Here is a 225794-nt window from a genome sequence, read left to right on the forward strand (position 1 = left end):
GAACCCGGAAGCTAAGCCTTTCAGCGCCGATGGTACTGCAGGGGGGACCCTGTGGGAGAGTAGGACGCCGCCGAACTCCTTTTGATAAAGCTCCGGTTCTTGAACCTTCTGGTTCAGGAACCGGAGCTTTTTTGCGTTGTGCGTCGGGAGGGCGGTTACGCTCGGGAGATGCGCTATGACCTGATCATTTTCGACAATGACGGTGTCTTGGTGGACAGCGAACCGATCTCCAACCAGATCCTTGCCGGCTGCCTCACCGAATGGGGGTATCCGACCACGTACGAGGAATCGCTGTGTGACTTCATGGGCGGGTCCGTGCAGCGCGTTCGCGACATCGTGCGGGAAAGGTCCGGGCGGGAACTGCCGGAGGACTTCGAGTCCAGTTTCCACACGCGCGTTTTTGACGAGTTCCGCAGGCGGTTGCAGCCGGTGCCGGGGGTGGAGACGGCGCTGGAGAAGCTGGAGGCCGACGGAGTGCCGTACTGCGTCGGGTCGTCGGGGAGCCATGAGCGGATTCGGGTGGCGTTGACGAAGACCGGGTTGTTCGAGCGGTTCAGTGCGGGCCGGGTCTTTTCGGCGCAGGACGTGGGGCGAGGCAAGCCGGCGCCCGATCTGTTCCTGCACGCGGCGAAAGAAATGGGCGTCGCGCCGGGGCGGTGTGCGGTGGTCGAGGACAGCCCGTTGGGAGTGCGGGCGGCGGTGGCCGCGGGGATGGATGTGTACGGGTTCACGGCGATGACTCCGGCGGCCGAGCTGGTGGAGGCCGGGGCCACAGTGCTGTTCGGCGATATGGCGGAGCTGCCGCAGTTGATGCAGTAGGGGTCCTGGTCGCTGCCCGTTGCGAGCTCCCGTGGTTGCGAGCTCTGGTGTTCGTCTTCGAGGGGACGGTCGTAGTCGCCGGAGGGCTGTAACCACCGGGTGCGCAAGGGGAATTGGGCGTGTGATCCATCTACCCAGTGGTAGTTGCGGGTTCTAGGCTGGCGCGCCATGACGCCCCCTCCAGTACCGGGTGCGCGGCTGCGGCACGGCCGGGTCGCGCTCGCCCTCAGCTTCTTCGTCCAGGGGGCGGTCTTCGCCCTGCTCGTGACCCGGATACCGGCGATCCAGGTGCGTTACGGGATCTCGGACGGGCTGCTGCCGGTCTTCCTCGCGGCCGTCCCGGTGCTCGCCGGCGTCGGCAGTGTGGGCACCGAGCACCTGGTGAAGCGGGTGCGGCCCACCGTGGTGCTGCGCAGTGTGCAGCCCGTGGTGTGCCTGGCGCTGCTGGCCGTCGGCGCGGTCGGTTCGCTGGCCCAAGTGGCGCTGGCACTGGGGGCGTTCGGGCTGGCGGTGGGTGCTCTGGACGCGTCGATGAACATGCTCGGGGTGAGCCTCCAACGGGCGTACGGCCGCAGCATCATGCTCGGCTTCCACGCCGCGTACAGCCTCGGCGGGATCGTCGGGGCCTCGCTGGCGTGGGCGGGGGCGCACTGGGAGCTGCCGCTGGCGCTGCTGTACGGGCCGGTGGTCGTGGTGTTCGTGCCGTTGGCGCTGGTGATCGGGCGGTGGTTCGTCGACGGGAGTGACGGGCGCGTGCCGGGCGGGGCCGGCGGGCCGTCGGCGGCGAGGCCGGTCGCCATGCGGCTGCTGCTGCCGCTGTGTCTGGTGATGGCGTTCGCGTACATCGGGGACTCGACGGTCTCCAACTGGAGCGCGAAGTACCTCCAGGACGTCCTGGGGAGTTCGGAGCAGCTGGCGACCGTTCCGTACAACGTCTACATGGTGATGACGCTGCTGGGGCGGGCCGTCGGCGATCTGGGGGTGCGGCGCTTCGGGCCGGTCGCGGTGGTGCGGACCGGGACGGTGGTGGCGGCGGCCGGCTTCGTCGTGGTGGCGGCGGCGCCGGGGGCCTGGGTCGGGATGGCCGGATTCACGCTGCTGGGGCTCGGGCTGTGTGTGATCGTGCCGCAGACCTTCGCGGCGGCAGGGCGGTACGCGGTCGAGCGGCACGGCCCGGAGGCTTCGGATCCGACCATCGCACGACTGAACATCTTCAACTACGTGGGATTCCTGATCGGTTCGCCTTTGGTGGGGGCTCTGGGGGACGCCTGGAGCTACCGGGGCGCGATGCTGGTGCCGATGACCCTGGTGCTGGTGACGCTGGTGTACGCCCGCTCGTTCGGAACGTCCCCGGCCGGATACGGTGACGGCCATGAGCGGCCGCGCACAGCTGATGTGGGACGAGGCAGTAACGGGCTATGACTTCGGGCCGGGGCATCCGATGGACCCCGTCCGGCTCGCGTTGACGATGCGCCTGGTGGAGGCGTTCGGGCTCCATCAGGGGCCGTTGGAGGTGGTGGCCGCCAAACCGGCCGGCGACTCCACGTTGCGCCTGGTGCACCGTGCGGACTACATCGAGGCGGTCCGCCGGGCCTCCGCCGACCCGGAATCCGCGGATGTCGCCTACGGGTTGGGGACTGCGGACGATCCGGCGTTCCGGGGGATGCACGAGGCGTCGGCGTTGATCGCCGGGCAGTCGGTGGGCGCAGCGGAGGCCGTCTGGCGCGGGGAGGCGCGGCACGCGGTGAACTTCGCGGGCGGGCTGCACCACGCGATGCCCGGCGGCGCGTCGGGCTTCTGCATCTACAACGACGCGGCGCTGGCGATCGCCCGGCTGTTGGAGCTGGGGGCCGAGCGGGTGGCGTACGTGGACGTGGACGTGCACCACGGGGACGGCGTCCAGGCGGCGTTCTGGGAGGACCCGCGGGTGCTGACGATCTCGCTGCACGAGCATCCGCGGACGCTGTTCCCGCAGACCGGCTGGGCTGAGGAGACCGGCGGCCCGGGCGCGGAGGGCAGTGCGGTGAACGTGGCGCTGCCGGCCGGGACCGGCGACGCGGGCTGGCTGCGGGCCTTCCACGCGGTGGTGCCGGAGATGCTGGCCGCGTTCCGTCCGCAGGTCCTGGTCACCCAGCACGGCGCGGACACCCACTTCGAGGACCCGTTGGCGCACCTGGCGGTGAGCCTGGACGCGCAGCGGGCGGTGGCCGAGGCCTGCCACTCCCTGGCGCACGAGCATGCGGCGGGGCGCTGGATCGCCCTCGGGGGCGGCGGCTACGAGGTGGTTCAGGTGGTGCCGCGCAGCTGGACGCACCTGGCGGCGATCGCCGGCCACCGGCCGATCGACCCGTCGGCGGCGGTGCCGGAGGAGTGGCGGCACGAAGTGTTCCGCAGGACCCGGCAGTTGGCGCCGCAGCGGATGACGGACGGGCGGACCCCGCACTGGCGGGATTTCGCCGACGGCGGCTACGACCCGGCCGACCGGCTCGACCAGGCGGTGCTGGCCACCCGCCGGGCGGTCTTCCCGGCGCACGGGCTGCTGCCGTGAGGGGGCGGGGGTGCCGTAGGGGAGAGGGGAACAGATCCCGTAGGGGATGCGAGCGCCCTCTGCGGGGCCACAACGCGGCCGGGGCGAGGGGCATTCCCCGGGCGGGCGGCGGGGTGGTGGAGGGGGCTCCTTGGGCACGCGGCGGGAGCGGGGTTCCTTGGGCACGCGCCGCGGCCGAGGGGCATTCCCCAAGCACGCGGTGCGGCGGGGGTGTTCCGTGGGCAGGCGGCGCGGCCGGAGGCGTGGCGCTCGTGGCTGCCCCAGATGTGTGACTACCCGTCGGTTGGGGCATCCGGTGTCCGGTCAACAGGTCAGGATGGGGCCCGTGTTGAGCAGCGGGGCGTTGCGGGCGCATCTGATCGAGGCGCGGCTTGCGGGGACGATCGCGACCACACGGGAGCAGAGCCTGCGGCGCTACCGGCTCTTCGCGGCCCGTGATCCGCGGGTGCTGCTGGGACTGGAGCCGGAACGGGACTGGTCCTTCGGCGATGTACTGCGGCTGATGGGGCGGGAGTGCGGGATTTCGGTCGATCCCACGCACACTTCCGGCCCGGATGCGATCGAACCGGACCGAACGATCGCCGCGTTGGACGTCTTCGCGGACCGGATCGCCGCGGCCGCCGCGCGGCGGACCCCGGTGCTGCTGGGCACCGGCCATCCGCACCCGCTGCTGGGCTTCTACGCCGCCCTCGCAGACGCTCTCTCGTCGGCGGGCTGCCCCGTCCTCACCCCCGCGTATGGCCGTCGTGTCGACATGGCGACCCGATTCGGGGTACGCACACGGGTTCTCGACTACGTACAGGGAGTCGCGCTGATGCGCGAACCCGGCGTGGGGGGCGCACCGGTCGAGGGGGGCGTGCACACCCATTCCCCGTTGCCGGTACGGACCGCTCTGGGGGTGGCCGCGGCGGCCGCAGGGCCCCTTCCGGGGCTGGTCATCGGGGACCACGGGTGGGTCTGCGGAGCAGGTCAGCTGGGCATCGAGGCGATCGGACTGGCGGACGCCGACGACCCGGCGCCGTTCGTCGGACGGGCCGAGGGACACCTCTCCGTGGTGGTGCCGCTCGACGACGGGGCCCCCTCCGCTTGCTACCACCCGCTGATCCACTATGTCCTCAATAGGGCACGTCTGTCCCGATAGGCGGTCGTTCGCTGCTCCTCTTCCCCACTCGCATCACCCGCCCCTAATCTGGGGAGTGAACGCATGGCGACGAAGAGTCACCGGAGGGGAAGCCGGTGCCCGTCTTATGCGGAAGGTGCAGGTGTGTGATGGCTGCGGATCAGAGGCCGTTGAACGAGGTTGTGTTTCTGACAGTGGCGGAGGTCGCCACGGTGATGCGAGTGTCGAAGATGACCGTGTACCGCTTGGTGCACAGCGGTCATCTGCCCGCGATCAGGGTGGGGCGTTCCTTCCGGGTGCCGGAGCAGGCGGTGCACGACTATCTCCGTGAGTCGTACGTGGGGGTGGAGTCGGCCTGACGACAGGTTCGACGACCCTCGGATTACGCGGTACGGCCGGCGCCGGGTACCCTGGCCCGATGTAGGTAGTGTGGGCTCGGACGCCCCGCACCGAGTGATACGAAGTGAGCGAGGGTAGTCGTGGGCTCTGTTATCAAGAAGCGGCGCAAGCGGATGGCCAAGAAGAAGCACCGCAAGCTGCTCAAGCGCACCCGCGTGCAGCGTCGTAACAAGAAGTAAGCGACGCTGATCGCGATGTCGCGGCCCCTCACCACCTCCGGGTGGTGGGGGGCCGCGGTGCTTGGTGTGGGCCGTATGGACGGTGGCGGGACGCAAATGTCCCTCCGGGCATCGTGCGGTCATCACCGTGCAACACCGACCCGATAGCGTGACCCGCACAGCTCAGCGCAGGCGGAAGCCGCTGCGGGAAGGAGAGCCGATCTTGGGCAACGTCGTGCTCGTCACGGGCGTCGCACGGCAGCTGGGGGGCCGGTTCGTGCGCCGGATCCAGCGCGATCCCGACGTCGACCGGGTGATCGGCGTCGACGCCGTGACACCGGAGCACCACCTCGGCGGGGCCGACTTCCTCAAGGCCGACATCCGGCACCCGGCGATCGCCCGGGTCCTGGCCGAGACCGGTGTGGACACCGTCGTCCACATGGACGTCAACGGCACGCCCCTGGGCAGCCGCGGCAGCCGGAGCTCCGTCAAGGAGACCAACGTCATCGGCACCATGCAGCTGCTCGGCGCCTGCCAGAAGGCCCCGAACGTCCAGCGCGTGGTCGTCAAGTCCAGCACCAGCGTCTACGGCTCCGCGCCCCGGGACCCGGCGGTCTTCACCGAGAACACCCCGCCCAAGTCCCTGCCCAGCGGCGGCTTCGCGAAGGACACCGTCGAGGTCGAGGGGTACGTCCGCGGCTTCGCCCGCCGCCGCCCCGACGTGGCGGTCTGCGTCCTGCGGTTCGCCAACGTCCTCGGACCCTGCACGGACTCCCCGCTCGCCGAGTACTTCTCGCTGCCGGTCCTGCCCACCGTCCTCGGCTACGACCCGCGGTTGCAGTTCGTCCACGAGGACGACGCGGTCGAGGTGCTGCGGATCGCGGCCGCCGCGCCGCGCCGCGGCACCCTCAACAGCGGCACGTTCAACATCGCCGGCGACGGCGTGCTGCTGCTCTCCCAGGTCTCCCGCCGCCTGGGCCGCCCCACCCTCCCGCTCTTCCTGCCGACCGTCACCTGGGCCGGAACGATCCTGCGGTCGGTCGGCATCTCCGACTTCTCGCCCGAGCAGATCCGGATGCTCACCCACGGCCGGGTCGTCGAGACCGTGCAGATGCGCGAGACGCTGGGCTTCCACCCCCGGTACACCACGGCGGAGACCTTCGAGGAATTCGCCCGCAGCCGCGGACCCGGGCTGCTGCCGCCCGAGTCCCTCGCCCGCACCGTCGACCGGCTCGCCGGCGTGCTGTCCGCACGCCGCGACCCGAGCCAGTGAGGAGTTCACCCACGATGGCGGACGCCAAGGTCATTCCCTTCGGCGAGGAGCCCCGGGCACGCCGCAAGGCCCGGCGGACCGCGCGCACCGGACGGGGCACCGCGCTGGCGCCCGTCCCGGAGGCCCGTACCGACCCGGAGCGGCCGCCCGCCGCCCGGCCGGCCGGCGGGCGGACCCTGGACGAGCGGATCGCCGGCGGGCTGGCGTTCCTGCGCCGGCGGATCACCGGCGACTACGAGGTCGACGACTTCGGCTACGACAAGGAGCTGACCGACCAGGTCCTGATGTCGCTGCTGCGGCCGCTCTACGACAAGTACTTCCGGGTCGAGGTCAAGGGGATGGAGAACATCCCCGCCGACGGTGGCGCGCTGATCGTCGCCAACCACTCCGGAACGCTCCCGCTGGACGGCCTGATGCTCCAGGTCGCGGTGCACGACAACCACCCGGCACAGCGCCATCTGCGGCTGCTGGCGGCCGACTTGGTGTTCGTGCTGCCGGTGATGAACGAACTGGTCCGCAAGGCCGGGCACACCCTCGCCTGCGCGGAGGACGCGCAGCGGCTGCTGGAGCGCGGGGAGATCGTCGGGGTGATGCCGGAGGGCTTCAAGGGCATCGGGAAGCCGTTCGCGGACCGCTACAAGCTCCAGCGCTTCGGCCGCGGCGGCTTCGTCTCCACGGCGCTGAAGGCCGGGGTGCCGATCATCCCGTGCTCGATCGTGGGCGCGGAGGAGATCTACCCGATGATCGGGAACGCCAGGACGCTGGCGCGGGTGCTGGGGCTGCCGTACTTCCCGATCACGCCGACCTTCCCGTGGCTGGGGCCGCTCGGCGCGGTGCCGCTGCCGACGAAGTGGACGATCCAGTTCGGCGAGCCGATCCCGACGGACGGCTATCCGGCCGAGGCGGCCGACGACCCGATGCTGATGTTCAACCTGACCGACCAGGTCCGGGAGACCATCCAGCACACCCTCTACAAGCTGCTCGTACAGCGGCGCTCGGTGTTCTTCTGAGGGAGGTACCGGAAGAACACCGAGCGCCGGGCAGCGGCCGCGGGGCGGCTACTTGGACGAGCTGTCGCCGTCGATGCCGAGGTCGGGCAGGAGCCCGGGCAGCAGCGGCGGGAGGGTGACGTCGGGCCGGCCGGTGCCCTGCTTGCCGTGGCGGCCGTCGTGCGGCGGGGCGCTGCCCTTGCCGGAGGGGTTGAGCAGATCGCCCGCGCCGCCGAGGAGGCCGTCCGGCTCCTGGGACGGCGAGGCCGAGGGGCGCGGGGCCTGCTGGGCGGTGCCGTGGGAGTCGGACGCCGGCTCGCTGCCGGACGGAGACGGGCGCTGCCGGCCGCTGCCGGTGTCCCCGTCGCCCGGTGCGCCGCGGTGGCGGCCGTGGCCGTCCGGGCCCTGGGGGAGCAGTGAGCGCAGCGGGCCGACCTCGTCGTCCATGGCGTCGAAGACCGAACTGACCTCGTCGCGCACGTCGGTGAGCTGCACCGGGAGCCGGTCGCGCAGCTGCGACCAGGAGGTGCGGTGCGACTTGGTGAAGGAGTTCAGCGCCTGGATGGGGCCGAGGGAGCCGTCCCGCTCGTACGCCGCGTGCAGCAGGCGGTGCCCCTCGCCGGCGTCGTGGCGGACACCGGCGAGCGCCTTGCGGATCTCGGCGAGCGCCTCGTGGTCGAGGTGCGCGGACCGGCCGCGCTCCATCAGGCGGCGGGCCTCCAGCATGCGGGTGGACGCCTGGTCGAGGTAGAGCCGACCGCGGTCGGACTCGTCGTCGGTCAGGGTGAGCTGGAGGTCCTCCATACCGCGCTTGAGGCCGTAGAGGGAGTCACCGGGCAGGGCGTCGGTGCTGGCCACGGCGACCCCGCTGAACGCGCCGGCGGCGACGCCGACCGTCAGGCTGCCGGCCGCCAGCCCTTTGGAGAGCCGGGAGCGCGGGCGCAGCCGGCCCAGCGGTGTCGTGGCGCGGTGCGCGCCCTTGGGGTCGCGCTGCTCGGGTACCCGGGCCTCGTCGGACGAGGCGCCTTCGGCGAAGGCGGCCTCCATCGCGGCGATGAGCTGGGCACGCTGGACTGTTTTGACCTCGGCGGCCATCTCCGGCTTCGGGAGCTCCCCGAGGCCGTCGGCGACCGCCAACAGCCGTGCTTCTGCCGGCGCTTGGGCCGGACTGTCGACCTGGTCCTCGGTCGCCGCGCCCTTGAGCTCCTGCTCCTCCAGGGCCTGGGCGAAGGCGTTGGCCCGCCGGTGCATCGAGACATTCGCGATCACGGGCGGCACCTCCTCTCGTCATCCCGCTCGACTCCCCGGACTGGCTTTGACTATCCAGACGGGCCGGATGGTTGCACGCCATTGTCCGTGACCACTCGATCGAGGGGGCCAGCGGACAGGGCGTGACCGCGTGGAGCCTGCATCCCGGACAACGAGCGGCGCGGCACACGGGTTACGCACTCACGATGATCTGACCGTCAGGGCATGGCCGGTCACCAACGGTGAGCGGGATGCGGGGTGTTGGGGCACGGGCGGGGCTTCAGCGGGCGTCTTCGGGGAGGAGCCGTGCCAGGGTGCGGACGGCGCGGTACTGGAGGGTCTTGATGGCGCCCTCGTTCTTGCCCATGACGCGGGCGGTCTCGGCGACCGAGAGCCCCTGGAGGAAGCGGAGGGTGACGCATTCCTGCTGCTGGGGGTTGAGCTTGCGGACCGCCTCCAGCAGGGCGGCGTTGGAGAGGGATTCGAGGACCGAGTCCTCGGGGCTGCGCTCGACCTCGTTGGCGTCGAGCATCTCGCCGGTGGTGACTTCCAGGCGGAAGCGGGAGGACTTGAAGTGGTCGGCGACGAGGTTGCGGGCGATGGTCACCAGCCAGGCGCCGAAGTCCCGCCCCTGCCAGGTGAAGGTGCCGATGCGGCGCAGGGCGCGGAGGAAGGTCTCGCTGGTGAGGTCCTCGGCCGTGGCGCGGCCGCCCACGCGGTAGTAGATGTAGCGGTACACCGTGTCGGCGTACTGGTCGTAGAGCCGGCCGAAGGCGTCGGCCTCGCCGGCCTGGGCGCGTTCGACGAGGTCCATCATGCGGCGGCTGTCGCTGTCCGCGGGGCGTCGCGCGGTGGTGGTGCCGGTGCCGGCGCGGCGGGTCCGGCCGGCGGTGGCCTTGCCGACCGCGGCGCTCCCGTCTGCCAGCGCGTAGCAGGGGCCGGTGGGAACGGCTGTGGCGAATGCGGGGACGGTGTACGCGGTGGGGACAAAACTGCGCAGGTGGTCGACGAGCGTCGTACGCAGCGTAGCCAGGCCCGAGGCGTCAACCCCGACGTGTGGGTACACGGGACTCCCAGAGGCAGAGCTTCCATCACGTGCAGTGCGGGACCGTTCACTCGTCGTAGGGACGTGTGGGTTCCGGAATGCGTCTGAGGAGAATAACGCTTCGTACAGGCAGCGCTACACCCAGTTGCTCAAATCATCGATTACTTGCGATCCGTGTCCGATTGATGGCGCATCAAGTATCGAATACTGAGCAATTATTGATCGGAAGGGAGCGCAATCTGCCTGCTTGGAGGGCGTGTTGTGGTTAACCGGCAGGAAAGGGACTGACGGGGCGCCGGCGGGGGTAGGGAGTGCGGTTGGCTCACCGCCGGGCCCGGTGATCAAGTGCGGTCAGCGGCGGCGGCGCTGGAGGGCCGCGGCGGCGGCCGCGCCGCCCGCGAGCGCGCCCACCCCGGCGGCCGCTGGGATGCCGATCCGCACCGCCTTGCGGCCGGTCCGGTAGTCGCGCACCCGCCAGCCCTGTTCCCGGGCGTGCTTGCGCAGCCGGGTGTCGGGGTTGATCGCGTAGGGGTGGCCGACGAGCGAGAGCATCGGGATGTCGTTGGCCGAGTCGCTGTAGGCGGCGCAGTGCGAGAGGTCCAGGCCCTCGGCTGTGGCCAGCGCGCGGACCGCCTCGGCCTTGGCCGGGCCGTGCAGCGGCTCGCCCACCAGCTTGCCGGTGTAGACCCCGCCGACGGACTCGGCGACCGTGCCGAGGGCGCCGGTCAGGCCCAGTCGGCGGGCGATGATCGTCGCGGTCTCCACGGGGGCGGCCGTCACCAGCCACACCTTCTGGCCGGCGTCGAGGTGGGCCTGGGCGAGCGCGCGGGTGCCGGGCCAGACCCGCTCGGCCATGTACTCGTCGTAGATCTCCTCGCCGATGCTCATCAGCTCGGAGACGCGGTGGCCCTGGACGATGGAGAGCGCGCTGTTGCGGACGTCCGCCATGTGCTCGGGGTTCTCCGAGCCGGCGAGCCGGAAGTAGACCTGCTGCCAGGCGAAGCGGGCCAGGTCGCGCTTGTGGAAGAAGTGCCGCTTGTACAGGCCGCGGCCGAAGTGGAAGAGGGCCGCGCCCTGCATCACGGTGTTGTCGAGGTCGAAGAAGGCGGCCGCGCTGGCGTCGCCGGCGACCGGGAACTCCGGCTCGGCCGGCTCCTCGGCGGGCGGCGCCTCCTGTGAGGACTTCCGGGCGGCCTCGGCCGCCGCCTCGCCGGCCAGCACGCTGCGGGCGGTGGCGGGGCGTCGGCGGCGGGTGAACCACCCCGCGGGGAAGAGTGCCCCGGCGGGGCTCCGGTCGGGGCGGGGTGCGGGCGACGGGCGGGGCATGCGGCTAGCGTAGCCAGTCTGTTCGGTGCAGCCGGTTACGGGCGCGTGTCCGGAAGCACCGGGGCCTTCGACGATTGCGTTTACGGCCATCCGTGGGCGGGCGGTCCGTACGGGCGGAGCGGTGCTCAGGCGCCCAGGGCGGTGCGCAGGCGCTGGGGGTCGACCCGCCAGAAGTCGTGCTGGGCGCCGTCCACGAGGACGACCGGAATCTGCTCCCAGTACTTGCGGTGCAGCTCGGCGTCCTCGGTGATGTCCTTCTTCTCCCAGGAGGCGCCGGTCTCCGCGCAGACCTTCTCGATCACCGCCTGGGCGTCGTCGCAGAGGTGGCAGCCCGGCTTGCCGACGAGGGTGACCATCCGGTCGGCGGGGCTCTTGCGGGGGGCGCGGCTGAACAAGGGGGCCATGGGGCCATTGTGCCGGTTGGCGGCAGGCGCTCCCGAGCGGTCGTTTCGCTTACCATCAATGGGCGGTTTGTAGGTTTCCGGGGGTATAGCGGTGAGGAGTGAGGGCGCGTGCTCCCGTCAGTGCTGCCGCTGATCACCGGTGGCGCGCCTGAACGGTGCGATCGCGGAGTTGGTTCCGCGGATGCCCCTAAAAGCTGCGTGAGCCCCATCACTTTGGCCGGACAAAGCGGACACAATCTTTGTGCACGCGTTCACAAAGACATAGCCTGCAAAGGACAGGGCGGTCGGGTTCCTCGCGGTCGCCCGCAGCCCCGCTCTACCCGCAGGAGCACCGTGGCAACTGGCCGAACTCACCGACCGGCGACCCGAAGCCGAGGCATCCCCGAGGCCACCGTCGCCCGGCTACCGCTGTATCTGCGTGCACTGACCGCGCTCTCCGAGCGCTCGGTCCCCACGGTGTCCTCCGAGGAACTCGCGGCCGCGGCGGGAGTCAACTCCGCGAAGCTGCGCAAGGACTTCTCCTACCTCGGCTCCTACGGGACCCGCGGCGTCGGCTACGACGTGGAGTACCTCGTGTACCAGATCTCGCGGGAGCTCGGCCTCACCCAGGACTGGCCCGTCGTCATCGTCGGTATCGGCAACCTCGGCGCCGCCCTCGCCAACTACGGCGGCTTCGCCTCCCGCGGCTTCCGGGTCGCCGCGCTGATCGACGCCGATCCGGCCATGGCCGGCCGGCCGGTCGCGGGCATCCCGGTGCAGCACACCGACGAGCTGGAGCAGATCATCCGGGACAACGGCGTCTCGATCGGCGTGATCGCCACGCCGGCCGGCGCCGCCCAGCAGGTCTGCGACCGCCTGGTCGCCGCCGGTGTCACCTCGATCCTCAACTTCGCGCCGACCGTGCTGACCGTCCCGGACGGGGTGGACGTCCGCAAGGTCGACCTGTCCATAGAGCTCCAGATCCTCGCCTTCCACGAGCAGCGCAAGGCGGGCGAGGAGACCGGCCAGGGCGGTCCGCAGGGCGCCCCGCCGGAGGCGCCGGCCCGTTCCGCGGCCGTCGCGACCGAGCGCAAGGGACCTGACGGGGACGTCCCCGCGGTGATGCCGGCATGAGTCTTCTCGTTGTTGGACTGAGCCACCGCAGCGCGCCGGTGAGCGTGCTGGAGCGGGCCGCGCTCGCCCCGGACAGCCGCGGCAAGCTGCTCCAGGACGTGGTGTCGGCCGAGCCGGCCTCCGAGTCCGCGGTGCTCTCCACCTGCAACCGCATCGAGCTCTACGCCGACGTGGACAAGTTCCACGCCGGGGTCGCCGAGCTGTCCACCCTCCTGGCCCGCCACAGCGGCGTCGGCCTGGAGGAGCTGACCCCCTATCTCTACGTCCACTATGAGGACCGCGCCGTCCACCACCTCTTCTCGGTGGCCTGCGGCCTGGACTCCATGGTGGTCGGCGAGGGCCAGATCCTCGGCCAGATCAAGGACGGGCTGGCCGTCGCCCAGGAGCAGCACACCGCCGGGCGGCTGCTCAACGACCTCTTCCAGCAGGCGCTGCGGGTCGGCAAGCGCGCGCACAGCGAGACCGGGATCGACAAGGCGGGCCAGTCGCTGGTCACCTTCGGTCTGGAGCAGCTGGCCGGCGGCGCGGACGTCGCCGGATGGGCGCGCGGCAAGCGGACGCTGGTGATCGGCGCCGGCTCGATGTCGTCGCTGGCCGCCACCACCCTCGCCCGCAACGGCGTCGGCGAACTGGCCGTCGCCAACCGGACGGTGGCCCGCGCGCAGCGGCTCGTCCAGATCCTCACCGAGCCGGGCGGGCCCGGCGCCGGCGCCGGGCTGACCGCCCGCGCCGTGGCGATGGACGCCGTCGACGCGGAGCTGGCCTCGGCCGAGATCGTCATCTCCTGTACCGGCGCGTCCGGACTGGTGCTGACCGGCGAGCGGGTCGCCGCCGCGGTGGCCGGGCGCACGGACCGCACGGCGCTGCTCGACCTCGCCATGCCGCGCGACATCGACGCGGCGGTGCACCGGATCGACGGGGCCCACCTGGTCGACATCGAGTCGCTGGCCGAGGCGTCCGCCGACGCCCCGATGGCCGCCGACGTGGACACGGTCCGCGGCATCGTCGCCGAGGAGGTCGCCGCGTTCGGCGCCGCCCAGCGGGCCGCGCACATCACCCCCACCGTGGTCGCCCTGCGCACCATGGCGGCGGACGTCGTCAGCAGCGAGATCGCCCGACTCGACGGCCGCCTTCCCGACCTTGACGACAAGCAGCGCGCGGAGATCACCCAGACCGTCCGGCGGGTCGTCGACAAGCTGCTGCACGCACCGACCGTGCGGGTCAAGCAGCTGGCCAGCGAGCCCGGCGGCGCCGGGTACGCGGACGCGCTGCGGGAACTGTTCGACCTCGACCCGCAGACGGTCGCCGCCGTCAGCAGGGCCGACACCCGGGCCGACCGGCCCGACGCAGCACGGGAGCGGGCATGACCGACAGCACGATGAGCACCCTGCGGCTGGGGACCCGGCGCAGCAAGCTCGCCATGGCCCAGTCCGGGCAGGTGGCGGAGGCGGTGCGGCAGCTGACCGGCCGCCCCGTCGAACTGGTGGAGATCACCACCTACGGCGACACCTCCCGCGAGCACCTGGCACAGATCGGCGGCACCGGCGTCTTCGTCTCGGCGCTGCGCGACGCGCTGGTGGCCGGCGAGATCGACTTCGCCGTCCACTCGCTCAAGGACCTGCCGACCGCGCAGCCCGCGGAGCTGGCCCTGGCCGCCATACCGGTGCGCGAGGACCCCCGGGACGCGCTGATCGCCCGGGACGGGCTCACCTTCGAGGAGCTGCCCGACGGCGCCCGTGTGGGCACCGGTTCGCCCCGGCGGATGGCCCAGCTCAACGCCTGGGCCAGGACGCTGGGCAAGCGCATCGAGACCGTTCCGGTCCGCGGCAACGTCGACACCCGGATCGGCTTCGTCGAGAACGGCGAGCTGGACGCGGTCGTACTGGCCGCCGCCGGTCTCACCCGGATCGGCCGCATCGACGAGGCGACGCAACTGCTGTCGCCCGACGTGGTTTTGCCCGCCCCCGGCCAGGGGGCACTGGCGGTCGAGTGTGTCGCGGCCAACGCGCACCTCGTCGCCACGCTCGCCGAGCTCGACGACCCGGTCACCCGGGCCGCCGTGACCGCCGAGCGTTCCCTGCTCGCCGCCCTGGAGGCCGGCTGCTCCGCCCCCGTGGGGGCGCTGGCCGACCTTTCCCCGAGCTCTCGACCGCGTTCGAGCAGCGAGGGCCCCGAGGCCGACGAGCAGGCTGTCACCGAAATGCACCTGCGCGGTGTCGTCGGCACGACCGACGGCAGCACGCTGGTGCAGCTGTCCACCACCGGGCACGTACCTGCCTCTCTTGACGACGAGTCGATCCCGCTCACCATGGGCCGGGAGCTCGCCGTCGAGATGCTCGCAAAGGGTGCGGCCGGTCTGATGGGGGAGCGAGCACTTTGAACCCCACCGCCCCAAACCACTCCGCCTCCGGTCAGGTCACCTTCCTGGGTGCCGGGCCGGGAGACCCGGGCCTGCTGACGCTGCGTGCCGTCGAGGCGCTGGCCTCCGCGGACGTCCTCATCGCCGACCCGCAGGTCCTGGACGTCGTGCGTGTGCACGCACGCGCACAGGTGGACACGCCGCTGCGGTCGTCGGCTGACGAGGCGTCAATCCCCGGTAGCCCCAACGGCGTTTCCGCCCTCAGGGACACCGCCAATCTTGTCATGGCGGCGGCTCGCGCGGGCAAGCGGGTCGTCCGTGCGGTGACCGGCGACCCCGGGCTCGACGGCGACGTCGCCGAGGAGATGCTGGCCTGCGCCGCCGAGGGCATCGTCTTCGAGGTCGTCCCCGGCATCGCCGCCGCGGTCGGCGTGCCCGCGTACGCCGGCGTGCCGCTGCGCGACGCCGAGGGCACCGACGTGCGCTTCGTCGACGCCCGCAGCGCGGGCGACCGCTGCTGGAGCGAGCTGGGCGCCAGCGACGCCACCGCGGTGGTCTCCACCACCCTGGACTCGGTGGCCGCGGCCGCCGGTGAGCTGGTGGCCGCCGGCCGCAAGCCGGACACCCCGATGACCGTCACGGTCGCCGGCACCACCACCCGGCAGCGCACCTGGAGCGCCACCCTGGGCACCGTCGCCCAGGTCCTCAAGGCTGCCAAGGTGCTGCCCTCGCCGGACGGCGGGCAGTCGGTCATAGCCGTGGTCGGTGAGCGCAGCGCCACCGCGCAGCGCGACCAGCTCTCGTGGTTCGAGAACAAGCCGCTGTTCGGCTGGCGGGTACTGGTCCCGCGGACCAAGGAGCAGGCCGCGTCGCTCTCCGACCAACTCGTCTCGTACGGCGCGGTGCCGCACGAGGTCCCGACCATCGCCGTCGAACCGCCGCGCACCCCGCAGCAGATGGAGCGCGCGGTCAAGGGCCTGGTCACCGGCCGCTACGAGTGGATCGCCTTCACCTCGGTCAACGCCGTCAAGGCGGTCCGGGAGAAGTTCGAGGAGTACGGGCTGGACGCCCGGGCGTTCGCCGGCATCAAGGTCGCCGCGGTCGGCGAGCAGACCGCCAGGGCGCTGATCGCCTTCGGCGTGAAGCCGGACCTGGTGCCCAGCGGTGAACAGTCCGCGGCCGGCCTGCTGGAGGACTGGCCGCCCTACGACCCGGTCTTCGACCCGATCGACCGCGTCTTCCTGCCGCGCGCCGACATCGCCACCGAGACCCTGGTGGCCGGGCTGATCGAGCTGGGCTGGGAGGTCGACGACGTCACCGCCTACCGGACGGTGCGCGCCTCGCCGCCGCCGGCCGAGACCCGTGAGGCGATCAAGGGCGGCGGTTTCGACGCGGTCCTGTTCACCTCGTCCTCGACCGTGCGGAACCTCGTCGGCATCGCCGGCAAGCCGCACAACGTGACGGTGATCGCCTGCATCGGTCCGGCCACCGCCAAGACCGCCGAGGAGCACGGGCTGCGGGTGGACGTGATGTCGCCCGAGCCCTCGGTGCACAAGCTGGCCGAGGCGCTCGCGGACTTCGGGGCGGCGCGGCGCGATGCCGCGATCGAGGCCGGGGACCCGGTCACCCGCCCCAGCGAGCGGCGGCCGGGCTCGCGCCGGCGGGCCCGTAGCTGAAGCGGGACAACTGCGGTGAAGGGCGCCTCCGTCGGGGGCGCCCTTTCGCCTGTGCGCGCTGCTCGCGGGGGACCGGCCCGCGCCGGGGGCGCCGGTTCCGCGGCCCGGAGGGCCGACGTTGCGTCGGCAAAGGCGGGTACGAAGCGGGCGTAGCGTGGAGGGCATGACGAAGTACGGAAGCTTTCCGGGGGCGCGGCCGCGGCGGCTGCGCACCACCCCCGCCATGCGGCGGATGGTCGCGGAGTACCGCCTGCATCCGGCCGACCTCATCCTCCCGGCGTTCGTACGGGAGGGCATCGCGGAGCCGGTGCCCCTCGCCGCGATGCCGGGCGTCGTCCAGCACACCCGGGACACGCTGCGCAAGGCCGCCGTCGAGGCGGTCGAGGCCGGGGTCGCCGGCATCATGCTGTTCGGCGTGCCCGAGGACGCCAAGAAGGACGCGGTGGGCACCGCCGGCACCGACCCGGACGGCATCCTCCAGGTCGCGATCCAGGACGTGCGGGCCGAGGTCGGCGACGACCTGGTGATCATGTCGGACCTGTGCCTGGACGAGTACACCGACCACGGCCACTGCGGGGTGCTGGACGCCGAGGGCCGGGTCGACAACGACGCGAGCCTGGAGCGGTACGCCGAGATGGCGCAGGTCCAGGCCGACGCCGGCGTCCACATCGTGGGCCCCAGCGGCATGATGGACGGCCAGGTCGGCGTCATCCGGGACGCGCTGGACCAGACCGGCCACGAGGACGTGTCGATCCTCGCCTACACCGCCAAGTACTCCTCGGCGTTCTACGGGCCGTTCCGCGAGGCGGTCGGCTCGTCGCTGAAGGGCGACCGGAAGACCTACCAGCAGGACCCGGCCAACCTCCGGGAGTCGCTGCGTGAGCTGGCGCTCGACCTCGACGAGGGCGCCGACATGGTCATGGTCAAGCCGGCGCTGCCCTACCTCGACGTGCTGGCGAAGATCGCGGACGAGGTGGACGTGCCGGTCGCCGCGTACCAGATCTCCGGTGAGTACGCGATGGTCGAGGCGGCCGCCGAGAAGGGCTGGATCGACCGCGACAAGGCGATCTGGGAGACCCTGACCGGCATCAAGCGCGCCGGCGCCCAGATGATCCTCACCTACTGGGCGACGGAGGTCGCGCAGAAGCTGCGCTAGTGCCGCAACAGGCGACGTTCGCCCCGTCGCGGCACCAGGCGGGAGCCGGTACGACCAAGCCCCGGACACCGCAACCCAGTTGCGGTGTCCGGGGCTCGGTCGTACCGGCCCGCCGGTTCACCACTCCAGGGCGTCGGCCGGGTTCGACTGCCAGTAGGTGACGAACGCCGAACTGTCCACGTACACCCCGCCGGCGGGCAGCTTCGGACGGGCAAAGCCGCCCACGCTGCCGTCCATCGCGCGGTTGGCGAACAGCACGCCCAGCTCGTGCGCCTGGTACCCGTGGGTGCCCTCCGGCGACGAGGTGCCGATGGCCGCGTACGCGCTCTCGCCCGGCTCCAGGGTGACGACGGCCTGCGGGACGCTGTCGCGGAGCACGCTGGTGGCGGCCTGGGCGTCGTCGAAGCGGAGGTAGGGGGCGTTGTACGCGTAACAGGGCTTGGTGCCGGTGTTGGTGGCGGTCAGGAGCAGGTGGTTGAGCGGGCGGTTCACCTTCGCCACGGTCACCTTGGTGGTGGCGGCGGTGCAGGTGACCGGCTTGGCGGCGGCGGTGGCCGGGGCGGTGCCGAGCGCGGTGAGGGCGAGGGCCGCGGTCAGGGTCGCGACGGCGGCCGCGGCGCGGGAGCGGAGCTGCATGGGTGGGTTTCCTTCCCAGAGGTGCGGTTGGCGAGTGGTGGCGCGGGCGTACGGGCGGCGGTGGCGCGGGGTCAGCTGAGCGCGTCGGACGCATCCGACAGCCAGTACGTCACGCGCAGGGAGTTGTCGATGTGCACCCCGCCGGCCGGGAGTGCGGCGCGGGCCATCCTGTCGCTGCCGTCGAAGCCGATCTCCAGGCTCCGCGCGGTGTAGCCCTCGCCGCCGCTGCCGTCGCCGGCGGAGAGGATGATGCCCGCGTACCCCCGCTCGCCCGGCTTGAGCGAGGTGACCGCCTGGGGCTTGGAGTCCTCCATGACCGGCGGCACGGACTGGGCCCCTTCGAACTTCACGATCGGATAGTTGTTCAGGTCGCACAGCTTGGAGCCGGTGTTGGTGACCGTGAGCAGCATGTAGTTGAGCGGGCGCTCCACGGGGGCGGCGGTGATCTTGGTGTTGGCGGCGCTGCAGGGGACGCGGTTGGCCGGGTCCCCGGGGTCGCCGGCCGGGTGCTTCTTGGTGGTGGCCGCCCCGTTGCCGCCGTGGCCGGTGCTGTGGCCGGAGTTGGCGGTGCCCGAGGAGCCGGACGCGCCGGCGGAGCCGCCGGCCGGCTTCTCCGCCGCTCCCGGGGACGACGCGGCGGCGGACGGTTCGGAGGCCGCCGGGGCGGCGCCCTCGCTCCGTACGCCCGAGCTGTCGTTGGTGCCGCAGGCCGTGAGCGAGAGCGCGGCGAGCGCCAGCGTCGCGGCGGCGAACAGGCGGGTACGGGGGCGGCGGAGGGCCGGGGTGCGCATGCTGGATCTCGCTATCTGTGGGGCTGAACTGGCGGTGGGCGGTGGGTGGATGAGCCGCGTGGCCCAAGAGCCCGTGTGACCGGGGCGACGCGCGGCGCTCGACCCGTTCGAGGGGAGCGGCGTGCTTGGATGGCTCCAGCTTGCGGTCCGTTCCGTCCCAGCCGCCAGCGTTGCCCGGCAATCCGGGACGCTGGAACGCTCGTATCGGCTCTGACCAGGGAGAATGGGCACTGCTTGGAATGCCGGGGTGGAACGGCGGGGGGAATGGAGGCGCACGTGGAGGCGGGGGATCTCGCCGCATCGCTGCGGGAGTTGAAGGAGCGGTCGGGGCTGAGCTACGGGGTGCTCGCCAAGCGGCTGCACATGAGTACGTCGACGCTGCACCGGTATGTGAACGGGACGGCGGTGCCGACGGAGTTCGCTCCGGTCGAGCGGCTCGCGCGCTCGTGCCGGGCGAGCCCGGAGGAGCTGGTGGAGGTCCACCGGCGCTGGATCGTGGCGGACGCGGCGCGGGCGCGCCGGGGCGCGGAAGCGGGGGCGCAGAAGCCGGAGCCACGGCGGGAGCAGGATGCCGGGGCCGGGGCCGGTGCCGGAACCGGGCAGGAACCGGAGCCCCGGCCGGAGTCGGAGCCGGAGCGGGAGCCGCGGTCGCAGCCGGAAACGGCTCCGGAAGCGGTGCCGGGCCCGGGCCCGGAGCCGTCCCGCGGGCGGCGCCGGCTCACCGCGCTGGTCGGCGTCGGGGCCGCGCTCGCGCTCGGGGCCACCGCCCTCGCCGTACAGGCCGGTTCCTCGGGGGCGGCGGACGACGGCCGACGGCCGGTCGCGGAGGCGTCACCGGACGGGGCCGGCCGGCCCACGGCCGGGAAGCCGGAAGCGGGCGGGCCGGGCCGGTCCTCCGGCGGCACGGGCGGGCCCGCCACCGAGCGCGCGTCCGACGACGAGCACGGGAGTGGCAAGGGCAAGAACGGCAAGGGCGCGGACGGCGGCAAGGACGGCGGCCGCGCCACGTCCCCCGGGGGCGCGGACCGGCACGGCGGCGCGGCCACCGGTACACCGCTGACGGTGTCCACCCAGCCGCAGTTCTGGGACAGCCCCTGCGGCCACCCCTACCTCGTCGACCGGGCCCCGGCCCGGCTCTCGCCACCGCCCAACGAGCAGGACGCCCCCGGCTGGGTGTCCGCGAACGGGGCGGTCTCCGCGGGCGAGCAGGCGGTCCGGCTGACCGTCCAGGGCACCGGCAAGGGCACCGTCGTGCTGGAGTCCCTGCACGTCCGCGTCGTCGGCACCGACGCGCCGCTCGCCTGGAACGACTACACGATGGGGTACATCGGCGTCGGCTGCGGCGGCAGCGTGCCCAAGCACTCCTTCGACGTGAACCTCGACGCCGCGGTGCCCCGCCTGACCCCCGAGGAGGGGACGGGGGACGACTTCCCCTACACGGTGAGCGCGCAGGACGCCGAGACCTTCTACGTCAACGCCGCCGTCAAGAACCACCATGTGCGCTGGTACCTGGAGTTGGAGTGGTCCAGCGGCGGGCGGCACGGGACGGTGCGGGTCGACGACACCGGCAAGCCGTTCCGCACCAGCGGCGACGGGGGCCGGCCGCAGTACGGGTACTCCCTCGACAAGAAGGGGTGGGTGGCGATCCGGCGCGGGGCGGACGGGTCGGTGACCGAGGTCGGGGACGGAGCCGGAGTCTGAGGACGCCCGGGCCCCCGTACCGCGCGCGCAAGTGCGGTACGGGGGCCCGGGCGTCGCCGGTCGGCGGGCGCCTTACAGCCGCTCGGGGGTGCGGATCCCCAGCAGCGCCATGCCCTTGTGCAGGGTGCGGGCGGTCAGGTCGCACAGGAAGAGGCGGTTCTCCACCTGCGCGGGGGTGTCCGCCTTCAGCACCGGGCACTGGTCGTAGAAGGTCGTGTAGAGCGACGCGAGCTGGTAGAGGTACGCGGCCAGCTTGTGCGGGGCGTACTCCGCGGCGGCCTCCGCGACGGTGTCGCCGAACGCGTCCAGGTGCAGGCCCAACGCCCGCTCCGCCGGGGCCAGTTCGAGCTCCGGGTGGGCGAGGGGGCCGGTCTCGCCGGCCTTGCGCAGGATCGACTGGATCCGGGCGTAGGCGTACTGGAGGTAGACGCTGGTGTCGCCGTTGAGCGAGACCATCTGGTCCAGGTCGAACTTGTAGTCGCGGTTCGGCGACGTCGACAGGTCCGCGTACTTCACCGCGCCGATGCCGACCTGCGCGGCCCGCTCCTGGATCTCGTCCTCGGTGAGGTCGCGGGCCTTCTCGCGCACCACCTCGGCGGCGCGCTGCACGGCCTCGTCGAGCAGGTCCTCCAGGCGCACCGTCTCGCCGGCCCGGGTCTTGAACGGCTTGCCGTCCGCGCCGAGCACCGTGCCGTAGCCCATGTTGTGGGCCTTGACCTGGTCGTTCAGCCAGCCCGCCCGGCGGGCCGTCTCGAAGACCATCCGGAAGTGCAGCGACTGGCGGACGTCCACCACGTACAGCAGCGTCGTCGCGTCCAGGTCGAAGACGCGGTTGCGGATCGCCGACAGGTCGCTGGCGGCGTACCCGAAACCGCCGTCCGCCTTCTGCACGATCAGCGGGACCGGCTTGTCGTCCTTGCCCTTGATGTCGTCGAAGAAGACGACCAGCGCGCCCTCGGAGCGCTCGGCGACGCCGGACTCCTCCAGCAGCCGCGCCGTCTCGGCCATCATGGCGTTGTACGCGGACTCGCCGACGATCTCCTCGTCGCGGATCTCCATGTCCAACTTCTCGAAGACCGAGTAGAAGTAGACCTTCGACTCGTCCACGAACCGCTGCCAGAGGTCAAGCGTCTGCTCGTCGCCGGACTGCAGGGCGACGACCCGCTTGCGGGCCCGCTCCTTGAACTCCTCGTCGGCGTCGAAGACCGCGCGGGAGGCCTTGTAGACGCGGTTGAGGTTGCTCATCGCCTGCTCGCCGTCGGTGTCGGCGGCCGGGGCCAGCTGCTCCGGGTTCTCGATCAGGTACTGGATGAGCATGCCGAACTGCGTGCCCCAGTCGCCGATGTGGTGGCGGCCGATGGTCTTCTCGCCGGTGAAGTCCAGCATGTTGCGCAGCGCGTCGCCGATCACGGCCGACCGCAGGTGGCCGACGTGCATCTCCTTGGCGACGTTGGGCTGCGCGTAGTCGACGACCGTGGTGCCGGCGGTGGCCGTCCGCGGCACGCCGAGGCGGTCGTCGGCGGCGCGGGCGGCGAGCGTGGTGGTGATCGCCCGGTCGGCGACGGTGATGTTGAGGAAGCCGGGGCCGGAGACCTCGACCTCGGCCAGGACGTCGTCGCCGCCCAGCCCCTCGGCGACCTTGCCGGCCAGCTCCCGCGGGTTGCCCTTCAGCTTCTTGGCCAGCGCCAGCAGGCCGTTGGCCTGGAAGTCGGCCCGGTCGCTACGTCGCAGCAGCGGGTCCGCGGCGCCGGCCTCCGGCAGGGCTGCCGAGAGGGCGTCCGCGATGCGCTGTTCGACCGTGGCTGAGAGGGGAGTGACCGGGGCCATGAGCTGCCGTTCCGTTGGAGTGGAAAGGGTTTGCCACGAGTATCCCACGGCACCACCATCGAATTTCCGCGCGGCGGACGTCTGGGACAATGGCCGGGTCAGGCTTTTGTCCGTCCGGACCGCTCCGCGCACGCGCCGCGGCAGACGGGGCGCGGCGCCGTGGGGCGCGATGAGGGCGCATCGGACAAGCACACAGGACACCAGGAAGAGGAAGGGCCGATCGTGGCTCAGCAGAGCACCGAGACCGACTGGGTCTCCAGGTTCGCGGACGAGGTCATTGCCGAGGCGGAGCGCCGCGCCCCCGGCAAACCGGTCGTCGTCGCCTCGGGCCTGAGCCCGTCCGGCCCGATCCACCTCGGCAACCTCCGCGAGGTGATGACCCCGCATCTGGTCGCCGACGAGATCCGCCGCCGCGGCATCCCGTGCGAGCACGTCGTGAGCTGGGACGACTACGACCGGTACCGCAAGGTCCCGGCCGGTGTCGACCCGTCCTGGGAGGAGCACATCGGCAAGCCGCTGACCGCGGTGCCGGCCCCGCCCGGCAGCGCGTACGCCAACTGGGCCGAGCACTTCAAGGCGGCCATGGAGGAGGCCCTGGCGGAGCTGGGCGTGACCTACCGCGGCATCAGCCAGACCGCCCAGTACACCTCCGGCGCCTACCGCGAGCAGGTCCTGCACGCGATGAAGCACCGCACCGAGATCGACGCCGTCCTGGACCGCTACCGCACCAAGGACAAGGCCACCGGCAAGCCGAAGAAGCAGCAGAAGCCGGTGGACGAGGCGGAGCTGGAGGCGGCCGAGGGCTCCGGCGCGGCCACCGAGGACGACGGCAGCGCCGGCGGCGCGGGCTACTTCCCGTACAAGCCGTACTGCACGGTCTGCAACAAGGACTTCACCAAGGTCATCGGCTACGACGACGAGACCACGCAGATGTCCTACGAGTGCGTCGCCTGCGGCCACTGCGAGACCGTGGCGCTGCGCGAGTTCGACCACGGCAAGCTGGTCTGGAAGGTCGACTGGCCGATGCGCTGGGCCTACGAGGGCGTGGTCTTCGAGCCGTCCGGTGTGGACCACTCCTCGCCCGGCTCGTCGTTCGTCGTCGGTGGCCAGATCGTCCGCGAGGTGTTCGGCGCCGACCAGCCGATCGGCCCGATGTACGCCTTCGTCGGCATCAGCGGCATGGCGAAGATGTCCTCGTCCAAGGGCGGGGTGCCCACCCCGGGCGACGCGCTGAAGATCATGGAGGCGCCGCTGCTGCGCTGGCTGTACGCCCGCCGCAAGCCCAACCAGTCCTTCAAGATCGCCTTCGACCAGGAGATCCAGCGGCTCTACGACGAGTGGGACAAGCTCGCCGCCAAGGTCGCGGACGGCACCGCGCAGCCCGCGGACGCCGCGGCATACGCCCGCGCGATCGGCACCGCCGCGGGTGAACTCCCGCGCACCCCGCGCCCGTTGCCGTACCGCACGCTGGCCTCCGTCGCGGACATCACCGCCGGCCACGACGAGCAGACCCTGCGCATCCTGAGCGAGCTGGACCCGGAGCACCCGGTCACGTCCCTGGACGAGACCCGGCCGCGGCTGGACAAGGCGGAGCACTGGATCAGCACCCAGGTCCCCGCCGACCAGCGCACCGTCGTCCGCGACGAGCCCGACACCGCGCTGCTGGCGACCCTGGACGACCAGTCCCGCGGCGCGCTGCGGCTGCTGCTGGAGGGCCTGGACGACCACTGGTCGCTGGACGGCCTGACCACCCTGGTCTACGGCGTCCCGAAGGTGCAGGCGGGCCTGGACCCGGAGGCCAAGCCGACCCCGGAGCTGAAGGTCGCCCAGCGCGCCTTCTTCGCGCTGCTCTACAACCTCCTGGTCGGCCGGGACACCGGCCCCCGGCTGCCCACGCTGCTGCTCGCGGTGGGTGCGGACCGGGTCCGCAAGCTGCTCGCCGGCTGAGCGGCGGGGCCGGGCGCCGGCCCCTCCTTGAGCGCGAGAACGGGTTCGGCCCCGGGAACGACGGTTCCCGGGGCCGAACCCGTCACGCCAGGCCTGGCCGAGCGCGTGGAAGGCCCCGTCCCCTGGTTGCACCGAGGACTGTCGATCTTGCTGTCCCCGCTGCTCGGTAGGGTGTTCACCGTCCGGCGTAGGGGCAACACGGTTGCCGCGTCGGGGGGTTGGGACGCGAACCGTGGCGATGGGGGGATTCGGTGGTCACAGGGCGCGGATTGCGCCGCTGTAAGCCCGCGGCCGGGTCAGCCCTTGTTCGCCTTGGTCACGGCGGTGACGGCCTCCTTGGCGGCGGCCTGGGCGGCCTTCAGCACGTCGTTGCCGTTGGGGGTGTCGGCGCCGGCCATGCCCGCGCCGTTGTAGTTGAGGGTCACGACGATGTTGGCGGTGCGCGCCACGATCGTCGTGTTCTTGAAGTCGTTGTCGTCCTTGCTGATGTCGTAGGTGATGGCGGTGGCCGCCTCACCGGTGTCGGCGGTCGCCACGGTGGCGACCTTCTTGGCGCCCTTGGTGCCCTTGGCGTCGTCGATCTGCTGGGTGTAGAAGTCCGTGGCGCGCTTCTCGCCGGAGCCGATGGCCGGGTCGGAGTCGTAGCGCTGGAAGGCGACGTCCAGCCAGCGGAACTGGGTGCCGTCGACGCCCTGCTCGTCCGAGCTGCTCCAGGAGCAGGCGCCGCGCGCGCCGGGGTCGGTGGACTTGCCCGGCTCGCCGGCCGCGTCCTTCACCTTGGGCAGCAGCGTGTTGAGGGTGTCCTTGGAGAACGCCTCGCAGGCGTTCGGCAGCTTCTTGTACTTGGCGGCCGCGACGGTCGGCGAAGGGGAGCCGGCGGTGGCGCTGGACGAGCCGGAGGGAGTGCTGCCACCGGAGCTCTTGCTGTCCGAGCCGGAGCACCCGGCGACGAGCAGCATCGGCACTGCTGCGCAGGTGAGGAGGCTGGCGAGGCGCTTGGCTGATCGGTGCATGGTTCCTTCGCTGTTCGTCGTCGTCGAGTCGTTGCGGACCCCTGTGGTGCGGGGTGACCCGCCCCCGGGCGGGGTCGGGCACTAGGGCACGGTACGCGGCGGAGCGAGGCGCGGGGCCGAGGTGCGGCGATCGATGAATGGGGTGAATCGGGCGAAGTCGGCGCCAACTTCGCCTTCCGCGTCAACTGCCTTTATGGGTCTATTCGCTGAGGCCGTCGGCCAGTTCGCCGGCCAGGGAACGGGCCTTGTCCTGCAGTTCCTGGCTTTCCGGCAGATGCGACTTGTCCGTGGACCACTGGTCGTAGGTGAGCGTCACGATGACGTTCGACGTGCGAAACACCACAGTGACATCGCGGTGCACACCGGAGTCGGTGGTGATCAGTTGGTCGTTGAGGAAGCCCGCGTCGCCGAGGCCGTCAAGGGCGCGCGGGGCGAGCGGACCGCCGGGGTTCGTCGCGGGGTCGGCGGAGGAGTCGGACGGGGAGGCCGACGGGGTGCCCTTGGCCGCGGCGCCGTCCGCCTTCTTCCCGCCGGAGTCCTTGTCCGGGGCCGGGCTGGTGGCGCCGTCCGTGGGGCCCGGCTTGGTCGAGGGGGAGGCGGCGTCGGTGGACGGGATCTTGGCCGCCTGCTCCTTCTCGCGGTAGATCTGCTGCGCCCGGTCGTCGTCGCTGGTCGCGGAGTCGTACGAGACCACGCGCTGGATGTCGAGCGTGAGGTGGCGGGTGCCCGCGGTGGTCTCCCGCGTCCACTGGCAGCCCACCCGGCGGTCGGTGTCGTAGGTGACGTCGGCCCGGCCGGCGTAGATCTTCTGCGCGTCCGCGGCCGACAGGCGCTGGCCGTCGCCGGGCAGCATGTCGCGCAGGGTGCTGCGGGACGGGAGGCCGCAGGCCTCCGGCAGGGTCTGGTAGCGGCCGGGTTGGGCGGACCGGCTGGCGGTGGCGGTGTCCCCGCTCTTGCCGTCGCCGCCGTCGGGGCCGGTGGTGGAACCGCTGCTGCAACCGGTGAGACCGGCGGCCAGGGCCGCGGCGACCAGCAGCGCGGCACCCGGTACGAACGATTTGCGCGGCACCGTTCGCGGCTCCTCTCCTGCGGAAATACGGTTGCCGCCGAGAGGCGGCCGATGGAGACAATGTCTACCGCACGTCGAGCCGTGAACGCCGGTTCGCTGTCCGGGATCAGGCGTATTGTCCGCCTTTTGCGTTTTTCGGTTTTCCGGGGGAAAGAGTCAGCTATGTCGTACACCGAAGTGCCCGGTGCCCAGGTGCCGATCCGGATGTGGGCCGACCCGGCCACGGTCGAGGGCGTCGCGATGCAGCAGCTGCGCAACGTCGCCACGCTTCCGTGGATCAAGGGCCTGGCCGTCATGCCGGACGTGCACTTCGGCAAGGGGGCCACCGTCGGGTCGGTCATCGCGATGCAGGGGGCGGTCTGCCCGGCCGCCGTCGGCGTGGACATCGGCTGCGGCATGAGCGCGGTCAAGACCTCACTCACCGCCGACGACCTGCCCGCCGACCTCTCCCGCCTCCGCTCCCGGATCGAGCAGGCGATCCCGGTCGGCCGGGGGATGCACGACGACCCGGTCGACCCGCGCCGGATGCACGGGTTCCGCGCCGCCGGCTGGGACGACTTCTGGGGGCGCTTCGACAAGGTGGCCGAGGCGGTCAGGTTCCGGCAGGAGCGGGCCGCCAAGCAGATGGGTTCGCTGGGGTCGGGGAACCACTTCATCGAGTTCTGCCTGGACGAGACCGGTTCGGTCTGGCTGATGCTGCACTCCGGCTCCCGCAACATCGGCAAGGAGCTGGCCGAGCACCACATCGTGCAGGCCCGCAGACTGCCGCACAACCAGGGGCTGGTCGACCGCGACCTCGCCGTCTTCGTCGCGGACACCCCGCAGATGGCGGCGTACCGCAACGACCTGTTCTGGGCGCAGGAGTACGCCCGGCACAACCGCGACGTGATGATGGCCCTGTTCCAGGACGTCGTCCGCGCGGAGTTCCGCAAGGCCCGGCCGGTCTTCGAGCCGGTGATCTCCTGCCACCACAACTACGTGGCGGAGGAGACCTACGACGGCGTGGAACTGCTGGTGACGCGCAAGGGCGCGATCCGGGCCGGCAGCGGTGACTACGGGATCATCCCCGGCTCGATGGGCACCGGCTCGTACATCGTCCGGGGCCTGGGGAACGCGGCGTCCTTCAACTCCGCCTCGCACGGCGCCGGCCGCAAGATGAGCCGGAACGCCGCCAAGAAGCGCTTCTCCACCCGCGATCTGGAGGAGCAGACCCGGGGCGTGGAGTGCCGGAAGGACTCCGGGGTCGTCGACGAGATCCCCGGCGCCTACAAGCCGATCGAGAAGGTCATGGAGCAGCAGCGGGACCTCGTGGAGGTCGTCGCCGAGCTCAAGCAGGTGGTGTGTGTGAAGGGCTGACACTTGCGGCGGGCCCTCCCGGTGCACCTGAGGGGTGCGCCGGGAGGGCCCGTGCCGTGGGGGCCGCGCGGGCTCCCCTTCCTCAACTGCTGCGGTGCACCTTGGTGTTGGACGCCTGCGCCCGGGGGCGGACGACGAGCAGGTCGATGTTGACGTGCGGGGGGCGGGTGACCGCCCAGGAGACGGTGTCGGCGATGTCCTCGGCGGTGAGCGGCGCGTCCACGCCCGCGTAGACCCGGGCGGCCTTGTCGGCGTCGCCGCGGAAGCGGGTGGTCGCGAACTCCTCGGTCTTGACCATGCCGGGGGCCACCTCGATGACCCGTACCGGCTCACCGCACAGCTCCAGGCGGAGCGTCTCGGCGATGACGTGCGCGCCGTGCTTCGCGGCGACGTACCCGCCGCCGCCCTCGTACGTCGCGTGCCCGGCGGTGGAGGAGAGGACGACGACGGTGCCGTCGCCGGAGGCGGTCAGCGCGGGCAGCAGCGCCTGGGTCACGTGGAGCACGCCGAGCACGTTGACCTCGTACATCGCGCGCCAGTCGGCCGGGTCGCCGGTGGCCACCGGCTCCGCGCCGAGCGCGCCGCCGGCGTTGTTCACCAGGACGTCGAGGGACGGGAAGCGGTCGAGGGAGCGCGCGAAGGCTTCGACGGCGGCGCGGTCGGTGACGTCGAGCGCGTACGCCTCGGCGTGCGGCAGCTCCTCGGCGAGGGCCTCGATGCGGTCCTTGCGGCGGGCGGTGAGCACGACGCGGTAGCCGGCGGCGGCCAGGGCCCGGGCGGTCGCGGCACCGATGCCGCTGCTTGCTCCGGTGACGACGGCGGTACGGAGGCCGGCGGTGTCGGCGGTCATGGTGCTCTCCCTCTACACGGTGTGGACGGGCGGCGAACCGTGGCGCGGAGCGCGGACCGTGGTGGGGTGCGCGGGCTGCGGCGCGGCTCGTGACCTGCGGTGCGGGTGATGCTGCGGAGCCAGGATATGCAGTGCTGGAGGGCGGGTCGGGGGCCGGTGGTCCGGTCGCGCTCTCGCCGCTGCGGCTCTGGGGTCTGCCGTCACCTTTCGGTCGTCCGCCCGTGGGGCGGGCCGGGCGGCGTCCGGTGCGGCGCGAGTGCGGGCCGGGCACCGGAGGCAGCCGGGAGCGCGATGGCAGGGCCTGCGGGCGGCGCGCGCCCCGCCCGCTCAGCGGCCGCGCGGCGCGTACATGATCACGGCCATGCCGGCCAGGCAGACCAGGGCGCCGATGACGTCCCAGCGATCCGGGCGGTAGCCGTCCGCGACCATGCCCCAGGCCAGCGACCCGGCGACGAACACCCCGCCGTACGCGGCGAGGATCCGGCCGAAGTGGGCGTCCGCCTGGAGCGTGGCCACGAAGCCGTACGCGCCCAGGGCGAGCACCCCGGCGCCGATCCACGCCCAGCCCCGGTGCTCCCGCACCCCCTGCCAGACCAGCCAGGCACCGCCGATCTCGAAGAGTGCGGCGACGACGAACAGGGCTGCGGAACGGGCGATGAGCATGCCGCTCAGCCTAGAGAAGAGCGGTGGGGGAGCGGCGGGGCGGTGCCCCGGCGGCCGGACCCGGCGCGAGGTGCCCGGTGCGCCTGCCCGGTGCGCCCCCGGTGCCGGGCCGGCGCCCGGTGCGCCGAGGGGGCACCGCCGGCGGGTCCTATCCGCTGATACCCGCTCATATTCGCGCCGAGGGCGCCGAGGGTGCGGCGGGTGCCGAGGTGTGCGAGGGCCCGCCGCCGGCGGGGCCCGTCGCGGCGCCGGTCCAGTGGGCGAGGGCGGTGCGGAGCGCCGCGGCGCGCTCGGCGGTGGCGGTGGCGTCCGACGCCCAGGCGATATGGCCGTCGGGGCGCACCAGGAGCGCCGTCCGGCGCCCGCTCGCCCATGAGGCGGTGACGACCCGGTCAGGCGCGGGGAGCGGGGCACCCGCCGGCAGCTCGCCCTCGGGGGTTATCAGCACGAACCGGCCCTGGCGGAGGAGCTCGTAGAGCCGCCCGCCGCCCGCGAGGCAGACATCAGGGGCGCGCCGGCCCGCCAGCCGATGGGCACCGCGCTCGGCCCGATAGGCGACGTCGATGCCGGACACCCGGCCGATCGCCCGGCGGGGCACCGGCCGCAGCCCCATCAAGAGCCGCATGCCGACGTCGCGCAGCGCCCGGCCGGGACCGGAGCGCACCAGCGCGAGCCGGATCAGGGCGCCGCTGCTGCGCAGCACCTCCTTGCCGACCGGATGGCGCTCCGCGTGATAGCTGTCCAGCAGGCCGTCGGGGGCGTGGCCGCGGAGCACCGCCGCCAGCTTCCAGCCGAGGTTGGCCGCGTCCTGGAGGCCCACGTTCATCCCCTGGCCGCCGGCCGGGGAGTGGACGTGCGCGGCGTCACCGGCGAGGAAGACCCGGCCGACGCGGTAGGCCGGGGCCTGCCGCTCGTCGCTGTGGAAGCGCGAGAGCCAACGGGCGTCGTGCAGGCCGTAGTCGGTGCCGAAGGCGAGGCGGGCGACCTCGCGGATGTCCTCCAGGGTGACGGGGGCGTCGTCGGCGGCCTGGGCGTGGCGGCTCCAGCCGATGACGCGGTGCCAGCCGTCCCCGAACGAGGCGATCAGACCGAAGGCGTCATCGGTGGCCCTGACGGCGAAGGGGGTCTCGGGCGTCCGGGCCAGCCGGACGTCGGCGAGGACGACGGAACGGACGACGGCCTTGCCGGGGAAGGGCAGGCCGATCGCCTCGCGGACGGCACTGCGGGCGCCGTCGGTGCCCACCGCATAGGCGGCGCGCAGACTCCCGACGCCGCCGGGCGCACCGCCGCGGGGACCACCGTCCGCGCCGCCGTCCGCGCCGCCGTCCTCCCCGAGGGCGGCACGGAAGCGCACCGTCACACCGTCCGCGTCCTGGTCGAGCCCGCGCACCTCGGTCCCGAACCGGAAGGTGACGCCGGCCTGTCGGGCGCGGCGCAGCAGCAGCCGGTCGACCTCGTACTGCGGTGTGATCAGGACGAAGGGGAAGCGGGAGCGGAGCCGGGCGGCCGGCAGCGTCGCCTTCCCGAACACTTCGAGCCGGTCGAGCCGATGGCCGCCCGCGACCAGTTCGTCGGCGAGCCCGCGGGCGTCCAGCTGCTCCAGCGACCGGGCGTGCACGGCCAGGGCCCGGCTGAGCTTGCCGGCGGCGTGCTCCCGGCGCTCCAGGAGCGCGACGGACAGGCCCGCCTCGGCGAGGTCCCCGGCCAGCAGCAGCCCGGTCGGGCCGGCGCCGACCACGATCACGTCCGCGTCCCGCCCGGTGGACCGGGTGCCGTCGTTCGCTTCCGTGCCGGTGCCCCTGCTCGGGCCGCTGCCGGCGCCGCTGCGGGTGAGATGGGGCGTGCGGTCGAGGTCATCCATGATTGCCGCCTCCTGCCAACGCTTGTTGGTCAACGCTTGTTGGCAATCGTAGGACCGCCGCGACTCGCGTGTCAACGCTCGTTGGCCTACATTTGTTGGCATGGTCGAACGCAATCCCTCCGCCACCCCCGCCGGTGCCCGTTCCGGCGCGCGCGGCGGCACCCCAGCCGTCACACCGGAGGTCGACGACGGCCCCACCCCCGTCGTCGTCGAGGCCCCCGACGCCGGTGCGCACCCCCGCCCCCGCCGCTCCGACGCCACCCGCGCCGCGATCCTCACCGCCGCCCGGGACCGCTTCGCCGCCGAGGGCTACGAGCGCGCCACCATCCGCGCCATCGCCCGGGACGCGGGCATCGACCCGTCGATGGTGATGCGCTACTACGGCAACAAGGAGGGCCTCTTCACGGCCGCCTCCGAGATCGACCTGCACGTCCCGGACCTCACCGAGGTGCCGCACGAGGAGCGGGGCGCCCGGCTCGTCCGCCACTTCATCGAGCTCTGGGAGAGCGACGAGACGCTCACCGGGATGATGCGCGTCGGCGTCACCAACGAGGCCGGCGCCGAGCGGATGCGGAACGTCTTCGTCGAGCAGGTGCGGCCGCTGATCGACTCGGTCTGCGCGGTGCCGGAGGAGGCGCCCGCCCGCGCCGCCCTCATCGGGTCGCAGATCCTGGGCATGGCGCTGTGCCGCTATGTCCTGCACATCGGGCCCGCCGTCGACTTCAGCCGCGACGAGCTCGTCGCCTGGCTGGCCCCCACCGTCCAGCGCTATCTGACGGCGGAACGGCCGTAACGGGGGCGGCGGTTGACACGGCGGGGCGACCGCCCGGCACCGGGGAACGGCGACCGAAGGCCCGCGCCGGCCGACGCCTCAGGGCGAAGCCGGCGCCGCTCCCGGCACCCGCCCCGCGACCCGTCGCAGATGCCCCTCGAAGACCCGCTGCGCATCGGGCGTCAGCGTGCGCAGCGCCACCATCGCCGTCACGATCACATCGCACAGCTCCGCCTGGACGTCGTCCCAGGTGTGGCTGTGGCCCTTGCGCGGATTCTGGCCGGTGGCCCCGATGACGGCCTGGGCCACCTCACCGGCCTCCTCCGAGAGCTTCAGGAACCGCAGCAGCCGCTCCTGCTCCGCCGGCAGCACGCTCTCCCGGTCGAGCCAGCGCATCAGCCCGTCGATGGTGTCCCACGGAGCCGTGCCGGACGAGGGGGCCGGGGAACGGCCGCTGTCCGGCGGGCAGTTGACGGCGGGCGCGGGCTCGGCGGAGGAGGGCGCAAGGGGATCGGACATGGCCCGATTCTGCCGCGCGTTCCGCGTCCGGCGCCCCCTCCGCGTCTAGGGTGAGGCCGAAGCCGGCCGGAGAGGCGATGAGCACAAGGCCGGCGACCACCGGAGCCGTACCCCGGTACGGCGGACGAGCGGGAGGCGGCCGGCCGATGGACGAGCACCCCGCGCTGCCCCGGGACCCGTTCCCGCGGGAGCTGATCGCGTTCTACGGGCTGACCCGGCTGCCCCGGGAGGGCGGCTGGTACCGGCGCACCTGGGCCGGGCCCGAGCGGCCGGACGGCCGACCCGAGGGGTCGGCGATCGTGATGCTGCTGACCGCCGAGCCGGGCGTCTTCTCCGCACTGCACCGGCTGCCGGGCGACGAGATCTGGCACTTCTACCGGGGCGACCCGCTCACCCTGCTCCTGCTGTCCGAGCGCGAGGGCGCCGGTGGCGCCGACTCCGTCCGCACGGTGGTCCTCGGCCCGGACGTACTGGGCGGCCAGCACGTGCAGTTCACGGTCCCGGCCGGCACCTGGATGGCCGCCGAGGTCGCCGCCGGGGGCTCCTGGACGCTCTTCGGCTGCACCATGGCGCCGGGTTTCACCTTCGCGGACTACGAGCACGGGGACGCGGGGCGGCTGGCCGAGCGGTTCCCCCGGGAAGCGGCGCGGATCGCGGCGCTGGGGCGGGCATGACGGCGCCGCGGGCACGAGGCGCCCCTCCCGCGTGACGAGGTGTGCAGGACGAGGCGTGCAGAAGGCAGCCGGCAAGGAGGACCCCACCCCCATGGACAGCACCCCCCACCACCACCGCACCGGCCCGCTCGACCCCGGCCTCCCCGACCTCACCGGACAGGTGGTGCTCGTCACCGGGGCGTCGGGCGGCGTCGGGCGGGGGATCGCGCTGCGGTTCGCCGCCGCCGGGGCGGACGTGGTGGCGCACTACCGGGCGGGCGGTGCGGCGGCGCGGGCGCTGGTCGAGGAGATCCAGGAGGGCGGCGGGCGGGCGCTCGCGCTGCGCGCCGACCTGACCGCGGAGGAGGAGTGCCACCGGCTGGTGGCGGACGCGGCCGGCTGGCGGGGGCGGCTGACCGCGCTGGTGAACAACGCCGGGGTGCAGCCCGTCCAGGAGCTGGCCGGGATGGCGCTCGCCGACTGGCGGGCCGTCGCCGACCCCAATGTGCACAGCGTCTTCGCCTGCACCCAGGCGGCGGTGCCGGCGCTGCGCGCGGCCGGCGGCGGCACGGTGACCCATATCGCCTCCATCGAGGCGGACCGCCCGGCGCCGCTGCACGCCCACTACTGCGCGTCCAAGGCGGCGGTGGTGATGCACGCCCGGTCCGCGGCCCTGGAGTACGGGCCGTACGGCATCCGCGTCAACAGCGTCTCGCCGGGGCTGATCGACCGGCCCGGACTGGCCGAGGACTGGCCGGAGGGGGTGGCCCGCTGGCAACGGGCCGATCCCCGTGGGCGGTTGGGGCGCCCCGAGGACATCGGCGACGCCTGCGTCTTCCTCGCCTCGCCGATGGCCTCCTGGATCAACGGCCACGACCTCGTCGTGGACGGCGGGGTCTCGGCCCGTCCCACGTGGTGAGCCCGCCGCGGTGCCGCGCCGCCGCCCCCTGCCCTACGGCCACACCAGGCAGTACGCCTGGTGCCCCGCCTCATGGAGGCGGTGGGAGAAGTCCTGCCACTCGTGGAGGAGTTGGTAGACGCTGAAGGCGTCGCGCGGGCCGCCGCGGTCGGGGACGGTGGACCAGATGAAGGCGGCCGCGCCGACGGACTCCTCGCCGACGCCGCGCAGCGGGTCGACCACGGTCATCGGGAGCTTCACGACGGCGTAGTCGGGGTGCAGGACGACCAGCTCCAGCGGGGGAACCTTGTGCAGCGGTATCCCCTCTATACCGGTGAGGACCATGGCCGCCATGGTCTCCGGCTTGATCTTGGTGAACATGCCGCCCATGCCGAGCTCGTCACCGCCGAGTTCCTCGGGGCGCATCGAGATCGGGACCCGGGCCGCCGTCGCGCCGTTGGGCGCCCCGAAGTACTTGTACGTCACCCCCATGCGGCCGCCCCTGTTTTCCCCGCCCGTGATGCTCTCGGTGCTCTCGTGCCGGTCGTCGCTGCGGTGCTCGGAGCCCCCACGCCGGTGACGGCCGCGCTGGGCGCGCTCGGGACCCCGGTCATTGGTTCCCTCGCCCAGTTCGCCACCGCGATGCATATCTCCACCCGACTACTCGCAGCCTCAGCCGCGCAACCCGATCATCGTCCCAGAGACCTCCCCCGTCACCGGCGCGTGAAACGCCCGGCCGCACGCCCCCGTGCACCTCTGAGACCATTGCTTGCGTGACTTACTCGTACGTCGCCCCAGTTTCGCAGACGCGCGGGGGCTGACGCCCGGTCGCGAGCGAGAGGAACGAAAAAGAAACCAAGAGGGAATGAAGGGGAATCGCACGGGCGGGCCGGGTGTCCGCGGAGGGTTCCCCGACCCCTCAGCCAGCCGGGCCGTGACCGCGCGCCGCCGCCCTCCCCTTCCCCGTATATGCAGGTCAGGATCACAGTGTCTTTTCCGTATGAAGCCCCTGTTTCGCAGTCGCTGTTCGACCGTGCGTCCGTGGTGACGCCGGGCGGCGTGAATTCTCCGGTGCGGGCGTTCCGTGCCGTGGGCGGTACGCCCCGGTTCATGGTGTCCGGTACCGGTCCGTACCTCACCGATGCCGACGGTCGGGAATACGTCGACCTGGTGTGCTCGTGGGGACCGATGATCCTCGGCCACGCACACCCCGAGGTGATCGCGGCGGTCCAGGAGACGGTGGCCCGCGGGACGTCCTTCGGGACGCCCGGCGCGGGCGAGGTCGAGCTGGCCGAGGAGATCGTGGCCCGCATCGAGCCCGTCGAGCAGGTGCGCCTGGTGTCGTCCGGCACCGAGGCGACGATGTCGGCGATCCGGCTGGCGCGCGGTTTCACCGGCCGGGCCAAGGTGATCAAGTTCGCCGGCTGCTACCACGGGCATGTGGACGCGCTGCTGGCCGCGGCCGGCTCGGGCGTCGCGACGTTCGGGCTGCCGGACACCCCCGGCGTGACCGGTGCGCAGGCCGGCGACACGATCGTGCTGCCGTACAACGACCTGGCGGCGGTCCGGGCCGCGTTCGCCGCGCACGAGGGCGAGATCGCCTGCGTGATCACGGAGGCGTCGCCGGGCAACATGGGCGTCGTCCCGCCGCTGCCGGGCTTCAACCAGGGCCTGGCGGACCTGTGTTCGGCCAATGGCGCGCTGTACATCTCCGACGAGGTCATGACCGGCTTCCGGGTCAGCAAGGCCGGCTGGTACGGCATCGACGGGGTCCGCCCGGACCTGATGACCTTCGGGAAGGTCATGGGCGGCGGCTTCCCGGCCGCGGCCTTCGGCGGGCGCGCGGACGTCATGGCGCACCTGGCCCCGGCCGGTCCGGTCTACCAGGCGGGCACCCTGTCGGGGAACCCGATCGCCACCGCCGCCGGCGTCGCGCAACTGCGGCTGCTGGACGACGCCGCGTACGCGAAGGTCGACGCGGTCTCCGCCGAGGTCCGCGGGCTGGTCACCGCGGCGCTGGCCAAGGAGGGCGTGGCGCACCGCCTCCAGGTCGCCGGGAACATGTTCTCGGTGTTCTTCACCGAGGCCGACGTGACGGACTACGAGACCGCCAAGGCGCAGGAGTCGTTCCGCTTCACCGCCTTCTTCCACTCGATGCTGGCGCAGGGCGTCTACCTCCCGCCGTCCGCGTTCGAGTCCTGGTTCGTCTCGACCATGCACGACGACGCGGCGATCGAGCGGATCGCCGCCGCGCTGCCGGCCGCCGCGCGGGCCGCGGCCGAGGCGACCGCGTGAGCGGCACGGACGGAGCGGACCGGAGGATGACCGACATGAGCAACGGCGACCTGCGCGGCGACGAGATCACCGTCGTCCACCTGATGCGGCACGGCGAGGTCCACAACCCCGAGGGCGTGCTCTACGGGCGCCGGCCCGGCTACCACCTCTCCGACCTGGGACGGAAGATGGCCGACCGGGTCGCCGAGCATCTCGCGGAGCGGGACATCACGCATGTGGTGGCCTCGCCGCTGGAGCGCGCGCAGGAGACCGCGGCGCCGATCGCCGGGGCGCACGGCCTGCCGATCGCCACCGACGAGCGGCTGATCGAGGCAGCCAACGTCTTCGAGGGCAAGACCTTCGGGGTCGGGGACGGCGCGCTGAAGAAGCCGGGCAACTGGAAGTACCTGACCAACCCGTTCCGGCCGTCGTGGGGCGAGCCGTACATCGAGCAGGTCGTCCGGATGATGGCGGCCCTCGGCGCGGCGCGGGACGCGGCCCGCGGGCACGAGGCGGTGGCGGTCAGCCACCAGCTGCCGATCTGGATCGTGCGCAGCTTCGCCGAGCGGCGGCGGCTGTGGCACGATCCGCGCAAGCGGCAGTGCACCCTGGCCTCGCTGACGTCGTTCACCTTCCACGGTGACAAGATCGTCTCGGTGGGGTACAGCGAGCCGGCGCGCGATCTGGTTCCGTCCCATCTGCTGGCCGGCGCCAAGCCCGTGAAGGGCAGGACCAAGGCTTTCGGCGCCTGAAAAGACGTCACATGGCGAAAAGTCAAATTCGCCGGAAATGTAAAACATGAGCCAATAGCGCGGAACCTCACTGTCCGACATGCCCTCTATAAAGATGTCCGTTTACATGGATGTCCAGTTCGTCGAGCACAGATGGGGAACGACGCTATGAGCGCGATCAGTCGGCGAAACCTGCTGGGGTTGGGAGTGGGGGCGGCCGCGGCGCTGGGCATCGCCGGGTGCTCCGCCTCGGGGCAGGACGGCGCGCAGGGGCAGCGGGTGAAGAACGCGGCGCCGGCCCGCCCCAAGCTCATAGGCGACGGCTCGACGGCGGACTACGGAAAGCAGCCCCACCAGCCCGGCGCCCCCGAGCGGCTGGAGCCGGGGCAGACCCCGCCGCAGTTCGTGATCTTCTCGTGGGACGGGGCGGGAGAGGTCGGCAACGGCCTCTTCCCCCGGTTCCGCAAGCTCGCCAAGGACCACGGCGCGGCCATGACCTTCTTCCTCTCCGGGCTGTACCTGCTGCCCGAGCAGAAGAGGCACCTCTACCTCCCGCCGAACAACCGGCCCGGCGCCTCCGACATCGGCTACCTCAGCGACGCCCACCTCAAGGAGACGCTCGACAACGTCCGGCAGGCGTGGTTCGACGGCCACGAGATAGGCACCCACTTCAACGGCCACTTCTGCTCCGGCCGGGGCAGCGTCCAGCACTGGACGCCCCAGCAGTGGCGGTCCGAGATAGACCAGGCCATAGGCTTCGTGACCAAGTGGCGGACGCACACCGGCTTCGCCGACGCGGACCCGCTGCCCTTCGACTACCGCAAGGAACTGGTCGGCGGCCGCACCCCCTGCCTGCTCGGCCAGGAGAACCTGCTGCCCACCGCGCGGGAGCTGGGCTGGCGCTACGACGCCAGTTCGCCCGGCGGCCTCCAGATGTGGCCCCGCAAGAAGCAGGGGATCTGGGACTTCCCGCTCCAGCAGATACCTTTCCCCGGCCACTCGTTCGAGGTCCTCTCGATGGACTACAACATCCTGGCCAACCAGTCGCGGAACTCCACCAAGGCGCCGCCGGCCAACTACCCCGGCTGGCGCCGGCAGGCCACCGACGCCTACGTCTCCGGATTCCGCCGGGCCTACGAGACCAACCGCGCGCCGTTCTTCATAGGCAACCACTTCGAGCAGTGGAACGGCGGGATCTACATGGACGCCGTCGAGGAAGCGTTCAAGCACATAGCCGACGAGCGGAACAAGGACGTCCGGCTGGTCTCCTTCCGGCAGTTCACCGACTGGGTCGACGCGCAGGACCCGCGCGTGGTCGGCAAGCTCCAGCAACTGGGCGTCGGCCAGCGGCCGGCCGGCGGCTGGAAGACCTTCCTCGCGTAGCGCCCGCTCGCCGTGAGGCATCGCGCGGCGCGCCGGAATCGACGGTTCCGTAGGGCCTGACATGGCCCTTCGTGCGGGGCGCGGCGGGGCGAGGGGGGCGCGGAAGATCCGGAATCGGCCCATGCGAAACTTTTCACATGAGTGACAGCCGCGCCCCCCGCCGCCTCACCAGTCGCCGCCGTCTCGCGCTGTACGCCGCGGGAGCGGCGGCCGCCTCGCTGACGCTCGGCGCCTGCGGCGACGGTGCCTCCGGCGGCTCGGCGCAGACCCGGTTCGTCCAGGGCAAGAACGGCGTCGACACCGTCGCGCCCGGCGAGCGGCAGCCGGCGCCCGACCTGTCCGGGGAGACCACCACCGGCAAGAAGCTGGCCGTGGCCGACTACAAGGGCAAGGTCGTCATCATCAACGTCTGGGGCTCGTGGTGCGGCCCCTGCATCGCCGAGGCCCCCAACTTCGCCAAGGTCGCGAACGAGACCAAGGCCAAGGGCGTCCAGTTCATCGGGATCAACACCCGCGACGCCGAGAAGTCGCAGGCCACCCAGTTCGAGGACGAGCACAAGATCCCCTATCCGAGCCTCTTCGATCCCACGGGCAAGCTGATGCTGCGCTTCCCCAAGGGCAGCCTCAACCCGCAGTCGATCCCGTCGACCATCGCGCTCGACCGGCAGGGCCGGATCGCCGCGCGCTCGATCGGCCCGCTCGCCGAGGACGACCTGCGCAAGATGGTCGACCCGCTGATCGCAGAGAAGTGACCGGCGTGATCGCGCTCGCCGCCGCCACCGCGGGGAACCAGACCATCCTCACCGGGACCCTGCTCGCCGCGGTCCCGCTCGCCCTCTTCGCCGGCCTGGTCTCGTTCTTCTCGCCCTGCGTCCTCCCCCTGGTCCCGGGCTACATGTCGTACGTGACCGGCGTGACCGGTACCGACCTCGGTGAGGCCCGGCGCGGCCGGATGCTGGCCGGCGCCGGCCTCTTCGTCCTCGGCTTCACCGCCGTCTTCGTCTCCGGCGGCGCCCTCTTCGGGTTCTTCGGCCAGACCCTCCAGGAGTACAAGACCGTCATCTCGCGCGTCCTGGGCGTGCTGATGATCCTGCTCGGGCTGGCCTTCGCCGGGGTGCTGAAGCGGTTCGGCCAGCGGGAGTTGCGGTTCCACAAGAAGCCCACGATGGGGCTGACCGGCGCGCCGCTGCTCGGTGTGCTCTTCGGCGTCGGCTGGACGCCTTGCCTGGGCCCCACCCTCACCGCCGTCAACGCCCTCTCCTTCCAGGAGGCCAGCGCCGGCCGCGGCGCGCTGCTCACCGTGGCGTACTGCCTGGGCCTGGGGCTGCCGTTCATCGCGGTGGCGCTCGCCTTCCGCCGGGTGCTCGGCGCCTTCGGCTGGGTCAAGCGGCACTACGTCTGGGTGATGAGGGCCGGCGGCGGCATGATGATCGCTCTCGGCGTCCTCCTCGTCACCGGCGCCTGGGACAGTCTGATGTCTCAGCTCCAGAGCTGGACGCAAAGCATCACCGTTGGGATCTGATTGATGTCCACCAAGACCGACGCCACGGACGAGCCGGGCACCACCGCCGACCAGGGCGGTGATCTCGGCGCCGCCGGATCCCAGCTCTCCACCGCCCCCCAGGAGGACATCAGCCTCCCCTCGCTCGGCCCGATCGGCTGGGTGCGCTGGTTCTGGCGCCAGCTGACCTCCATGCGGGTGGCGCTGCTGCTGCTCTTCCTGCTGTCCATCGGCGCGATCCCGGGCTCGCTGATCCCGCAGACCAGCATCGACCCGGTCAAGGTCGACCAGTTCAAGGCCCAGCACACCACCCTCGCCGGGATCTACGACAAGCTGGGGATGTTCCACGTCTACAGCTCGGTCTGGTTCTCGGCGATCTACCTGCTGCTGTTCATCTCGCTGATCGGCTGCATCGTGCCGCGCGCCTGGCAGTTCGTCGGGCAGCTCCGCGGCCGGCCGCCGGCCGCGCCCCGCCGGCTGACCCGGCTGCCCGCGTACACCACCTGGCGCACCGAGGCGGCGCCCGAGGACGTCCTCGAAGCCGCCGGCCGGATGCTCAAGAAGCGCCGCTTCCGGGTCCGCCGGGAGGGCACCGCGGTCGGCTCCGAGAAGGGCTACCTCCGCGAGGCCGGCAACCTCCTCTTCCACGTCGCGCTGATCGTGATGCTGGTGGCGTTCGCCGTCGGCAGCCTGTGGAAGTCCGAGGGCGGCAAGCTGATCACCGAGGGCGACGGCTTCGCCAACAGCCTCACCCAGTACGACGACTTCACCTCCGGCCCGTTCTTCGACCGGTCCGCCATGGAGCCGTTCGGCTTCACCCTGGACTCCTTCGACGCGTCCTACGAGCGGACCGGCCCGCAGCGGGGCACCCCCCGCACCTTCCGCGCCAACATCACCTACTTCACCGGCGCGGACGGCACCGAGCACAAGTCGTCGATCGAGGTGAACACCCCGCTCGACCTCGCGGGCGACAAGGTCTACCTGCTCTCCCACGGCTACTCGCCGGTGGTCACCGTCAAGGACGGCCGCGGCAAGGTCGTCTACCACGGCGCGGTGCCGTTCCTCCCGCAGGATCCGAAGAACTTCACCTCCTCCGGCGTGGTGAAGGTCCCCGGCGCCCGGGACAAGGACGGCAAGCGCGACCAGCTCGGCTTCCAGGGGCTGTTCGTGCCCACCTTCGGCGGCAAGAACTCCGGGTCGATGTTCTCCCAGTTCCCCGCCCCGGACTTCCCCGTGCTGTCGGTCAACGCCTGGCACGGCGACCTCGGCATGGACTCCGGCCTGCCGCAGAACGTCTACCAGCTCGACACCAAGCGGCTGAAGCAGTACAAGGACGCGAGCGGCGACATCTTCAAGAAGATGCTGCTGCCCAAGGACCGGGCCGCGCAGATGCTCGGCCACTCCGGGGCCAAGCTGACGCCCCAGGAGATCGCCGCCGCGTCCACGATGAACCTCCCGGGCGGCGCGGGCTCGATCACCTTCGACGGCATCAAGACCTGGGCCAGCTTCAAGGTCGCCCACCAGGCCGGCAACGGCCTCGCGCTGATCGGCGCGGTGGGCGCGCTGCTCGGCCTCGCCGCCTCGCTGTTCATCCAGCGGCGCCGGGTCTGGGTCCGTGCGGAGCGGGTCGAGGAGAACGGCGTCGCCGTCACCGTCGTCGAGATGGCCGGCCTCGGCCGCAGCGAGTCGGCCCGGGTGCCGGAGGAACTCGCCGCCCTCGCGGCCGAGCTGACCGCGAGCGTCCCGCCCGCACCGCCTGCCGAAGACCCGACGGAGCCCACCGACTCTGCCGATCCTGCTGACCCCTCCGAAGGAGCGCGCGCGTGAATCTCGCTGCCGCAGCCAACGAGACACTGGCTCACTACAGCAATGTGCTCGTCTATTCGGCGATGGCCGTCTACACCCTCGCCTTCCTCGCCCACATGGCCGAGTGGGTGTTCGGCAGCCGCAGCAAGGTCGGCCGGACCGCCGCCGCGCTGACCGCGCCGGCCGCCGCGCCCGCCGCCCCGGTCGTGCGGGCCGCGCAGCGGGGAGGCACCGCCGTCCTGGAGCGGCCCGCGGTCGTCACCCGGTCCGCGGCCGGCAGCCGTGACGTCCCCGACGGCCCCGGCGCGCACGGCGGCACCGAGAAGGGCGACCTCTACGGCCGGATCGCGATCTCGCTGAGCGTGCTGGCCTGGGCGCTGCACGTCGGCGGCGTGGTCACCCGCGCGCTGTCCGTGCAGCGCGCCCCGTGGGGCAACATGTACGAGTTCTCCACGACCTTCGCCGGCGCCGCGGTCACCGTCTACCTGGTCCTGCTGCTCCTGAAGAAGAACGTCCGCTGGATCGGCCTGCCGCTGGTCACCACCGTGCTGCTCACCCTGGGCCTGGCGGTCAGCGTCCTGTACACCGCCAGCGACCAGCTGGTGCCGGCGCTGCACTCGTACTGGCTGTGGATCCACGTCTCCTGCGCGATCCTCTCCGGCGCGGTGCTCTACCTCGGCGCGGTCGCCACCGCGCTCTTCCTCTTCCGCGACCGCTACGAGGCCAAGCTCGCCGACCCGGACGGCCCGCAGCCCGGCGCCTTCGCCACCTCGGTCCTGGAGCGGCTGCCCTCGGCCGCCTCGCTCGACAAGTTCGCCTACCGCGTCAACGCCACCGTCTTCCCGCTGTGGACGTTCACCATCATCGCGGGCGCCATCTGGGCCGAGGCCGCCTGGGGCCGCTACTGGGGCTGGGACCCCAAGGAGGTCTGGACCTTCATCACCTGGGTCGGCTACGCCTGCTACCTGCACGCCCGCGCCACCGTCGGCTGGAAGGGCCGCAAGGCCGCCTGGCTGGGCCTGATCGCCTTCGCCTGCTACCTCTTCAACTACTACGGCGTGAACATCTTCGTCACCGGCCTGCACTCCTACGCCGGCGTCTGACGCCCCGCCCGCCCCGCACGACGCACCGGTGCCGTACGGACGGCCTCACCCCGAGGCCGTCCGTGCGGCACCGTCGTCATCTGCGCATGCGGCGCGGCCCGGCCGGCGCCGGCGGCCGCCGGGTCAGCGGCGCTTGCGGCCGCCGTGCTCCTGCCGCGGCGGCTTCTGGTCCGCCCCCGGCAGTGTCGGCTTCGGCAGGTGCGCCACCTCCCACTGGGCCTCGGCCAGTTGCCGGGCGGTGTCCCGCGGCAGCCGCGGTGCGCGGTGCGCGGCGGAGCGGAAGCCGAACGCCGAGGTGAGGTCGCCGAACGTGGCCCGCCGCCAGTCGCTGATGTTGGGCTCCGTCACGCCCGTGAACCGCTCCAGGAACTGGAGCACCGAGGTGTGGTCGAAGGCGTCGCCGGCCGCCCAACCACCCACCGTCCAGGGCGAGATGATCATGCAGGGCACCCGGAAGCCGGCCCCGATCGGCAGCCCCTGGACGAACTCGTCCTTGGTCCCGGCCGGTGCCACCGGCGGTGCCACGTGGTCGAAGAGGCCGTCGTTCTCGTCGTAGTTCAGGATGAAGGCGGTCTTCGCCCACACCTTGGGGTTCGAGGCGACCGCCTCGATCTTCTTGGCCACGTAGTCGGCGCCGGCGGCCGGCAGGTAGTCCGGGTGCTCCGACTGGTGGCTGGTGGGGATCAGCCAGGAGACCGCCGGCAGCCGGTCGGCCCGTGCGTCGTCCTCGAAGGAGCCGGCCGGCCGCCGCCGCATCCCCCGCTCGTACAGCGCGCTGCCCGGTTTGGCGTCCCGGAAGGTCTGGAACTGCTCCAGCAGGTTGCAGCCGTAGTTGTCCTCCTCCTGGTACACCTGCCAGCTGATGCCGGCCGCCTGGAGCCGCTCCGCGTACGTCGTCCAGCGGTAGGGCTTGGGTGCGGTGTTGTTGAGGATCGGGCCGCCGTGGGTGCCGCTCGGGTCGAGGGTGCCCGTCATCCAGTACAGCCGGTTGGGCCAGGTGGGCCCGAAGACCGAGCAGAAGTAGTTGTCGCAGAGGGTGAACGCCTCGGCGAGGGCGAACTGGAAGGGGATGTCCTCGCGGGTGTGGTAGCCCATCACGTACGGGCCGTTGACGCCGTCGGCCTTGCGGTGCGCGGGCAGCCAGCGGTCCATCCTGCCGCCGTTCCACGCCTCGTGCTGGACCGACCAGGCGTGGCTGGTGGACGGGATGGCCTGGGCGCTGGTGGTGCGGGTGTCGAGGCGGAACGGCAGCAGATAGCCGTCGGGGTTCTCGGCGTCCGGCTGGTGGAAGACGGAGCGGCCGGTAGAGAGCAGACGCGCGCGCGGGTCGTTGAAGCCGCGGACGCCGCGCAGGGTGCCGAAGTAGTGGTCGAACGAGCGGTTCTCCTGCATCAGCAGGACGACGTGTTCGATGTCGCGCAGTGAGCCGTGTCGCGGGGGGCCGGCTGCGACGGCCTTCTGGACGCTGGGCGGCAGCAGTGACAGCGCGGCGGTGCCGCCGATCGCCCCGGCCGCCGAGCCGAGGAGTCTGCGTCGGGTCATATTCGGCATATGTGCCACTCTCCCTGAGTCGCGTAGGCCCTCGGTGGACCTCCCCGACTGTGGCGGTGGCGCAGTTTCGCGGGCAGGGGTTGGTTGCTGAACGGTGTGTCAATTGGCCGTGAACAGCCCAGAGTTGACCGATCTACCCTACGCCTCATACGTCACGTGACTCAGTGTGCGGCAACTCGCGCACCACCCCGGCTACGCCTTTGCGGCGATTGACAAGGACACGCGGCTTACGCCCGGAGTTCCCCCGGCTGCCGGGTAGGGGCTCCTCGCGGCGCTGCCCCCGCGGCCGTCGAGGAGGCGGTCACCGCAGATGGGCCAGGGCCGTCTCCGGTGCGGGGTACGGCCGTTCGTCGGGGAGCAGCGCGTGGGCGGCCCGGCTCTCGCCCGCGCGCACCAACGCGTGGATCTTCCGGGCCAGCGGCGTCACGTCGCGGATGGCCACCGTCCACTCGTCCGCGTACGCCCTGACCAGGGTGCCGGACAGCCCGAGTTGGAGGGAGCGGTGGGGGAGCGGCTTCAGGTGCAGATCGCGCTCGGGGTCCCACTGGACCCGGGCCGGGGCGCCGCGCAGCGCGCGCTGCCAGGCGGCGTGGTCGGGGTGCAGCCCGGGGACGTAGTGCGACAGGCAGGCCTGGCGCAGCGCCCGGTCGAAGCCCTCACGGGTGATCTCGACGGCCAGGACCGTCTCCTGGTCGGCCTTGGTGGCCCAGCCGCAGCGGTACATCATCCACAGGAACGACGGCTTGATCCACGTCATCCGGTCGCGCTTCCAGGCGGCGGGGAAGCGGCCGTCCCGCGCGGCGGGCAGGCCCAGGGCCGGCGCGTACGCCTGGTAGACGGTGACGGTGTCGGCGGTGTGCAGCGCCCGGATACGGCAGGTCGGTTCTGGGGAGGCGGTGGTGCGGGTGCTCATGACGGCATCCTGCCGAGGCCGGGCGCCGCGGGCCACCGGATTACGCGTCAGCCCGCCCCGCCCCCGGCGGGCGTTCGGACGGCGCCGGCCGGAGCCCGGGGCCTGTCCGGGGACTTCCGTCTGCCGGCCCGCCCTCGGGGCGGACGAGGCGGGTGCGACGCCCTAGAAGCCGCCGGTGTCCTCCTGCCACAACTCCGGCCGCGCGCCGATGAAGTCGCGCATCATCGCCGCGCACCCGGGGTCGTCCAGCAGCACGATGTGCACCCCGTGCCGGGCCAGCCAGTCGTGGCCGCCGTGGAAGGTCCGGGCCTCGCCGATGACGACCCGGGAGATCCCGAACTGGCGGACCAGCCCGCTGCACAGCCAGCACGGCGAGAGCGTGGTGACCAGCGTCGTGCCCCGGTAGCCGCGCCGCCGCCCGGCCGCCCGGAACGCCGCGACCTCGGCGTGCAGCGACGGATCGCCGTCCTGCACACGGCGGTTGCGGCCGCGCCCCAGCAGCGCGCCGTCCGGGCCGTAGAGCGCCGCCCCGACGGGGATGCCGCCCTCGGCCAGGCTCGCACGGGCCTCGGCGACCGCCGTCGCCAGCATGGCGCGGGCCTGCTCCTGGACGTGGTTCGGGCGCCCGGACGGCTCCTCGCGGTCGCCGGTGCGGCCGTCGCGGCGGGCGGCGTCGCGGTCCTGCCCCCGCTCCCGCGTCCGGTCCTGATCCGGTGCCTGGTCCATGCCGGCCACTCTTCCCGTCCCCTTCGGCCGCGGCAACGTCCACGGGGCCGGACGGGAGGTGCAAGGCGGTCAGGACGCGGCGGGCGGGGTCTCCTCGGGGCCCTTGCGGCCGCTCTTCCCCTCGCCGTCGGAGCCGGCCGTGCCGGTCCCGCCCTCGGCGGCCCCGGTCTGCTTGCGCCGCAGCTCCTCCTCGCGGCGCCGCAGATCGGCCTCCCAGTCCATCAGCAGCGACTCGTCCTTCTTGTTCTCCTCGCGCAGCGACCGCAGGAACTCCGGGTTGTCGTCCGGCGCCACCCACTTGGTGCTGCGGTTGCGGTGCCGTTCGGAGGGCGTGCCGCCCCCGCCGCCGGCGGCCGGCTGCCGCTGCTTGCCCGCCGCCAGCCAGGCGATCGGCCCGATCAGCACCTCGCCGAACAGCAGGATGATCAGCACCCACACCACCTTCGGCAGCCCGCGGACCTGCGACTCCGGGGTGTTGAGGCAGTCGATGAAGGCATAGACCCACAGCGCCAGCACCAGTAGGAACGGCAGATACCTGAGCATTGCGGACGGTCCCCCTGCGCGCGTGGGCGGGCCCGCGCCGGGGCCCCGTGACCCGTACAGGGTAGTGCGTACCGGATACTGGAGCGCATGGCTTACGACGATCTTCGCTCCCTGCTGCGGGCCCTGGAGCGCGAGGGTGACCTGACGCGCATCAAGGCCGAGGTCGACCCGTACCTGGAGGTCGGCGAGATCGTGGACCGGGTGCAGAAGGCCGGCGGGCCGGCGCTGCTCTTCGAGAACGTCAAGGGCTCCTCGATGCCGCTGGCCATGAACGTCTACGGCACCGACCGCCGCCTCCTGAAGGCGCTCGGCCTCTCCTCGTACGAGGAGATCAGCGCGAAGATCGGCGGGCTGCTCAAGCCCGAACTGCCGCACGGCTTCGTCGGCGTGCGCGAGGCGTTCGGCAAGCTCGCCAACATGACGCACGTCCCCCCGAGGAAGATCAAGGGCGAGGCGCCCGTCCAGGAGGTCGTGCTCACCGGCGACGACGTCGACCTGGAGCAGCTGCCCGCGCTGTTCACCTGGCCCAAGGACGGCGGTTCCTTCTTCAACCTCGGGCTGACGCACACCAAGCACCCCGAGACCGGCGTCCGCAACCTCGGCCTCTACCGCCTCCAGCGCCACGACAAGCGCACCATCGGGATGCACTGGCAGATCCACAAGGACAGCCGCAACCACTACCAGGTCGCCGCCAAGCGCGGCGAGCGGCTCCCGGTCGCGATCGCCTTCGGCTGCCCGCCGGCGGTGACCTACGCCTCCACCGCGCCGCTCCCCGGCGACATCGACGAGTACCTCTTCGCCGGCTTCCTCCAGGGCAAGCGGATCGAGATGGTGGACTGCAAGACCGTCCCGCTCCAGGTCCCGGCCAACGCCGAGGTCGTCATCGAGGGCTGGCTGGAGCCCGGCGAGATGCTGCCGGAGGGCCCGTTCGGCGACCACACCGGCTTCTACACGCCGCAGGAGCCGTTCCCCGCGCTGAAGATCGACTGCGTCACGATGCGGCGCCGCCCGCTGCTCCAGTCGATCGTCGTGGGCCGGCCGCCGACCGAGGACGGGCCGCTGGGCCGGGCCACCGAGCGGTTCTTCCTCCCGCTCCTGAAGATCATCGTCCCGGACATCGTGGACTACCACCTCCCCGAGTCCGGCGGCTTCCACAACTGCGCGATCGTCTCGATCGACAAGAAGTACCCCAAGCACGCCCAGAAGGTCATGCACGCCATCTGGGGCGCCCACATGATGTCGCTGACGAAGCTGATCGTGGTGGTGGACGCGGACTGCGATGTGCACGACCTCCACGAGGTCTCCTGGCGGGCGCTGGGCAACACCGACTACGCCCGCGACCTGACCGTCGTCGAAGGGCCCGTCGACCATCTCGACCATGCCTCCTACCAGCAGTTCTGGGGCGGGAAGGCGGGCATCGACGCCACCGAGAAGTGGCCCGAGGAGGGCTACACCCGCGACGGGGGCTGGCCCGACATGGTCGAGTCGGACCCGCGGATCGCCGAGCGGGTGACCAAGCGTTGGAAGGAGTACGGGCTGTGAGCGAGCCTGGCGAGCAGAACATCGAGAGGTGCGCGCCGTGCGCATGCGGGGCCGAGGGCAGCGAGGCTGCGGCATGAGTGAGCTTGGCGAGCGAATCATCGAGAGGTGCGCGTCGCGCGCATGCGGGGCCGAGCGTAGCGAGGCCGCGGCATGAGCGCCTCCGCCGCCGCGGTACCGCAGCCGGGCAGGACGCGGGCCTTCCTCCGGCTCGTGGTCATCGAGCACTCGGTCTTCGCGCTGCCCTTCGCCTACATCGCCGCGTTCACCGCCATGCGCCGGCTGGACGGGCACGTCCACTGGCTCCGGCTGCTGCTCGTCACCGTCGCCATGGTCGGTCTGCGCACCTTCGCGATGGCCGTCAACCGCATCATCGACCGGGAGATCGACGCCCGTAACCCGCGCACCGCCGGGCGGGAACTGGTCACCGGCGCGGTGTCGGTGAAGTCCGCCTGGACCGGCGCGCTGATCGCCGTGGTGGTCTTCCTGGGCGCTGCCGCGCTGCTCAATCCGCTGTGCCTGGCGCTGGCGCCGGTCGCGGTGGTGCCGATGGTGGTCTATCCCTACGGCAAGCGCTTCACCAACTTCCCGCACGCGATCCTCGGCCTCGCCCAGGCGATGGCCCCGGTCGGCGCCTGGATCGCGATCACCGGTGCCTGGTCCTGGGAGCCGGTGATCCTCGGCCTGGCCGTCGGCATCTGGATCGGCGGCTTCGACCTGATCTACGCCTGCCAGGACGTGGAGGCGGACCGCCACAACGGCGTGATGTCCGTACCGGCCCGCTTCGGCGTGCCGGGCGCGCTCTGGGGCGCCCGCTGGTGCCATGTCGCCACGACCGCGCTGCTGGCGTGGTACGGCGTCGCCATCGGCGCCGGCGTCTTCTTCTGGATCGGGCTGGCGATCGTGGCGGTGGCCTTCTGCTACGAGCACGCGATCGTGCGCCCGCACGACACCTCGCGGCTCAACCGGGCCTTCTTCCAGGTCAACAGCTTCATCGGGATCGCGCTGTTCGTCTGCGCGCTGCTGGACCTGTTCGTCCGCGGCCTGACGGTCTGACGTCCCGGCGCCTGGCCGCTCAGCCCTTGCTGAGCGGCCAGGCGATCAGCCGCGGATAGTTCCACAGCTCGCCCTTGTTCGCCTTGACCGTGGCGACGACGGCGCAGACGACGCCGGATATCGCGTAGGCCGCCATGACCAGCGCGACGGTCGCCAGCGGCACGACCAGCCCCGGAGGGGGCTCGCTGTCGTCGCTGCGGTGGTCGGCCGCCGCGAAGGCGAGCGCGCTGCCGAAGTAGAGCACCATGCCGAACGCCGCGACGATCGCCTGGGTGATGCCGAAGTTCAGCGCCTGGGTGGCGTGGTGGCGGAGGTAGGGATCGTGCCGGCGGCGCCCGTCGTTGCGGATCGCCAGCGGGGCGATCCAGCCCAGGAACCCGCCCAGGCCGCAGAACATCGAGCCGGCGGTGATGGTCAGCAGCGTGCCGAGGTGGGCCCACATCGCCGGGGCCCTCGAAGGACCCTGCGGCGGCTGGACGCCGTAGCCGTAGCCGGGGCCGGCGGGGTAGCCGTAGCCGGCGGGCGGGGGAGGGGGCTGCTGCCAGCCGGAGGGCGGGCCGTATCCCGGCTGGTGGTGGTCCGACATGGTGCACTCCCCCGTATCCGCAGCGCCGTGGTGCCGTGCCGGCGCGGCGCGCCGGGCCTGCCGGGGCGGGGCCCGGCCGGGGCCGCCGGTCCGGGCGCCAAGGCCGGACCGGGACGACGCAGCCGAGATTACGGGACGGGTCTGACAACGGCGCCGGCCGTCCGCGCCGCCTGCCCCCGCCCGCGCAGCACGAACGCCGCCAGCACCCCGCCGACCAGCCCGAACAGATGGCCCTGCCAGCTGATCCCGCTGTCGGTGGGCAGCGCGCCCCACAGGATCGAGCCGTAGACCAGGCCGACGCCCACCCCGATCCCGATGTCCAGCGCCTTGCGCTCGATGAAGCCGCGCACGAGGAGATAGCCGAAGAGCCCGAAGACCACCCCGGAGGCGCCCGCGGTGTTGCTGTGCGGGGCGGCGGTCAGCCAGACGCCCAGACCGCTGACGAGGATGATCAGCAGGGCCGCGGCGAGGAACCGGCGGATGCCGCTGCGCAGCGCGGCGACGAAGCCGAGCACCAGCAGCGGGAGGGTGTTGGCCGCGAGATGGCCGAAGCCGAAGTGGAGGAAGGCGGCGGGCACCACGTCGAGCAGCTCGGCGGGCTCGCGCGGCTGGATGCCGAAGGTGTCGAGCGCGTTCCCGCTGACGGTGTCGATGCCCTCCAGGACCCAGAGCAGCGCTACCCAGCCCAGCATCAGCAGGAGCGCGGGCCTGGCCCGTGCGGTCCGCGGTGTCATCTCCCGCCCCTTCGTCGTCTGTCACGTCAACGTTTCGGCGCGTCCGGCGGCGTACCGGCGCAACGGTAGTAACGGTCGTGACGGCCCTGGTGGTTCCGCCGGATAGGCTCGATCCGTGGAGCCGCCGCACAACAACACCAGCAAGCAGGACCCGGGCCGCCGCCCGTGGGTCGTGGGAATCTCCGGCGCGTCCGGGACGCCGTTCGCCGCGTCCGTGCTGCGCGGACTGCTCGCGGCCGGGGAGGCGGTGGACCTCGTCGTCAGCCGGGCGTCGCGGTTGACCCTGCTGGACGAGACCGGGATCGCCTTCCGCGACGCGCACTGGCGCAGCGACCTGCGGGAGTGGCTGGCGCGCGGCGCGGACGGCAAGCCGGACACCTTCCGGGTGACCGAGGAGATGCTGGCGCGGGTGCGGCACTGGCCGGCCGGGGACCTGGCGGCGGGACCGTCGTCGGGGTCGTATCCGGCCAAGGGGATGCTGATCGTCCCGGCGAGCACGGCGTGCGTGGCGGGGGTGGCGCTGGGGCTGTCGAAGGACCTGCTCCAGCGGGTGGCGAGCGTGACGCTCAAGGAGCGGCGGCCGCTGGTCGTCGCGGTGCGGGAGACCCCGCTGAACGGGGCGACCCTGAAGCATCTGGTGGCGCTGGACGAGGCGGGCGCCGTGGTGCTGCCCGCCTCTCCGGCGTTCTACGCGGGTGCGACGCACATCCAGGATCTGGTGGACTTCGTCGCGGGCCGGGTGCTCGATGCGGCACAGGTGCCGCACGGGCTGTACCGGCGGTGGGAAGGGGAGCTGGGGGGCGGCTCCAAGGGGGAGGCCCCCGAAGCTCGTTAGCGCTTCTTGGCGGCGGCGCGGCCGAGGCGGCGCCGGGTCCGCGAGGTGGCGGACTGCTGGGCGGCACGAGAACGATTGGCCTGGTCCTGCATCTCACGCATGCGGGCGTAGGCCATCTCGATCGAGTACACGGTGACAACTCCTGTTGAAAGATCGTCCTTGATCATTCTAAATGAATCACAGGGCGGGAGCCCTGTATGCCTTAGATTCTACATGCAGAACGCGGAAAAGCGGAAAGATTGGAAGGCTTGAGGGCATGGACGCGGTGGATAGGCAGCTCATCCAGGCACTTCGTGAGAACGGCAGGGCCTCCTACGCGGAACTCGGCCGGCTCGTCGGCCTCTCCGGCCCCAGCGTCACGGACCGGATCAACCGCCTCGAAGCGGCCGGAGTGATCACCGGCTACCGGGCGACGGTCGACGCCGCCCAGCTCGGGCTCGGCGTCACGGCCCTGGTCGGCATCTCCCTCTCGGACGCCGCCGACCACGAGGACGTCGCCCGCCGGCTCAAGGACCTCGCCGAGATCGAGGACTGCTGGTTCATCGCCGGCGACGACTCCTACATGCTCAAGGTCCGGGTCGGCGACGTGGACGGGCTGGAGCGCACCATCCGGCGGCTGTCCGGCACCAAGGGCGTCTCCCGTACGCGGACCACGATCGTGCTCTCCACCAAGTGGGAGAACCGCGTCGGCGAGCTCCCCGAAGAGGTCGACTGACCCCGGTGGCACCGGCGGCGGGCGGGGGTCGGGGCGGCTCCCCAGGGGCCTCCGCCCGCCGCGGGACCGGGGGAGTAGGCTCGACCAAGCCCGTTTTTCGCAGGAAACGGCCGGCGTTTCACGGGAGACGGCCGGTGACACACAGAGATGGTGGGAGGCGACCCGATGGCGGCGTCGATGGATGCGGGCCTCAAGCGCGAGCTGGAGGAGAAGGTCCACGCCGGGGAGCGGCTGACCCGCGAGGACGGGATCGCCCTCTACGAGTCCGACGACCTGGCCTGGCTGGGCGGCCTCGCGCACGAGGTGCGGACCCGTAAGAACGGCGACGTCGTCCACTTCAACGTCAACCGCCACCTCAACATGACGAACGTGTGCACCGCGTCCTGCGCGTACTGCTCGTTCCAGCGCAAGCCGGGCGAGAAGGACGCGTACACGATGCGCATCGAGGAGGCCGTCCGCCTCGCCAAGGCGATGGAGAACGACAACCTCACCGAGCTGCACATCGTCAACGGCCTGCACCCGACCCTGCCGTGGCGCTACTACCCGCGCTCGCTGCGGGAGTTGAAGCAGGCGCTGCCGAACGTCTCCCTCAAGGCGTTCACCGCCACCGAGATCCACCACTTCGAGACCATCTCCGGCCTGTCCGCCTCCGAGATCCTCGACGAACTGATCGACGCCGGCCTGGAGTCGCTGACCGGCGGCGGCGCCGAGATCTTCGACTGGGAGGTCCGTCAGCACATCGTCGACCACGCCACCCACTGGGAGGACTGGTCGCGGATCCACCGCCTCGCCCATGAGAAGGGCCTGAAGACGCCCTGCACCATGCTCTACGGGCACATCGAGGAGCCCCGCCACCGCGTGGACCACGTCCTGCGGCTGCGCGAGCTCCAGGACGAGACCGGCGGCTTCCAGGTCTTCATCCCGCTGCGGTACCAGCACGACTTCGTGGACATGCAGGACGGCAAGATCCGCAACAAGCTCCAGGCGCGGACCACGATGGCCACCGGCGCCGAGGCCCTGAAGACCTTCGCGGTCTCCCGGCTGCTCTTCGACAACGTCCCGCACGTCAAGGTGTTCTGGGTGATGCACGGCGTGCAGACCGCCCAGCTCGCCCTCCAGCACGGCGCCGACGACATGGACGGCTCGGTCGTCGAGTACAAGATCACCCACGACGCGGACAACTACGGCACGCCGAACAAGCTCACCCGCGACGACCTGCTGGAGCTGATCCGCGACGCCGGCTTCCGCCCCGTCGAGCGCAACACCCGCTACGAGACCATCCGCGAGTACCCCGGCCCCGACGCGGAGCGCCGGGAGACCCCGCAGGCGATGCGGCTCTGACGCCGGGCCCGGCCCCGCCGGGCCCCCGGTAGGGTCCGCTCCATGAGCCTGCGCTTCGAGCCGGACCCCGCCCTCACCCCTGAAGTCGGGGACGGGATCCGCGCGTTGTGGGCGGACGTCGCCAACGCGGGCGGCGCGGTCGGCTTCGTGCCGCCCGTGACCCCCGAGGATGTCCGCCCCGACTTCCTCCGCCACCTCGCGGCCCTCGCCGAGGGCCGCGAGCGCCTGCTCATCGGCCGGGACGCCGACGGCCGCGTCGCGGCCACCGCGTTCCTCACCTTCAACCGGCACCGGATGTCCACCCACTGGCTGTGGGTCTACACCGTCATGGTCCACCCCGCCCTCCAGGGCCGCGGTGTCGGCCGCGCCCTGATGGCCGCGGTCGCCGACGCCGCCCGCTCCGTCGACGGGATCATCGGCCTCCGCCTCACCTGTCGCGGCGGCACCGGCCTGGACCGCTTCTACGCCTCCTGCGGCTACCGCGAGATCGGCCGCGCCCCGCGCGCGATCAAGCTCGCCGACGGCGACTTCCGCGACGACCTCACGATGTGGCTGGACCTGGACTGATGCGCCCGCGGGCCGGGGGTCCTAAAGATCACCGGGCGCGCTGTGCTTGACTGGAAGGCAGACCCTTTCGGTTGCCGTTGAGAAGAAGGTCCCGACCGTGAGTAGCCACCAGTTCGCCACGCTCCGCTACACCGCCCTTCGCATCGGCCTGTTCGCGGGCTGCTTCGCCGTGGTGTGGGTGCTGGCGTACTTCCGGATCATCCCGCTCGGCGTCGGCAACTCCAACACCGTCTGGATGCTGCTGCTCGCCATCGTCGTCTCCGCGCCGCTCAGCTTCGTGCTGCTGCGCAGGCAGCGGGACGCGATGTCCGAGCAGATCGTGGCCAAGGTGGACCGCCAGAAGGAGCGCCTCGCCGCCAACCAGAGCATGGAGGACGGCCTTTAGGCCCGTCCGCCGCCTTCCCCGGACTGTAAGACGCGTCACGTCGGCGCGCCGTCCGGCCCTCCCCTTCTTCCGGCGCCCGGTCCGCGGAGTTCCAACTCCCCGGACCGGGCGCCGTTTTGCGCGTTCCCGCCCGCTCCGTGACGGTTCGTCGAGCCGGATCCCGACTCAAAGATTTTCTTTGGGTTCCTCAAAGTTCAAGTGTTAACGTGTTTGGCATGAAGACAGCAGCTGCGCCCTCGACTCCCATGAGCGTCCCGCTCGTGGTGCGCCTGCACGTCGATCTTTGCCGCTGTCTGTCCGCGGCCTGTTGCCGCCGCTGACTGATCCCCCAGCGGCCGGAGATCCTGCCCGTTCGTACGGACCTCCTGGCGCCCGTCCACGCCGTCCCGACGCACCGCGTCCTCACGTCTTCCCGTCACCGGAGTGTGTCCGTTGTCCACGTCTGCCCAGACTTCCGCGCCCGCCGAGGCGCCCCAGACCCCGAAGACCTCCCGCATACCCAAGATCCCGTTCTGGGTGCAGATCCTGGCCGGCCTCGTCGTCGGCGTCCTGCTCGGCTGGGTCGCCAAGAGCGGTGACGTCGGCTGGCTCGGCACCACCCTCCAGCACATCGGCGACCTCTTCGTCCAGCTGCTGAAGCTGGCCGTCGCCCCGCTGGTCTTCTTCGCGATCCTGGTCTCGATCACCAATCTGCGGCAGGTCAACAACGCCGCCCGGCTGGCCACCCGCACCCTGCTGTGGTTCATGGTCACCTCGCTCATCGCGGTCGCGATCGGCCTGGCGATCGGCCTGCTGAGCAACCCCGGCGCGGGCACCGGCCTGACCCCCAAGGACGGCAAGCTCCCCCAGCACACCGGCTCCTGGATCGACTTCATCACCGGCATCGTCCCCACCGACGTCATCACGCCGTTCACCGAGCTCAACGTCCTGCAGATCGTCTTCATCGCGGCCGTCGCCGGCATCGCCGCGCTTCAGCTCGGCGACAAGGCCGAACCGGTCCTCAAGATCAGCCGCTCCGCCCTGGAACTCCTCCAGAAGGCCCTGTGGTGGGTCATCCGCCTCGCCCCGATCGGCACCGTCGGCCTCATCGGCAACGCCATCGCCACGTACGGCTGGAACCTCATCGGCAAGTACGCGACCTTCACCGTCGACATCTACGTCGGCTGCGCGCTGGTCCTCTTCGGCGTCTACCCGCTGCTGCTCTGGAGCGTCGCCAAGGTCAACCCGCTGCAGTTCTTCCGCGGCGCCTGGCCCGCCATCCAGCTGGCCTTCGTCTCCCGCTCCTCGGTCGGCACCATGCCGGTCACCCAGAAGGTCACCGAGCGCCTCGGCGTGCCGAAGGAGTACGCCTCCTTCGCGGTGCCGTTCGGCTCGACGACCAAGATGGACGGCTGCGCCTCGATCTACCCGGCGATCGCCGCGATCTTCATCGCCCAGATCTTCGGCGTCCACCTGAACATCACCGACTACGTCCTGATCGTCTTCGTCTCGGTCATCGGCTCCGCCGCCACCGCCGGCCTCACCGGCTCCACGGTCATGCTGACCCTGACCCTCTCGACGCTGGGCCTCCCCCTGGAGGGCGTCGGCCTCCTCATGGCCATCGACCCGATCGTGGACATGATGCGCACCGCCACCAACGTCGCCGGCCAGTCGGTCATCCCGATCCTGGTCTCCGCCCGCGAGAAGATCCTGGACCGCGAGGCGTACGCCCACGCCACCAGCATCAGCATCGGTGACACCCCCGCCGAGGCCGCCCGGCCGGCCGCCGAGCGGGAGCCGGCACCGGTCGCGGCCTGACGGCCACCGGCGCGCACGGGCCCGATCCCCTGCGCGCGCCGCAGCGCCCCCGCAGCCCGAGGAGAACGGGCCGCGGGGGCGCTGTCGTACCCGCCTGCCTACTGCTCCTCCCGGCGGGGCTCCGCGCGCGCTCCGGTGTGGGCCAGGATCGCGTCGGCCAGCGGTCCGTGGACCTCCGGCGGCAGCGCATGGCCCATCCCCGGGACCTCCACCAGGTGCGCGCCCCCGATCGCCTGCGCGAGGTGCTGCGGGTGCGGCGGCGGGAACACCGGCTCGGCCGGTGCGCAGACCACCAGCACCGGCACCGCGTTCCGCGCCAGCTCCTCGGTGCGGAGCATCCCGCTGTCGTCGGCGCGCCCGTGGGCGGTGCCGACGCGGTAGTGCCCGGTGTGCGCGATGACCCGGCGCTCCAGCTCGCGGTGGTACGCCTCGTCGAACGGCAGCCGGCCGCCGGCGAGGACCCGCCAGTGCGCGATCCGGCGCGCGATCTCGGCCTCCTCGCCGTGGTCCTCCACCGGCCGCGCCCACATCTCCAGCACCTCGGGCGCGATGCCCGGCAGCTCCGCCACCGGGACGATGCCGCCGTCGGGCCGGGTGTACGGGGCGGTGCTCAGCGCACCGGTGCCGATCACGGTGGCGCTGAGCAGCCGCTCCGGCCGGTCGGCGAGCACCATCTGCGTCAGCATGCCGCCCAGCGACATCCCGACGAGGTGCGCGCGGTCGAGGCCGAGCCCGTCCAGCACCGCGACCACATCGGTCGCGAGATCCGCGATCGGGTACGGCCGCTCCTCGAACGGCCAGGTGGAGCGCCCGGTGTCCCGGTGGTCGTAGCGGATCACCCGGTGGTGCGCGGCCAGCGCGTCCACCAGCGGCTCGGGCCAGCCGACGCCGGTGGCCTGCGCGCCCATGACCAGCAGCAGCGGGGGCGCGTCGGCGGGGCCGCGCTGCTCGGTCCACAGCCGGATCCCGGGAGCGACGTCGACGAAGCGCTCCTCGATGCCGGCTGGTGTCTGCTGCTGCGGTGCCGGTTGCGGCACGGGGACCTCCCGGGTGCGTGGCCCGCCGCCTGCGACGGCGGGCACGACGGACGTGCTTGACGAACCGTATCGTCTCGCCATGTCCGGAGAGCGTCAACCGACCAAGGTCGCGGAAGACGGAGATCGTAAACTTACTCCGCGGTAAATGCCGTGAAGGGGGCGGGAAATGGGAGGGGCCTCAAAAAGGGTGGGAGCTGCCAAGAGCAAGCGGGTGCCGCGGGCGATCCGGGAGCAGCAGATGATGGACGCCGCGGTGCGGACGTTCGCGCGGCGCGGGTACCGGGCGGCCTCCATGGACGAGATCGCCGAACTGGCCGGCGTCTCCAAGCCGTTGGTCTACCTCTACCTCAACTCGAAGGAGGACCTCTTCAGCGCCGTCATCCGGCGTGAGTCGGCCGCCCTGGTGGCGGCCGTGACCGCGGCCGTGGAGGCCGAGGCCGCCGTCGACCGGCAGCTCTGGAGCGGGCTGACCGGCTTCTTCGCGCACACCGCCGAACACCCCGACGGCTGGGCGGTGCTGCATCAGCAGGCGCGGGCGCAGGGGGAGCCGTTCGCGGCCGAAGTGGCCGCCATGCGCGCGGAGATCGTGCGGTTCGTGACCGGTCTGATCGCCGTCGCCGCGAAGGAGGCGGGCTGCGCCGGCGAGCTGGCCGACCGCGAGGTGGCGGGCCTGGCGCACGCCCTCGTCGGCGCCGCGGAATCGCTCGCCGATTGGGCCAACGCCGGTACGGCCGACGGCACTTCGGCCTCCCGCCCCTCGGGCGAGCACGGCCGGCCCACGGCCAGGGAGGCCGCCGCCACGCTGATGAACTTCGCCTGGGCGGGACTGGACCGCCTGATGGACGGCGAACGGTGGTCCGCGGGGGACTGAGGGGTCGCGTCGCGCTTCGAGGGGCGGTTGTGGCCCCGGTGGGGGCTGGGGCGGCCCGGCCTCCGGCCGTGCGGGCCTGGTGGCCTCGCCCTCGGGGCGCCGCCGTGCGGCCGCGGGGCGCCGCGCGCCCGTGAGGCGGCACGCCTTTACGAAAGGAAGACGCCCGGCTCTGTCGCCGTAGCCCTCCGCGCGTCAAACTGGAACCCCGTGTCACCTCTGTGGGGGAGGTGGCACGGGACCTGCCTGCCCTCCTGGCGGGCCGCCGGCCCTCTCACCGGGGCGGCAGCGCCACCGCGGTCTGCATCTGGCAGGAGTTGCACCAGAACGCCCAGCCGTTGGCGTCCACGGAGTCCGAACCGCAGGCCAGGCACGGGTCGCCGACGAAGCTCGCCGCGACCCACGCGCCGGCCGACGCGGCCCGCCGCCCCGCCGCCGTCCGCTCCTCCGCGTAGCAGGGAATGCACACGCCGCCCTCCCGGCCGGGCAGCTTCATCGGCCGCAACCCGCAGGCGGCGCACGGAAGCCTGCCGACGTACTGGGCGTCCAGGCCGACCGGCTTGCCGCTTCTGCTGAAGGCCGCCATGGTCTCCCTCCTCTATGCCAGGACGGTTCCGGTGCCGGCACAGCCGGAGCACTGCGTGGTGACCTTGTGGCCGCCAGGGGTCTCCCACTCGACGGTGCCCGCGCCGCCGCAGTCCGGGCAGGGCTTCTGCGGGGGCATGCTGTCGCTCATTCTGCCCACCGTAGAACCTGCCATGTGGCCGTGCGACCACTTTCCGTGATCAGGGCGACCGGCGCCGCAATCGGCGGGCGCGGGGGCTCGATGCCGACCGTTGGGCCGGTTTTTTCGGGCGCGGAAGAATTGGGGAAACCGTTGCCGTTGCCCGGGCTCCGCTGGGGCCCGCGGGGCGGGGAGGCCGCAGGCCAGGGCCGCTCGCGGCGCCGGCGGTGGTGCCCCGGCGGGAATGCGGAAGGGGTTTTCCGGGGCGGGAAATCGCGGAAATCCGTAATGCGGCCTTTTCGGGCAGGGGATTTCCCGGGCGTTCCCGCTGTGGGGAATTCTGCATTCCGTTTCAGCTGAGAGCGATCGCCGATGAAGCCCCGGAGGTCGGACCGGCGCGGGGGTGGCGTCGGGTGGTGGGGTCCGCCGCGGGGTGCCGTTCCGCGGTCGCGCGGCGGCCGGTATTCACCTGGTATTCATTTCCCGGCACGGCGGAGGCGGGGGAAGCGGGGGCCGTGCGGGAAAGCGGGCGGCGGCCGGGTGCGGGAAAGGCGGCACAAAAGGCAGGAGCCCCACTCTCCGCCCGAAGGCGGAGCGGGGCTCCTTGGGTACTGCTTATCGACCTGGTGGAGAGGGGTCGGAGCGGCTAGCTCAGACCGGGGTGACGTTCTCCGCCTGCGGGCCCTTCGGGCCCTGGGTGACGTCGAAGGTGACCTGCTGGTTCTCCTCCAGCGAACGGAAACCAGCGGCGTTGATCGCGGAGTAGTGGACGAAGACGTCCGGGCCGCCGCCGTCCTGGGCGATGAAGCCGAAGCCCTTTTCAGCGTTGAACCACTTGACGGTTCCGGTAGCCATGAGCCCTCCTTGGGCCAAAGGGTTGCCCTGCTCCAGAACCTGCAAAGGAGTCTGAAAACTACAAAAGCCTGCGGTCACATGCTCCGCAGGCTCTGTACTGCAAGGGAAACCAAACTGCAACTTGGCCTGAGCCTAGCATGGTGCGCTCCGGAGGTGGAAGAGCCGAAGATCACGTTTGGCCGCGCGGAGGAAAGGCCACACCCGGCCCCGGCGTCCGCCGCCGGAAGCGACGGGTCTAGCCTCCGCATGTGGACAATTCAACCTTCGCAGACGCACCCGCGGGAGCCGACGCAGACCACCGTCGCAGCCGGCCGCGAGTGGGCCACATCCAGTTCCTGAACTGCCTGCCCCTTTACTGGGGCCTGGCCCGTACGGGCACCCTCCTCGACCTGGACCTCACCAAGGACACCCCGGAGAAGCTCAGCGAGCGGCTGGTGCGCGGCGAACTCGACATCGCGCCGATCACGCTCGTCGAATTCCTGCGCGCCGCCGACGACCTCGTCGCCTTCCCCGACCTCGCGGTCGGTTGCGACGGCCCGGTCATGTCCTGCGTGATCGTCTCGCAGAAGCCGCTGGAGCTGCTGGACGGCGCCCGGGTCGCCCTGGGGTCGACGTCCCGCACCTCCGTCCGGCTCGCGCAGCTGCTGCTCGCCGAGAAGATCGGCGTGCGGCCCGACTACTTCATCTGCCCGCCGGACCTCGGGCTGATGATGCAGGAGGCCGACGCGGCGGTGCTGATCGGCGACGCCGCGCTCCGCGCCAATCTGCACGACGCCCCCAAGCTCGGCCTGGAAGTCCACGACCTGGGCCGGATGTGGAAGGACTGGACGGGGCTGCCGTTCGTCTTCGCCGTCTGGGCGGCCCGGCGCGACTACCTGGAGCGCGAGCCCGACGTCGTCCACAAGGTGCACGAGGCGTTCCTGGCCTCGCGGGACCTGTCGCTGGAGGAGGTCGGCAAGGTCGCCGAGCAGGCCGCCCGATGGGAGCACTTCGACGAGGAGGTGCTGGAGCGGTACTTCACCACGCTGGACTTCCGGTTCGGGCCGGACCAGCTGCGCGGCGTCACCGAGTTCGCCCGGCGGGTGGGGCCGACGACCGGCTTCCCCGCCGATGTGGCCGTCGAGCTGCTGGCGAACGGGCGGTAGCCCGCGCCGCGGGGCGGCTGCGAGGGGCCCGCGGCCGCCCCGCGGGCGGTCGCGGCCCCGGCCCGGCTACGGCGCCGGCGTCGGGCCGCGCAGGACCCGGCTGATGGCCTCCAGGCTCGCGTCCCGCATCCCGCGGACATAGCTGCGCGCGTTGTGGCCGCCGTCCTCGATGACGTGCAGGTGGGCATGGACCGGCCCCTTGGCGTACCGCTCGATGAAGCGCTCCAGGCCGGCCCGGCCGCGCTCCTGGGTGCCTATCTGGAACTGGAGGAAGACCTCCGGGCCGCCGGGACGGGCCGCCAGGCGCTCCGCCAGACGCCCCGGGTCGTTGGCCCGCATCTCCGCCTCGTGGCCCCGCCACAGGGGCGAGTCCGGGCGGGTGTCCGGACCGCTGGCGATCACCGCCTTGAAGCGGTCGGGGTGCGCCAGCACCTGCTTCAGGGCGACGAAGCCACCGGACGAGGACCCCATGAACGCCCATCCGTCCCGGGAGGCGAAGGTCCGGAAATTGGCCCTGACCAGGTCGGGCACGTCGTCGGACATCCAGGTGCCCATCCTCGGCTGCCCGGGGATGTCGCTGCCGTCGTAGTAGTGCCGGGCGTCCGCGTTGAGGACCGGCATCGCGACGATGAACGGCCTGCCGCGGCCCAGGGCCGCCAGGTCGGTGACGGTGCGCTGGAGGCTGAGTTCGGTGCGGCTCCAGTAGTTGGCGGGGTAGCCGTAGCTGCCGGGCAGGGCGATCAGGACGGGGAAGGCGCTGTTCCGGTAGCGGTCCTCGTAGTACTCCTTCGGCGCCCAGACCCAGACCTCCCCGGTGAAGCCGGACTTCCTGCCGCGCAGCGTGGTGACGCCGATCCTCGTGCCGTCGCCGAGCGTCGCGGCCGTACGGAAGGCGGCCTGCGGACCGGCCGGCATCCGGACGGCCGGGTCCACCGCGACCGCCGGCGCCGGGCCCGGGACGCCGTCGGGCAGGGCCCGGCTGAACGACATCGGTCGGCCGGTGTCGTTCAGCACGTCCAGGTACTTGACGGTCGGGTAGACGCAGAGGCCGACGACGGCCACCAGGCCGGTGAGGAAGGACATCCGCCACCGGGGGCGGGCGACCGGCCGCCCGCCCCGTGAACGGCCCGTGCGGGAACGGCCGATGAGGCCGCGTCGGCCGCTGCGGTACTCCCGGCGCGGGTCGTACGGGCGGTCCCCGGGGGTGTGATGCACGAGCGGTCTCCCGATGGACGGGCCCTGGGCCGGGGCCGGGCGGGCGGATGGTCGGCTTGCGCCCTGTTTGATGCGGAAAGCGGGGCACCGGGTTTCGGGAGTCCGGCATGACCTGGGTCATAAGCTGGGGGCCGCCGTCAGCAGGGGGAGGCGCCATGGAACCGTTGGCCGCGGACGACCCACGGGTCCTGGGCGGATACCGGCTGCTCGGCCGCCTGGGGGCGGGCGGCATGGGCCGCGTCTATCTGGGGCGCAGCGCCGGCGGGCGCACCGTGGCGGTGAAGGCCGTGCACGCCCAGTACGCCGCCGACGAGCAGTTCCGGGCCCGCTTCCGGCGCGAGGTCGCCTCGGCGCGACGGGTCGGCGGCGCCTGGACCGCGCCCGTCCTGGACGCCGACCCCGACGCCGCCGTCCCCTGGGTCGCCACCGGTTACGTGGCCGGCCCCTCCCTGGCAGGCGCCGTCGCCGACCACGGCCCGCTCGCCGACCACTCCGTACGGGCCCTGGGCGCCGGCCTGGCCGAGGCGCTCACCGCGGTCCACGCGCTGGGGCTCGTCCACCGGGACGTCAAGCCCTCCAACGTGCTGCTGACGCTCGACGGGCCCCGGCTGATCGACTTCGGGATCGCCCGGGCCACGGACGGCACCGTCTCGCTGACCTCCACCGGGGTGTCGATCGGCTCGCCCGGCTACATGGCGCCCGAGCAGATCGTCGGCAACGGTGCGGAGGCGGCCGCCGACGTCTTCTCCCTGGGAGCGGTACTGGCGTTCGCGGCCACCGGGACCGGCCCGTTCCCCGGGGACTCGTCCGCCGCGCTGCTCTACAAGGTGGTGCACGAGGAACCCGAACTGGGCCCGGAACTCACCGGCGGGCTGCGCGAGTTGGTGGCCGACTGCCTGGCCAAGGAGCCGGCCCGGCGGCCCACCCCGGAGGCGGTCGCGGCGCGGCTCGCGGGCGGGGGCAGCGGCGGCGCGGCCGCGCTGGTGCGGGCCGGATGGCTGCCCGGCTCCCTGGTCGAGCAGGTCAGCCGGCAGGCGGTGGCGCTGCTGGACCTCGACGCGGGGGACGCGGCCGGCGGGGACGCCGGGGCTCAGGGGGCCGGTGCGGCCGGTGTCGCCGCCCCCGAGGGCTCCGCCCCCTTCGGTCCGGGCGCCGCCGTTCCGGGTGCCGCCGGGCCGGTGGGCGGAACGGCAACGGGCGGTGGGCAGTTCGGGCCGCCGGACCCGTCGTACGGGGCCGGGGTGGGGACGGCGTCCGGGACGGTCTCCGGGCTGATCCCCTTCGACAGCCGGGCGCAGCACGGCGGACCCGGGGCGCCGACGCGTGCGCGTACGGGGACGGCCACGGGGGCCGGGGCGGCGGCGGCCGGCTCGCCCGCCGCCGCGGGACCCGTGCCGCCGCCCGGCCCGCCGCCGGCCGCCTGGCCGGTGGCCGGCGCCCCGCACCCCACGCCCCCGCCGCCGTCCGCACCCGCGTCCCCGCACCCGCCCGGCCTCGCCGATCTGCCGACCGGCGCCGCCCCGTCCCCGGCCGCCGCCTCCGAGGAACGGCGGATCGCGGTCACCGGTGCGCTCGGCGGCAAGGACCGGTCCCGGCGGATGAGCTGCACCCTGGTGCTCTCGGTGGCCGGCGCGCTGGCGGTCGCCACCACCACCGCGGTGGTCTTCTCCGTGTTCAAGGGGCCGGAGGGCGGCGGCGCCGCCGCCGAGCCGCCGTCCGACCACCGCCCGCCGGCCGGGCCCTCCGCACCGGACCAGGGCGCCGGCCGCGTCCCGAGCGGCTTCCTCGGCACCTGGAACGGCCCCGTCACCATGGCCAGCGGCATCCCCAACGGCACCATGAGCAGCACCATCAAGGCAGGCGCCAAGGGCGAGTTCGTCGTGCGGACGCTCTATGACGCGGTGCTGGTGCGCTGTCATTCCAAGGCGAAGCTGGTGTCCGCCACCGACGGCGAACTGGTGCTCCGGGAGAGCCCGGACGGCAACCAGGGGCCCGGCTGCACGGGCAACACCTCCATCGTGACGTACACCCTCGGCAAGGACGGCACGCTCACCTTCGCCTCCGACGACAAACGGGGCGGCACCCCGGGCGCGACCCTGACGAAGGGCGGCGGCTGAGAGGGCGGCGCCGCCCTCGGACCGGCCGCCAGCACCGCTGTCAGAGCCCTGGCGTAGGCTGGTTCAGGCCTTCGATCCGAATTGCCAGTCCGCCTGCCAGCCTCCGAAAGGGACGCCCCGGTGACCGAGAACGCCGACCTCCAGTCCGTACTCGACCGCGCCGCGCAGGGCGGCCGCATCACCCCGGAGGAGGCGCTCGACCTCTACCGCTCCGCGCCGCTGCACGCGCTGGGCCAGGCCGCCGACGCCGTCCGCCGCCGTCGCTACGCCGGTACGGAGCACATCGCGACGTACATCATCGAGCGCAACATCAACTACACCAACGTCTGCGTGACGGCCTGCAAGTTCTGCGCCTTCTACGCCGCGCCCAAGGACACCGCCAAGGGCTGGACCCGCGACCTCGACGACATCCTGCGGCGCTGCGCGGAGACCGTCGAACTGGGCGGCACCCAGATCATGTTCCAGGGCGGCCACCACCCGGACTACGGCGTCGAGTACTACGAGAAGCACTTCGCGGCCATCAAGAAGGACTTCCCGCAGCTGGTCATCCACTCCCTCGGCGCGTCCGAGGTCGAGCACATGGCCCGGATCTCCGGCGTGAGCGTCGAGGAGGCGATCCAGCGCATCCACGCCGCGGGCCTGGACTCCTTCGCCGGCGCCGGCGCCGAGCTCCTCCCCGCGCGCCCCCGCAAGGCCATCGCGCCGCTGAAGGAGTCCGGCGAGCGCTGGCTGGAGATCATGGAGATCGCCCACCGGCTGGGCGTGGAGTCGACGTCCACGATGCTGATGGGCACCGGTGAGACCAACGCCGAGCGCATCGAGCACCTGCGGATGATCCGCGACGTCCAGGACCGGACGGGCGGCTTCCGCGCCTTCATCCCGTACACCTACCAGCCCGAGAACAACCACCTCAAGGGCCGGACGCAGGCCACCATCTTCGAGTACCTGCGCATGATCGCCATCGCGCGGATCTTCCTCGACAACGTCGCCCACATCCAGGGCTCCTGGCTGACCACCGGCAAGGAGATCGGCCAGCTGTCGCTGCACTACGGCGCGGACGACCTCGGCTCGATCATGCTGGAGGAGAACGTGGTCTCCTCGGCCGGCGCCAAGCACCGCTCCAACCGCCAGGAGATCATCGACCTGATCCGCAAGGCGGGCCGGGTCCCGGCGCAGCGCGCGACGACGTACGAGCACCTGGCCGTGCACGACGACCCGGCCGACGACCCGGTCGACGAGCGCGTCGTCTCGCACCTCTCCTCGACGGCCATCGAGGGCGGCACCGCCCACCCGGAACTGAAGCTCGTCGACGCCGACTGACGCGTCCGACCGACGGGACGCCTCCGGGCGGCCACCCCGCCGCCCGGACCGCCGGCCCTCCCGACGCCGGCCACCTCAACGCCCCGCCGCCGTCACCCCGCACCGCAACGCCTCGCCCCCGCAACCCGCCACGGGAAACCCATGCTGACGCTCCACCGAGTACGGGCCGTCCGGCTCACCGCGGCCGAGGACGCCGAGCCGCTCCCCGGGTACGCGGTGGTCGTCGACGGCGACCGGCTGGCCGCCGTCGGCCCGTACGAGGAACTGCTGGCGGCCTACGGCACGGAGGGCTCCCCCGGCGGGCGGGCCCGGGTCCGGGAGTGGGACGGGACGCTGACCCCCGGCCGCCACGAACCGGACGGCGCGGCGCTGTTGGAGGCCGCCTACCACCCCGATCCGCGCGAGGCCGCCGAACTGGGCACCGAGCCGCTGACCGGCGCGGCGCTGGCCGCCCTTCCCCTGACCGAGACCCGCTGGGGCGCCAGCGCCCGGCGCGGCCTCCAGCGCCTGCTGGCCGCCGGGACCACCTCGCTCACCGGCCCGTTCACCCGCCCCGCGGTCCGCACCGCGGTCCACCGCTCCGGCCTCCAGGAGACCGACCGGACGAGCCCAGGGGCCCGGCGCGTCCTCGCCCCCGGCGCCCCCGGCGCCCCCGCCGACTTCGCCGTCTTCGCCCCGGACGGCAGCTGCCTGGCCACCGTCCTCGCCGGCCGCCTGGTCCACCGCCGCCGCTGACCTGCGACGTCCTCCGCTGCGCGCCGCCTCCTGCCGGGAGGGGGGCGAGCGGGAGGAGTGCGGGCGTGCGGCGTCAAGAACGCGTCAGGGCGGGCCGTTCGCACGTCAGGGCGGTGTCAACGGAAGCGGAAGGGGACGTTCAGGCCGGAAGGATCATGGTCGCGGGGACGGTCGTCGCCCGGCCGCCCGCGGTGCCGTGTGCACCGCTGGACCGCCCGGAATGCCAGAGGGGGGCATGACGGCCGTCCCCGACCAGCCGCCCGGTGCCGGGCCCCGGTCCCGCACGGTGGACAATGGCCGGGTGACCCGAGCATCCCTGGACAAGCAGCCGCACGAAGTCGCCGCGATGTTCGACGACGTGGCGGCACGGTACGACCTCACCAACGACGTGCTCTCGCTGGGCCAGGCGCGGCTCTGGCGCAAGGAGGTGGACCGTGCGGTGGCCGCGCGGCCCGCCGAGCGGGTGCTCGACCTCGCGGCCGGGACCGGCACCTCCTCGCTTCCGTTCGCGCGGGCCGGGGCCTACGTCGTGCCGTGCGACTTCTCGGTCGGGATGCTGCGGGAGGGCAAGAAGCGGCACCCGTGGCTGCCGTTCGCGGCGGGGGACGGGACCCGGCTGCCGTTCGCGGACGGGGTGTTCGACGCGGTCACGATCTCCTTCGGGCTGCGGAACATCCAGGACACCGATGCCGCGCTCGCCGAGCTGTACCGCGTCACCAAGCCCGGTGGGCGGGTGGTGATCTGCGAGTTCAGCGAGCCGACCTGGGCGCCGTTCCGGACCGTCTACACCGAGTACCTGATGCGGGCGCTGCCGCCGGTCGCCCGTGCGGTCAGCAGCAACCCGGACGCGTACGTCTACCTCGCGGAGTCGATCCGCACCTGGCCCAACCAGCCCGAGCTGGCCGCCCGGCTCCAGGGCGTGGGCTGGACCGAGGTCGCCTGGCGCAATCTGACCGGCGGGATCGTGGCGCTGCACCGGGGCACGAAGCCGGCCGAGAGCTGAGCCGCCGGCCGAGGCTGAGACGCCGGGCCGAGGTCGATTGATTGCGAAGGGCCCGTCCGCGGCCGTGGATTCACGGTTGCGGACGGGCCCTTGTGCATGCCCTGGGGCACGTGGGGTGTGTGGGCCTCCGGGGAGGAGCGCCGGGTGAGGGCGCTCCTGGTTGCCGGCGGTCGCCCGTCACCTCACGAACGTCCCCCGAGGCCCGTTACTTCTTGAACGCGTAGTCCATGAGCTTCTTGGCGTCCGCGGTGCGGTTGGCCAGGTTCGAGGAGGCGAGCACCGTGCCGATGACGGTCTTGCCGCCGCGGGTGGCGGCGAAGACCAGGCAGTACTTGGCCTCCGGGCCCGAACCGGTCTTCACGCCGATGGTGCCCTTGTAGCTGCTGAGCAGGTTGTTGGTGTTGGTCCACGACATGTAGCGGTAGCCGCCGTTGCTCGTCGTGACCTTCTGCTTGGTGGACTGGGTGCCCACGACGGTGCGGAAGGTGGAGAACTTCATCGCGTTGCCGGCGAGCTTGGTCAGGTCGCGCGGCGTCGAGTAGTTGGTGCCGCGCCCTATCCCGTCGAACGAGTCGAAGTGGGTGTTCTTCATGCCCAGGCTCTTGGCGGTGGTGTTCATCTGGCCGATGAACGACTTCACCCGGGCGTCGCGGGTCGAGCCGACGCCGAACTTGTCGGCCAGCGCGTAGGCGGCGTCGCAGCCGGACGGGAGCATCAGCCCGTAGAGCAGCTGACGGACCGTCACCTTGTCGCCGACGATCAGGCGGGCCGACGAGGCCCAGTTGTTTTTGACGATGTAGTCGCTGTACGCCTTCTGGATCGTGACCTTGGAATCCAGATTGAGGTTCTTCTGGGCCAGCACCACCCGGGCCGTCATGACCTTGGTGGTGGAACCGGTGGACCGGCGGGTGTCCGCGGCCTTGGCGAACAGCGTCGAGCCGGTGCCGTTGTTCATCACGAAGCCGCCGGGGGCGGTGATGCTGGGCGCCGGGAGGCTGGCGGCCTGCGCCTGGGAGCCGAACGCTCCGGCGGTCAGGACGGCTCCGGTGGTGACGGCCACGGCGGAAGCGCGCCGGATGCCCTTGATACCCCTGATGCCTTTGATGCCGATTTTCAAAGTGGATACTCCAAATACCCCTGCAGTGCGGCCACATGGAAGTGCCGCTGTTTCCTCAGACACGCGGGGTGCGGCGATGGATGTGTGGACGAAGGCCAGTTTTTCGTCAAGTCCCTCGGCGGGGGAGGACACGTCGGGACGTGGCGCCGGCGGCCGACGGCCGGCCAGGCACGCGTCGGCCGCCGCAGACCCCGCCCGCAGACCCCGCCCGCAGACCCCGCCCGCGGACCCCGTCGCAGCCCCCGCCCTCAGAGGTCCAGCCGAAGGCAGTGCGCCGTCCGGTCGCCGGTCGGGGCGGAGAACGTCTCCGCGTGGCGCATCCCCAGGCGGTGGGCCACCGCGAGCGACCGGGCGTTGCGGGGGTCCACCATCGCCACCACCTGGCGGACGCCGGCCGCCCGTACGACGTCCAGGGCCCGCTGGGCGGCCGCCGAGGAACTCCATCACCTCGGGGTCGTCGAAGACCCGGTGCCAGTGCAGTGCGTCCTCGTCGGTGGGAATCCGCAGTTCGACGGCGGGGAGGGAGCGGGCGGGCGCGGACGTCAGGGGACAACCCTTCAGTTTCCGATCGGCACGGCCCTCATAGACTGCCTGTGCGCAGTGCCGGCCGGCACCCAGATATTCACGCCACCTCAGGTACCGACCACCCCCCCCAGGTGCCGGCACCGCCGCGGATATCCACCGCCGCAGCCGGATATCCCCACCGACCAGATCTCCGCAGACCCGGAGATCCAGATATCGACTTCCGGGAGACACCGCCGTGACCGAGTCCGCGTCCGTGACCGCGTCCGAGACCACAGCCCGATCGGAGCACCGCGCGGATGTGATCGTCGTCGGTGCCGGGCCCGCCGGTTCGGCCACCGCCTACCACCTCGCCAAGTCCGGCCTGGACGTGCTGCTCCTGGAGAAGACCGCGTTCCCGCGCGAGAAGGTCTGCGGCGACGGCCTCACCCCGCGCGCCACCAAGCAGCTGATCGCGATGGGCATCGACATCTCGGAGGAGGCCGGCTGGCTGCGCAACAAGGGCCTGCGCATCATCGGCGGCGGCTCCCGGCTCCAGCTCGACTGGCCGGAACTGGCCTCCTTCCCGGACTACGGTCTGGTCCGCAAGCGCGACGACTTCGACGAGCAGCTGGCCCGGCAGGCGCAGAAGGCCGGTGCCCGGCTCTACGAGCGGTGCAACGTGGGCGCGCCGATCGTCAACGAGCTGACCGGGCACATCACCGGTGTGCACGCCAAGCTCGGCGAGGAGAAGACGCCGGTGACCTTCCACGCCCCGCTCGTGGTCGCCGCCGACGGCAACTCCACCCGGCTGTCGCTCGCGATGGGCCTGCACCGGCGCGAGGACCGGCCGATGGGCGTCGCCGTGCGGACGTACTTCACCTCGCCGCGGCACGACGACGACTACCTGGAGTCCTGGCTGGAGCTGTGGGACCGCCGCGGCGCGCAGGACCGGCTGCTGCCGGGCTACGGCTGGATCTTCGGGATGGGCGACGGCACCTCCAACGTCGGTCTCGGTGTGCTGAACACCTCCGCCTCCTTCAAGGAGTTGGACTGGCGGGAGGTCCTCAAGGCGTGGTGCGCGTCGATGCCCGCCGACTGGGGCTACACCCCGGAGAACATGACCGGTCCGATCCGCGGTGCGGCGCTGCCGATGGCCTTCAACCGCCAGCCGCACTACACCAAGGGCCTGCTCCTGGTCGGCGACGCGGGCGGGCTGGTGAACCCGTTCAACGGCGAGGGCATCGCGTACGCCATGGAGTCCGGTGCGCTCGCGGCCGAGGTGATCGTCCAGGCGCAGGGCCGGTCCACCTACGCCCAGCGCGAGCTGGCGCTCCAGCGCTACCCGAAGATCCTCAAGGACACCTACGGCGGCTACTACTCCCTGGGCCGGGCGTTCGTGAAGCTCATCGGCAACCCCAAGGTGATGCAGATCGCCACCCAGCGCGGGCTGACCCATCCGCTGCTGATGCGCTTCACGCTCAAGATGCTGGCCAACCTCACCGACCCGACGGGCGGCGACGCGATGGACCGGATCATCAACGGTCTGAGCAAGGTCGCGCCCAAGGCGTGACGCCCGCCCGCGCGCTGCGGGCCGTTCTCGAAAGCCGCAGCTCCACGCGCCCGCGCTGAGCGCGCGAAGGCCACGGGCCGGTCCTCTTCCGGGGGCCGGCCCGTCGTCGTACGGGCCGTGCCGCAGGGGCGTGTCACATTCTCCGTGCGGGATCCGTCAGTGCGGTGAAGGGGAGGCCGGTAGGGCTTCGCCGGTTGGATTCCGTGAGGAGAGCCGTGATGGAAGCACGTATGCAGAACCCCGCAGTGGTCATCCCGGAGGCCATGAAGCCGCTGCTCGGCGTGGTGGAGGCGGCCCGCGCCGGCGGGGTGCCCAAGGAGACGCTGGAGCTGGTGCATCTGCGGGTCAGCCAGATCAACGGGTGCAGCTACTGCGTCGACGGCGGGGTCAAGAACGCCCGCAAGGCGGGGATCTCCGACGACAAGCTGTTCACGGTGGCGGCGTGGCGGGAGGCGCCGTACTTCAGTGACGAGGAGCGGGCCGCGCTGGCGCTCGCCGAGGCCGCGACCCGGATCGCGGACAGCTCCGACCCGGTGCCGGACGCCGTCTGGGACGCCGCCGCCGACCACTTCGACGAGCGCCAGCTGGCGTCGCTGGTCCTGATGGTCGGCCTGACCAACCTGTTCAACCGGCTCAACGCCACCACCCGGCAGCCGGCCGGCGCGGGCTGGTAGGGCCCCTGCCCGACCGCGTCCGGCGCCGCCCGTACAGGGGACGGGCGGCCCCGGACGCCGGGCAACTCCCATGACCCCGCGGGTAATTGAGGGGTGCTCGCGACCCCGGCAGAGTGAGGGCACGCCGCACCGAGAGGCGGCGGGAGTCACCACAACGGGAGGAGTCGCCATGTTCTTCGAGGGCCACGACGGGACCCGGCTCTGGTACGAGGACTACGGCCGGGGCGAGCCGCTGGTGTTCGTGTCGAGCTCGATGCTCACCACCGACATGTGGGAGTACCAGATCCCGTACTTCGCCGAGCGGGGCTTTCGCTGCATCGCGTTCGACCGGCGCGGACACGGCCGCTCGGACCGGCCCTCCGGCGGCTACGACCTGGACTCGACGTCGGAGGACCTGGCCGCCCTGCTGGACCACCTCGGGCTGGCGGAGGTGACCCTGATCGGGCACTCGATGGGCGGTGCGGAGATCGCCCGCTATCTGGCCCAGCACGGTTCCGGGCGGGTCGGCCGGATCGCGCTGATCGCGTCGATGCTGCCGTTCATGAAGCAGACCGAGGACAACCCCGAGGGGCTGCCGGAGGCGCTGTTCCAGCAGTCGGCCGAGCTGCTGCGGAACGACCGGCCGCGGTGGATGGCGCGTCAGTCGCAGGTCTTCTTCGCCACCCATCTGGGCAACGACGTCCACCCGCTGATGATCGACTTCACCATCCAGCAGGTGATGTCCTGCGCGCCGTATGCGACCCAGCAGGTCCAGCAGGCGATCTTCCACACCGACCAGCGGGCCGGGCTGCGGGAGATCGACGTCCCGACGCTGGTCGTGCACGGTGCGGCCGACTTCTCCGCGCCGGTCGACGTCACCGGCCGGCGGACCGCGAAGCTGATCCCGGGCGCGGTCTACAAGGAGTACCCGAACGCCGGCCACGGCATCTACGCCAGCCATCACCCGCAGCTCAACGCGGATCTGCTGGAGTTCATCAAGGGCTGACGCCCCGGGCCGGTCCGGGGGGCGAGCGCCCCTGCCGGGTCCGGACAACGCGGAACCGCCCCTCCCGAGCGGGGAAGGGGCGGTTCCGTCGTGCGTTCTCGGGCGCCGTCCTATTTAGAGGACGCGCACCGCGCCGGTGGGCATGTCGTAGTTCAGGGGGCGCTCGACGATGCCGGTGCTCGGGTTCTGGGCGCCGATGAAGTTGCCGTTCCCGACGTAGACGGCGACGTGGTAGGCGCTGCCGGCGCTGCCCCAGTAGAGGATGTCGCCGACCTGGAGGTTGCCCAGGCCCACCTGGGTACCCGCGGTCGACTGGCTCTGCGAGACGCGCGGCAGGTCGATGCCGATCTGCGAGAACGCGGCCTGGGTCAGGCCGGAGCAGTCGTACGAGGCGGGGCCGTTGGAGCCCATCACGTACGCCTTGCCGAGCTGCGCCTTGAGGAAGGACACGAGGGTGGCGGCGCTGCCGGTCGCGGACGAGGAGGACGAGGAGGACGAGGAGGACGAGGAGGAGGACGAGCCGCCGGAGACGTCGGAGAGCGTGCTGCGCGCGTCGGAGCGAGACGCACGGGCCTGCGCGGCTTCCTTGGCCCTGCGGGCCTCGTCGGCGGCCTTCTTCGCCTCGGCCTCGGCCTTGGCCTTCTTGTCCGCGGCGGCCTTCGCCTTGCCCGCGGCCTTGTCGGCCTTGGCTTCCGTGGCGTCCTGCAGCGCCTGCCGCTCGTAGCTGAACGCGACCTGCTGGGCGGTGTCGGCGCTCTTGGCGGCGCTGGTGGCCAGCGCTGCCGTGATGGTGGGCATCTCCTGGGTCTCGGAGACGGGCTTCTCGGCGGCATTGGCCGGCACGGTGGCGCCGGTCACCGCGAGGGTGAGGAAGCCACCGGTCACGCCCGCACGCAGGGCCCGCGAGGACGCGGAGCGGCGGGGCTTCCGGTGGCTGGGTATGAGTGCGTTCGGGGACATGGCACCACGGCTATCAGGAGCCGCAGGTCGCTGCCAACAAAGGTGGCGTGCGCCACACTTGACGTGAACGCGACGAATAAAACGGACTTTTTGTCAGTCGCCGCAGAGCTGACGCGATGTCCGAATGTCGCGATCATGTTCCTGTGCACGGCTTTTGGCGCTGAGCGCGGCCCTCCGGGGCGCTTATCACTTCTTGATCCGCCACGCCAAGGCTTCCCGGAGGTCAAGGTCTCATGGCTTCAAAGTGCGTGGGATACGTCACTCGTGAGTGTCCGTTATGTTCCCGTGACCGAGCGTCGGCCGCCGACCGGTCGGACACCGCCCCGCCACCCCGTGAATGCGGCCGCCGCTCGTGAACCGGCGCACGTACCGACGATCACGGCCGGGTCACGAGCGCATCACGTCTACGACCGCCGCGCATATAGCAGTTGAGATCGTTCCAGCGCCAATTTGCTTGCGCGGCCAGCTCCTTGATAAAGAAACCATCGCGCTGACCAGCGGTAACCCCGGCCGATGTCACCTTTGGTGATCACTCGCGCGCTTCGTGTGCGGAGATCGCCGAACCTCCACCTTCGTGATCCTTCATCAGGTGGCGAAGATCACAAAGTCGTTGGCTCACCCCGTGTCGCAGATCACAGACCGACGGGCATAAGATGCGGGCATCGGGCTTGTGAACTGCCTCACATAGGCGCGATCACCCGGGGCAGCGGGTGAGCCCGAGCGGACCGCCATCCCGTCATCGTCGACTGAAGGGAGCGAGGACGGTGAACGCTTACGCGCCCCTCCTCGTACTGGGAGCCCTCGGAGCAGGCTTTGCGATCTTCTCCGTGGTCATGGCCACGCTCATCGGCCCCAGGCGCTACAACCGGGCCAAGCTCGAAGCGTACGAATGCGGGATCGAGCCGACGCCGCAGCCGTCCGGTGGCGGCCGCTTCCCGATCAAGTACTACCTGACGGCGATGCTCTTCATCGTCTTCGACATCGAGATCGTCTTCCTCTATCCCTGGGCGGTCAGCTTCGACGCCCTGGGGTTGTTCGGGCTCGTCGAGATGCTCCTCTTCGCGCTCACCGTCTTCGTCGCCTACGCCTACGTCTGGCGTCGCGGCGGCCTGGAATGGGACTAGGGGTCACCCATGGGACTGGAAGAGAAGCTGCCCAGCGGCTTTCTGTTGACCACTGTCGAGCAGGCCGCGGGCTGGGTGCGCAAGTCATCGGTCTTCCCCGCGACCTTCGGACTGGCCTGCTGTGCCATCGAGATGATGACCACCGGCGCCGGGCGCTACGACCTGGCCCGCTTCGGCATGGAGGTCTTCCGCGGCTCCCCGCGGCAGGCCGACCTGATGATCGTGGCCGGCCGGGTCAGCCAGAAGATGGCGCCGGTGCTGCGGCAGGTCTACGACCAGATGCCGAACCCGAAGTGGGTGATCTCCATGGGGGTTTGCGCCTCCTCGGGCGGCATGTTCAACAACTACGCGATCGTGCAGGGCGTCGACCACATCGTCCCCGTCGACATCTACCTGCCGGGCTGCCCGCCCCGCCCGGAGATGCTCATGGACGCCATCCTCAAGCTCCACAAGAAGATCCAGACCAGCAAGCTCGGGGTCAACGCCGTGCAGGCGGCCCACGAGGAGGAGGCGGCGGCGCTCAAGGCGCTCCCGCTGATCGAGATGGACCGCTCCGCCGAGAAACCCTGCCTGTCGGAGAAGAAGGGGATGCTGCGGTGAGCGAGCCGACGAACCCCAAGGGCCCGGACGCCCCCGAGGAGGCCGTCCCGGCGCAGCGCGACGACACCGGCGAGGCGATCGCCACCCGCCACGGGATGTTCGGCGCCGACAACGGTGGTGACACCTCCGGTTACGGCGGACTGGTCCGCACCGTCCGGCTGCCCGGAACCGCCACCCGGCCGTACGGCGGGCCGGGCGGTGCCGGTGGGGGCACCTCCCGGTCGAGCGAGGCCGAGAGCGGGGGAGGCTACGGCGACTTCGACGAGATCGCCGACGAGCTGGAGGGCGCCCTCGACGAACAGGGCCTGGTCCCCGAGAACGTCATCGACAAGACCGTCGTCGACCGCGGCGAGCTCACCTTCCACGTCCACCGGGAGTTCCTGCCGGCCGTGGCCCGGACCCTGCGCGACGACCCCGCGCTCCGCTTCGAGCTGTGCACCGGCGTCAGCGGCGTCCACTACCCGGGCGATGCCGGCCGCGAGCTGCACGCCGTCTACCACCTGCGCTCGATCACCCACAACCGGCTGATCCGGGTGGAGGTCGCGGTCCCCGACACCGACCGCCACCTGCCGTCGATCGTGGACGTCTACCCGACCAACGACTGGCACGAGCGCGAGACCTACGACTTCTTCGGCCTGATCTTCGACGGGCACCCGGCGCTCACGCGGATCATGATGCCGGACGACTGGCAGGGCTTCCCGCAGCGCAAGGACTACCCCCTCGGCGGCATCCCCGTCGAGTACAAGGGCGCCCAGATCCCGGCTCCCGACCAGCGGAGGTCGTACACCTGATGAGCACTCCCAGCCAGACGTCCCGCGCCACCCCCCGCGAGACCACCGAGGGCCCGGTCTACACCGTCACCGGCGGCGACTGGGACGAGATCGCCGCGGCCGCCGCCAAGTCCGACGACGAGCGGATCATCGTCAACATGGGGCCGCAGCACCCCTCCACCCACGGTGTGCTCCGGCTGATCCTGGAGATCGACGGCGAGACCGTCACCGAGGCCCGCTGCGGTATCGGCTACCTCCACACCGGCATCGAGAAGAACCTCGAATTCCGCACCTGGACGCAGGGCACCACGTTCGTGACGCGGATGGACTACCTCACGCCGTTCTTCAACGAGACGGCGTACTGCCTGGCGGTGGAGAAGCTGCTGGGCATCACCGACGACGTGCCGGACCGCGCCACGGTGATCCGGGTGCTGCTGATGGAGCTCAACCGGATCTCCTCCCACCTGGTGTGCATCGCCACCGGCGGGATGGAGCTGGGCGCCACCACGATCATGATCTACGGCTTCCGCGACCGGGAGTTGATCCTCGACATCTACGAGCTGATCACCGGCCTACGGATGAACCACGCCTACGTCCGCCCCGGCGGCCTCGCCCAGGACCTGCCGCCCGGCGCCGTCGAGCAGATCCGCGCCTTCGTCAAGAAGATGCGGAAGAACATGGTCGAGTACGACAAGCTCGCCACCGGCAACCCGGTCTTCAAGGGCCGCATGGAGGGCATCGGCTACCTCGACCTCGCCGGCTGCATGGCCACCGGCGCCACCGGCCCCCTCGTCCGCTCCGCCGGACTGCCCCACGATCTGCGCAAGGCGCAGCCGTACTGTGGATACGAGACCTACGACTTCGAGGTGCCGACGGCCGACACCTGCGACGCCTACGGCCGGTTCCTGATCCGGCTGGAGGAGATGCGCCAGTCGCTGCGGATCGTCGAACAGTGCCTGGACCGGCTGGAGCCGGGGCCGGTGATGGTCGCCGACAAGAAGATCGCCTGGCCCGCCCAGCTCGCGCTCGGCCCCGACGGCCTGGGCAACTCCCTGGACCACATCAAGAAGATCATGGGCACCTCGATGGAGGCCCTGATCCACCACTTCAAGCTGGTGACGGAGGGCTTCAGGGTCCCGCCGGGACAGGCGTACACCGCCGTCGAGTCGCCCAAGGGCGAGCTGGGCGTGCACGTGGTCAGCGACGGCGGCACCCGGCCCTACCGGGTGCACTTCCGCGACCCCTCGTTCACCAACCTCCAGGCCATGGCGGCGATGTGCGAGGGCGGCCAGGTCGCCGACGTCATCGTCGCCGTCGCATCCATCGACCCCGTGATGGGAGGCGTCGACCGGTGAACGCCACTCCGGCACCCAAGGACGTCCAGCTGGGGATGCCCCGGCTTCCGGCACCCGACTACCCGGCCGACGTCAAGGCCCGGCTCACCGCGGACGCGCAGGAGGTGATCGCCCGCTACCCCGACTCCCGCTCGGCGCTGCTGCCGCTGCTCCATCTCGTCCAGGCCGAGGAGGGCCACGTCACCCGCACCGGCGTCCGCTTCTGCGCCGAGCAGCTCGACCTGACCACCGCCGAGGTCACCGCGGTCTCGACGTTCTACTCGATGTACCGCCGCGAGCCCGGCGGTGACTACCAGGTCGGGGTCTGCACCAACACGCTGTGCGCGGTGATGGGCGGCGACGCCATCTTCGAGGAGCTCAAGGAACACCTCGGCGTCGACAACGGCGGCACCACCGAGGACGGCAAGGTCACCCTCGAACACATCGAGTGCAACGCCGCCTGCGACTTCGCGCCCGTGGTGATGGTCAACTGGGAGTTCTTCGACAACCAGACCCCCTCCTCCGCCCGGCAGCTCGTCGACGACCTGCGGGCCGGCCGGACCGTCGAACCCACCCGCGGCGCCCCGCTGTGCTCCTTCAAGGAGACCGCCCGGATACTGGCCGGCTTCCCCGACCGCCGGCCCGGGGCCGTCGCGGCGTCCGGTGGCGCGGGCCCCGCCTCCCTGGTCGGACTGCGCCTGGCCAGGGGCGAGACACCGCCGGGCCACGCGGACCACGTCGTCGCCCCGCGCGCCACCGCGGACGGTCCCTCCGACGAGGCCGGCCCGACCCACGAGGAGGGGGAGTGATGACCGTGGCAGCCGAGTTCGGCGGGGCCTCCCGGCCGCACGCCACAGGAGCGACCAGCCCCGAGAAGGTCCTCGCCCCCGTCCTGTCCGCCTTCTGGGACGAGCCCGAGTCCTGGACGCTGGAGACCTATCTGCGCCACGAGGGCTACGAGGGCGCGCGCAAGGCCCTCGCCATGGCCCCGGACGACGTCATCGCCTACGTCAAGGACTCCGGCCTGCGCGGCCGCGGCGGCGCGGGCTTCCCGACCGGGATGAAATGGCAGTTCATCCCGCAGGGCGACGGCAAACCGCACTATCTCGTCGTCAACGCCGACGAGTCGGAGCCCGGGACCTGCAAGGACATCCCGCTCCTCTTCGCCAACCCGCATGCCCTCATCGAGGGGATCGTGATCGCCGCTCATGCGATCCGGTCGAACCATGCCTTCATCTATCTGCGCGGTGAGGTCGTGCCCGTCCTGCGCCGGCTGCACGAGGCCGTGCGCGAGGCGTACGCGGCGGGCTTCCTCGGCAGGAACGTCCTCGGCTCGGGCCTCGACCTCGATGTCACGGTGCACGCCGGCGCCGGCGCGTACATCTGCGGTGAGGAAACCGCGCTGCTGGACTCCCTGGAGGGCCGTCGCGGCCAACCCCGTCTGCGTCCCCCCTTCCCCGCGGTGGCCGGCCTCTATGCCTGCCCCACTGTGGTGAACAACGTCGAATCCATCGCCTCGGTTCCCGCGATCCTCAACAAAGGCAAGGACTGGTTCAGGTCGATGGGCAGCGAGAAGTCCCCGGGCTTCACGCTCTACTCGCTCAGCGGCCATGTCGCCAACCCCGGCCAGTACGAGGGCCCGTTGGGCATCACCCTGCGCCAACTGCTCGACGTCAGCGGCGGGATGCGCCCCGGCCACCGGCTGAAGTTCTGGACCCCGGGCGGCTCCTCGACCCCGATGTTCACCGAGGAGCACCTCGACGTCCCGCTCGACTACGAGGGCGTCGGCGCGGCCGGCTCGATGCTCGGCACCAAGGCGCTGCAGTGCTTCGACGAGACCACCTGCGTGGTGCGGGCGGTCACCCGCTGGACCGAGTTCTACGCCCACGAGTCCTGCGGCAAGTGCACCCCGTGCCGTGAAGGGACGTACTGGCTGGTGCAGTTGCTGCGCGACATCGAGGCGGGCCGGGGCCGCCGGGAAGACCTCGACAAGCTCGGCGACATCGCCGACAACATCAACGGCAAGTCCTTCTGCGCCCTCGGCGACGGCGCCGCCTCCCCGATCTTCTCCTCGCTGAAGTACTTCCGCGAGGAGTACGAGGAGCACCTCGCCGGCAGGGGCTGCCCCTTCGACCCGGCCAAGTCGACCCTCTGGGCCGACAACGACGCTCACCTGGGGGTGAACGCATGACCGTCACGACCACCACTCCCCACGGGGGCGGTGCGGCGGCGGTGCCGCCGGAGGACCTCGTCACCCTGACGATCGACGGCATCGAGATCTCCGTCCCCAAGGGGACGCTGGTCATCCGGGCCGCCGAACTCCTCGGCATCGAGATCCCGCGCTTCTGCGACCACCCGCTGCTGGACCCGGCGGGCGCCTGCCGGCAGTGCATCGTGGAGGTCGAGGGCCAGCGCAAGCCGATGGCCTCGTGCACCATCACCTGCACCGACGGCATGGTCGTACGGACCCAGCTGACCTCCCCGGTGGCCGAGAAGGCGCAGCGCGGCGTGATGGAGCTGCTGCTGATCAACCACCCGCTGGACTGCCCGGTCTGCGACAAGGGCGGCGAGTGCCCGCTGCAGAACCAGGCGATGGCCGTCGGCGACCCCGACACCCGCTTCGAGGGCAGGAAGCGCACCTACGAGAAGCCGGTGCCGATCTCCACGCAGGTGCTGCTGGACCGCGAGCGGTGCGTGCTGTGCGCGCGGTGCACCCGCTTCAGCAACCAGATCGCCGGCGACCCGATGATCGAGCTGATCGAGCGGGGCGCCCTCCAGCAGGTCGGCACCGGCGAGGGCGACCCCTTCGAGTCGTACTTCTCCGGGAACACCATCCAGATCTGCCCGGTGGGCGCGCTCACCTCCGCCGCGTACCGCTTCCGCTCCCGCCCCTTCGACCTGGTCTCCTCGCCGTCGGTGTGCGAGCACTGCGCGGGCGGGTGCGCGACCCGCACGGACCACCGCCGCGGGAAGGTGCTGCGGCGGCTGGCGGCCAACGACCCCGAGGTCAACGAGGAGTGGATCTGCGACAAGGGCCGGTTCGCCTTCCGGTACGCGCAGGCCCGGGACCGGCTGACGCACCCGCTGGTGCGCAACGCGCAGACCGGTGAACTGGAGCCGGCGAGCTGGCCCGCCGCGCTGGACGCCGCGGCGCGCGGGCTGGCCGCCGCCCGGGGCCGGGCCGGTGTCCTGACCGGCGGCCGGCTGACCGTCGAGGACGCCTACGCCTACGCCAAGTTCGCCCGGGTCGCGCTGGGCACCAACGACATCGACTTCCGGGCCCGGCCGCACAGCGCCGAGGAGGCCGACTTCCTCGCCGCCCAGGTCGCCGGCCGCGGCCGGGACCTGGACGGCTCGGGAGTCACCTACACCGCGCTGGAGCAGGCGCCGGCCGTCCTGCTGGTCGGCGTCGAGGCGGAGGAGGAGGCGCCCGGCGTCTTCCTGCGGCTGCGCAAGGCGCACCGCAAGCACGGCCAGCGCACCTGGGGCCTGGCCAGCCACGCCACCCGCGGGCTGACCAAGGCCGGCGGGACGCTGCTGCCGGCCGCGCCCGGCACCGAGACCGAATGGCTGGACGCCCTCGCGGGCAACGAGGCAGCAGGCGCGGAGCGCCTTCCCGGGGAGGGCGGTGGCGGGCGACGGGCGGGCCTGGACGGTGCGGGCCAGGCCGCGGCCGAGGCGCTGCGCGCGGACGGCGCGGTGATCGTGGTCGGCGAGCGGCTGGCGACGGTGCCCGGCGCGCTGACCGCCGCGATCCGCACCGCCACCGCCACCGGCGCGCGGCTGGTGTGGATGCCGCGGCGGGCGGGGGAGCGGGGGGCGATCGAGGCCGGGGCGCTGCCCGGGCTGCTGCCCGGCGGCCGGCCGGCGACCGACCCGGTGGCCCGGGACGAGGTCGCCGCCACCTGGGGCGTGGCCGCGCTGCCGCACCGGCACGGCCGGGACACCGGCCAGATGATCGAGGCCGCGGCCACCGGTGAGCTGGGCGCCCTGCTGGTGGCGGGCGTGGAGGTGGCCGATCTGCCCGATCCGGCACGGGCGTTGGCCGCCCTGGACGCGGTCGGGTTCCTGGTCAGCCTGGAGCTGCGGCCCTCCCCGGTCACCGAGCGGGCGGACGTGGTGCTCCCGGTGGCGGCGGTGGCCGAGAAGGGCGGCACCTTCCTCAACTGGGAGGGCCGGGCCCGGATGTTCGAGGCCGCGCTCAAGCCGGACCAGATGACCCGGCGGCAACTCCCGCCGGACGCCCGGGTGGTGCAGATGCTCGCCGACGCCATGGCGGCGGACGGCGACGGCCCGACCGCGGTGGGCCTGGACCTGCCGGACCTTCGTGCCGTGCGCCGGGAGCTGGACCGGCTGGGCACCTGGGGCGGTCCGTACGCGAGCGACCCGCGGGAGACGGGGCGGCCGCTGCCCCGCCCGGTGAGCGGCGAGGCCGTCCTGGCCGGGCACCGGCTGCTCCTGGACCAGGGGCTGCTCCAGGAGGGCGACGAGGCGCTGGCCGGCACCCGGCACGCCGCACTGGCCCGGCTGTCGCCGGCCACCGCGAGGGAGGTCGGGGTGCGGGACGGCGAGCCGTTGGTGGTCACCGGGCCGGCCGGCGCGGTCCGCCTGCCGCTGCGGATCACGTCGATGCCCGACCGGGTGGTGTGGCTGCCGCTGCACTCCGTGGGGGGCGGCGTGGCCGCCGACACCGGGGCGCACCCCGGTGAGCTGGTGAAGGTCTCCGCTGTCTCCGCTACGCCGGCGCCCGCCAAGGAGGAGGACGCATGATGCAGCATCCCGGTTTTCCGGTGGCCTCGTTGGCCGTCCAGGAGGACCTGTCGATGTTCGGGCACGACCCGTGGTGGCTGGTCGTCCTCAAGGCGGTGTTCTGCTTCGCGTTCCTGATGCTGACGGTGCTGTTCTCGATCGTCTGGGAACGCAAGGTCGTCGCCTGGATGCAGCTGCGGATCGGCCCCAACCGGCACGGCCCCTGGGGGATGCTCCAGTCCCTGGCCGACGGCATCAAGCTGATGCTGAAGGAGGACCTGGTCGTCCGGCGCGCCGACAAGGCGGTCTACATCCTCGCGCCCATCGTGGCGGCGATCCCGGCCTTCATGGCGATCGCGGTGATCCCCTTCGGCCCGGCGGACAACGAGATCTCGATCTTCGGGCACCGCACCCCGATGCAGCTCACCGACCTCCCGATCGGGATCCTCTACGTCCTGGCCACGGCGTCGGTCGGCATCTACGGCATCGTGCTGGCGGGCTGGTCGTCCGGGTCGACGTACCCGCTGCTGGGCGGACTGCGATCGTGCGCGCAGATGATCTCGTACGAGATCGCGATGGGCGCGGCGTTCGCGTCGGTGTTCCTCTACTCCGGGTCGATGTCGACGTCGACCATCGTGGAGTCGCAGGCGAACAGGTGGTACGTGCTGCTGCTGCCGGTGTCGTTCCTCCTCTACATCGTGACGATGGTGGGGGAGACCAACCGGGCGCCGTTCGACATGCCGGAGTCCGAGGGCGACCTCGTCGGGGGCTTCAACACCGAGTACTCCTCCATCAAGTTCGCGATGTTCATGCTCGCCGAGTACGTCAACATGGTCACCGTCTCGTCGGTCGCGGTCACCCTCTTCCTGGGCGGCTGGCGGGCGCCCTGGCCGATCTCGACGTTCTGGGAGGGCGCGAACCACGGCTGGTGGCCGATGCTCTGGTTCGTCATCAAGGTGCAGCTGCTGCTGTTCTTCTTCATCTGGCTGCGCGGCACGCTCCCCCGGGTCCGCTACGACCAGTTGATGCGGCTGGGGTGGAAGGTCCTCATCCCGGTGTCGATGGTGTGGCTGCTGCTCGTCGCCACCGTCCGGGCGCTGAAGAACGAGGGCTTCGACTTCTCCCGGATCGTGCTGTACGTGGGCGGCAGCGCGGTGGCGCTGCTGCTGATCTCGCTGGTCGTGGACTTCTTCCGGAAGGCCGAGCCGGAGCGGAAGACCGACGGCGACGCCTCCTTCGACCCGATGGCCGGCGGGTTCCCCGTTCCGCCGCTGCCCGGGCAGAGCCTTCCGCCGGTGCCGCGCCGGCGTCCCCGCCGCGACCGCGAGCTGATTGTCAGTGGTCGGGTGGACACTGTGAGTGACGGAAATGAGAGCGACGGAAAGGGGGGTGACGGTGCCTGAGTTCCAGAACCCGGTGGCCGGCTTCGGCGTGACCTTCAAGGCCATGTTCAAGAAGCGGCTGACCGAGCAGTACCCCGAGGAGAAGAAGCCGACGGCGCCGCGATTCCACGGCCGGCACCAGCTCAACCGCCATCCGGACGGGCTGGAGAAGTGCGTCGGCTGCGAGCTGTGCGCCTGGGCCTGCCCGGCGGACGCGATCTACGTCGAGGGCGCGGACAACACCGACGAGGAGCGCTACTCCCCGGGTGAGCGGTACGGCGCCGTCTACCAGATCAACTACCTCCGCTGCATCCTGTGCGGCCTGTGCGTGGAGGCCTGCCCGACCCGCGCGCTCACGATGACCAACGAGTACGAACTCGCCGACCGCTCCCGGGAGTCGCTCATCTACACCAAGGAAGAGCTGCTGGTGGGCCTGTCGGAGGGGATGGTCGACTCGCCGCACGCGATCCACCCGGGCATGACGGAACGGGACTACTACAACGGGCTGGTGACCGAGGCCGCTCCGGGCACGGTCCGCCAGGTCGCGGTCTCCCGGGGCGAGCGGCCAAAGGACGCGGCCGATGCCCAGCGGGCTCCGGGCAAGGAGGCGCGCGCATGACGGGCCTCGCCCTCAGCGCGACCTCCTCGGGGGAGGCCGTGCAGTTCTGGCTCCTGGGCACCGTCGCGGTGGTCGGGGCGCTGTGCACGATCCTGATGAGGAGAGCGGTGCACAGCGCCCTTTCGCTCGCCGGGACCATGATCGTCCTGGCGGTCTTCTATCTGGCCAACGGCGCGTACTTCCTCGGCATCGTGCAGATCGTGGTCTACACCGGCGCGATCATGATGCTCTTCCTGTTCGTGGTGATGCTGGTCGGCGTCACGGCCGCGGACTCCCTCAAGGAGACCCTCAAGGGCCAGCGTTGGCTCGCCGCGGGACTCGGCCTCGGCTTCGGCGCCCTGCTGATCGCCGGGATCGGCAACGCCTCGCTCAGGGAGTTCAACGGCCTGGGCGCGGCCAACGCCGGCGGCAACGCGCAGGGTCTGGCCGCGCTGATCTTCACCAAGTACGTCTTCGCCTTCGAGATCACCGGCGCGCTGCTGATCACCGCCGTGGTGGGGGCGATGGTGCTCACCCACCGGGAGCGCACCGAGCGCGCCAGGACCCAACGGGAGCGCTCCGAGACGCGCATCCGCGAGGGCAAGCAGGTGACCCCGCTGCCGGCCCCGGGCGTCTACGCCCGGCACAACGCCGTGGACATCCCCGGTCTGCTGCCGGACGGCACCGCGTCCGAGCTGACGGTCAGCCCGACGCTGCGGGAGCGCGGCCAGGTCCGGGACGTCTCCGGCCAGTCGCTGGCCGAACTCAAGGCGCTGGAGCAGCAGTCGAAGGAGTGGCTGGGGCGGGAGCCCGGCCCGGCGGAGAAGAAGCGGCCCGGCCCCGCGGCGCCCAGGGAGGGGGTCCAGAAATGAATCCGGTCTACTACCTCTACCTCGCCGCCCTGCTGTTCACCATCGGCGCGGCCGGCGTGCTGATCAGGCGGAACGCCATCGTGGTGTTCATGTGCATCGAGCTGATGCTGAACGCCGGCAACCTCACCCTGGTCACCTTCTCGCGGATGCACGGGAATCTCGACGGCCAGATCATCGCCTTCTTCACGATGGTCGTCGCCGCGGCGGAGGTCGTGGTCGGCCTGGCCATCATCGTGTCGATCTTCCGCACCCGTCATTCGGCCTCGGTCGACGACGCCAGCCTGATGAAGCTGTAAGGGGTCGCACAAAGTGGAGAACTTGATCGCGCTGCTCGTCGCGGCACCGCTGGTCGGTGCGGCCCTGCTGCTGTGCGGCGGAAAGCGCCTGGACCGCACCGGCCACTGGATCGGCTCGCTGCTGGCGGTGGCGTCGTTCGCCGTCGCGGTGGCGCTCTTCGTCGACATGCTCGGCCGGGGCGCCGAGCACCGGGCGCTGCACCAGCACCTGTACAGCTGGATCCCGGTCGGCGGCTTCCGTGCCGATCTGGCCTTCCAGCTCGACCAGTTGTCGATGACCTTCGTCCTGCTGATCACGGGCGTCGGCTCGCTGATCCACATCTACTCGATCGGCTATATGGAGCACGACGAGCGGCGCCGCCGCTTCTTCGGCTACCTCAACCTCTTCCTGGCGGCGATGCTGCTGCTCGTCCTCGCCGACAACTACCTCCTGCTGTACGTCGGTTGGGAGGGCGTGGGCCTGGCCTCGTACCTGCTCATCGGGTTCTGGCAGCACAAGCCCAGCGCGGCCACCGCGGCGAAGAAGGCGTTCCTGGTCAACCGCGTCGGCGACATGGGCCTGTCCATCGCGATCATGCTGATGTTCACGACGTTCGGCACGTTCGCCTTCGGCCCGGTGCTCGGCGCCGCCGGCCACACCTCCGAGGGGAAGGCGACCGCCATCGGGCTGGTGCTGCTGCTGGCCGCCTGCGGCAAGTCGGCGCAGGTGCCGCTCCAGTCCTGGCTGGGCGACGCGATGGAGGGCCCGACCCCGGTGTCGGCGCTGATCCACGCCGCCACGATGGTCACCGCCGGGGTGTACCTGATCACCCGCTCCGGAGCGATCTTCAACGCCGCGCCGGACGCGCAGACCGCGGTGGTCGCGGTCGGCGCGGTCACCCTGCTGTTCGGTGCGATCGTCGGTTGCGCCAAGGACGACATCAAGAAGGCGCTGGCCGGTTCGACGATGTCGCAGATCGGCTACATGATCCTGGCCGCCGGCCTGGGCCCGATCGGCTACGCCTTCGCGATCATGCACCTGGTCACCCACGGCTTCTTCAAGGCGGGCCTCTTCCTCGGCGCCGGCTCGGTGATGCACGGGATGAACGACGAGGTGGACATGCGCCGTTACGGCGGCCTCCGCAGGCACATGCCGATCACCTTCGTCACCTTCGGGCTCGGCTATCTGGCCATCATCGGCTTCCCCGGCCTGTCCGGCTTCTTCTCCAAGGACAAGATCATCGAGGCGGCGTTCGCCCGCGGCGGCACCGAGGGCTGGATCCTCGGCGGCTCGGCCCTGCTGGGCGCCGCGATCACCGCGTTCTACATGACGCGGGTGATGCTGATGACCTTCTTCGGCGAGAAGCGGTGGGATCCGGCGGAGTTCCATCCGCACGAGTCGCCGAAGGTGATGACGTTCCCGATGATCGTGCTGGCCATCGGATCGGTCTTCGCCGGCGGCCTGTTCAGCGTGAACGACGCCTTCGTCCGCTGGCTGGAGCCGGTCACCTCCTTCGCGGAGGGCCACTCCCCGGTGAGCGCCGGCGTGGTCACCGCCGCCACGATGGTGGTGCTGCTGCTCGGCGTCGGCGTCGCCTGGCTGATGTACGGCCGCCGGGAGGTCCCGGCCACCGCCCCGCGCGGTTCGCTGCTGACCCGGGCGGCCCGCCGCGATCTGCTCCAGGACGACTTCAACCACGTCGTCCTGGTGCGCGGCGGCGAGCACCTGACCCGCACGCTGGTCTATCTCGACCACTCCCTGGTGGACGGCGCGGTCAACGGCACGGCGGCCGCGATGGGCGGACTCTCCAGCCGGCTGCGGCAGTTGCAGACCGGCTTCGTCCGTTCGTACGCGGTCCAGATGCTGGGCGGGGCCGCCGTTCTCGTCGCCGCGACCCTGCTGATGAGGGGTGTCTGAAGCCATGTCGTTTCCCCTGCTGACGGCGACCGCCGCGGTGCCGGCGATCGGCGCGATCGCCACCGCCGCGGTGCCCGCCGCCAAGCGCACCGCCGCCAAGTGGCTGGCGCTGCTGTTCTCGCTGGCCACCCTGGTGCTGGCGGTGGTGATCGCGGTGCGCTTCCGGCCCGGTGCCGCGGGTCCGTTCCAGCTCACCGAATCCCACGCCTGGATCCGGGACTTCGGCGTCCGCTACGACCTCGGCGTGGACGGCATCGCGGTCGCCCTGATCGCGCTGACCGCGCTGCTGGTCCCGTTCGTCATGCTGGCGGGCTGGCACGACGCCGACCCCCTGGAGGGCGACCGGCCCAACCGCCGCTGGCGGCCCACCCAGGGCTTCTTCGCGCTGGTCCTGGCCGTCGAGGCGATGGTGGTGCTCTCCTTCGAGGCCACCGACGTCTTCCTCTTCTACCTCTTCTTCGAAGCCATGCTGATCCCGATGTACTTCCTCATCGGCGGCTTCGGGGACCGGGCCGGCGGGCGCGGTGAGGAGCAGGACGCCGCCCAGCGGTCGTACGCCGCGGTGAAGTTCCTGCTCTACAACCTCGCCGGCGGCCTGATCATGCTGGCCGCGGTGATCGGGCTGTACGCCGTCACCGCCCGTCAGCTGGGCGCCGGCACCTTCTCGCTGACGGAGATCGTCCAGGCCCGGGCGTCCGGCGCGCTGCACCTGGGCACCGGCACCGAGCGGCTGCTCTTCCTCGGCTTCTTCTTCGCCTTCGCGGTGAAGGCGCCGCTGTGGCCGCTGCACACCTGGCTGCCCAACGCCATGGGCGAGGCGACCTCCCCGGTCGCGGTGCTGATCACCGCGGTGGTCGACAAGGTCGGCACCTTCGCGATGCTGCGCTTCTGCCTCCAGCTCTTCCCGGAGGCCAGCAGCTGGGCCACCCCGGTGATCCTGGTACTGGCGCTGATCAGCATCGTCTACGGCGCGCTGCTGGCGGTCGGCCAGCGGGACATCAAGCGGCTGATCGCCTACGCCTCGATCTCCCACTTCGGCTTCATCATCCTGGGCATCTTCGCGATGACGTCCCAGGGCCAGGGCGGCGCGACGCTCTACATGGTCAACCACGGCATCTCGACCGCCGCGCTGATGCTGGTGGCCGGCTTCCTGATCAGCCGCCGCGGTTCGCGGCTGATCGCGGACTTCGGCGGCGTCCAGAAGGTCGCCCCGATCCTCGCCGGCACCTTCCTCGTCGGCGGTCTGGCCACCCTGTCGCTGCCCGGCCTGGCGCCCTTCGTCAGCGAATTCCTGGTCCTGGTCGGCACGTTCAGCCGCTATCCGGTGATCGGGATCATCGCCACCCTCGGCATCGTCCTGGCCGCGCTCTACGTCCTGGTCCTCTACCAGCGGACGATGACCGGCCCGGTCAGGGCGGAGGTCGGCAAGATGCCCGACCTCAGGGCGCGGGAGCTGGTGGTGGTCGCGCCGCTGATCGCGCTGCTGCTCTTCCTCGGGGTGTACCCCAAGCCGCTGACCGACATCGTCAACCCGGCGGTCCAGCACACCCTGTCCGTCGTGGACAAGAAGGACCCCAAGCCCACCGTGCAGGTGGACGCCGTGCCCGGCGCAGGCCGGCACGGCCAGACCGCGCAGACCCAAGACGTGGAGGCCGCGAAGTGAGTTCCGTGGCAAGTGTCCACAGCCTGTGGACGGCGGCGGCCGGTGCGCCGGGCAGGATCCCGGCCCCGAAAATCGAGTATGTCCAGCTCTCGCCGACGCTCATCGTCCTGGGTGCCGCGGTGGTCGGCATCCTGATCGAGGCGTTCTGGCCGCGCCGCGGCCGCCACTACGCCCAGCTGCTGCTGACGGTGGTGGCGCTGGCCGCCGCGTTCGCCGCGGTGATCGGCCTGGCGGCGGCCGGCTTCGGCTCGTCCAAGGCGCATCTGGCCGCGATGGGCGCGATCGCCGTGGACGGCCCGGCGCTGTTCCTCCAGGGCACGATCCTGCTGGTGTCGCTGATCGCGGTCTTCACCTTCGCCGAGCGCCGGCTGGAGCCGGCGGCGGACGGCAAGCCGGTGGACTCCTTCGCCGCGCAGCCCGCGGCCGCCCCCGGCGGGGAGGCCGAACGGGCCGCGATCAAGGCCGGGTTCACCACCTCCGAGGTCTTCCCGGTGCTGCTCTTCGCGGTCGGCGGCATGCTGGTCTTCCCGGCGGCCAACGACCTGCTGACGCTCTTCATCGCCCTGGAGGTCTTCTCCCTCCCGCTGTACGTCCTGTGCGCGCTGGCCCGCCGCCAGCGGCTGCTCTCGCAGGAGTCCGCGGTGAAGTACTTCCTCCTCGGCGCCTTCTCCTCGGCCTTCCTGCTGTTCGGCGTGGCCCTGCTCTACGGCTACGCCGGCACCGTGACGTACGCCGGGATCGCCGAGGTGATCTCGGACGGCGCCCGGCAGATCGACCCGGCGCTGGCCGGCACGATGGGCAATGACGCGCTGCTGCTGATCGGCGGGGCACTGGTGCTGATGGGCCTGCTGTTCAAGGTCGGCGCGGTGCCCTTCCACATGTGGACGCCGGACGTCTACCAGGGCGCGCCGACGCCGGTGACGGGCTTCATGGCGGCCGCCACCAAGGTCGCCGCGTTCGGCGCGCTGCTGCGGCTGCTCTACGTCGCCCTGCCGGGGATGCGGTGGGACTGGCGGCCGGTGATGTGGGGCGTGGCGATCCTGACGATGCTGGGCGGTGCGGTCCTGGCCATCACCCAGACCGACATCAAGCGGCTGCTGGCCTACTCCTCCATCGCGCATGCCGGGTTCATCCTCGCCGGCGTCATCGCCACCAGTAAGGACGGCATCTCCTCGGTGCTCTTCTATCTGGCGGCGTACTCCTTCGTCACGCTCGGCGCGTTCGCCGTGGTGACGCTGGTCAGGGACGCCGGCGGCGAGGCCACCCACCTGTCCAAGTGGGCCGGGCTCGGCCGGCGTTCGCCGCTGGTGGCCGCGGTCTTCGCGGTCTTCCTGCTGGCCTTCGCGGGCATCCCGCTGACGTCCGGGTTCGCCGGGAAGTTCGCGGTGTTCAAGGCGGCGGCGGCCAGCGGCGCGGGCTGGCTGGTGGTGGTCGGTGTGATCGCCTCGGCGATCGCGGCGTTCTTCTACATCCGGGTGATCGTGCTGATGTTCTTCAGCGAGCCCGCGGCGGACGGCCCCACGGTCGCGGTGCCCAGCCTTCTGACGTCCACCGCCATCGCGGTCGGCGTCACGGCCACGCTGGTGCTGGGCCTGGCCCCGCAGTACTTCCTCGATCTGGCCGGGCAGGCGGGGGTCTTCATCCGCTGAACCGCCCGTGCAGCGCGCGGCCGCCGTCCGGTGCCCCAAGGGGGCGCCGGACGGCGGCCGTTGTGCGGGGGCGCCGAGGCGCTGAGGTCAGCTCTTGGGCAGGTCCGGCAGCTTCGGCATGCCCGGGATCTTGACGCTGCCGTCCTCGGACTTGGTGTACGTCTCGGTCGGGCCGCCCTTCCACCGGACGGTCAGGGACTTGCCGTCCGCGCCGGGCTTGAGGGTGCCCATGGTGTGGCTGGTGGAGCCGTCGGTGCACTTGAGGACGGCCATGGTCATCCCGGCCATCTTCTCGACCTTGCCCATGCAGGCGGACTCGTGCCCGTTGCTGAACGCGACGGTGCCCTGGGAGACCACCAGGACCAGCGGGCTGGCGGAGGAGCCGCTCTTCCAGGCGCCCTCGACGGCACCGGGGTCCGCGGCCTTGCCGTCGCCGCCCGGCGTCGACGGGCCGGTCTGGGGCGACTTGCTCGGGGTGTCCGCGTTCTTGCTGCTGTCGCTGCTGCTTCCGCAACCGCTGAGCAGCAGCGCGGCGACGGCGGTCGCCCCGGCGAACTGCGCTGCCTTGCGCACGTACGTCTCCTCCGTTGTGGGACAGGGAGACGTGAGGCTAGCAGCGGGCCGGGGCGACCGCCGGGCGGCCGGCGCGGTCAGTTCGCCGCCGCGGACTCCCGCTCCCCTGCGGCCTGTTCGGTCAGGTGCGCCGGGAGGTCACGGGCCGGCAGCACCCGGCCGGTGACCTCGCCGAGTCCGATCCGGGCGCCGTCCGGGCCGGGGGCCCAGGCGGTGAGGGTGACCTCGTCGCCGTCCTGGAGGAAGGGGCCCTTGCCCTCGGTGAGCTCCAACAGGCAGCCGAGCTGGCCGGGTTCGGGACCGGAGACGGTGCCGGAGGCGTAGAGGTCGCCGGTGCGCAGCGAGGCGCCGTTGACCGTCATATGGGCCAGCTGCTGGGCGGCCGTCCAGTACATCGCGGAGAACGGCGGGTGGGAGAGCGCCTCGCCGTTGAGCAGCACCTCGATCCGCAGGTCGATGCCGCCCGGTTCGGTGGCGCTGTCGTCCAGGTACGGCAGCGGCGGCACGTCCCGGGTGGGCGGCGCCGTCCGGGCCGCGTCGAGGGCGTCCAGCGGCGTGATCCAGGCGGAGACGGAGGTGGCGAAGGACTTGCCGAGGAACGGGCCGAGCGGCATGTACTCCCAGGCCTGGATGTCGCGGGCGGACCAGTCGTTGACCAGGCAGACGCCGAAGACGTGGTCCCGGAAGTCGTCCAGGCCCACCGGGGTGTGGAGCGCGGAGGGCGTGCCGACGACGAAGCCGACCTCGGCCTCGATGTCCAGGCGGGTGGACGGGCCGAAGACCGGTGCGGCGTCGGCCGGGGTCTTGCGCTGGCCGTGCGGCCGTACCACCGGGGTGCCGGACACCACGACGGTGCCGGCCCGGCCGTGGTAACCGATCGGCAGGTGCTTCCAGTTGGGCGGCAGGGCGGCGCCGTTGGGGCGGAAGATCCGGCCGACGTTGGTGGCGTGGTGCTCGCTGGCGTAGAAGTCGACGTAGTCGGCGACCTCGAAGGGCAGATGGAGGGTGACGTCGTCCAGCGAGCGCAGCAGCGGGGCCACCGCGGTGCGGTGCGCGGGGTCGGTCACGGCGGTGCGGACGGCCGCGCGGACCTCCTGCCAGACGGGGCGGCCGGCGGCCAGCAGGGGGTTGAGGGTGGCGGCGCCGAGCAGGGCGGCGTGCGCGGCGGGGACGACGTCCGGCAGGGCGTCCGGGAGGGCGGCCAGGTCGAGGACGTGGCGGCCGTAGCGGACGCCGAGCCGGCGCAGTCCGGGTGCGTCGGCGGTGCTGAAGACGCCGTAGGGAAGGGTGTGCGGGCCGAAGGGGTCGCCTTCCGCCAGGTCGAACGGGTTCTGCTCGGGCATGGACACTGCTCCTCGCGTTCGTCGTCGCCGGTGGGCGGGCGGTCCGTGGGGCGCCCCGCCCGAACTGCGGTGTGCGGGGGCGCCTTGTGGGCCGTGGTCCGGCGATCAGGGTACGGCCGTTGGCGATCAACGGGGTGGCCCTCGGCGGGGAACGGGCGGTCCCTGACCGGAAGCGGCGGGCCGGGCGGCCGGCCGTGGTGCCCCGATCCGCTGATGCCGGAGGATGCCGCGATATTCCGGAGGATTGTGGGAAGCACCGTGTGATCCCTCGCCATTTGGTGGGGCGGGGCCGGCTGCCGGGGGTGGTGCGGGGGCCGTGGTGGACGTGGTGCCGGGGTGAGGGAGGGGCGCCTTCCGCTCCGTTCGCTACCGGAGCGAGTGAACGACGCGATCCGGCCACGGGTGTCCAAGCCCCCTGTGGGGCCCGGTCCGCCGGTTACCACTGTGACGCCAGGGGCTCCTGAGACACCTTGTGCCCCTGCTGTCCCATCATTCCCGTGCAGAACCGTGCGGAAAGCGATCAGGAACATACTCTCGGGACGGCTTCTGTGCTGGCCGAGTGGTTCGGGGGGCGGGCGCTCGCGGTGATCCAACCGTGACCGGATACGCTGGCCAATGGTGGAGACAGCGACAGATCGACATTCGGTTTGATCGTCAGCAGACAGGAGTACCCCTCGTGACCGTCGTCGGGCCCATTGGGCTGAGCGTGCGGGACAAGGCTCTCGAAGCCGATGTCCAGGCCGGGTTGGCGGCTGTCGAGGAGGGACTGCTGGAGGCCACCAAGAGCGATGTGCCGTTCATCACCGAGGCCGCGCAGCATCTGGTGCGCGCCGGCGGCAAGCGGTTCCGCCCGCTGCTGGTGATGCTGGCCGCCCAGTTCGGCGACCCCCACAGCCCCGGTGTGGTCCCCTCGGCCGTCGTCGTGGAGCTGACGCACCTGGCGACGCTCTACCACGACGACGTGATGGACGAGGCCGAGGTGCGCCGCGGCGTGGCCAGCGCCAACGCCCGCTGGGGCAACTCCGTCGCGGTGCTCACCGGCGACTTCCTCTTCTCCCGCGCCTCGCACATCCTCGCCGACCTCGGCCCCGACGCGGTCCGGATCCAGGCCGAGGCGTTCGAGCGCCTGGTGACCGGCCAGATCCTGGAGACCGCGGGGCCGCGGGACGGCCGCGACCCGATCGAGCACTACCTCGACGTCCTGTCCGGCAAGACCGGTTCGCTGATCGCCGTCTCCGGCCGCTTCGGCGCGATGATGTCGGGCGCCGACGAGTCGACCGTCAACGTCCTGACCCAGTACGGCGAGCGGCTGGGCACGGCCTTCCAGCTGGCCGACGACGTCCTGGACATCGCCAGCGACTCGCACGAGTCCGGCAAGACGCCCGGTACGGACCTGCGCGAGGGCATCCCGACGCTGCCCGTGCTGCGGCTGCGGGCGCTCGCCGAGTCCGAGGCCGGCACCGCCGAGGACCGTGCGCTGTGCGAGCTGCTGGCCGGCGACCTCACCGACGACGCCCGGCACGCCGAGGCGCTGGCCGGGCTGCGCGCCCACCCGGCGCTGGAGCTGGCCCGCCGGGACACCGTGCGCTACGCCGAGGACGCCCGCGCGACGCTGGCGCCGCTGCCGGAGTGCATGGCGAAGACGGCCCTGGAGGGGCTGTGCGACACGGTGGTGCACCGGGCGGGATGAGCCGCCGCCCGGGGGCCGCGCCCGGGAATCTTCACGTGCCGGCCGCCGGCCGTCGAGCAGCAGCCGGCGGGCGTCGGCTTCCGACGGCCGGTCGGGGCGTTTCCGGATTCGCCTGATCCCCCGGACTTTTCCGGCTTCCCCTAGGGCATCCCCACCACGCGGCTGCGCCCGTGGTCGTACGTGCTCCGCCGTGCGGCGGTCCGGTGTCATCCCAGAGCATTACGTGGAGTTGGCCCTGCGGGTTGACGCCGTCGTACCCGACTTTTGGTGGGATGGAGAGCACCACGAAGCGGCGGGGCGGGCCATCATGGTCCGGCGCGTGGACCAGTGGACGACGCAGCACCGCCGCACACGACGGAGGTAGGCCAGATGCCACGGAACGAACCAACTGAGGTCACCGGGGAATGGGACGGGGGACGCTCCTCGAAGCGCCGTAAGGCGGTGCGGTATGCCGTGCCGGTCGCGGTGGCGGGGGTGGCGGCCGCGACGGTCGGGCTGGTCCCGGCCTTCGCCGGATCCGGTTCTCCGGACCTGCCGAAGATCTCCGCCCAGGAGTTGATAGCGAAGATCGCCAAGTCCGACGTCCAGCAGCTGTCCGGCACGGTCCAGGTCACCACCGACCTCGGCCTGCCCGCCCTGCCGGGCGGTGTGGGCGCCGGTGGCTTCGCCGGCGGCGAGCAGGGCGGCCACCCGGGCGCCTCCGCGTCGCCGCAGAGCAAGCTGACCGAGCTGGCGTCCGGGACGCACACCCTGCGGGTCGCCGCCGACGGCCCCGACCGGCAGCGGGTGTCGATCGTGGGCAAGTCCGCCGACTACACCCTCGTCCACAACGGCGCCGACGTCTGGGCGTACGACAGCGGCAGCAACACCGTCATGCACCGCACCGCCCCCCGTGACGCCCACCACGGCACCGAGCACGGCGCGCCCCGGGCCCTCCCCAAGGGCCTGCAGAACGCCACGCCCCAGGAGCTCGCCAAGGAGGCCCTGAAGGCGGCCGGGAAGACCACCTCGGTGACGGTCGGCGACACCGCCAAGGTCGCCGGGCGGGACGCGTACCAGCTCGTCATCACCCCCAAGCAGGCCGGTTCCACGGTCGGTTCGATCCGGGTCGCGGTGGACGCCGCCAACGGCGTTCCGCTGAAGTTCACCCTCACCCCCAAGAGCGGGGGCCCGGCCGCGATCGACGTCGGCTACACCCGTGTCGACTTCGCCCGCCCGGCCGCGGACACCTTCGCCTTCACCCCGCCCAAGGGCGCCAAGGTCGAGAACGGCGACCGGGCCGCGGAGCACACCGCCGGCCGGCACGGCAAGGACCTCAAGGACCTCAAGGGCCTGCAGGACCACAAGGACCTGAAGGGCTTCGGCGGGTTCAACGTGAGCGGCGAGGGCTGGACGTCCGTCGCCACCCTCAAGGCCCCCGGAGCGCCCGGCGGCAAGGACCAGCTCGCCAAGGGCGGCGCCGGCAAGCTCCTGGACAGCCTGGGCAGCAAGGTGACCGGCTCGTTCGGCTCCGGCCACCTCTTCAGCACCCGGCTGGTCAACGCCCTGGTCACCGACGACGGCACGGTCTATGTGGGCGCCGTCGACAAGCAGTCCCTGATAGCCGCGGCCGACGCCGCGAAGAAGTAACGGGCCACGGCAGCGGCCGGGCCGCGCCGCACCTCCCACCGGGGGAGCGGCGCGGCCCGTACGCGGTCGGTGTTGCCCGCCGGAGGCCCCACGGGGCCGCCGTACGCGAGGAGTTGGGGGAGACGTGCCGCCACCGGTCACGGACGAGGAGCGCGCGGCGCCGCACGGCGCGGACCGGGTGATCGAGACCCGGGGGCTGACCAAGGCCTACCGCGGCGGCCGGCCCGCGGTGGACGGCCTGGACCTCGCGGTGCCGCGCGGCAGCGTCTTCGGGTTCCTCGGCCCCAACGGCTCCGGCAAGACCACCACCATCCGGATGCTGATGGGGCTGATCGAGCCGACCGCCGGCACCGCCCGGGTGCTCGGCCACGCGATGCCCGGCGCGGTCCGCCAGGTGCTGCCCAGGGTCGGCGCGCTCATCGAGGGCCCCGCGCTCTACGGCTTCCTCAGCGGCCGGGACAACCTCCGGCGGTTCGACGCCGCCGATCCGGCCGCCGATCCGCGCACCCGGAGCGAGCGGGTCGGCCGGGCGCTGGAGCGGGTGGGGCTGGCCGCCGCGGCCGGCAAGAAGGCGCGCACCTACTCCCTCGGCATGAAGCAGCGCCTGGGGCTGGCCGCCGCCCTGCTCCAGCCGCGCGAGCTGCTGGTGCTGGACGAGCCCACCAACGGCCTGGACCCGCAGGGCATGCGGGAGATCCGTGCCCTGGTGCGGGAGCTGGCGGCGGACGGCACCACGGTCTTCCTCTCCTCCCATCTCCTCGACGAGATCGAGCAGGTCTGCACGCACGCCGCGGTGATGGCCCGGGGCCGGCTGGTCACCCAGGGCCCGGTCGCCGGCCTCACCTCCGCCGTCCTCGGCCCGGCCGGCCGCGGCCGGTTGGCGGTGACCACCCCCGATCCCTCCGACGCGGTCCGGGTCCTCGCCGAGCGCGGCCTGACCGGTCTGCGGGCCGAGGGCGACCGGGTCACCGGCGAACTGCCCGCCGCGCCGGCGGACGGCGCACCGCCGCCGGACCCGGCGGAGCTGAACGCCGCACTGGTCCACGCCGGGGTCCGGGTCCGGGCCTTCGGCACCGAACGGGCGTCCCTGGAGGACGTCTTCGTCCAGCTCACCGGGGAGGGCTTCGATGTCACGGGATGAGCACCCGGCGCCGCGGGCCCCGGCGAGCGCACCGCCGCCGGCCCGCCGGGCCCGCTGGGCGCCGGATCTGCTGCGCAGCGAGCTGGCCACCACGTTCCGGCGCTGGCGCACCCTGGTCCTGCTGGCGGTCCTGGCCGCCGTCCCGGTCCTGGTCGGCATCGCCGTGCGGATCCAGGCCGGCCGGTCCGGCGGCGACGGCCGCGGCCCGGCGTTCCTCGCCGGGATCACCGACAACGGCCTCTTCCTGGTCTTCACCGCCCTCGCGGTGACGCTGCCGGTGTTCCTGCCGATGGCCGTCGGCGTGCTCGCGGGCGACGCCATCGCCGGCGAGGCGCACACCGGGACGCTGCGCTACCTCCTCGTCGCCCCCGCCGGCCGCGCCCGGCTGCTGTGCGCCAAGTTCGCCACGGTCATGGTGTTCTGCCTGGCCGGCACCCTCGTCGTGGCGCTCTCCGCGCTGGCCACCGGCGCGCTGCTGTTCCCCCTGGGCCGGGTGACGCTGCTGTCGGGGACGTCCATATCCTTGGGCGAGGGGCTGCTGCGGGCGCTGGCCATCGCGGGCGTCGTGGCGTTCTCCCTGCTCGGGGTGGCGGCCCTGGGCCTGTTCGTCTCCACCCTCACCGACAGCGGCGTCGCCGCCATGGCCACCACGGTCGGCCTGGTGCTCACCGCCCAGATCCTGGACGGCATACCGCAGCTCCAGGCCCTCCAGCCGTACCTCTTCCCGCACTACTGGCTGTCCTTCGCCGACCTGCTCCGTGACCCGGTCTACTGGGACGGGATCTGGCGGGACCTCGGCCTCCAGGCGGTCTACGCGGCGGTGTTCGGCTCGGCGGCCTGGGCGCGGTTCACCAGCCGCGACATCACGGCCTGACGGGGCCCGGCTCGGCCTGCCCGCCGGCCTCGCCGGCGGCCGGGTCGGCCGGGGCGAGCCCGGTCCGCGCCGCCCGCGCGGCCTCGGCCGCGACCGCCTCGCCGGCCCGCGCCCGGGCCTTGGCCAGCGCGGCCCGCCCGCGCCGGGCGTTCCGCAGCGCGTCCCAGGTGAGCACCACCAGCGCCGCCCACACCAGCGCGAAGCCGGCCCAGCGCTCCGCGGGCATCCGCTCGTGGAAGACCGTCAGGCCCAGCAGGAACTGGAAGGTCGGCGCCAGGTACTGGAGCATCCCGATGGTGGTCAGCGGCAGCCGCATCGCCGAGGCGCCGAAGCAGATCAGCGGGATCGCGGTGGCCACGCCGCACCCCACGAGCAGCAGCGCCTGCCCGGTCCCGCCGCTGACGAAGACGGACTGCCCACTGACGCTCAGGTAGATCAGGAAGCCCAGTGCCGGCAGCGCCTGGAGGGTGGTCTCGGCGCTGAAGCCCTCGATGCCGTCGAGCTTGATGCCCTTCTTCATCAGCCCGTACGTCGCGAAGGACAGGGCCAGTCCGAGCGCGATCCAGGGCATCCGCCCGTAGGCGAGGGTCATCACCACGACGGCCACGGCGCCGACGCCCACCGCCGCCCACTGGAGCGGCCGCAGCCGCTCGCGCAGCACCAGCACCCCGAACGCGATGCTCACCAGCGGATTGATGAAGTACCCGAGCGAGGCTTCGAGCACATGCCCGGAGTTGACCGCCCAGATGTAGAGGAACCAGTTGAGCGAGATCACCACGGTGCAGGCCAGGACCAGCGCGAGCCGCTTGGGCTGCCGCATCAGCGGGCGTATCCAGGACCAGCGGCGCAGCGCGGCCAGGATCACCAGGGCCACCGGCAGCGACCACAGCATGCGGTGGGCCAGGATCTCGGACGGCGCCGCGGCGCTCAACAGGTGCCAGTAGAGCGGCAGTAGGCCCCACATGGTGTAGGCCGCGAGGCCGTAGGCAAGGCCGGCGCGCTGGTCGGTTCGGGACGGCAAGGGGCCCTCCAGGTCGTGCGGTCGATCCTGTGCAAGGTAGCGCCGTCCGCCCGTTCTGTCATGTCCGTCGCGCAATACGGTCATGACAGGCCAGGTGATGGGCCCTGCGCAAGGTGCCCGTCGGGCCCGAAAACGCCTCGGCGGGTGCCCGCTGCGCGCACGCGTACGCGCTCGCTGCGGACACCCGCCGAGGGTGTGGCCGGATCCGGCCCGGCCGGGGCTAGCCGACGACCGTCCAGGTGTCGTTGCCGGCCAGCAGGGCCGCCAGGTCGCCCTTGCCCTTCTGCTCGACGGCGTCGTCCAACTGCTCGGACATCAGCGTGTCGTAGACCGGCCGCTCGACGTCCCGCAGCACGCCGATCGGGGTGCGGTGCAGGGTGTCGGGGTCGGCGAGCCGGGAGAGGGCGAACGCCGTGGTGGGGGAGGGGTTGTGGGCGTCGTGAACCAGGACGGCGTCGGCGCCCTCCGCGGTGACGTCGACGACCTTGAGGTCGCCGGTGGCCGGATCGCGGACCACGCCCTTGGAGCCGAGGCCGTCCTCGGCGGGCGCGCCGAAGCGGATCGGCTGCCCGTGCTCCAGCCGGATCACGGCCTCCTGGGCCTTCTCCTTGTCCTTGAGGACCTCGAAGGCGCCGTCGTTGAAGATGTTGCAGTTCTGGTAGATCTCCACCAGGGCCGTGCCGGGGTGGGCGGCGGCCGCGCGCAGCACCGAGGTGAGGTGCTTGCGGTCGGAGTCGACGGTGCGGGCGACGAAGGACGCCTCGGCGCCGAGCGCCAGCGAGACCGGGTTGAACGGCGCGTCCAGCGAGCCCATCGGCGTCGACTTGGTGATCTTGCCGAGCTCGGAGGTGGGGCTGTACTGGCCCTTGGTCAGCCCGTAGATCCGGTTGTTGAACAGCAGGATCTTGAGGTTGACGTTGCGGCGGAGGGCGTGGATGAGGTGGTTGCCGCCGATGGAGAGGGCGTCGCCGTCGCCGGTGACCACCCACACCGACAGGTCGCGGCGCGAGCCGGCGAGGCCGGTGGCGATGGCCGGGGCGCGGCCGTGGATGGAGTGCATCCCGTAGGTGTTCATGTAGTACGGGAAGCGGGAGGAGCAGCCGATGCCGGAGACGAAGACGACGTTCTCCTTCGCCAGGCCGAGCTCGGGCATGAAGCCCTGGACGGCGGCGAGGACGGCGTAGTCACCGCAGCCGGGGCACCAGCGCACTTCCTGGTCCGACTTGAAGTCCTTCATGGACTGCTTCGCCGTGGCCTTGGGCACCAGGGAGAGCGCCTCGATCTGGGAGGGCTTCTCCGAGACCGTCTCAGTCATTGATGGCCTCCTTAAGGACCTCCGCGAGCTGCTCCGCCTTGAACGGCATCCCGCTGACCTGGGTGTGCGAGCGTGCGTCGACGAGGTACCTGGCGCGCAGCAGTGTGGCGAGCTGGCCGAGGTTCATCTCCGGCACGATCACCTTCTCGTAACGCGCGAGGACCTCGCCGAGATTCCGCGGGAAGGGGTTGAGGTGGCGCAGATGCGCCTGGGCGATGCGCTGCCCCGCGCCCCGCACCCGCCGGACCGCCGCGGTGATCGGCCCGTACGTCGAACCCCAGCCCAGGACCAGGGTGTCCGCGCCGCCTCCGGCCTCGTCCGCCGGGTCGTCGACCTCGACGTCGGGGACGTCGATGCCGTCCACCTTGGCCTGGCGGGTGCGGACCATGAAGTCGTGGTTGGCCGGGTCGTAGGAGATGTTGCCGGTGCCGTCCTGCTTCTCGATGCCGCCGATGCGGTGCTCCAGGCCGGGCGTGCCGGGGACGGCCCAGGGGCGGGCGAGGGTCTCCGGGTCGCGCTTGTAGGGCCAGAACACCTCGGTGCCGTCGGCCAGCTCGTGGTTGGCGGCGGTGGCGAACTGCACGCGCAGGTCGGGCAGTTCGTCGACCTCCGGGATCCGCCAGGGCTCCGAGCCGTTGGCCAGGTAGCCGTCGGAGAGCAGGAAGACCGGGGTGCGGTAGGTCAGTGCGATCCGGGCCGCGTCCAGCGCCGCGTCGAAGCAGTCGGCCGGCGTCTTCGGCGCCACGATCGGCACCGGGGCCTCGCCGTTGCGCCCGTACATCGCCTGGAGCAGGTCGGCCTGCTCGGTCTTGGTGGGCAGGCCCGTGGAGGGGCCGCCGCGCTGGATGTCCACGATCAGCAGCGGGAGTTCGAGGCTGACCGCGAGGCCGATGGTCTCCGACTTCAGCGCCACGCCGGGGCCGGAGGTCGTGGTGACCGCCAGCGAGCCGCCGAACGCCGCGCCCAGCGCCGCGCCGATACCGGCGATCTCGTCCTCCGCCTGGAACGTCCGCACGCCGAAGTTCTTGTGCTTGGACAGCTCGTGCAGGATGTCGGAGGCCGGGGTGATCGGGTACGAACCGAGGTACAGCGGCAGATCCGCCTGCCGGCTCGCGGCGACCAGGCCGTAGGACAGCGCGAGGTTGCCGGAGATGTTGCGGTAGGTGCCCGTGGGGAACGCGGCGGTGGCCGGCGCGACCTCGTAGGAGGTGGCGAAGTCCTCGGTGGTCTCGCCGAAGTTCCAGCCCGCCCGGAAGGCGGTGACGTTCGCCTCGGCGATGTTCGGCTTCTTGGCGAACTTCGACCGCAGGAACGTCTCGGTGCCCTCGGTGGGCCGGTGGTACATCCACGACAGCAGGCCCAGCGCGAACATGTTCTTGGAGCGCTCGGCCTCCTTGCGGGAGAGCCCGAACTCCTTGAGCGCCTCGATGGTCAGCGTCGTCAGCGGCACCGGGTGGACGTTGTACGCCGAGAGCGAGCCGTCCTCCAGCGGGTTGGTCTCGTAGCCGACCTTGGCCATCGGGCGCTTGGTGAACTCGTCGGTGTTGACGATGATCTCCGCGCCGCGCGGCACGTCGCCGATGTTGGCCTTCAGCGCGGCCGGGTTCATCGCCACCAGGACGTTCGGCGCGTCACCGGGGGTGAGGATGTCGTGGTCGGCGAAGTGCAGCTGGAAGCTGGAGACGCCGGGCAGCGTGCCGGCCGGGGCCCGGATCTCGGCGGGGAAGTTCGGCAGCGTCGACAGGTCGTTGCCGAACGACGCCGTCTCGGACGTGAACCGGTCACCGGTGAGCTGCATGCCGTCACCGGAGTCGCCGGCGAACCGGATGATCACCCGGTCCAGGCGCCGGACTTCCTTGCCCGGGCCGCCGTCACCGGACGTGCGCTGTTCCCCGACACGCGCTCCGTCGGCCTGTTCGGCTGTGCTACTGACCTGGCTGGTCACTGCTTCGGACCTCCCTCAAGGGGTGCGGCGTCCCCGCCGGACGCAGGGCGTGGGACGGGTCGTACCGACCGGTTGTCCCATAACCATCGTACTTGGGTAAGGGTGCCCTTCCCCGGACCGGTCACATCGTGGACGGTGGGATGAGACACCGTTCTGTCGTGGTTTGTCATCGAATCACTGCGCCCGTCACCCCTGTCTTCATGACGCACTGGCCTCGTCCATTGGTACTAGGTCCTGCCGTCGCACCCCCGTCTGCCGGGCAGGCGACGGGGGCGTGACGACAGGACCCGGGCCCATCGTTCTATGCCCCGGTCAATGCCGCCGGTGAAACGACGGCATCGACCGCGTCCGGCAGTGGGGCGGGCCTAGGAGTTGAGGTAGGTGAGGACCGCGAGCACCCGCCGGTGATCACCGACACTCGGCGCCAGCCCCAGCTTCAGGAAGATGTTGCTGACGTGCTTCTCGACCGCGCCGTCGCTGACCACCAGCTGCCGGGCGACGGCGGAGTTGGTCCGGCCCTCGGCCATCAGCCCCAGCACCTCGCGCTCCCGCGGCGTCAGATGCGCCAGCACGTCCTGCTTGCGGCTGCGGCCCAGCAGCTGGGCGACCACCTCCGGGTCCAGCGCGGTGCCGCCGCCGGCCACCCGGACCACCGCGTCCACGAACTCCCGCACCTCGGCGACCCGGTCCTTGAGCAGATAGCCGATGCCCCGGCTCGACCCGGCCAGCAGCTCGGTGGCGTACTGCTCCTCCACGTACTGCGACAGCACCAGCACCCCGACCTCCGGGTGGTCCCGGCGCAGCCGGAGCGCGGCCCGCACGCCCTCGTCGGTGTGGGACGGCGGCATCCGCACATCGGCCACCACCACGTCCGGCGGGGTGCCCGCGCCGGCCAGCTCGGCGACGGTCCGCACCAGGGCCTCGCCGTCGCCCACGCCCGCCACGACCTCGTGCCCGCGGTCGGTCAGCAACCGCGTCAGCCCCTCCCGCAGCAGCACCGAGTCCTCGGCGATGACCACCCGCACCCTGTCCTCCACGACGACGATCCCCCCACGCTTCCTTCGATCCGGTCTGCCGCCAGCATTCCAGCATGCGGACCGGGACGGGTGGGGGGAGAGGGGTGCAGGTACATGCGGGTGGGGCCGGACCCCCGTCCCGGCCCCACCCGCACGCGCCTGCCGGCCGCCGGTCAGCCGCGCCAGGGCAGCTCGGCGGTGACGACGGTCGGGCCGCCGGCCGGGGAGTCCACCACGAGCAGCCCGTCGACGGAGTCCAGCCGCGCGGCGAGCCCGGCCAGTCCGCCGCCGGCCTCGGTGCTCGCGCCGCCCCGGCCGTCGTCCGACACCATCAGCATCAGCTGCCCCGCGGAGTGCCAGACGTCCACCGACGCATGGTCCGCCCCGCTGTGCTCGGCGACGTTCCGGAGCAGTTCGGAGACGGTGAAGTAGGCGAGGCCCTCGATGGCCGCGGCCGGGCGGCCGTCCAGGTCCACCTGGACCGTGACCGGCACCGGGCAGCGCCCGGTCAGCGCGGACAGCGCCGGGCCCAGTCCGCGGTCGGTGAGGATCGCCGGGTGGATGCCGCGGGCCAGATCGCGCAGCTCCTGGAGCGCGATCTTCACCTCGCCGTGCGCCTCGTCCACCATCCGCGCCGCGGCGCGCGGGTCCTTCGCAAGCGTCTCCTTCGCCAGGCCCAGCTCCGTCGCCAGCGCCGTCAGCCGGGCCTGCGCCCCGTCGCGCAGGTCCCGCTCGATGCGCCGCAGGTCGGCGGCGGCGGTGTCGGCCACCACCTCGCGGTCCGACTCCAGCTCGATGACCCGGGTGCCCAGCGGCGACGGCCCCAGCAGCCCCTGCACCAGCACCCGGTCCACCTGCGTCAGCCCGCGGATCACCCACGGCCCGGCCAGCACCATCAGCAGCCCGACCACCCCGGTCACCCCGACCGCCACCGTCGGGCTCACGTACAGGACGGTGCTGCCGGAGCCGTCCAGCCACAGGGTCGGCAGCCCGATGTACGGGCGGGCCGTCCAGTACCAGAGCGGGAAGCTCAGCAGCGCCCAGCCCACCGTCCAGAACGTCACCGAGAAGACGAACGCGCACAGCGCCCACGGGAAGTGCAGGAACGCGTAGAGCAGGTGGCGCCAGGACGCCCCGCTCTTGAGCACCGCCCCCACCCACGCCATCACGCCCGGCTTCGCGGGGCGCAGCGGCTCCGGGGCGGCCACGTCCAGGCCCAGCAGCGCCCGCGCCCGGGCCCGCTCCAGGGCGCCCAGCGCCCGGCCGCCGGCCAGCCCGCCCGCCAGCACCGGGATGCCCAGGAACGTGATCAGCAGCCCGGCGCTCAGCGCGACCACCGCGACCGCGTAGGTGAACGTCAGGCAGGCCAGCGGGAGGCTCAGGCAGAGATGGAGGAACTCCCGCCAGGTGCGCCCGGAGAAGGGCGCGCTCAGGCCCACCGGCACCCGGCGGCGGTGCGGCCGCGGTGCGGGGGCGGAGTGCGCCGAGTACGCGGTGTCCATGTCTGGTCTCGTCCGTTCTGCCGTGGCGTCCGGTGCCGGTCCGGCGCGCGATCCGGTGGGGTCGCCGGCCCGTTGCCGGCACTGTCCAGGGTCGGCGACCGCCGCCTCCTGGGCCATGTGGCTGCTCGCAGTCTTCCGCCGGGGGTTTTCCCCACCCCGGCAGCGGGGTCGGCCCGTGCGCTCAGCGCCCGCCGGCGCCGCGCCGTCCCGCGCGCCCGTCCCGGCGCCCCGCGGCGGCGTCCGGCCGCGCTCGCCAGGGCACCTCCGCGGTCACCCGGGTCGGCCCGCCCACCGGCGAGTCCAGTACGAACAGCCCGTCCACGGCGCCCAGTCGGTCCGCCAGCCCGGCCATGCCGCTGCCGCCGTCGAGCCGCGCCCCGCCCTTCCCGTCGTCGTGCACCTGGAGCAGCAGCAGGTCCCGGGACCGCCACACCTCCACCGAAGCCCGCCGGGCCCCGCTGTGCTTGGAGACGTTCTGGAGCAGTTCGGAGACGGTGAAGTAGACGATCCCCTCGATCGCCGGGGCGGGCCGCTCGGCCAGGTCCACGGAGGTGGTGACCGGCACCGTGCAGCGGCCCGCCAACGACGCCAGCGCGGGCCCCAGTCCGCGGTCGGTGAGGATCGCCGGGTGGATGCCGCGGGCGAGGTCGCGCAGCTCCTGGAGCGCCAACTTCACCTCGCCGTGCGCCTCGTCGACCATCGCCGCCACGCTCTCGTCGGCCTGGCCCTCCAGCAGCTTCTCCTTCGCCAGGCCGAGGCCCATGGCGAGCGCCACCAGCCGGGCCTGCGCCCCGTCGTGCAGATCCCGTTCGATCCGCCGCAGATCGGCCGCCGCGGTGTCGGTGACCGCCATCCGGTCCGACTCCAGCTCGGCGATCCGCCGCTCCAACTCGTCGGACGGCGACAGCAGTCCGCGCACCATCGCCCGGTCCGCGTTGGACAGCCAGCGCGCCAGCCACGGCAGCACCGGCCAGGCCACGAACAGCGAGGCGAGCACGACGGTGAAGGTGAAGACGCCCCACGGCAGCCGGATGACGGCGAACAGCGCGTGCCGCCAGGCCACCGGGTCGGTCAGCCGCGACCACAGCCACCCGAAGAAGCCGCGGTCCCGGGGGCGCGGGGGGCTCGGTTCGGCCACCGCCACCCCGAGCCAGGCCCGCGCCCTGGCCCGTTCCAGCTTCCCGTAGAACCGGCCGGCCGTCAGGCCCGCGGCCAGCAGCGGCAGTCCGACGACGGTGAGGGAGAGCCCCAGCCCCAGCGTCAGCCACACCACCAGCACCACGAACGCGGTGACGCCCAGCGGGAGGTTGGCCAGCAGGTATCCGATCTCCCGCCAGGTCCGGCCGTCCAGAGGTGCCCGCGGTGGCGGGAGCGCGGCCCCCTCGGCGTCGTCGGCGGCAGTGAGCTGGGAACTTTCGGTCATGCGCCCAGCTTGCCGGGGTCCGCGCCCGAGGGCCATGGGGTTCGTCGGGTGGTGCGCGGGGGGTTTGCCCCACCTGCCGTGCGCGGGGCCCGGATTGGCGCGGGACACTGTGGACAGTGCGCGTCGCCGGGACCGTATGGTGTTGCGGTGCAGAACGGCCGCGTGGACATGACGAGTGCGACGACGGGCGCGGCCGCGGGCCCGGGACGGCGCGGCGGGGGCGAGGGGCCCACGGCGGCGGAGGCCGCCGGCCCGGACCGCCCCACGGCCACCGGCGGCCGGCGCTGGGACGACCGCGGCCGGACCTGGACCGCGACGCTCGCCAGCGTACTGCTCACCGCCGTCGCCGGGGTCTGCGCGACCACCTGGTACGGCGCCGGCGCGGCCCGCTGGCTGGGCGTCGCGGCCGTCCTGGCCGCCGCCGGCGGGACGGCGCTCACCGCCGCGCCCGCACGGCGCGCCGCCGGCACCGCCGCGCTGCTCGCCGCCGGCACCCTCGGCCTCCTCGCCGCCTGGCAGGCCGCCCCCGGCGCCGCCCGGCTCGCCGCCACCGGACTCACCGCCGCGGCCGCCCTGGCCCTGCTCGGCCTGCGGACCCCGCTGGGGCGCGGCGGGCTCAGCGGCGCGGCCGCGCTCGCGCTCGCGGTCGGCGGCTGGGAGGCGCTGCTGGCCCTGACCGACCCGGTCCGCACCGGAGTGGTGCTCGGCTTCCTCTCCGTCCTCGCCCTCGGGGCGCTGCCCTGGCTGGCCCTGCGCGCGGCCGGGCTGACCGGGCTGGACGACCGGCACACCGGCGGCACCCCGGTCAGCCGCCACGAGGTGGCCGCCGCGCTGGCCGCCACCCACCACCCGCTGGCCCCGGCCACGGTGGCGACGGCGGCCTCGGCCGGCGCGGCCGGCGTCCTCGCGGCCGGCGAGCCCGGGCCCTGGACGGTGCTCACCGCCGCGCTGCTCGCCGTCGTGCTGTTCTCCCGGGCCCGCGCCTACCCGCTGGCCGTGGAGGTGGTCGCCCTGCTCGCCGCCGGAACGGCCGTGTGCGTACGGCTCGTTGTGCTCTGCGCGACGGACGGTGGCGCCCCGGCGCTCGCGCTGACCGCGCTGGGACTGCTGGCGGCCGTGCCGCTGCCGGCGCTCGCCGGCCGGCTGCCCGACCCGCTGCGGAACCGGCTGCGGCGCTGGCTGGACCTGGTGGAGTCGGTGAGCATGGTGGCGCTGATCCCGGTGGGCCTGGGCGCTTTCGGGGTCTACGGGGCGCTGCTGGGCGGTTCGTGACGCGCGGGACGGCCGGAAACGGAGGGAGGCCCGATGCCCGTGGAGACGACGGGGGTTCCGGTGCGGAATTCCTGTGAAGACCCGGTGGCACGGGAACGTTCCGGCCGGCCGGGGGAGTTCGGAAGGCGAGAACCCGGAAGGCGAGAACGGTGAGTGCGGCGAGTACGGAAGGCATGGGGGGTGCGGCGGTGGACGTGCCGAACGGCGACGGCGGCGCGGCGGGTGCCGTCGGCCGTGCCGACGCTTCCGGTGAGGCGGCCGGTGCTGCGGCCGGTGCTGCCGGTGGTGCTGGTGGTGCTGTTTACGTGACGGGTGGGGCTGTGCCGTCCGGTGCGGGGAGTGCGGGTGGTGCGGCGGTGAACGGCGGTGCGCCGGGTGCGTTGCCCGCCGCGGTGCCGATGCCGCCGGCCGCCTCGCCGGCCGTCCCGGCGGCGGCCCCGGCCCCGGTCCCGGCCCGCCCGGTGCCCGCGGCGGCCGGACGGTCCCCGTTCGACCCTTCGCCGGTACCCAATCCCGGGCCCCAGCCCGTGCCCCAGCCCGTGCCCCACCCCGGGCCCCAGCCCGTGCCCGACCCCGGGCCCCACTCCGGGCCCGGCAATGTCCCCAACTCCCGGCCCGGCACCGTGTCTTACCCCGGGCCGCACCCCGTGGCCGGCTCCGCGCCCCCTCCGTTGTCCCCGCCCGCGGCGGCCGCGGCTCCGGTGGGCCCGCCGGCTCCGCCCGCCCCTCTGGGGGCGACGACCGCCGCCCCCATGCCGCCGGCCGCGCCTGGCCCTGGCCCCGCTGCCGCGCCTGGCCCTGGCCCCGCTGCCGCGCCTGGCCCTGGCCCCGCTGCCGCGCCTGGCCCGGGTCCCGCTGCCGCGCCCGCTCCGGGCCCCGCTGTCGCGCCCGCTCCGGGCTCCGCAGCCGCGCCCCCGTCCGCCGTTCCGCCCGCGCCTGCCTCTGCCATGAGGCCGGGGCCGTCCGCCGTGCTGCCGGGCCCGGCTGCGGGTTCCGGCGCCGGCCCCTCCGCCGGCCGGCCCCTCGCGCCGGCCCCCGGCCCCTCCGCCGGCCCGGCGCCGTCGGCCCCCGCCCCCGGTGCCTACGGGCGCCCCGGGCTGCCCGCGCGGACGCCCGTCTCCGTACCGCTGCTGCCGCCCGAGCTGGCCGACGGGCAGCCCCGGCCGCGTCGCGGCGATCCGCTGCCCCGGCGCGCCGGCCGGGCCCTGCGCCGGGTGTTCGCGTCCTCGCCGGCCGCCGAGACGGCCGCCCTCACCCAGGCCGCGTCCGCCATCCAGCAGCCGGTCTCCAGCGGGCGGCAGATCGCGGTGTCCAGCATCCGCGGCGGTGCGGGCAAGTCCACCGTCGCCGCCCTGCTGGCGCTCACCTTCGCGCACTACCGCCCCGATCCGGTCCTCGCCGTCGAGGCCGATCCGGCGCTGGGCACCCTCCCGCACCGGCTCGGCGCCCGCGAGGTCCGCTGGTCGGGCTCCGACCTCGCGCAGATCCTCGACCCGTCGATGCTGATCACGGACCTGACGGGCTATCTCCTGCCGTTCGCCGGCGGCGGCTGGCTGCTGCCCGGCAGCCAGGGCGCCATCGGCACCCGGCTGGACCTCGATGCCTACCGCGTGGTGATGACCTCGCTGCGCCGCCACTTCGCCACCACGGTCGTGGACTGCGAGACGCTGCCCGCCGAGGTCGCGCGCACCGCGCTGGTGACGACCCAGGCCCGGGTCCTGGTCACCCCCGCGACGCCGGAGGGCGTGGCCGCCACCCGCTCCGTACTGGACTGGATCGGGGGCCTGCACCCCGGACTGCTGCCGACCGCGGTCGTGGTGCTCACCCACTCCTCGCCGGACAGCGGCGTCGACGTCCGCAAGGCCGCCGCGCATCTGGGAGCCGGCGGCGCGGCGGTGCTGCCGCTGCCCTACGACCGCCACCTGGCGGCGGGCGGCGCCATCCGCACCGAGCTGCTGGCGGCCCGCACGCACGAGGCGGCGGCCCGGATCGCGGCCGAGGTCATGGACCGCGCGGTCTCCCGGGACCCGGCCCGTCGTCGGCAGCAGCGGCCGGCGCTCCCGCAGCCGCCCGCCCCGGGGGCGCCCGGTACGGAGCGCGCTCCGGCCCCGGCTCCGGCCCCGGCCCCGGCTCCGGCCCCGGCCCCGGCTCCGGCCCCGGCCCCGGCCCAGCCGCCCGGACCGCAGGCCCAGGCTCCTCGGCCGTACCCGGCACCGGCCCCGCAGGGCCACCCCCACGCCCCGCTCCAGCAGTCCCCGCTCCAGCCCCCGCTGCCCCCGCAGTCCCACGTGTCACCACCGCCCACCGACCCCCGGGCCCCGTACGGCGGCGGCACCCCGCGCTGACCCCTGGCCGCCCCGGGCCGGGGCCGGGCCGCCCCGCCCCGATCCCGCTGGTCGGACGGCTGCCGTCCGCTCCATGAGACGCCCCGTGAGACGACCGGAGCGGCCGTCTACGCTGCCGGCCACCCGGGTACGGCGGCGCGGGACCGGCCCGGCCCCCTCCGCGACGATGCGGCTTCGGGATGCCGCCGGAGCAGGGCCTAGACTCCCGTCCGTACAGATCGTGTAAAAGTCGTTTCAAGAAGCGCAGTCAGGGAGCGAGGGGCGGACGTGCCGGACGCGACCGTACGCACCACCGTCGCCGCGGACTATTTCCAGGGCTACTCGGCCGTCGGAATCATCGCCGTGGTCGGCGTGCTGTTCGTCGCCGTGGCCTTCGGGGCCGGGCGGCTGCTGCGGCCCGTCGTCCCCACACCGGAGAAACTGCTGACGTACGAGTGCGGCGTCGACCCCGTCGGCGAGGGCTGGGCGCACACCCAGGTCCGCTACTACGTCTACGCCTTCCTCTACGTCGTCTTCGCCGTCGACTCGATCTTCCTCTTCCCCTGGGCGACGGTCTTCGCCGCTCCCGGGTTCGGCGGTGCGACGCTGGTGGAGATGTTCATCTTCCTCGGCTTCCTCGCCGTCGGCCTGCTCTACGCGTACAAGAAGGGCGTCCTGGAATGGACGTGACCCCCGCCTCCGCCGGTTCCGACAAGGCCCCCGGGAGCGCCGCCCCCGCGTTCCTGCCGGAGCCCCGGCGCCTGGGCGCACTGGCCCGGCTCGCACCCGAACCCATGAAGGTGGTCCTGAACTGGGGCCGCCGCTACAGCCTGTGGGTCTTCAACTTCGGCCTGGCCTGCTGCGCCATCGAGTTCATCGCGGCGTCCATGGCCCGGCACGACTTCATCCGGCTCGGCGTGATCCCGTTCGCGCCCGGCCCCCGCCAGGCCGACCTGATGGTCGTCTCCGGCACCGTCACCGACAAGATGGCGCCCGCGGTCAAGCGGCTCTACGAGCAGATGCCCGAGCCCAAGTACGTCATCTCCTTCGGGGCCTGCTCCAACTGCGGCGGCCCCTACTGGGACTCGTACTCCGTCACCAAGGGCGTCGACCAGATCATCCCCGTCGACGTGTACGTCCCCGGCTGCCCGCCGCGCCCGGAGGCGCTGCTCCAGGGCATCCTCAAGCTCCAGGAGAAGATCGCCCGCGAGTCGCTCGGCGAGCGCTACGGGCACACCGCCCGGCCGTCCGCCGCCGCCCTCCGCAGCGGCCTGGTGACCCCGCCGGCCGCCCCGGGGACCGCGGGGGAGGAGTCCCGATGACACAGCCTCCCGAGCAGCCGGAGCCGCAGGCCGAGGAGCGGAGCGCCGCGGCGGCCGCCGCCGAACCGGTCGTCGGCTGGCTGCCCTGCCCGGCCGGCGTGCTCTTCGGCGCCGGCGCCACCGCGGAGCTGGCCTACGACCTGCTGACCGTCGACGTCCCGGCCGCCGCCTGGATCACCGCGCTGACCGCCGCCCGCGACGACCTGGGCTGCACCTACTTCGACTGGCTGAGCGCCGTGGACGAGCCCGGCACCGGCTTCCGGATCTGCGCCCACCTCGCCGATGTGACGCACCCCGGCACCGTCCGCCGGCTGGTGCTGCGGACCACCGTGCCGCACGACGCGCCCGCGCTGCCCACCGCCGTGGGCGTCTTCGCGGGCGCCGGCTGGCACGAGCGGGAGACCCACGAGATGTTCGGCGTGGACTTCACCGGCCATCCGCACCTGGTGCCGCTGCTGCTGCCGGAGTCCTTCGAGGGCCATCCGCTGCGCAAGGACTTCGTCCTGGCGGCGCGGGTCGCCAAGGCGTGGCCCGGCGCCAAGGAGCCGGGGGAGTCCGAGCACGGCGGGCCCAAGCGGCGGCAGATGCTGCCGCCGGGCGTCCCCGATCCCAACGAGTGGGGCCCGCTCAAGGGCCAGTTGCCGCCCGCCCCGGCGCGGCCGGCCCGCGGTGCGCGGGCGGCGGGCGCCGCCGCGGGCGAGCGCCCGGCCCGGCGCACCCGTAGCGCGAGCGCGGGCTCCGCGAGCCAGCAGGCGGCGGGCACCGGCGCGGAGGCCGCGGACGCTGCGGCCGGCGCCCCGGCCGAACGCCCGGCCCGGCCGCCCCGCCGCAACCGCTCGGTGAGCCAGGGCTCGGCCAGCCAGCAGGCGGCGGCCGAGACCGCTCCCGCGGAGACCGCCCCCAAGGGCGCTACTCCCCAGGAGACCGCTCCCCAGGAGCCCGAGCCCAAGGGCACCGCTCCCACGGAGACCGCCCCCAAGGACACGCCCCCCAAGGACACGCCGCCCGAGGGCGGCGCCCCCGCGGGCCCGCCGGCCGCCGAGCGCCCCGCCGCACCCCCGCGCTCCTCCGACGCGCCCTGGCACCACGCCCGCCCGGCGTTCGACGCAGAGCGGGCGAAGCCGGAGCCCGGGCCCGGACCGGCCGCCGCGCCGGCCGACGAGGCCCCGTCCGCGCCGGAGCGAGGGCCCCGCCCCAAACCGGAGTCGACACCGGAGGCGGCACCGGAGCCCACCCCCCAGCAGCCCGACGAGGAAGGAGGCGACACCCCATGAGCGACACCCTCGCCCTGGTGCTGCGCCTGCTCGCCGTCTTCGTCGTCTTCCTGGTCTTCCCGCTGGTCATCGGCCAGACCGAGCACAAGGTCATGGCCCATATGCAGGGCCGCCTCGGCCCCATGTACGCGGGCGGCTTCCACGGCTGGGCGCAACTGGTCGCCGACGGCGTCAAGTTCGCGCAGAAGGAGGACGTCGTCCCGGCCGGCGCCGACCGGCGGATCTTCCAACTCGCCCCCGCCGTCGCCCTGTTGCCGTACCTGCTGGTCATGGTGGCCATCCCGGTGGGGCCGGGCAACGCCGTCGGGCAGGCCCTCGACGCGGGCGTCTTCTTCGTGCTCGCCGTGATGGGCGTCGGCGTGCTCGGCTCCCTGATGGCGGGCTGGGCCTCGGCCAACAAGTTCTCCCTGCTCGGCGGTCTGCGGACGGCCGCGCAGCTGCTCGCCTACGAACTGCCGATGCTGCTGGCCGCCGCGTCCGTCGCGATGGCCGCCGGCACCCTCTCGCTGCCCGGCATCCTCGACGCCTTCCACTGGTGGTGGGTGCCGTGGCAGCTCATCGGCGGCGTGGTGTTCTTCACCGCCGGGCTCGCCGAGCTCCAGCGGCCCCCGTTCGACATGCCGATCGCCGACTCGGAGATCATCTTCGGCGCGTACACCGAGTACACCGGACTGCGCTTCGCGCTCTTCCTGCTCGCCGAGTACGCCGGCATCGTCGTGCTCAGCGCCCTGACCACGGTCCTCTTCCTGGGCGGCTGGCACGGCCCGTTCGGCGCCGACGGCCTGGGCTGGCTGTGGACGCTGGTGAAGACCGTGGCCTTGAGCTTCGTCGTCATCTGGCTGCGGGTCACCTATCCGCGGCTGCGCGAGGACCAGCTGCAAAAGCTCGCCTGGACGGTCCTGATCCCGCTCGCGCTCGTCCAGATCGCCCTCACCGGCGTCGTCAAGGTGGTGATCTCCTAAATGTCCCTCCCCTCGCCCGACCACCGCCCCTCGAGGACGCCCTCCGAGCGCCCCCGCTCGTTCCCCGGTTCCGGCCTCGCCAAGGGCCTGGCCGTCACCCTCCGCACGATGACGCGGAAGTCCGTCACCGCGCAGTACCCGGACGTCCAGCCCGACCTCGCGCCGCGCACCCGCGGCGTCATCGGGCTGTTCGAGGAGAACTGCACGGTCTGCATGCTGTGCGCCCGCGAGTGCCCGGACTGGTGCATCTACATCGACTCCCACAAGGAGACGGTGCCGCCCGCCGCCCCCGGGGGCCGCGAGCGCAGCCGCAACGTCCTGGACCGCTTCGCGATCGACTTCGCGCTGTGCATGTACTGCGGGATCTGTATCGAGGTCTGTCCCTTCGACGCGCTGTTCTGGTCGCCGGAGTTCGAGTACGCCGAGACCGACATCCGCGAGCTGACCCACGAGCGCGACAAGCTGCGCGAGTGGATGTGGACGGTGCCCGAGCCGCCCGCGCTGGACCCGGCGGCCGAGGAACCCAAGGAGATCGCCGCCGCCCGCAAGGCCGCGGACAAGCTCGCCGCCCAACAGGCCGCGGCCGCGCAGGAACCGCAGTCCGCCGACAGCGACGCCCCCGAGGAGGAGGGAACGTGACGCTCGCCGCCGCAAGCCACGGCTTCCTCTCGCCCACCGGCGTCGAGATCGCCTTCGTCCTCGTCGGCATCGCCGCCCTCGGCGCGGCGCTGATGACCGTCACCTCCCGGCAGTTGGTGCACGCCGCGCTGTGGCTGGTGGTCGCCCTCGGCGGGATCGCCGTGGAGTACCTCCTGCTCACCGCCGAGTTCCTGGCCTGGGTGCAGGTGCTCATCTACGTCGGGTCCGTGGTCGTGCTGCTGCTCTTCGGGCTGATGCTCACCAAGGCGCCCATCGGGCCGTCACCGGACGCCGATTCCGGCAACCGCTGGGCCGCGCTCACGGTGGCCGGCGCCTCCGCCGCGGCCCTGGTCTGGGTCGTCGTCGACGCCTTCCGCACCACCTGGATCGATCTGGACGGGGCCGCCCAGGGCTCCGCCGAGGCGTCCGGGCACAGCCTGTTCCGCTACTGGGTGCTGCCCTTCGAGGCGCTCTCCGTCCTGCTGCTCGCCGCGCTCGTCGGGGCGATCGTGCTGTCCCGCCGGGGCGGCGCCGCCGAGGGCGCGGCCGAGGGCGCGGCCGACGGCGCGGTGCCCGCCGCGGGGGAGGGGCGCCGCTGATGCATCTCGCGTACCCGGCGGTCCTCGCCGTCCTCCTCTTCTGCGCCGGCCTGTACGGCGTGCTCGCGCGCCGCAACGCCATCCTGGTGCTGATGTCCGTCGAGCTGATGCTCAACGCCGTCAACCTCAACCTCGTCGCCTTCGACGTCTGGCTGCGCGACACCCTGCACGCCGGCCAGGCGCTCACCCTCTTCACCATCGCCGTCGCCGCCGCCGAGATCGGCATCGGTCTGGCGATCGTGCTGCTCGTCTACCGCAACCGCGGCAGCTCCGACATCGACCGGCTCCGGGACCTCGCCGAGCGGCCGGCCGGACCGGACGCCGCGGACGGCGAGCAGCAGCCGGACACCAAGGCGGAGGCCACCGCGTGACGCTCACGACCACCGCCGTACTCGTCCCCCTCCTGCCCTTCCTCGGGGCCGTCGCCGGCCTGTTCCTGGGGCGGCGCTCGCCCGGCTTCGTCCGCCCGCTGGCGGTGCTGCCGACGCTCGCCGCGGCCGTCCTCGCGGTGGCCGTCGCCGTCGGCCAGGGCGGCGGCCCGGCCACCGACGTGGCCACCCGGCTCACCCCGACCGGCTCGCTCCCCATCGACCTGGCGCTGCACATCGACGGCTTCGCCGCCCTGATCGGCGTGCTCGTCGGGGTCGTGGCGACCTGCGTGCAGATCTACTCCACGGCGTATCTGCGCGACGACCCGCGCTACCCCTCCTACGCCGCGCTGGTCTCGCTCTTCACCTCCGCGATGCTGCTGGTCGTCTACACCGGCGACCTAATGGTGCTGCTGGTCGGCTGGGAGGTCATGGGCATCTGCTCGTACTTCCTCGTCGGCCACTACTGGGAGACCGAGGCCGCCCGCGCCGCCTCCCTCAAGGCGTTCCTCGTCACCAAGCTCGGCGACGTCCCCTTCCTCTTCGGGATCTTCGCGCTGGCCGCCGACACCGGGACCTTCCGGATCACCGGCATCCTCGGCCACGTCGCCCGCGAGGGCCTGCACCACCCGACGCTGATCGCGCTGCTGCTGCTGGCCGGCGTCGCGGGCAAGTCGGCGCAGTTCCCGCTGCACACCTGGCTGCCGGACGCGATGGCCGGCCCGACGCCGGTCTCCGCGCTCATCCACGCCGCGACGATGGTCGCCGCCGGTGTCTACGTCGTCGCCCGCCTCCTCCCGGTCTTCGCCGCCTCCGCGGCAGCGCTGGTCGTGCTCGCCGTGCTGGCCGCGGTGACCATGGTCGGCTCCGCCCTGGCCGCGCTCGCCCAGGACGACATCAAGCGCGTGCTGGCCTACTCGACCGTCGGCCAACTCGGCTACATGACCGGTGCGCTGGCCGTCGGCGACCGCGGCGCCGCCGTCTTCCACCTGCTGTCGCACGGTGCGTTCAAGGCGCTCCTCTTCCTCGGCGCCGGCGTGGTCATCCACGCCGCGGGCACCAACTCGCTCTCCGAGATGTCCCGGATGGGCGGCCTGGCCCGCCGCATCCCGGACACCGCCTGGACGCTGGGCGTCGCCCTGCTCGCGCTCGCCGCGATCCCGCCGTTCGCCGGCTTCTTCTCCAAGGAGGCCGTGCTGGGCGCCGCCGAGCACGCCGCCACCGGCCACGCCGCCGGCATCCCCGGCGCCGCCGGCTGGACCGTGCTGCTCTCCGGTCTGCTCACCGCCCTCCTCACCGCCGCCTACGCCACCCGGCTGTGGCTGCTGACCTTCCACGGCACCGGGCCCGAGGTCCCCGACCACGGGCGTCAGCCGCGCGCCATGACCGCCGTCCTGTGGGTGCTCTTCGTCCCCACCGTCGGCTTCGGACTGGCCGCCCCCCTCCTGCCCGCCTGGTTCGACGGGCACTCGCTCGCCCCGACCGCCACCACCGCGGTCCTCGGCACCGGTGTCGCCCTCGTCGGCGGCCTGGTGACGTACGCCGCCTGGCGCCACACCCACCCGTCGCCCGGCCGCCGCCCCTCCTCCGCGGCGCCCCCTTCGTCTGCCCTGACCGCCCGCACCCCCGTGGGCACGGCCGCCGCCGAGGACGCCGCCCCCGGGCTCGCCGAGGAACTGGCGATCGTCAGCCACCCCCCGGCCGACGGCGAACCCGCCGGCGCCGCGGACCCGGCCGACCCCGGCCGGCTCCTGCTCGGCCCGCTGCACCGCCACGCGGCCGCCGGCTTCCACCTCGACGCGGTCTACGCCGCCCTCTTCGTCCGGCCCGTCCAGGCGGCCGCGACCCTGGTCCGCTTCCTGGACCACGCGGTCGTCGACACCTACGTCAGCGGCGCCGGCACCGCCCCCCGCTGGCTGGGCGCCGCCGTCCGCCGCGCCCAGACCGGGAACGTGCAGACCTACCTCGGGGCGCTGCTGGCCGGCGCCCTCGTCCTGGGCATCGCCGCCGCCCTCGTCGCCACGGGCACGGGAGCCTGACCGTGCCGCCATCCCCCGGGGGCCGACCCCCGCACCCCCAGCCGACAGTCCTCGTGGCCTGCCTCACCGGAGCCGAAACCCTGAGGAGGGCCTGACCCGTGAACCACACCGCCCTACAGATCCTCCTCGCGGGCTCCGTCGTCCTCCCCCTGATCGGCGCGCTGGCCGCCCTGCTGCCGGCCCCGCCCGGCCTGAAGGGGAAGAACCCCGACCAGGCCGTACTGCGCCACGGCGTGACCGTCACCGGCGTGGTGCTCGCCGCGACCGTCGCACTGGCCGCCGGCTTCGACCACGCTCACCCGGCGCGTATGCAGGCCACCACCGACCTCAGCTGGATCCCGGCGCTGGGCATCCGCGTCCACCTCGGCGTCGACGGCATCTCGCTCCCCCTCCTGGTCCTGACCGCGCTGCTGACCTTCCTCTGCGCCCTCTACAGCTACTTCAACATGCCGACGGGCCCGTCCCCCAAGGCATTTGTGGCGCTGATCCTCGTGCTGGAATCCGGCACCCTGGCGACCTTCGCCGTGCTGGACCTGATGCTCTTCTTCCTCGCCTTCGAGATGGTCCTCATCCCGATGTACTTCCTCATCGCCCGCTGGGGCGGGTCGGAAGGCGTGGCGCGAAGCGGTTCCCTCGAGGAGGGTGGCCGGGCGACGGGCGGGCGGCAGGCGGCGGCCTGGAAGTTCATCCTCTACACGCTGCTCGGCTCTGTCGTCATGCTGCTCGGCCTCCTCCTCATCGGGCTGAAATCCGGCACCTTCGACATGGTCGCACTGGCCACTGACAACGGCCCGAAAGCCCAGCTCAGCCACACCGTCCAGGTCATCGCGGTGCTCGCCGTCGGCATCGGACTGGCCGTCAAGTCCCCGATGTGGCCGCTGCACAGCTGGCTGCCGGACGCCCACACCGCCGCCCCCACCGTCGGCTCGGTCCTGCTGGCCGGCGTCCTGCTGAAGATGGGCACCTACGGCTTCGTGCGGATCGCGCTGCCGATCACGCCCGACGGCATGCACGCCTTCGCGCCGTACCTCGCCGCGCTGGCCGCCGTCGGCATCGTCTACGGCTCGCTGGCCTGCCTCGCGCTGGTCCGCGCCGGCGCCAAGGGCGACCTCAAGCGCCTGATCGCCTACAGCTCCGTCGGCCACATGGGCTTCGTCCTGCTCGGCATCGCCACCATGACCCCCACCGGCGTCAACGGCGCGCTGTTCGCCAACATCGCGCACGGCCTGATCACCGGCCTGCTCTTCTTCCTCGTCGGCGGCCTCAAGGACCGCCTGGGCAGCACCGACCTGGACACCCTCGCGGGCTCGACCGGCGCCGCCCTCTACGGCCGCGCCCCCCGCTTCGGCGGCCTGCTCGCCTTCGCGGCCGTCGCCTCCCTGGGCCTGCCCGGACTGGCCGGCTTCTGGGGCGAGATGCTGGCGATGTTCGGCGCCTACCACCCGGCCGCCGGCCTCAGCCGCCCCGCGTTCCTGACGTTCATGGCGCTGGCCGGCCTCGGCACCCTGCTGACCGCCGCCTACCTGCTGCTGGTCGTCCGCCGGGTCTGCATGGGCGGCACCCTGGAGGCCGCGGCCTCCTCCCCGGAGGCCGGCGGACCGGCCCCCGCCCTCCCCGACCTCGCGCGCTACGAATACGCGGCCTTCAGCCCCCTGGCCGCCCTCACGGTCCTCGCCGGACTGTGGCCCGCGGCCCTCCTCGGCCTCACGAACCCGGCCGTCCAGCAGCTCCTCGGAGGCGGTAAGTGATGAGTCAGGTCACCTCGCTGGTCCAGTCCGTCGACTGGCTCGCCATCGCCCCGCCCACCCTGACCGCGGCGATCGCCCTGGTGGTGCTGGTCGCCGACCTCTTCCTGCCGGCCGCCCGCAAGCACCTGCTGGGCTGGGGCGCGACCGCCGGCCTGGCCGCCGCCGTGCTCCTGCTGCTGCCCCTCCTGGACGGCCGCCGCCGCACCTTCTGCCTGACCGGTCACCCGCAGGCGTGCAGCTACGTCGCCGACCACTTCACCCTGATCATCCAGTTCCTGGTGCTGGGCGGCGCGCTGCTGACCGCCCTGCTGTCCATCGACCCCGTCCGGGACCACGACCTGCCCGCGGGCGAGTACTGGTTCCTGCTGCTGTCCTCGGCGGCCGGCGCGGCCCTGCTGCCGGCCTCCCGGGACCTGGCCACCTTGGTCATCGCCCTGGAGGTCGCCTCGCTGCCGGCGTTCGCCCTGGTCGGGCTGCGCCGCGGCGACCGGCTCTCCTCCGAGGCGGCGCTGAAGTTCTTCCTCTCCTCGGTGGCCGCAACCGCCGTGATGCTCCTCGGCGTGAGCTTCGTCTACGCGGCCACCGGGAGCCTCCACCTGTCCCGGGTGGCGCACGCCCTCGCCGCCCTCCCGGACCCGCGCCTGGCCACCCTGGCCGCCGCCGGCGTCGCCCTCACCCTCGTCGGCTTCGCCTTCAAGACCGCCGCCGCCCCCTTCCACTTCTGGGTGCCCGACACCTACGTCGGCGCCCCGCTGCCGATCGCCGCGTACCTCTCCGTGGTCGGCAAGGCCGTCGGCTTCTCCGGCCTGATCCTGGTCACCGTCCAGGGCTTCCCGGCGTACGCGGACGTCTGGGGACCGGCGCTGGCCGTGCTCGCCGCGCTCACCATGACCGTCGGCAACGCCGCGGCCCTCCGCCAGGACCCGACCCGCGCCCACAGCGCCGTCCGCCTCCTGGCCTGGTCCTCCGTCGGCCAGGCCGGCTACCTGCTGGTCCCGATCGCCGCCGCCGGCTACGCCCACGACCCCGCGCATGCCATCGGCGCCACCGTCGCCTACGCCCTGATGTACGCCGCGGTGAACCTCGGAGCCTTCGCCGTCGCCGCCCTGGTGGCCCGCACCAGCCCCGGCAACCGCCTCGCCGACTACCGGGGCCTCTACCACCGCCGCCCCCTGGTGGCGCTCGCCCTCGGCTTCTTCCTCCTCTGCCTGGCGGGCCTGCCGCCGGGCATCATCGGCCTGTTCGCCAAGGTGACGGTCTTCTCCGCGGTCGTCGACGCCGGACTGGGCTGGCTCGCCGTCGTCATGGCCGTCAACGTCGTGATCGCGCTGTACTACTACCTCCAGTGGACGGCCGTCCTCTTCCGGCCGGCCCAGGCCCCGGCCGGCGAGCCCGCCGACCATCCCCGCGCCCCGATCCCGGCCGCCCTCGGCACCGCCCTGGCCCTCGCGACCGCACTGGGCGTCGCCCTCTCCGGCGCCCCCCAACTGGTCCTCCGCTTCGCCGCCGGCGCGCTCCTCTAGGAGCCCGCGCCGCCCTTTCGGGCGGGCTGCCGACGACCGGTACGGCCGCCGCCGCCCGCCCGTACCGGAGCCACCCTTCGCACCGGCCCGCACCCGCCCCTGACCAGGCACGCCCCGGGGAACCACGCCCGCCCCTCTCGCGTTGACCAGTGAGTAAGGGTCCACTGGACAGTGGAGAAACGAAGCCAAGGGTTCCCCTGCCGCACCACTTGGAGGGCGTACCGTGCATCGCCGGCACAACGGGCTCAAGACCGCCGTACTCCTCGGGGGACTGTCCGCACTCATCATCGTCATCGGCAGCTTCTTCGGCCGTACGGGCCTGATCGCCGCCGTCCTGATCGCCCTGGGTACCAACGCCTACGCGTACTGGAACAGCGACAAGCTCGCCCTGCGCGCGATGCGGGCCCGCCCGGTCAGCGAGTTCGAGGCGCCGCAGCTCTACCGCATGGTCCGCGAGCTCTCGACCGCCGCCCGCCAGCCCATGCCCCGGCTCTACATCTCCCCGACCCAGGCGCCCAACGCCTTCGCCACCGGCCGCAATCCGCGCAACGCCGCGGTCTGCTGCACCGACGGCATCCTCCAGATCCTCGACGAGCGCGAGCTGCGCGGCGTCATCGGCCACGAGCTCAGCCACGTCTACAACCGCGACATCCTCATCTCCTCGGTCGCCGGCGCACTGGCCTCGGTCGTGATGTTCCTGGTCAACTTCGCCTGGCTGATCCCGGGCGGCCGCTCGGACGACGACGAGGGCCCGGGCCTGTTCGGCATGCTGCTGATCATGCTCCTCGGCCCGATAGCCGCCTCACTGATCCAGCTCGCCGTCAGCCGCTCCCGCGAGTACCAGGCCGACGCCTCCGGCGCCCGGCTCACCGGCGATCCGCTCGCGCTGGCCTCCGCCCTCCGCAAGCTGGAGCTCGGCACCCAGCAGCTCCCGCTGCCCCCCGAGCCCCGCCTGGAGACCGCCAGCCACATGATGATCGCCAACCCGTTCCGTCCCGGAGAGGGCCTGACCCGCCTCTTCTCCACCCACCCGCCGATGCGCGAGCGCATCTCCCGCCTGGAGCAGATGGCCGGCCGCCACCACCCCTGACGCCGCACCAAGATCCGCGGCGATGCAACGTTCCCCGCGGTGACCTGCGTCTAGCACGACGGAACCACTCATCACCGTGGAAGGCTGCCGATCATGAAGTTCATCCTCAACGTCATCTGGCTGATCCTCGGCGGATTCTGGATGGCGATCGGCTACTCCATCGCCGGCATCATCTGCTGCGTCCTGATCATCACGATCCCCTTCGGCATCGCGTCGTTCCGCAATGCCGGCTACGCCCTGTGGCCGTTCGGCCGGACGACCGTGGAGCGCCGGGACGCCGGCGCCGGCTCGGTGATCGGCAACATCATCTGGTTCGTCTTCGCGGGCTGGTGGCTGGCCCTGGGCCACATCGTCACCGGCATCGCCCAGTGCGTGACGATCATCGGCATCCCGCTCGGCATCGCCAACTTCAAGATGATCCCGCTCTCCCTGTTCCCCCTGGGCCGCGAGATCGTCCCCACGGACGAGCCCTTCGCCACCCGCTGACCCCTAGGCGGGCAGGGGTCGCAACGGCCCCCGAAGGGCCGCGGCCCGCTGCGGCCAACTCCCGTGGCCAGGAACGCCGTTGGGGCGGCGCGACCCCGTGTCGCACCGCCCCATCGGCTCACTGCGTGCCGTACGCCCCCGCCGGGGACGCTCAGCGGTAGTTGACGAACTGGAGCGCGAAGTCCAGGTCCTTGCCGCGCAGCAGCTGCTGGACCGCCTGCAGGTCGTCCCGGCTCTTGGAGCTGACCCGCAGCTCGTCGCCCTGCACCTGCGCCTTGACGCCCTTCGGGCCCTCGTCGCGGATGATCTTGGCGACCTTCTTCGCGTTCTCCTGGGAGATCCCCTCCTGCATCGAGGCGGAGATCCGGTACTCCTTGCCCGAGGCCTGCGGTTCGCCGGCCTCCAGCGCCTTCAGTGAGATCCCGCGCTTGACCAGCTTGGACTGGAAGATGTCCAGAACGGCCTTCACCCGCTCCTCGGCGTTGGCCCGCATCTCGATCTTCTCGCCCGACCACTGGATCGACGCGTCCACGCCCTTGAAGTCGTAGCGCTGCGAGATCTCCTTGGCGGCCTGGTTGAGGGCGTTGTCGACCTCCTGCCGCTCGACCTTCGAGACGATGTCGAAACTGGAGTCGGCCATCGTGGGTTGGCTCCTCGTACGTAGATCCATCAGAGATGCGGCCCTTCCCGGACCGCTCGCCAAGCCTAGCCACCCGGCCAAGATCCAGCGCTTCGGAACCGAGTGGCAAAGCACCCCCTGCCATCGGGTATGGTTTACGTCGTTGCCAGGGAGCGCGCCTCACAGCGGGCCTCCTGACGACACACCCCGGCGGTGTGCCCGAGCGGCCAAAGGGAGCAGACTGTAAATCTGCCGGCTTCGCCTTCCCAGGTTCGAATCCTGGCGCCGCCACAGCCAATGAAAAGCCCCCGAATCGTAGCGATGCGATTCGGGGGCTTTTTGTGTTGCCGTTCGGCGGCACGGCCCAAGGCCGCGAGGCCGAGCAGCGCTCGCGTCCCGGGCGTGTCCCGCCGACCGGCGCAGCGGCGGCCGGCCCCCGGCGACCAGTGCCCGCGGCGCCTCGGCCGCCCGCGCCGTCCCGGCCGGCTCCCCGTCGCGCCGTGGCGGCCGGACGGGAGGGCGCGGGCGGTACGGCGCCGAGGGGCCGCTGGGGCGCCGTTCACCGCCCGGGCGTGCCGGACGGCCCGGCAGCCGTCCGAGGGCGGCAGAAGTGCTCTCAGGGCCCTCCGCGCGCGCCTGCCGCCGGACGGCTCAGTGCGCCGCCACGTTCCGCACCGCGTCCGCCACCGGGATGTCCCCGCCGATCAGCTCCAGCGTCCGCCCGATGGTGCCCGGCTCGTCCAGCAGCGCCGCCAGGACGGCCGCCACGTCGTCCCGCGGCACCGCCCCGCGCCCGGTCGCGTCGGCCAGCGTCACCGCGCCGGTGCCCGGGTCGTCGGTGAGCCGGCCGGGCCGCAGGATCGTCCAGTCCAGCCCGGCCCGGGCCCGAACGTCCGCGTCCGCGGCGCCCTTCGCCCGCAGATACGCCGCGAAGACCGGCTCGGTGCCCTCCGGGGGCTCCCGGTCCGCACCCATCGACGAGACGACCACGAAGCGCCGCACCCCGGCCGCCTCGGCCGCGTCCGCGAAGAGCGTCGCCGCCCCGCGGTCCACGGTGTCCTTGCGCGCGGCCCCGCTGCCCGGCCCGGCGCCCGCCGCGAAGACGGCCGCGTCCGCCCCCTCCAGGTGCCGGGCGACGTCGGCCACCGACGCCGACTCCAGGTCGCAGACCACCGGTTCGGCACCCGCGGCCAGCAGATCGCCGGCCTGTTCCGGCCGCCGGACGACCCCCGCGACCTCGTCCCCGCGCGCGTGCAGCAACCGCTCCAGCCGCAGCGCGATCTGACCATGTCCACCTGCGATGACAATGCGCATGCTGCCGACCGTACGCCGAAGTGCCGCGGCGCACCCGAGGACCGGCCGATGCGGCGGCCGGGCCCGTCCGGCGGGCCGGGCACTACCGCTGCGACTGGCGGGGCAACTCCAGTGCCACGTCCACCGAATCGCAGTACTCGCGCACCGCGCTGGTGCGCGCCACCACCCGTCCCCGGTGCACCACGATCCTGCTGTACGCCAGCGAGAGCACCCCGGCGATCCGCTCCCCGCGCACCGCGAGCAACTCCGCCGGGAAACCCGCCTCGACGCGCACCTCCGGCAGCCCCAGCGTCGCCCGCGCCGCCGAACTCACCGTCTCGTAGGCCGCCTCGGGCGTCGCCTCGCCCAGGGAGGCCAGCAGGTACGCGGCCTCCAACGGGTCGCCCCGCCCCACCGGATTCGCCGCGTCCCGCAGCGCCCCGCTGCCGGCCGCCACCCGCACTCCGGCCGCCCGCAGCAGCCGCACCGGCGCCGGCCGCGACACCCGGGTGCCGTTCCGCTCCAGGCCGGTGCAGTCGCCCTGCGGCAGGCAGACCACGGCGACGTCGGCGGCCGCCAACTGCTCCGCCACCCGGGCCGCCACGCTCCGCGGCATCCGCGCCATCCCGGCGCACGGCCCGATCGCCACCCCCGGCCGCAGCCCGCCGCACATCGCCGCGAACCGCCCCAGCCGCGCCGGATCGGCTCCGTCGGTGTGCAGGTCCACGGGACAGCCGTGCTCGCCGGCCACCTCCAGGACCGCCTCCACGTACCCGGCCGGATCGGGGTCCAGATCCGGGCACCCCCCGATGACCGTGGCCCCCATCTTGACCGCGTCCCGCAGCATCGCCAGCCCGTTGGCGCCGGCCGCCCCGGTCAGCACCCGAGGCACCGCCACCGCCGCCAGATCTGCCAGCCCGCGCAGCGCCCGGCGGGCCTGGAGCACCGCCTCCAGCGCCCGCAGCCCCTGGACGCCGCCGATCCGCACATGGCTGCGGGAGGCGGTGGCCCCGTGCCCCAGTTGCAGCAGCGCCGCCTCGGTGGTGCGGCGCTGGACGTCCTCGGCGGAGTCGGAGGCGGGCCCGTCGGCGTCCGCGGTCAGCGCGGTGTCGCAGTGCGCGTGCGGTTCGGCGGGGGCCGGGAGCAGCAGATAGCCGGCGAGGTCCACCCGGGCGCCCTGCGGGGCGAGGCTGCCGGCGGTGCCGACCGCCTCGATGCGCCCGCCGCCGAGCCGGACGTCCACGGTGCGGCCGTCGGCGAGCCGGGCGCCGCACAGGACCAGCGCGCCGGAATCCGGCCGGGCGTACCGGCCGGCACCCCCAGGCTTCCCCGGCTGCGGCGAACTGGTCTCGGACATCGCGCTCCTCGAAGCCCCGGGCGTGCAAGATCACGCAGCGTGGCCCCGAGCCTAGGGCGCGGTCCGGAGCCCAGCGCGCAGGCGCGAAATAGTCGTACCGGTGTGGTGCGGGGGGTTGTTGAGGCGCGACGCGGATACGGATTTCACGTTTGGCGGCGGGCCGTGTAATGTCTTCATCGCTCGCCCCAATAGCTCAGTCGGCAGAGCGTCTCCATGGTAAGGAGAAGGTCAACGGTTCGATTCCGTTTTGGGGCTCTGATGTGTGAGGGACCCCGTCCTCGGACGGGTAACTCTCGCATCACAGCGGTGTAGCTCAGTCGGTAGAGCAAGCGGCTCATAATCGCTGTGTCACCGGTTCAAGTCCGGTCACCGCTACTAACAGTAGCCGATTCTGGGGTCGGTCCTCCGGTCGGCTACTCTTTTATGCGTTCGTATCGACTACCCGTTCGTCAAGGAGCACTCACGTGGCTGCCACCGACGTCCGCCCGAAGATCACGCTGGCCTGCGTGGAGTGCAAGGAGCGGAACTACATCACCAAGAAGAACCGGCGTAACGACCCGGATCGTCTTGAGATGAAGAAGCACTGCCCCCGCTGCAACTCGCACACTGCGCACCGCGAGACGCGATAACTCAGGCTCGTCTGTGAGGCCGTCCCCAGTTCCTGGGGGCGGCCTCGCGGTTTTAGCACCAGTCAGTCCAGGGAGGTTGCGAGCCCATGGCGCTCGACCAGTCATTCGTCGGACGCACGTATCCGCCCACCGACCCTTATGAGGTCGGCCGGGAAAAGATCCGCGAATTCGCCGAGGCGATCGGTGATCCCAATCCCGCCTACAGCGACGCCGAAGCCGCCAAGGCGCTCGGGTACTCCGACGTGATCGCGCCGCCGACTTTTGTGTTTGCCATCACATTCAAGGCGGCCGGGGTCGTCGTCGCCGACCCGCAACTCGGCTTGGACTACAGCCGCGTGGTCCACGGTGACCAGAAATTCGCCTACCGGCGCCCGGTACGCGCCGGCGACCGGCTCACCGTGACCTCCACCATCGAGGCCATCAAGACCATGGCCGGCAACGAGATCATCGACATCCGCGGCGAGGTGCACGACGAGGCCGGCGAGCACGTCGTGACCGCGTTCACCAAACTCGTCGCCCGGCGCGCCGAGGAGGCAGCCTGAGATGACCGCGCAGATCTCCTACGACGACGTCGAGGTCGGCACCGAACTCCCCGCGCAGACCTTCCCCGTGACGCGCGCCACACTCGTCCAGTACGCCGGCGCCTCCGGGGACTTCAACCCGATCCACTGGAACGAGAAGTTCGCCAAGGAAGTCGGCCTGCCGGACGTCATCGCGCACGGCATGTTCACCATGGCCTCGGCGATCCGGGTCGTCACCGACTGGGTCGGCGACCCGGGCGCGGTCGCCGAGTACGGCGTGCGCTTCACCAAGCCCGTCGTGGTGCCCAACGACGAGACCGGCGCGCTGATTGAGGTCAGCGCCACCGTCGCGGCCAAGCTGGACGACGCCGAGCGGACGGTCCGGGTCGACCTCGTCGCCAAGAGCGCAGGCCAGAAGGTGCTGGGCATGTCCCGCGCCGTGGTCAGGCTCGCCTGAAGCAGCCGGGTGGGACGGCCGGCCCGGCATCGCCGGGCCGCCCCCGTACCCTTGGGCGGGTGCAGGAACGTCACGTAGCAGACAACGCCCCCCTTGCCCCGCTGACCACCTTCCGCCTCGGTGGTCCCGCGACCCGGCTCGTCACGGCCACCACCGACGACGAGGTGATCGCGGCCGTCCGCGAAGCCGACGAGGCCGGCACCCCGCTGCTGATCATCGGCGGCGGCAGCAATCTCGTCATCGGCGACAAGGGCTTCGACGGCACCGCCCTGCGCATCGCCACCCGCGGCTTCGCCCTCGACGGCACCACCCTGGAACTCGCCGCCGGCGAGAACTGGTCCGACGCCGTCGCCCGCACCGTCGAGGCCGGGCTGGCCGGCGTCGAGTGCCTGGCCGGCATCCCCGGCTCGGCCGGCGCCACCCCGATCCAGAACGTCGGCGCCTACGGCCAGGACGTCTCCGAGACCCTCACCGAGGTCGTCGCCTACGACCGCAGCACCGGCGAGACGGTCACCCTCTCCAGCCAGGAGTGCGGCTTCTCGTACCGCCACAGCCGCTTCAAGCGGCACCCCGACCGGTTCGTCGTGCTGCGGGTGCGGTTCGCCCTGGAGGACGCGGACGGCCTCTCCGCGCCCCTGCGCTACGAGCAGACGGCCCGCGCGCTCGGCGTCGCCACCGGGGAGCGGGTGCCGCTCACCGTGGCCCGCAAGACCGTCCTGGCGCTGCGGGCCGGCAAGGGCATGGTGCTCGACCCCGAGGACCACGACACCTGGTCCGCCGGCTCCTTCTTCACCAACCCGGTCCTGACCGAGGCCGAGCACGCGGAGTTCGTCCGGCGGGTCCACGACCGGCTCGGCCCCGACGCCGCCCCGCCCGCCTTCCCCGACGGCGACGGCCGGGTGAAGACCTCCGCGGCCTGGCTCATCGACCGGGCCGGCTTCACCAAGGGCTACGGCTCCGGCCCGGCCCGGATCTCCACCAAGCACACCCTCGCCCTCACCAACCGCGGCCAGGCCACCACCGAGGACCTGCTCGCCCTGGCCCGCGAGGTCCGCGACGGCGTCCGGGACGCCTTCGGGGTCACCCTCGTCAACGAACCGGTGACGGTCGGCGTCAGCCTGTGAGGGACCGCGGCCCCTGAAGGGCCGCGGCCGGCCGTACCGGGCCCTCGGGACCTGTCGTCACCCCTGGGGCGCCGGCGCGGCCAGCCAGGCGTCGACGTCCGCCAGCACCGCCCGCTGCGCCTCCTGAGGCGCACGGGAGCCCCGTACGGACTGGCGGGCCAGCTCCGCCAGTTCGGCGTCGGTGAACGCGTGCGCGGTGCGGGCGATCTCGTACTGGGCGGTCAGCCGGGAGCCGAACAGCAGCGGGTCGTCCGCGCCCAGCGCCATCGGCACGCCGGCCTCGTAGAACTTCCGCAGCGGTACGTCCTCGGGCTTGCCGTAGACGCCCAGGGCCACGTTCGAGGCCGGGCACACCTCGCAGGTCACCCCGCGCGAGGCCAGCCGGCGCAGCAGCACCGGGTCCTCCGCGGCCCGCACCCCGTGCCCGATCCGGGCCGCGTGCAGATCGTCCAGGCAGTCCCGCACGCTCGCCGGGCCGGACAGCTCGCCGCCGTGCGGCGCGGACAGCAGACCGCCGTCCCGGGCGATGGCGAAGGCCCGGTCGAAGTCCCGCGCGAAGCCCCGGCGTTCGTCGTTGGAGAGGCCGAAGCCGACCACGCCGCGGTCGCTGTAGCGCACCGCGAGCCGGGCCAGGGTGCGGGCGTCCAACGGGTGCTTCATCCGGTTCGCGGCCACCAGGACGCGCATGCCCAGCCCGGTGTCCTGGGAGGCCCGGTCCACCGCGTCCAGGATGATCTCCAGGGCCGGGATCAGCCCGCCCAGCCGCGGCGCGTACGAGGTCGGGTCGACCTGGATCTCCAGCCAGCGGGAGCCGTCCCGGACGTCCTCCTCCGCCGCCTCCCGCACCAGCCGCTGGATGTCCTCGGGCGCCCGCAGGCACGACCGGGCGATGTCGTAGAGCCGCTGGAAGCGGAACCAGCCGCGCTCGTCGGTGGCGCTCAGCCGGGGCGGCCGGCCGCTGGTGAGCGCCGCCGGCAGATGGACGCCGTACTTGTCGGCCAGGTCCAGCAGGGTCGCCGGGCGCATCGAGCCGGTGAAGTGCAGGTGCAGATGGGCCTTCGGCAGTTGACGCAGATCACGAACACGCTCCATCCGCAGATACTGCCGCACCCCTGTGCCATGGGCATAGGGCCCGCCCCGAACGAAGGGACCGCCGGAAAGGCGTGCGGGGCCGGACGACTGTCCGGCCCCGCACGCCTCAACGGCTGGAAAAGCGCGGCTACTTGGCCTCCGCCAGCAGCTTCTGGATCCGGGAGACGCCCTCGACCAGGTCCTCGTCGCCCAGCGCGTAGGAGAGCCGCAGGTAGCCCGGGGTGCCGAAGGCCTCACCCGGGACGACGGCGACCTCCGCCTCCTCCAGGATCAGCTCGGCCAGCTCGACGCTGGACTGCGGGCGCTTGCCGCGGATCTCCTTGCCCAGCAGCCCCTTCACCGACGGGTAGGCGTAGAACGCGCCCTCCGGCTCCGGGCACAGCACGCCGTCGATCTCGTTGAGCATCCGCACGATGGTCTGCCGGCGCCGGTCGAAGGCCACCTTCATCTCCTCGACGGCCGTCAGATCGCCGCTGACCGCCGCGATGGCCGCCGCCTGCGCCACGTTGGAGACGTTCGAGGTGGCGTGCGACTGGAGGTTGGTGGCCGCCTTGACGACGTCCTTGGGGCCGATCACCCAGCCCACCCGCCAGCCGGTCATCGCGTACGTCTTCGCCACGCCGTTGACGACGATGCACTTGTCGCGCAGCTCCGGCACCACCACCGGCAGCGACGAGAACTCCGCGTCGCCGTAGACCAGGTGCTCGTAGATCTCGTCGGTCAGCACCCACAGGCCGTGCTCGGCGGCCCAGCGGCCGATCGCCTCGACCTGCTCGCGGGGGTAGACCGCGCCGGTCGGGTTCGACGGCGAGACGAAGAGCACCACCTTGGTGCGCTCGGTGCGGGCCGCCTCCAGCTGCTCGACGGACACCCGGTAGCCGGTGGTCTCGTCGGCGACCACCTCGACCGGCACACCGCCCGCGAGCCGGATCGACTCGGGGTAGGTGGTCCAGTACGGCGCCGGGACGATGACCTCGTCACCCGGGTCCAGGATGGCGGCGAACGCCTCGTAGATGGCCTGCTTGCCACCGTTGGTGACCAGGACGTTCGCGGCCTCGACCTCGTAGCCGGAGTCGCGCCGCGTCTTCTCGACGATCGCGTTCTTCAGCTCGGGGAGGCCGCCGGCCGGGGTGTAGCGGTGGAACTTCGGGTTGCGGCAGGCCTCGACCGCCGCCTCGACGATGTAGCCGGGCGTGGGGAAGTCGGGCTCACCGGCGCCGAAGCCGATCACCGGGCGCCCGGCGGCCTTGAGGGCCTTGGCCTTGGCGTCGACGGCGAGGGTGGCGGACTCGGAGATCGAACCGACCCGGACGGAGACCCGGCGATCGGCGGGGGACGATGCGGAGGGAGTTGCAGCGCTCATAAAGGCATCGTCGCAGACCTCCCCGGGGCCCGATACGCGGGTTTGCCTGGACGGTCCGGGAAGTTCCTGTTCGACGCCCGGCCGTGAACCACGTACACTCGCTGACCGTTGGCTCCCACCGGGTCATCGCAAGCGTTCGACGTAGAGCAGTCGTCCGCATGCGGTAGGTTGGGGGAACCACAAAGGGTCGTAGCTCAATTGGTAGAGCACTGGTCTCCAAAACCAGCGGTTGGGGGTTCAAGTCCCTCCGGCCCTGCTACACGCACTTCATCGTCAAGTGCGTGCACGCGTACGTACGAAATGCACCGCCGTGCGGCCGGGCCTGACGCGGCACGGCCACGACCCGGATTCAGGTGAGGACGAGTGACGGACGCCCTGGGCTCCATCGACATGCCTGAGCGCGGTCGTTCCGAGGACGACACCACGGAATCCCAGAAGAAGCCCCGCCGCGGCGGTAAGCGCGGCAAGAAGGGGCCCTTCGCGCGTCTCGCGCTCTTCTACCGTCAGGTCATCGCGGAGCTCCGCAAGGTCGTCTGGCCCACGCGCAGCCAGCTGTCGTCGTACACCACCGTGGTGATCGTCTTCGTAGCCATCATCATTGGCCTCGTAACCGTGATTGACTTGGGAATCAACCGAGTCGTCGGGTACGTCTTCGGCTGATCCCGCGGAGGGTGCCTCTGCGGGCGGCCCTTCGCACGTTCAACCCCTTGAAGCAAGGAAGAAGCAGCCACGTGTCTGACCCGAACCTGAACGACGCCGCCAAGCCCGTCGCGGCTGCAGAGGCCGAGGTTGACGAGGCCGTCTCGGCCGAGGTCGAGGGGGACGCTGCGGCCATCGCTGACGAAGAGGGCGCCGCGGAGATCGTCGCGGACGCCGACGACGTCGACGAGCTGGACGCCGAGGACGCCGCCGCCGGCGAGCCCGCCGAGGCGGCCGCCCTGCACGTCGAGGACGAGGAGGCCGACGAGGCTTCCGAGGACACCGAGGAGCAGGAGCCGGTCGACCCGGTGGCCGCCCTCCGCGACGAGCTGCGCGGGCTCCCCGGCGAGTGGTACGTCATCCACACCTACGCGGGCTACGAGAACCGCGTGAAGACCAACCTCGAACAGCGCGCCGTCTCGCTGAACGTCGAGGACTACATCTTCCAGGCCGAGGTGCCGCAGGAAGAGGTCGTCCAGATCAAGAACGGCGACCGCCGCACGGTCCGCCAGAACAAGCTTCCGGGCTACGTCCTGGTGCGCATGGACCTGACCAACGAGTCGTGGGGCGTGGTCCGCAACACCCCGGGTGTCACCGGCTTCGTCGGCAACGCCTACGACCCGTACCCGCTGACGCTGGACGAGATCGTCAAGATGCTCGCCCCGGAGGCCGAGGAGAAGGCCGCCAAGGAGGCCGCCGCGGCCGAGGGCAAGCCGGCGCCGTCCCGCAAGGTCGAGGTCCAGGTCCTGGACTTCGAGGTGGGCGACTCGGTCACCGTCACCGACGGTCCGTTCGCGACGCTCCAGGCGACGATCAACGAGATCAACGCCGACTCGAAGAAGGTCAAGGGCCTGGTCGAGATCTTCGGTCGCGAGACCCCGGTCGAGCTCAGCTTCGACCAGATCCAGAAGAACTAGGTTCTTCCGGACCCCAAGCCACCGATCAGGTCAGACCGGCGCACAGCTGGTCTGACCTGCACGGTTTTTGGCCGCACGACGGTACCCGTTATCGTGGTGCGGTATGCCTCCATCCGGATGACCGGATTGCGGGGCGAACCACCTCTCACTAAGACCCGGAGAGAGCATGCCTCCCAAGAAGAAGAAGGTCACGGGGCTGATCAAGCTCCAGATCCAGGCCGGTGCCGCGAACCCGGCCCCGCCGGTCGGCCCCGCGCTGGGTCAGCACGGCGTCAACATCATGGAGTTCTGCAAGGCCTACAACGCTGCGACCGAGTCGCAGCGTGGCATGGTCGTGCCGGTGGAGATCACGGTCTATGAAGACCGTTCCTTCACCTTCGTCACCAAGACCCCGCCGGCCGCGAAGCTCATCCTGAAGGCCGCGGGCGTGGAGAAGGGCTCCGGCGAGCCGCACAAGACCAAGGTCGCCAAGATCACCGAGGCGCAGGTCCGCGAGATCGCCACCACCAAGATGCCCGACCTGAACGCCAACGACCTGGACGCCGCGTCGAAGATCATCGCCGGCACTGCCCGTTCCATGGGCATCACGGTCGAGGGCTGAACCTCAGCCCCCTAGGCACCTCCGTGGAAGGACCAGGCGCTGGTCCGTACCACGACTCCACCCCACTGCATCAGGAGCAGAAGTGAAGCGCAGCAAGTCTCTTCGCAACGCGGACGCGAAGATCGACCGGGAGCGTCTGTACGCCCCCCTCGAGGCCGTCCGTCTCGCCAAGGACACCACGTCCGCCAAGTTCGACGCGACCGTCGAGGTTGCCATGCGTCTGGGTGTCGACCCGCGCAAGGCCGACCAGATGGTCCGTGGCACCGTGAACCTCCCGCACGGCACCGGTAAGACCGCCCGGGTCCTGGTCTTCGCGACCGGTGACCGTGCTGCGGCCGCGGAGGCCGCCGGCGCCGACATCGTCGGCTCGGACGAACTGATCGACGAGGTTTCCAAGGGCCGCCTGGACTTCGACGCCGTCGTTGCCACCCCGGACCTCATGGGCAAGGTCGGCCGCCTCGGCCGCGTGCTCGGTCCCCGTGGTCTGATGCCGAACCCGAAGACCGGCACCGTCACCCCGGATGTCGCCAAGGCTGTCACCGACATCAAGGGCGGCAAGATCGAGTTCCGCGTCGACAAGCACTCCAACCTCCACTTCATCATCGGCAAGGTGTCCTTCGACGACACCAAGCTGGTGGAGAACTACGCCGCGGCGCTGGAGGAGATCACCCGTCTGAAGCCGTCCGCCGCCAAGGGCCGCTACATCAAGAAGACGACGATCACCACCACCATGGGCCCCGGTGTCCCGGTGGACCCCAACCGCAGCCGCAACCTCCTCGCGGAGGACGAGACCGTCTGATCCTCGCGATCGATGGCTCGTAGCGCGTGACGCGTGAATCGCCAGGCCCCGCTCTCCGTAAGGAAGGCGGGGCCTGACGCATGCGCTGACAGTGGTCTGCACTACAGTCGCCCCAAGGTCCATAAAGGAGATCTAAGGGGGAGCCTCAGTGCGTAGCACGCGTATAACCGCCGCCGTCGCGGCGGGAGTTGTCATGATGGCCGGTCTGACCGCCTGCAACGGCAGCGACAAGGTCAGCAGCTCCGGCAGTGGCAGCAGCGACGCGGCGGGGGCGAAGTCTCCGCTGGAGGCCGCGCTGGCCTCGCTGAAGACGGTCTCGCAGCAGACGAACGGCAAGAACTCCGCCAAGGTCGAGGGCACCACCAAGAACGGTACGGCGACCCAGACCATGAAGGGCGCGATGGACTGGTCGTCCGGCATGCACATGGCCGTCGACATCACCCAGTCCGGCGGCCCGATGGGCGGCTCCGGCAAGCCCATGAAGGCGCTCTACACGCCTGACGCCATGTACATGAACATGGGCATGCCCATGGGCGGCAAGGACTGGGTCAAGTACGACTACGACGTCATGGCCAAGAAGATGGGCCCGGCCGGCGCCCTGATCAAGGACACGATGAACAACAACAACCCGGGCCGGTCGGTGGACCTGTTGGTCGCCTCGGGCAAGGTCAAGGAAGTCGGCAAGGAAGACGTCCGCGGCGTCCAGGCGACCCACTACAACGGCACGCTCTCGGTGAGCGAGCTGACCCGCATGCAGACGAAGAACGTCAGCGAGGCGGACCTCAAGGCCCTGGAAAAGCAGCTGAAGCAGGCCGGCGCCACGACCGAGACCATCGACCTGTGGGTCAGCTCGGACAACCTGCTGGTCAAGAAGCGCGAGCAGCTGGACAGCAAGTCCTCGCCGTACGACTCGACGGTCTACTACTCGGACTACGGCACCAAGGTCTCGGTGACGCCGCCGCCGGCGAGCGACACCATGGACTACAAGTAAGTCCGGTGAGTGGGCCCGGGTGAGACCCGGGCGGATTCCCGCACCCGGCGTCGGCTGGGCGGGGCTCGGGGCGCGTCCCCGATGCCCCGTCCAGCCGATTTGCTCTTGCGCGGACCGGTCCCGTACGGTGTCCCGGAAGCCAAAGACCGCTGGTTGTCTCTGCGCGTCCAATCCTGGACGCGTGGTGGCCGAAGGATCCGCTAGCTGCGGACGGCCTGCGCAGGTTGTGTGGAGAGAAACTCCCCGGCAGTTTTCTGCCTGGTCGAGTAACGCCCCGTGCCCTGCGCCGGGGCGTTTGTTTTGCCCAGCCCCTTCTGCGCGGTCCTCATCACCCGGAAGGAGGCCGAGGCTCATGGCGAAGCCCGACAAGGTCGCAGCCGTCGAGGAGATCACGGAGAAGTTCCGTAGCTCCCATGCTGCTGTTGTGACCGCGTACACCGGGCTCACCGTTGCGCAGATCAAGGATCTGCGCCGTTCGCTCGGTGACAACGCTCAGTACCGTGTGGTGAAGAACACGCTGACCAAGATCGCGGCCCAGGAGGCCGGGATCTCTGTGCTGGACGAGCACCTCAGTGGCTCGACGGCCGTCGCCTTCGTTACCGGTGACCCGGTCGAGGCGGCGAAGGGTCTTCGTGACTTCGCCAAGGAGAACCAGAATCTCGTCATCAAGGGCGGTGTCCTTGACGGCAAGGCGCTCTCCGCCGACGAGATCAAGAAGCTTGCGGACCTCGAGTCCCGCGAGGTTCTGCTCGCCAAGCTGGCGGGTGCCATGAAGGGCAAGCAGTCCCAGGCTGCCGCGCTCTTCCAGGCGCTCCCGTCGAAGTTCGTCCGCACTGCGGAAGCGCTTCGCGCCAAGAAGGCCGAGCAGGGCGGTGCCGAGTAATTCGGCTCGCGTCATGATCCGCGCCGTCCCGGCGCGGGTTACAGCGGGCCGCACGCCCGCCGAAATGTACATCCGGCACCAGCCGAATTAGTGGAAGGACCGCCACCATGGCGAAGCTCAGCCAGGAAGACCTGCTTGCCCAGTTCGACGAGATGACCCTCATCGAGCTCGCCGAGTTCGTGAAGGCCTTCGAGGAGCGCTTCGACGTCACCGCCGCCGCCCCGGCCGCCGTCGTCGCCGCCGGCGCCCCGGGTGCCCCGGCCGCCGCCGCCGAGGAGGAGAAGGACGAGTTCGACGTCATCCTCACCGGTGCCGGCGACAAGAAGATCCAGGTCATCAAGGTCGTGCGTGAGCTGACCTCCCTCGGCCTGAAGGAGGCCAAGGACCTGGTCGACGGCACCCCGAAGCCGGTCCTGGAGAAGGTTGCCAAGGACGCCGCCGAGAAGGCCGCCGAGTCCCTCAAGGGCGCCGGTGCCTCCGTCGAGGTCAAGTGACCTTGGTGAGTCTCTGACTCCCGTCCGCTGCGCCTGAGGGTGTAACGCGGACACCACGAAGGGCGATCACCCAGACGGGTGGTCGCCCTTCCGTGTACCCGCCCCGGCTGCGTTGCCTCTCGCCGGAGTGCGGGTATGGTGATCTTCGTTGTCCGGACGCACCTCCGCGTGACGATCTCCCAGGGGGCGGGGGGCCTTGACGAACCGGACGCGGCGCGCAATTCTCGGGACGCGACGCAGAAGCGGTCCAGGGATCGAGGCATGGATCGCCGGCGAAGAGGGAAGCATCGGTGTGCGCCACTGGCGCAAGGGCTTTCGGCAGGCGCAGGGCATTGGGCGTAGAGAAGAACAACGAGGCGCTCCTCCGTTGCGGAGGGCATGACCTCCCGGAGGGAGAAGATCGGGACGCGGTGCGGTACCGGTCTCCGGAAACTCGCTCTGGACATCAGTGGGCCATGTGGCTACACTGACCCTTTGCGCTGCCTGTTAGCTGCTCCCTGCCCGTCACCAGGGGCATGCCCGAGCCCGAGCAAAGTGGAATGACCCGCCCTGACCTGGGCTTATCGATCGCTCTGCTCGATTCGGGACCGGTACGCGCGTAGTGAGTCCGAGCCCTCGGAAGGACCCCCTCTTGGCCGCCTCGCGCAACGCCTCGACTGCCAATACGAACAACGGCGACAGCACCGCCCCGCTGCGCATCTCTTTTGCGAAGATCAAGGAGCCCCTCGGGGTTCCGAACCTCCTTGCGCTGCAGACCGAAAGCTTCGACTGGCTGCTCGGCAATGCCGCATGGAAGGGTCGCGTCGAGGCTGCGCTGGAGAGTGGGCAGGAAGTTCCCACCAAGTCCGGTCTGGAAGAGATCTTCGAAGAGATCTCCCCGATCGAGGACTTCTCCGGGTCGATGTCGCTGACGTTCCGCGACCACCGCTTCGAGCCTCCGAAGAACTCCATCGACGAGTGCAAGGAGCGCGACTTCACGTACGCGGCTCCGCTGTTCGTCACCGCGGAGTTCACCAACAACGAGACCGGCGAGATCAAGTCCCAGACGGTCTTCATGGGCGACTTCCCGCTCATGACCAACAAGGGCACCTTCGTCATCAACGGCACCGAGCGTGTCGTGGTGTCGCAGCTGGTCCGCTCGCCGGGTGTGTACTTCGACAGCTCGATCGACAAGACGTCCGACAAGGACATCTTCTCCGCCAAGATCATCCCGTCCCGGGGTGCCTGGCTGGAGATGGAGATCGACAAGCGCGACATGGTCGGTGTGCGCATCGACCGCAAGCGCAAGCAGTCCGTGACCGTCCTGCTCAAGGCCCTCGGTTGGACCACCGACCAGATCCTTGAGGAGTTCGGCGAGTACGAGTCGATGCGCGCCACCCTGGAGAAGGACCACACCCAGGGCCAGGACGACGCGCTGCTCGACATCTACCGCAAGCTGCGCCCGGGCGAGCCGCCGACGCGTGAGGCCGCGCAGACGCTGCTGGAGAACCTCTACTTCAACCCCAAGCGCTACGACCTCGCGAAGGTCGGCCGCTACAAGGTCAACAAGAAGCTCGGCGGCGACGAGCCTCTGGACGCCGGTGTGCTGACCACCGATGACGTCATCGCCACGATCAAGTACCTGGTCAAGCTGCACGCCGGCGAGACCGAGACGATCGGCGAGAACGGCAACAGCATCGTTGTCGAGACCGACGACATCGACCACTTCGGCAACCGCCGCCTGCGCAACGTCGGCGAGCTGATCCAGAACCAGGTCCGTACGGGTCTCGCCCGTATGGAGCGCGTCGTGCGTGAGCGCATGACCACCCAGGACGTCGAGGCGATCACGCCGCAGACCCTGATCAACATCCGGCCGGTCGTCGCCTCCATCAAGGAGTTCTTCGGCACCAGCCAGCTGTCCCAGTTCATGGACCAGACCAACCCGCTGTCGGGTCTGACCCACAAGCGCCGTCTGTCGGCGCTGGGCCCGGGTGGTCTCTCCCGTGAGCGGGCCGGTCTGGACGTCCGTGACGTGCACCCCTCGCACTACGGCCGCATGTGCCCGATCGAGACCCCTGAAGGCCCGAACATCGGTCTGATCGGTTCGCTCGCGTCCTACGGCCGCGTCAACGTCTTCGGCTTCATCGAGACGCCGTACCGCAAGGTCGTCGACGGCCAGGTCACGGAGGAGGTGGACTACCTCACCGCGGACGAGGAGGACCGCTTCCTCATCGCCCAGGCCAACGCCAAGCTCAGCGAGGACCTGCGCTTCTCCGAGCAGCGTGTGCTGGTCCGTCGCCGTGGCGGCGAGGTCGACCTCGTCCCCGCCGACGAGGTGCACTACATGGACGTCTCGCCGCGCCAGATGGTGTCGGCCGCGACCGCCATGATCCCGTTCCTCGAGCACGACGACGCCAACCGCGCGCTCATGGGATCGAACATGATGCGCCAGGCCGTTCCGCTGATCAAGGCGGAGTCGCCGCTGGTCGGCACCGGCATGGAGTACCGCTGCGCGGTCGACGCCGGCGACGTCATCAAGGCCGAGAAGAACGGTGTGGTCCAGGAGGTCTCCGCGGACTACATCACCGTCGCCAACGACGACGGCACGTACAACACCTACCGCGTCGCCAAGTTCACCCGCTCCAACCAGGGCACCTCCTTCAACCAGAAGGTCGTCGTGGACGAGGGCGCGCGGGTCATCGAGGGCCAGGTCCTCGCCGACGGTCCGTCCACGGACGAGGGCGAGATGGCGCTCGGCAAGAACCTGCTCGTGGCGTTCATGCCGTGGGAGGGTCACAACTACGAGGACGCGATCATCCTGTCGCAGCGCCTCGTCCAGGACGACGTCCTCTCCTCGATCCACATCGAGGAGCACGAGGTCGACGCCCGTGACACCAAGCTCGGCCCCGAGGAGATCACCCGGGACATCCCGAACGTCTCCGAGGAGGTCCTCTCCGACCTCGACGAGCGCGGCATCATCCGCATCGGTGCCGAGGTCGTCGCCGGCGACATCCTCGTCGGCAAGGTCACGCCCAAGGGCGAGACCGAGCTGACCCCCGAGGAGCGCCTGCTCCGCGCGATCTTCGGTGAGAAGGCGCGCGAGGTCCGTGACACCTCGCTGAAGGTGCCGCACGGCGAGATCGGCAAGGTCATCGGCGTCCGCGTCTTCGACCGCGAGGAGGGCGACGAGCTGCCGCCGGGCGTGAACCAGCTGGTCCGCGTCTACGTCGCGCAGAAGCGCAAGATCACCGATGGTGACAAGCTCGCCGGCCGTCACGGCAACAAGGGCGTCATCTCGAAGATCCTGCCGGTCGAGGACATGCCGTTCATGGAGGACGGCACCCCGGTCGACATCATCCTCAACCCGCTGGGTGTCCCGTCCCGAATGAACCCGGGACAGGTCCTGGAGATCCACCTCGGCTGGCTCGCCAGCCAGGGCTGGGACGTCTCCAGCCTCGGTGAGGAGTGGGCCCAGCGCCTGCAGTCCATCGGCGCCGACCAGGTCGAGCCGCGCACCAACGTCGCGACCCCGGTCTTCGACGGCGCCCGTGAGGACGAGCTGGCCGGTCTGCTGGAGAACACCCGCCCCAACCGCGACGGCGACCGCATGGTCCTCCCGTCCGGTAAGGCGCGGATGTTCGACGGCCGCTCCGGTGAGCCGTTCCCGGACCCGATCTCGGTCGGGTACATGTACATCCTCAAGCTGCACCACCTGGTCGACGACAAGCTGCACGCGCGTTCGACCGGTCCGTACTCGATGATCACCCAGCAGCCGCTGGGCGGTAAGGCTCAGTTCGGTGGCCAGCGCTTCGGTGAGATGGAGGTGTGGGCGCTGGAGGCTTACGGCGCCGCCTACGCCCTCCAGGAGCTGCTGACGATCAAGTCCGACGACGTCACCGGCCGCGTGAAGGTCTACGAGGCCATCGTCAAGGGCGAGAACATCCCCGAGCCCGGCATCCCCGAGTCCTTCAAGGTGCTCATCAAGGAGATGCAGTCCCTGTGCCTCAACGTGGAGGTGCTGTCCTCGGACGGCATGTCCATCGAGATGCGCGACACCGACGAGGACGTCTTCCGCGCTGCGGAGGAGCTCGGCATCGACCTGTCCCGGCGCGAGCCGAGCAGCGTCGAAGAGGTCTGACGGGTCTGGTCGGGGGCTTCTTTCCCCAGGAGCTCCCGACCCCTCCCCCAAGGACTCCGACGGAGTTCCGTCCAGGGAGGGACCCCCATCGGCCCCGTACAGACCATCTAGATACGACCCTGAGAGGGATTGACGCATAGTGCTCGACGTCAACTTCTTCGACGAGCTGCGGATCGGCCTCGCCACCGCTGACGACATCCGTCAGTGGTCCCACGGTGAGGTCAAGAAGCCGGAGACCATCAACTACCGCACCCTCAAGCCCGAAAAGGACGGTCTCTTCTGCGAGAAGATCTTCGGTCCTACCCGGGACTGGGAGTGCTACTGCGGTAAGTACAAGCGTGTCCGCTTCAAGGGCATCATCTGCGAGCGCTGCGGCGTCGAGGTCACTCGCGCCAAGGTGCGTCGTGAGCGGATGGGCCACATCGAGCTGGCCGCTCCCGTTACCCACATCTGGTACTTCAAGGGTGTCCCGAGCCGGCTGGGCTACCTGCTGGACCTCGCGCCCAAGGACCTCGAGAAGGTCATCTACTTCGCCGCCTACATGATCACGTGGGTGGACGATGAGCGCCGTACGCGCGACCTGCCCTCGCTGGAGGCCCATGTCTCCGTCGAGCGCCAGCAGATCGAGCAGCGCCGCGACTCCGACCTGGAGGCCCGCGCCAAGAAGCTCGAGACCGACCTGGCCGAGCTGGAGGCCGAGGGCGCCAAGGCGGATGTCCGCCGCAAGGTGCGCGAGGGTGCCGAGCGTGAGATGAAGCAGCTGCGCGACCGCGCGCAGCGCGAGATCGACCGTCTCGACGAGGTCTGGAACCGCTTCAAGAACCTCAAGGTCCAGGACCTGGAGGGCGACGAGCTCCTCTACCGCGAGCTGCGTGACCGCTTCGGCACGTACTTCGACGGTTCGATGGGCGCCGCCGCGCTGCAGAAGCGGCTGGAGACCTTCGACCTGGACGAGGAGGCCGAGCGCCTCCGCGAGATCATCCGGACCGGCAAGGGCCAGAAGAAGACCCGTGCGCTCAAGCGCCTGAAGGTCGTCTCCGCCTTCCTGCAGACCCGCAACAGCCCCAAGGGCATGGTGCTGGACTGCATCCCGGTGATCCCGCCGGACCTGCGTCCGATGGTGCAGCTGGACGGTGGCCGCTTCGCGACCTCCGACCTGAACGACCTGTACCGCCGTGTCATCAACCGCAACAACCGCCTGAAGCGGCTTCTCGACCTCGGCGCGCCCGAGATCATCGTGAACAACGAGAAGCGCATGCTCCAGGAGGCCGTCGACGCGCTCTTCGACAACGGCCGCCGCGGCCGCCCGGTGACGGGCCCCGGCAACCGTCCGCTGAAGTCCCTCAGCGACATGCTCAAGGGCAAGCAGGGTCGATTCCGTCAGAACCTGCTCGGTAAGCGTGTGGACTACTCCGCGCGTTCCGTCATCGTCGTCGGCCCGCAGCTGAAGCTGCACCAGTGCGGTCTGCCCAAGGCCATGGCGCTGGAGCTCTTCAAGCCGTTCGTGATGAAGCGCCTGGTGGACCTCAACCACGCGCAGAACATCAAGTCGGCCAAGCGCATGGTCGAGCGCGGCCGCACCGTGGTGTACGACGTCCTCGAAGAGGTCATCGCCGAGCACCCGGTGCTGCTGAACCGTGCGCCCACCCTGCACCGCCTCGGCATCCAGGCCTTCGAGCCGCAGCTGGTCGAGGGCAAGGCCATCCAGATCCACCCGCTCGTCTGCACCGCGTTCAACGCGGACTTCGACGGTGACCAGATGGCCGTGCACCTGCCGCTCTCCGCGGAGGCGCAGGCCGAGGCCCGCATCCTGATGCTGTCCTCGAACAACATCCTCAAGCCGGCCGACGGCCGTCCGGTCACCATGCCGACCCAGGACATGGTGCTGGGCCTCTTCTTCCTCACCACGGACGAGGAGGAGCGCGAGGTCAAGGGTGAGGGCCGCTCGTTCTCCTCGGTCTCCGAGGCGATCATGGCCTTCGACGCCCGCGAGCTCTCGCTCCAGGCGAAGGTCGACATCCGCTTCCCGATCGGCACCGTGCCGCCGCGTGGCTGGACCCCGCCGGCCCCGGTCGAGGGCGAGCCGGAGTGGCAGCAGGGCGACGGCTTCCGGCTGCGGACGACCCTGGGGCGCGCGCTCTTCAACGAGCTGCTGCCCGAGGACTACCCGTTCGTCGACTACTCGGTGGGCAAGAAGCAGCTCTCCGCGATCGTCAACGACCTGGCCGAGCGCTACCCGAAGGTCATCGTGGCGGCGACGCTCGACAACCTGAAGGCGTCCGGCTTCTACTGGGCCACCCGTTCCGGCGTCACCGTCGCCGTCTCCGACATCGTCGTGCCGGAGGCCAAGAAGGCGATCGTCTCCGGCTACGAGGCCCAGGACGAGAAGGTCCAGAAGCAGTACGAGCGCGGTCTGATCACCAAGGACGAGCGCACGCAGGAGCTCATCAACATCTGGACCAAGGCGACCAACGAGGTTGCCGAGGCGATGAATGAGAACTTCCCGAAGACCAACCCCATCTTCATGATGGTGGACTCGGGTGCGCGCGGAAACATGATGCAGATGCGTCAGATCGCCGGTATGCGTGGTCTGGTGTCGAACGCCAAGAACGAGACGATCCCGCGTCCGATCAAGGCGTCCTTCCGCGAGGGTCTGTCCGTGCTGGAGTACTTCATCTCCACCCACGGTGCCCGTAAGGGTCTGGCGGACACCGCTCTGCGTACCGCCGACTCCGGTTACCTCACCCGTCGTCTGGTCGACGTCTCCCAGGACGTCATCATTCGCGAGGAGGACTGTGGCACCGAGCGCGGTCTGAAGCTGCGGATCGGTTCGAAGGGCGCGGACGGCATCCTGCGCAAGGCGGACGACGTCGAGTCCTCCGTGTACGCGCGGATGCTCGCCGAGGACGTCGTGGTCGACGGCAAGGTCGTCGCCCCGGCCAACGTCGACCTCGGTGACGTGCTGATCGACCAGCTCATCGCGCACGGCGTCGAGGAGGTCAAGACCCGCTCGGTCCTGACCTGTGAGTCCGCGGTCGGCACCTGTGCCTACTGCTACGGCCGTTCGCTGGCCACCGGCAAGCTGGTCGACATCGGTGAGGCGGTCGGCATCATCGCCGCCCAGTCCATCGGTGAGCCCGGCACCCAGCTGACGATGCGTACCTTCCACACCGGTGGTGTGGCCGGTGACGACATCACCCTGGGTCTGCCGCGTGTCGTCGAGCTCTTCGAGGCCCGTACGCCCAAGGGTGTCGCCCCGATCTCGGAGGCGGCCGGCCGCGTCCGGATCGAGGAGACCGAGAAGACCAAGAAGGTCATCGTCACGCCGGACGACGGCAGCGACGAGACGGCCTACCCGGTCTCCAAGCGGGCCCGCATGCTGGTGTCCGAGGGTGACCACGTCGAGGTCGGCCAGCCGCTGACCGTCGGTGCGATCAACCCGCACGACGTGCTGCGGATCCTGGGTCAGCGTGCCGTCCAGGTCCACCTGGTCGGCGAGGTCCAGAAGGTCTACAACAGCCAGGGCGTGGCGATCCACGACAAGCACATCGAGATCATCATCCGGCAGATGCTGCGCCGCGTGACGATCATCGAGTCCGGCGACGCGGAGCTGCTGCCGGGCGAGCTGGTGGAGCGCTCGAAGTTCGAGGGCGAGAACCGTCGCGTGGTGGCGGAAGGCGGCCACCCGGCCTCCGGCCGTCCGCAGCTGATGGGTATCACCAAGGCTTCGCTGGCGACGGAATCCTGGCTGTCGGCCGCCTCCTTCCAGGAGACGACCCGAGTCCTGACGGATGCGGCGATCAACGCCAAGTCCGACAGCCTCATCGGCCTCAAGGAGAACGTCATCATCGGTAAGCTCATCCCGGCCGGTACGGGCCTGTCCCGCTACCGCAACATCCGGGTCGAGCCCACCGAGGAGGCCAAGGCCGCGATGTACTCGGCCGTCGGTTACGACGACATCGACTACTCGCCCTTCGGCACCGGCTCCGGCCAGGCGGTCCCGCTGGAGGACTACGACTACGGTCCGTACAACCAGTAAGCACGCCGTTCCGTCCGCAGGGCGGTCACCCCACCGGGGTGGCCGCCCTGCGGCGTTTGCTCCCTTGGGGAACTTGTTCTCCCATTGCCGCGTCTGTGATGAGAGGATGGGGACAACTGTTGAGCGGGGGGAGGTTCGCGACATGGCATTCCAGCCGTGGCAGGGTGGGCAGCCTGCTCAGAACCCATATCAGGCGCCTGTCATGCGTGCCTCGCACGCCGATCGCGAGCGGGCGGTCGATGTGCTGAAGGCGGGTTTCGCGGAGGGCCGGCTCGCCCAGCCCGAGTACGAGCAGCGGATCTCCCGCGCGTACCAGGCGCAGACCCACGCGGAACTGCAGACGCTGGTCGCGGATCTGCCCCAAGGGCCGGTGCCGCAGGCGCAGTTCGCGCCGCGGCCGGCGGCGCCCGCCATGCCGGCGACGTTCCTTCCCATGCCGATGCCGATGCCGCAGTCGACCAACGGCTCCGCCACGGGCGCCCTGGTCTGCGGGCTGCTCTCCCCGTTCACCTGGGGGCTGACGTCGATCCCCGCGGTGATCCTGGGGCACAAGGCGCGGGGCGAGATCCGGCGCACGGGGGAGCGGGGAGACGGCCAGGCGATCGCCGGATTGCTCATCGGTTGGCTCGGGATCGGTGCCTGGGCACTGTTCTTCCTGGTGATGGTGCTGCTCGCGGTGACCCGCGGCTGAGGGCCGTGTGCCGTCTTCCGTAGGGCTCGGGGACGCACTACGGTGGCCGCAGCGTCGGGGGCGTCCGGCGTGTCCTTCGCGTGTGCATTTGTTTTGACCGCAGCCAATGCTGTAGGTACGCTCTGACCTTGTGCCTGGGGTGTCCCTGGGCTGCCGTGCGCGCCTTCTCCCGCCAGTTTGCCGGCCGGAGAGTCCCGGCAGCGCGGCAGCCGGGTTTTGACACCGCAATCTGCCGCCGTCCTCGTTCCAGCGAGGCAGGTCTGCAGTATTCGACACACCCGACCGCGTGGGTCGGGGAATGTTCCGGGTTAGCTTTACCGAGACTGGCACACAGAAACCGGAGAAGTAGTGCCTACGATCCAGCAGCTGGTCCGTAAGGGCCGGCAGGACAAGGTCGAGAAGAACAAGACGCCCGCACTTGAGGGTTCGCCCCAGCGCCGTGGCGTCTGCACGCGTGTGTTCACGACCACCCCGAAGAAGCCGAACTCGGCCCTGCGTAAGGTCGCGCGTGTGCGTCTGACCAGTGGGATCGAGGTCACCGCTTACATTCCGGGTGAGGGCCACAACCTGCAGGAGCACTCGATCGTGCTCGTGCGCGGCGGCCGTGTGAAGGACCTGCCGGGTGTTCGGTACAAGATCATCCGCGGCTCCCTCGACACGCAGGGCGTCAAGAACCGCAAGCAGGCTCGCAGCCGCTACGGCGCCAAGAAGGAGAAGTAAGAATGCCTCGTAAGGGCCCCGCCCCGAAGCGCCCGGTCATCATCGACCCGGTTTACGGCTCCCCCCTGGTGACCTCCCTCATCAACAAGGTGCTGCTGAACGGCAAGCGCTCCACCGCTGAGCGCATCGTCTACGGCGCCATGGAGGGTCTGCGTGAGAAGACCGGCACCGACCCGGTCATCACGCTGAAGCGCGCGCTGGAGAACATCAAGCCGACCCTTGAGGTCAAGTCCCGCCGTGTCGGTGGCGCGACCTACCAGGTCCCGGTCGAGGTCAAGCCTGGCCGTGCCGCCACGCTGTCGCTCCGCTGGCTCGTGGGCTACTCCCGCGCCCGCCGCGAGAAGACCATGACCGAGCGCCTCATGAACGAACTGCTCGACGCCTCCAACGGCCTCGGCGCTTCGGTCAAGAAGCGTGAGGACACGCACAAGATGGCCGAGTCCAACAAGGCCTTCGCGCACTACCGCTGGTAGTCGCAACCCCCATCGAGACCGAGAGAAGACTGAGCCACTATGGCTACCACTTCGCTTGACCTGGCCAAGGTCCGCAACATCGGGATCATGGCCCACATCGACGCGGGCAAGACGACCACCACCGAGCGGATCCTGTTCTACACCGGTGTTTCTTACAAGATCGGTGAAGTCCACGACGGCGCTGCCACGATGGACTGGATGGAGCAGGAGCAGGAGCGCGGCATCACGATCACGTCTGCCGCGACGACCTGCCACTGGCCGCTGGAGAACGTCGACAACACCATCAACATCATCGACACCCCGGGCCACGTCGACTTCACCGTCGAGGTGGAGCGCTCGCTGCGCGTGCTCGACGGTGCGGTGACGGTGTTCGACGGCGTCGCCGGTGTCGAGCCCCAGTCGGAGACCGTCTGGCGCCAGGCGGACCGCTACGGCGTTCCGCGCATCTGCTTCGTCAACAAGCTTGACCGCACGGGCGCCGAGTTCCACCGCTGCGTCGACATGATCACGGATCGCCTGGGCGCGACCCCGATCGTGATGCAGCTGCCGATCGGTGCCGAGGCCGACTTCAAGGGTGTCGTCGACCTCGTCAAGATGAAGGCGCTGGTCTGGTCCGCCGAGGCGGCCAAGGGCGAGATGTACGACACCGTCGACATCCCGGACACGCACATCGAGGCTGCCGAGGAGTACCGCGGCAAGCTGCTCGAGGTCGTCGCCGAGAACGACGAAGAGGTCATGGAGCTCTACCTGGAGGGCCAGGAGCCCACCGAGGAGCAGCTCTACGCCGCGATCCGTCGTATCACCATCGCCTCCGGCAACGCCGACGTCACCACCGTCACGCCGGTGTTCTGCGGTACCGCGTTCAAGAACAAGGGCGTGCAGCCCCTGCTCGACGCGGTCGTGCGCTACCTCCCCTCTCCGCTGGACGTCGAGGCCATCGAGGGCCACGCCGTCAACAACGCGGACGAGGTCATCAAGCGCAAGCCGTCCGAGGACGAGCCGCTGGCCGCCCTCGCGTTCAAGATTGCGAGCGACCCCCACCTGGGCAAGCTCACCTTCATCCGGGTGTACTCGGGCCGCCTCGAGGCCGGCACGCAGGTGCAGAACTCGGTGAAGGGCAAGAAGGAGCGCATCGGCAAGATCTACCGGATGCACGCGAACAAGCGTGAGGAGATCGACGCGGTGGGTGCCGGCGACATCGTCGCCGTCATGGGTCTGAAGCAGACCACCACCGGTGAGACCCTCTGCGACGCGGGTTCCCCGGTGATCCTCGAGTCGATGGAGTTCCCGGCTCCGGTCATCCAGGTCGCCATTGAGCCCAAGTCCAAGGGCGACCAGGAGAAGCTGGGTGTCGCCATCCAGCGTCTCGCCGAGGAAGACCCCTCGTTCCAGGTGCACACCGACGAGGAGACCGGCCAGACCATCATCGCGGGTATGGGCGAGCTGCACCTCGACGTGCTGGTCGACCGTATGAAGCGTGAGTTCCGGGTCGAGGCCAACGTCGGCAAGCCGCAGGTCGCCTACCGCGAGACCCTGCGCAAGGCGGTCGAGCGTCTCGACTACACGCACAAGAAGCAGACTGGTGGTTCCGGCCAGTTCGCGAAGGTGCAGATCGCCATCGCGCCGCTCGAGGGCGACGGGTACGAGTTCGAGAACAAGGTCACCGGTGGCCGCATCCCGCGGGAGTACATCCCGTCCGTGGACGCGGGCTGCCAGGAGGCCATGGAGTTCGGTGTTCTCGCCGGCTACCCGCTGACCGGTGTCAAGGTCACGCTCCTCGACGGCGCCTTCCACGAGGTCGACTCGTCGGAAATGGCGTTCAAGATCGCCGGTTCGATGGCCTTCAAGGAGGCTGCCCGCAAGGCCAGCCCGGCCCTGCTCGAGCCGATGATGAAGGTCGAGGTCACCACGCCCGAGGACTACATGGGCGACGTGATCGGCGACATCAACTCCCGCCGTGGTCAGATCCAGTCCATGGAGGACCGCGCCGGCGCCAAGCTCGTCACGGGTCTGGTGCCGCTCTCGGAGATGTTCGGCTACGTCGGAGACCTCCGCAGCAAGACGTCGGGTCGCGCGAGCTACTCGATGCAGTTCGACTCCTACGCCGAGGTTCCCAAGAACGTCGCCGAGGAGATCATCGCCAAGGCCAAGGGCGAGTAACTCACTCCCTGAGTTCACGCTCTAGGCTTGACTCCGGGTCCACCGGGGCATTCCGCCGCAACCGTGGAGGAATGCCCCCGGGCCCGGGCTATCCAGCAAAGATCACCTGGCGCCGATGAGTAAGGCGTACAGAACCACTCCACAGGAGGACCCCAGTGGCGAAGGCGAAGTTCGAGCGGACTAAGCCGCACGTCAACATCGGCACCATCGGTCACATTGACCACGGTAAGACGACCCTCACGGCCGCCATTACCAAGGTGCTGCACGACGCGTACCCGGACCTGAACGAGGCCTCGGCCTTCGACCAGATCGACAAGGCTCCTGAGGAGCGCCAGCGCGGTATCACCATCTCCATCGCGCACGTCGAGTACCAGACCGAGACGCGTCACTACGCCCACGTTGACTGCCCCGGTCACGCGGACTACATCAAGAACATGATCACGGGTGCCGCGCAGATGGACGGCGCCATCCTCGTGGTCGCCGCCACCGACGGCCCGATGCCGCAGACCAAGGAGCACGTGCTCCTGGCCCGCCAGGTCGGCGTTCCGTACATCGTTGTCGCCCTGAACAAGGCCGACATGGTGGACGACGAGGAGATCCTGGAGCTCGTCGAGCTCGAGGTCCGTGAGCTCCTCTCCGAGTACGAGTTCCCCGGCGACGACGTTCCGGTCGTCAAGGTCTCCGCTCTGAAGGCCCTCGAGGGCGACAAGGAGTGGGGCAACTCCGTCCTCGAGCTGATGAAGGCCGTCGACGAGTCGATCCCGCAGCCCGAGCGCGACGTCGACAAGCCGTTCCTGATGCCGATCGAGGACGTCTTCACGATCACCGGTCGTGGCACCGTCGTCACCGGTCGTATCGAGCGCGGCATCCTCAAGGTCAACGAGACCGTCGACATCATCGGCATCAAGCAGGACAAGACCTCGACCACCGTCACCGGTATCGAGATGTTCCGCAAGCTGCTCGATGAGGGCCAGGCCGGTGAGAACGTCGGTCTGCTGCTCCGCGGCATCAAGCGCGAGGACGTCGAGCGCGGCCAGGTCATCATCAAGCCGGGCTCGGTCACCCCGCACACCGAGTTCGAGGCGCAGGCCTACATCCTGTCCAAGGACGAGGGTGGCCGCCACACGCCGTTCTTCAACAACTACCGTCCGCAGTTCTACTTCCGTACGACTGACGTGACCGGTGTTGTGACCCTCCCCGAGGGCACCGAGATGGTCATGCCGGGTGACAACACCGAGATGAAGGTGGACCTCATCCAGCCTGTCGCCATGGAGGAGGGCCTGAAGTTCGCCATCCGTGAGGGTGGTCGGACCGTCGGCGCCGGCCAGGTCACCAAGATCGTCAAGTAAGACGGTCTCCGGTTGATCCGGTAGCAGTTCGGGAAGCCCCGCTCACCGCAAGGTGGGCGGGGCTTTCTGCTGTTCTGTCGCGGTTCTTGCTGCTGCTTGTGTGGCTTTTGTTGCTTGGGCTGCTTGTGCTTCGGTCTGGTGAACTCGCTTTTGTGGACGGCCTGTTGGCTGTCATGGGGGCTGTCGACGCAGGGGGTCGGGCCGTATGGCACCGCGGGGGCGATGCCATACGGCCCGGCCCGCGGGCGTCAGCGGCTCAGTCACTCCGAGACGGCATCCCAGGTCTGGCGGAGGATGTCGGGCCGGATCTGGGCGGTCCCTCGTCGCCGTCGATCGTGTGCGCAGGGTGCGTTGTGGCGGCGAGCGTGAGGTCCTGCCGGTGCGGTGGATAGGCGTCCAAGAGGACCAGGGTGCCTGTCTGCTCGTCGGTGGCGCGCAGTTGGACGGCCATCTCCTGCGCCACCACGCCGCCGAAGGGCCAGCCCGGCCCCGGCTTCACTGAGCCCGCGGGACCTGGCGCTCGCGGCCGCCGTGAAGGTGCCCTAGGGCGTCTGCCTACCGCCAACTGATCTGCCCCGACGGCGAGTTGGCGGCGACGCGGGCCGCCCGGCAGGCCGGGGTGCCGTTCGCCATCGGCGCCCTGAGCAGCTATCCGCTGGAGGGGGTCGCCGCGGCAGCCGGCCGCTCCTGGTTCCAGCTTTACGGGCTGCGCGTCGACGAGAAGGTCTTGGCCATGGCGGCGGCCCTGGGCTGGAGCCACACGAGACGCTGCGCGCCCCTACGCGCCTCCCGCTGGCGGTGTGCTTCGCGGTCGGCGGCCGCCTGCTGGAGCACGGCGCCCGCGAGCACCGGGGGCTGTGGGCGCCGCCGCACCACGTCTCAGCCGACGCGCCCCCGTGCAACGTCATGCGGCTGCCCTTCAGCCACCTCCTGCCGGACGGGATCGACGAGGTCCTCGACCGGCTCGCCGCCTTCGTCCGCGAGCAGGCGCGTGGCTGACCCGGACCTCGCCCGGTGTCCGGCCGCTCCCGCCGGCCGAACGCTGGGCGTCCCTGTGGTATAGAGCCCTGCCCCGGCAGTGGCCACCCTGAGCTGCGGACGCTCGCACGCGGTGACGGAGGGGCCGGCCTCGGGCAACTCCTCCGTGTCGTCGGGTAAGCTCTCCCACTTCAGTTGGCCAGTGGTGTCCCCCGTGTGGCACACTGGCCAGGTTGCTCGGTTGAGTGCCGATGCTGCGCGCCTCCCGCCGGGAGGACTGGAAGCGAGTCCCAGGTATTCGTCGCCTCTTTTCAGGGGCGGAAGTACGGGAATCTTCCGGGAAGTGTCAGCGGGGTGCCTCTTCCAGGCGCCCGGTGGGTGTTCTTCCCCCACGCTCTCCTCCTTGAGGGATCTTCCGTGCGGAGATTTACGAGAAGGAGCGCGACACGCCCGACCGCGTGGGTCGGTGAAGAACGGTGACCTCCCGGGTCCCAGAGCGTTACGAGAGACAGGACTACGAAGTAGCCATGGCGGGACAGAAGATCCGCATCCGGCTCAAGGCCTACGACCACGAGGTCATCGACTCCTCGGCGAAGAAGATCGTCGAGACGGTGACCCGCACTGGTGCGTCGGTCGCGGGCCCGGTGCCGCTGCCCACTGAGAAGAACGTGTACTGCGTCATCAAGTCGCCGCACAAGTACAAGGACTCGCGCGAGCACTTCGAGATGCGCACGCACAAGCGCCTGATCGACATCCTCGACCCGACGCCCAAGACCGTTGACTCGCTGATGCGCCTGGACCTTCCGGCCGGCGTTGACATCGAGATCAAGCTCTGAGAGGCGCGGAAGAGATGGCTAAGCAGATCAAGGGGCTCCTGGGCGAGAAGCTCGGCATGACCCAGGTCTGGGACGAGAACAACCGTGTCGTCCCGGTGACCGTGGTGAAGGCCGGCCCCTGCGTCGTTACCCAGGTGCGCACCAATGACCAGGACGGCTACGACTCCGTCCAGATCGCCTTCGGCGAGATCGACCCGCGCAAGGTGAACAAGCCCCTCAAGGGCCACTTCGCGAAGGCCGACGTCACCCCCCGCCGCCACCTCGTCGAGGTTCGTACCGCTGACGCGAGCGAGTACACCCTCGGCCAGGAGCTGAGCGCCGACGTCTTCGAGGCGGGCGTGAAGGTGGACGTGACCGGCAAGAGCAAGGGCAAGGGCTTCGCCGGTGTCATGAAGCGTCACGGCTTCGGCGGTGGCAAGGCTTCGCACGGTGCCCACCGCGTGCACCGCAAGCCGGGCTCCATCGGTGGCTGCGCCACCCCGGGCCGCGTGTTCAAGGGCATGCGGATGGCCGGCCGTATGGGCAATGAGCGGGTCACCACCCAGAACCTGACCGTCCACGCCGTTGACGCGGAGAAGGGTCTGCTCCTCATCAAGGGCGCAGTTCCTGGTCCGAACGGCGGCCTCGTCCTGGTCCGTACCGCGGCCAAGGGGGCCTGAGGTAACCGATGAGCACCATTGACATCCTTTCGCCGGCAGGCGACAAGGCCGGGACCGTCGAGCTCCCCACGGAGATCTTCGACGCGAAGGTCAGCATTCCGCTGATCCACCAGGTCGTCGTCGCGCAGCTGGCCGCTGCCCGTCAGGGCACGCACAAGACCAAGACCCGCGGCGAGGTCCGTGGCGGTGGCAGGAAGCCGTACCGCCAGAAGGGCACCGGCCGTGCGCGCCAGGGTTCGACCCGTGCGCCGCAGTTCGCCGGTGGTGGCGTCGTCCACGGCCCCGTGCCGCGTGACTACAGCCAGCGGACCCCGAAGAAGATGAAGGCCGCCGCCCTGCGCGGTGCGCTGACCGACCGGGCCCGCCACAGCCGCATCCACGTCGTCTCCGGCGTGGTCGACGGCGCGGTGTCCACCAAGGCCGCCAAGGGCCTGTTCGGCAAGATCAGCGACCGCAAGAACGTGCTGCTGGTCGTCGAGCGCTCCGACGAGGCCGCGTGGCTGTCCGCCCGTAACCTGCCCCAGGTCCACATCCTGGAGCCGGGCCAGCTGAACACGTACGACGTGCTCGTCTCCGACGACGTGGTCTTCACCAAGGCCGCCTTCGAGTCCTTCGTGTCTGGCCCCAAGGCCGTTGAGACCGAAGGGAGCGACGCCTGATGAGTGAGGCCGTCGTCACCAGCAAGACCTTCACGGACCCGCGTGACGTCCTCGTCAAGCCGGTTGTGTCCGAGAAGAGCTACGCGCTGCTGGACGAGAACAAGTACACGTTCATCGTCGCGCCCGGCTCGAACAAGACCCAGATCAAGCAGGCCGTCGAGGCGGTCTTCTCGGTCAAGGTCACCGGGGTCAACACGATTAACCGTCAGGGTAAGCGCAAGCGCACCAAGACCGGTTTCGGTAAGCGCGCTGACACCAAGCGCGCCATCGTGACCCTCGCCGAGGGCGACCGTATCGACATCTTCGGCGGCCCGGTCTCCTAACGGAGTCCGAGTCGTCCGGAATCGGACGAGGACTGAGAAATGGGTATCCGCAAGTACAAGCCGACGACCCCGGGCCGTCGTGGCTCCAGCGTCGCCGACTTTGTCGAGATCACGCGGTCCACGCCGGAGAAGTCGCTGGTCCGCCCGCTGCACAGCAAGGGCGGCCGTAACAACGCCGGTCGTGTGACCGTTCGCCACCAGGGCGGTGGCCACAAGCGCGCCTACCGCGTGATCGACTTCCGTCGTCACGACAAGGACGGCGTGCCGGCCAAGGTCGCGCACATCGAGTACGACCCCAACCGCACCGCGCGCATCGCGCTGCTGCACTACGCGGACGGCGAGAAGCGCTACATCATCGCGCCGCGCGGCCTGCAGCAGGGTGACCGGATTGAGAACGGCGCTGGCGCCGACATCAAGCCGGGCAACAACCTGCCGCTGCGCAACATCCCGGTCGGTACGACCATCCACGCCATCGAGCTGCGGCCCGGCGGCGGCGCGAAGTTCGCCCGCTCCGCGGGTGCCTCCGTGCAGCTGCTGGCGCGTGAGGGCTCCATGGCCCACCTGCGCATGCCGTCCGGCGAGATCCGCCTGGTCGACGTCCGCTGCCGCGCCACTGTCGGCGAGGTCGGCAACGCCGAGCAGTCGAACATCAACTGGGGCAAGGCCGGCCGTATGCGCTGGAAGGGCGTCCGCCCGACCGTGCGTGGTGTCGTGATGAACCCGGTTGACCACCCGCACGGTGGTGGTGAGGGCAAGACTTCCGGTGGTCGCCACCCGGTCTCGCCCTGGGGCAAGAAGGAGGGTCGTACTCGCTCGCCGAAGAAGGCCAGCAACAAGTACATCGTCCGCCGCCGCAAGACGAACAAGAAGCGCTAGGAGCGGGTTTAGATGCCGCGCAGTCTCAAGAAGGGGCCCTTCGTCGACGACCACCTCGCCAAGAAGGTGGACGTACAGAACGACGCAGGCACCAAGAACGTCATCAAGACCTGGTCCCGCCGCTCCATGATCGTCCCGGCCATGCTCGGCCACACGATCGCGGTGCACGACGGCCGCAAGCACGTCCCGGTGTTCGTCACCGAGTCGATGGTCGGCCACAAGCTCGGCGAGTTTGCGCCGACCCGCACCTTCCGCGGCCACGAGAAGGACGACCGCAAGTCGCGTCGTCGCTGATCGACCGGAGTGCGAAGACTATGACTGACACCGAAGGGACAACCATGGAAGCCAGGGCCCAGGCGCGGTACATCCGCGTCACGCCCATGAAGGCCCGCCGCGTGGTGGACCTTATCCGTGGCATGGATGCCACGGAGGCTCAGGCGGTCCTGCGTTTCGCCCCGCAGGCCGCGAGCGTGCCGGTGGGCAAGGTGCTGGACAGCGCCATTGCCAACGCCGCGCACAACTACGACCACACCGACGCCTCTTCGCTGGTCATCAGCGAGGCGTACGTGGATGAGGGCCCGACCCTGAAGCGGTTCCGTCCGCGTGCCCAGGGCCGTGCCTACCGGATCCGTAAGCGGACCAGCCACATCACCGTGGTCGTCAGCAGCAAGGAAGGAACCCGGTAATGGGCCAGAAGGTAAACCCGCACGGGTTCCGGCTCGGTGTGACGACGGACTTCAAGTCCCGTTGGTACGCCGACAAGCTGTACAAGGACTACGTCAAGGAAGACGTCGCCATTCGTCGCATGATGACGAAGGGCATGGAGCGCGCCGGTATCTCCAAGGTGGAGATCGAGCGCACCCGTGAGCGCGTCCGCGTTGACATCCACACCGCTCGCCCGGGCATCGTCATCGGTCGCCGCGGCGCCGAGGCCGACCGCATCCGCGGTGAGCTGGAGAAGCTGACCGGCAAGCAGGTCCAGCTGAACATCCTCGAGGTCAAGAACCCCGAGACCGATGCTCAGCTGGTCGCCCAGGCCGTCGCCGAGCAGCTCTCCTCCCGCGTCTCCTTCCGTCGCGCCATGCGTAAGAGCATGCAGTCGACGATGAAGGCCGGCGCCAAGGGCATCAAGATCCAGTGCGGTGGCCGTCTCGGCGGCGCCGAGATGTCCCGCTCGGAGTTCTACCGCGAGGGCCGTGTGCCCCTGCACACGCTCCGCGCCAACGTCGACTACGGCTTCTTCGAGGCCAAGACCACCTTCGGTCGCATCGGCGTGAAGGTCTGGATCTACAAGGGCGACGTCAAGAACATCGCCGAGGTGCGTGCCGAGAACGCTGCCGCCCGTGCGGGTAACCGCCCGGCCCGCGGTGGCAACGAGCGCCCGCGCCGCGGTGGCGAGCGTGGCGGTCGCGGCCGTAAGCCGCAGCAGCAGGCTCCGGCAGCCGAGGCCCCCAAGGCCGAGGCCGCTGCCGCTGCTCCGGCGGAGAACCCTGGAACGGAGGGCTGACCGACATGCTGATCCCTCGCAGGGTCAAGCACCGCAAGCAGCACCACCCGAAGCGGAACGGTATGGCCAAGGGCGGTACCGAGCTTGCCTTCGGTGAGTACGGCATTCAGGCCGTCACCCCGGCCTACGTGACGAACCGGCAGATCGAGTCCGCTCGTATCGCCATGACCCGTCACATCAAGCGTGGCGGCAAGGTGTGGATCAACATCTACCCCGACCGTCCGCTGACGAAGAAGCCGGCCGAGACCCGCATGGGTTCCGGTAAGGGTTCTCCGGAGTGGTGGATCGCGAACGTCAAGCCCGGTCGGGTGATGTTCGAGCTGTCCTTCCCGAACGAAAAGGTTGCCAAGGAGGCGCTGACCCGCGCCGCCCACAAGCTTCCGATGAAGTGCCGCATCGTGCGGCGCGAGGCAGGTGAGTCGTGATGGCGGCCGGTACCAAGGCGACCGAGCTGCGCGAGCTGAACAACGAGGACCTCGTTGCCAAGCTTCGTGAGGCCAAGGAGGAGCTGTTCAACCTCCGCTTCCAGGCGGCGACCGGACAGCTCGAAAACCACGGCCGGCTGAAGGCCGTCCGCAAGGACATCGCCCGGATCTACACCCTGATGCGTGAGCGTGAGCTGGGCATCGAGACGGTGGAGAACGCCTGATGAGCGAGAAGAACGTGACTGAGAAGACCGAGCGCGGCTTCCGCAAGACCCGTGAGGGTCTGGTCGTCAGCGACAAGATGGACAAGACCGTCGTCGTCGCAGTCGAGGACCGCGTCAAGCACGCGCTGTACGGCAAGGTCATCCGCCGTACCAACAAGCTCAAGGCACACGACGAGCAGAACGCTGCGGGCGTCGGCGACCGCGTCCTCCTCATGGAGACCCGGCCGCTGTCCGCGACGAAGCGTTGGCGCGTCGTCGAGATCCTCGAAAAGGCCAAGTAATCCCTCCTAGGGGGACCCCCTAGGAACAGTTCCGCCAGGCTCGGCAGGTGTTTCCCAGGAAGCACCTGCCGGGAACCGGCAGACATTCAGGAGATAGACGTGATCCAGCAGGAGTCGCGACTGCGCGTCGCCGACAACACTGGTGCGAAGGAGATCCTTTGCATCCGTGTTCTCGGTGGTTCCGGTCGCCGCTACGCGGGCATCGGTGACGTCATCGTCGCCACCGTCAAGGACGCGATCCCCGGTGGCAACGTGAAGAAGGGTGACGTCGTCAAGGCCGTCATCGTTCGCACCGTCAAGGAGCGCCGCCGTCCGGACGGCTCGTACATCCGCTTCGATGAGAACGCGGCCGTCATCCTCAAGAACGATGGCGACCCCCGCGGCACCCGTATCTTCGGCCCCGTGGGCCGTGAGCTGCGCGAGAAGAAGTTCATGAAGATCATCTCGCTCGCGCCGGAGGTGCTGTAACCGATGAAGATCAAGAAGGGCGACCTGGTCCAGGTCATCACCGGTAAGGACAAGGGCAAGCAGGGCAAGGTCATCGCGGCCTTCCCCCGCGAGGACCGTGTCCTGGTCGAGGGTGTCAACCGGGTCAAGAAGCACACCAAGGCCGGACAGACCGCTCGTGGTTCGCAGACCGGCGGCATCGTGACGACCGAGGCCCCCGTCCACGTCAGCAACGTGCAGCTGGTCGTGGAGCAGGACGGCAAGAAGGTCGTTACCCGCGTCGGGTACCGCTTTGACGACGAGGGCAACAAGATCCGCGTTGCCAAGCGGACCGGTGAGGACATCTGATGACTGCCACCACCAACGCGCCGCGTCTGAAGACGCGCTACCGCGAAGAGATCGCCGGGAAGCTGAAGGACGAGTTCTCCTACGAGAACGTCATGCAGATCCCCGGTCTGACCAAGATCGTGGTCAACATGGGTGTGGGCGACGCCGCCCGCGACTCCAAGTTGATCGAGGGCGCCGTGCGCGACCTCACCACGATCACCGGCCAGAAGCCGGCCGTCACCAAGGCCCGTAAGTCCATCGCGCAGTTCAAGCTGCGTGAGGGCCAGCCGATCGGTGCCCACGTCACCCTCCGCGGTGACCGCATGTGGGAGTTCCTGGACCGCCTGCTGTCGCTGGCGCTGCCGCGCATCCGCGACTTCCGTGGTCTGTCCCCGAAGCAGTTCGACGGTCGGGGCAACTACACCTTCGGTCTCACCGAGCAGGTCATGTTCCACGAGATCGACCAGGACAAGATCGACCGTACCCGGGGTATGGACATCACCGTGGTCACCACGGCGACCAACGACGACGAGGGCCGTGCCCTGCTTCGTCACCTCGGCTTCCCGTTCAAGGAGGCGTGAGCGAGATGGCGAAGAAGGCTCTGATTGCCAAGGCTGCTCGCAAGCCGAAGTTCGGTGTGCGCGCGTACACCCGCTGCCAGCGCTGCGGCCGCCCGCACTCCGTGTACCGCAAGTTCGGCCTGTGCCGCGTGTGCCTTCGTGAGATGGCTCACCGTGGCGAGCTGCCGGGCGTGACCAAGAGCTCCTGGTAATCCCCTAGTTGGGATTACCGGAGGCTCTCGGTAAGCAATCGGTTGGCGGGCGCCCCGACCCACTTCCCGTAGGGTAGAAGGGTTTGGGCGTCCCGCCGCCCGAGACCGACCGCGGGTACGCACCCGCATAACGTCGCTTACTACGCCGTAGGTCCCCGTGCCGCACCCGTCCCGACCCAGATCGGGGAGAGGGATGGCGCATATAGGAAACCCCGGCGAGAGAGGCCGAAGGCCAATTCATGACCATGACTGATCCCATCGCAGACATGCTGACCCGTCTGCGGAACGCGAACTCGGCGTACCACGACACCGTGGCGATGCCGCACAGCAAGATCAAGTCGCACATCGCGGAGATCCTCCAGCAGGAGGGTTACATCACCGGCTGGAGCGTCGAGGACGCAGAGGTTGGCAAGAACCTCGTCCTGGAGCTGAAGTTCGGCCCGAACCGTGAGCGCTCGATCGCCGGCATCAAGCGAATCTCGAAGCCGGGTCTGCGGGTCTACGCAAAGTCCACCAACCTGCCGAAGGTCCTCGGCGGCCTGGGCGTGGCGATCATCTCCACGTCCCACGGTCTCCTGACCGGCCAGCAGGCCAGCAAGAAGGGCGTGGGTGGGGAAGTCCTCGCCTACGTCTGGTAACAGGGAACGGAGGAAGAGCTAATGTCGCGCATTGGCAAGCTGCCCATCCAGGTTCCCGCTGGTGTGGACGTCACCATCGAGGGCCGCACGGTCAACGTGAAGGGTCCCAAGGGCTCCCTTTCGCACACCGTCGCGGCGCCCATCGAGGTCGCCAAGGGTGAGGACGGCGTCATCGCCGTCTCCCGCCCGAACGACGAGCGTCAGAACAAGGCCCTCCACGGCCTGTCCCGCACGCTGGTGGCGAACATGATCACCGGCGTGACCCAGGGCTACGTGAAGAAGCTCGAGATCAGCGGTGTTGGTTACCGCGTCCAGGCCAAGGGCTCCAACCTGGAGTTCTCCCTGGGCTACAGCCACCCGATCCTGATCGAGGCGCCCGAGGGCATCTCCTTCAAGGTCGAGACGCCGACGAAGTTCAGCGTCGAGGGCATCGACAAGCAGAAGGTCGGCGAGGTCGCCGCGAACATCCGCAAGCTGCGGAAGCCCGACCCGTACAAGGCCAAGGGCGTCAAGTACGAGGGCGAAGTCATCCGCCGCAAGGTCGGAAAGGCGGGTAAGTAAGCCATGGCATACGGTGTGAAGATCGCTAAGGGCAACGCCTACAAGCGCGCTGCTGCCAAGCGTCGCCACATCCGGATCCGGAAGCGGATTTCGGGTACGCCCGAGCGTCCCCGTCTGGTCGTGACTCGCTCCAACCGCGGCATCTTCGCCCAGGTCATCGACGACATTCAGGGTCACACCCTGGCGTCGGCGTCGACCCTGGACGCGTCGATCCGTGGTGGCGAGGGCGACAAGAGCGCTCAGGCCCAGAAGGTTGGCGCCCTGGTTGCCGAGCGTGCCAAGGCCGCCGGTGTCGAGGCCGTCGTGTTCGACCGCGGTGGCAAGCAGTACGCCGGGCGGATTGCCGCTCTGGCCGACGCCGCCCGCGAAGCCGGGCTGAAGTTCTAAGCCCCGGTTCCGGAGCTAGCGGACGTAACAGAGAGAGGTAAATCCAATGGCTGGACCCCAGCGCCGCGGCAGCGGTGCCGGTGGCGGCGAGCGGCGGGACCGGAAGGGTCGCGACGGTGGCGCTGCCGCCGAGAAGACCGCGTACGTTGAGCGCGTTGTCGCGATCAACCGCGTCGCCAAGGTTGTCAAGGGTGGTCGTCGCTTCAGCTTCACCGCGCTCGTCGTGGTGGGCGACGGTGACGGCACCGTAGGTGTCGGTTACGGCAAGGCCAAGGAAGTTCCGGCTGCCATCGCCAAGGGCGTGGAAGAGGCCAAGAAGAACTTCTTCAAGGTCCCCCGTATCGCCGGTACCGTCCCGCACCCGATCCAGGGCGAGAAGGCTGCGGGCGTCGTCCTGCTCAAGCCGGCTTCCCCCGGTACCGGTGTGATCGCCGGTGGCCCGGTGCGCGCCGTCCTGGAGTGCGCGGGCATCCACGACGTGCTGAGCAAGTCGCTCGGTTCGTCGAACCCGATCAACATCGTGCACGCCACGGTGACGGCGCTCAAGGGCCTGCAGCGGCCCGAGGAGATCGCCGCCCGTCGTGGCCTGCCGCTGGAGGACGTGGCCCCCGCCGCTCTGCTGCGGGCGCGTGCAGGGGTGAGTGCGTAATGGCTCGCCTCGAAATCACGCAGGTCAAGTCTGTGATCGGCAGCAAGCAGAACCACCGCGAAACCCTGCGCTCGCTTGGTCTGAAGCGGATCAACGACGTGGTTGTCAAGGACGACCGTCCCGAGTACCGCGGCATGGTGCACACCGTCCGCCACCTCGTGTCGGTCAAGGAGGTCGACTGACATGGCGGAGAGCAACCCGCTGAAGGTCCACAACCTCCGGCCCGCCCCTGGCGCCAAGACCGCCAAGACCCGTGTCGGTCGTGGTGAGGCGTCCAAGGGTAAGACCGCTGGTCGTGGTACCAAGGGCACCAAGGCCCGTTACCAGGTTCCGGAGCGCTTCGAGGGTGGGCAGATGCCCCTCCACATGCGCCTCCCGAAGCTGAAGGGCTTCAAGAACCCCGCCCACAAGCAGTTCCAGGTCGTGAACCTGGACCGGCTGGCCGCGCTCTACCCGCAGGGTGGCGAGGTCACGGTGGCCGACCTGGTCGCCAAGGGTGCGGTGCGCAAGAACGAGCTCGTCAAGGTCCTGGGCCAGGGCGAGATCTCCGTGGCGCTGACGGTGACGGTTGACTCCGTCTCCGGCTCCGCCAAGGAGAAGATCACCGCCGCCGGCGGCAGCGTCACCGAGCTTCTCTGAGCTCGTTGGTCCAACTGACCGGGGATGCCCCTCGCTTGGGGCATCCCCGGTCAGTCGTTCCACGGGGCAACGGTCGCCGGTAAGGTGGCCTGCACTGTTTGTCTTGTCCGGGGTCCGCTCCGGATCCCGCCGTGCGGGCGAGCTCCGCGCGGTACAGCCGCTACGTATTCGTCGATCCACAAGACCGTCACCTCCCGGCCGTAGAGGCGGGGGGCGCAGGAGGCACCGTGCTTACCGCGTTCGCCCGAGCGTTCAAGACGCCCGACCTGCGCAAGAAGCTGCTGTTCACGTTGGGCATCATCGTGCTCTACCGGATCGGAGCGCACGTCCCGCTTCCGGGGGTGAACTACCAGAACGTTGAGACCTGCATGAAGCAGGCCGGCGCCAACAGCGGGTTGTTCGCCCTGGTGAACATGTTCAGCGGAAATGCGTTGCTGAGCCTCACGATCTTTGCGCTGGGGATCATGCCGTACATCACGGCGAGCATCATCCTCCAGCTGCTGACCGTGGTGATTCCCCGGCTCGAAGCCCTCAAGAAAGAGGGGCAGACCGGCCAGGCGAAGATCACCCAGTACACCCGCTACCTGACCGTGGCGCTGGCGATCCTGCAGGGCACCGGCTTGGTGGCCACCGCCCGCAGCGGCGCGCTCTTCCAGAGCTGCCCGGTCGCCACCCAGATCGTGCCCGACAGCTCGATCTTCACCACCATCGTCATGGTGATCACGATGACCGCCGGCACCGGCCTGATCATGTGGTTCGGCGAGATGGTCACCGACCGCGGCATCGGCAACGGCATGTCGATCCTGATGTTCATCTCGATCGCCGCCGGCTTCCCCGGCGCGCTGTGGCAGATCAAGCTGACCGGCAAGCTGGCCGACGGCTGGATCGAGTTCTTCTCGGTGATCCTGGTGGGCCTGGCGATGGTCGCGCTGGTGGTCTTCGTCGAGCAAGCGCAGCGGCGCATTCCCGTGCAGTACGCGAAGCGCATGATCGGTCGCCGTTCTTACGGTGGTACGTCCACATACATCCCGCTGAAGGTGAACCAGGCGGGTGTGATTCCCGTCATCTTCGCGTCCTCGTTGCTCTACATCCCGGCGCTGATCGCTCAGTTCAGCGGGTCGAAGGCGGGCTGGGCGACGTGGATCGCCACCAACTTCACCAAGGGAAATCACCCGGTTTATATCGCCGCGTACTTCTTGCTCATCGTTTTCTTCGCCTTCTTCTACGTGGCCATCAGCTTCAACCCCGAAGAAGTTGCCGACAACATGAAGAAGTATGGTGGCTTTATCCCGGGCATCCGGGCTGGTCGCCCGACGGCTGAGTACCTCAGCTACGTGCTCAACAGGATCACGTGGCCGGGTTCGCTCTACCTGGGGCTGATCGCGCTTGTACCAACAGTGGCGTTGGTGCTGTTCAACGCGAACCAGAACTTCCCGTTCGGCGGGACGAGCATCCTGATCATCGTGGGTGTGGGTCTGGAGACCGTGAAGCAGATCGAGAGCCAGCTTCAGCAGCGCAACTACGAAGGGTTCCTCCGCTGATGCGAATCGTCCTCGTCGGACCCCCGGGGGCCGGTAAGGGTACGCAGGCCGCGTACCTGGCCAAGAACCTCGCGATCCCGCACATCTCCACGGGGGACCTGTTCCGGGCCAACATCTCCCAGGGCACGCCCCTCGGCGTCGAGGCCAAGTCCTACATGGACGCGGGCAACCTCGTGCCGGACTCGGTCACCATCGGGATGGCCGAGGACCGCATGGAGCAGGCCGACGCGGCCGAGGGCTTCCTGCTGGACGGCTTCCCGCGCAACCTCGGCCAGGCCGAGGCGCTGGACGCGTACCTGCGGGACAAGGGCCTGCAGTTGGACGCGGTGCTGGACCTGGAGGTCCCCGAGGACGAGGTGGTCAAGCGGATCGCCGGCCGGCGGATCTGCCGGAAGGACTCCAGCCACGTCTTCCACGTCGAGTACAACCAGCCCAAGGCCGAGGGCGTTTGCGACGCGTGCGGCGGCGAGCTGTACCAGCGTGAGGACGACCGCGAGGACACCGTCCGCAAGCGGCTGGAGGTCTACCACTCGGAGACCGAGCCGATCATCGACTACTACAAGGCCCAGGACCTGGTCGTCACGATCCCGGCCCTCGGCAAGGTCGCGGAGGTCACCCAGCGGGCGATGAACGCCCTGGGTCGCGGCGAGTAGACAACAGACTCGGTACGGCCGCGGTGTCCAGCACGGGCGCCGCGGCCGTAGTGTTGGGTGGGCGGGACGGACCCGCGGACGAGAGTGAAGGCGGAAGGCACCGGCATGCTGGAGATCAAGAACCCCGCGCAGATCGCGAAGATGCGCGAGGCGGGGCTGGTGGTCGCTGCCATCCACGCGGCGACCCGTGAGGCCGCGGTGCCCGGCGCCACCACCAAGGACCTGGACGACGTCGCGCGCAAGGTGCTCGCCGAGCACGGCGCGAAGTCGAACTTCCTGGGCTACGGCGGCTTCCCCGCGACGATCTGCACCTCCGTGAACGAGGTGGTCGTCCACGGCATCCCCTCCGCCGACACAGTCCTCGCCGACGGCGACATCATCTCCATCGACTGCGGCGCGATCATCGACGGCTGGCACGGCGACGCGGCGTACACCGCCTTCGTCGGCTCCGGCCACTCCCCGGAGCTGGTCGAGCTCAGCCGGGTCACCGAGGAGTCGATGTGGGCCGGCGTCGCCGCGGTCGCCAAGGGCAACCGGCTGGTGGACATCTCCAAGGCGATCGAGGGCTACATCCGGCGCCAGCCGCGCCCGTCCAGCGGCAAGTACGGCATCGTCGAGGACTACGGTGGCCACGGCATCGGCTCGCAGATGCACATGGACCCGCACCTGCTGAACTACGTCGACCGCAAGCGCGGCCGGGGCCCGAAGCTGGTGCCCGGCTTCTGCATCGCCATCGAGCCGATGGTCAACCTCGGCACCGCCAAGACCCACGTCCTCGAGGACGACTGGACGGTCAAGACCAACGACGGCCGCTGGTCCTCGCACTGGGAGCACTCGGTCGCGCTGACCGAGGACGGCCCGCTGGTGCTGACCTCGCCGGACGGCGGCAAGGCCAAGCTGGCCTCCCTCGGCATCACCGCGGCCCCCGACCCCCTGGCCTAGGCCCCGCCCGCCGCACTCCCGTCTGCCGTCCGGTGTCCGTCGCGCACTCCCGCCGCACCGGGCGACGACCTCAGTACCCCACCTGCGCCCTGTCCTAGGGGCGACCCTTGCCGCGTAAGGATCTTCGTCGGTGGGCAATAACCCTGGATTCGTCTTTTCTCAGGCACTGACGTAGACTGACGCGTCGGCTCTCGTGCATCCGTGTGCCCGCACATCGGGTGCGTGCAGTGCACATGAGTCGATCAAGGTAGCCGATCCGAAAGGCGAAGCGTGGCCAAGAAGCAAGGTGCCATCGAGATCGAGGGCACCGTGATCGAGTCTCTGCCGAACGCGATGTTCAAGGTAGAGCTCCAGAACGGTCACAAGGTCCTCGCGCACATCAGCGGAAAGATGCGGATGCACTACATCCGTATCCTCCCGGACGACCGGGTCGTGGTGGAGCTCTCTCCCTACGACCTGACGCGTGGCCGGATCGTCTACCGCTACAAGTAGATTTTGCCGACGCCCCGCTCCCGTGGGGTATTGGCACTGACCCGGAGAACCTCACATCCCATGAAGGTCAAGCCGAGCGTCAAGAAGATCTGCGACAAGTGCAAGGTGATCCGCCGCCACGGCCGGGTCATGGTCATCTGCGACAACCTGCGCCACAAGCAGCGCCAGGGCTGACGCACGCCGACCACCTGCATTTCGCAGTTCGCGCGACGCATCACACGTACATACGCAGTCACCCGACCCCCGCGCCGTGCGCGAGGGACGACACCCCCGGCTCGGAGGCCGGGGACCCGGCTCGTAATACCGCAGAGTCTTACGGGAACGGTGCTGTGGAAGACCTCCGAATAGCCATCAGGAGCCACATCAATGGCACGCCTCGCAGGCGTTGACCTCCCGCGCGACAAGCGTGTGGAGGTCGCCCTCACCTACGTCTTCGGTATCGGGCGCACGCTGGCGCAGCAGACCCTCGCCGCCACCGGCGTGGACCCGAACACCCGGGTCCGCGACCTGGTCGAGGAAGACCTCGTCAAGATCCGCGAGTACGTGGACAACAACCTCAAGACCGAGGGTGACCTCCGTCGCGAGATCCAGGCCGACATCCGCCGCAAGGTCGAGATCGGCTGCTACCAGGGTCTGCGTCACCGCCGCGGTCTGCCGGTGCACGGTCAGCGCACCAGCACGAACGCCCGTACCCGCAAGGGTCCGCGTCGCGCGATCGCCGGCAAGAAGAAGCCGGGCAAGAAGTAGTCCTCAGCAGGACCCCGCAAGCGGTCTTCGCTGTAGGACCGACCACCTCCACGGGAGAATTTGAATGCCTCCGAAGGGCCGTACGGCCGGCGCCAAGAAGGTGCGCCGCAAGGAGAAGAAGAACGTCGCCCACGGGCACGCTCACATCAAGAGCACGTTCAACAACACGATCGTCTCGATCACCGACCCGACCGGGAACGTGATCTCTTGGGCCTCTGCCGGCCACGTCGGCTTCAAGGGCTCGCGCAAGTCCACCCCCTTCGCCGCGCAGATGGCCGCCGAGTCGGCCGCCCGCCGCGCGCAGGAGCACGGCATGCGCAAGGTTGACGTCTTCGTCAAGGGCCCGGGCTCGGGCCGCGAGACCGCCATCCGTTCGCTTCAGGCGACCGGTCTTGAGGTCGGCTCGATCCAGGACGTCACCCCCACCCCGCACAACGGATGCCGCCCGCCCAAGCGTCGCCGCGTCTGACCCACCTGAAGTAGGAGACAACTAGACAATGGCGCGTTACACCGGGGCCGACTGCAAGCGTTGCCGTCGGGAGAAGCAGAAGCTCTTCCTCAAGGGGAGCAAGTGCGAGAGCGCTAAGTGCCCGATCGAGATCCGTCCTTACCCCCCGGGTGAGCACGGTCGCGGGCGCACCAAGGACAGCGAGTACCTGCTGCAGCTGCGTGAGAAGCAGAAGTGCAGCCGTATCTACGGTGTCCTTGAGAAGCAGTTCGTGAACTACTACAAGGAAGCGAACCAGAAGACCGGCAAGACCGGTGAGAACCTTCTGCGCATCCTTGAGACCCGCCTCGACAACGTGGTCTACCGGGCCGGCTTCGCCAAGTCCCGCGACCACGCCCGTCAGCTGGTCCGTCACGGACACGTCCAGGTCAACGGCCGCAAGACCGACATCCCGTCGGCGCGCGTGGCCGTGCACGACGTCATCGAGGTCCGCGAGGGCTCCCGCAACCTGACCCCCTTCGAGGTGGCCAAGGCGGAGGCCGGCGAGAAGACCGTTCCGGCGTGGCTGGAGGCGATCCCCTCGCAGCTGCGGATCCTCGTGCACAGCCTGCCCGAGCGCCAGGTGATCGACACCCAGGTGCAGGAGCAGCTGATCGTCGAGCTCTACTCCAAGTAAGAGCTGACCGGTAGGGGCGGTACGGAGCCGATGGCGCCGTACCGCCCGTACCCTTGTCAGTACAGCGGACGTCAAATAGCGGGCGTCCACGACTGAAGGAAAAACACCATGCTGATCGCTCAGCGCCCCTCGCTGACCGAAGAGGTCGTCGACGAGTACCGCTCCCGGTTCGTGATCGAGCCGCTGGAGCCGGGCTTCGGCTACACCCTCGGCAACTCCCTGCGCCGGACCCTGCTCTCCTCGATCCCGGGTGCGGCGGTCACGTCCATCCGCATCGACGGCGTGCTGCACGAGTTCACCACCGTGCCCGGCGTCAAGGAAGACGTCACCGACCTGATCCTGAACATCAAGCAGCTGGTCGTGTCCTCCGAGCACGACGAGCCGGTCGTGATGTACCTGCGCAAGCAGGGTCCGGGCCTGGTCACCGCCGCCGACATCGCGCCCCCGGCCGGCGTCGAGGTGCACAACCCCGACCTGGTCCTGGCCACGCTGAACGGCAAGGGCAAGCTGGAGATGGAGCTGACCGTCGAGCGCGGTCGCGGCTACGTCTCCGCCGTGCAGAACAAGCAGGTCGGCCAGGAGATCGGCCGGATCCCGGTCGACTCGATCTACTCGCCGGTCCTCAAGGTCACCTACAAGGTCGAGGCGACCCGTGTCGAGCAGCGCACCGACTTCGACAAGCTGATCGTCGACGTCGAGACCAAGCAGGCGATGCGTCCGCGCGACGCCATGGCCTCGGCCGGCAAGACCCTGGTGGAGCTGTTCGGTCTCGCCCGCGAGCTGAACATCGACGCCGAGGGCATCGACATGGGCCCGTCCCCGACGGACGCCGCCCTCGCCGCCGACCTGGCGCTGCCGATCGAGGAGCTGGAGCTCACGGTCCGCTCTTACAACTGCCTCAAGCGCGAGGGCATCCACTCCGTGGGTGAGCTCGTGGCGCGCTCCGAGGCGGACCTGCTCGACATCCGCAACTTCGGTGCGAAGTCGATCGACGAGGTCAAGGCGAAGCTGGCCGGCATGGGCCTGGCCCTCAAGGACAGCCCGCCCGGATTCGACCCGACCGCTGCGGCCGACGCCTTCGGCGCGGACGACGACGCCGACCAGGGTTTCGTCGAGACCGAGCAGTACTGAGTAGCTGGGGGTCAACCCCAGGGGATCGCAACGTCGAGACCGAGCAGTACTCAAGCCCGGACCGTTCGCGGTCCTCGCTGCGGGCCGGCTCCGGCCGTCGCGCAGTTCCCCGCGCCCCTTAGGGGGCGCGGGTCCCCGCCCCTCTCCTCGCGGGAGGGGCCGGTTGTTGCCGGTGGGCGTCCGCTCATCGGGCCCTGACCTCGGTACCTGATACGGCCGGGGCAGATACCTAGGAGAAACACCATGCCGAAGCCCACCAAGGGTGCCCGTCTGGGCGGCAGCGCGTCGCACGAGAAGGCGCTCCTGCGCAACCTGGCGACCAACCTCTTCGAGCACGGCCGCATCACGACGACCGAGGCCAAGGCCCGTCGTCTGCGCCCGTTCGCGGAGCGCCTGGTGACCAAGGCGAAGAAGGGCGACCTTCACAACCGCCGTCAGGTCATGGAGCTGATCACGGACAAGAGCGTCGTGCACACGCTCTTCACCGAGATCGCGCCGCGGTTCGCGGAGCGTCCGGGTGGTTACACCCGTATCACCAAGATCGGCAACCGCCGTGGTGACAACGCCCCCATGGCCGTCATCGAGCTGGTCGAGGGCGAGATCGCCAAGAAGGCGACCGTTGCCGAGGCCGAGGCCGCGACCAAGCGCGCGGTGAAGGAGGCCGACGAGGCCGCCGAGACCGCCGCTGAGGAGTCCAAGGACGCCTGAGTCCGGCGCTGAGCGGTGAGCGGGTCCGCCCCCCTGGGGGCGGGCCCGCTTTCGTCTGCGGTCGGCCTGAGAGGATTACTGGTGTGAGTGACGAAGTGGAGCCCGGGTTCGTCCGGGTGCGGCTGGACCTGTCGTACGACGGCACGGAGTTCTCCGGGTGGGCCAAGCAGCGTGAACAGCGCACGGTCCAGGGGGAGTTGGAGGACGCGATCCGGACCGTGACGCGGTCCGGCGAGACCTACGAGCTCACCGTGGCCGGGCGGACCGACGCCGGGGTGCACGCCCGTGGCCAGGTGGCGCATGTGGACCTGCCGGCGGAGCTGTGGGCCGAGCACGGCGACAAGCTGCTGCGGCGGCTGGCCGGGCGGCTGCCCAAGGACGTCCGGGTGTGGCGGATCGACCAGGCGCCGTACGGCTTCAACGCGCGGTTCTCGGCGATCTGGCGGCGCTACGCGTACCGGGTCACCGACCAGCACGGGGGCGTCGATCCGCTGCTGCGCGGACATGTGCTGTGGCACGACTGGGACCTGGACGTCGAGGCGATGAACGCCGCCTCGCGGCCGCTGCTGGGGGAGCACGACTTCGCGGCGTACTGCAAGCGGCGGGACGGTGCGACCACCATCCGCACGCTCCAGGAGCTGAGCTGGGAGCGGGGCGCGGACGGGATCGTCACGGCGACGGTCCGGGCGGACGCGTTCTGCCACAACATGGTGCGCTCGCTGGTGGGGGCGCTGCTGTTCGTGGGCGACGGGCACCGGCCGGTGGACTGGCCGGGGAAGGTGCTGGCCGCCGGGGTGCGGGACTCGGCCGTGCACGTGGTGCGGCCGCACGGGCTGACGCTGGAGGAGGTCGGGTACCCGGCCGACGAGCTGCTGATGGCCCGGAACAAGGAGGCGCGCAACAAGCGGACGCTGCCGGCCGGCGGCTGCTGCTGAGGCGGCGCCCGCCCCGCCGCGGTGGGGCGGGCCCGTCCTCGCGGGGTCAGGAGGTGCGGCCGGCCTTCCGCTGGGCCTCCTTGAGCTGCTGCTCGGCGGCCTTGGCGGCCTGGTCCTTGCCGCGCTGGTTGATCTGGGTGAAGACGTAGGCGCCGCCGTCCCGGCTGATCTGCTGGGACTGGGTCTCGCCCCCGGCGGCGACGTCCTTGCCGTTGGTGAAGCCGGCGATGGTGAAGTAGGCGTAGCGGCCGGTGGCGTTGGTGGTCATCCGGCACTTGCTGCCCTGGCAGAAGTCGGCGGGGACGCCGCCGCCGGCCAGCGGCATGAGGTTGGGCTTGCTCTCGTTCATCACCGCGGTGGCCAGGGCGGGCGATTCGAAGACCGCGACGCCGATGGTGACCGCGACCCCGTCCTTGGCGTAGGTGGCCCGCAGCAGCTGCTTGCAGCCGTGGTGGCTGAGCGAGGAGACCAGGCCGCCCTGGACGCCGGCGGTGCAGTCCGTGGTGGCGGCGGTGCCGGTCTGCTGGTAGCTGTGCTCGCCGACGACCATGGTCTTCTGCGGGAAGAGGGTGGCCGGGGTGAGCGGCGCGGTGTCCTTCTTGGGGTCGGAGATGTAGTCCTGCGGGTTGGGCGGGGGCGGGACCGAGACGTCCGGGAAGGACGGCTTGTCGTCCGGCAGCGCGGTCTGGGCGGACGCGGTGGGCCGGGCCGAGGCGGTGCCCCCGGCGGGGCCGCCGCTGTTCATCACGGCGACGGCGACGATGCCGGCGACCGCGAGCGCGGCGACCGCGCCGCCGCCGATCATCAGCCAGCGCTTGCGGCGGGCGCGCGCCTCGCTCTCGTCGGCCAGCGCCGCCCAGTCCGGAGTGGAACCCCCCGGGCCGTCGAACGGCCCCCCTTGCCCAAAACTCATGCCGGGCATCCTAGTGCGCGGCCCCGGCCGTGTGACGGGCGGAGCGGATCCCTTTCCGGGCGGTGCGCGAGGGGACCCGCCGCACGCCTGTCCGGGGCGCGTTTTGACCCGTACGGGGTTGGGTCAGTATCCTGCGAGTTCGTTATGCGTATTGGCTTGCTCTATCTCACGTGAGGGGCCTTACGCCGGCTAACCGGGCCGCTGACCAGCGGCGGACGATCGGGTTGCGTCGCCCGTAGTGCCGTCTCACTGTGTGAGTAGCCGTGGCGCCAGTACAGGACCCATCACTTACGAAGCGAAGGCTAAGACGTGCGTACGTACAGCCCCAAGCCCGGCGACGTTCAGCGCCAGTGGCACATCATCGACGCGCAGGACGTCGTCCTGGGCCGCCTGGCCAGCCAGGCCGCCTCGCTCCTGCGGGGTAAGCACAAGGCGATCTACGCCCCCCACGTTGACACCGGTGACTTCGTCATCATCGTCAACGCTGACAAGGTGCACCTGTCCGGCAACAAGCGCACCCAGAAGATGGCCTACCGTCACTCCGGCTTCCCGGGTGGTCTGCGCTCCGTCCGTTACGACGAACTGCTGGCCAAGAACCCCGAGAAGGCCGTCGAGAAGGCCATCAAGGGCATGCTTCCCAAGAACACCCTCGGCCGTCAGATGCTCTCGAAGCTGAAGGTCTACGCGGGCGCCGAGCACCCGCACGCTGCTCAGCAGCCGGTCCCGTTCGAGATCACCCAGGTCGCGCAGTAAGTCCGGCCACCCCCTAAGACGACAGAGAGAATCTGAGGAGCATCGTGGCTGAGACCACCCCCGAGACCCCGCTGGACGAGGTCGAGGTCGAGCAGTACACCACCGAGACCGAGGTCGTGGAGGGCGAGTACACCTCCGAGTCCCTCGCGTCCCGCTTCGGTGAGCCGCAGCCGGCCGCCGGCCTGGGCCGTCGCAAGAACGCCATCGCCCGCGTCCGGATCGTTCCGGGCACCGGCCAGTGGAAGATCAACGGCCGCACCCTTGAGGGCTACTTCCCCAACAAGGTGCACCAGCAGGAAGTCAACGAGCCCTTCAAGGTGCTCGAGCTCGACAACCGCTACGACGTCATCGCCCGCATCGCCGGCGGCGGCATCTCCGGCCAGGCCGGTGCGCTGCGCCTGGGCGTGGCCCGTGCGCTGAACGAGGCGGACGTGGACGCCAACCGTCCCGCCCTGAAGAAGGCCGGGTTCCTCAAGCGTGACGACCGTGCGGTCGAGCGCAAGAAGGCCGGTCTCAAGAAGGCCCGCAAGGCTCCGCAGTACAGCAAGCGCTAATCGCGCGCTGCACGCAGGCAGCCCTTGGCGAACGCCCCGGTGGCACTTCCGTGCTGCCGGGGCGTTCGGCTTTCCCATGGACCGCGGCGTATACCTCGAATCCAAGCCCCGGTCACAGCTCATCTACTTCGGAGGACACCAGTGGCACGACTCTTCGGCACCGACGGTGTGCGCGGCGTCGCCAACGCGGACCTGACGGCAGAGCTGGCGCTCGGCCTGTCGGTCGCGGCGGCACACGTACTGGCCGAGGCGGGGACGTTTGAAGGACACCGGCCGACGGCCGTGGTCGGCCGCGATCCGCGGGCGTCGGGGGAGTTCCTGGAGGCCGCCGTGGTGGCCGGCCTGGCCAGCGCCGGGGTGGACGTGCTGCGGGTGGGCGTGCTGCCGACCCCGGCGGTCGCGTACCTGACCGGGGTGCTCGGCGCGGACCTGGGCGTGATGCTGTCCGCCAGCCACAACCCGATGCCCGACAACGGCATCAAGTTCTTCGCCCGCGGTGGGCACAAGCTCGCCGACGAGCTGGAGGACCGGATCGAGGAGACCTACCGGGCGCACAGCTCCGGTGAGCCGTGGGAGCGGCCGACCGGCGCCGGCGTGGGCCGGGTCACCGAGTACGACGAGGGCTTCGACAGGTACGTCGCGCACCTGGTCGGCGTGCTGCCCAACCGCCTGGACGGGCTGAAGATCGTCATCGACGGGGCGCACGGCGCGGCCGCCCATGTCTCGCCCGAGGCGTTCGCGCGGGCCGGTGCCGAGGTCGTCACCATCGGCACCGAGCCGGACGGCCTGAACATCAACGACGGCTGCGGCTCCACCCACCTCGACAAGCTCCGGGCCGCCGTTGTCGAGCACGGCGCCGCCCTCGGTGTCGCCCACGACGGCGACGCGGACCGCTGCCTGGCCGTGGACCACACCGGCAACGCGGTCGACGGCGACCAGATCCTCTCCGTCCTGGCGCTCGGCATGCGCGAGGCCGGGACGCTGCGCGAGGACACCGTCGTCGCCACCGTGATGTCCAACCTGGGCTTCAAGCTGGCCATGGAGCGCGCGGGCATCGCCCTGGTCCAGACCGCGGTCGGCGACCGCTACGTCCTGGAGGAGATGAAGGCGCACGGCTACGCGCTGGGCGGTGAGCAGTCCGGGCACGTCATCGTGCTGGACCACGCCACCACCGGTGACGGCACGCTGACCGGTCTGATGCTGGCGGCCCGGGTCGCGGCGACCGGCCGGTCGCTGGCCGAGCTCGCCGGCGTCATGGAGCGGCTGCCGCAGATCCTCGTCAACGTCCCCGACGTCGACAAGTCGCGGGTGGGCAGCTCCGTCGAGCTGGCCGCGGCGGTCGCCGACGCGGAGCAGGAGCTGGGCGCCACCGGGCGGGTGCTGCTGCGGCCGTCCGGCACCGAGCCGCTGGTGCGGGTGATGGTCGAGGCGGCCGACATCGAGCAGGCGCGCGCGGTCGCGCAGCGCCTGGCCGACGCGGTCAAGTCCGCGCTGGGCTGAGGGAGTTCGACCGCGGGGCCGGTCGCCTGCCGCAGGGGTTGCTGCGGTGGGCGACTGGCCCTTCGGCGTTCGCTGGTGCCGCGACGGGGCGAACGGGGCCTGTTGCGGCGCTAGAGCTTCCGCAGGGACAGCCGCTGCACCTTGTGGTCCGGGCCCTTGCGGAGGACGAGGTTGGCGCGGCCGCGGGTGGGCGCCACGTTCTGCTCCAGGTTCGGCCGGTTGATGGTGCGCCACATCATGCGGGCGTAGTCCAGCGCCTCCTCCTCGGAGACCTGGGTGTACTTGCGGAAGTACGAGAACGGGTTCTGGAACGCGGTCTCGCGCAGCTTGCCGAACCGCCCGAGGTACCACCGCTCGATGTCCTCGGTGCGGGCGTCCACGTAGACGGAGAAGTCGAAGAAGTCGGCGAGGCCCAGCCGGGTGCGGCCGTCCTTGCCGGGCAGCGCCGGCTGGAGGACGTTGAGGCCCTCGACGATCAGGATGTCCGGCCGGTGCACGGTCAGCCGCTCGTCGGGCACGATGTCGTAGATCAGGTGCGAGTAGACGGGCGCGGTGACCTCCGCCTTGCCCGACTTCACGTCCGCCACGAAACGGGTCAGCGCCCGGCGGTCGTAGGACTCCGGGAAGCCCTTGCGGGACATCAGCCCGCGCCGGTGCAGTTCGGCGTTGGGGTAGAGGAAGCCGTCGGTGGTGACCAGCTCCACCCGCGGATGCTCGGGCCAGCGGGCCAGCAGCGCCTGGAGCAGCCGGGCGGTGGTGGACTTGCCGACCGCGACGCTGCCCGCCACGCCGATGACGAACGGGGTGCCGGGCTGGGAGCCGTGGCCGTTGCCGGTGTCGTCCAGGAAGGTGTTGAGCGCGCCGCGCAGGTTGCTGGTGGCGCCGACGTAGAGGTTGAGCAGCCGGGACAGCGGGAGGTAGACGTCGCGCACCTCGTCGAGGTCGATGACGTCGCCCAGGCCGCGCAGCCGCTCGACCTCCTCGGCGGTCAGCGGCAGCGGGGTCTTCTCCCGCAGGGCGCTCCACTCCGTGCGCGTCAGGTCGACGTACGGCGAACTGTCGGTGCGGCGTCGTTGCTGCGGATCCGTCGTCAGGGGCACGGGCCCATTGTCCGGGGCCGGTGCCGGCGGTCGGCGGCGGGGTGGCGGTGCGGCCGCTGCGTACGGCCCGACCTGCGGGCCCGTACGGCCCTTGCGGGGGCGGCGCCGTGGGCGCGCGGCCGTGCTGCCGGGCCGCGGTGCGCGCCCGTACGGCGCGGTGCCGAGGGCGGCGCGTAGGCTGCCCCCCATGTGCGGAATCGTGGGATACGTGGGCGGGCAGAGCGCCCTTGAGGTGGTGCTGGCCGGGCTGAAACGGCTGGAGTACCGCGGCTACGACTCGGCCGGCGTCGCGGTTCTGGCCGACGGCGGACTGGCGGCGGCCAAGAAGGCCGGCAAGCTGGCCAACCTGGAGAAGGAACTGGCCGAGCACCCCCTGCCCAGCGGCGCGGTGGGCATCGGCCACACCCGGTGGGCCACCCACGGCGGCCCGACGGACGCCAACGCGCATCCGCACCTGGACAACGCCGGCCGGGTGTCCGTCGTCCACAACGGCATCATCGAGAACTTCGCCGCGCTGCGCGCCGAACTGGCCGACCGCGGCCATGCGTTGGCGTCCGAGACCGACACCGAGGTGGTCGCGCACCTGCTCGCCGAGGCGTACTCCTCGTGCGGCGAACTGCCCGAGGCGATGCGGCAGGTGTGCCGGCGGCTGGAGGGGGCGTTCACCCTCGTCGCGGTGCACGCCGACGCGCCCGACCTCGTCGTCGGGGCGCGCCGCAACTCCCCGCTGGTGGTGGGCATCGGCGAGGACGAGGCGTTCCTGGCCTCGGACGTGGCGGCCTTCATCGCGCACACCCGGGAGGCCGTCGAACTGGGCCAGGACCAGGTCGTGGAGCTGCGCCGGGAGGGCGTGACGGTCACCGACTTCGACGGTGCGCCGGCGCGGGTCCGGTCCTACCACGTCGACTGGGACGCCTCGGCCGCCGAGAAGGGCGGCTACGACTACTTCATGCTCAAGGAGATCGCCGAGCAGCCGAAGGCGGTCGCCGACACCCTGCTGGGCCGGGTCGACGCGGCCGGGGTGCTCTCGCTGGACGAGGTGCGGATCCCGCCGGAGGTGCTGCGGGAGGTCGGCAAGGTCGTCATCGTGGCCTGCGGTACCGCCTACCACGCCGGGATGATCGCCAAGTACGCCATCGAGCACTGGACGCGGATCCCCTGCGAGACCGAGCTGGCCAGCGAGTTCCGCTACCGGGACCCGATCCTGGACCACCGCACGCTGGTCGTCGCCATCAGCCAGTCCGGCGAGACCATGGACACCCTGATGGCGCTGCGGCACGCCCGTGAGCAGGGCGCGAAGGTGCTCGCCATCTGCAACACCAACGGCTCGACGATCCCCCGTGAGTCGGATGCGGTGCTCTACACGCACGCCGGGCCGGAGGTCGCGGTGGCGTCCACCAAGGCGTTCCTGACCCAGCTGGTGGCCGTCTACCTCGTCGCGCTGTATCTGGGGCAGGTGCGCGGCACCAAGTGGGGCGACGAGATCCGGGAGGTGGTCCGCGAACTGGCCGCCATCGGCACGCAGGTGCAGCAGGTCCTGGGCACCATGGAGCCGGTCCGCGAGCTGGCCCGTTCCCTCGCCGACAAGAACACCGTGCTGTTCCTGGGCCGGCACGTGGGCTACCCGGTGGCCCTGGAGGGCGCCCTCAAGCTCAAGGAGCTGGCGTACATGCACGCCGAGGGCTTCGCGGCCGGCGAGCTCAAGCACGGTCCGATCGCGCTCATCGAGAAGGACCTCCCGGTGGTCGTGGTCGTCCCCTCGCCCCGCGGCCGGTCCGTCCTGCACGACAAGATCGTCTCCAACATCCAGGAGATCCGGGCCCGCGGCGCCCGCACCATCGTCATCGCGGAGGAGGGCGACGAGGCGGTGGTCCCGTACGCCGACCACCTCGTCCGCATCCCGCGGACGCCGGTGCTGCTCCAGCCGCTGGTGTCCGCCGTGCCGCTCCAGGTGTTCGCGTGCGAGCTGGCCACCGCCCGCGGCAACGAGGTCGACCAGCCGCGGAACCTCGCCAAGTCGGTCACGGTGGAGTGACCTGGTGATCATTGGGGTCGGGATCGACGTCGCGGAGATCGAGCGGTTCGACGCGGCGCTGCGGCGGACGCCGGAGCTGGCGCACCGGCTGTTCATCGAGGGGGAGTTGACGCTGCCGAGCGGCGAACGGCGGGGCATCGCGTCCCTGGCGGCCCGGTTCGCCGCCAAGGAGGCGGTGGCCAAGGCGCTGGGCGCCCCGGGCGGGCTGCACTGGACGGACGCCGAGGTCTATGTGGAGGACAGCGGGCAGCCGCGGCTGCGGGTCCGCGGCACGGTGGCCGCCCGCGCCGCCGAACTGGGCGTGCGCTCCTGGCACGTGTCGCTCAGTCATGACGCGGGCGTGGCCTCGGCGGTGGTGATCGCGGAGGGGTAGCGCCGCTCCGCCCGGGGCGCGCGTCCCGCCCGCCGCCGTGTGCCGTCCGAGGCACCGTCGGCCGCGGTGGCGCGCGCCGCGTTCTCCGGCCCCGCCGCGGTGTGACACTGACCGCATGAGGACTGCCTACAGCGTGGCGGCCGTGCGGGCCGCCGAGCGGGAACTGATGGCCCGGTTGCCCGAGGGAACCCTGATGCAGCGGGCGGCCGCCGGACTGGCCGTCGCCTGCGCCGAGTTGCTGGGCCGGGTCTACGGCTCCCGGGTCGTGCTGCTGGTGGGCAGCGGTGACAACGGCGGGGACGCGCTGTACGCCGGCGCCCGTCTGGCGCGGCGCGGCGCCGGGGTGAGCGCGGTGCTGCTCTCGCCCGAACGCGCCCACGCCGGCGGCCTGGCCGCCCTCCGCGCCGCCGGCGGCCGGGTCGCCGGCGATCCGCTGCGCGCCGTCGAGCGCGCCGATCTGGTGGTCGACGGCATCGTCGGCATCGGCGGCCGCGGCGGGCTGCGCCCGGAGGCCGCCCGCCTCGCCCGCGCCGCGTGGGACCACGCGACGGTGGTGGCGGTCGATCTGCCGAGCGGGGTGGACGCCGACACCGGCGAGGTGCACGGGGACGCCGTACGGGCGGACGTGACCGTCACGTTCGGCGCGTACAAGCCGGGCCTGCTGATCGACCCGGCGCGCGAACGGGCCGGTGCGCTGCGGCTGGTGGACATCGGGCTGACCCCGCCGGCCACCGCCGAGGTGGAGGCGCTCCAGCACGCGGACGTCGCCGCACTGCTGCCGCGTCCGGCCGCCGAGAGCGACAAGTACCGGCGGGGCGTGGTCGGGGTGGTCGCCGGGTCGGCGCGCTATCCGGGGGCGGCGGTGCTGGCGGTGGCGGGGGCGCTGCGGGGCGGCGCCGGGGCGGTGCGGTACGTGGGGCCGGCGGCGGACGCGGTGTTGGCGCGGTTCCCGGAGACGCTGGTGCACACCGGTCCGCCGGGGAAGGCCGGCCGGGTCCAGTCGTGGGTGATCGGTCCGGGCCTCGGCGACGAGGCGGGGGCGCTGGACGACGTGCTGGACGCGGACGTCCCGGTGCTGGTCGACGCGGACGGGCTGCGCTTCCTGACGCCCGATCGGGTCCGGCGGCGGGCGGCCGGGACGCTGCTGACGCCGCACGCGGGGGAGGCGGCGGCGCTGCTGGGGCGCGGCCGCGAGGAGGTCGAGGCGGCGCGGCTGGGCTCCGCAGGGGAGTTGGCGGCGCGCTACGGGGCGACGGTGCTGCTGAAGGGCTCGACGACGCTGGTGGCGGATCCGGCGGCCGGGGTCCCGGTGCGGGCCAATCCCACCGGTACGGGCTGGCTCGCCACGGCCGGCAGCGGCGACGTCCTCTCCGGCCTCACCGGCGCCCTGCTCGCCTCCGGCCTCGCCCCGCGCGACGCCGGCTCGGTGGGCGCCTACCTGCACGGTCTCGCGGGCCGCCAGGCGGCCGGGCGCCACGGCGAGCCGATCGTGGCGTCGGAAGTGGCGGGGGCGCTGGGGGCGGCCTGGGCGAACGTGGTGTCGCCGTAGGGCGCGCGGGTCCCGTCAGGGCTCGTCGCCGGCCGTCGGGCCGCGGGGGCGGGTCCGGCGCGGATTCCCCCGGAGGGGAACCGGCCCGCACCACAACGTGGGAACGCGGCCGGCGCGGCGCCTCGCCTGAGACACTGAGGGGGATGAACGAGACAGCTAAGCGCGCCCGTGCCGCCATCGACCTCGCCGCCGTGCGGTCGAACGTCCGTGCACTGCGGGACCGCGCCCCCGGGGCAGAGCTGATGGCCGTCGTCAAGTCCGACGCCTATGGACACGGTGCGGTCCGCTGCGCCCGCGCGGCCCGTGAGGCCGGCGCGGGCTGGTTGGGCACGGCGCTCCCGGAGGAGGCGTTCGCGCTGCGCGAGGCCGGTGACAGCGGCCGGCTGATGTGCTGGCTGTGGACGCCGGGCGGGCCCTGGGGCCGGGCGATCGAGCAGGACGTGGACGTCTCGGTGAGCGGGATGTGGGCGCTGCGGGAGGTCGTGGACGCGGCCCGGCGCTGCGGGCGCCGCGCCCGTGTGCAGCTGAAGGCCGACACCGGTCTGGGCCGGAACGGCTGCCAGCCCGCGGACTGGGCGGAGCTGACCGCCGCCGCCCGCGCCGCCGAGGCCGAGGGGGCGCTCACGGTCACCGGCGTCTGGTCGCACTTCGCCTGCGCCGACGAGCCGGGGCACCCGTCGATCGCCGCCCAGCTGACGGAGTTCCACCAGGCCCTGGCGGTCGCCGAGGCGGCCGGGCTGCGCCCGGAGGTGCGGCACATCGCCAACACCCCGGCGCTGCTCACCCTCCCCGAGGCCCACTTCGACCTCGTACGGAGCGGGATCGGGCTCTACGGCGTCTCGCCGAGCCCCGAGGTCGGGGTGCCGGAGGACTTCGGGCTGCGGCCGGTGATGACGCTGGAGGCGTCGCTGGCGTCGGTCAAGCGGGTGCCGGGCGGGCACGGGGTGTCGTACGGGCACCACTACACGACGCCGGGGGAGACCACCCTGGCGCTGGTGCCGCTGGGGTACGCCGACGGCATCCCGCGGCACGCCTCGGGGACGGGTCCGGTGCTGGTCGCCGGGAAGTGGCGGACGGTCGCGGGGCGCATCGCGATGGACCAGTTCGTGGTCGACCTGGGCGGGGACGAGGCCGCGGTCGGCGAGACGGCGGTGCTGTTCGGCCCCGGGGACCGCGGCGAGCCGAGCGCGGAGGACTGGGCGCGGGCGGCCGGGACGATCGGGTACGAGATCGTCACCCGGATCGGGAAGCGGGTGCCGCGCATCTACGTGGACAGCGAGGTGCCCGCCCAGGCCGGAGGGCGGGGCGAGGGCGATGCGGCGCTGACGGGGGGCGCGGCATGACCGACGGGACGGAGGCCGCCGCGCAGGCCGTGGAGACGGCGGCGGAGGCGGCCGGCAACTGGGCCCGGGCAGGCCGCCAGGCGGGCCTGGCGGGCCTGGCGATCGGCGTGGTCGCGGCGGGTGCGGCGGCCGGGGTGGCCATGGAGCGGCTGACGGTCGGCCGGGGGATGCGCCGCCGGGCCCGGCTGGCGCTGGACGCGGCGGGCCCCTACGGCACCGTGCGCGGCACCCCGGGCACGGCGGTCGCCGAGGACGGGACCGCGCTGTACTACGAGGTCGACGAGGTGGCGGACGGCCCGCACCCGAAGTCCCCCAAGGGCGGCAGGGTGGCCGTGAACGGCACCGCGCCCGGCCGTGCGGGCCAGGAGGCGCGGGCGGCGCAGGAGGCCCGGAGCGGGCTGCACAAGCGGCTCAGGGCGGCCCTGGGGCGGCGCTCCCCGGCGCCCACGGTCGTCTTCAGCCACGGCTACTGCCTCAGCCAGGACTCCTGGCACTTCCAGCGCGCCGCGCTGCGCGGCGCGGTCCGCACCGTCCACTGGGACCAGCGCAGCCACGGCCGCTCGGCGCGCGGCCACGGCCAGGTCGACGGGACCGAGCCGGTCACCATCGACCTGCTGGGCCGGGACCTGAAGGCGGTGCTGGACGCCGCGGTGCCCGAGGGGCCGATCGTGCTGGTCGGGCACTCCATGGGCGGGATGACGGTGATGGCGCTGGCCGACCAGTTCCCCGAGTACGTCGCGGAGCGGGTGGCCGGCGTGGCGCTGATCGGGACGTCGGCGGGCCGGCTGAACGAGGTCGGCTTCGGGCTGCCGTCGATGGGCTCGAAGGCGTTCCACTGGCTGGCGCCGGGGGTGCTGCGGGCGCTGGGGCGGCAGAGCGACATGGTCGAGCGGGGCCGGCGGGCCACCGCCGATCTGTTCGCGGGGCTGATCAAGCGCTATTCGTTCGGCACCCAGGACGTGGATCCGGTGGTCGCGCGGTTCGGGGAGCGGCTGATCGAGGCGACCCCGATCGATGTGGTCGCCGAGTTCTTCCCGGCGTTCGCGGTGCACGACAAGACCGAGGCGCTGGTGGCGTACGACGCGGTGCCGGCGCTGGTGCTGGCCGGCGAGAAGGACCTGATCACCCCGGCCGAGCACAGCCGGACCATCGCCGAGGTGCTGCCCGACGCCGAGCTGCTGTGCGTTCCGGACGCCGGGCACCTGGTGATGCTGGAGCGGCCCGAGCTGGTCAACGACCGGCTGGTGTCCCTGGTGGAGCGGGCGAGCGCGGCGGCCCGCGGCGCGCGCTCCGCGCGGGCCTGAATCCCACCGGCGGCACGTGATCGCGGACCGGTCGCAGGCCCCGTGCCCCGTCCGGGCCGTACCATTTGCGGCATGAGCACCACTCGCGCGACTGCCCGCGTCACCGTCAAGTCCCCCGATCAGATGCAGGAGTTGGGTCGTCGGCTGGCGCCGCTGCTGCGCCCCGGCGACCTGGTGCTGCTCACCGGCGAGCTGGGCGCGGGGAAGACGACGCTGACCCGCGGCCTGGGCGAGGCCCTGGGCGTGCGGGGCGCGGTGACCTCGCCCACCTTCGTCATCGCCCGGGTGCACCCCTCGCTCACCGCCGGCCCGGCGCTGGTGCACGTCGACGCCTACCGGCTCGACGGCGGCCTGGACGAGATGGAGGACCTGGACCTCGACGTCTCGCTGCCGGAGTCGGTGGTGGTCGTGGAGTGGGGCGACGGCAAGGTCGAGGAGCTGGCGGAGGACCGGCTGCACGTCGTCATCGGGCGGGCCGTCGGAGGGGGCGGCGCGGAGCGCCTCCTGCCGGGGCGGCGGTCGGGTGACGGGCGGGCAGACGCCCCTGGTGGGCCGGACGGGCACCCGGAGGAGGACGTGGACGACGTCCGCGAGGTGACGGTCACCGGGATCGGCGCGCGCTGGGCGGACGCCGGGCTCGTGGACCTGGAGATCTGCTGACGAAGCGGTCGCGGGGGGCGTTTACCGGACGAGGCGGACCGACAGTTTCCGACAAGCCGTCGGCAAGATGTTGCGCGCCGGGTACCGGGCGTGGTCACATGGGTGGAAGAGCCATGGTTAGGTGTACCTAAGTAAAGCCTGACCCCAGTCGCTTGCCCCAGGAGCCCGGGAGGCGCCCATGTCCCCCCATCAGTCCGCCCCCACCCCGGCGGCCGGGCGCGCCGAGCAGGACGCGCGCCGCGCGGCGCCGACGATGAACGAACTGCTCGCGGCCGGCGCCGCGGCCACCGCCGTCTCCACGCCGCCGACCGCCGCGGAGGAGCCTCGTGCGGGCGAACGGGACGAGGAGGGCGACTCCGGCGACCCGGCGGGAAGCGGTGAGCGGGCGTCCACTACGGGGCGCGACGCGGCGTAGCCCGTAGGGGCGAAGCGACCGGGCCGCAGGCGGCGGCCCGGCGGGCCGCCGGGCGTCAGGAAACGACGACGATCTTGGTGCCCTGCACCGCGAAGTCCCACAGGGCCGCGCCGTCCTCGCGCGACTCCCGCACTCCGCCGGTCTTCTTCGCGGCCGGGCCGCCCGGCGCCGGCGTGGAGCCGTCGACCGCGGCGCTGAAGCCTATGACCACCCCGTCGACGACGGCGAACCGCACCACGTGCTCGATCGCCACCCCGTCCGAGCCGGTCACGCTCACCGACCGGGAGGCCACCGGGTACGTCCCCGGCACCGGGTTCACGGCGCTCGGCGCGACCGTGAACGTCCGCTGCGCGGTGCCGTCCGCGCCGACCAGCCAGACCCGCTTGGCGCCCAGTGCGTACACCACGCGCTTGCCGGTGCCGGACTGCTCCGGGACCGGGGCCGGGGCCGGCGGCTTGTCCTTCTTGTCGTGCTGGTCGCGGGCGGCCGGCTTGTGGGCGGCGGCCTTCGCGTCGCCGCGGACCGGGGCGAGCGGGGCGGACGCGGAGGCGGACGCCTGGTAGCCGAGCACGCCGATCGCGACCAGGGCCGCCGCGGTGAGACCGGTGACGATCGTGCTGCTCTTAGCGGGCACCGCGGTGCCACCTTTCCGTACGCTCCCGACCGCCGGCGGGGAGGGCTGTGGGCTGTGCTGACTGGGCTGGCTGGGGACCGACGGTAGCACCGGAACGGGTACCCCCCGCCGCGCCGTAGTCTTTAAGGCGTGCTGCTGCTAGCTCTTGACACCGCCACCCCCGCCGTCACCGTCGCGCTCCACGACGGCTCTCGCACCCTCGCCGCCGCCGGTGAGGTGGACGCGCGGCGGCACGGCGAACTGCTGCTGCCCGCCGTCGACCGGGTGCTGACCGAGGCCGGACACAAGCTCGCCGAGGTCACCGACATCGTGGTCGGCGTGGGCCCCGGCCCGTACACCGGGCTTCGGGTGGGCCTGGTGACCGCCACCACCTTCGGGGCGGCGCTGGGCGTGCCCGTCCACGGCCTGTGCTCACTGGACGGCATCGCCTACGCCGCCGGCCTGACCGAGCCCTTCGTCGTGGCCACCGACGCCCGCCGCAAGGAGGTCTACTGGGCGCGTTACGAGAATGCCCGCACCCGGCTGACCGACCCCGCCGTGGACCGCCCCGCCGACCTCGCCGACCAGGTCGCCGGGGTCCCGGCCGTGGGCGCCGGCGCGCTCCTGTACGACACCGTCTTCACCGGCGTCCTGCGGGACGGCCCGGTGCACCAGTCCGCCGCCGCGCTGGCCGAGCTGGCCGCCGCCGAGCTGGCCGCCGGCGAGGAACTGCTGCCGCCGCAGCCGATGTACCTGCGCCGCCCCGACGCCAAGGTCCCCGCCAACTACAAGGTGGTCACGCCGAAGTGAGCGGCGCCCCTGACGCGACCGCGACCGGTTCCGCCGCCGTGCTGCGGGAGATGCGGTGGTGGGATCTGGACGGGGTGCTGGAGCTGGAGCGCGACCTCTTCCCCGAGGACGCCTGGTCGCCGGGGATGTTCTGGTCCGAACTCGCGCACGCCCGCGGCCCGCTGGCCACCCGCCGCTACCTCGTCGCCGAGGCGGCGGTGCCCTCGCGCGAAGGCACCGTCGACGGGCGGGGCGGCCGGATCGTCGGCTACGGCGGGCTGGCCGCGATCGACGGCACCGGGGACGTCCAGACCATCGCCACCGCCCGCGACCAGTGGGGCACCGGCCTCGGCGCCCGGCTGCTGACCGCGCTGCTCGGCGCCGCCACCGACTTCGAGTGCCACGAGGTGCTGCTGGAGGTGCGGGTCGACAACCTCCGCGCCCAGCGCCTCTACGAGCGCTTCGGCTTCGAGCCGATCGGCTTCCGCCGCGGCTACTACCAGCCGGGCAACGTCGATGCGCTGGTGATGCGCCGCCCCTCCCAGACCACCTCCGAAGCACCCTCCGTACAAGGAACGTGAACATGGCTGACTCCCGCAGCGGACCGCTCGTCCTCGGCATCGAGACCTCCTGCGACGAGACCGGCGTCGGCATCGTCCGCGGTCACACCCTGCTCGCCGACGCGGTCGCCTCCAGCGTCGACGAGCACGCCCGCTTCGGCGGGGTGGTGCCCGAGGTGGCCTCCCGCGCCCACCTGGAGGCGATGGTCCCCACCATCCAGCGCGCCCTGAAGGAGGCCGGGGTCGCCGCCTCCGACCTCGACGGCATCGCGGTCACCGCGGGCCCCGGCCTGGCCGGCGCCCTGCTGGTCGGCGTCTCGGCCGCCAAGGCCTACGCCTACGCCCTGGGCAAGCCCCTCTACGGCGTCAACCACCTCGCCTCGCACATCTGCGTCGACCAGCTGGAGCACGGCCCGCTGCCGGAGCCGACGATGGCGCTGCTGGTCAGCGGCGGCCACTCCTCGCTGCTGCTGGCCCCGGACATCACCTCCGACGTCCGCCCGCTCGGCTCGACCATCGACGACGCGGCCGGCGAGGCGTTCGACAAGGTGGCGCGGGTGCTCAACCTCGGCTTCCCGGGCGGCCCGGTCATCGACCGCTACGCACGCGAGGGCGACCCGGAGGCGATCCGCTTCCCGCGCGGTCTGACCGGCCCGCGCGATGCCGCCTACGACTTCTCCTTCTCCGGCCTGAAGACCGCGGTGGCCCGCTGGATCGAGGCCAAGCGGGCGGCCGGCGAGGAGGTGCCGGTGGCGGACGTCTCGGCCTCCTTCCAGGAGGCGGTCGTCGACGTGCTGACCCGCAAGGCCGTCCGGGCCTGCAAGGACAGCGGCGTGGACCACCTGATGATCGGCGGCGGGGTGGCGGCCAACTCCCGGCTGCGGGCGATGGCCCAGCGCCGCTGCGAGGACGCCGGCATCCGGCTGCGGGTGCCGCGCCCCAAGCTGTGCACCGACAACGGCGCGATGGTCGCGGCCCTGGGCGCCGAGATGGTGGCCCGCAACCGCCCGGCGTCCGCCTGGGGCCTCTCGGCGGACTCCTCGCTGCCGGTCACCGAGACCCACGTCCCGGACCCCGACGGCCACTCCCACGACCACGGGCAGGACCACGGGCACGGCCACTCCCACGACCACTTCCACGAGCTGAGCAAGGACAACCTGTACTCGTAGGGGTCCCGGCGCGCCGCCGCCGTATCCTGGGGCCCGGGGGCGCGCAGGGGAGCGCCTGTTCGTACACGGGGACGGCGGGGGCGCGCAGTGATGCACGGGTGGTATCTCTTCATGCTGGTCGGACCGGCTCTCTACGCCGGATCCGCGGTACGCAAGACGGTCGGCGGCGCGCTGAAGACGCGCCACCAGCGCAAGCTCGCCCTCATCGAGGCCCGGCGCGAGGAGCGCCTGGCCCTGGAGGCCGCGGACCGGTCGCCCGCCCCCGTGTGCGGCTGCGAGCACCATCTCGCCAAGCACGACAAGCAGGGCACGTGCCATGAGACGGTCCAGGCCGCCGTCGCCTGGGACGCCGAGAAGAACCCGGTCCGCTACGAGCCCCGCCGGTGCGCCTGCCAGCAGTACGTGGGCCCGCAGCCGCTCGCCCGGATCTACGCCGAGGACCTGACGGACCTGGACTGAGCGGCCGTCAGGCGCCCTCGGCCGCCGGGTGCCCCAGCAGCATCGTGGGCGCCCCCGCGACGCGGGTGAGGAAGACCGTGCAGGAGTGCGGGCCGGCCAGCTTGAGCTTCTTGCGCAGCTCCTCCGGCTCCACCGCCGATCCGCGCTTCTTGATCACCGCGACGCCCACCGCGCGCTCCCGCAGCAGCGCCCTCAGCTTCTTGACGTTGAACGGCAGCACGTCGGTGATCGTGTAGGCGGTCGCGTAGGGCGTCGGCACCAGGTGATCCGCCGTCACATAGGCGATCGTCGGGTCGATCAGCCGGCCGTCGACCCGCTCGGCGACGTCCGCGACCAGGTGGGCGCGGATGACCGCGCCGTCCGGCTCGTAGAGCCAGCGGCCGACCGGGCCGACAGGGGGGCGGTGCGAGGGCGGTCCCTCCGGACGGACTCCGGGGGAGTCTCCGGCCGGGGTGGTGGCCGGGCGAGGGGCGGACGGGTCGGGAAGGCCGGCGCCGACCAGGGAGTCCCCGGAGGGCAGCAGGGTGGCGCGGCGGGCGCCGCCCGCGCCGGTGCCGAACCACAGGACGGCCTCCTTGACGTCGCCGCCGTCGGAGATCCACTCGGTCTCGGCGTCGTCCGGCAGCGCCTCGTGCGGCACCCCGGGAGCGATCTTCAGCGCCGCGTACGGCGCCGTGCGGGCCGCCTCGACGGCCCAGGACAGCGGCGGCGAGTACGCCTCCGGGTCGAAGATCCGGGCCCCGCGTACGGAGCCCCGTCGCGCCGGGTCCACGAACACCGCGTCGTACCCGTCGGTGTCGACCTCCGTGACGTCCGCGCAGCGCACCTCGATCCGGTCCGCCAGCCCCAGCGCCTCGGCGTTCGCCCGGGCCGCCGCGCAGGCCAGCGGATCGCGGTCCACGGCCAGCACCCGGATCCCGGCCCGGGCCAGCGCGAGCGCGTCGCCGCCGATCCCGCAGCACAGGTCGGCCAGGCTCCGGACGCCGAGCGCGGCGAGGCGGGCCGCGCGGTGGGCGGCGACCGGGGCGCGGGTGGACTGCTCGACGCCGTGCGGGGTGAAGTACATCCGCGCGGCGTCCGCGCCGAACTTCGCGGCCGCCCGCTGGCGCAGCCGGGCCTGCCCGAGGGCGGCGGAGACCAGCGGCGCGGGATGGTCGCGGCGCAGCCGGGTGGCGGTGGCCAGTTCGTCCGCCGGGTCGTGGTCCCTGAGGAGGGCGAGCAGCTGCTGGCCCTCGGGGGCGAGCAGCGCGGAGAAGGTGTCGAGGTCGGTCATCGGCACCATTGTCGGCCACAGACGGATGCCGGTCCGCGGGACCTCCCGCGGACCGGCATCGGGGCCGTCGAGCCGTCGTCAGACTCCGGGGGTGGTGCTCCCGGTGATCCGCGGCACCCGCTGGGTGGCGTCCGCGTCCGGCCGCTCCGGGGCCGGACGGACCGGCTCCCGGCGGCGCTGGGCGCTGTCGCTGACCCGCAGCAGCACCGCCACCATGACCCAGTTCGCGACCAGCGACGAACCGCCCTTGGCGAGGAACGGCAGCGCCTTACCGGTCAGCGGGATCAGGCCGGTGACACCGCCGGTGACGACGAAGACCTGGAGCAGCAGCGCGCCGGCCAGGCCGACCGCGAGCAGCTTGCCGAACGGGTCGCGGGCGGTCAGACCCACCCGCAGTCCGCGCTGGGCCAGCAGGCCGTACAGCAGCAGGACGGCCATCACTCCGGCCAGGCCCAGTTCCTCGCCGACGGTGGTGAGGATGAAGTCGCTGTTGCCGGCGAAGCCGATCAGTTCGGGGTGGCCCTGGCCCAGCCCGGTGCCGCCGATGCCGCCGCTGCCGAAACTGAACAGCGCCTGGGCGGCCTGGTCGGAGATCAGGCCCGGCGGCCGCTTGTCCGCCGGCAGGAAGATGTCCATCGGGTGCAGCCAGGCCATCACACGGCCCTTGACGTGCGGTTCGGTCGAGCCGACGACACCGGCGCCGACCACGGCCATGAGCAGACCGCAGACCACCCAACTGGTGCGCTCGGTGGCCATGTAGAGCATGATCACGAAGACGCCGAAGAAGATCAGCGAGGTGCCCAGGTCGCGCTCGAAGACCAGCACCAGCAGGCTGATCACCCAGATCGTGAAGATCGGCCCGAGCTGCCGGCCCGGCGGCATCTGCATGCCCATCACCCGGCGCCCGGACAGCGCCAGCGCATCGCGGCTGACTGTGAGGTATCCCGCGAAGAACACCACGATCATGATCTTCACGAACTCGCCGGGTTGCAGCGACAGCGGCCCCAGCAGGATCCAGCGCTTGGCGCCGTACATGTCCGCGCCGAAGAAGGCCGGCGCCATCAGCAGCACCAGCGCGACCGCCATCGTCAGATAGATGTAGCGCTGGAGGAGCCGGTGGTCGCGCAGCAGCAGCAGGATGGCGATCGCGACGGCCACGCCGATGACCGTCCACACCAACTGCCCGGTCGCCGCCGGGGCGATCTTCAGCCGGGGCTTGTCCGCGTAGGTGTTGTCCAGCCGGTGCAGCAGCACCAGTCCGATCCCGGTCAGCAGGGTCGCCAACGGCAGGATCAGGGGATCGGCGCGCGGCGCGAACCGGCGGACGACCAGGTGCGGCACCAGCGCGATGAAGAACACACTCAGCGCGAAGCTGCCCACCGCCCCGGAGAGCTGCCCCTTCATGGACAACTCGGTGTAGGCGTAGCCGAAGACGGTGATGAGCACCACAAAGCCGAGTAGCCAGGCTTCGGTCCGCCGACGGTTCGGGGCCTGGGCCAGCGCGGCGAACGTCATGGTGCGTTCGGCGTCGCTCTCCGGTCCCCCGGAATCCCGGGGAGCGCTGGTCAGTCCACGCACGGTTCCTCCGCCATCGATGGGTCTGGGCCGCAGGGCGGCCGGGTCGCGGCCCGGTGTTCAGCGGTCCCTGGGGACAAGACGGGGCAGCCGCGGGCCAGGTTGCGGTCGAGCGGGAGGTGTGTCGGACTCCACGCCCGGCCGACCGGCAGCAGACACGGTACGCGTCTCCGCCGCGCTGGCACTCCGCTTGACCGAGTGCTAACCGCGTCATAGTCTCAGCGTTGGCACTCCCCGACGGAGAGTGCCAACACAGCGACGGGCAGATCCGGCACCCGCGACGACGGATCCACCTGGTCGCCACCTCAGATCAGTTAACCCCGTGAGATCTCCGAAGGGGGAGGTCGGATCGTGACGACCGCCAGCTCCAAGGTTGCCATCAAGCCGCTCGAGGACCGCATCGTGGTCCAGCCGCTCGACGCCGAGCAGACCACGGCCTCGGGCCTGGTCATTCCGGACACCGCGAAGGAGAAGCCCCAGGAGGGCGTCGTCCTGGCGATTGGTCCGGGCCGCTTCGAGGACGGCAAGCGCGTCGAGCTCGACGTCAAGGTCGGCGACGTCGTGCTCTACAGCAAGTACGGCGGCACCGAGGTGAAGTACAGCGGCGAGGAGTACCTCGTCCTCTCGGCTCGCGACGTGCTCGCGATCGTCGAGAAGTAAGTCACCCGGATTTGCCCTGTTCTGCGCCCCTGGTTCCCGCGTTCTCACCGACCCGGGGCAGGGGCGCAGTTCGTTTGAGCGAAAGCGGTCACGGCGGCGAGGCCGACGATCGCAACGAGAGGACTTGAAGCACCCATGGCGAAGATCCTGAAGTTCGACGAGGACGCCCGTCGCGCCCTTGAGCGCGGCGTCAACAAGCTGGCCGACACGGTCAAGGTCACCATCGGCCCCAAGGGCCGCAACGTCGTGATCGACAAGAAGTTCGGCGCCCCGACCATCACCAACGACGGTGTCACCATCGCCCGTGAGGTCGAGGTCGAGGACCCGTACGAGAACCTCGGCGCCCAGCTCGTCAAGGAGGTGGCGACCAAGACCAACGACATCGCGGGTGACGGCACCACCACCGCCACCGTGCTGGCCCAGGCGCTGGTCCGCGAGGGTCTGCGCAACGTCGCCGCGGGTGCTTCCCCCGCCGCCCTGAAGAAGGGCATCGACGCCGCCGTCAAGGCCGTCTCCGACGAGCTGCTGGCGACCGCCCGCCCGATCGACGACAAGTCCGACATCGCCGCCGTGGCCGCGCTGTCCGCCCAGGACCCGCAGGTCGGCGAGCTGATCGCCGAGGCGATGGACAAGGTCGGCAAGGACGGTGTGATCACCGTCGAGGAGTCCAACACCTTCGGTCTGGAGCTGGACTTCACCGAGGGCATGGCCTTCGACAAGGGCTACCTCTCGCCCTACATGGTCACCGACCAGGAGCGTATGGAGGCCGTCCTCGACGACCCGTACATCCTGATCCACCAGGGCAAGATCTCCTCCATCCAGGACCTGCTGCCGCTGCTGGAGAAGATCATCCAGGCCGGCGCCTCCAAGCCGCTGCTGATCATCGCCGAGGACGTCGAGGGCGAGGCCCTGTCCACCCTCGTCGTCAACAAGATCCGCGGCACCTTCAACGCGGTGGCCGTCAAGGCCCCCGGCTTCGGCGACCGCCGCAAGGCGATGCTCGGCGACATGGCCACCCTCACCGGCGGCACCGTCGTCGCCGAGGAGGTCGGCCTCAAGCTCGACCAGGTCGGCCTGGACGTGCTGGGCACCGCCCGCCGCGTGACCGTCACCAAGGACGACACCACCCTCGTCGACGGTGGCGGCAACTCCGAGGACGTCGCGGGCCGCGTCGCCCAGATCAAGGCCGAGATCGAGGCCACCGACTCCGACTGGGACCGCGAGAAGCTCCAGGAGCGCCTGGCCAAGCTGGCCGGTGGCGTCTGCGTGATCCGCGTCGGCGCGGCCACCGAGGTCGAGCTCAAGGAGAAGAAGCACCGTCTGGAGGACGCCATCTCCGCGACCCGCGCCGCGGTCGAGGAGGGCATCGTCTCCGGTGGTGGCTCCGCGCTCGTCCACGCCGTCAAGGTCCTGGAGGGCAACCTCGGCAAGGACGGCGACGAGGCCACCGGTGTCGCCGTGGTCCGCCGCGCCGCCGTCGAGCCGCTGCGCTGGATCGCCGAGAACGCCGGCCTCGAGGGCTACGTGATCACCTCCAAGGTGGCCGAGCTCGACAAGGGCAACGGCTTCAACGCCGCCACCGGCGAGTACGGCGACCTGGTCAAGGCCGGCGTCATCGACCCGGTCAAGGTCACCCGCTCCGCGCTGGAGAACGCCGCCTCCATCGCCTCCCTCCTGCTCACGACCGAGACCCTGGTCGTCGAGAAGAAGGAAGAGGAAGAGGCCGCTGCCGCCGCCGGCCACGGTCACGGCCACGCGCACTGACACCCGCGCATCCGCCGGCCGCCTGCGCGCCGGCACCACCGAGGCCCGGTCCCGCTTCCCGCGGGGCCGGGCCTCGCCCGTGTCCGGGGGACCGTCTCCGGATCGCGCCGCCCCGCCGCCCTGCCGGCTCCCCGCCCTGCCGGCTCCCCGTCCGCAGGTGCTCAGGTGCTCAGGCGCTCAGGCCGAGTGCCCCAGCCCCTCCCGCCGCACCGGGTCCGCGAACGGCAGTCCCTTCCCGTACCGCTCCAGCTCGTCGAGGGCGTGGTCGGCCATCCGGTGCAGCTCGTTCCCCAGCGACCCGGCGATGTGCGGGGTGAGCAGCACGTTCGGCAACACGTACAACGGCGAGTCAGCGGCCGGGAGTTCGGGCTCGGTGACATCCAGCACCGCGGCGAGCCGCCCGCCGCTCAGCTCCGCGATCAGCGCCGCCTCGTCGACCAGGGAGCCGCGCGAGGTGTTGACCAGCGTCGCCCCGTCGGGCATCAGGGCCAGCTCGCGGGCGCCGATCAGGTGCCGGGTGGCGGGCACCTCCGGCGCGTGCACGCTCACGACGTCGCTCCCCGCGCACAACTCCGCCAACGGGACGCGGCGCACGCCCATCCGCTCCGCCTCCGCCTCGTCCACGTACGGGTCGTACAGCAGCACCCGCAGCGCGAACGGGCGCAGCAGCTCGATGACGCGGCGGCCGATGCGGGAGGCGCCGACGATGCCGACGGTGCGGCCGTGGTTGCCGGCACCGTCCAGCGCGCGCAGCCAGTCGTGGGGGCCGCGCAGGGTGCGGTAGTGGTGGGCGGCGTGCAGGACGCGCTTGTTGGCGAACAGGATGGCGGCGAGGGTGTACTCGGCCACCGGCAGCGCGTTGGCCGCGGCCGCCGAGCTGACCGCTATGCCCCGTTCCCAACACGCCTCGGTGACATGCTCCTTGACCGAGCCGGCCGCGTGCACGACCGCGCGCAGCCGGGGCGCCGCGGCGAGCACCTCGGCGGTGAGCGGCGGGGCGCCCCAGCAGGTGAGCAGCACCTCGGCCCCGGCGAGGGCGGCGGCTATCCGGGGCCCGGGCGCGGCCAGCTCGTGCGCGACGAGCCGGCTGTCCGTACGGGCCAGGCGTTCGAGCCGGGTCCGCTGCGTCTCCCCGAGCAGCCGGTCCGCGATGTCTGGCCCCATGGCCAGCAGGACGGTTGGGCGCATCTGTGGTGACTCCTCTCGCGTGGTGCCCCGCCTCTTGGCGGCGGCGTTCATCTTCCGGTGGGTGCAGGGGTGTTGGGGGTGTGCGTCGTGGCGGCGGGCGGAGTGTCCGTGGCCGGTGCCCGCAGGGTGCGGGCCCATCTGCTCCGGCAGATGACGGATACCCAGGTGCGCGCTCCGGATCCTGCGGGCCCGCCCCGGACATCCCCTCCGGCCCGCCGCCGACCCGCCGACCCGCCGATCCGCCGCCCGTGGGCCCGTCCGCCACGGGCGCGCGGACTCCCGGCCCGGTCCCGTCGGTGGCCGCCGGTCGGGGGGCGAACGACCGGCCGGGCCGGTGGAAGCGGAACACCACCCCGGGCCACGACGTGGGAAGCCGCAACCCCCAGCTACCGTTCCGGTATGACGACTGCACTGATCACAGGAGCGACAGCCGGCATCGGCGCCGCGTTCGCACGCCGTCTTGCGAGCGACGGGCACAGCGTGGTGCTGGTGGCCCGTGACGAGAAGAGGCTGCGGGAGCAGGCCACCGAACTGCACGACCGGCACGGCATCGAGGCGGAGGTGCTCAGCGCCGACCTCGCGACCGAGGAGGGGATCGCCGCCGTCGAGGCCCGTCTGGCGGACCCCAAGCACCCGGTGGACCTGCTGGTCAACAACGCGGGCTTCGGCAACAAGGGCGAGTACCTCGAGGTCCCGATGGCCGACGAGTTGGCGATGCTGAAGGTGCACTGTGAGGCGGTGCTGCGGCTGACCACGGCGGGTGTGCGCGGGATGCGCGAGCGCCGCCGCGGTGCCGTGGTGAACGTGGCGTCGGTCGCGGCGTTCGTCCCGCGCGGCACGTACGGCGCGAGCAAGGCGTGGGTCGTGCAGTTCACCCAGGGCGCCGCCCGCGACCTGGCCGGCAGCGGGGTGCGTCTGATGGCGCTGTGCCCGGGCTTCGTGCGGACCGAGTTCCACCAGCGGGCCGGGATGGGGACGGAGAACATCCCGGGCTGGATGTGGCTCGACGCGGACCGGCTCGTGGACGCGGCCATGAAGGACCTCGCACGCGGCAAGTCGCTGTCCATTCCGGACCCGCGCTACAAGGCCCTGATGGGGGCGGCGAAGCTGGCACCGCGCGGGATGCTCGGTGGCCTCACCTCGCGTACGGGCCGGAAGTACGGCCCGAAGTAGGGGAGTGGGGGCGCGGGCCCCGGGGTACCCCCTCGGGCCCGGGCGCCCCGGTGCACGTCAGTCCGTCGTCTGCGCCACGTACTTGGTCGCGGTGGCCCGGGCCTCCTGGTGCAGGGCGTCGCCCGCCTCCAGGAGGCGCGGGAGCAGGGCGCGCTCGGTGGTGAGGGCGCGGAACATCAGCGCCACGGTGATGTCGTGGTCGGGGCGGTGCTCGATGCGCACGGTGTCGCCGGCACGGATCTCGCCGGCCTCCAGGACGCGGAAGTACGCGCCGGGCACGGCGGCCCGGGTGAACCGCTTGATCCAGCCGCTCTCGTCCAGCCAGCCCTGGAACGTCCGGCAGGGGATGCGCGGCGAGGTGACCTCCAGGAGCACCTCCGGGCCGACGCGCCAGCGCTCGCCGATCCGGGCGCCGGTGACGTCGATACCGACGGTGGTGAGGTTCTCGCCGAAGGACCCGTTGGTCAGCTCGCGGTCCAGCCGGCGCTGCCAGTCGTCGAGGTCCTCGCGGGCGTAGGCGTAGACGGCCTGGTCGTCGCCGCCGTGGTGGCGGGTGTCGACCACCGCGTCGCCCGCGAGACCGCTGCCGCCGACGCCCCTGCGGCCCGGGGCGGCCACCGCCACCGGCCCGTCCGCGGGGCGCTTGTCGATGCCCGTACCGCCCTCGGCGGAGGTGTACGGGGACGGGGTGGCCCGCCCGATGTTCACGGTCAGCAGCTTGGCGTTCATGACGGCACGGTAAGACATCGGTTAGAAGTCGGCATGAGGTTTTGCGCGGTGTACCCAAGCCGCACTTATCCTTGAAGGGTGATCGAAGCACGTCATCTGCGGGTGCTGCGCGCCGTCGCCCAGACCGGTTCCTTCTCCGCCGCCGCACGGGAGTTGGGCTGCACCCAGCCCGCGGTCAGCCAGCAGATGAAGGCCCTGGAGCAGTCCGCCGGGACCCCGCTGCTGGTGCGGACCGGGCGCGAGATGCGGCTGACGCAGGCCGGCCAGGCGCTGGTCCGGCACGCGGCCGGCATCCTGGCGGGGCTGACCGCGGCCGAGGACGAGGTCGCGGCCATCGCGGGGCTGCGGGCGGGGCGGGTGCGGCTGGTGTCGTTCCCCTCGGGCAGTTCGACGCTGGTGCCCACCGCACTGGCCAGGATGCGGGCCGCGCATCCGGGCGTCCGGGTGTCGCTGGACGAGGCCGAGCCGCCGCGCTCGATCGAGCTGCTGCGGAACGGGGACTGCGAGATCGCGCTGGCCTTCCGCTACCCGGAGGTGCCCGGCGCGGACCCGTCCGCCGGTGCGGAGTGGGCCGACCTGGTGGTCCGTCCGGTCCTGTCGGACCGGCTGATCGGGCTGGTGCCGGACGGCCACCGGCTGGCGCGGGCCGGCACCGCGCGCTTCACGGACCTGGCCGACGAGCCGTGGATCGCGGGCTGCCCGCGCTGCCGTACGCATCTGGTCGAGGTCTGCGAGCGGGCCGGGTTCACACCGCGGATCGACTTCGCGACCGATGACTACCCGGCGGTGATCGGGCTGGTCGGGGCGGGACTGGGCGTCGCGGCGCTGCCGGAGCTGACGCTGGAGTCGGTGCGGCCCAAGGGCGCCACCGCGGTGCGGATGGAGCCCGCCGTGCACCGGGAGATCGTCGCGCTCACGCTGCCGGACCTGGCGCATGTGCCGGCGGTCGCGGCGATGCTCGACCAGCTGGCCAGGGCCGCGGGGCGCTGACCGCCGCGGGCCCCGGAGGGGCGGGGCCCGCGAGGTCCGGCACCGAGCTGAGCAGGAACGTTTCTTCGTCTGGCGTTACGGAACGACGGTCAGGCGCCCGGCATGCTCGCGTGCCCGGGCAGCGAACTGGCCGGGACCATCCGGTGGCGGGCCCGCCCCATGAGCTCCTCGCGCTCGTCCTCCGTGAGGCCGCCCCAGACGCCGTAGGGCTCGCGGACGGCCAGCGCATGCGCCGCGCACTGGGCCCGCACGGGGCAGCGCATGCAGACCTCCTTCGCCGACGCCTCCCGCGCGCTGCGGGCCGCTCCTCGCTCGCCCTCGGGGTGGAAGAAGAGCGAGCTGTCCACGCCACGGCAGGCGGCCAGCAGCTGCCAGTCCCAGAGGTCTGCGTTCGGGCCCGGGAGGCGGGAGAAATCTGCCATTGCTTGTCCCCTCGGAAGCGATGCGTATCGGGCTCGGTGCTCACGACGGTACATCTACTGTCGAAGTAGATGTAAATATGACTCATTGCGAATCTAGTCGCAGTCAACGCGAAAATGGAAGAAACAGAGCCAAATAGGGCATAGGGTGCACGCGCGGATGCCGGTTGCCCAGCGAGTCGGCTGCGTATCCGGCTCCTCACGGAGCGTGCTGAACTCGGTCGCCGAAGCCGTAACTCTTTCGAGTGACCGTCGTTGAGTGTGCGGAGGCGGTTGGCAGAGGTAGCCATCGGGCAGGTGTCCGAGAGGTTCGCCGATCGCCCAGGTGACGATACGTACCAGCCTGGAGGCTCAAGGTGACGCGCATCAGCTGCGGAGGACGGTCATGACTTCCGTCCTCGTCTGTGACGACTCCCCGCTTGCCCGAGAGGCGCTCCGACGGGCGGTTGCGACCGTGCCCGGCGTCGAGCGCGTGACCACCGCGGCCAATGGCGAGGAGGTCCTCCGCCGCTGGGGGGCCGACCGCTCGGACCTGATTCTGATGGACGTGCGGATGCCCGGCCTCGGTGGCGTCGAAACCGTGCGCCGGTTGCTGTCCGCCGATCCCGGCGCCCGGATCATCATGCTGACCGTGGCCGAGGATCTGGACGGGGTGGCGCTCGCGGTCGCCGCCGGCGCTCGCGGATATCTGCACAAGGACGCCTCGCGGGCCGAGCTGCGCGCGACGGTGACGCAGGCGCTGGCCGATCCGACGTGGCGGCTCGCCCCGCGCCGGTTGCGGTCCGCCGAGATGGGGGCCGCGCCGACCCTCACGGCCCGGGAGATCCAAGTGCTGGAGGGCATGAGTCACGGCCGCTCCAACGCCGAGATCGGCCGCGAGCTGTTCCTGTCCGAGGACACCGTCAAGACGCACGCGCGGCGTCTGTTCAAGAAACTGGGTGCGTCCGACCGGGCGCATGCGGTGGCGCTCGGCTTCCGCTGGGGACTGGTCCGCTGAACCCTCGTGACGTGCAGCGATGCGGGGGAATGGCGCTTCCCGCCCGCCGTGTGGCGGGCGGGGCGACGTGGCGTCCCGCCCGCTGTCCGGTGCCACGGCGGCCCGATTCCCCGCGCGGTGCCGCATCCTTGAGGCATGGAGTTCCTCGGGGACGGGTCGGTCGGGCACGAGGGGAGGGCGCAGGAGATGACAGCCGGCGCACCTGCCGCGCATAACGCTTCAGCGCACAAGTGTGGACCTGATGCCGTGGATCGTTCGGCGTCAAGGCACCATGGACCGATGCGCGATGACGGGAAGCAGGAGATCGGCGCTCTCGTCGCACGCGCCGTCGAAGGAGACCGGCAGGCCACCCATGACCTGCTGGCCCATGTGCATCCGCTCGCCCTGCGCTACTGCCGCACCCGGCTCTCCCGGCTGCCCGGCGACGCCCGGCACTTCGTCGAGGACCTGGCGCAGGAGGTCTGTGTCGCGGTGCTGTGCGCACTGCCCCGCTACCGCGACACCGGCAAGCCCTTCGAGGCGTTCGTCTTCGCCATCGCCGGTCACAAGGTCGCCGATCTCCAGCGGGCCGCGATGCGGCACCCGGGCAGCACGGCCGTGCCGTCGGACGAGATGCCCGAGCAGCCGGACAACTCGCTGGGCCCCGAGGAGCGGGCGCTGCTGAGCAGCGACGCCGAGTGGGCCAAGAAGCTGCTGGCCAACTTGCCGGAGAACCAGCGGGAGCTGGTGCTGCTGCGGGTCGCGGTGGGGCTGACGGCCGAGGAGACCGGGCAGATGCTGGGCATGTCGCCCGGCGCGGTGCGGGTCGCCCAGCACCGGGCGTTGAGCAGGCTGCGGGCGCTGGCCGAGCAGTAGGGAGCGGGCGCTGAGGCCGCTGTATCCAGGCCACTCGCTGCCGTCCGCGGCGGAAAGTCGCCGTAGGAACGTACGGGTGACAAGCCCCTCATCGCTCGTGGAATGAGACGCCCCGCAAGGCCGTTAGCATGGGTGTCCGCGCTGAGGCAAGAGCATTGGGGAAGGTGTCATGAGTGACAACGTCGAGGGTATGCCCGCCAAATTCGCCATGCTCGGGCTGACATACGACGACGTGCTGCTGCTGCCCGGCGCGTCGGAGGTGCTGCCCAACGCCGTGAGCACCGCGTCCCGCGTCTCGCGGAACGTCCAGGTGAACATCCCGCTGCTCTCGGCCGCGATGGACAAGGTCACCGAGGCGCGGATGGCGATCGCCATGGCGCGGCAGGGTGGCGCGGGCGTGCTGCACCGCAACCTGTCGATCGAGGACCAGGCCAACCAGGTCGACCTGGTCAAGCGCTCCGAGTCCGGCATGGTCACCGACCCGATCACGGTCCGGCCGGACGCGCCGCTGACCGAGGCGGACGCGCTGTGCGCCAAGTTCCGGATCAGCGGGGTGCCGGTCACCGACGCCGTGGGCAAGCTGCTGGGCATCGTGACCAACCGCGACATGGCCTTCGAGATGGACCGCAGCCGCCAGGTCCGCGAGGTCATGACGCCGATGCCGCTGGTCACCGGCAAGGTCGGCATCTCCGGCGAGGACGCCATCGAGCTGCTGCGCCGCCACAAGATCGAGAAGCTGCCGCTGGTCGACGACGCGGGCGTACTCAAGGGCCTGATCACGGTCAAGGACTTCGTGAAGGCGGAGAAGTACCCCAACGCCGCCAAGGACGCCGAGGGCCGACTGATCGTCGGTGCCGCGGTGGGCGTCGGCGACGCGGCGTACGACCGGGCCCAGGCGCTGGTCGAGGCCGGTGCGGACTTCCTGGTCATCGACAGTGCGCACGGCCACAGCCGCGGCATCCTCGACATGATCGCCAAGGTCAAGTCCAACATCAACGTCGATGTGGTCGGCGGCAACGTCGCCACCCGGGACGGCGCCCAGGCGCTGATCGACGCGGGCGTGGACGGTGTGAAGGTCGGCGTCGGCCCCGGCTCGATCTGCACCACCCGGGTGGTCGCCGGTATCGGCGTCCCGCAGGTCACCGCGATCTACGAGGCCGCGAAGGCGTGCCACGCGGCGGGCGTGCCGCTGATCGGCGACGGCGGTCTGCAGTACTCCGGCGACATCGCCAAGGCGATCGCGGCCGGTGCGGACACCGTCATGCTGGGCTCGCTGCTGGCCGGCTGTGCGGAGTCGCCGGGCGAGATGGTCTTCGTCAACGGCAAGCAGTTCAAGTCCTACCGGGGCATGGGCTCGCTGGGCGCGATGCAGTCGCGCGGCCAGGGCCGGTCGTACTCCAAGGACCGCTACTTCCAGGACAACGTCCTCTCCGAGGACAAGCTGGTGCCGGAGGGCATCGAGGGCCAGGTGCCCTACCGCGGCCCGCTGTCCTCGGTCGCGCACCAGCTCGTCGGCGGTCTGCGCGCCTCCATGGGCTACGTCGGCTCCGCCGACATCCCCGAGCTCAAGGAGAAGGGCCACTTCGTGCGGATCACCGCCGCGGGCCTGAAGGAGAGCCACCCGCACGACGTCCAGATGATCACCGAGGCCCCCAACTACGCCCGTAGCTGACGCGGCTCTCTTAGGCGGAGAGACGGTCGGATGCGCCCCCAGTCTTCCCCGTCGGGGATACTGGGGGCGTATCCGTAGGAAGGCAGAACCAGTGACTGAGATCGAGATCGGGCGCGGCAAGCGCGGCCGCCGGGCATACGCGTTCGACGACATCGCCGTGGTACCCAGTCGGCGCACCCGCGACCCGAAGGAGGTCTCGATCGCCTGGCAGATCGACGCCTACCGCTTCGAGCTGCCGTTCCTGGCGGCCCCGATGGACTCGGTGGTCTCGCCGCAGACCGCGATCCGGATCGGCGAGCTGGGCGGCCTCGGGGTGCTCAACCTCGAAGGGCTGTGGACCCGTTACGAGGACCCGGAGCCGCTGCTGGCGGAGATCGCGGAGCTGGACGGCGCCACCGCCACCAAGCGGCTCCAGGAGATCTACGCCGCGCCGATCAAGGAGGAGCTGATCGGGCAGCGGATCAAGGAGGTGCGCGACGCCGGTGTGGTCACCGCCGCGGCGCTCTCCCCGCAGCGCACCGCGCAGTTCTCCAAGGCGGTCGTGGACGCCGGTGTGGACATCTTCGTGATCCGCGGGACGACGGTCTCCGCCGAGCACGTCTCCAGCGCCGCCGAGCCGCTGAACCTCAAGCAGTTCATCTACGAGCTGGACGTGCCGGTGATCGTCGGCGGTTGTGCGACGTACACCGCGGCGCTGCACCTGATGCGGACCGGCGCGGCCGGCGTGCTGGTCGGCTTCGGCGGCGGCGCCGCGCACACCACCCGCAACGTGCTCGGCATCCAGGTGCCGATGGCGACCGCGGTGGCCGATGTCGCCGCCGCCCGCCGGGACTACATGGACGAGTCCGGCGGCCGCTATGTGCACGTGATCGCCGACGGCGGCGTGGGCTACTCCGGCGACCTGCCCAAGGCGATCGCCTGCGGCGCGGACGCGGTGATGATGGGCTCGCCGCTGGCGCGGGCGACGGACGCGCCGGGCCGCGGCCACCACTGGGGCATGGAGGCGGTCCACGAGGACGTGCCGCGCGGCAAGCGCGTCGACCTCGGTGCGGTCGGCACGACGGAGGAGATCCTCTGCGGCCCGTCGACCACGCCGGACGGGACGATGAACTTCTTCGGCGCGCTGCGCCGGGCGATGGCCACCACGGGGTACTCCGAGCTGAAGGAGTTCCAGCGGGTGGAGGTCACCGTCGCGCCGGGGCGGTAACTCCCCGAGTGGCGCCCGGTCGTGCTTCGGCGCGGCCGGGCTTTCGCGTTACAGGCGGTGGGCGGCGCCCGTGGGGGTGGCGCCGCGGGTGTCCAGGAGGAGCTGGGCCTTGACCGCCAGGCCCTGGAGGTCGTACGTGCGGTGCGGCTGGAGCAGGACCGTCAGGTCGGCGGCGGCAGCAGCCTCGTAGAGGGAGTCGGCGCGGGGGACGGGGCGGCCGGCGACGTCCCACCGGGGGACGTGCGGGTCGTGGTAGCTGAGGTGGGCGCCCAGCCGGCGCAGCCGGGCGGCGACTTCGCGGGCGGGGGTGCTGGCGAGGTCGGCGAGGTCGGGCTTGTAGGTGACGCCGAGCAGCAGGATGCGGGCGCCGCGGGCGGACTTGCCGTGCTCGTTGAGCAGGGTGGTGCAGCGCTGGATGACATAGGCCGGCATCCGGCCGTTGATCTCCTGGGCGAGTTCCACCATCCGCAGCGGTGTCCCGGCCGAACTGCCGTGGGCGGTGGGGTGGTTGGGGGCGAGGGGGGCGGCGTGGCCGCCGACGCCGGGGCCGGGGCGGAAGGACTGGAAGCCGAACGGTTTGGTCTCGGCGCAGCGGATGACGTCCCACAGATCGACGCCGATCTCGTGGCAGTAGACCGCCATCTCGTTCATCAACGCGATGTTGATGTGCCGGTAGTTGGTCTCCAGGAGGCCCGCGGTCTCGGCCTCGCGGGGGCCGCGGGCGCGGACGACCTTGTCGGTGAGGCGGCCGTAGAAGGCGGCGGCGGCCTCGGTGCAGGCGGGGGTGAGGCCGCCGATGACCTTGGGGGTGTTGCGGTAGTGGTGGCCGCGGTTGCCGGGGTCGTGGCGGGCGGGGGAGCAGGCGAGGTGGAAGTCGCGGCCGGCGGTGAGGCCGGAGCCGGCTTCCAGGAGCGGGCGCAGGAAGTCCTCGGTGGTGCCCGGGTGGCCGGGTGATTCCAGGATGACGGTGGTGTGCGGGCGCAGCCGGGCGGCGAGGGTGCGGGCGGCGTCGGCGAGCGCGGTCAGGTCCGGGGCGCGGTCCTCGCCGAGCGGGGTGGGGGCGCAGAGGACGGCGGTGCGGACCCGGCCCAGGGCGGTGGGGTCGGTGGTGGTGCGGAAGCCGGCGGCGAGCAGCCGGCGGATCTCGGCGGCGGAGAGCGGGCCGCCGGTGCCGGCCAGGGCGGCGGCGCGGGGATCGGGGTCGTAGCCGAGGGTGGCCAGGCCGGCGGCGGTGGCGGCCTGGGCGAGGGGGAGACCCAGGTGGCCGAGTCCGATGACGGCGAGATCCGTGGGCATGCTGCGGCCGTCCTTCCCGAGCGGTGGTGTGTCAGGGCCCTGCGCGGTGGCCTTCTGGCGCCCGGATCGCCGGGTGGCAGCACCGGCTACCCCAAGGCCATAAATAGACTAAGCGGATATTTGACCCAGAATGGGTATTGGTGGATCAAGGTGCCCGGGTGTTGCCGCCACGCGCGGACGGTGGTGGCCGGAACCCGGTGCGGACACAATCGACGGACGGGGGTCCGGCTTCCGAATCACAGTGGGAGGCAGTGGTGAAGACAGCGACACTCGGACCGGCGCAGCGCGCCAAGGCACTCACCCAGATGGCGGAGCGGGAACTGGACGTCCTGGTGGTCGGCGCCGGGGTCGTCGGCGCCGGAACGGCCCTGGACGCCGCGACCCGCGGGCTGGACACCGGGCTGGTCGAGGCCCGTGACTGGGCGTCGGGCACCTCCAGCCGGTCGAGCAAGCTCATCCACGGCGGCCTGCGGTATCTGGAGATGCTGGACTTCGCGCTGGTGCGGGAGGCGCTGAAGGAGCGCGGACTGCTGATCCAGCGGCTGGCGCCCCATCTGGTCAAGCCGGTCCCGTTCCTCTATCCGCTCCAGCACAAGGGCTGGGAGCGCTGGTACGCCGGCTCCGGCGTGGCGCTCTACGACGCGATGTCGGTCTCGTCGGGACACGGCCGCGGGCTGCCCGTCCACCGCCACCTCTCGCACCGCCGGGCGCTGCAGGTGGCGCCCTGCCTGAAGAAGGACGTGCTGGTCGGCGCGTTGCAGTACTACGACGCGCAGATGGACGACGCGCGCTACGTCGCCACCCTGGTGCGGACCGCGGCCGCCTACGGGGCGCGGGTCGCCAACCGGGCGCGGGTGGTGGGTTTCCTGCGCGAGGGCGAGCGGGTGGTCGGCGCGCGGGTGCAGGACGTCGAGAGCGGTGCGGAGCACGAGATCCGGGCCCGGCAGATCGTCAACGCGACGGGCGTGTGGACCGACGACACCCAGGCGCTGATCGGGGAGCGCGGCCAGTTCCACGTCCGCGCCTCCAAGGGCATCCACCTGGTCGTCCCCAAGGACCGGATCCACTCCACGACCGGGCTGATCCTGCGCACGGAGAAGAGCGTGCTCTTCGTCATCCCCTGGGGACGGCACTGGATCATCGGCACCACGGACACCGACTGGGACCTGGACAAGGCGCATCCGGCGGCCTCCAGCGCCGATATCGACTACCTGCTGGAGCATGTGAACACGGTCCTGGCGACCCCGCTGACCCGGGACGACGTGCAGGGCGTCTACGCCGGGCTGCGGCCGCTGCTGGCCGGCGAGTCGGACGCGACCAGCAAGCTGTCGCGGGAGCACACCGTCGCCCACCCGGTGCCCGGTCTGGTGGTCGTCGCGGGCGGCAAGTACACCACGTACCGGGTGATGGCCAAGGACGCGGTGGACGAGGCGGTGCACGGGCTCGACGCCCGGGTCGCCGCGTGCGTCACCGAGGACGTGCCGCTGGCCGGCGCGGAGGGCTACCCGGCGCTGTGGAACGCGCGGGCCAAGATCGCGGCCCGCACCGGTCTGCACGTGGCCCGGATAGAGCATCTGTTGAACCGTTACGGCTCGCTGACCGAGGAGCTGTTGGAGCTGGTGGTGGCCGATCCCTCGCTGGGCCGGCCGCTCGCCGGCGCCGACGACTACCTGCGCGCCGAGGTCGTCTACGCCTGCACGCACGAGGGCGCCCGGCACCTCGACGACGTGCTGACCCGGCGCACCCGGATCTCCATCGAGACCTTCGACCGCGGCACCCGCAGCGCCCGGGAGGCGGCCGAGCTGATGGCCCCGGCCCTGGGCTGGGACAGCGCGCAGATCGAGAAGGAGATCGCGCACTACGAGAAGCGGGTGGAGGCGGAGCGCGAATCGCAGCGCCAGCCCGACGACCTGACGGCGGATGCGGCCCGGCTGGGGGCGCCGGACATCGTGCCGCTGTCGTAGGCGCCGCCCGGCGTCCGCGGCCGTCAGGACCGGCGGGTCCGGTCCGTGCGGGGCGGGCAGAACTCGGCGGCCAGGACGGCGGTGCCGTCGGTCCGGCCGGCCGGGGCGTCGGTGTTGACCCGGTAGCTGACCAGGTGGCGGCCGTCGGCGGTGCCGGCGGTCTGCGCGTAGGAGCCGTTGATGTCGCCGTTGTGGCCCCAGACCGTCATCCCGCAGGGCAGCCGGGTGGCGTAGAGGCCCAGGCCGTACGTGCCGCCGGTGGCCTTCTCGCTGCGCAGTTGGGTCATCTGGCGGGGCGCCAGGAGTCTGCCGCCCAGCAGCGCGGCGAAGAACCGGTTGAGGTCGCCGAGTGTGGTGATCATCTCGCCGGCGGCGCCGGCCCGGCTGGGGTCGAAGGCGGTGCTGTCCACCTGGTGGCCGTCGATCCGGGAGTAGCCGCGCCCGTGCGGGGCGGGCAGCGCCGGGCTGTTGCCGGGGAACGAGGTGCCGCGCAGCCCGAACGGGGCCAGGATGCGGCGGCGCAGCTCCTCGGCGTACGGGTGCCCGGTGACGGCCCGGATGGCCAGGCCGAGGAGCAGGTAGTTGGTGTTGGAGTAGGCGAAGGCGGTGCCGGGGGCGGCGGTCGGGCGGTGGGCGAGGGCGGTCCGCAGGAGCGTGGCCGGGGTGTACCGGTCGTAGCGGTGGGCCGGGAAGCCGGCGCCGGACAGCCGGGCGGCGAGGCGGGGGTCGTCGGTGTAGTTGAACAGGCCACTCGTATGGTCCAGCAGTTGGTGGACCGTCACCCGGCGCAGATCGTTCGCGCCGCCCGCGCCGGAGAGCGGCACCCCGGGCGGCAGACGGTCCGCGACGCGGTCGTCCAGCGACAGGCGGCCCTCCCCGACGAGTTGCAGGACCACCGTCGCGACGAGAGTTTTGGTGAGGCTGCCCGCCCGGAAGTGGTCCAGGCGACCGATCTTCCGGCCGCTGCGCAGATCGGCGACACCGGCCGCGGCGAACCGCGATGCGGCCAGGCGGCCGTCCCGGGTGACCAGCGAGGCCGCGCCGGGCGCGCCGTCGGCGACCAGGCGGTGCAGCGCGGCCGCCGTCGTGGCCGGCGGCCGGTGCGTCCCGGCGACCGGAACGGAGGCGGGCAGCGTGCTCGAACTCGCCGTCAGAACCAGGGTGGCCAGGGCGGCCAGGCCGGTCCGCGCGGCGGTGCGCGACGTGCCCGGCGCGGCCGGGCGGGGCGGGCGGATGGGCAAAAAGAACTCCCGTCGTCGGGGCCATCATGACGGGTGTGTGACGGCCTCCCGAACCCACCCGGGCCTTTCGCACGGCCGTGGATGAGAGAGAATGAAGGCTCTGCCAGGGTGGGTTGTCCGAGTTGGGCCAGTTTGGTGATCGATGGAGAATCGAGGCTGCCAACTCGGCTGGATTGCAGAGGGGATTCAGTGGGCGACGAGGTCGAGATGGACGGCAAGGAGGGCAGGCTGCTCGCCGGCCGGTACCGGCTCGCCGATGTTCTCGGCCGGGGCGGGATGGGCACCGTCTGGCGGGCCGGCGACGAGGTCCTGGGCCGCACGGTCGCGGTCAAGGAGCTGCGCTTTCCCGGCGGGGTCGAGGAGGACGAGAAGCGCCGCCTGATCACCCGCACCCTGCGCGAGGCCAAGGCGATCGCCCGGATCCGCAACAACGGCGCGGTGACGGTCTTCGACGTGGTCGACGAGGACGACCGGCCGTGGATCGTGATGGAGCTGGTCGAGGGCCGCTCGCTGGCCGAGGTGATCCGCGACGACGGCGCGCTGGAGCCGCGCCGCGCCGCCGAGGTCGGCCTGGCGGTGCTCGACGTCCTGCGCGCCGCCCACGGCCAGGGCATCCTGCACCGCGACGTGAAGCCGTCCAACGTCCTGATCTCCGACGACGGCCGGGTCGTGCTCACCGACTTCGGCATCGCCCAGGTCGAGGGCGACCCGTCCGTGACCTCGACCGGCATGCTCGTCGGCGCGCCCTCGTACATCTCGCCGGAGCGGGCCCGCGGCCACAAGCCCGGCCCGCCCGCCGACCTGTGGTCCCTGGGCGGTCTGCTGTACGCCTGCGTCGAGGGCTCCCCGCCGTACGACAAGGGGTCGGCGATCGCCACCCTCACCGCGGTGATGACCGAGCCCGTCGAGCCGCCCAAGAGCGCCGGGCCGCTGGAGGACGTCATCTACGGCCTGCTGGTGAAGGACCCGGCGGGGCGGCTGGACGAGGCGGCGGCGCGGGCCATGCTGCTGGAGGTCATCCACGCCCCGGAGCGCAAGCCGGAGCCGCCGGCGGACGCGACCCGGGCGATGGCGCTGCCGACCGCGCCGGCCGATCCCGCGCCGCGGTCCGACGCCAGGCCGGCCAAGCCCGTCAGGGGCGCGGCCAAGCCGAAGAAGCCGAAGGCGAGGCCGGCGGCCGGGGCCGCCGCCGGGAAGACCGGTGCGGCGGCGGGCGCGGCGCAGAAGGCGCCGGACGCGGCGCGAAAGGGCGGCGGTCCGGGCGGGCCGGCGGCGAAGCCGGCGCGGAAGCCCGCCCAGGGGCCCGCCGCGGCGCAGCCGGCCGACGGCCGGGCCGGTGCCGGCGGCCCGTCGGCGCGCGGCGGATCCGACGTCGCCAAGGAGCGCGTGCGCGCCGCCCTGACGTCCGTGCGGAACGCGGCCGCCGCGGCGCGGTCGGAGTCCAGACCCGGCGACGGCGACGGCCGTCCCGCCCCGCCGCGTGCCTCGGTGACCGATGTCGTCCCGCGCCGCACGTTGATCATCGGTGCGGTCGTGCTCGTCGTCGTCCTCGGGACGCTGCTGGCCCTGGTGTTCAGCAGCGGTGGCGTCGACGACGCCGCCCAGAAGGGCGGCCGGCCGGCGGCGAGCCGGCCCGCGACCCAGTCGGCCGCCTCCAGCCACGACTCCGGTACGGGCGGCCCGGACACGCCGGGCGGCCAGAAGCCCGGCGGCCAGGACGGCAAGCCCGGCGCCGGTGGCAAGGACGGCGCCGGAGGCAAGGACGGGAAGAAGGACGGGGCGGGGCTCCCGGACGGCTATGTGGAGGTCGCCAACGGCGGGTTCCACTTCCGGATGGCGATGCCCGAGGGCTTCAAGCAGACCGCCACCGCCGGGCAGAACTCCGGCGGCATCTACAGCGCCTCCGGCGGCTTCCCGCGCATCCAGGTCGACTTCAACGGCTCGCCGGGCAACGACGCCGCGGCGGCCTGGCGCAGCCAGGAGCCCAGCGTGGCAGGCTCCAGCGACTCCTACCACCTGCTCGGCATCAAGGCCGTGGACTGGCGCGACTACCCGACCGTCGCGGACTGGTCGTTCACCCGCCGGCAGCACGGCCAGGACGTACGGGTCCTCAACCGCGGCTTCCGCGCCGACGACGACCACGGCTTCGCCATCATGATCTCCTGCAAGGCGGACGCCTGGGACGACGAGGAGTGCCGGACGCTCCGCGACACCGCCTTCCGGACCTTCACCGTCAAGGACTGACCGCGCGGCGGTGCCCCGGCCGCCGCCGACGCAGACCTGCGCGCGGAGCGGGCCGGCGGGCCCAACTGTCGGTGCCGCCCCGTATCGTGAGAAGTCCACCGCCCGTCCGCATCCGTTCCGTGACGGGGCGGCGCACGCTGAGGGGAGGCGCGTCGTGGACCAGCACCGCAGGGGAGCGCTCCCGTTCGGTCGGCAGGGGCGCATGCTCGCCGAGCGCTATCGCCTGCTGGCGCGCCCCTCCGGCGACGAGACCCCCCACGACGACGACTCCACCGGTCACGGCGGCGTGATCCGGGCGTTCGACACCTACAGCGAACAGGCCGTGGCGATCCGTCAGGTGCCGCTGCCCGAGGTGGTGGACGCCGAGGTGCTGGAGGCCGACGAGGGTGCGGCGCAGGGGCGTGCGGCGGAGGGGTACGGCGGTGGCCGCGCGGCGGGCGCCCCGGCCGGCGCCGACCGCGCTCCTGGGGATCCGGTCGTCCGGCGCGCCCTTGAGGCCGCGACGGCCGCCGCCCAGCTGCCCGACCACCCGCTGTTCGACCAGGTCTTCGACGTCTTCGCGCAGGACGGCAGCCTGTGGATCGTCGGCGAGTTCCTCCCCGCCCGCCCGCTGTCCGCGCTGCTCGCCGGGCGGACGCTGGGCCCGCACCGGGCCGTGGAGCTCGCCGCCGATCTGCTCGCCGCGCTGCGCGTGCTGCATGCGCACGGCTGGAGCCACCGCAACATCACCGCCGGCACGGTCCTGGTCTGCGACGACGGCCGGGCGGTGCTGACGGGGCTGGCGGCGGGCGCGGCCCAGGAGGCGCTGTGCGGGTACGACCCGGTGCCCGGGGAGCCGGCCGCGGCGGCGGTCTCGCTGGTCAAGCAGGCTGCCGGGGAGGCAGGGAAGGCCGCGGGCGCCGGCGGGGAATCCGGGGCGGGGCTGACCGGGCGGGCCGCCGAGCGGGCCCGGCAGGCGCGGCTCCAGATGGTCGGCGCGGTCACCGAGCGCTGGGCGCCGGAGCAGGCCGGGCCGGCGGACGACGAGGGCGGCGCCGGGGCGGCGGGGCCGGCCGCCGACCTGTGGGCGGTGGGCGCCCTGCTGTTCCGTGCGGTGCAGGGCCGGGCGCCGTTCCCGGAGGAGAGCGCCGCCGAGCTGGTCCGGCTGGTGCGGGCGCAGCCGCCCGCCGAGGCCACGGAGGGCGGGGTGCTGCGGCCGGTCATCGCGGAGCTGCTGGACCGGGACCCCGCCGCGCGGCCGGGCACCAAGGAGCTGCACGACCGGCTGCGGGCGCTGGTGCGGACGGCGCCGGAGCCGGACCTGGGCCGCCGGCTGGTGACCCTGCCCGCGCCGGCCGGGCCGGCCGATCCGCGGCGGCTGCCGATCCTCCGGCGCCGGGGCGAACTGGTCCGCCAGGGCCGGCCGAAGGGCCTTCGGGCCCGCCGCACACGGCCGCGCACCGCGCCCGCCGACCGTTCGGTGCCCGCGGACCGTTCGGCGGCCGCGCCCCCGACGCCCCGGGCCGCCGAGCGGTCCTCCCTCGCGTCCCGTACGGCGAAGTCGCCCCGCTCCGGCGGGCGTTCGGCCAGTGCGGCGCAGGAGCCGGCGGAGCTGCTGGGCCAGGTCGGCGTCGGTCCCGTGCCGCAGCGGTCGCGCGCCGGGCGGCGGCCGCGCGCGCCGCGCACCCTCGGCCTGGCGCTGCTGGCCGCGGTCCTGCTGCTGATGGTGGCCGGGATCGCCTACGCCATGGTGTTCCTGCCGAAGTCCGGGGCGGACGCGGTGGGCGGGCCGTCCGGCGCCGGCCTCTCGGGCGCCGCGGGCGCCGCCCCCGGCAGCAGCCCCACCCCCTCGTCCGGCCGGGACGGCGGCGCCGACGGCAAGGGCGCCGGCCGCACGCCGGGCCCCGGCGAACCGCAGACCACCGCCCCCGGCACGGTCGCCCCCGGCTTCGCGCTCCGCACCGACCCCCTGGGATTCCAGACAGCGGTGCGCAAGGGCTGGCAGCGCCGCGCCGATGCCGGCCACGGCCGGGTGCGCTACACCGGCGGGGGCTTCGAGCTGCTGGTGGTGCCCGGCCGCGACACCACCGCGACGTTCGGCACCGACCCGATGGCGTACCAGCAGGGCAAGGAGCCCGAGCTGGCCGCGTTCCGCGCCTCCGACTGGTCGTCGGCCTCCGGGCTGCGGCGGATCGACGTCGGGCAGACGGCGATGGCCGAGGGCACCTTCACCTGGAAGGACGGCGGCGGCCGCCAGGTCTACGCCCGCAATCTCGCGATGGTCCACAACGGCCGCTACCACCTCGTCCTGGTCCTCGGCCCGGACACCGGCCGCTCCGAGGTGGACCGGCTGTACGCCCAGGCGAGCAGCGCCTACCGCCCCAGCTAGTGCCGCGGCATTAGGGCGTGCCAGACGCCGCACGGCAGGCGCCAGTTTGACGACACGCCCTAGGCAGACGCGGGATCGGCAGCGTCCGCGGCGCGCTCCGTACCGCCGAAGCGCTCCCGCAGCTCCTGCTTGAGCACCTTGCGCAGGGTCGCGCCGCGCGGCAGCGCCGGCAGCACCTCCAGCCGCTCCGGCAGCTTGTGGCGGGCGAGTCCTTGGGTGAGCAGATGGGCGGTGACCGCGTCGAGCGTCAACGCCGCTGCTCCCGGCGGCTGTTCGACGACGGCGCAGACCAACTCCCCGCGCGCGGCGTCCGGTAGCCCGATGACGGCCGCGTCCGCGATGTCCGGGTGGCGGTAGAGGAGGTCCTCGACCTCCCGGGCGGAGACGTTCTCGCCCTTGCGGATGATGATGTCCTTCAGGCGGCCGGTGACCACGAGGTGCCCGGTGGGGGTGAGGCGGCCGAGGTCGCCGGTGCGGAGGAAGCCGTCGGCGTCGAACGGGGCGGGTTCGTCCAGGTAGCCGCGGCAGACGACCGGGCCGCGCAGCAGGATCTCCCCGGTCCCCGGCGCGATGCTGATCTCCGTCCCGGCGGGCGGGCGGCCGTCGGTGGTGGCCAGCAGCTCGGCGCGGTCGTGCGGATCGCCCATGGTGACCATCGGGGCCTCGGTCAGGGCATAGCCATGGGTGAGCTGGCAGCCGAGCTCACCCACCACCTCGTGGTACAGCGCGGGCGGCTTGGGAGCGCCGCCCCCGGCCAGCAGCCGCAGGTCCGCCAACAGCCGTTGCCCCGGGGGCAGTTTGCGCTGCTCGGCGAGGAAGAGGGTGTAGAAGGCGGTGGAGCCGCCGGCCACGGTGACCCGGTGGCGGCGGTAGGGGGCGAGCGCGGCGGGTAGCGCGAAGTGCTCCAGCAGGACGGCGGGGATGCCGAGCAGGAGCAGCATGACGGTGTAGTCGGGGCCGGCGACATGGGCGTACGGGAAGGCCATCGAGCCGACGTCGGAGGCGGTCAGACGGAGCGCGGCGGCCAGGTGGCCGCCGGCGGTGCGCAGGCTGCGGTCGGTGTGCAGCACGCCGCGCGGGGCGGCGGTGGTCCCGGAGGTCCAGTAGATCCAGCGGGCCGCGTCGGGGTCGGTGGGCGGTGCGGGCAGGGTGGCCGGATCGCCGTCCGGCAGGGGCGCGTACGCCTCGATGACGGCCGGCGGCGCGGGCAGCTCCCGGGCCAGGCGGCGGGCCGTCGCGCTGTGGTCGACGCCGCGGTGGCGGCCGGGTACGAGGACGAAGGCGGCGCGGGTGCGGCGCAGCACCTGGCCGAGCTCGTGGCCGCGGTAGCCCGGCAGGACCGGGCTCTGCACCGCGCCGAGCCGGGCCAGTGCCAGGCTGACCAGCACCGTCTCGATGCGGGTGGGCAGCTGCCAGACCACCCGGCCGCCGGGGAGGACGCCGCGCGCGGACAGTCCGGCGGCGACCCGTTCGGCGCGCTCGCGCAGCGCGCCGAAGGTGATCCGGCGCTCGTCCCGCGCGGCCTCCGCGCCCTGGATGAGGGCGGTGGCCCCGGGGGTGCGCTCGGCGCGCCAGACGACCAGGTCCCACAGGGTGCTGCCGGTCATGAGCCTCTCCCCGCACGCAAGTTGACGGTTCGTCACATCTGCCTCCGAGAGTAAGGACCGACGCCTTGTCGGTCCATGGGGGCGGGGCTAGCCTGGCATCTGACGGTGCATCAGTTACGTGTGTGCGACCCGACCGACACCGGCGAGGGGAGACGATGGTGAACCCGACGCAGCCGCCGCGCACCACCGGCGGCGACGGCCAGGCGAGCGAGCCGGCGCACCGCTGCGCGCCCCGGCTCCCGGCGCGGCGGCGCTAGTGGACCTCGCCTGCACCGAGGAGGAGGAAGCCTTCCGGGCCCGGCTGCGGACCTGGCTCGCCGAGGTGCTGCCGAAGCTGCCGCCGAAGCCCGCCGCCACCGACTGGCCCGGCCGGCGGGCCTACGACACGGCCTGGCAGCGGATGCTGTACGACGCCGGGTACGCCGGACTGCACTGGCCCCGCGACGCCGGCGGCCGGGGGGCCACCCCCACCCAGCACCTGATCTTCCTGGAGGAGACCGAGAAGGCCGGCGCCCCCTATGTCGGCGCCAACTTCGTCGGGCTGCTGCACGCCGGCCCCACCATCGCCGTCGAGGGCACCGCGGCCCAGCGCGCCCGCTGGCTGCCGCCGATCCTGCGCGGCGAGGAGGTCTGGTGCCAGGGCTTCAGCGAACCGGACGCCGGCTCCGACCTGGCCGCGCTGCGCACCCGGGCGGTCCGCGACGGCGACGACTACGTCGTGACCGGCGCCAAGGTCTGGACCTCGCACGCCGAGGTCGCCGACTGGTGCGAACTGCTCGTCCGCACCGACCCCGACGCCCCCCGGCACCGCGGCATCAGCTGGCTGGCGCTGCCGATGGACGCCCCCGGGGTGACCGTGCGACCGCTGCGGACGCTGGCCGGCTCCACGGAGTTCGCGGAGGTCTTCCTCGACGAGGTCCGGGTCCCGGTCTCGCACCGCGTCGGCGCCGAGCACGACGGCTGGCGGGTGACGATGGTGACGCTCTCCTTCGAGCGCGGCACCGCCTTCGTCGGGGAGGTGGTGGCCTGCCGCCGGGTGCTCGCCGAACTCGCCCGCGCCGCCCGGGCCGGCGGCCGCTGGGACGACGCGGTGCTGCGCCGCCGGCTGGGCCGGCTGAACGCGGAGTTCACCGCGCTGTGGCGGCTCACCCAGTGGAACGTCAGCGAGGCGGGCGCGGCCTCCCCGGGACGTACCGAGGGGCGCACCGGCGGCGTCCCCGGCATCGGCGGCTCGGTGTTCAAACTGCGCTACTCGCACGCCCGCCAGGAGCTCTACGACGCGGCGGCCGAGGTGCTCGGCGGGCAGGCGCTGGACGCCGGCCACCCCTGGGTCGCCGACCGGCTGGCCGCCCTGGCGTACACCATCGCCGCGGGCACCTCGCAGATCCAGCGGAACATCGTCGCCGAGCGGATCCTCGGCCTGCCCAAGGGACGGTGAGCGACCCGATGGACTTCCGACTCACCGCGGACCAACGGGCGTTGCGCGACGGCACCCGGGAACTCCTGGCCGGCCGCTTCGGCCGGGACCGGCTGCGCGCGGCCGTCGACGACCCGGCGCTGGACCGCGGGCTGTGGCGGGAGCTGGCCGACGCCGGGTTCTTCGCGCTGCGGCTCCCGGAGGCGGACGGCGGCGTCGGGCTGGGGCTGCCGGAGGCCGTACTGGTCCTGGAGGAGGCCGGCCGGGCGCTGCTGCCGGGGCCGCTGGTGGCCGGGCAGCTGCTGGCGGGGGCGGTGGACGGGGTGGCCGGCGGCGAACGGATCGTCGTCCTGTGCGATGCCGCGACCGACCCGGTGTACGGGGAACACCCCGCCGACTGCGATGCGTTGGTCTTCCTGGAGGCGGGGGACGGCCCGGCGTACCACAGCGCGCCCGCCGAGGTCACTTGCGTCCCGCTCGCCTCCGTCGACCCGCTCACCCCGCTGGCCCGCGTCACCGGCCGGCCCCGCACCGCCCCGCTCACCGGCCTGGACGTGCCCCGGCTGCGCCGGGAGGCGGCCCTGCTGACCGCCGCCCAGCAGGTGGGCAGCGCGGCCCGCACGGTCGAGCTGGCCGTCGACCACGCCCGCCGGCGCACCCAGTTCGGTGCGGCCATCGGCTCCTTCCAGGCGGTCAAGCACCTGTGCGCCGGGATGCTGGTCCGCGCCGAACTGGCCCGGGCCGCGGTCTACGCGGCGGCCGTCACCGGCGACGCCCTCGACATCACGGGCGCCAAGCTGCTGGCCGACGAGGCCGCGGCGCACAACGCCCGGGACTGCCTCCAGGTGCACGGCGGGATCGGCTTCACCTGGGAGGCCGATGTCCATCTGCATCTGAAGCGGGCCTGGCTGCGGGCCGAGATGTGGGGCCGCGCACGCGAGGCGGAGGAGCGCCTGGCGGACGCGCTGACGGGGTGACGGAGCGTGCCCGCACCCGCCGATGATCACGGAGCGTCGCAGGGGCGGAGTGTCAGACTCGGGCAGCCCGTGCGCGAAATATCGGACCCTGTACGCAGAAATGGTCACGCAGTGTCGATATCGTGTTGTGTCCTATGCGTGACTCGTCACAGGGGGGAGTCGGTGGCGCGCTCGGGTACGCTCCGTGGGGTGCGAGTGGTTCTGTGGCGCCATGGTTGCGGTGCTGTCCGACGGACGGCCCCGAGCTGCCGACTGCGCGCCGCTCGCCTCGGGCAAGGCCCCGACGACCCCCCATGTTCGACTCCCCGCGCTGTGCGTCGCACAGTATGCCGCACGCATACTCCCTTGCGCTGGAATATGCCCGAAGCGGTTGTTGCGGTGACTGAACGTCAACCATGCTGTGCTTTCCGGGAGTCACGCACTGTGACTCCGTGGAGGCGCGAGGCGATGTTTCCGCCGGTTCGGATGGTGTGAGCGGTGCAGGTGCTTCAGGTGCAGTTGGAAGTGCGGCCCGACCCCGCGGAAGTGGGGCGGGCCCGGCGGTGGGCCAGGTCGCGGCTCGCGGGGTCGGGCATAGGGGCGGACGAACCGCTCGCCGAGACGCTGATCCTGCTGATCTCCGAGTTGGTCACCAACGCGGTGGTGCACACGGGTTCGGCGGCCCGGGTGCGGATGTGCTTCTCGGGCAGCGGAGCGGTGGTGGGCACCGTACGGGTCGAGGTGGTGGACACCAGCGCCCGTCCGCCGCGGCCCCGGCACGCGGACGGCGACGACACCAACGGCCGCGGCCTGGAGCTGGTCGACGGTCTCGCGGACCGCTGGGGCTGGCAGCCGGAGGGCGCCGGCAAGCGGATCTGGTGCGAAGTGGACCGCGGGCAGTCGCTGTTGCTGGCGGCCGGCGCGGATCTGGGGGCGTACGACCCGCAGTGCGCCGCGACACATCGGGCATAGCCCGCTGAATCGGTTCGCCGAATCGGTTCGCCTGGCGCCGAATTAGTCCAGACCAGGCGTTGACGCGGCCTGCCCTGGTGATCACGCTGGGGGAGCGATGCGCCGTGAGGGGATGCCAAGGCCGCAGCGGGCCGGCACGCCGTGTGTGCGGTGGGCCAGGACGGGGCCGGGGGGCCGGGCCCGGGTGCCGTCGCCCCGGACCGACCGTCCGTTGCGCCGGACCGATGGCCCGCGGCCTTGACGAGTGCGGATCGTGGCCCGGAGCCAGGTGGCGGTCCGCGGTGCCGTGCTCGGGGCGCGCAGCGCGTGCGCCGCCACTGGGCTGGCCGGGGCGCCGGGTCGGACCTCACAGCACCGCCACCGGTGCGACCGGAGCGCCGGTCCCGCCGACGAACGGCTCGGCCATCGCGGACAGCAGGAAGGCATAGCGGCCCTCCTCCGCGCAGACCGCCGACAGCTCCTCCAGATTCCAGTTCTGGCCCTGGAGCATGCCCATCTCGACCAGGTGGAGGGCGTGCACCGGCATCCACAGGTCCTCGATCTCCGGCGGGAAGACCTCGAAGGTCAGGGTGTCGTTGGCGACCGCCGCCGCCCCGCGGGCGTGGAACCACTCCGGTGTGCGCAGCGACAGCCCGGGGGAGGGGAACGCGTACGCCTCCCGGTCGCCGGCCAGGTAGTGCGTCAGGTGCCCGGTACGGACCAGGACGATATCGCCCGGGCGGACCGCCGTCCCGGCCAACTCCTCGGCAGCGTCCAGGTCTTCCGGCGTGACCGGGTGCCCGGCCGGCAGCCGGTCGGTGCCGCGGGCCCGGGCCACGTCGAGCAGCACCCCGCGGGAGACGACCGGGGCGACCTTCTCGATACCGGCCGCGGTGGCGCCGCGGTGTGCGGTGACGGTGTCCGCAGGTCGGCCGTTGTAGAGCCGCCCGGAGTGCGAGACATGCGGCAGGCCGTCCCAGTGGGTGGCGGCCTGGAGGCCCATGGTGACGGTGTCGTCGGAGGTGGCGACGGTGTCCGGGCCGAAGAACTCGTGGTTGATGGCGACCATGGTGTGCAGCGGATTGACCCGCCCCGGTATCGCCCCGGTCTGCACGCCGTCCGCCCGGAGCGGCAGCGCGAGCGGGACGCGGCGGCCGCTGCGCACGGTCGCGACGGCGGCGCGCACCACGTCCGGGGTGATCAGGTTCAGGGTGCCGAGCTCGTCGTCCGGGCCCCAGCGTCCCCAGTTGTTCACGCGCCGGGCGATGTCGTGGAACTCCTGCGGCAGCGGCATGGAGGGCTCCTTGGCGTCGGGAGGGGTGGCGGGCCGCGGCCGGTGGCCGAGGGCGAACGGGGCGGTGTGCGGGGTCTTGTGCTCGCCCGGCGTCTGCTCAAAAATCTAACGGTCCGTCAGAAATGGTGGGAAGGGGCGCGGCATGGGGAACTTCTTGGCCGGCAAGGTGGTCGCCGTCACCGGGGCCGGCCGCGGCATCGGGCGGGCCGTCGCCCTGGCGGCGGCCGCCGAGGGCGCGCGGGTGGTGGTCAACGACTACGGCGTCTCCATCGAGGGCAGCGGGCCCGGCAGCGCGGTCGCCGAGGCGGTGGTCGCGGAGATCGAGGCGGCCGGCGGCACCGCCGTCGCGGTCGTCGACGACGTCTCGACGATGGCCGGCGGCCAGCGCGTCGTGGACACCGCGCTCGCCGCGTACGGGCGGATCGACGGCGTGGTGTGCGTGGCCGGCATCCTGCGGGAGCGGATGCTCTTCAACATGTCCGAGGAGGAGTGGGACCCGGTTGTCGCCACCCACCTCAAGGGCACCTTCACGGTGTTCCGCGCCGCCGCGGCCGTGATGCGCCGGCAGAAGTCCGGCACGCTGATCGGCTTCACCAGCGGCAACCACCAGGGCAGTGTCGCCCAGGCCAACTACGCCTCGGCGAAGGGCGGGATCATCTCGCTGGTGCGCAGTGCGGCGCTGGGCCTGCACAAGTACGGGGTGACCGCCAACGCGGTGGCCCCGGTCGCCCGGACCCGGATGTCGGCCAACGTGCCGATGGAGCTGAAGGAGATCGGGGAGCCGGAGGACGTCGCGGCGTTCGTGGTCTACCTGCTGAGCGAGCGGGCGCGGGACGACGGGGTGACCGGCCAGGTGTACACGGTGGCGGGGCCGAAGATCGCGGTGTGGGCCCAGCCGGCGGAGCTGCGTTCGGTGTACGCCGACGAGGGCGAGGGGTGGACGCCGGAGCGCGTCGCCGAGGTGGTGCCGGAGCGGGTGGGGGTCGATCCCATGCCGATGCTGGCGCAGTTGGAGGAGATGGCGCGGGCGGCGAGGGCCGCGGAGCGGCCGAATGCGACGTGAGGGGCCTCGCGCGTTTTCGGCTCTCCCGCCGTGGGGGTGTTGCTTGTTGCGCCTGCGGCGCGGTGGCGCCGCGCGGCTGTCGGGTGCGGTGACGGGCCTGCGGGGGCGGTGTGCCGGACTGCTTCGCCTTACGTCCGACACACCGCCCCCTCCGGCCCGTCCCCTCCCGTTGTGGGGGTGGGGACGGGTGAGTTGGGGGCGATGTGAGAGGGAGGGCTCGGGTGGAGTTCGATTTTGATGAGGCGGATGAGGCGTTTCGGGGGGAGGCGCGGGAGTGGCTTGCGGGGCATCTCGTGGGGGAGTTCGCCGCGTGGGGAGCGGTGGGCGGGCCCGGGAGCGAGCATCTCGGGGTGGGGGTGCGGCGGGCCTGGGAGCGGGAGTTGGGGGGCGGGGGGTGGATCGGGCTGGGGTGGGACCGGCGGCACGGGGGGTACGGGAACCGGGCCGGGTCGCTGACGCAGCAGGTGGTGTGGGCCGAGGAGTACGCGCGGGCGGGGGCGCCGGGGCGGGTGGGGCACATCGGGGAGAACCTGCTGGCGCCGACGCTGCTCGCCTACGGGGACGAGGCGCAGCGCAGGCGGTTCCTGCCGGCCGTGGCGCGGGGTGAGGAGCTGTGGTGCCAGGGCTACAGCGAGCCGGAGGCGGGGTCGGACCTGGCGGGGCTGCGGACGGTCGCGGTCCGGGACGGGGCCCGGTACCGGATCAGCGGGCAGAAGGTGTGGACCTCGTCGGCAGCGGAGGCCGATTGGTGCTTCGTGCTGGCGCGGACCGATCCGACGGAGCGGCGGCATCGGGGGCTGTCGTTCCTGCTGGTGCCGATGGACCAGCCGGGGCGGATCGAGGTGCGGCCGATCCGGCAGATGTCGGGGACCGCGGAGTTCAACGAGGTGTTCTTCGACGGGGCGGTGGCGTGCGCCGCGCATGTGGTGGGTGGCGCGGGCCAGGGGTGGCGGGTGGCGATGGGGCTGCTGGCCCTGGAGCGCGGGGTGTCCACGCTCGTCCGGCAGATCGGGTTCGCCGCGGAGCTGGGCGAGGTGGTGGGGGAGGCGGTGCGCGGCGGGGCGATCCGCGATCCGGTGCTGCGCGACCAACTCGTGGCGCAGTGGGCCGCGTTGCGGGTCATGCGGTGGAACGCGCTGCGGACGCTCGCGGCGGCGGGCGGGGACGCGGGGGCGCCGAGCGTGGCGAAGCTGCTGTGGGGCGGCTGGCACCGGCGGCTCGGGGAGCTGGCGATGGCGGTGCGGGGCGCGGCCGCCGCGGTGGGCCCCGCCGCGTGGTCCGCCGCCGCGCCGTACGAACTCGACGCGGGACAACGGCTGTTCCTGTTCACCCGGGCCGACACCCTCTACGGCGGCTCGGACGAGATCCAGCGCAACATCATCGCCGAGCGGGTGCTCGGCCTGCCCAGAGTGGAGCGACGGTGAAGGGTGTCATATACGACGGCGAGCAGGCCCGGGTCGTGGACGATCTGGAGGTGCGGGACCCGGGGCCGGGCGAGGTGCTGGTGGGGGTCCGGGCGGCCGGGTTGTGCCACAGCGATCTGTCGGTGATCGACGGGACGATTCCGTTCCCGGTGCCGGTGGTGCTGGGGCATGAGGGCGCGGGGGTGGTCGAGGCCGTCGGGGCGGGCGTGGAGCACGTGGTGCCCGGGGACCATGTGGCGCTGTCGACGCTGGCGAACTGCGGGGCGTGCGCCGAGTGCGACCGGGGGCGGCCGACGATGTGCCGCAAGGCGATCGGGATGCCGGGGAAGCCGTTCCGGCGGGCCGGGGCGCGGCTGTTCAACTTCGCCTCCAACTCGGCGTTCGCGGAGCGTACGGTCGTCAAGGCGGTGCAGGCGGTGAAGATCCCGCGGGAGGTGCCGCTGACCTCGGCCGCGCTGATCGGGTGCGGGGTGCTGACCGGTGTGGGGGCGGTGCTGAACCGGGCGCGGGTGGACCGCGGCGAGTCGGTGGTGGTGATCGGGGCCGGCGGGATCGGCCTCAACGTCCTCCAGGGCGCGCGGATCGCGGGCGCCTCGGTGATCGTCGCGGTGGACGCCAACCCCGCGAGGGAGGCGATGGCCCGGCGGTTCGGGGCGACGCACTTCGTGGACGCCTCGGCGGTGCCGGACGCCGTCAAGGCGGTCAAGGAGATCCTGCCGACCGGTGCCGACCACACCTTCGAGTGCGTGGGCAGCACCCGGCTGATCCGGCAGGCGATCGACCTGCTGGACCGGCACGGGCAGGCGGTGCTGCTGGGCGTTCCGCCGGCCACCGCCGAGGCGTCCTTCCTGGTCTCCTCCTTGTACCTGGACAAGTCCGTCCTCGGGTGCCGCTACGGCTCCTCCCGCCCCCAACGGGACATCGCCCTGTACGCCCGGCTGTACCGCGAAGGGCGGCTGCTGCTGGACGAGTTGGTGACCGCGAGGTACGGGGTCGAGGACTTCGCCAAGGCGGCGGACGACGCGCACCACGGGCGGGTGGCGCGGGCGGTGCTGGTGTTCGGGGAGTAGGCGGAGGGGCGGCCCTCCGCTCCCTGCGGCGGACCGGCCGGTGGCCGGTGGCCGCGCCTCGCCGGGGCCGCTCGGACGTCTCGTAGAGCGCGGGTACGGACCGAGCGGCCTACTGGCCGAGCCGTCCGAACGCGCCCCGGTGGAAGAGGAGCGGGCCGCGGGCGGCGGCCGCCGGGTCGGTGCCCAGGGCCTCGACGCGGCCGACGACGATCAGGTGGTCGCCGCCGGTGTGGACGGCGTGGATCGTGCAGTCGATCCAGGCGGGGACGTCGGCGAGGCGGGGGGAGCCGCTCGCCGGGGCCGGGGTGTGCCGGACGCCGGCGAACTTGTCGGCGCCGCTGACCGCGAACGCCCGGCACAGCGCGCCCTGTTCGGCGCCCAGGACGTTGACGCAGAACACGCCGGCCTGCGCGAGCCGCGGCCAGGTCGTCGAGGTGCGGCCCACCATGAACGCCACCAGGGGCGGGTCCAGGGAGAGCGAGGTGAAGGACTGGCAGGCGAAGCCGGCCGGGCCCGCCTCCCCGGGGGCGGTGACGACGGTGACGCCGCTGGCGAAGTGGCCCAGCACGGCGCGGAACCGGCCCGGATCCAAGGGGGCGCGCTCGTCGTCGCGGACGGCGCGCAGCGGGGGGTGGGGCGCCGCGGCGCAGGCGGCGGTCGCGGGCGCGGGCGCGGCGGTGGTGGGGGCGCCTGCGGCGCGGAGGTAGCGGATGGCCGTGGCCGCCATTCCGGCGTGTCCCATCATGGCTCCATTGAATCTGATGGTCCGTCAGATCGGAAGGGCGGTGCGCCACCCTGGCGGGTGGTTTGCCGGCGAATTCCGCGCCGGCGCGCGGTAGCACGGGGGAGATTGGGGGGCGCGTTCCTGATTGGCTGCCGAGCGCTCGGGTACCTTCCGCCTCGGTCGCGCCGTAGCCAAGCACGGGGGAGTGTTTCCGGTATGGCCGATACGACACCACCACCCTCCCGGTCGGCCGCCGGGCCGCCGGGCGCCCGATCCGCCGGGCGCGCCGACGCCGTACGGCGCCCGGGCCGCTCCGGTGCGCCCGGGCCCCCACGGGCCGGCGCCGGCGGGCCGGAGACCTTCGACGAGGTCTTCTGCGGGCTGCTGCCGCGGCTCTACCGGCGGGCCGTGATGCTGGCCGGCACCCGGCAGTCCGCGGAGGACGTGGTCCACGAGGCATACCTCAAACTCGCCGCCCGCCCCCAGCGCTTCCTCGCCCACCCGGAGCCGTACGCCTACGCCTTCACCGCCGTCCTCAGCGTCGCCCGGGACGCGCACCGCAAGGAGCGGCGACAGGTGCTGGTGGAGGAAGTGGCGGATGCGGCGCCGGTGGACGGGCCGGGGCGCGGGAGCGGCAGCGGGGAGTGGGACGGCGGAGTGGCGCGCCGGCATGCGGAGTGGGAGGCGGTGCGGCTGCTGGGGCGGCTGTCCCACCGGCAGGCGGGGATCGTGATCCTGGTCGATCTGGACGGGTACACGATCGACCAGGCCGCGAAGATCATGAAGGTGCACCGCGGTACCGCCGCCCGCCACCGGGCCCGTGCCCTGGACAGGCTGCGCGCGTACCTCGTTGAATCGGAGCACGGGCAGGCCGGGAGGTGAGCGGCACGGTGGATACGGGGTCGCGGGACGGCGGGCACGGCGGGACCGAGGGGCTGCTGCGCGCGAAGCTGCGGGCGGCCGACGAGGAGATCGAGACGCCCCGCGGCCTGTGGGAGCGGGTCAAGGAGCCTGCGGCGGGCGGCAGTTCGAGGGGGCCGGCGTCCCTGGGCGGCCGGGGCGCGCCCCGGTGGCCCGTGGTGCCGCGGCGCCGTCCGTTCGTTGTCGCCGGGGTGGTCGGGCTGGCCGTGGCGGCGGTGGTGCTGGGGGTGTGGTGGCTGGTGTTGCGGCCGGGAGCGATGGACGTCCGGCCGGCCGGGCCGCCGGCGACGGTGCCGCTCGTGGTCTACAACAGCGAGGCGCCCTGCCGTACGCCGCACACCCTGGAGTGCGCGCTGCGCCTGGCCGAGGATCCGCACCGCCCGTACGCGGCGCGGGGCAACTCCGCAGGGCGGGTGTGGCACGGGGAGGTGCTGGCGGCCCGCTGCGTGGTGACGGACGGCCTGCTGGTGGAGGACGAGCAGGGCATCACCTCCACCCGGTGGTACCGCGTGCGCACGGCCCAGGGGGTGGAGGGGTGGCTCCCGGGTGTGCGCACCCGCAACACCCGCGAGGTGCCGGTCTGTCCGGTGGGCGGCGGCTGACTCCGCTGCGGTGAACGGGCGCGCGGCGGGAGCGCGCCTCCTCGGGGGCGACGGCGCGGCGGGGCGGCGGGGCGGCGGGGCGGCGTTCACCGTCCCCGGAACGTGGGCCGGCGGCGGGCGACGAAGGAGGCGACGCCTTCCCGGGCGTCCGCCGTCGTCATGTTGATCTCCTGTGCCGCGGCCTCGGCGGCGAGCGCTGTACCGCGGTCGCCGTCGAGCGAGGCGTTCACCAGCTGTTTGGTGAGGGCGAGGGCGCGGGTGGGGCCGGCGGCGAGGCGCTCGGCCCACTCCCGGGCGGCCCCCGGCAGCGCGTCGTCGGGGACGACCCGGTTGACCAGGCCCAGGCGCGCGGCGTCGGCGGCCGGCACGGCGTCGCCGAAGAACATCAACTCCTTGGCGCGCTGCGGGCCGATGAGCCGCGGCAGCAGGTAGGCGCCGCCCCCGTCCGGGACCAGGCCGCGGCGGACGAACACCTCGATGAACCGGGCCGATTCGGCGGCCAGCACCAGGTCGCAGGCGAACGCGAGGTGCGCGCCGATCCCCGCGGCGGTGCCGTTGACGGCGGCGATCACCGGTTTCTCGCAGTCCAGCACGGCGGCGATGAGCCGCTGGGCGCCGTTCCGGATCATCCGTGCGACATCGCCCGCGACCCGTTCGCCGGCGGACGGCGCCTCGCGCAGGTCCGCGCCGGCGCAGAAGCCCCTGCCGGTCGCGGTCAGCACCACGGCGCGGACGGCCGGGTCGGCGGAGGCGGCGGCAAGCGCCTCGACGAGGCGTTCGCGCATCTCCCGGGTGAGCGCGTTGAGGGCGTCCGGGCGGTTGAGGGTGAGCTGGGCGACGCCGTTGTCAGTGGCGTGGAGTATCAAGGAATCGACGGGTTCGACGGCGGGCTCGGCGGTGGTGGCCGCCGGGGCCGGGTCGGCAGCGGGTCCGGAACGGGGGGACGGTGCGGGTGTCATGGGGGAGCGGCTCCAGAGGTGGGGGCGGCGCGCGGCGCAGGGGCTGCGGACGGGGGCGTCGGGTGCGGGTCGGGCGGTGCTGCGGCGGTGGAGCACGTGGTGGATGACAGGGCGGCCGAGGGCGCCGCGGCCCGAGCCGCCGAGGCCCGATCCATCGAAGCCCGGGCCGCCGCGGCCGGTGCCGCCGCGGTCAGTGGCAGACCGCGAGGGCGTCCAGCGCCACCGCGCCCTGGCCGCGGGGGAGGACGACCAGCGGGTTGATGTCCAACTCCGCCAGCTCGCCGTCGAGTTCGAGGGCCATCCGCTGCACCCGCAGCACGGTCTCGACCAGCGCGTCGGTGTCCGCGGGCGGCATGCCCCGGACGCCTTCCAGGAGGGCGTGGCCGCGCAGCTCGCGGAGCATGGTGCGGGCCTGCTCCTCCCCGAAGGGCGGGACCCCCACCGCGACGTCCCGCAGGACCTCCACCAGCACCCCGCCCAGACCGACGGAGACGGTCGGCCCGAAGACCGGGTCGGGGGTGACGCCGACGACCATCTCGACGCCCCGTTCGACCAGCTGGCAGACCAGCACGCCGTCCAGCGGCAGGTCCTCGTAGCGCGCGATGTCGGTCAGCTCGCGGTAGGCCTCGCGGACCTGGCTCGCGGAGGTCAACCCGACCTTGACCAGCCCGAGTTCGGTCTTGTGGGCCAGCTGCGGCCCGGAGCCCTTCATCACGACCGGATAGCCGACCAGGCTCGCCGCCCGGACGGCCGCCGCCGCGCTGGTCACCAGCTGTTCGCGCGGTACGCGGATGCCGTAGGCGCGCAGCAGCTGCTTCGCCCCGTGCTCGCTGAGCTGCCGGCCGGGCCGGAGCAGCATCCGGGCCTTGCGGGCGGAGGGCGAGGGCACCCGCGGGGCGTCGTCGAAGGGGGAGCGGTAGTGGGCGGTGAAGCGGTGGTGGTCCAGATAGGCGCGGACGGCGGTGATGCAGTTGGCGAAGGTGCGGAAGGTCGCCACCCGGGAGGAGCCGAGGAGGGTGCGGCGATAGGCGTCCTCGGTGCCGACCGGCGAGCCCCAGACGACGCACACCAGCTTGTCGGTCCGCTCGGCCGCGTCGACGAGGTCGCGTGCCAGCTTGTCGCTCATGGGCGGGAAGGGGCCGGTGATCGGGCAGATCAGCACGCCGACGGACGGGTCGGCGAGGATCGCATCGATGATCTTGGGTCCGCGCCAGTCGCCCACGGGGTGCCCGCCGTTGTCGATCGGGTTGGCGACGTGGAGATAGCCGGGTATCCACTGGTGGAGTTCGGCCTGCTTGGCCTCGGAGAGGGTGGGCAGGGTCAGTCCCGCCGCGGTCGCCAGGTCGGCGAAGTGGGCGCCGGTGCCCCCGGAGATCGAACAGACCGCGACGCCCTCGGCGGCGGGCCTGCGGGCCCGGGCCAGCAGCGCCGCGGTGTCCTGCAGCTCGTCCAGTCCGGCCACCCGGATCACGCCGAACTGCCGCAGCGCGGCGTCCACCACCTCGTCCGCGCCGGTGAGTTTGCCGGTGTGCGAGGCGGCGGTCCGGGCGCCGGTCTCGGTGCGGCCGACCTTGACGACCACCACCGGCACCTTGTTGCGGGCCGCCCGGTCGGCGGCCAGCAGGAAGCTGCGGCCGTCCTTGAGCCCCTCCACATATGCGGCGATCGCGCCGACCTCGGGGCGGGAGGCGAAGTAGGAGAGGAAGTCGGCGGTCTCCAGATCGGCCTCGTTGCCGGTCGGGGCCCAGTGCGAGAGGCGGATGCCCAGTTCCTGGAGGGTGAAGACCGGCCGGCCCTGGTGGCCTGACTGCGTGATCAGGGCGATGGCCGGCCCTTCGAGGTCGTCGCGGAACTTCTCGAAGGCGTTGAGATTGGTGTTGGGGCCGAGCAGCCGCAGACCGGAGCGGGCGACCGCCTCGGCCAGCCGGGCCTGGGCGGCGGCCCCGTCCTCCCCGGTCTCGGCGAAACCGGAGGCGAAGGCGACCGCGAACCTCACCCCGACCGCGGCCAGTTGCTCGATGACCGGCAGCGGGTCGCCGACCAGCAGCACGGCGAGGTCGACGGCCTCCGGCAGCGCGGCGACGCTCGGGTGGCAGGGCAGGTCGAAGACCCGCTCGCGGCCGGGGTTGACCAGGTGGAGCCGGGCGCCGACCCGCTCCGCCCAGGCGATCAGCTGCCGGGTGATGCCGGTGTTGGGCCGGCCCTCGCGGTCCGAGGCGCCGATCACCGCCACCGACTCGGGCCGGAAGAAGCGGTCCAGGTCCGGTACGGGCGCGTGCAGCGGGCGGCCGCTGACATCGCGGTCGGCGGCGGGCGCACCGGGCCCGGTGTCGCCGCCGGTGTGCCGCGGGCCGTCGGCGCCGTCGGGGGCGCTGACGCCGTGGACGGTGTGGGGTGGGCGCTCCCCGCAGGCCACGACGCGGGCCGGCCGGGAGTGCGTGGTGAGGGTGCCGTGAGTCGATCCAAGCATCGCAGACGCCCGCTCCTGTGTGACGGCTCTCGTGGACTGCGCGCCGTACCGCGCCCAGCAGTGGCCCAGGCCCAACTGACGCGTCGTCAGATTACCGAACTGATGCTGCGTCAGGAATGGGCGTGCGCGCTAAAGCTTCGCGCCCGCGCGGACGGGGCGGCGGAGCCGGCCCCTTGCGGGCGGGCGCGCCATCGGCTGAACTGACATGCCGTCAGGTGGCGCGATGCGCAGGGCGGGGGCACCGGGCGACGGGTCATGCGAGGCGGCAGCGGAGGTGTGCGGATGACGACGCGGGACACGGCACACGGCAGGGGCGAGGCGCGGGACCCGGGCCCGGGGGCGGGAACGGGCGCGGCGCACCGCACCGCCGCGCGCTTCGACCTCCCGGAGGTGGACGCCTTCACTCGCCCGTACTGGGAGGCGGCGACCGAAGGGCGGCTGCTGCTGCGCCGCTGCCGGGCCGCGGGGTGCGGGGCGGCGCACCACTACCCGCGCGAGTTCTGCCCGTACTGCTGGAGCGAGGACGTCGCCTGGGAGCCGGCCTCCGGCCGCGCCGCCCTCTACACCTGGTCCGTCGTCCACCGCAACGACCTCCCGCCCTTCGGGGCCCGTGTCCCGTACGTCGCGGCCGTCGTCGAACTGGCCGAAGGCCCGCGGATGATGACCGAGGTGACCGACTGCGCGGAGTCGGAGCTGCGGATCGGGATGCCGCTCGCGGTGCACTTCCGCACCGAGCGGCGACCCGAGGGGGCCGGGGGCCGGGCCGGGGGTGGCCCGGGGGCGGACGGAGCCGGGGCGGCGGACGGTGGCCACGCGATACCGGTGTTCCGGCCGCTGTAGCCGTCCCGGACGTTCCAGTCGTCCCAGCTGCCCCAACCGTCCTGGTCATCCCAGCCGTTTCGGACGTCCCGGCCGTTCCGGTCTGCGTGAGGGGGTCGGGGCTCCTGGGGGGGGCCGAGGGGCCTGGCGGGCTGTCGTTGCCGGCGACGCCGGGGGCGGCCGAGGGTAATTGGGTGGCGGGCCGGACCGCTCCTCCGGGAGGCTGCCGCCGTGCTGATCCGAGAAGCGAACGCTGCCGACTGGCCCGCGATCTGGCCCTTCTTCCGGTCCATCGTGCGGGCCGGCGAGACCTACTCCTACCCCGTGGACATCGACGAGCCGGCGGCCCGCGCGCTCTGGATGCTCCAGCCGCCCGGCCGGACCGTCGTCGCCGTCGACGACTCGGGCGCGGTGCTCGGCTCGGCGAAGATGAACCCCAACCAGATGGGCAACGCCGCACACGTCGCCGGCGCCGGCTTCATGGTCGATCCGGCGCACCGCGGGCGCGGCGTCGGACGCGCCCTGGGCGAGCACGCGCTGGCCTGGGCCCGCACCGAGGGCTACCGGGCGATGCAGTTCAACGCGGTGGTGGCGGCCAACACCGGCGCGGTCGCCCTGTGGCAGTCCCTCGGCTTCGAGATCCTGGCCACCGTTCCGGAGGGCTTCCACCACCCCGCGAAGGGGTACGTGGGGCTGCACATCATGTACCGGAGGCTGTAGCGCCGGCCCGCCCCGCAGCCGTGCCCCGCCTCACGGCCAGAGCAGCTCCCGTTCCCAACCGCCCTCCATGCGGCGGTAGTTGAGCCGTACGTGCTGACGCCGGTGCTGATCGCCCTGGAAGAACTCGACCTCGTCGGCGCGCAGGACGTACAGCGTCCAGCTCGGGACCGGCGCGTCCGGCTCGCGGCGGGCGCGCTCCCAGGCGGCGTCCGCGGCCCGCGCCAGCTCCTCGGCCGAGCCGAGCGGCCGGCTCTGCCTGCCCACCAGGGCGGCGGCCAGCGCCCTCGTGGAGCGGTGGTGCAGATCGGCCGCGCTCTCCTTGGGGCCCGCCGCGGTCACCGTGCCCCGGACCCGCACCTGGCGGCCGACCGCCGCCCAGTAGAAGACGAGCGCCGCCCGCGGGCGGACGGCCAGTTCGCGGCCCTTGCGGCTGTCGCGGTGGGTGCCGAAGTGCCAGCCGCGCTCGTCCGCGTCGTGCAGCATCACGATGCGCACGGAGGGGTCGCCGGCCGCGTCGGCCGTGGCCAGGGACATGGTGTGCGGTTCGGGGACGCCGGCCGCTGCGGCCTCGCGCAGCCACTGCCGGAAGAGCGCCAGCGGCTCGGCGGGCGCCCGCTCCGGCGCGAAGGACGGCAAGGTGCCCTCCCAGACCCGCAGTCCGTGCAGCACCTCGCGGAAGGCGCGGGCCTCGGCATCGGCGTCGGGCCCCGAGGAGGCGTCGGGCCCCGAGGGGCCTTCGGTCGCCGGGGAACCGCCGGGGCCCGGGGAGTCGTCGGGGTCCGGTGCGGCCCCGCCGGCGCGGTGGTCCATGTGCTCGGGCATGCCAGGCAGCGTACGCGGGGCGCCCGCGGCGGTGCGCGGCAGCCGGACGCCACGGGGTGTTCCCCGCCGGCCCGCCGACCTGCCGGCCCGGCCCGCCGACCTGCCGGCGCACCCCACCCGTCGGCCCGGCCCTACCCCCGCCCCAGCACCACCGTCCCCGACGAGCAGAACCACCCGCCGGTGCCGGAAGCGACCGCGAGTTGGGGCAGCGCCCCGCCCGGTCTGCGGACCTGGCGGCCCGGACCGGCCTCGCCGCGGAGCTGCCG

221 protein-coding genes, 4 tRNA genes, 1 rRNA gene and 1 pseudogene (1 of these 227 running past the window's edge) are annotated in these 225794 nt (G+C 71.9%); 167 read left to right on the forward strand and 60 right to left on the reverse strand.

Translation table 11 applies throughout. The features are described from left to right. The 9 genes from rrf to ACIQE0_RS12245 all read left to right on the forward strand — a co-directional run. A 5S ribosomal RNA gene (gene rrf / locus ACIQE0_RS12205) occupies positions 1-76 on the forward strand; the annotation flags it as partial. 92 nt (positions 77-168) lie between these two features. After that, a complete protein-coding gene (locus ACIQE0_RS12210; protein ID WP_402331084.1) occupies positions 169-819 on the forward strand; it encodes an HAD family hydrolase in 651 nt (216 codons plus the stop codon). A 168-nt stretch (positions 820-987) separates the two neighbouring features. Beyond that, on the forward strand, positions 988-2241 hold the full coding sequence (locus ACIQE0_RS12215; RefSeq protein ID WP_402331086.1) for an MFS transporter: 1254 nt from the start codon (positions 988-990) through the stop codon (positions 2239-2241). After that, entirely contained in the window at positions 2192-3367 is a 1176-nt protein-coding gene (locus ACIQE0_RS12220) for an acetoin utilization protein AcuC (protein WP_366336095.1), read from the forward strand. Before ACIQE0_RS12215 ends, ACIQE0_RS12220 begins: the two co-directional genes overlap by 50 nt. Positions 3368-3692: 325 nt before the next feature. After that, on the forward strand, positions 3693-4508 hold the full coding sequence (locus ACIQE0_RS12225) for a phosphatase (protein WP_402331089.1): 816 nt from the start codon (positions 3693-3695) through the stop codon (positions 4506-4508). Between the two features lie 128 nt (positions 4509-4636). Further along, positions 4637-4846, forward strand: a complete 210-nt coding sequence (locus ACIQE0_RS12230; protein WP_014144137.1) for a helix-turn-helix domain-containing protein — start codon at positions 4637-4639, stop codon at positions 4844-4846. Positions 4847-4966: 120 nt separating this feature from the next. Then, a complete protein-coding gene (locus ACIQE0_RS12235; protein ID WP_003948845.1) occupies positions 4967-5065 on the forward strand; it encodes a 30S ribosomal protein bS22 in 99 nt (32 codons plus the stop codon). A gap of 202 nt (positions 5066-5267) precedes the next feature. Beyond that, a complete protein-coding gene (locus ACIQE0_RS12240) occupies positions 5268-6317 on the forward strand; it encodes an NAD-dependent epimerase/dehydratase family protein (protein WP_366336099.1) in 1050 nt (349 codons plus the stop codon). Positions 6318-6331: 14 nt separating this feature from the next. Then, positions 6332-7327 (forward strand): lysophospholipid acyltransferase family protein, encoded by a 996-nt coding sequence (locus ACIQE0_RS12245; RefSeq protein ID WP_366336101.1) that lies wholly within the window; start codon positions 6332-6334, stop codon positions 7325-7327. A gap of 48 nt (positions 7328-7375) precedes the next feature. Here ACIQE0_RS12245 and ACIQE0_RS12250 read toward each other — a convergent pair whose 3' ends face one another. The 4 genes from ACIQE0_RS12250 to ACIQE0_RS12265 all read right to left on the reverse strand — a co-directional run bounded on the left by ACIQE0_RS12250 (position 7376) and on the right by ACIQE0_RS12265 (position 11329). Further along, a complete protein-coding gene (locus tag ACIQE0_RS12250; protein WP_366336103.1) occupies positions 7376-8575 on the reverse strand; it encodes a DUF5667 domain-containing protein in 1200 nt (399 codons plus the stop codon). A 259-nt stretch (positions 8576-8834) separates the two neighbouring features. Then, positions 8835-9620 carry an ECF subfamily RNA polymerase sigma factor, BldN family gene (locus tag ACIQE0_RS12255; protein WP_366336105.1) on the reverse strand — a complete coding sequence of 262 codons (786 nt, stop codon included), beginning with the start codon at positions 9618-9620 and terminating at the stop codon, positions 8835-8837. A 330-nt stretch (positions 9621-9950) separates the two neighbouring features. Beyond that, a complete protein-coding gene (locus ACIQE0_RS12260) occupies positions 9951-10820 on the reverse strand; it encodes an HAD family hydrolase (RefSeq protein ID WP_402331537.1) in 870 nt (289 codons plus the stop codon). Between the two features lie 230 nt (positions 10821-11050). Next, positions 11051-11329, reverse strand: coding sequence for a glutaredoxin family protein (locus ACIQE0_RS12265; protein WP_366336109.1), 279 nt, complete (start codon positions 11327-11329; stop codon positions 11051-11053). Positions 11330-11662: 333 nt separating this feature from the next. Here ACIQE0_RS12265 and ACIQE0_RS12270 point away from each other — a divergent pair, with 333 nt between their 5' ends. The 5 genes from ACIQE0_RS12270 (at position 11663) to hemB (ending at position 17633) form a co-directional block, all read left to right on the forward strand. Then, positions 11663-12442: a redox-sensing transcriptional repressor Rex gene (locus ACIQE0_RS12270; protein WP_366336111.1), complete on the forward strand. Its 780-nt coding sequence runs from the start codon at positions 11663-11665 to the stop codon at positions 12440-12442. After that, a complete protein-coding gene (locus ACIQE0_RS12275; protein WP_366336113.1) occupies positions 12439-13809 on the forward strand; it encodes a glutamyl-tRNA reductase in 1371 nt (456 codons plus the stop codon). Before ACIQE0_RS12270 ends, ACIQE0_RS12275 begins: the two co-directional genes overlap by 4 nt. Next, positions 13806-14822, forward strand: coding sequence for a hydroxymethylbilane synthase (gene hemC, locus ACIQE0_RS12280; RefSeq protein WP_366336115.1), 1017 nt, complete (start codon positions 13806-13808; stop codon positions 14820-14822). The genes ACIQE0_RS12275 and hemC overlap by 4 nt, the downstream gene beginning before the upstream one ends. Continuing rightward, positions 14819-16477 carry a uroporphyrinogen-III synthase gene (locus ACIQE0_RS12285; protein ID WP_366336117.1) on the forward strand — a complete coding sequence of 553 codons (1659 nt, stop codon included), beginning with the start codon at positions 14819-14821 and terminating at the stop codon, positions 16475-16477. The genes hemC and ACIQE0_RS12285 overlap by 4 nt, the downstream gene beginning before the upstream one ends. 163 nt (positions 16478-16640) lie before the next feature. Then, a complete protein-coding gene (hemB, locus tag ACIQE0_RS12290; RefSeq protein WP_402331093.1) occupies positions 16641-17633 on the forward strand; it encodes a porphobilinogen synthase in 993 nt (330 codons plus the stop codon). 117 nt (positions 17634-17750) lie between these two features. Here hemB and ACIQE0_RS12295 read toward each other — a convergent pair whose 3' ends face one another. Both ACIQE0_RS12295 and ACIQE0_RS12300 read right to left on the reverse strand, forming a co-directional pair. Then, positions 17751-18269, reverse strand: coding sequence for a DUF4232 domain-containing protein (locus tag ACIQE0_RS12295; RefSeq protein ID WP_366336121.1), 519 nt, complete (start codon positions 18267-18269; stop codon positions 17751-17753). Between the two features lie 71 nt (positions 18270-18340). Continuing rightward, entirely contained in the window at positions 18341-19060 is a 720-nt protein-coding gene (locus ACIQE0_RS12300; RefSeq protein WP_402331095.1) for a DUF4232 domain-containing protein, read from the reverse strand. Positions 19061-19336: 276 nt separating this feature from the next. On the opposite strand from ACIQE0_RS12300, the gene ACIQE0_RS12305 reads away from it, so the two are divergent. Next, the gene (locus ACIQE0_RS12305) at positions 19337-20761 is read left to right on the forward strand and encodes a helix-turn-helix domain-containing protein (protein WP_402331097.1); all 1425 of its coding nucleotides are present in this window, start codon (positions 19337-19339) and stop codon (positions 20759-20761) included. A 72-nt stretch (positions 20762-20833) separates the two neighbouring features. Here ACIQE0_RS12305 and argS read toward each other — a convergent pair whose 3' ends face one another. Beyond that, positions 20834-22588, reverse strand: a complete 1755-nt coding sequence (argS, locus tag ACIQE0_RS12310) for an arginine--tRNA ligase (RefSeq protein WP_402331099.1) — start codon at positions 22586-22588, stop codon at positions 20834-20836. A 222-nt stretch (positions 22589-22810) separates the two neighbouring features. On the opposite strand from argS, the gene lysS reads away from it, so the two are divergent. Next, complete coding sequence (lysS, locus tag ACIQE0_RS12315; RefSeq protein ID WP_402331101.1) at positions 22811-24535, forward strand: lysine--tRNA ligase; 1725 nt, start codon at positions 22811-22813, stop codon at positions 24533-24535. A 296-nt stretch (positions 24536-24831) separates the two neighbouring features. Here lysS and ACIQE0_RS12320 read toward each other — a convergent pair whose 3' ends face one another. Both ACIQE0_RS12320 and ACIQE0_RS12325 read right to left on the reverse strand, forming a co-directional pair. Beyond that, positions 24832-25548 carry a DUF3558 domain-containing protein gene (locus ACIQE0_RS12320; RefSeq protein WP_366336131.1) on the reverse strand — a complete coding sequence of 239 codons (717 nt, stop codon included), beginning with the start codon at positions 25546-25548 and terminating at the stop codon, positions 24832-24834. A gap of 199 nt (positions 25549-25747) precedes the next feature. After that, the gene (locus tag ACIQE0_RS12325; RefSeq protein WP_366336133.1) at positions 25748-26617 is read right to left on the reverse strand and encodes a hypothetical protein; all 870 of its coding nucleotides are present in this window, start codon (positions 26615-26617) and stop codon (positions 25748-25750) included. 162 nt (positions 26618-26779) lie between these two features. On the opposite strand from ACIQE0_RS12325, the gene ACIQE0_RS12330 reads away from it, so the two are divergent. Further along, the gene (locus ACIQE0_RS12330) at positions 26780-27973 is read left to right on the forward strand and encodes an RtcB family protein (protein WP_402331104.1); all 1194 of its coding nucleotides are present in this window, start codon (positions 26780-26782) and stop codon (positions 27971-27973) included. A gap of 82 nt (positions 27974-28055) precedes the next feature. Here the strand turns inward: ACIQE0_RS12330 and ACIQE0_RS12335 are convergent, their stop codons facing one another. The 3 genes from ACIQE0_RS12335 to ACIQE0_RS12345 all read right to left on the reverse strand — a co-directional run bounded on the left by ACIQE0_RS12335 (position 28056) and on the right by ACIQE0_RS12345 (position 31347). Next, a complete protein-coding gene (locus ACIQE0_RS12335) occupies positions 28056-28823 on the reverse strand; it encodes an SDR family NAD(P)-dependent oxidoreductase (protein WP_402331105.1) in 768 nt (255 codons plus the stop codon). A gap of 327 nt (positions 28824-29150) precedes the next feature. Then, positions 29151-29486 (reverse strand): YnfA family protein, encoded by a 336-nt coding sequence (locus tag ACIQE0_RS12340; RefSeq protein WP_366336139.1) that lies wholly within the window; start codon positions 29484-29486, stop codon positions 29151-29153. Between the two features lie 166 nt (positions 29487-29652). After that, positions 29653-31347 (reverse strand): FAD-dependent oxidoreductase, encoded by a 1695-nt coding sequence (locus ACIQE0_RS12345; RefSeq protein WP_402331107.1) that lies wholly within the window; start codon positions 31345-31347, stop codon positions 29653-29655. A 100-nt stretch (positions 31348-31447) separates the two neighbouring features. Here ACIQE0_RS12345 and ACIQE0_RS12350 point away from each other — a divergent pair, with 100 nt between their 5' ends. Beyond that, positions 31448-32140 (forward strand): TetR family transcriptional regulator, encoded by a 693-nt coding sequence (locus ACIQE0_RS12350; protein WP_366336143.1) that lies wholly within the window; start codon positions 31448-31450, stop codon positions 32138-32140. A 78-nt stretch (positions 32141-32218) separates the two neighbouring features. Here the strand turns inward: ACIQE0_RS12350 and ACIQE0_RS12355 are convergent, their stop codons facing one another. Next, a complete protein-coding gene (locus ACIQE0_RS12355; RefSeq protein ID WP_402331109.1) occupies positions 32219-32638 on the reverse strand; it encodes a MazG-like family protein in 420 nt (139 codons plus the stop codon). A gap of 146 nt (positions 32639-32784) precedes the next feature. On the opposite strand from ACIQE0_RS12355, the gene ACIQE0_RS12360 reads away from it, so the two are divergent. Beyond that, complete coding sequence (locus ACIQE0_RS12360; protein WP_402331111.1) at positions 32785-33312, forward strand: cupin domain-containing protein; 528 nt, start codon at positions 32785-32787, stop codon at positions 33310-33312. Positions 33313-33403: 91 nt separating this feature from the next. Continuing rightward, on the forward strand, positions 33404-34210 hold the full coding sequence (locus ACIQE0_RS12365; RefSeq protein WP_402331540.1) for an SDR family NAD(P)-dependent oxidoreductase: 807 nt from the start codon (positions 33404-33406) through the stop codon (positions 34208-34210). A 33-nt stretch (positions 34211-34243) separates the two neighbouring features. On the opposite strand, the gene ACIQE0_RS12370 is transcribed toward ACIQE0_RS12365, so the two are convergent. Beyond that, positions 34244-34837 carry a hypothetical protein gene (locus tag ACIQE0_RS12370; protein WP_366336147.1) on the reverse strand — a complete coding sequence of 198 codons (594 nt, stop codon included), beginning with the start codon at positions 34835-34837 and terminating at the stop codon, positions 34244-34246. 321 nt (positions 34838-35158) lie between these two features. On the opposite strand from ACIQE0_RS12370, the gene hemL reads away from it, so the two are divergent. The 7 genes from hemL (at position 35159) to ccsB (ending at position 42987) form a co-directional block, all read left to right on the forward strand. Then, positions 35159-36484 (forward strand): glutamate-1-semialdehyde 2,1-aminomutase, encoded by a 1326-nt coding sequence (hemL, locus tag ACIQE0_RS12375; RefSeq protein ID WP_402331113.1) that lies wholly within the window; start codon positions 35159-35161, stop codon positions 36482-36484. A gap of 26 nt (positions 36485-36510) precedes the next feature. Then, positions 36511-37215: a histidine phosphatase family protein gene (locus ACIQE0_RS12380; protein WP_402331115.1), complete on the forward strand. Its 705-nt coding sequence runs from the start codon at positions 36511-36513 to the stop codon at positions 37213-37215. A gap of 147 nt (positions 37216-37362) precedes the next feature. Beyond that, positions 37363-38577, forward strand: a complete 1215-nt coding sequence (locus ACIQE0_RS12385) for a hypothetical protein (protein WP_366336153.1) — start codon at positions 37363-37365, stop codon at positions 38575-38577. Between the two features lie 137 nt (positions 38578-38714). After that, positions 38715-39329, forward strand: coding sequence for a TlpA disulfide reductase family protein (locus ACIQE0_RS12390; RefSeq protein ID WP_366336154.1), 615 nt, complete (start codon positions 38715-38717; stop codon positions 39327-39329). Between the two features lie 5 nt (positions 39330-39334). Continuing rightward, positions 39335-40099 carry a cytochrome c biogenesis protein CcdA gene (locus ACIQE0_RS12395; protein ID WP_366336156.1) on the forward strand — a complete coding sequence of 255 codons (765 nt, stop codon included), beginning with the start codon at positions 39335-39337 and terminating at the stop codon, positions 40097-40099. A gap of 3 nt (positions 40100-40102) precedes the next feature. Beyond that, positions 40103-41905, forward strand: a complete 1803-nt coding sequence (locus tag ACIQE0_RS12400; protein ID WP_402331117.1) for a cytochrome c biogenesis protein ResB — start codon at positions 40103-40105, stop codon at positions 41903-41905. After that, positions 41902-42987 (forward strand): c-type cytochrome biogenesis protein CcsB, encoded by a 1086-nt coding sequence (ccsB, locus tag ACIQE0_RS12405; RefSeq protein WP_402331119.1) that lies wholly within the window; start codon positions 41902-41904, stop codon positions 42985-42987. Before ACIQE0_RS12400 ends, ccsB begins: the two co-directional genes overlap by 4 nt. Positions 42988-43110: 123 nt before the next feature. Here the strand turns inward: ccsB and ACIQE0_RS12410 are convergent, their stop codons facing one another. From ACIQE0_RS12410 to ACIQE0_RS12425, 4 genes are all read right to left on the reverse strand, one after another. Then, entirely contained in the window at positions 43111-44538 is a 1428-nt protein-coding gene (locus ACIQE0_RS12410) for an alkaline phosphatase family protein (protein WP_366336162.1), read from the reverse strand. A gap of 301 nt (positions 44539-44839) precedes the next feature. Beyond that, positions 44840-45451: a DUF4291 domain-containing protein gene (locus ACIQE0_RS12415; RefSeq protein ID WP_366336164.1), complete on the reverse strand. Its 612-nt coding sequence runs from the start codon at positions 45449-45451 to the stop codon at positions 44840-44842. Between the two features lie 162 nt (positions 45452-45613). Beyond that, positions 45614-46177, reverse strand: coding sequence for a nucleoside deaminase (locus tag ACIQE0_RS12420; RefSeq protein ID WP_402331121.1), 564 nt, complete (start codon positions 46175-46177; stop codon positions 45614-45616). A gap of 69 nt (positions 46178-46246) precedes the next feature. Beyond that, entirely contained in the window at positions 46247-46720 is a 474-nt protein-coding gene (locus tag ACIQE0_RS12425; RefSeq protein WP_402331122.1) for a PLD nuclease N-terminal domain-containing protein, read from the reverse strand. An 87-nt stretch (positions 46721-46807) separates the two neighbouring features. Between ACIQE0_RS12425 and ACIQE0_RS12430 the strand changes: the two genes are divergently transcribed. Continuing rightward, positions 46808-48262, forward strand: coding sequence for a menaquinone biosynthesis decarboxylase (locus tag ACIQE0_RS12430; RefSeq protein WP_366336170.1), 1455 nt, complete (start codon positions 46808-46810; stop codon positions 48260-48262). Positions 48263-48412: 150 nt separating this feature from the next. Beyond that, on the forward strand, positions 48413-49315 hold the full coding sequence (gene mqnP, locus ACIQE0_RS12435) for a menaquinone biosynthesis prenyltransferase MqnP (RefSeq protein WP_402331124.1): 903 nt from the start codon (positions 48413-48415) through the stop codon (positions 49313-49315). Between the two features lie 19 nt (positions 49316-49334). Here the strand turns inward: mqnP and ACIQE0_RS12440 are convergent, their stop codons facing one another. Beyond that, complete coding sequence (locus ACIQE0_RS12440) at positions 49335-49901, reverse strand: DUF4870 domain-containing protein (protein WP_402331125.1); 567 nt, start codon at positions 49899-49901, stop codon at positions 49335-49337. A 128-nt stretch (positions 49902-50029) separates the two neighbouring features. Next, the gene (locus ACIQE0_RS12445) at positions 50030-50635 is read right to left on the reverse strand and encodes a rhomboid family intramembrane serine protease (protein WP_366336176.1); all 606 of its coding nucleotides are present in this window, start codon (positions 50633-50635) and stop codon (positions 50030-50032) included. A 115-nt stretch (positions 50636-50750) separates the two neighbouring features. On the opposite strand from ACIQE0_RS12445, the gene ACIQE0_RS12450 reads away from it, so the two are divergent. Beyond that, on the forward strand, positions 50751-51470 hold the full coding sequence (locus tag ACIQE0_RS12450; RefSeq protein ID WP_402331127.1) for a UbiX family flavin prenyltransferase: 720 nt from the start codon (positions 50751-50753) through the stop codon (positions 51468-51470). Here ACIQE0_RS12450 and ACIQE0_RS12455 read toward each other — a convergent pair. Then, positions 51467-51601 (reverse strand): hypothetical protein, encoded by a 135-nt coding sequence (locus tag ACIQE0_RS12455; protein ID WP_366336180.1) that lies wholly within the window; start codon positions 51599-51601, stop codon positions 51467-51469. The genes ACIQE0_RS12450 and ACIQE0_RS12455 overlap by 4 nt on opposite strands. Positions 51602-51726: 125 nt before the next feature. Here ACIQE0_RS12455 and ACIQE0_RS12460 point away from each other — a divergent pair, with 125 nt between their 5' ends. The 5 genes from ACIQE0_RS12460 to ACIQE0_RS12480 all read left to right on the forward strand — a co-directional run bounded on the left by ACIQE0_RS12460 (position 51727) and on the right by ACIQE0_RS12480 (position 56275). Further along, positions 51727-52185: an Lrp/AsnC family transcriptional regulator gene (locus ACIQE0_RS12460; protein ID WP_366336182.1), complete on the forward strand. Its 459-nt coding sequence runs from the start codon at positions 51727-51729 to the stop codon at positions 52183-52185. A 177-nt stretch (positions 52186-52362) separates the two neighbouring features. After that, positions 52363-53526, forward strand: coding sequence for an aminofutalosine synthase MqnE (gene mqnE, locus ACIQE0_RS12465; RefSeq protein ID WP_366336246.1), 1164 nt, complete (start codon positions 52363-52365; stop codon positions 53524-53526). Positions 53527-53568: 42 nt separating this feature from the next. Beyond that, complete coding sequence (locus ACIQE0_RS12470; protein WP_366336184.1) at positions 53569-54093, forward strand: GNAT family N-acetyltransferase; 525 nt, start codon at positions 53569-53571, stop codon at positions 54091-54093. Positions 54094-54190: 97 nt separating this feature from the next. Next, the gene (locus tag ACIQE0_RS12475) at positions 54191-54478 is read left to right on the forward strand and encodes a DUF4229 domain-containing protein (protein ID WP_366336186.1); all 288 of its coding nucleotides are present in this window, start codon (positions 54191-54193) and stop codon (positions 54476-54478) included. 432 nt (positions 54479-54910) lie between these two features. After that, on the forward strand, positions 54911-56275 hold the full coding sequence (locus tag ACIQE0_RS12480) for a dicarboxylate/amino acid:cation symporter (protein WP_366336188.1): 1365 nt from the start codon (positions 54911-54913) through the stop codon (positions 56273-56275). Between the two features lie 98 nt (positions 56276-56373). Here the strand turns inward: ACIQE0_RS12480 and ACIQE0_RS12485 are convergent, their stop codons facing one another. Further along, a complete protein-coding gene (locus ACIQE0_RS12485) occupies positions 56374-57312 on the reverse strand; it encodes an alpha/beta fold hydrolase (protein ID WP_402331130.1) in 939 nt (312 codons plus the stop codon). 187 nt (positions 57313-57499) lie between these two features. On the opposite strand from ACIQE0_RS12485, the gene ACIQE0_RS12490 reads away from it, so the two are divergent. Beyond that, on the forward strand, positions 57500-58183 hold the full coding sequence (locus ACIQE0_RS12490) for a TetR/AcrR family transcriptional regulator (RefSeq protein WP_402331132.1): 684 nt from the start codon (positions 57500-57502) through the stop codon (positions 58181-58183). Positions 58184-58454: 271 nt separating this feature from the next. Here ACIQE0_RS12490 and ACIQE0_RS12495 read toward each other — a convergent pair whose 3' ends face one another. The 3 genes from ACIQE0_RS12495 to ACIQE0_RS12505 form a co-directional block, all read right to left on the reverse strand. Next, positions 58455-58766, reverse strand: a complete 312-nt coding sequence (locus tag ACIQE0_RS12495; RefSeq protein WP_366336194.1) for a hypothetical protein — start codon at positions 58764-58766, stop codon at positions 58455-58457. 12 nt (positions 58767-58778) lie between these two features. Further along, positions 58779-58916 (reverse strand): hypothetical protein, encoded by a 138-nt coding sequence (locus ACIQE0_RS12500; RefSeq protein ID WP_248013013.1) that lies wholly within the window; start codon positions 58914-58916, stop codon positions 58779-58781. A gap of 639 nt (positions 58917-59555) precedes the next feature. Continuing rightward, the gene (locus ACIQE0_RS12505; RefSeq protein WP_366336196.1) at positions 59556-59759 is read right to left on the reverse strand and encodes a cold-shock protein; all 204 of its coding nucleotides are present in this window, start codon (positions 59757-59759) and stop codon (positions 59556-59558) included. A gap of 248 nt (positions 59760-60007) precedes the next feature. Here ACIQE0_RS12505 and ACIQE0_RS12510 point away from each other — a divergent pair, with 248 nt between their 5' ends. After that, positions 60008-60904 (forward strand): menaquinone biosynthetic enzyme MqnA/MqnD family protein, encoded by an 897-nt coding sequence (locus ACIQE0_RS12510; protein WP_402331135.1) that lies wholly within the window; start codon positions 60008-60010, stop codon positions 60902-60904. A gap of 66 nt (positions 60905-60970) precedes the next feature. On the opposite strand, the gene ACIQE0_RS12515 is transcribed toward ACIQE0_RS12510, so the two are convergent. Beyond that, positions 60971-62119 (reverse strand): alpha/beta hydrolase, encoded by a 1149-nt coding sequence (locus ACIQE0_RS12515; protein ID WP_402331137.1) that lies wholly within the window; start codon positions 62117-62119, stop codon positions 60971-60973. 155 nt (positions 62120-62274) lie between these two features. Here ACIQE0_RS12515 and ACIQE0_RS12520 point away from each other — a divergent pair, with 155 nt between their 5' ends. The 4 genes from ACIQE0_RS12520 (at position 62275) to ACIQE0_RS12535 (ending at position 67294) form a co-directional block, all read left to right on the forward strand. Beyond that, on the forward strand, positions 62275-64236 hold the full coding sequence (locus ACIQE0_RS12520; protein ID WP_402331139.1) for a serine/threonine-protein kinase: 1962 nt from the start codon (positions 62275-62277) through the stop codon (positions 64234-64236). 120 nt (positions 64237-64356) lie between these two features. Further along, the gene (gene mqnC / locus ACIQE0_RS12525; RefSeq protein WP_366336204.1) at positions 64357-65556 is read left to right on the forward strand and encodes a cyclic dehypoxanthinyl futalosine synthase; all 1200 of its coding nucleotides are present in this window, start codon (positions 64357-64359) and stop codon (positions 65554-65556) included. A 141-nt stretch (positions 65557-65697) separates the two neighbouring features. After that, positions 65698-66291: an imidazolonepropionase-like domain-containing protein gene (locus ACIQE0_RS12530; protein WP_402331140.1), complete on the forward strand. Its 594-nt coding sequence runs from the start codon at positions 65698-65700 to the stop codon at positions 66289-66291. Positions 66292-66592: 301 nt separating this feature from the next. After that, the gene (locus tag ACIQE0_RS12535; RefSeq protein ID WP_366336207.1) at positions 66593-67294 is read left to right on the forward strand and encodes a demethylmenaquinone methyltransferase; all 702 of its coding nucleotides are present in this window, start codon (positions 66593-66595) and stop codon (positions 67292-67294) included. Positions 67295-67499: 205 nt separating this feature from the next. Here ACIQE0_RS12535 and ACIQE0_RS12540 read toward each other — a convergent pair whose 3' ends face one another. Both ACIQE0_RS12540 and ACIQE0_RS12545 read right to left on the reverse strand, forming a co-directional pair. Then, positions 67500-68354 (reverse strand): serine hydrolase, encoded by an 855-nt coding sequence (locus ACIQE0_RS12540; protein WP_366336209.1) that lies wholly within the window; start codon positions 68352-68354, stop codon positions 67500-67502. A 305-nt stretch (positions 68355-68659) separates the two neighbouring features. Continuing rightward, complete coding sequence (locus ACIQE0_RS12545; RefSeq protein ID WP_366336211.1) at positions 68660-68782, reverse strand: hypothetical protein; 123 nt, start codon at positions 68780-68782, stop codon at positions 68660-68662. A gap of 323 nt (positions 68783-69105) precedes the next feature. Between ACIQE0_RS12545 and ACIQE0_RS12550 the strand changes: the two genes are divergently transcribed. From ACIQE0_RS12550 to ACIQE0_RS12560, 3 genes are all read left to right on the forward strand, one after another. Continuing rightward, positions 69106-70485: a geranylgeranyl reductase family protein gene (locus tag ACIQE0_RS12550; RefSeq protein WP_366336249.1), complete on the forward strand. Its 1380-nt coding sequence runs from the start codon at positions 69106-69108 to the stop codon at positions 70483-70485. Between the two features lie 218 nt (positions 70486-70703). Next, the gene (locus ACIQE0_RS12555) at positions 70704-71159 is read left to right on the forward strand and encodes a carboxymuconolactone decarboxylase family protein (RefSeq protein WP_366336213.1); all 456 of its coding nucleotides are present in this window, start codon (positions 70704-70706) and stop codon (positions 71157-71159) included. 169 nt (positions 71160-71328) lie between these two features. Then, a complete protein-coding gene (locus ACIQE0_RS12560; RefSeq protein WP_402331143.1) occupies positions 71329-72144 on the forward strand; it encodes an alpha/beta fold hydrolase in 816 nt (271 codons plus the stop codon). A gap of 114 nt (positions 72145-72258) precedes the next feature. Here the strand turns inward: ACIQE0_RS12560 and ACIQE0_RS12565 are convergent, their stop codons facing one another. After that, a complete protein-coding gene (locus ACIQE0_RS12565; RefSeq protein WP_402331145.1) occupies positions 72259-73104 on the reverse strand; it encodes a C40 family peptidase in 846 nt (281 codons plus the stop codon). Between the two features lie 764 nt (positions 73105-73868). Between ACIQE0_RS12565 and ACIQE0_RS12570 the strand changes: the two genes are divergently transcribed. Genes ACIQE0_RS12570 through nuoN form a run of 14 tightly spaced genes read left to right on the forward strand, consistent with a single transcriptional unit; the run spans position 73869 to position 90038 of the window. Then, entirely contained in the window at positions 73869-74228 is a 360-nt protein-coding gene (locus ACIQE0_RS12570; RefSeq protein WP_366336218.1) for an NADH-quinone oxidoreductase subunit A, read from the forward strand. A 9-nt stretch (positions 74229-74237) separates the two neighbouring features. After that, positions 74238-74828, forward strand: a complete 591-nt coding sequence (locus tag ACIQE0_RS12575) for an NADH-quinone oxidoreductase subunit B family protein (protein WP_366336220.1) — start codon at positions 74238-74240, stop codon at positions 74826-74828. Continuing rightward, a complete protein-coding gene (locus tag ACIQE0_RS12580; RefSeq protein ID WP_402331147.1) occupies positions 74825-75619 on the forward strand; it encodes an NADH-quinone oxidoreductase subunit C in 795 nt (264 codons plus the stop codon). The genes ACIQE0_RS12575 and ACIQE0_RS12580 overlap by 4 nt, the downstream gene beginning before the upstream one ends. Continuing rightward, positions 75619-76953 carry an NADH-quinone oxidoreductase subunit D gene (locus ACIQE0_RS12585; protein WP_366336224.1) on the forward strand — a complete coding sequence of 445 codons (1335 nt, stop codon included), beginning with the start codon at positions 75619-75621 and terminating at the stop codon, positions 76951-76953. The genes ACIQE0_RS12580 and ACIQE0_RS12585 overlap by 1 nt, the downstream gene beginning before the upstream one ends. Before the next feature lie 35 nt (positions 76954-76988). After that, a complete protein-coding gene (nuoE, locus tag ACIQE0_RS12590) occupies positions 76989-77741 on the forward strand; it encodes an NADH-quinone oxidoreductase subunit NuoE (RefSeq protein ID WP_402331545.1) in 753 nt (250 codons plus the stop codon). Further along, positions 77741-79123: an NADH-quinone oxidoreductase subunit NuoF gene (nuoF, locus tag ACIQE0_RS12595; protein WP_366336226.1), complete on the forward strand. Its 1383-nt coding sequence runs from the start codon at positions 77741-77743 to the stop codon at positions 79121-79123. The genes nuoE and nuoF overlap by 1 nt, the downstream gene beginning before the upstream one ends. Further along, the gene (locus tag ACIQE0_RS12600) at positions 79120-81702 is read left to right on the forward strand and encodes an NADH-quinone oxidoreductase subunit G (protein ID WP_402331149.1); all 2583 of its coding nucleotides are present in this window, start codon (positions 79120-79122) and stop codon (positions 81700-81702) included. Before nuoF ends, ACIQE0_RS12600 begins: the two co-directional genes overlap by 4 nt. Next, a complete protein-coding gene (gene nuoH, locus ACIQE0_RS12605) occupies positions 81699-83084 on the forward strand; it encodes an NADH-quinone oxidoreductase subunit NuoH (protein WP_366336230.1) in 1386 nt (461 codons plus the stop codon). Before ACIQE0_RS12600 ends, nuoH begins: the two co-directional genes overlap by 4 nt. Continuing rightward, positions 83077-83682 (forward strand): NADH-quinone oxidoreductase subunit NuoI, encoded by a 606-nt coding sequence (gene nuoI / locus ACIQE0_RS12610; RefSeq protein ID WP_402331151.1) that lies wholly within the window; start codon positions 83077-83079, stop codon positions 83680-83682. The genes nuoH and nuoI overlap by 8 nt, the downstream gene beginning before the upstream one ends. After that, positions 83679-84533: an NADH-quinone oxidoreductase subunit J gene (locus ACIQE0_RS12615; RefSeq protein ID WP_402331153.1), complete on the forward strand. Its 855-nt coding sequence runs from the start codon at positions 83679-83681 to the stop codon at positions 84531-84533. The genes nuoI and ACIQE0_RS12615 overlap by 4 nt, the downstream gene beginning before the upstream one ends. Continuing rightward, the gene (gene nuoK, locus ACIQE0_RS12620; protein WP_366336235.1) at positions 84530-84829 is read left to right on the forward strand and encodes an NADH-quinone oxidoreductase subunit NuoK; all 300 of its coding nucleotides are present in this window, start codon (positions 84530-84532) and stop codon (positions 84827-84829) included. The genes ACIQE0_RS12615 and nuoK (ACIQE0_RS12620) overlap by 4 nt, the downstream gene beginning before the upstream one ends. Before the next feature lie 13 nt (positions 84830-84842). After that, positions 84843-86726 (forward strand): NADH-quinone oxidoreductase subunit L, encoded by a 1884-nt coding sequence (nuoL, locus tag ACIQE0_RS12625; RefSeq protein ID WP_402331155.1) that lies wholly within the window; start codon positions 84843-84845, stop codon positions 86724-86726. A gap of 4 nt (positions 86727-86730) precedes the next feature. After that, entirely contained in the window at positions 86731-88389 is a 1659-nt protein-coding gene (locus ACIQE0_RS12630) for an NADH-quinone oxidoreductase subunit M (protein ID WP_366336239.1), read from the forward strand. Next, a complete protein-coding gene (gene nuoN, locus ACIQE0_RS12635) occupies positions 88386-90038 on the forward strand; it encodes an NADH-quinone oxidoreductase subunit NuoN (protein WP_402331157.1) in 1653 nt (550 codons plus the stop codon). Before ACIQE0_RS12630 ends, nuoN begins: the two co-directional genes overlap by 4 nt. Positions 90039-90125: 87 nt before the next feature. Here the strand turns inward: nuoN and ACIQE0_RS12640 are convergent, their stop codons facing one another. Both ACIQE0_RS12640 and fahA read right to left on the reverse strand, forming a co-directional pair. Then, complete coding sequence (locus ACIQE0_RS12640) at positions 90126-90611, reverse strand: hypothetical protein (RefSeq protein ID WP_366340172.1); 486 nt, start codon at positions 90609-90611, stop codon at positions 90126-90128. Positions 90612-90688: 77 nt separating this feature from the next. Continuing rightward, positions 90689-91954, reverse strand: a complete 1266-nt coding sequence (gene fahA, locus ACIQE0_RS12645) for a fumarylacetoacetase (RefSeq protein WP_402331159.1) — start codon at positions 91952-91954, stop codon at positions 90689-90691. 676 nt (positions 91955-92630) lie between these two features. Between fahA and ACIQE0_RS12650 the strand changes: the two genes are divergently transcribed. The 4 genes from ACIQE0_RS12650 (at position 92631) to ACIQE0_RS12665 (ending at position 97288) form a co-directional block, all read left to right on the forward strand. Further along, a complete protein-coding gene (locus tag ACIQE0_RS12650; RefSeq protein WP_366340176.1) occupies positions 92631-93644 on the forward strand; it encodes a polyprenyl synthetase family protein in 1014 nt (337 codons plus the stop codon). A gap of 369 nt (positions 93645-94013) precedes the next feature. Then, complete coding sequence (locus tag ACIQE0_RS12655; RefSeq protein WP_402331161.1) at positions 94014-95273, forward strand: outer membrane lipoprotein carrier protein LolA; 1260 nt, start codon at positions 94014-94016, stop codon at positions 95271-95273. A gap of 124 nt (positions 95274-95397) precedes the next feature. Continuing rightward, positions 95398-96414, forward strand: a complete 1017-nt coding sequence (locus ACIQE0_RS12660; protein ID WP_402331162.1) for an ABC transporter ATP-binding protein — start codon at positions 95398-95400, stop codon at positions 96412-96414. After that, a complete protein-coding gene (locus tag ACIQE0_RS12665) occupies positions 96401-97288 on the forward strand; it encodes an ABC transporter permease (protein ID WP_366340182.1) in 888 nt (295 codons plus the stop codon). Before ACIQE0_RS12660 ends, ACIQE0_RS12665 begins: the two co-directional genes overlap by 14 nt. Here the strand turns inward: ACIQE0_RS12665 and rarD are convergent. From rarD to ACIQE0_RS12695, 6 genes are all read right to left on the reverse strand, one after another. Continuing rightward, positions 97278-98309 (reverse strand): EamA family transporter RarD, encoded by a 1032-nt coding sequence (gene rarD, locus ACIQE0_RS12670; protein ID WP_366340184.1) that lies wholly within the window; start codon positions 98307-98309, stop codon positions 97278-97280. The two genes, ACIQE0_RS12665 and rarD, sit on opposite strands and share 11 nt — an antisense overlap. 220 nt (positions 98310-98529) lie before the next feature. Next, the gene (locus tag ACIQE0_RS12675; protein ID WP_366340186.1) at positions 98530-99624 is read right to left on the reverse strand and encodes a 2-oxoacid:ferredoxin oxidoreductase subunit beta; all 1095 of its coding nucleotides are present in this window, start codon (positions 99622-99624) and stop codon (positions 98530-98532) included. Beyond that, the gene (locus ACIQE0_RS12680) at positions 99617-101569 is read right to left on the reverse strand and encodes a 2-oxoacid:acceptor oxidoreductase subunit alpha (protein WP_366340188.1); all 1953 of its coding nucleotides are present in this window, start codon (positions 101567-101569) and stop codon (positions 99617-99619) included. The genes ACIQE0_RS12675 and ACIQE0_RS12680 overlap by 8 nt, the downstream gene beginning before the upstream one ends. A gap of 365 nt (positions 101570-101934) precedes the next feature. Further along, the gene (locus tag ACIQE0_RS12685; protein ID WP_402331548.1) at positions 101935-102594 is read right to left on the reverse strand and encodes a response regulator; all 660 of its coding nucleotides are present in this window, start codon (positions 102592-102594) and stop codon (positions 101935-101937) included. 164 nt (positions 102595-102758) lie between these two features. Continuing rightward, a complete protein-coding gene (locus ACIQE0_RS12690; protein WP_366329785.1) occupies positions 102759-104087 on the reverse strand; it encodes a sensor domain-containing protein in 1329 nt (442 codons plus the stop codon). Positions 104088-104268: 181 nt separating this feature from the next. After that, the gene (locus ACIQE0_RS12695) at positions 104269-105510 is read right to left on the reverse strand and encodes a sensor histidine kinase (RefSeq protein WP_402331166.1); all 1242 of its coding nucleotides are present in this window, start codon (positions 105508-105510) and stop codon (positions 104269-104271) included. A 147-nt stretch (positions 105511-105657) separates the two neighbouring features. Between ACIQE0_RS12695 and ACIQE0_RS12700 the strand changes: the two genes are divergently transcribed. The 14 genes from ACIQE0_RS12700 (at position 105658) to ACIQE0_RS12765 (ending at position 121156) form a co-directional block, all read left to right on the forward strand. Continuing rightward, positions 105658-106782 (forward strand): secretion protein snm4, encoded by a 1125-nt coding sequence (locus tag ACIQE0_RS12700; RefSeq protein WP_402331168.1) that lies wholly within the window; start codon positions 105658-105660, stop codon positions 106780-106782. Positions 106783-107729: 947 nt separating this feature from the next. Next, positions 107730-109127: a hypothetical protein gene (locus ACIQE0_RS12705; protein ID WP_402331170.1), complete on the forward strand. Its 1398-nt coding sequence runs from the start codon at positions 107730-107732 to the stop codon at positions 109125-109127. Between the two features lie 267 nt (positions 109128-109394). Continuing rightward, on the forward strand, positions 109395-109796 hold the full coding sequence (locus tag ACIQE0_RS12710) for an NADH-quinone oxidoreductase subunit A (RefSeq protein ID WP_366329789.1): 402 nt from the start codon (positions 109395-109397) through the stop codon (positions 109794-109796). Continuing rightward, positions 109787-110428 carry an NADH-quinone oxidoreductase subunit B family protein gene (locus ACIQE0_RS12715; RefSeq protein ID WP_366329790.1) on the forward strand — a complete coding sequence of 214 codons (642 nt, stop codon included), beginning with the start codon at positions 109787-109789 and terminating at the stop codon, positions 110426-110428. The genes ACIQE0_RS12710 and ACIQE0_RS12715 overlap by 10 nt, the downstream gene beginning before the upstream one ends. Then, positions 110425-111702 carry an NADH-quinone oxidoreductase subunit C gene (locus ACIQE0_RS12720; protein ID WP_402331173.1) on the forward strand — a complete coding sequence of 426 codons (1278 nt, stop codon included), beginning with the start codon at positions 110425-110427 and terminating at the stop codon, positions 111700-111702. Before ACIQE0_RS12715 ends, ACIQE0_RS12720 begins: the two co-directional genes overlap by 4 nt. After that, positions 111699-112664, forward strand: coding sequence for an NADH-quinone oxidoreductase subunit H (locus tag ACIQE0_RS12725; protein ID WP_384101709.1), 966 nt, complete (start codon positions 111699-111701; stop codon positions 112662-112664). Before ACIQE0_RS12720 ends, ACIQE0_RS12725 begins: the two co-directional genes overlap by 4 nt. Before the next feature lie 108 nt (positions 112665-112772). Continuing rightward, positions 112773-113303: a 4Fe-4S binding protein gene (locus tag ACIQE0_RS12730; protein WP_366330014.1), complete on the forward strand. Its 531-nt coding sequence runs from the start codon at positions 112773-112775 to the stop codon at positions 113301-113303. Continuing rightward, positions 113300-113902: an NADH-quinone oxidoreductase subunit J gene (locus tag ACIQE0_RS12735; protein ID WP_402331175.1), complete on the forward strand. Its 603-nt coding sequence runs from the start codon at positions 113300-113302 to the stop codon at positions 113900-113902. The genes ACIQE0_RS12730 and ACIQE0_RS12735 overlap by 4 nt, the downstream gene beginning before the upstream one ends. Then, positions 113902-114273 carry an NADH-quinone oxidoreductase subunit NuoK gene (gene nuoK, locus ACIQE0_RS12740; protein ID WP_366329794.1) on the forward strand — a complete coding sequence of 124 codons (372 nt, stop codon included), beginning with the start codon at positions 113902-113904 and terminating at the stop codon, positions 114271-114273. Before ACIQE0_RS12735 ends, nuoK (ACIQE0_RS12740) begins: the two co-directional genes overlap by 1 nt. After that, entirely contained in the window at positions 114270-116309 is a 2040-nt protein-coding gene (locus tag ACIQE0_RS12745; RefSeq protein WP_402331177.1) for an NADH-quinone oxidoreductase subunit L, read from the forward strand. Before nuoK (ACIQE0_RS12740) ends, ACIQE0_RS12745 begins: the two co-directional genes overlap by 4 nt. A gap of 98 nt (positions 116310-116407) precedes the next feature. Beyond that, entirely contained in the window at positions 116408-118057 is a 1650-nt protein-coding gene (locus tag ACIQE0_RS12750; RefSeq protein ID WP_402331178.1) for a NuoM family protein, read from the forward strand. Then, on the forward strand, positions 118057-119580 hold the full coding sequence (locus ACIQE0_RS12755) for an NADH-quinone oxidoreductase subunit N (protein ID WP_402331180.1): 1524 nt from the start codon (positions 118057-118059) through the stop codon (positions 119578-119580). The genes ACIQE0_RS12750 and ACIQE0_RS12755 overlap by 1 nt, the downstream gene beginning before the upstream one ends. A gap of 223 nt (positions 119581-119803) precedes the next feature. Beyond that, on the forward strand, positions 119804-120670 hold the full coding sequence (htpX, locus tag ACIQE0_RS12760; protein WP_366329798.1) for a zinc metalloprotease HtpX: 867 nt from the start codon (positions 119804-119806) through the stop codon (positions 120668-120670). A 93-nt stretch (positions 120671-120763) separates the two neighbouring features. Further along, on the forward strand, positions 120764-121156 hold the full coding sequence (locus ACIQE0_RS12765; RefSeq protein ID WP_366329799.1) for a YccF domain-containing protein: 393 nt from the start codon (positions 120764-120766) through the stop codon (positions 121154-121156). A 151-nt stretch (positions 121157-121307) separates the two neighbouring features. On the opposite strand, the gene ACIQE0_RS12770 is transcribed toward ACIQE0_RS12765, so the two are convergent. Further along, the gene (locus ACIQE0_RS12770) at positions 121308-121796 is read right to left on the reverse strand and encodes a YajQ family cyclic di-GMP-binding protein (RefSeq protein ID WP_366329800.1); all 489 of its coding nucleotides are present in this window, start codon (positions 121794-121796) and stop codon (positions 121308-121310) included. Positions 121797-121984: 188 nt separating this feature from the next. Between ACIQE0_RS12770 and ACIQE0_RS12775 the strand changes: the two genes are divergently transcribed. Then, positions 121985-122066, forward strand: a tRNA-Tyr gene (locus ACIQE0_RS12775). A 360-nt stretch (positions 122067-122426) separates the two neighbouring features. On the opposite strand, the gene ACIQE0_RS12780 is transcribed toward ACIQE0_RS12775, so the two are convergent. Then, positions 122427-123089, reverse strand: a complete 663-nt coding sequence (locus ACIQE0_RS12780) for an NAD(P)H-binding protein (protein WP_402331182.1) — start codon at positions 123087-123089, stop codon at positions 122427-122429. Between the two features lie 82 nt (positions 123090-123171). Then, on the reverse strand, positions 123172-124425 hold the full coding sequence (locus ACIQE0_RS12785; RefSeq protein ID WP_384101725.1) for an amidohydrolase family protein: 1254 nt from the start codon (positions 124423-124425) through the stop codon (positions 123172-123174). Between the two features lie 182 nt (positions 124426-124607). Here ACIQE0_RS12785 and ACIQE0_RS12790 point away from each other — a divergent pair. From ACIQE0_RS12790 to ACIQE0_RS12815, 6 genes are all read left to right on the forward strand, one after another. Beyond that, positions 124608-124680 (forward strand) — tRNA-Thr (locus ACIQE0_RS12790). A 47-nt stretch (positions 124681-124727) separates the two neighbouring features. After that, positions 124728-124800: transfer RNA gene (locus tag ACIQE0_RS12795), tRNA-Met, on the forward strand. An 89-nt stretch (positions 124801-124889) separates the two neighbouring features. Continuing rightward, the gene (gene rpmG / locus ACIQE0_RS12800) at positions 124890-125054 is read left to right on the forward strand and encodes a 50S ribosomal protein L33 (RefSeq protein WP_006604855.1); all 165 of its coding nucleotides are present in this window, start codon (positions 124890-124892) and stop codon (positions 125052-125054) included. 86 nt (positions 125055-125140) lie between these two features. Then, positions 125141-125596, forward strand: a complete 456-nt coding sequence (locus ACIQE0_RS12805; protein ID WP_366329803.1) for a MaoC family dehydratase N-terminal domain-containing protein — start codon at positions 125141-125143, stop codon at positions 125594-125596. A 1-nt stretch (position 125597) separates the two neighbouring features. Next, on the forward strand, positions 125598-126032 hold the full coding sequence (locus ACIQE0_RS12810) for a MaoC family dehydratase (RefSeq protein WP_366329804.1): 435 nt from the start codon (positions 125598-125600) through the stop codon (positions 126030-126032). Positions 126033-126091: 59 nt separating this feature from the next. After that, positions 126092-127156 (forward strand): UDP-N-acetylmuramate dehydrogenase, encoded by a 1065-nt coding sequence (locus ACIQE0_RS12815; protein WP_366329805.1) that lies wholly within the window; start codon positions 126092-126094, stop codon positions 127154-127156. A 57-nt stretch (positions 127157-127213) separates the two neighbouring features. On the opposite strand, the gene ACIQE0_RS12820 is transcribed toward ACIQE0_RS12815, so the two are convergent. Continuing rightward, positions 127214-128248, reverse strand: coding sequence for an adenosine deaminase (locus tag ACIQE0_RS12820; protein WP_402331184.1), 1035 nt, complete (start codon positions 128246-128248; stop codon positions 127214-127216). 127 nt (positions 128249-128375) lie between these two features. Further along, positions 128376-129611 carry a pyridoxal phosphate-dependent aminotransferase gene (locus tag ACIQE0_RS12825; RefSeq protein ID WP_366329807.1) on the reverse strand — a complete coding sequence of 412 codons (1236 nt, stop codon included), beginning with the start codon at positions 129609-129611 and terminating at the stop codon, positions 128376-128378. A gap of 183 nt (positions 129612-129794) precedes the next feature. On the opposite strand from ACIQE0_RS12825, the gene ACIQE0_RS12830 reads away from it, so the two are divergent. From ACIQE0_RS12830 to tuf, 15 genes are all read left to right on the forward strand, one after another. Then, positions 129795-129867, forward strand: a tRNA-Trp gene (locus ACIQE0_RS12830). A 107-nt stretch (positions 129868-129974) separates the two neighbouring features. Then, entirely contained in the window at positions 129975-130271 is a 297-nt protein-coding gene (gene secE / locus ACIQE0_RS12835) for a preprotein translocase subunit SecE (RefSeq protein ID WP_067349960.1), read from the forward strand. Between the two features lie 71 nt (positions 130272-130342). Beyond that, positions 130343-131227 carry a transcription termination/antitermination protein NusG gene (nusG, locus tag ACIQE0_RS12840; RefSeq protein WP_366329808.1) on the forward strand — a complete coding sequence of 295 codons (885 nt, stop codon included), beginning with the start codon at positions 130343-130345 and terminating at the stop codon, positions 131225-131227. Positions 131228-131393: 166 nt separating this feature from the next. Beyond that, a complete protein-coding gene (gene rplK / locus ACIQE0_RS12845; RefSeq protein WP_016571043.1) occupies positions 131394-131828 on the forward strand; it encodes a 50S ribosomal protein L11 in 435 nt (144 codons plus the stop codon). Positions 131829-131910: 82 nt separating this feature from the next. Then, positions 131911-132627 carry a 50S ribosomal protein L1 gene (gene rplA / locus ACIQE0_RS12850; protein WP_366329809.1) on the forward strand — a complete coding sequence of 239 codons (717 nt, stop codon included), beginning with the start codon at positions 131911-131913 and terminating at the stop codon, positions 132625-132627. A 148-nt stretch (positions 132628-132775) separates the two neighbouring features. Next, the gene (locus tag ACIQE0_RS12855; protein ID WP_402331187.1) at positions 132776-133618 is read left to right on the forward strand and encodes a hypothetical protein; all 843 of its coding nucleotides are present in this window, start codon (positions 132776-132778) and stop codon (positions 133616-133618) included. A gap of 352 nt (positions 133619-133970) precedes the next feature. Continuing rightward, entirely contained in the window at positions 133971-134501 is a 531-nt protein-coding gene (gene rplJ / locus ACIQE0_RS12860; protein ID WP_366329810.1) for a 50S ribosomal protein L10, read from the forward strand. A gap of 107 nt (positions 134502-134608) precedes the next feature. Next, on the forward strand, positions 134609-134995 hold the full coding sequence (rplL, locus tag ACIQE0_RS12865; protein WP_366329811.1) for a 50S ribosomal protein L7/L12: 387 nt from the start codon (positions 134609-134611) through the stop codon (positions 134993-134995). A 631-nt stretch (positions 134996-135626) separates the two neighbouring features. Further along, entirely contained in the window at positions 135627-139112 is a 3486-nt protein-coding gene (gene rpoB / locus ACIQE0_RS12870; protein ID WP_366329812.1) for a DNA-directed RNA polymerase subunit beta, read from the forward strand. 139 nt (positions 139113-139251) lie between these two features. Continuing rightward, positions 139252-143151 (forward strand): DNA-directed RNA polymerase subunit beta', encoded by a 3900-nt coding sequence (locus ACIQE0_RS12875; protein ID WP_366329813.1) that lies wholly within the window; start codon positions 139252-139254, stop codon positions 143149-143151. Between the two features lie 202 nt (positions 143152-143353). Continuing rightward, positions 143354-143842, forward strand: coding sequence for a DUF1707 and DUF4190 domain-containing protein (locus tag ACIQE0_RS12880; protein WP_366329814.1), 489 nt, complete (start codon positions 143354-143356; stop codon positions 143840-143842). Positions 143843-144190: 348 nt separating this feature from the next. After that, a complete protein-coding gene (gene rpsL / locus ACIQE0_RS12885; protein WP_003948652.1) occupies positions 144191-144562 on the forward strand; it encodes a 30S ribosomal protein S12 in 372 nt (123 codons plus the stop codon). Positions 144563-144564: 2 nt separating this feature from the next. Then, entirely contained in the window at positions 144565-145035 is a 471-nt protein-coding gene (gene rpsG / locus ACIQE0_RS12890) for a 30S ribosomal protein S7 (protein WP_018538761.1), read from the forward strand. Positions 145036-145074: 39 nt separating this feature from the next. Continuing rightward, positions 145075-147195 carry an elongation factor G gene (gene fusA / locus ACIQE0_RS12895; RefSeq protein ID WP_366329815.1) on the forward strand — a complete coding sequence of 707 codons (2121 nt, stop codon included), beginning with the start codon at positions 145075-145077 and terminating at the stop codon, positions 147193-147195. 155 nt (positions 147196-147350) lie between these two features. Further along, positions 147351-148544, forward strand: a complete 1194-nt coding sequence (gene tuf / locus ACIQE0_RS12900; RefSeq protein WP_344580557.1) for an elongation factor Tu — start codon at positions 147351-147353, stop codon at positions 148542-148544. Between the two features lie 256 nt (positions 148545-148800). On the opposite strand, the gene ACIQE0_RS12905 is transcribed toward tuf, so the two are convergent. Further along, entirely contained in the window at positions 148801-149043 is a 243-nt protein-coding gene (locus tag ACIQE0_RS12905; protein ID WP_402331192.1) for a thioesterase domain-containing protein, read from the reverse strand. A gap of 63 nt (positions 149044-149106) precedes the next feature. On the opposite strand from ACIQE0_RS12905, the pseudogene ACIQE0_RS12910 reads away from it, so the two are divergent. The 34 genes and pseudogenes from ACIQE0_RS12910 to truA form a co-directional block, all read left to right on the forward strand. Next, positions 149107-149268, forward strand: a pseudogene (locus ACIQE0_RS12910) (alpha-hydroxy-acid oxidizing protein); the annotation flags it as partial. Between the two features lie 74 nt (positions 149269-149342). Then, on the forward strand, positions 149343-149543 hold the full coding sequence (locus ACIQE0_RS12915; RefSeq protein WP_402331194.1) for a hypothetical protein: 201 nt from the start codon (positions 149343-149345) through the stop codon (positions 149541-149543). Between the two features lie 506 nt (positions 149544-150049). Continuing rightward, the gene (rpsJ, locus tag ACIQE0_RS12920) at positions 150050-150358 is read left to right on the forward strand and encodes a 30S ribosomal protein S10 (protein ID WP_003948644.1); all 309 of its coding nucleotides are present in this window, start codon (positions 150050-150052) and stop codon (positions 150356-150358) included. Positions 150359-150372: 14 nt separating this feature from the next. Beyond that, on the forward strand, positions 150373-151017 hold the full coding sequence (gene rplC, locus ACIQE0_RS12925) for a 50S ribosomal protein L3 (RefSeq protein ID WP_018538758.1): 645 nt from the start codon (positions 150373-150375) through the stop codon (positions 151015-151017). Positions 151018-151025: 8 nt separating this feature from the next. Further along, entirely contained in the window at positions 151026-151676 is a 651-nt protein-coding gene (gene rplD / locus ACIQE0_RS12930; RefSeq protein ID WP_366329816.1) for a 50S ribosomal protein L4, read from the forward strand. Further along, positions 151676-151999: a 50S ribosomal protein L23 gene (gene rplW / locus ACIQE0_RS12935; protein WP_016571055.1), complete on the forward strand. Its 324-nt coding sequence runs from the start codon at positions 151676-151678 to the stop codon at positions 151997-151999. Before rplD ends, rplW begins: the two co-directional genes overlap by 1 nt. Positions 152000-152038: 39 nt before the next feature. Continuing rightward, the gene (gene rplB / locus ACIQE0_RS12940) at positions 152039-152875 is read left to right on the forward strand and encodes a 50S ribosomal protein L2 (protein ID WP_016571056.1); all 837 of its coding nucleotides are present in this window, start codon (positions 152039-152041) and stop codon (positions 152873-152875) included. A 12-nt stretch (positions 152876-152887) separates the two neighbouring features. Continuing rightward, the gene (gene rpsS, locus ACIQE0_RS12945; protein ID WP_016571057.1) at positions 152888-153169 is read left to right on the forward strand and encodes a 30S ribosomal protein S19; all 282 of its coding nucleotides are present in this window, start codon (positions 152888-152890) and stop codon (positions 153167-153169) included. Positions 153170-153213: 44 nt separating this feature from the next. Further along, the gene (rplV, locus tag ACIQE0_RS12950) at positions 153214-153561 is read left to right on the forward strand and encodes a 50S ribosomal protein L22 (protein ID WP_004571827.1); all 348 of its coding nucleotides are present in this window, start codon (positions 153214-153216) and stop codon (positions 153559-153561) included. Next, the gene (gene rpsC, locus ACIQE0_RS12955) at positions 153561-154382 is read left to right on the forward strand and encodes a 30S ribosomal protein S3 (protein WP_066980863.1); all 822 of its coding nucleotides are present in this window, start codon (positions 153561-153563) and stop codon (positions 154380-154382) included. The genes rplV and rpsC overlap by 1 nt, the downstream gene beginning before the upstream one ends. Positions 154383-154387: 5 nt before the next feature. Next, positions 154388-154807, forward strand: coding sequence for a 50S ribosomal protein L16 (rplP, locus tag ACIQE0_RS12960; protein WP_366329817.1), 420 nt, complete (start codon positions 154388-154390; stop codon positions 154805-154807). Then, on the forward strand, positions 154807-155031 hold the full coding sequence (gene rpmC / locus ACIQE0_RS12965) for a 50S ribosomal protein L29 (RefSeq protein ID WP_384101756.1): 225 nt from the start codon (positions 154807-154809) through the stop codon (positions 155029-155031). Before rplP ends, rpmC begins: the two co-directional genes overlap by 1 nt. After that, entirely contained in the window at positions 155031-155312 is a 282-nt protein-coding gene (gene rpsQ, locus ACIQE0_RS12970; RefSeq protein ID WP_109281737.1) for a 30S ribosomal protein S17, read from the forward strand. The genes rpmC and rpsQ overlap by 1 nt, the downstream gene beginning before the upstream one ends. Before the next feature lie 99 nt (positions 155313-155411). Then, positions 155412-155780, forward strand: a complete 369-nt coding sequence (rplN, locus tag ACIQE0_RS12975) for a 50S ribosomal protein L14 (RefSeq protein ID WP_003998823.1) — start codon at positions 155412-155414, stop codon at positions 155778-155780. A gap of 3 nt (positions 155781-155783) precedes the next feature. Beyond that, on the forward strand, positions 155784-156107 hold the full coding sequence (gene rplX / locus ACIQE0_RS12980) for a 50S ribosomal protein L24 (protein ID WP_402331199.1): 324 nt from the start codon (positions 155784-155786) through the stop codon (positions 156105-156107). Further along, positions 156107-156667, forward strand: a complete 561-nt coding sequence (rplE, locus tag ACIQE0_RS12985) for a 50S ribosomal protein L5 (RefSeq protein ID WP_274915075.1) — start codon at positions 156107-156109, stop codon at positions 156665-156667. The genes rplX and rplE overlap by 1 nt, the downstream gene beginning before the upstream one ends. A gap of 5 nt (positions 156668-156672) precedes the next feature. Further along, entirely contained in the window at positions 156673-156858 is a 186-nt protein-coding gene (locus tag ACIQE0_RS12990) for a type Z 30S ribosomal protein S14 (protein WP_003956452.1), read from the forward strand. 239 nt (positions 156859-157097) lie between these two features. Then, entirely contained in the window at positions 157098-157496 is a 399-nt protein-coding gene (rpsH, locus tag ACIQE0_RS12995) for a 30S ribosomal protein S8 (RefSeq protein ID WP_039635369.1), read from the forward strand. Positions 157497-157517: 21 nt separating this feature from the next. Next, complete coding sequence (gene rplF / locus ACIQE0_RS13000) at positions 157518-158057, forward strand: 50S ribosomal protein L6 (RefSeq protein WP_366329820.1); 540 nt, start codon at positions 157518-157520, stop codon at positions 158055-158057. A gap of 3 nt (positions 158058-158060) precedes the next feature. Continuing rightward, positions 158061-158444 (forward strand): 50S ribosomal protein L18, encoded by a 384-nt coding sequence (gene rplR, locus ACIQE0_RS13005; protein ID WP_366329821.1) that lies wholly within the window; start codon positions 158061-158063, stop codon positions 158442-158444. Between the two features lie 46 nt (positions 158445-158490). Continuing rightward, positions 158491-159093: a 30S ribosomal protein S5 gene (gene rpsE, locus ACIQE0_RS13010; RefSeq protein ID WP_016571065.1), complete on the forward strand. Its 603-nt coding sequence runs from the start codon at positions 158491-158493 to the stop codon at positions 159091-159093. Next, positions 159093-159275 (forward strand): 50S ribosomal protein L30, encoded by a 183-nt coding sequence (gene rpmD, locus ACIQE0_RS13015; RefSeq protein WP_366329822.1) that lies wholly within the window; start codon positions 159093-159095, stop codon positions 159273-159275. Before rpsE ends, rpmD begins: the two co-directional genes overlap by 1 nt. Position 159276: 1 nt before the next feature. Continuing rightward, positions 159277-159732 (forward strand): 50S ribosomal protein L15, encoded by a 456-nt coding sequence (rplO, locus tag ACIQE0_RS13020; RefSeq protein ID WP_366329823.1) that lies wholly within the window; start codon positions 159277-159279, stop codon positions 159730-159732. A gap of 227 nt (positions 159733-159959) precedes the next feature. Next, complete coding sequence (gene secY, locus ACIQE0_RS13025; RefSeq protein ID WP_366329824.1) at positions 159960-161273, forward strand: preprotein translocase subunit SecY; 1314 nt, start codon at positions 159960-159962, stop codon at positions 161271-161273. After that, on the forward strand, positions 161273-161926 hold the full coding sequence (locus ACIQE0_RS13030; protein ID WP_366329825.1) for an adenylate kinase: 654 nt from the start codon (positions 161273-161275) through the stop codon (positions 161924-161926). The genes secY and ACIQE0_RS13030 overlap by 1 nt, the downstream gene beginning before the upstream one ends. 105 nt (positions 161927-162031) lie before the next feature. Continuing rightward, positions 162032-162868 (forward strand): type I methionyl aminopeptidase, encoded by an 837-nt coding sequence (gene map / locus ACIQE0_RS13035; RefSeq protein WP_366329826.1) that lies wholly within the window; start codon positions 162032-162034, stop codon positions 162866-162868. A gap of 270 nt (positions 162869-163138) precedes the next feature. Further along, positions 163139-163360 (forward strand): translation initiation factor IF-1, encoded by a 222-nt coding sequence (gene infA / locus ACIQE0_RS13040; protein ID WP_003956442.1) that lies wholly within the window; start codon positions 163139-163141, stop codon positions 163358-163360. Positions 163361-163420: 60 nt separating this feature from the next. Then, the gene (rpmJ, locus tag ACIQE0_RS13045) at positions 163421-163534 is read left to right on the forward strand and encodes a 50S ribosomal protein L36 (protein WP_003956441.1); all 114 of its coding nucleotides are present in this window, start codon (positions 163421-163423) and stop codon (positions 163532-163534) included. Between the two features lie 192 nt (positions 163535-163726). Beyond that, a complete protein-coding gene (gene rpsM, locus ACIQE0_RS13050) occupies positions 163727-164107 on the forward strand; it encodes a 30S ribosomal protein S13 (RefSeq protein ID WP_366329827.1) in 381 nt (126 codons plus the stop codon). A 64-nt stretch (positions 164108-164171) separates the two neighbouring features. Next, on the forward strand, positions 164172-164576 hold the full coding sequence (gene rpsK / locus ACIQE0_RS13055; protein ID WP_004571845.1) for a 30S ribosomal protein S11: 405 nt from the start codon (positions 164172-164174) through the stop codon (positions 164574-164576). A gap of 28 nt (positions 164577-164604) precedes the next feature. Further along, positions 164605-165231, forward strand: coding sequence for a 30S ribosomal protein S4 (gene rpsD, locus ACIQE0_RS13060; RefSeq protein WP_366329828.1), 627 nt, complete (start codon positions 164605-164607; stop codon positions 165229-165231). 108 nt (positions 165232-165339) lie between these two features. Then, positions 165340-166362, forward strand: a complete 1023-nt coding sequence (locus ACIQE0_RS13065) for a DNA-directed RNA polymerase subunit alpha (RefSeq protein ID WP_066980894.1) — start codon at positions 165340-165342, stop codon at positions 166360-166362. A gap of 243 nt (positions 166363-166605) precedes the next feature. Then, complete coding sequence (rplQ, locus tag ACIQE0_RS13070; protein ID WP_366329829.1) at positions 166606-167070, forward strand: 50S ribosomal protein L17; 465 nt, start codon at positions 166606-166608, stop codon at positions 167068-167070. A gap of 83 nt (positions 167071-167153) precedes the next feature. Further along, the gene (truA, locus tag ACIQE0_RS13075) at positions 167154-168005 is read left to right on the forward strand and encodes a tRNA pseudouridine(38-40) synthase TruA (protein ID WP_402331205.1); all 852 of its coding nucleotides are present in this window, start codon (positions 167154-167156) and stop codon (positions 168003-168005) included. A 46-nt stretch (positions 168006-168051) separates the two neighbouring features. Here the strand turns inward: truA and ACIQE0_RS13080 are convergent, their stop codons facing one another. Then, positions 168052-168918: a hypothetical protein gene (locus tag ACIQE0_RS13080; RefSeq protein WP_402331207.1), complete on the reverse strand. Its 867-nt coding sequence runs from the start codon at positions 168916-168918 to the stop codon at positions 168052-168054. Between the two features lie 309 nt (positions 168919-169227). On the opposite strand from ACIQE0_RS13080, the gene rplM reads away from it, so the two are divergent. The 3 genes from rplM (at position 169228) to glmM (ending at position 171725) form a co-directional block, all read left to right on the forward strand. Then, complete coding sequence (gene rplM / locus ACIQE0_RS13085; protein WP_366329832.1) at positions 169228-169671, forward strand: 50S ribosomal protein L13; 444 nt, start codon at positions 169228-169230, stop codon at positions 169669-169671. A gap of 44 nt (positions 169672-169715) precedes the next feature. After that, a complete protein-coding gene (gene rpsI / locus ACIQE0_RS13090; protein WP_274915091.1) occupies positions 169716-170225 on the forward strand; it encodes a 30S ribosomal protein S9 in 510 nt (169 codons plus the stop codon). Between the two features lie 141 nt (positions 170226-170366). Then, on the forward strand, positions 170367-171725 hold the full coding sequence (glmM, locus tag ACIQE0_RS13095; protein WP_402331210.1) for a phosphoglucosamine mutase: 1359 nt from the start codon (positions 170367-170369) through the stop codon (positions 171723-171725). Between the two features lie 110 nt (positions 171726-171835). Here glmM and coaA read toward each other — a convergent pair whose 3' ends face one another. Continuing rightward, positions 171836-172825: a type I pantothenate kinase gene (coaA, locus tag ACIQE0_RS13100; RefSeq protein ID WP_366329834.1), complete on the reverse strand. Its 990-nt coding sequence runs from the start codon at positions 172823-172825 to the stop codon at positions 171836-171838. Positions 172826-173012: 187 nt separating this feature from the next. On the opposite strand from coaA, the gene glmS reads away from it, so the two are divergent. From glmS to ACIQE0_RS13135, 7 genes are all read left to right on the forward strand, one after another. Next, positions 173013-174860 carry a glutamine--fructose-6-phosphate transaminase (isomerizing) gene (glmS, locus tag ACIQE0_RS13105; protein WP_402331211.1) on the forward strand — a complete coding sequence of 616 codons (1848 nt, stop codon included), beginning with the start codon at positions 173013-173015 and terminating at the stop codon, positions 174858-174860. A 1-nt stretch (position 174861) separates the two neighbouring features. Beyond that, positions 174862-175233, forward strand: coding sequence for a holo-ACP synthase (locus ACIQE0_RS13110; RefSeq protein WP_366330016.1), 372 nt, complete (start codon positions 174862-174864; stop codon positions 175231-175233). 115 nt (positions 175234-175348) lie between these two features. Beyond that, positions 175349-176782, forward strand: a complete 1434-nt coding sequence (locus tag ACIQE0_RS13115) for an NAD(P)H-hydrate dehydratase (RefSeq protein WP_402331212.1) — start codon at positions 175349-175351, stop codon at positions 176780-176782. Between the two features lie 143 nt (positions 176783-176925). Beyond that, a complete protein-coding gene (gene alr / locus ACIQE0_RS13120) occupies positions 176926-178125 on the forward strand; it encodes an alanine racemase (RefSeq protein WP_402331214.1) in 1200 nt (399 codons plus the stop codon). Next, positions 178122-179429 (forward strand): alpha/beta hydrolase, encoded by a 1308-nt coding sequence (locus ACIQE0_RS13125; protein WP_366329838.1) that lies wholly within the window; start codon positions 178122-178124, stop codon positions 179427-179429. The genes alr and ACIQE0_RS13125 overlap by 4 nt, the downstream gene beginning before the upstream one ends. 72 nt (positions 179430-179501) lie before the next feature. After that, a complete protein-coding gene (tsaE, locus tag ACIQE0_RS13130; protein ID WP_402331217.1) occupies positions 179502-180089 on the forward strand; it encodes a tRNA (adenosine(37)-N6)-threonylcarbamoyltransferase complex ATPase subunit type 1 TsaE in 588 nt (195 codons plus the stop codon). 178 nt (positions 180090-180267) lie between these two features. Then, entirely contained in the window at positions 180268-180504 is a 237-nt protein-coding gene (locus ACIQE0_RS13135) for a hypothetical protein (RefSeq protein ID WP_402331219.1), read from the forward strand. Positions 180505-180559: 55 nt separating this feature from the next. Here the strand turns inward: ACIQE0_RS13135 and ACIQE0_RS13140 are convergent, their stop codons facing one another. Next, entirely contained in the window at positions 180560-181138 is a 579-nt protein-coding gene (locus ACIQE0_RS13140; protein WP_384101785.1) for a hypothetical protein, read from the reverse strand. A 129-nt stretch (positions 181139-181267) separates the two neighbouring features. On the opposite strand from ACIQE0_RS13140, the gene tsaB reads away from it, so the two are divergent. From tsaB to ACIQE0_RS13160, 4 genes are all read left to right on the forward strand, one after another. Next, positions 181268-181927 carry a tRNA (adenosine(37)-N6)-threonylcarbamoyltransferase complex dimerization subunit type 1 TsaB gene (tsaB, locus tag ACIQE0_RS13145; RefSeq protein WP_402331221.1) on the forward strand — a complete coding sequence of 220 codons (660 nt, stop codon included), beginning with the start codon at positions 181268-181270 and terminating at the stop codon, positions 181925-181927. Positions 181928-181977: 50 nt separating this feature from the next. Next, a complete protein-coding gene (rimI, locus tag ACIQE0_RS13150; protein ID WP_402331553.1) occupies positions 181978-182487 on the forward strand; it encodes a ribosomal protein S18-alanine N-acetyltransferase in 510 nt (169 codons plus the stop codon). Positions 182488-182489: 2 nt separating this feature from the next. Beyond that, positions 182490-183635 (forward strand): tRNA (adenosine(37)-N6)-threonylcarbamoyltransferase complex transferase subunit TsaD, encoded by a 1146-nt coding sequence (gene tsaD / locus ACIQE0_RS13155; RefSeq protein ID WP_366329843.1) that lies wholly within the window; start codon positions 182490-182492, stop codon positions 183633-183635. A gap of 111 nt (positions 183636-183746) precedes the next feature. Then, entirely contained in the window at positions 183747-184094 is a 348-nt protein-coding gene (locus ACIQE0_RS13160) for a hypothetical protein (protein WP_366329844.1), read from the forward strand. A 7-nt stretch (positions 184095-184101) separates the two neighbouring features. Here ACIQE0_RS13160 and ACIQE0_RS13165 read toward each other — a convergent pair whose 3' ends face one another. Both ACIQE0_RS13165 and ACIQE0_RS13170 read right to left on the reverse strand, forming a co-directional pair. After that, positions 184102-185367, reverse strand: coding sequence for a methyltransferase domain-containing protein (locus ACIQE0_RS13165; RefSeq protein ID WP_402331224.1), 1266 nt, complete (start codon positions 185365-185367; stop codon positions 184102-184104). A 78-nt stretch (positions 185368-185445) separates the two neighbouring features. Next, a complete protein-coding gene (locus ACIQE0_RS13170) occupies positions 185446-186882 on the reverse strand; it encodes an FtsW/RodA/SpoVE family cell cycle protein (RefSeq protein WP_366330018.1) in 1437 nt (478 codons plus the stop codon). Positions 186883-187293: 411 nt separating this feature from the next. Between ACIQE0_RS13170 and groES the strand changes: the two genes are divergently transcribed. Continuing rightward, on the forward strand, positions 187294-187602 hold the full coding sequence (gene groES / locus ACIQE0_RS13175) for a co-chaperone GroES (protein WP_016571324.1): 309 nt from the start codon (positions 187294-187296) through the stop codon (positions 187600-187602). A gap of 135 nt (positions 187603-187737) precedes the next feature. Beyond that, positions 187738-189366 carry a chaperonin GroEL gene (gene groL, locus ACIQE0_RS13180; RefSeq protein ID WP_366329846.1) on the forward strand — a complete coding sequence of 543 codons (1629 nt, stop codon included), beginning with the start codon at positions 187738-187740 and terminating at the stop codon, positions 189364-189366. Between the two features lie 177 nt (positions 189367-189543). Here the strand turns inward: groL and ACIQE0_RS13185 are convergent, their stop codons facing one another. Next, positions 189544-190554, reverse strand: a complete 1011-nt coding sequence (locus ACIQE0_RS13185) for a hydroxyacid dehydrogenase (RefSeq protein ID WP_402331226.1) — start codon at positions 190552-190554, stop codon at positions 189544-189546. Between the two features lie 399 nt (positions 190555-190953). Here ACIQE0_RS13185 and ACIQE0_RS13190 point away from each other — a divergent pair, with 399 nt between their 5' ends. After that, positions 190954-191727, forward strand: coding sequence for an SDR family NAD(P)-dependent oxidoreductase (locus ACIQE0_RS13190; RefSeq protein ID WP_366329848.1), 774 nt, complete (start codon positions 190954-190956; stop codon positions 191725-191727). Positions 191728-191784: 57 nt separating this feature from the next. Here the strand turns inward: ACIQE0_RS13190 and ACIQE0_RS13195 are convergent, their stop codons facing one another. Beyond that, a complete protein-coding gene (locus ACIQE0_RS13195) occupies positions 191785-192474 on the reverse strand; it encodes an MOSC domain-containing protein (protein WP_366329849.1) in 690 nt (229 codons plus the stop codon). Between the two features lie 60 nt (positions 192475-192534). On the opposite strand from ACIQE0_RS13195, the gene ACIQE0_RS13200 reads away from it, so the two are divergent. Continuing rightward, positions 192535-193446, forward strand: a complete 912-nt coding sequence (locus tag ACIQE0_RS13200; protein ID WP_366329850.1) for a LysR family transcriptional regulator — start codon at positions 192535-192537, stop codon at positions 193444-193446. Positions 193447-193535: 89 nt separating this feature from the next. Here ACIQE0_RS13200 and ACIQE0_RS13205 read toward each other — a convergent pair whose 3' ends face one another. Further along, the gene (locus ACIQE0_RS13205; RefSeq protein WP_016571318.1) at positions 193536-193868 is read right to left on the reverse strand and encodes a WhiB family transcriptional regulator; all 333 of its coding nucleotides are present in this window, start codon (positions 193866-193868) and stop codon (positions 193536-193538) included. A gap of 382 nt (positions 193869-194250) precedes the next feature. Between ACIQE0_RS13205 and ACIQE0_RS13210 the strand changes: the two genes are divergently transcribed. The 4 genes from ACIQE0_RS13210 to ACIQE0_RS13225 all read left to right on the forward strand — a co-directional run bounded on the left by ACIQE0_RS13210 (position 194251) and on the right by ACIQE0_RS13225 (position 198596). Continuing rightward, a complete protein-coding gene (locus ACIQE0_RS13210) occupies positions 194251-194862 on the forward strand; it encodes a response regulator transcription factor (RefSeq protein WP_003948568.1) in 612 nt (203 codons plus the stop codon). 279 nt (positions 194863-195141) lie between these two features. Further along, positions 195142-195717: a sigma-70 family RNA polymerase sigma factor gene (locus tag ACIQE0_RS13215; protein WP_366329851.1), complete on the forward strand. Its 576-nt coding sequence runs from the start codon at positions 195142-195144 to the stop codon at positions 195715-195717. A 169-nt stretch (positions 195718-195886) separates the two neighbouring features. Beyond that, positions 195887-197389: an IMP dehydrogenase gene (gene guaB, locus ACIQE0_RS13220; protein ID WP_366329852.1), complete on the forward strand. Its 1503-nt coding sequence runs from the start codon at positions 195887-195889 to the stop codon at positions 197387-197389. A 91-nt stretch (positions 197390-197480) separates the two neighbouring features. Then, complete coding sequence (locus tag ACIQE0_RS13225; protein WP_366329853.1) at positions 197481-198596, forward strand: GuaB3 family IMP dehydrogenase-related protein; 1116 nt, start codon at positions 197481-197483, stop codon at positions 198594-198596. 48 nt (positions 198597-198644) lie between these two features. Here ACIQE0_RS13225 and ACIQE0_RS13230 read toward each other — a convergent pair whose 3' ends face one another. Then, on the reverse strand, positions 198645-199892 hold the full coding sequence (locus ACIQE0_RS13230; RefSeq protein ID WP_402331229.1) for a nucleotide sugar dehydrogenase: 1248 nt from the start codon (positions 199890-199892) through the stop codon (positions 198645-198647). A gap of 254 nt (positions 199893-200146) precedes the next feature. Here ACIQE0_RS13230 and ACIQE0_RS13235 point away from each other — a divergent pair, with 254 nt between their 5' ends. Beyond that, positions 200147-201856, forward strand: a complete 1710-nt coding sequence (locus ACIQE0_RS13235; protein ID WP_402331231.1) for a glycerol-3-phosphate dehydrogenase/oxidase — start codon at positions 200147-200149, stop codon at positions 201854-201856. 23 nt (positions 201857-201879) lie between these two features. On the opposite strand, the gene ACIQE0_RS13240 is transcribed toward ACIQE0_RS13235, so the two are convergent. Further along, complete coding sequence (locus ACIQE0_RS13240) at positions 201880-203097, reverse strand: serine hydrolase domain-containing protein (RefSeq protein ID WP_402331232.1); 1218 nt, start codon at positions 203095-203097, stop codon at positions 201880-201882. A 189-nt stretch (positions 203098-203286) separates the two neighbouring features. On the opposite strand from ACIQE0_RS13240, the gene ACIQE0_RS13245 reads away from it, so the two are divergent. Together ACIQE0_RS13245 and ACIQE0_RS13250 are read left to right on the forward strand one after the other, a co-directional pair. After that, positions 203287-205341 (forward strand): serine/threonine-protein kinase, encoded by a 2055-nt coding sequence (locus ACIQE0_RS13245; RefSeq protein ID WP_366329857.1) that lies wholly within the window; start codon positions 203287-203289, stop codon positions 205339-205341. A 202-nt stretch (positions 205342-205543) separates the two neighbouring features. After that, entirely contained in the window at positions 205544-207709 is a 2166-nt protein-coding gene (locus ACIQE0_RS13250; RefSeq protein WP_402331557.1) for a hypothetical protein, read from the forward strand. Positions 207710-207768: 59 nt separating this feature from the next. On the opposite strand, the gene ACIQE0_RS13255 is transcribed toward ACIQE0_RS13250, so the two are convergent. After that, a complete protein-coding gene (locus ACIQE0_RS13255; protein ID WP_402331235.1) occupies positions 207769-209316 on the reverse strand; it encodes a class I adenylate-forming enzyme family protein in 1548 nt (515 codons plus the stop codon). 256 nt (positions 209317-209572) lie between these two features. On the opposite strand from ACIQE0_RS13255, the gene ACIQE0_RS13260 reads away from it, so the two are divergent. The 3 genes from ACIQE0_RS13260 to ACIQE0_RS13270 all read left to right on the forward strand — a co-directional run bounded on the left by ACIQE0_RS13260 (position 209573) and on the right by ACIQE0_RS13270 (position 212661). Then, a complete protein-coding gene (locus ACIQE0_RS13260) occupies positions 209573-210754 on the forward strand; it encodes an acyl-CoA dehydrogenase family protein (protein ID WP_402331237.1) in 1182 nt (393 codons plus the stop codon). Between the two features lie 8 nt (positions 210755-210762). Continuing rightward, on the forward strand, positions 210763-211710 hold the full coding sequence (locus ACIQE0_RS13265; RefSeq protein ID WP_402331560.1) for an acyl-CoA dehydrogenase family protein: 948 nt from the start codon (positions 210763-210765) through the stop codon (positions 211708-211710). Positions 211711-212187: 477 nt separating this feature from the next. Next, complete coding sequence (locus ACIQE0_RS13270; protein ID WP_384101812.1) at positions 212188-212661, forward strand: ATP-binding protein; 474 nt, start codon at positions 212188-212190, stop codon at positions 212659-212661. 346 nt (positions 212662-213007) lie between these two features. On the opposite strand, the gene ACIQE0_RS13275 is transcribed toward ACIQE0_RS13270, so the two are convergent. Further along, entirely contained in the window at positions 213008-213934 is a 927-nt protein-coding gene (locus ACIQE0_RS13275) for a cyclase family protein (protein WP_402331239.1), read from the reverse strand. Between the two features lie 142 nt (positions 213935-214076). On the opposite strand from ACIQE0_RS13275, the gene ACIQE0_RS13280 reads away from it, so the two are divergent. From ACIQE0_RS13280 to ACIQE0_RS13290, 3 genes are all read left to right on the forward strand, one after another. Further along, positions 214077-214997, forward strand: coding sequence for an SDR family oxidoreductase (locus tag ACIQE0_RS13280; RefSeq protein WP_402331241.1), 921 nt, complete (start codon positions 214077-214079; stop codon positions 214995-214997). A 221-nt stretch (positions 214998-215218) separates the two neighbouring features. Further along, positions 215219-216421: an acyl-CoA dehydrogenase family protein gene (locus ACIQE0_RS13285; protein ID WP_402331243.1), complete on the forward strand. Its 1203-nt coding sequence runs from the start codon at positions 215219-215221 to the stop codon at positions 216419-216421. After that, positions 216418-217491, forward strand: coding sequence for a Zn-dependent alcohol dehydrogenase (locus tag ACIQE0_RS13290; protein WP_402331245.1), 1074 nt, complete (start codon positions 216418-216420; stop codon positions 217489-217491). Before ACIQE0_RS13285 ends, ACIQE0_RS13290 begins: the two co-directional genes overlap by 4 nt. Positions 217492-217600: 109 nt before the next feature. Here the strand turns inward: ACIQE0_RS13290 and ACIQE0_RS13295 are convergent, their stop codons facing one another. After that, positions 217601-218236 (reverse strand): flavin reductase family protein, encoded by a 636-nt coding sequence (locus ACIQE0_RS13295; RefSeq protein ID WP_402331247.1) that lies wholly within the window; start codon positions 218234-218236, stop codon positions 217601-217603. Positions 218237-218431: 195 nt separating this feature from the next. On the opposite strand from ACIQE0_RS13295, the gene ACIQE0_RS13300 reads away from it, so the two are divergent. Both ACIQE0_RS13300 and ACIQE0_RS13305 read left to right on the forward strand, forming a co-directional pair. Further along, entirely contained in the window at positions 218432-219097 is a 666-nt protein-coding gene (locus ACIQE0_RS13300; protein ID WP_366329866.1) for an RNA polymerase sigma factor, read from the forward strand. Between the two features lie 8 nt (positions 219098-219105). Then, a complete protein-coding gene (locus ACIQE0_RS13305; protein WP_366329867.1) occupies positions 219106-219738 on the forward strand; it encodes a hypothetical protein in 633 nt (210 codons plus the stop codon). A gap of 86 nt (positions 219739-219824) precedes the next feature. Here ACIQE0_RS13305 and ACIQE0_RS13310 read toward each other — a convergent pair whose 3' ends face one another. Together ACIQE0_RS13310 and ACIQE0_RS13315 are read right to left on the reverse strand one after the other, a co-directional pair. After that, positions 219825-220697 (reverse strand): enoyl-CoA hydratase/isomerase family protein, encoded by an 873-nt coding sequence (locus tag ACIQE0_RS13310; RefSeq protein ID WP_402331249.1) that lies wholly within the window; start codon positions 220695-220697, stop codon positions 219825-219827. Positions 220698-220887: 190 nt separating this feature from the next. Then, entirely contained in the window at positions 220888-223167 is a 2280-nt protein-coding gene (locus tag ACIQE0_RS13315) for an acetate--CoA ligase family protein (protein ID WP_402331251.1), read from the reverse strand. 282 nt (positions 223168-223449) lie between these two features. Between ACIQE0_RS13315 and ACIQE0_RS13320 the strand changes: the two genes are divergently transcribed. Beyond that, positions 223450-224007, forward strand: coding sequence for an OB-fold domain-containing protein (locus ACIQE0_RS13320; protein ID WP_366329870.1), 558 nt, complete (start codon positions 223450-223452; stop codon positions 224005-224007). A 210-nt stretch (positions 224008-224217) separates the two neighbouring features. Continuing rightward, positions 224218-224706 carry a GNAT family N-acetyltransferase gene (locus ACIQE0_RS13325; protein WP_402331253.1) on the forward strand — a complete coding sequence of 163 codons (489 nt, stop codon included), beginning with the start codon at positions 224218-224220 and terminating at the stop codon, positions 224704-224706. Between the two features lie 30 nt (positions 224707-224736). Here ACIQE0_RS13325 and ACIQE0_RS13330 read toward each other — a convergent pair whose 3' ends face one another. Next, complete coding sequence (locus tag ACIQE0_RS13330; protein ID WP_402331255.1) at positions 224737-225528, reverse strand: pyridoxal 5'-phosphate synthase; 792 nt, start codon at positions 225526-225528, stop codon at positions 224737-224739. Between the two features lie 131 nt (positions 225529-225659). Beyond that, on the reverse strand, positions 225660-225794 hold the end of the coding sequence (locus ACIQE0_RS13335; RefSeq protein WP_402331257.1) for a thiolase C-terminal domain-containing protein. Its footprint extends 1056 nt past the window's final position; only the last 135 of its 1191 coding nucleotides appear in the window; its start codon lies off the right edge, out of view; the stop codon is at positions 225660-225662.

The sequence above is a fragment of the Streptomyces sp. NPDC093097 genome (assembly GCF_044754325.1).
Lineage (GTDB): Bacteria > Actinomycetota > Actinomycetes > Streptomycetales > Streptomycetaceae > Streptomyces.

Excerpts from the sequence above, each read along its gene's own strand:
- ACIQE0_RS12210 (WP_402331084.1), top strand. The coding sequence starts at position 169 with ATGCGCTATGACCTGATCATTTTCGACAATGACGGTGTCTTGGTGGAC.
- ACIQE0_RS12215 (WP_402331086.1), top strand. The coding sequence starts at position 988 with ATGACGCCCCCTCCAGTACCGGGTGCGCGGCTGCGGCACGGCCGGGTC.
- ACIQE0_RS12220 (WP_366336095.1), top strand. The coding sequence starts at position 2,192 with ATGAGCGGCCGCGCACAGCTGATGTGGGACGAGGCAGTAACGGGCTAT.
- ACIQE0_RS12230 (WP_014144137.1), top strand. The coding sequence starts at position 4,637 with ATGGCTGCGGATCAGAGGCCGTTGAACGAGGTTGTGTTTCTGACAGTG.
- ACIQE0_RS12245 (WP_366336101.1), top strand. The coding sequence starts at position 6,332 with ATGGCGGACGCCAAGGTCATTCCCTTCGGCGAGGAGCCCCGGGCACGC.
- ACIQE0_RS12265 (WP_366336109.1), bottom strand. The coding sequence starts at position 11,329 with ATGGCCCCCTTGTTCAGCCGCGCCCCCCGCAAGAGCCCCGCCGACCGG.
- ACIQE0_RS12275 (WP_366336113.1), top strand. The coding sequence starts at position 12,439 with ATGAGTCTTCTCGTTGTTGGACTGAGCCACCGCAGCGCGCCGGTGAGC.
- hemC (WP_366336115.1), top strand. The coding sequence starts at position 13,806 with ATGACCGACAGCACGATGAGCACCCTGCGGCTGGGGACCCGGCGCAGC.
- hemB (WP_402331093.1), top strand. The coding sequence starts at position 16,641 with ATGACGAAGTACGGAAGCTTTCCGGGGGCGCGGCCGCGGCGGCTGCGC.
- ACIQE0_RS12295 (WP_366336121.1), bottom strand. The coding sequence starts at position 18,269 with ATGCAGCTCCGCTCCCGCGCCGCGGCCGCCGTCGCGACCCTGACCGCG.
- ACIQE0_RS12300 (WP_402331095.1), bottom strand. The coding sequence starts at position 19,060 with ATGCGCACCCCGGCCCTCCGCCGCCCCCGTACCCGCCTGTTCGCCGCC.
- argS (WP_402331099.1), bottom strand. The coding sequence starts at position 22,588 with ATGGCCCCGGTCACTCCCCTCTCAGCCACGGTCGAACAGCGCATCGCG.
- ACIQE0_RS12320 (WP_366336131.1), bottom strand. The coding sequence starts at position 25,548 with ATGCACCGATCAGCCAAGCGCCTCGCCAGCCTCCTCACCTGCGCAGCA.
- ACIQE0_RS12330 (WP_402331104.1), top strand. The coding sequence starts at position 26,780 with ATGTCGTACACCGAAGTGCCCGGTGCCCAGGTGCCGATCCGGATGTGG.
- ACIQE0_RS12335 (WP_402331105.1), bottom strand. The coding sequence starts at position 28,823 with ATGACCGCCGACACCGCCGGCCTCCGTACCGCCGTCGTCACCGGAGCA.
- ACIQE0_RS12340 (WP_366336139.1), bottom strand. The coding sequence starts at position 29,486 with ATGCTCATCGCCCGTTCCGCAGCCCTGTTCGTCGTCGCCGCACTCTTC.
- ACIQE0_RS12345 (WP_402331107.1), bottom strand. The coding sequence starts at position 31,347 with ATGGATGACCTCGACCGCACGCCCCATCTCACCCGCAGCGGCGCCGGC.
- ACIQE0_RS12350 (WP_366336143.1), top strand. The coding sequence starts at position 31,448 with ATGGTCGAACGCAATCCCTCCGCCACCCCCGCCGGTGCCCGTTCCGGC.
- ACIQE0_RS12355 (WP_402331109.1), bottom strand. The coding sequence starts at position 32,638 with ATGTCCGATCCCCTTGCGCCCTCCTCCGCCGAGCCCGCGCCCGCCGTC.
- ACIQE0_RS12360 (WP_402331111.1), top strand. The coding sequence starts at position 32,785 with ATGGACGAGCACCCCGCGCTGCCCCGGGACCCGTTCCCGCGGGAGCTG.
- ACIQE0_RS12365 (WP_402331540.1), top strand. The coding sequence starts at position 33,404 with ATGGACAGCACCCCCCACCACCACCGCACCGGCCCGCTCGACCCCGGC.
- ACIQE0_RS12370 (WP_366336147.1), bottom strand. The coding sequence starts at position 34,837 with ATGCATCGCGGTGGCGAACTGGGCGAGGGAACCAATGACCGGGGTCCC.
- hemL (WP_402331113.1), top strand. The coding sequence starts at position 35,159 with ATGCAGGTCAGGATCACAGTGTCTTTTCCGTATGAAGCCCCTGTTTCG.
- ACIQE0_RS12380 (WP_402331115.1), top strand. The coding sequence starts at position 36,511 with ATGACCGACATGAGCAACGGCGACCTGCGCGGCGACGAGATCACCGTC.
- ACIQE0_RS12385 (WP_366336153.1), top strand. The coding sequence starts at position 37,363 with ATGAGCGCGATCAGTCGGCGAAACCTGCTGGGGTTGGGAGTGGGGGCG.
- ACIQE0_RS12390 (WP_366336154.1), top strand. The coding sequence starts at position 38,715 with ATGAGTGACAGCCGCGCCCCCCGCCGCCTCACCAGTCGCCGCCGTCTC.
- ACIQE0_RS12400 (WP_402331117.1), top strand. The coding sequence starts at position 40,103 with ATGTCCACCAAGACCGACGCCACGGACGAGCCGGGCACCACCGCCGAC.
- ACIQE0_RS12410 (WP_366336162.1), bottom strand. The coding sequence starts at position 44,538 with ATGCCGAATATGACCCGACGCAGACTCCTCGGCTCGGCGGCCGGGGCG.
- ACIQE0_RS12415 (WP_366336164.1), bottom strand. The coding sequence starts at position 45,451 with ATGAGCACCCGCACCACCGCCTCCCCAGAACCGACCTGCCGTATCCGG.
- ACIQE0_RS12420 (WP_402331121.1), bottom strand. The coding sequence starts at position 46,177 with ATGGACCAGGCACCGGATCAGGACCGGACGCGGGAGCGGGGGCAGGAC.
- ACIQE0_RS12425 (WP_402331122.1), bottom strand. The coding sequence starts at position 46,720 with ATGCTCAGGTATCTGCCGTTCCTACTGGTGCTGGCGCTGTGGGTCTAT.
- ACIQE0_RS12430 (WP_366336170.1), top strand. The coding sequence starts at position 46,808 with ATGGCTTACGACGATCTTCGCTCCCTGCTGCGGGCCCTGGAGCGCGAG.
- mqnP (WP_402331124.1), top strand. The coding sequence starts at position 48,413 with ATGAGCGCCTCCGCCGCCGCGGTACCGCAGCCGGGCAGGACGCGGGCC.
- ACIQE0_RS12440 (WP_402331125.1), bottom strand. The coding sequence starts at position 49,901 with ATGTCGGACCACCACCAGCCGGGATACGGCCCGCCCTCCGGCTGGCAG.
- ACIQE0_RS12445 (WP_366336176.1), bottom strand. The coding sequence starts at position 50,635 with ATGACACCGCGGACCGCACGGGCCAGGCCCGCGCTCCTGCTGATGCTG.
- ACIQE0_RS12460 (WP_366336182.1), top strand. The coding sequence starts at position 51,727 with ATGGACGCGGTGGATAGGCAGCTCATCCAGGCACTTCGTGAGAACGGC.
- mqnE (WP_366336246.1), top strand. The coding sequence starts at position 52,363 with ATGGATGCGGGCCTCAAGCGCGAGCTGGAGGAGAAGGTCCACGCCGGG.
- ACIQE0_RS12470 (WP_366336184.1), top strand. The coding sequence starts at position 53,569 with ATGAGCCTGCGCTTCGAGCCGGACCCCGCCCTCACCCCTGAAGTCGGG.
- ACIQE0_RS12495 (WP_366336194.1), bottom strand. The coding sequence starts at position 58,766 with ATGGCGGCCTTCAGCAGAAGCGGCAAGCCGGTCGGCCTGGACGCCCAG.
- ACIQE0_RS12500 (WP_248013013.1), bottom strand. The coding sequence starts at position 58,916 with ATGAGCGACAGCATGCCCCCGCAGAAGCCCTGCCCGGACTGCGGCGGC.
- ACIQE0_RS12505 (WP_366336196.1), bottom strand. The coding sequence starts at position 59,759 with ATGGCTACCGGAACCGTCAAGTGGTTCAACGCTGAAAAGGGCTTCGGC.
- ACIQE0_RS12520 (WP_402331139.1), top strand. The coding sequence starts at position 62,275 with ATGGAACCGTTGGCCGCGGACGACCCACGGGTCCTGGGCGGATACCGG.
- ACIQE0_RS12530 (WP_402331140.1), top strand. The coding sequence starts at position 65,698 with ATGCTGACGCTCCACCGAGTACGGGCCGTCCGGCTCACCGCGGCCGAG.
- ACIQE0_RS12545 (WP_366336211.1), bottom strand. The coding sequence starts at position 68,782 with ATGGTGGACCCCCGCAACGCCCGGTCGCTCGCGGTGGCCCACCGCCTG.
- ACIQE0_RS12555 (WP_366336213.1), top strand. The coding sequence starts at position 70,704 with ATGGAAGCACGTATGCAGAACCCCGCAGTGGTCATCCCGGAGGCCATG.
- ACIQE0_RS12560 (WP_402331143.1), top strand. The coding sequence starts at position 71,329 with ATGTTCTTCGAGGGCCACGACGGGACCCGGCTCTGGTACGAGGACTAC.
- ACIQE0_RS12565 (WP_402331145.1), bottom strand. The coding sequence starts at position 73,104 with ATGTCCCCGAACGCACTCATACCCAGCCACCGGAAGCCCCGCCGCTCC.
- ACIQE0_RS12575 (WP_366336220.1), top strand. The coding sequence starts at position 74,238 with ATGGGACTGGAAGAGAAGCTGCCCAGCGGCTTTCTGTTGACCACTGTC.
- ACIQE0_RS12585 (WP_366336224.1), top strand. The coding sequence starts at position 75,619 with ATGAGCACTCCCAGCCAGACGTCCCGCGCCACCCCCCGCGAGACCACC.
- nuoE (WP_402331545.1), top strand. The coding sequence starts at position 76,989 with ATGCCCCGGCTTCCGGCACCCGACTACCCGGCCGACGTCAAGGCCCGG.
- nuoF (WP_366336226.1), top strand. The coding sequence starts at position 77,741 with ATGACCGTGGCAGCCGAGTTCGGCGGGGCCTCCCGGCCGCACGCCACA.
- ACIQE0_RS12600 (WP_402331149.1), top strand. The coding sequence starts at position 79,120 with ATGACCGTCACGACCACCACTCCCCACGGGGGCGGTGCGGCGGCGGTG.
- nuoH (WP_366336230.1), top strand. The coding sequence starts at position 81,699 with ATGATGCAGCATCCCGGTTTTCCGGTGGCCTCGTTGGCCGTCCAGGAG.
- ACIQE0_RS12615 (WP_402331153.1), top strand. The coding sequence starts at position 83,679 with ATGACGGGCCTCGCCCTCAGCGCGACCTCCTCGGGGGAGGCCGTGCAG.
- nuoK (WP_366336235.1), top strand. The coding sequence starts at position 84,530 with ATGAATCCGGTCTACTACCTCTACCTCGCCGCCCTGCTGTTCACCATC.
- ACIQE0_RS12630 (WP_366336239.1), top strand. The coding sequence starts at position 86,731 with ATGTCGTTTCCCCTGCTGACGGCGACCGCCGCGGTGCCGGCGATCGGC.
- fahA (WP_402331159.1), bottom strand. The coding sequence starts at position 91,954 with ATGCCCGAGCAGAACCCGTTCGACCTGGCGGAAGGCGACCCCTTCGGC.
- ACIQE0_RS12655 (WP_402331161.1), top strand. The coding sequence starts at position 94,014 with ATGCCACGGAACGAACCAACTGAGGTCACCGGGGAATGGGACGGGGGA.
- ACIQE0_RS12665 (WP_366340182.1), top strand. The coding sequence starts at position 96,401 with ATGTCACGGGATGAGCACCCGGCGCCGCGGGCCCCGGCGAGCGCACCG.
- ACIQE0_RS12675 (WP_366340186.1), bottom strand. The coding sequence starts at position 99,624 with ATGACTGAGACGGTCTCGGAGAAGCCCTCCCAGATCGAGGCGCTCTCC.
- ACIQE0_RS12690 (WP_366329785.1), bottom strand. The coding sequence starts at position 104,087 with ATGGACACCGCGTACTCGGCGCACTCCGCCCCCGCACCGCGGCCGCAC.
- ACIQE0_RS12695 (WP_402331166.1), bottom strand. The coding sequence starts at position 105,510 with ATGACCGAAAGTTCCCAGCTCACTGCCGCCGACGACGCCGAGGGGGCC.
- ACIQE0_RS12705 (WP_402331170.1), top strand. The coding sequence starts at position 107,730 with ATGAGGCCGGGGCCGTCCGCCGTGCTGCCGGGCCCGGCTGCGGGTTCC.
- ACIQE0_RS12715 (WP_366329790.1), top strand. The coding sequence starts at position 109,787 with ATGGACGTGACCCCCGCCTCCGCCGGTTCCGACAAGGCCCCCGGGAGC.
- ACIQE0_RS12720 (WP_402331173.1), top strand. The coding sequence starts at position 110,425 with ATGACACAGCCTCCCGAGCAGCCGGAGCCGCAGGCCGAGGAGCGGAGC.
- ACIQE0_RS12725 (WP_384101709.1), top strand. The coding sequence starts at position 111,699 with ATGAGCGACACCCTCGCCCTGGTGCTGCGCCTGCTCGCCGTCTTCGTC.
- ACIQE0_RS12730 (WP_366330014.1), top strand. The coding sequence starts at position 112,773 with ATGACGCGGAAGTCCGTCACCGCGCAGTACCCGGACGTCCAGCCCGAC.
- nuoK (WP_366329794.1), top strand. The coding sequence starts at position 113,902 with ATGCATCTCGCGTACCCGGCGGTCCTCGCCGTCCTCCTCTTCTGCGCC.
- ACIQE0_RS12755 (WP_402331180.1), top strand. The coding sequence starts at position 118,057 with ATGAGTCAGGTCACCTCGCTGGTCCAGTCCGTCGACTGGCTCGCCATC.
- ACIQE0_RS12765 (WP_366329799.1), top strand. The coding sequence starts at position 120,764 with ATGAAGTTCATCCTCAACGTCATCTGGCTGATCCTCGGCGGATTCTGG.
- ACIQE0_RS12770 (WP_366329800.1), bottom strand. The coding sequence starts at position 121,796 with ATGGCCGACTCCAGTTTCGACATCGTCTCGAAGGTCGAGCGGCAGGAG.
- ACIQE0_RS12780 (WP_402331182.1), bottom strand. The coding sequence starts at position 123,089 with ATGCGCATTGTCATCGCAGGTGGACATGGTCAGATCGCGCTGCGGCTG.
- ACIQE0_RS12785 (WP_384101725.1), bottom strand. The coding sequence starts at position 124,425 with ATGTCCGAGACCAGTTCGCCGCAGCCGGGGAAGCCTGGGGGTGCCGGC.
- ACIQE0_RS12805 (WP_366329803.1), top strand. The coding sequence starts at position 125,141 with ATGGCGCTCGACCAGTCATTCGTCGGACGCACGTATCCGCCCACCGAC.
- ACIQE0_RS12810 (WP_366329804.1), top strand. The coding sequence starts at position 125,598 with ATGACCGCGCAGATCTCCTACGACGACGTCGAGGTCGGCACCGAACTC.
- ACIQE0_RS12820 (WP_402331184.1), bottom strand. The coding sequence starts at position 128,248 with ATGGAGCGTGTTCGTGATCTGCGTCAACTGCCGAAGGCCCATCTGCAC.
- ACIQE0_RS12825 (WP_366329807.1), bottom strand. The coding sequence starts at position 129,611 with ATGAGCGCTGCAACTCCCTCCGCATCGTCCCCCGCCGATCGCCGGGTC.
- rplK (WP_016571043.1), top strand. The coding sequence starts at position 131,394 with ATGCCTCCCAAGAAGAAGAAGGTCACGGGGCTGATCAAGCTCCAGATC.
- rplJ (WP_366329810.1), top strand. The coding sequence starts at position 133,971 with ATGGCGAAGCCCGACAAGGTCGCAGCCGTCGAGGAGATCACGGAGAAG.
- rplL (WP_366329811.1), top strand. The coding sequence starts at position 134,609 with ATGGCGAAGCTCAGCCAGGAAGACCTGCTTGCCCAGTTCGACGAGATG.
- ACIQE0_RS12880 (WP_366329814.1), top strand. The coding sequence starts at position 143,354 with ATGCGTGCCTCGCACGCCGATCGCGAGCGGGCGGTCGATGTGCTGAAG.
- rpsG (WP_018538761.1), top strand. The coding sequence starts at position 144,565 with ATGCCTCGTAAGGGCCCCGCCCCGAAGCGCCCGGTCATCATCGACCCG.
- fusA (WP_366329815.1), top strand. The coding sequence starts at position 145,075 with ATGGCTACCACTTCGCTTGACCTGGCCAAGGTCCGCAACATCGGGATC.
- rpsJ (WP_003948644.1), top strand. The coding sequence starts at position 150,050 with ATGGCGGGACAGAAGATCCGCATCCGGCTCAAGGCCTACGACCACGAG.
- rplC (WP_018538758.1), top strand. The coding sequence starts at position 150,373 with ATGGCTAAGCAGATCAAGGGGCTCCTGGGCGAGAAGCTCGGCATGACC.
- rplD (WP_366329816.1), top strand. The coding sequence starts at position 151,026 with ATGAGCACCATTGACATCCTTTCGCCGGCAGGCGACAAGGCCGGGACC.
- rplW (WP_016571055.1), top strand. The coding sequence starts at position 151,676 with ATGAGTGAGGCCGTCGTCACCAGCAAGACCTTCACGGACCCGCGTGAC.
- rplB (WP_016571056.1), top strand. The coding sequence starts at position 152,039 with ATGGGTATCCGCAAGTACAAGCCGACGACCCCGGGCCGTCGTGGCTCC.
- rpsS (WP_016571057.1), top strand. The coding sequence starts at position 152,888 with ATGCCGCGCAGTCTCAAGAAGGGGCCCTTCGTCGACGACCACCTCGCC.
- rplV (WP_004571827.1), top strand. The coding sequence starts at position 153,214 with ATGGAAGCCAGGGCCCAGGCGCGGTACATCCGCGTCACGCCCATGAAG.
- rpsC (WP_066980863.1), top strand. The coding sequence starts at position 153,561 with ATGGGCCAGAAGGTAAACCCGCACGGGTTCCGGCTCGGTGTGACGACG.
- rplP (WP_366329817.1), top strand. The coding sequence starts at position 154,388 with ATGCTGATCCCTCGCAGGGTCAAGCACCGCAAGCAGCACCACCCGAAG.
- rpmC (WP_384101756.1), top strand. The coding sequence starts at position 154,807 with ATGGCGGCCGGTACCAAGGCGACCGAGCTGCGCGAGCTGAACAACGAG.
- rpsQ (WP_109281737.1), top strand. The coding sequence starts at position 155,031 with ATGAGCGAGAAGAACGTGACTGAGAAGACCGAGCGCGGCTTCCGCAAG.
- rplX (WP_402331199.1), top strand. The coding sequence starts at position 155,784 with ATGAAGATCAAGAAGGGCGACCTGGTCCAGGTCATCACCGGTAAGGAC.
- rplE (WP_274915075.1), top strand. The coding sequence starts at position 156,107 with ATGACTGCCACCACCAACGCGCCGCGTCTGAAGACGCGCTACCGCGAA.
- ACIQE0_RS12990 (WP_003956452.1), top strand. The coding sequence starts at position 156,673 with ATGGCGAAGAAGGCTCTGATTGCCAAGGCTGCTCGCAAGCCGAAGTTC.
- rpsH (WP_039635369.1), top strand. The coding sequence starts at position 157,098 with ATGACCATGACTGATCCCATCGCAGACATGCTGACCCGTCTGCGGAAC.
- rplF (WP_366329820.1), top strand. The coding sequence starts at position 157,518 with ATGTCGCGCATTGGCAAGCTGCCCATCCAGGTTCCCGCTGGTGTGGAC.
- rplR (WP_366329821.1), top strand. The coding sequence starts at position 158,061 with ATGGCATACGGTGTGAAGATCGCTAAGGGCAACGCCTACAAGCGCGCT.
- rpsE (WP_016571065.1), top strand. The coding sequence starts at position 158,491 with ATGGCTGGACCCCAGCGCCGCGGCAGCGGTGCCGGTGGCGGCGAGCGG.
- rpmD (WP_366329822.1), top strand. The coding sequence starts at position 159,093 with ATGGCTCGCCTCGAAATCACGCAGGTCAAGTCTGTGATCGGCAGCAAG.
- rplO (WP_366329823.1), top strand. The coding sequence starts at position 159,277 with ATGGCGGAGAGCAACCCGCTGAAGGTCCACAACCTCCGGCCCGCCCCT.
- ACIQE0_RS13030 (WP_366329825.1), top strand. The coding sequence starts at position 161,273 with ATGCGAATCGTCCTCGTCGGACCCCCGGGGGCCGGTAAGGGTACGCAG.
- map (WP_366329826.1), top strand. The coding sequence starts at position 162,032 with ATGCTGGAGATCAAGAACCCCGCGCAGATCGCGAAGATGCGCGAGGCG.
- rpmJ (WP_003956441.1), top strand. The coding sequence starts at position 163,421 with ATGAAGGTCAAGCCGAGCGTCAAGAAGATCTGCGACAAGTGCAAGGTG.
- rpsM (WP_366329827.1), top strand. The coding sequence starts at position 163,727 with ATGGCACGCCTCGCAGGCGTTGACCTCCCGCGCGACAAGCGTGTGGAG.
- rpsK (WP_004571845.1), top strand. The coding sequence starts at position 164,172 with ATGCCTCCGAAGGGCCGTACGGCCGGCGCCAAGAAGGTGCGCCGCAAG.
- rpsD (WP_366329828.1), top strand. The coding sequence starts at position 164,605 with ATGGCGCGTTACACCGGGGCCGACTGCAAGCGTTGCCGTCGGGAGAAG.
- ACIQE0_RS13065 (WP_066980894.1), top strand. The coding sequence starts at position 165,340 with ATGCTGATCGCTCAGCGCCCCTCGCTGACCGAAGAGGTCGTCGACGAG.
- rplQ (WP_366329829.1), top strand. The coding sequence starts at position 166,606 with ATGCCGAAGCCCACCAAGGGTGCCCGTCTGGGCGGCAGCGCGTCGCAC.
- ACIQE0_RS13080 (WP_402331207.1), bottom strand. The coding sequence starts at position 168,918 with ATGAGTTTTGGGCAAGGGGGGCCGTTCGACGGCCCGGGGGGTTCCACT.
- glmS (WP_402331211.1), top strand. The coding sequence starts at position 173,013 with ATGTGCGGAATCGTGGGATACGTGGGCGGGCAGAGCGCCCTTGAGGTG.
- ACIQE0_RS13115 (WP_402331212.1), top strand. The coding sequence starts at position 175,349 with ATGAGGACTGCCTACAGCGTGGCGGCCGTGCGGGCCGCCGAGCGGGAA.
- alr (WP_402331214.1), top strand. The coding sequence starts at position 176,926 with ATGAACGAGACAGCTAAGCGCGCCCGTGCCGCCATCGACCTCGCCGCC.
- ACIQE0_RS13125 (WP_366329838.1), top strand. The coding sequence starts at position 178,122 with ATGACCGACGGGACGGAGGCCGCCGCGCAGGCCGTGGAGACGGCGGCG.
- tsaE (WP_402331217.1), top strand. The coding sequence starts at position 179,502 with ATGAGCACCACTCGCGCGACTGCCCGCGTCACCGTCAAGTCCCCCGAT.
- ACIQE0_RS13135 (WP_402331219.1), top strand. The coding sequence starts at position 180,268 with ATGTCCCCCCATCAGTCCGCCCCCACCCCGGCGGCCGGGCGCGCCGAG.
- rimI (WP_402331553.1), top strand. The coding sequence starts at position 181,978 with ATGCGGTGGTGGGATCTGGACGGGGTGCTGGAGCTGGAGCGCGACCTC.
- tsaD (WP_366329843.1), top strand. The coding sequence starts at position 182,490 with ATGGCTGACTCCCGCAGCGGACCGCTCGTCCTCGGCATCGAGACCTCC.
- ACIQE0_RS13160 (WP_366329844.1), top strand. The coding sequence starts at position 183,747 with ATGCTGGTCGGACCGGCTCTCTACGCCGGATCCGCGGTACGCAAGACG.
- ACIQE0_RS13165 (WP_402331224.1), bottom strand. The coding sequence starts at position 185,367 with ATGACCGACCTCGACACCTTCTCCGCGCTGCTCGCCCCCGAGGGCCAG.
- ACIQE0_RS13170 (WP_366330018.1), bottom strand. The coding sequence starts at position 186,882 with ATGACGTTCGCCGCGCTGGCCCAGGCCCCGAACCGTCGGCGGACCGAA.
- groL (WP_366329846.1), top strand. The coding sequence starts at position 187,738 with ATGGCGAAGATCCTGAAGTTCGACGAGGACGCCCGTCGCGCCCTTGAG.
- ACIQE0_RS13185 (WP_402331226.1), bottom strand. The coding sequence starts at position 190,554 with ATGCGCCCAACCGTCCTGCTGGCCATGGGGCCAGACATCGCGGACCGG.
- ACIQE0_RS13190 (WP_366329848.1), top strand. The coding sequence starts at position 190,954 with ATGACGACTGCACTGATCACAGGAGCGACAGCCGGCATCGGCGCCGCG.
- ACIQE0_RS13195 (WP_366329849.1), bottom strand. The coding sequence starts at position 192,474 with ATGTCTTACCGTGCCGTCATGAACGCCAAGCTGCTGACCGTGAACATC.
- ACIQE0_RS13205 (WP_016571318.1), bottom strand. The coding sequence starts at position 193,868 with ATGGCAGATTTCTCCCGCCTCCCGGGCCCGAACGCAGACCTCTGGGAC.
- ACIQE0_RS13210 (WP_003948568.1), top strand. The coding sequence starts at position 194,251 with ATGACTTCCGTCCTCGTCTGTGACGACTCCCCGCTTGCCCGAGAGGCG.
- ACIQE0_RS13215 (WP_366329851.1), top strand. The coding sequence starts at position 195,142 with ATGCGCGATGACGGGAAGCAGGAGATCGGCGCTCTCGTCGCACGCGCC.
- guaB (WP_366329852.1), top strand. The coding sequence starts at position 195,887 with ATGAGTGACAACGTCGAGGGTATGCCCGCCAAATTCGCCATGCTCGGG.
- ACIQE0_RS13230 (WP_402331229.1), bottom strand. The coding sequence starts at position 199,892 with ATGCCCACGGATCTCGCCGTCATCGGACTCGGCCACCTGGGTCTCCCC.
- ACIQE0_RS13250 (WP_402331557.1), top strand. The coding sequence starts at position 205,544 with ATGCTCGCCGAGCGCTATCGCCTGCTGGCGCGCCCCTCCGGCGACGAG.
- ACIQE0_RS13255 (WP_402331235.1), bottom strand. The coding sequence starts at position 209,316 with ATGACCGGCAGCACCCTGTGGGACCTGGTCGTCTGGCGCGCCGAGCGC.
- ACIQE0_RS13265 (WP_402331560.1), top strand. The coding sequence starts at position 210,763 with ATGGACTTCCGACTCACCGCGGACCAACGGGCGTTGCGCGACGGCACC.
- ACIQE0_RS13275 (WP_402331239.1), bottom strand. The coding sequence starts at position 213,934 with ATGCCGCTGCCGCAGGAGTTCCACGACATCGCCCGGCGCGTGAACAAC.
- ACIQE0_RS13280 (WP_402331241.1), top strand. The coding sequence starts at position 214,077 with ATGGGGAACTTCTTGGCCGGCAAGGTGGTCGCCGTCACCGGGGCCGGC.
- ACIQE0_RS13295 (WP_402331247.1), bottom strand. The coding sequence starts at position 218,236 with ATGATGGGACACGCCGGAATGGCGGCCACGGCCATCCGCTACCTCCGC.
- ACIQE0_RS13300 (WP_366329866.1), top strand. The coding sequence starts at position 218,432 with ATGGCCGATACGACACCACCACCCTCCCGGTCGGCCGCCGGGCCGCCG.
- ACIQE0_RS13310 (WP_402331249.1), bottom strand. The coding sequence starts at position 220,697 with ATGACACCCGCACCGTCCCCCCGTTCCGGACCCGCTGCCGACCCGGCC.
- ACIQE0_RS13315 (WP_402331251.1), bottom strand. The coding sequence starts at position 223,167 with ATGCTTGGATCGACTCACGGCACCCTCACCACGCACTCCCGGCCGGCC.
- ACIQE0_RS13320 (WP_366329870.1), top strand. The coding sequence starts at position 223,450 with ATGACGACGCGGGACACGGCACACGGCAGGGGCGAGGCGCGGGACCCG.
- ACIQE0_RS13330 (WP_402331255.1), bottom strand. The coding sequence starts at position 225,528 with ATGCCCGAGCACATGGACCACCGCGCCGGCGGGGCCGCACCGGACCCC.